Source organism: Psychrobacter sp. P11F6 (assembly GCF_001435295.1).
In the GTDB taxonomy this organism is placed as follows: Bacteria; Pseudomonadota; Gammaproteobacteria; order Pseudomonadales; family Moraxellaceae; genus Psychrobacter.
The window spans coordinates 1,153,432-1,384,117 of the sequence record NZ_CM003594.1 but is presented as its reverse complement, the minus strand read 5'-3'; the positions used below and the strand labels follow the sequence as shown (position 1 = coordinate 1,384,117).

At 42.9% G+C, this 230,686-nt stretch carries 176 protein-coding genes and 3 tRNA genes (2 of these 179 running past the window's edge); 87 read left to right on the top strand and 92 right to left on the bottom strand.

Annotation, left to right across the window (positions count from 1 at the left end; genetic code table 11):
* Both zapE and AK822_RS05720 read right to left on the bottom strand, forming a co-directional pair.
* Window positions 1-164 carry the 5' end (the start) of a cell division protein ZapE gene (gene zapE, locus AK822_RS05725; RefSeq protein WP_060490889.1) on the bottom strand. Its footprint begins 937 nt before the window's first position, so 164 of the gene's 1,101 nt are visible here — the first part of the coding sequence; it begins with the start codon at window positions 162-164; its stop codon lies off the left edge, out of view.
* A 128-nt stretch (window positions 165-292) separates the two neighbouring features.
* Window positions 293-952, bottom strand: a complete 660-nt coding sequence (locus AK822_RS05720) for an alpha/beta hydrolase (RefSeq protein ID WP_060490888.1) — start codon at window positions 950-952, stop codon at window positions 293-295.
* A gap of 314 nt (window positions 953-1,266) precedes the next feature.
* Between AK822_RS05720 and AK822_RS05715 the strand changes: the two genes are divergently transcribed.
* The 3 genes from AK822_RS05715 (at window position 1,267) to xseB (ending at window position 3,671) form a co-directional block, all read left to right on the top strand.
* On the top strand, window positions 1,267-1,635 hold the full coding sequence (locus AK822_RS05715) for a hypothetical protein (protein WP_045446124.1): 369 nt from the start codon (window positions 1,267-1,269) through the stop codon (window positions 1,633-1,635).
* Between the two features lie 213 nt (window positions 1,636-1,848).
* A complete protein-coding gene (gene xseA, locus AK822_RS05710; RefSeq protein ID WP_060490887.1) occupies window positions 1,849-3,363 on the top strand; it encodes an exodeoxyribonuclease VII large subunit in 1,515 nt (504 codons plus the stop codon).
* A 62-nt stretch (window positions 3,364-3,425) separates the two neighbouring features.
* Window positions 3,426-3,671, top strand: a complete 246-nt coding sequence (xseB, locus tag AK822_RS05705; RefSeq protein ID WP_060490886.1) for an exodeoxyribonuclease VII small subunit — start codon at window positions 3,426-3,428, stop codon at window positions 3,669-3,671.
* 7 nt (window positions 3,672-3,678) lie between these two features.
* On the opposite strand, the gene pncB is transcribed toward xseB, so the two are convergent.
* The 5 genes from pncB to AK822_RS05680 form a co-directional block, all read right to left on the bottom strand.
* A complete protein-coding gene (pncB, locus tag AK822_RS05700; RefSeq protein ID WP_060490885.1) occupies window positions 3,679-4,920 on the bottom strand; it encodes a nicotinate phosphoribosyltransferase in 1,242 nt (413 codons plus the stop codon).
* A 282-nt stretch (window positions 4,921-5,202) separates the two neighbouring features.
* Window positions 5,203-7,017, bottom strand: coding sequence for a bifunctional peptide-methionine (S)-S-oxide reductase MsrA/peptide-methionine (R)-S-oxide reductase MsrB (msrAB, locus tag AK822_RS05695; RefSeq protein WP_060490884.1), 1,815 nt, complete (start codon window positions 7,015-7,017; stop codon window positions 5,203-5,205).
* 289 nt (window positions 7,018-7,306) lie between these two features.
* Window positions 7,307-8,215 carry an ATP-binding cassette domain-containing protein gene (locus AK822_RS05690; RefSeq protein WP_060490883.1) on the bottom strand — a complete coding sequence of 303 codons (909 nt, stop codon included), beginning with the start codon at window positions 8,213-8,215 and terminating at the stop codon, window positions 7,307-7,309.
* Window positions 8,216-8,290: 75 nt separating this feature from the next.
* Window positions 8,291-10,222, bottom strand: coding sequence for a glycine betaine ABC transporter substrate-binding protein (locus tag AK822_RS05685; RefSeq protein ID WP_060490882.1), 1,932 nt, complete (start codon window positions 10,220-10,222; stop codon window positions 8,291-8,293).
* Window positions 10,223-10,565: 343 nt separating this feature from the next.
* Window positions 10,566-12,050 carry a coniferyl aldehyde dehydrogenase gene (locus tag AK822_RS05680; RefSeq protein WP_060490881.1) on the bottom strand — a complete coding sequence of 495 codons (1,485 nt, stop codon included), beginning with the start codon at window positions 12,048-12,050 and terminating at the stop codon, window positions 10,566-10,568.
* 602 nt (window positions 12,051-12,652) lie between these two features.
* On the opposite strand from AK822_RS05680, the gene lipB reads away from it, so the two are divergent.
* From lipB to AK822_RS05665, 3 genes are all read left to right on the top strand, one after another.
* Window positions 12,653-13,435: a lipoyl(octanoyl) transferase LipB gene (lipB, locus tag AK822_RS05675; protein ID WP_060490880.1), complete on the top strand. Its 783-nt coding sequence runs from the start codon at window positions 12,653-12,655 to the stop codon at window positions 13,433-13,435.
* Between the two features lie 208 nt (window positions 13,436-13,643).
* Complete coding sequence (locus AK822_RS05670) at window positions 13,644-14,174, top strand: inorganic diphosphatase (RefSeq protein WP_010198287.1); 531 nt, start codon at window positions 13,644-13,646, stop codon at window positions 14,172-14,174.
* Window positions 14,175-14,335: 161 nt separating this feature from the next.
* The gene (locus tag AK822_RS05665) at window positions 14,336-14,803 is read left to right on the top strand and encodes a hypothetical protein (RefSeq protein WP_060490879.1); all 468 of its coding nucleotides are present in this window, start codon (window positions 14,336-14,338) and stop codon (window positions 14,801-14,803) included.
* 131 nt (window positions 14,804-14,934) lie between these two features.
* Here AK822_RS05665 and AK822_RS05660 read toward each other — a convergent pair whose 3' ends face one another.
* The 3 genes from AK822_RS05660 to AK822_RS05650 form a co-directional block, all read right to left on the bottom strand.
* Window positions 14,935-16,518: an ABC-F family ATP-binding cassette domain-containing protein gene (locus AK822_RS05660; protein WP_060490878.1), complete on the bottom strand. Its 1,584-nt coding sequence runs from the start codon at window positions 16,516-16,518 to the stop codon at window positions 14,935-14,937.
* A 432-nt stretch (window positions 16,519-16,950) separates the two neighbouring features.
* On the bottom strand, window positions 16,951-17,343 hold the full coding sequence (cueR, locus tag AK822_RS05655) for a Cu(I)-responsive transcriptional regulator (RefSeq protein ID WP_060490877.1): 393 nt from the start codon (window positions 17,341-17,343) through the stop codon (window positions 16,951-16,953).
* 65 nt (window positions 17,344-17,408) lie between these two features.
* Entirely contained in the window at window positions 17,409-19,877 is a 2,469-nt protein-coding gene (locus tag AK822_RS05650; protein WP_060490876.1) for a heavy metal translocating P-type ATPase, read from the bottom strand.
* 151 nt (window positions 19,878-20,028) lie between these two features.
* Between AK822_RS05650 and AK822_RS05645 the strand changes: the two genes are divergently transcribed.
* Window positions 20,029-20,223: a heavy-metal-associated domain-containing protein gene (locus AK822_RS05645; protein WP_060490875.1), complete on the top strand. Its 195-nt coding sequence runs from the start codon at window positions 20,029-20,031 to the stop codon at window positions 20,221-20,223.
* Between the two features lie 141 nt (window positions 20,224-20,364).
* On the opposite strand, the gene cadR is transcribed toward AK822_RS05645, so the two are convergent.
* Window positions 20,365-20,775, bottom strand: coding sequence for a Cd(II)/Pb(II)-responsive transcriptional regulator (cadR, locus tag AK822_RS05640; protein ID WP_060490874.1), 411 nt, complete (start codon window positions 20,773-20,775; stop codon window positions 20,365-20,367).
* Between the two features lie 152 nt (window positions 20,776-20,927).
* On the opposite strand from cadR, the gene AK822_RS05635 reads away from it, so the two are divergent.
* Window positions 20,928-23,081 (top strand): heavy metal translocating P-type ATPase, encoded by a 2,154-nt coding sequence (locus AK822_RS05635; protein ID WP_060490873.1) that lies wholly within the window; start codon window positions 20,928-20,930, stop codon window positions 23,079-23,081.
* A gap of 115 nt (window positions 23,082-23,196) precedes the next feature.
* Here the strand turns inward: AK822_RS05635 and AK822_RS05630 are convergent, their stop codons facing one another.
* Entirely contained in the window at window positions 23,197-24,177 is a 981-nt protein-coding gene (locus AK822_RS05630) for a GlxA family transcriptional regulator (RefSeq protein ID WP_060490872.1), read from the bottom strand.
* A gap of 108 nt (window positions 24,178-24,285) precedes the next feature.
* Here AK822_RS05630 and AK822_RS05625 point away from each other — a divergent pair, with 108 nt between their 5' ends.
* The 4 genes from AK822_RS05625 (at window position 24,286) to AK822_RS05610 (ending at window position 27,545) form a co-directional block, all read left to right on the top strand.
* Window positions 24,286-24,831: a cysteine hydrolase family protein gene (locus AK822_RS05625; RefSeq protein ID WP_060490871.1), complete on the top strand. Its 546-nt coding sequence runs from the start codon at window positions 24,286-24,288 to the stop codon at window positions 24,829-24,831.
* Window positions 24,832-24,924: 93 nt separating this feature from the next.
* Window positions 24,925-25,839: an MBL fold metallo-hydrolase gene (locus tag AK822_RS05620; protein WP_060490870.1), complete on the top strand. Its 915-nt coding sequence runs from the start codon at window positions 24,925-24,927 to the stop codon at window positions 25,837-25,839.
* A gap of 93 nt (window positions 25,840-25,932) precedes the next feature.
* Window positions 25,933-27,000, top strand: coding sequence for an LLM class flavin-dependent oxidoreductase (locus AK822_RS05615; RefSeq protein ID WP_060490869.1), 1,068 nt, complete (start codon window positions 25,933-25,935; stop codon window positions 26,998-27,000).
* 266 nt (window positions 27,001-27,266) lie between these two features.
* Window positions 27,267-27,545, top strand: a complete 279-nt coding sequence (locus AK822_RS05610) for a peptidylprolyl isomerase (RefSeq protein WP_060490868.1) — start codon at window positions 27,267-27,269, stop codon at window positions 27,543-27,545.
* Between the two features lie 370 nt (window positions 27,546-27,915).
* Here AK822_RS05610 and AK822_RS05605 read toward each other — a convergent pair whose 3' ends face one another.
* Complete coding sequence (locus AK822_RS05605; protein ID WP_045452162.1) at window positions 27,916-28,803, bottom strand: SDR family NAD(P)-dependent oxidoreductase; 888 nt, start codon at window positions 28,801-28,803, stop codon at window positions 27,916-27,918.
* A gap of 189 nt (window positions 28,804-28,992) precedes the next feature.
* On the opposite strand from AK822_RS05605, the gene AK822_RS05600 reads away from it, so the two are divergent.
* A complete protein-coding gene (locus AK822_RS05600; protein ID WP_060490867.1) occupies window positions 28,993-29,382 on the top strand; it encodes a DUF1622 domain-containing protein in 390 nt (129 codons plus the stop codon).
* Window positions 29,383-29,432: 50 nt separating this feature from the next.
* Here the strand turns inward: AK822_RS05600 and dusB are convergent, their stop codons facing one another.
* The 3 genes from dusB to AK822_RS05585 form a co-directional block, all read right to left on the bottom strand.
* Window positions 29,433-30,464 carry a tRNA dihydrouridine synthase DusB gene (gene dusB, locus AK822_RS05595; protein ID WP_087945570.1) on the bottom strand — a complete coding sequence of 344 codons (1,032 nt, stop codon included), beginning with the start codon at window positions 30,462-30,464 and terminating at the stop codon, window positions 29,433-29,435.
* Between the two features lie 132 nt (window positions 30,465-30,596).
* Entirely contained in the window at window positions 30,597-32,642 is a 2,046-nt protein-coding gene (locus AK822_RS05590; protein WP_045452155.1) for a BCCT family transporter, read from the bottom strand.
* A gap of 318 nt (window positions 32,643-32,960) precedes the next feature.
* Window positions 32,961-33,401: an HIT family protein gene (locus AK822_RS05585; RefSeq protein WP_060490866.1), complete on the bottom strand. Its 441-nt coding sequence runs from the start codon at window positions 33,399-33,401 to the stop codon at window positions 32,961-32,963.
* 225 nt (window positions 33,402-33,626) lie between these two features.
* Here AK822_RS05585 and AK822_RS05580 point away from each other — a divergent pair, with 225 nt between their 5' ends.
* From AK822_RS05580 to AK822_RS05570, 3 genes are all read left to right on the top strand, one after another.
* On the top strand, window positions 33,627-34,421 hold the full coding sequence (locus tag AK822_RS05580; RefSeq protein ID WP_060490865.1) for a hypothetical protein: 795 nt from the start codon (window positions 33,627-33,629) through the stop codon (window positions 34,419-34,421).
* A gap of 205 nt (window positions 34,422-34,626) precedes the next feature.
* Window positions 34,627-36,513, top strand: a complete 1,887-nt coding sequence (ilvD, locus tag AK822_RS05575) for a dihydroxy-acid dehydratase (RefSeq protein WP_060490864.1) — start codon at window positions 34,627-34,629, stop codon at window positions 36,511-36,513.
* Between the two features lie 209 nt (window positions 36,514-36,722).
* Window positions 36,723-37,970: a cation:proton antiporter gene (locus AK822_RS05570; protein ID WP_055124216.1), complete on the top strand. Its 1,248-nt coding sequence runs from the start codon at window positions 36,723-36,725 to the stop codon at window positions 37,968-37,970.
* Window positions 37,971-37,988: 18 nt separating this feature from the next.
* On the opposite strand, the gene AK822_RS05565 is transcribed toward AK822_RS05570, so the two are convergent.
* The 4 genes from AK822_RS05565 to AK822_RS05550 form a co-directional block, all read right to left on the bottom strand.
* The gene (locus AK822_RS05565) at window positions 37,989-39,404 is read right to left on the bottom strand and encodes a serine hydrolase domain-containing protein (RefSeq protein ID WP_060490863.1); all 1,416 of its coding nucleotides are present in this window, start codon (window positions 39,402-39,404) and stop codon (window positions 37,989-37,991) included.
* Window positions 39,405-39,664: 260 nt separating this feature from the next.
* The gene (locus AK822_RS05560; protein ID WP_060490862.1) at window positions 39,665-40,207 is read right to left on the bottom strand and encodes a protein tyrosine phosphatase family protein; all 543 of its coding nucleotides are present in this window, start codon (window positions 40,205-40,207) and stop codon (window positions 39,665-39,667) included.
* 176 nt (window positions 40,208-40,383) lie between these two features.
* A complete protein-coding gene (locus AK822_RS05555) occupies window positions 40,384-41,301 on the bottom strand; it encodes a MaoC family dehydratase (RefSeq protein WP_060490861.1) in 918 nt (305 codons plus the stop codon).
* Between the two features lie 359 nt (window positions 41,302-41,660).
* Window positions 41,661-43,061 carry a 3-oxoacyl-ACP reductase gene (locus AK822_RS05550; protein ID WP_060490860.1) on the bottom strand — a complete coding sequence of 467 codons (1,401 nt, stop codon included), beginning with the start codon at window positions 43,059-43,061 and terminating at the stop codon, window positions 41,661-41,663.
* 577 nt (window positions 43,062-43,638) lie between these two features.
* Here AK822_RS05550 and AK822_RS05545 point away from each other — a divergent pair.
* The gene (locus AK822_RS05545) at window positions 43,639-45,198 is read left to right on the top strand and encodes an acetyl-CoA C-acetyltransferase (protein ID WP_060490859.1); all 1,560 of its coding nucleotides are present in this window, start codon (window positions 43,639-43,641) and stop codon (window positions 45,196-45,198) included.
* Window positions 45,199-45,446: 248 nt separating this feature from the next.
* Complete coding sequence (gene ppk2 / locus AK822_RS05540; protein WP_228139068.1) at window positions 45,447-46,460, top strand: polyphosphate kinase 2; 1,014 nt, start codon at window positions 45,447-45,449, stop codon at window positions 46,458-46,460.
* A gap of 300 nt (window positions 46,461-46,760) precedes the next feature.
* On the opposite strand, the gene AK822_RS05535 is transcribed toward ppk2, so the two are convergent.
* The 10 genes from AK822_RS05535 to rsmG all read right to left on the bottom strand — a co-directional run bounded on the left by AK822_RS05535 (window position 46,761) and on the right by rsmG (window position 56,698).
* Window positions 46,761-47,108, bottom strand: a complete 348-nt coding sequence (locus AK822_RS05535) for a PilZ domain-containing protein (protein WP_060490858.1) — start codon at window positions 47,106-47,108, stop codon at window positions 46,761-46,763.
* Between the two features lie 55 nt (window positions 47,109-47,163).
* Window positions 47,164-48,300: a DNA polymerase III subunit delta' gene (locus tag AK822_RS05530; protein WP_060490857.1), complete on the bottom strand. Its 1,137-nt coding sequence runs from the start codon at window positions 48,298-48,300 to the stop codon at window positions 47,164-47,166.
* 89 nt (window positions 48,301-48,389) lie between these two features.
* Window positions 48,390-49,199, bottom strand: a complete 810-nt coding sequence (kdsB, locus tag AK822_RS05525; protein ID WP_060490856.1) for a 3-deoxy-manno-octulosonate cytidylyltransferase — start codon at window positions 49,197-49,199, stop codon at window positions 48,390-48,392.
* Window positions 49,200-49,236: 37 nt separating this feature from the next.
* Window positions 49,237-50,370 (bottom strand): tetraacyldisaccharide 4'-kinase, encoded by a 1,134-nt coding sequence (gene lpxK, locus AK822_RS05520; protein ID WP_060490855.1) that lies wholly within the window; start codon window positions 50,368-50,370, stop codon window positions 49,237-49,239.
* A gap of 86 nt (window positions 50,371-50,456) precedes the next feature.
* Window positions 50,457-52,244 carry a lipid A export permease/ATP-binding protein MsbA gene (msbA, locus tag AK822_RS05515; RefSeq protein WP_060490854.1) on the bottom strand — a complete coding sequence of 596 codons (1,788 nt, stop codon included), beginning with the start codon at window positions 52,242-52,244 and terminating at the stop codon, window positions 50,457-50,459.
* A gap of 94 nt (window positions 52,245-52,338) precedes the next feature.
* On the bottom strand, window positions 52,339-52,770 hold the full coding sequence (locus tag AK822_RS05510) for an ExbD/TolR family protein (RefSeq protein ID WP_025651795.1): 432 nt from the start codon (window positions 52,768-52,770) through the stop codon (window positions 52,339-52,341).
* A gap of 86 nt (window positions 52,771-52,856) precedes the next feature.
* Window positions 52,857-53,591 carry a MotA/TolQ/ExbB proton channel family protein gene (locus AK822_RS05505; protein WP_060490853.1) on the bottom strand — a complete coding sequence of 245 codons (735 nt, stop codon included), beginning with the start codon at window positions 53,589-53,591 and terminating at the stop codon, window positions 52,857-52,859.
* 85 nt (window positions 53,592-53,676) lie between these two features.
* Window positions 53,677-54,822 carry a ParB/RepB/Spo0J family partition protein gene (locus AK822_RS05500; RefSeq protein ID WP_060490852.1) on the bottom strand — a complete coding sequence of 382 codons (1,146 nt, stop codon included), beginning with the start codon at window positions 54,820-54,822 and terminating at the stop codon, window positions 53,677-53,679.
* Window positions 54,823-54,976: 154 nt separating this feature from the next.
* Window positions 54,977-55,756, bottom strand: coding sequence for a ParA family protein (locus AK822_RS05495; RefSeq protein ID WP_060490851.1), 780 nt, complete (start codon window positions 55,754-55,756; stop codon window positions 54,977-54,979).
* A gap of 225 nt (window positions 55,757-55,981) precedes the next feature.
* A complete protein-coding gene (gene rsmG / locus AK822_RS05490; protein ID WP_060490850.1) occupies window positions 55,982-56,698 on the bottom strand; it encodes a 16S rRNA (guanine(527)-N(7))-methyltransferase RsmG in 717 nt (238 codons plus the stop codon).
* Between the two features lie 392 nt (window positions 56,699-57,090).
* Between rsmG and AK822_RS05485 the strand changes: the two genes are divergently transcribed.
* From AK822_RS05485 to AK822_RS05475, 3 genes are all read left to right on the top strand, one after another.
* Entirely contained in the window at window positions 57,091-59,925 is a 2,835-nt protein-coding gene (locus AK822_RS05485) for an ATP-binding protein (RefSeq protein WP_060490849.1), read from the top strand.
* A gap of 175 nt (window positions 59,926-60,100) precedes the next feature.
* Window positions 60,101-61,219 carry a helix-turn-helix transcriptional regulator gene (locus AK822_RS05480; protein WP_060490848.1) on the top strand — a complete coding sequence of 373 codons (1,119 nt, stop codon included), beginning with the start codon at window positions 60,101-60,103 and terminating at the stop codon, window positions 61,217-61,219.
* Window positions 61,220-61,307: 88 nt separating this feature from the next.
* A complete protein-coding gene (locus AK822_RS05475) occupies window positions 61,308-61,955 on the top strand; it encodes a TerD family protein (RefSeq protein ID WP_060490847.1) in 648 nt (215 codons plus the stop codon).
* A gap of 113 nt (window positions 61,956-62,068) precedes the next feature.
* On the opposite strand, the gene AK822_RS05470 is transcribed toward AK822_RS05475, so the two are convergent.
* Window positions 62,069-63,052, bottom strand: a complete 984-nt coding sequence (locus AK822_RS05470) for an ion transporter (protein WP_055124234.1) — start codon at window positions 63,050-63,052, stop codon at window positions 62,069-62,071.
* 842 nt (window positions 63,053-63,894) lie between these two features.
* Between AK822_RS05470 and AK822_RS05465 the strand changes: the two genes are divergently transcribed.
* Window positions 63,895-64,536: an OmpW/AlkL family protein gene (locus AK822_RS05465; RefSeq protein WP_055124235.1), complete on the top strand. Its 642-nt coding sequence runs from the start codon at window positions 63,895-63,897 to the stop codon at window positions 64,534-64,536.
* A 210-nt stretch (window positions 64,537-64,746) separates the two neighbouring features.
* Here AK822_RS05465 and AK822_RS05460 read toward each other — a convergent pair whose 3' ends face one another.
* Entirely contained in the window at window positions 64,747-66,483 is a 1,737-nt protein-coding gene (locus tag AK822_RS05460; RefSeq protein ID WP_060490846.1) for a 2-oxo acid dehydrogenase subunit E2, read from the bottom strand.
* A gap of 25 nt (window positions 66,484-66,508) precedes the next feature.
* On the bottom strand, window positions 66,509-69,322 hold the full coding sequence (aceE, locus tag AK822_RS05455) for a pyruvate dehydrogenase (acetyl-transferring), homodimeric type (RefSeq protein WP_060490845.1): 2,814 nt from the start codon (window positions 69,320-69,322) through the stop codon (window positions 66,509-66,511).
* Window positions 69,323-69,952: 630 nt separating this feature from the next.
* Here aceE and AK822_RS05450 point away from each other — a divergent pair.
* The 5 genes from AK822_RS05450 to AK822_RS05430 all read left to right on the top strand — a co-directional run bounded on the left by AK822_RS05450 (window position 69,953) and on the right by AK822_RS05430 (window position 81,238).
* Window positions 69,953-72,022, top strand: a complete 2,070-nt coding sequence (locus tag AK822_RS05450; RefSeq protein ID WP_060490844.1) for a hypothetical protein — start codon at window positions 69,953-69,955, stop codon at window positions 72,020-72,022.
* Window positions 72,023-72,295: 273 nt separating this feature from the next.
* Entirely contained in the window at window positions 72,296-72,760 is a 465-nt protein-coding gene (locus AK822_RS05445) for a hypothetical protein (RefSeq protein ID WP_060490843.1), read from the top strand.
* 51 nt (window positions 72,761-72,811) lie between these two features.
* Window positions 72,812-74,845, top strand: a complete 2,034-nt coding sequence (locus AK822_RS05440; protein WP_060490842.1) for a DUF11 domain-containing protein — start codon at window positions 72,812-72,814, stop codon at window positions 74,843-74,845.
* Window positions 74,846-74,955: 110 nt separating this feature from the next.
* Window positions 74,956-80,289, top strand: a complete 5,334-nt coding sequence (locus tag AK822_RS05435; RefSeq protein ID WP_060490841.1) for an SdrD B-like domain-containing protein — start codon at window positions 74,956-74,958, stop codon at window positions 80,287-80,289.
* Window positions 80,290-80,455: 166 nt separating this feature from the next.
* Window positions 80,456-81,238: a hypothetical protein gene (locus AK822_RS05430; RefSeq protein ID WP_060490840.1), complete on the top strand. Its 783-nt coding sequence runs from the start codon at window positions 80,456-80,458 to the stop codon at window positions 81,236-81,238.
* Window positions 81,239-81,379: 141 nt separating this feature from the next.
* Here AK822_RS05430 and AK822_RS05425 read toward each other — a convergent pair whose 3' ends face one another.
* The 4 genes from AK822_RS05425 to glpK all read right to left on the bottom strand — a co-directional run bounded on the left by AK822_RS05425 (window position 81,380) and on the right by glpK (window position 85,956).
* On the bottom strand, window positions 81,380-82,072 hold the full coding sequence (locus AK822_RS05425; RefSeq protein WP_055124242.1) for a TetR/AcrR family transcriptional regulator: 693 nt from the start codon (window positions 82,070-82,072) through the stop codon (window positions 81,380-81,382).
* A gap of 238 nt (window positions 82,073-82,310) precedes the next feature.
* Entirely contained in the window at window positions 82,311-83,339 is a 1,029-nt protein-coding gene (locus AK822_RS05420) for an endonuclease/exonuclease/phosphatase family protein (protein ID WP_060490839.1), read from the bottom strand.
* Between the two features lie 248 nt (window positions 83,340-83,587).
* The gene (locus AK822_RS05415; protein ID WP_045446919.1) at window positions 83,588-84,100 is read right to left on the bottom strand and encodes a hypothetical protein; all 513 of its coding nucleotides are present in this window, start codon (window positions 84,098-84,100) and stop codon (window positions 83,588-83,590) included.
* A 266-nt stretch (window positions 84,101-84,366) separates the two neighbouring features.
* Window positions 84,367-85,956: a glycerol kinase GlpK gene (gene glpK, locus AK822_RS05410; protein ID WP_060490838.1), complete on the bottom strand. Its 1,590-nt coding sequence runs from the start codon at window positions 85,954-85,956 to the stop codon at window positions 84,367-84,369.
* A gap of 621 nt (window positions 85,957-86,577) precedes the next feature.
* Here glpK and AK822_RS05405 point away from each other — a divergent pair.
* The 5 genes from AK822_RS05405 to AK822_RS05385 all read left to right on the top strand — a co-directional run bounded on the left by AK822_RS05405 (window position 86,578) and on the right by AK822_RS05385 (window position 93,140).
* Window positions 86,578-88,287: a TolC family protein gene (locus tag AK822_RS05405; RefSeq protein WP_060490837.1), complete on the top strand. Its 1,710-nt coding sequence runs from the start codon at window positions 86,578-86,580 to the stop codon at window positions 88,285-88,287.
* Between the two features lie 210 nt (window positions 88,288-88,497).
* Complete coding sequence (locus tag AK822_RS05400) at window positions 88,498-89,364, top strand: YihY/virulence factor BrkB family protein (protein ID WP_060490836.1); 867 nt, start codon at window positions 88,498-88,500, stop codon at window positions 89,362-89,364.
* 48 nt (window positions 89,365-89,412) lie between these two features.
* The gene (locus tag AK822_RS05395) at window positions 89,413-90,597 is read left to right on the top strand and encodes an HlyD family secretion protein (RefSeq protein WP_087945569.1); all 1,185 of its coding nucleotides are present in this window, start codon (window positions 89,413-89,415) and stop codon (window positions 90,595-90,597) included.
* A gap of 3 nt (window positions 90,598-90,600) precedes the next feature.
* A complete protein-coding gene (locus AK822_RS05390; RefSeq protein WP_060490835.1) occupies window positions 90,601-91,938 on the top strand; it encodes an ABC transporter permease in 1,338 nt (445 codons plus the stop codon).
* Window positions 91,938-93,140 carry an ABC transporter permease gene (locus tag AK822_RS05385; RefSeq protein WP_087945568.1) on the top strand — a complete coding sequence of 401 codons (1,203 nt, stop codon included), beginning with the start codon at window positions 91,938-91,940 and terminating at the stop codon, window positions 93,138-93,140. Before AK822_RS05390 ends, AK822_RS05385 begins: the two co-directional genes overlap by 1 nt.
* A 129-nt stretch (window positions 93,141-93,269) precedes the next feature.
* Here the strand turns inward: AK822_RS05385 and sthA are convergent, their stop codons facing one another.
* From sthA to AK822_RS05370, 3 genes are all read right to left on the bottom strand, one after another.
* Entirely contained in the window at window positions 93,270-94,919 is a 1,650-nt protein-coding gene (gene sthA, locus AK822_RS05380; RefSeq protein WP_045452107.1) for a Si-specific NAD(P)(+) transhydrogenase, read from the bottom strand.
* Between the two features lie 81 nt (window positions 94,920-95,000).
* Window positions 95,001-95,405 (bottom strand): DUF4377 domain-containing protein, encoded by a 405-nt coding sequence (locus tag AK822_RS05375; protein ID WP_060490834.1) that lies wholly within the window; start codon window positions 95,403-95,405, stop codon window positions 95,001-95,003.
* Window positions 95,406-95,541: 136 nt separating this feature from the next.
* Entirely contained in the window at window positions 95,542-96,438 is an 897-nt protein-coding gene (locus AK822_RS05370) for a posphoenolpyruvate synthetase regulatory kinase/phosphorylase PpsR (protein WP_045446910.1), read from the bottom strand.
* A gap of 594 nt (window positions 96,439-97,032) precedes the next feature.
* Between AK822_RS05370 and ppsA the strand changes: the two genes are divergently transcribed.
* The 6 genes from ppsA (at window position 97,033) to AK822_RS05340 (ending at window position 102,530) form a co-directional block, all read left to right on the top strand.
* Window positions 97,033-99,417: a phosphoenolpyruvate synthase gene (gene ppsA / locus AK822_RS05365; RefSeq protein ID WP_045452104.1), complete on the top strand. Its 2,385-nt coding sequence runs from the start codon at window positions 97,033-97,035 to the stop codon at window positions 99,415-99,417.
* Window positions 99,418-99,546: 129 nt separating this feature from the next.
* A complete protein-coding gene (locus AK822_RS05360) occupies window positions 99,547-100,542 on the top strand; it encodes an RDD family protein (RefSeq protein ID WP_060490833.1) in 996 nt (331 codons plus the stop codon).
* Between the two features lie 281 nt (window positions 100,543-100,823).
* Entirely contained in the window at window positions 100,824-101,228 is a 405-nt protein-coding gene (gene rpsF / locus AK822_RS05355; RefSeq protein WP_045446907.1) for a 30S ribosomal protein S6, read from the top strand.
* A gap of 16 nt (window positions 101,229-101,244) precedes the next feature.
* Window positions 101,245-101,475, top strand: a complete 231-nt coding sequence (gene rpsR, locus AK822_RS05350) for a 30S ribosomal protein S18 (RefSeq protein WP_010198808.1) — start codon at window positions 101,245-101,247, stop codon at window positions 101,473-101,475.
* 26 nt (window positions 101,476-101,501) lie between these two features.
* The gene (gene rplI, locus AK822_RS05345) at window positions 101,502-102,011 is read left to right on the top strand and encodes a 50S ribosomal protein L9 (protein ID WP_045446903.1); all 510 of its coding nucleotides are present in this window, start codon (window positions 101,502-101,504) and stop codon (window positions 102,009-102,011) included.
* 270 nt (window positions 102,012-102,281) lie between these two features.
* Window positions 102,282-102,530 carry a hypothetical protein gene (locus AK822_RS05340; RefSeq protein WP_045446900.1) on the top strand — a complete coding sequence of 83 codons (249 nt, stop codon included), beginning with the start codon at window positions 102,282-102,284 and terminating at the stop codon, window positions 102,528-102,530.
* A 77-nt stretch (window positions 102,531-102,607) separates the two neighbouring features.
* Here AK822_RS05340 and AK822_RS05335 read toward each other — a convergent pair whose 3' ends face one another.
* The 3 genes from AK822_RS05335 to cobT form a co-directional block, all read right to left on the bottom strand.
* Window positions 102,608-103,159 (bottom strand): histidine phosphatase family protein, encoded by a 552-nt coding sequence (locus AK822_RS05335; RefSeq protein ID WP_060490832.1) that lies wholly within the window; start codon window positions 103,157-103,159, stop codon window positions 102,608-102,610.
* Window positions 103,160-103,190: 31 nt separating this feature from the next.
* Window positions 103,191-103,958 (bottom strand): adenosylcobinamide-GDP ribazoletransferase, encoded by a 768-nt coding sequence (cobS, locus tag AK822_RS05330; protein WP_228139067.1) that lies wholly within the window; start codon window positions 103,956-103,958, stop codon window positions 103,191-103,193.
* Window positions 103,959-104,050: 92 nt separating this feature from the next.
* Window positions 104,051-105,103: a nicotinate-nucleotide--dimethylbenzimidazole phosphoribosyltransferase gene (gene cobT, locus AK822_RS05325; protein WP_060490830.1), complete on the bottom strand. Its 1,053-nt coding sequence runs from the start codon at window positions 105,101-105,103 to the stop codon at window positions 104,051-104,053.
* A gap of 226 nt (window positions 105,104-105,329) precedes the next feature.
* On the opposite strand from cobT, the gene AK822_RS05320 reads away from it, so the two are divergent.
* Both AK822_RS05320 and AK822_RS05315 read left to right on the top strand, forming a co-directional pair.
* On the top strand, window positions 105,330-106,688 hold the full coding sequence (locus AK822_RS05320) for a GntP family permease (RefSeq protein WP_060490829.1): 1,359 nt from the start codon (window positions 105,330-105,332) through the stop codon (window positions 106,686-106,688).
* A 20-nt stretch (window positions 106,689-106,708) separates the two neighbouring features.
* Complete coding sequence (locus AK822_RS05315) at window positions 106,709-107,845, top strand: glycerate kinase (protein WP_060490828.1); 1,137 nt, start codon at window positions 106,709-106,711, stop codon at window positions 107,843-107,845.
* A 39-nt stretch (window positions 107,846-107,884) separates the two neighbouring features.
* On the opposite strand, the gene AK822_RS05310 is transcribed toward AK822_RS05315, so the two are convergent.
* Both AK822_RS05310 and AK822_RS05305 read right to left on the bottom strand, forming a co-directional pair.
* Window positions 107,885-108,781 (bottom strand): tetratricopeptide repeat protein, encoded by an 897-nt coding sequence (locus AK822_RS05310; RefSeq protein ID WP_167541669.1) that lies wholly within the window; start codon window positions 108,779-108,781, stop codon window positions 107,885-107,887.
* Between the two features lie 188 nt (window positions 108,782-108,969).
* Entirely contained in the window at window positions 108,970-109,839 is an 870-nt protein-coding gene (locus AK822_RS05305) for a LysR family transcriptional regulator (protein ID WP_060490826.1), read from the bottom strand.
* Between the two features lie 107 nt (window positions 109,840-109,946).
* Between AK822_RS05305 and AK822_RS05300 the strand changes: the two genes are divergently transcribed.
* Together AK822_RS05300 and AK822_RS05295 are read left to right on the top strand one after the other, a co-directional pair.
* Window positions 109,947-110,447 carry a lactoylglutathione lyase family protein gene (locus AK822_RS05300; protein WP_045446885.1) on the top strand — a complete coding sequence of 167 codons (501 nt, stop codon included), beginning with the start codon at window positions 109,947-109,949 and terminating at the stop codon, window positions 110,445-110,447.
* Window positions 110,448-110,649: 202 nt separating this feature from the next.
* Window positions 110,650-111,462, top strand: a complete 813-nt coding sequence (locus AK822_RS05295; protein WP_060490825.1) for an enoyl-CoA hydratase — start codon at window positions 110,650-110,652, stop codon at window positions 111,460-111,462.
* A gap of 473 nt (window positions 111,463-111,935) precedes the next feature.
* On the opposite strand, the gene AK822_RS05285 is transcribed toward AK822_RS05295, so the two are convergent.
* The 3 genes from AK822_RS05285 to AK822_RS05275 all read right to left on the bottom strand — a co-directional run bounded on the left by AK822_RS05285 (window position 111,936) and on the right by AK822_RS05275 (window position 114,568).
* Complete coding sequence (locus tag AK822_RS05285) at window positions 111,936-112,676, bottom strand: IS5 family transposase (RefSeq protein ID WP_060490824.1); 741 nt, start codon at window positions 112,674-112,676, stop codon at window positions 111,936-111,938.
* Window positions 112,677-112,922: 246 nt separating this feature from the next.
* On the bottom strand, window positions 112,923-113,261 hold the full coding sequence (locus AK822_RS05280) for a RidA family protein (protein WP_045446934.1): 339 nt from the start codon (window positions 113,259-113,261) through the stop codon (window positions 112,923-112,925).
* A 59-nt stretch (window positions 113,262-113,320) separates the two neighbouring features.
* Window positions 113,321-114,568: an NAD(P)/FAD-dependent oxidoreductase gene (locus tag AK822_RS05275; protein ID WP_060490823.1), complete on the bottom strand. Its 1,248-nt coding sequence runs from the start codon at window positions 114,566-114,568 to the stop codon at window positions 113,321-113,323.
* Window positions 114,569-114,959: 391 nt separating this feature from the next.
* Between AK822_RS05275 and AK822_RS05270 the strand changes: the two genes are divergently transcribed.
* The 4 genes from AK822_RS05270 to AK822_RS05255 all read left to right on the top strand — a co-directional run bounded on the left by AK822_RS05270 (window position 114,960) and on the right by AK822_RS05255 (window position 123,469).
* The gene (locus tag AK822_RS05270) at window positions 114,960-119,603 is read left to right on the top strand and encodes an AAA domain-containing protein (RefSeq protein WP_060490822.1); all 4,644 of its coding nucleotides are present in this window, start codon (window positions 114,960-114,962) and stop codon (window positions 119,601-119,603) included.
* Window positions 119,604-119,908: 305 nt separating this feature from the next.
* Window positions 119,909-120,886: a formylglycine-generating enzyme family protein gene (locus tag AK822_RS05265; protein ID WP_060490821.1), complete on the top strand. Its 978-nt coding sequence runs from the start codon at window positions 119,909-119,911 to the stop codon at window positions 120,884-120,886.
* 300 nt (window positions 120,887-121,186) lie between these two features.
* Entirely contained in the window at window positions 121,187-122,185 is a 999-nt protein-coding gene (locus AK822_RS05260) for a formylglycine-generating enzyme family protein (protein WP_060490820.1), read from the top strand.
* Window positions 122,186-122,485: 300 nt separating this feature from the next.
* Window positions 122,486-123,469, top strand: coding sequence for a formylglycine-generating enzyme family protein (locus AK822_RS05255; RefSeq protein WP_087945567.1), 984 nt, complete (start codon window positions 122,486-122,488; stop codon window positions 123,467-123,469).
* Between the two features lie 134 nt (window positions 123,470-123,603).
* Here the strand turns inward: AK822_RS05255 and AK822_RS05250 are convergent, their stop codons facing one another.
* Entirely contained in the window at window positions 123,604-125,796 is a 2,193-nt protein-coding gene (locus AK822_RS05250) for an ATP-dependent helicase (RefSeq protein ID WP_060490819.1), read from the bottom strand.
* Window positions 125,797-126,158: 362 nt separating this feature from the next.
* On the opposite strand from AK822_RS05250, the gene ychF reads away from it, so the two are divergent.
* The 4 genes from ychF to AK822_RS05230 all read left to right on the top strand — a co-directional run bounded on the left by ychF (window position 126,159) and on the right by AK822_RS05230 (window position 130,223).
* Window positions 126,159-127,250 (top strand): redox-regulated ATPase YchF, encoded by a 1,092-nt coding sequence (gene ychF, locus AK822_RS05245; RefSeq protein WP_055124264.1) that lies wholly within the window; start codon window positions 126,159-126,161, stop codon window positions 127,248-127,250.
* Between the two features lie 128 nt (window positions 127,251-127,378).
* A complete protein-coding gene (locus AK822_RS05240) occupies window positions 127,379-127,936 on the top strand; it encodes a hypothetical protein (RefSeq protein ID WP_157292361.1) in 558 nt (185 codons plus the stop codon).
* 80 nt (window positions 127,937-128,016) lie between these two features.
* Window positions 128,017-129,438, top strand: coding sequence for a deoxyguanosinetriphosphate triphosphohydrolase (locus tag AK822_RS05235; protein ID WP_060490817.1), 1,422 nt, complete (start codon window positions 128,017-128,019; stop codon window positions 129,436-129,438).
* A 104-nt stretch (window positions 129,439-129,542) separates the two neighbouring features.
* Window positions 129,543-130,223 (top strand): TetR family transcriptional regulator, encoded by a 681-nt coding sequence (locus tag AK822_RS05230; RefSeq protein ID WP_045446867.1) that lies wholly within the window; start codon window positions 129,543-129,545, stop codon window positions 130,221-130,223.
* A 57-nt stretch (window positions 130,224-130,280) separates the two neighbouring features.
* Here AK822_RS05230 and gspK read toward each other — a convergent pair whose 3' ends face one another.
* The 6 genes from gspK to AK822_RS05200 form a co-directional block, all read right to left on the bottom strand.
* Entirely contained in the window at window positions 130,281-131,348 is a 1,068-nt protein-coding gene (gene gspK / locus AK822_RS05225; protein ID WP_060490816.1) for a type II secretion system minor pseudopilin GspK, read from the bottom strand.
* A gap of 39 nt (window positions 131,349-131,387) precedes the next feature.
* Window positions 131,388-132,242 carry a type II secretion system minor pseudopilin GspJ gene (gene gspJ, locus AK822_RS05220; protein ID WP_060490815.1) on the bottom strand — a complete coding sequence of 285 codons (855 nt, stop codon included), beginning with the start codon at window positions 132,240-132,242 and terminating at the stop codon, window positions 131,388-131,390.
* Entirely contained in the window at window positions 132,239-132,733 is a 495-nt protein-coding gene (gspI, locus tag AK822_RS05215) for a type II secretion system minor pseudopilin GspI (RefSeq protein ID WP_060490814.1), read from the bottom strand. Before gspI ends, gspJ begins: the two co-directional genes overlap by 4 nt.
* Before the next feature lie 3 nt (window positions 132,734-132,736).
* Window positions 132,737-133,564: a prepilin-type N-terminal cleavage/methylation domain-containing protein gene (locus tag AK822_RS05210; protein WP_228139065.1), complete on the bottom strand. Its 828-nt coding sequence runs from the start codon at window positions 133,562-133,564 to the stop codon at window positions 132,737-132,739.
* Between the two features lie 175 nt (window positions 133,565-133,739).
* Complete coding sequence (locus tag AK822_RS05205; protein ID WP_045446854.1) at window positions 133,740-134,423, bottom strand: TetR/AcrR family transcriptional regulator; 684 nt, start codon at window positions 134,421-134,423, stop codon at window positions 133,740-133,742.
* A gap of 233 nt (window positions 134,424-134,656) precedes the next feature.
* On the bottom strand, window positions 134,657-135,445 hold the full coding sequence (locus AK822_RS05200) for a TatD family hydrolase (protein WP_060490813.1): 789 nt from the start codon (window positions 135,443-135,445) through the stop codon (window positions 134,657-134,659).
* A gap of 260 nt (window positions 135,446-135,705) precedes the next feature.
* Between AK822_RS05200 and AK822_RS05195 the strand changes: the two genes are divergently transcribed.
* A complete protein-coding gene (locus tag AK822_RS05195) occupies window positions 135,706-136,371 on the top strand; it encodes an acyltransferase (protein WP_060490812.1) in 666 nt (221 codons plus the stop codon).
* Between the two features lie 53 nt (window positions 136,372-136,424).
* Here AK822_RS05195 and AK822_RS05190 read toward each other — a convergent pair whose 3' ends face one another.
* Together AK822_RS05190 and tsaA are read right to left on the bottom strand one after the other, a co-directional pair.
* Window positions 136,425-138,212, bottom strand: a complete 1,788-nt coding sequence (locus tag AK822_RS05190) for a type IV pilus assembly ATPase TfpB (protein WP_060490811.1) — start codon at window positions 138,210-138,212, stop codon at window positions 136,425-136,427.
* Window positions 138,213-138,297: 85 nt separating this feature from the next.
* Window positions 138,298-139,182, bottom strand: a complete 885-nt coding sequence (gene tsaA, locus AK822_RS05185) for a tRNA (N6-threonylcarbamoyladenosine(37)-N6)-methyltransferase TrmO (protein WP_060490810.1) — start codon at window positions 139,180-139,182, stop codon at window positions 138,298-138,300.
* 509 nt (window positions 139,183-139,691) lie between these two features.
* Here tsaA and AK822_RS05180 point away from each other — a divergent pair.
* Complete coding sequence (locus AK822_RS05180; protein WP_045452050.1) at window positions 139,692-140,465, top strand: ferredoxin--NADP reductase; 774 nt, start codon at window positions 139,692-139,694, stop codon at window positions 140,463-140,465.
* Window positions 140,466-140,608: 143 nt separating this feature from the next.
* A tRNA-Leu gene (locus AK822_RS05175) sits at window positions 140,609-140,694 on the top strand.
* 65 nt (window positions 140,695-140,759) lie between these two features.
* Here AK822_RS05175 and AK822_RS05170 read toward each other — a convergent pair.
* The gene (locus AK822_RS05170; RefSeq protein WP_045446843.1) at window positions 140,760-141,005 is read right to left on the bottom strand and encodes a hypothetical protein; all 246 of its coding nucleotides are present in this window, start codon (window positions 141,003-141,005) and stop codon (window positions 140,760-140,762) included.
* A 508-nt stretch (window positions 141,006-141,513) separates the two neighbouring features.
* On the opposite strand from AK822_RS05170, the gene dinB reads away from it, so the two are divergent.
* From dinB to infA, 7 genes are all read left to right on the top strand, one after another.
* On the top strand, window positions 141,514-142,599 hold the full coding sequence (dinB, locus tag AK822_RS05165) for a DNA polymerase IV (RefSeq protein WP_060490809.1): 1,086 nt from the start codon (window positions 141,514-141,516) through the stop codon (window positions 142,597-142,599).
* Window positions 142,600-142,765: 166 nt separating this feature from the next.
* Entirely contained in the window at window positions 142,766-143,986 is a 1,221-nt protein-coding gene (gene queA / locus AK822_RS05160) for a tRNA preQ1(34) S-adenosylmethionine ribosyltransferase-isomerase QueA (RefSeq protein ID WP_060490808.1), read from the top strand.
* A 111-nt stretch (window positions 143,987-144,097) separates the two neighbouring features.
* Window positions 144,098-145,852 (top strand): type IV pilus assembly protein FimV, encoded by a 1,755-nt coding sequence (locus tag AK822_RS05155; protein WP_060490807.1) that lies wholly within the window; start codon window positions 144,098-144,100, stop codon window positions 145,850-145,852.
* 51 nt (window positions 145,853-145,903) lie between these two features.
* Window positions 145,904-147,547 (top strand): FimV/HubP family polar landmark protein, encoded by a 1,644-nt coding sequence (locus AK822_RS05150; protein ID WP_060490806.1) that lies wholly within the window; start codon window positions 145,904-145,906, stop codon window positions 147,545-147,547.
* 177 nt (window positions 147,548-147,724) lie between these two features.
* On the top strand, window positions 147,725-148,810 hold the full coding sequence (locus AK822_RS05145; RefSeq protein ID WP_060492180.1) for an asparaginase: 1,086 nt from the start codon (window positions 147,725-147,727) through the stop codon (window positions 148,808-148,810).
* Between the two features lie 74 nt (window positions 148,811-148,884).
* Window positions 148,885-149,724 (top strand): tRNA pseudouridine(38-40) synthase TruA, encoded by an 840-nt coding sequence (truA, locus tag AK822_RS05140; RefSeq protein ID WP_060492179.1) that lies wholly within the window; start codon window positions 148,885-148,887, stop codon window positions 149,722-149,724.
* 121 nt (window positions 149,725-149,845) lie between these two features.
* Window positions 149,846-150,067: a translation initiation factor IF-1 gene (gene infA, locus AK822_RS05135; RefSeq protein ID WP_045446828.1), complete on the top strand. Its 222-nt coding sequence runs from the start codon at window positions 149,846-149,848 to the stop codon at window positions 150,065-150,067.
* A 304-nt stretch (window positions 150,068-150,371) separates the two neighbouring features.
* Here infA and AK822_RS05130 read toward each other — a convergent pair whose 3' ends face one another.
* The 6 genes from AK822_RS05130 to leuC all read right to left on the bottom strand — a co-directional run bounded on the left by AK822_RS05130 (window position 150,372) and on the right by leuC (window position 156,917).
* The gene (locus AK822_RS05130; protein WP_060490805.1) at window positions 150,372-151,568 is read right to left on the bottom strand and encodes a L,D-transpeptidase family protein; all 1,197 of its coding nucleotides are present in this window, start codon (window positions 151,566-151,568) and stop codon (window positions 150,372-150,374) included.
* A 446-nt stretch (window positions 151,569-152,014) separates the two neighbouring features.
* Window positions 152,015-153,118: a 3-isopropylmalate dehydrogenase gene (gene leuB, locus AK822_RS05125; RefSeq protein ID WP_060490804.1), complete on the bottom strand. Its 1,104-nt coding sequence runs from the start codon at window positions 153,116-153,118 to the stop codon at window positions 152,015-152,017.
* A 301-nt stretch (window positions 153,119-153,419) separates the two neighbouring features.
* Window positions 153,420-154,169 (bottom strand): hypothetical protein, encoded by a 750-nt coding sequence (locus AK822_RS05120; RefSeq protein WP_060490803.1) that lies wholly within the window; start codon window positions 154,167-154,169, stop codon window positions 153,420-153,422.
* Between the two features lie 141 nt (window positions 154,170-154,310).
* The gene (leuD, locus tag AK822_RS05115; RefSeq protein ID WP_060490802.1) at window positions 154,311-154,961 is read right to left on the bottom strand and encodes a 3-isopropylmalate dehydratase small subunit; all 651 of its coding nucleotides are present in this window, start codon (window positions 154,959-154,961) and stop codon (window positions 154,311-154,313) included.
* 47 nt (window positions 154,962-155,008) lie between these two features.
* On the bottom strand, window positions 155,009-155,473 hold the full coding sequence (locus AK822_RS05110; RefSeq protein ID WP_060490801.1) for a hypothetical protein: 465 nt from the start codon (window positions 155,471-155,473) through the stop codon (window positions 155,009-155,011).
* A gap of 25 nt (window positions 155,474-155,498) precedes the next feature.
* On the bottom strand, window positions 155,499-156,917 hold the full coding sequence (leuC, locus tag AK822_RS05105; protein ID WP_060490800.1) for a 3-isopropylmalate dehydratase large subunit: 1,419 nt from the start codon (window positions 156,915-156,917) through the stop codon (window positions 155,499-155,501).
* A 487-nt stretch (window positions 156,918-157,404) separates the two neighbouring features.
* Here leuC and AK822_RS05100 point away from each other — a divergent pair, with 487 nt between their 5' ends.
* On the top strand, window positions 157,405-158,277 hold the full coding sequence (locus AK822_RS05100; RefSeq protein ID WP_045446822.1) for a LysR family transcriptional regulator: 873 nt from the start codon (window positions 157,405-157,407) through the stop codon (window positions 158,275-158,277).
* Between the two features lie 477 nt (window positions 158,278-158,754).
* Entirely contained in the window at window positions 158,755-160,254 is a 1,500-nt protein-coding gene (gene putP, locus AK822_RS05095; protein WP_045446819.1) for a sodium/proline symporter PutP, read from the top strand.
* 695 nt (window positions 160,255-160,949) lie between these two features.
* On the opposite strand, the gene AK822_RS05090 is transcribed toward putP, so the two are convergent.
* The 3 genes from AK822_RS05090 to AK822_RS05080 all read right to left on the bottom strand — a co-directional run bounded on the left by AK822_RS05090 (window position 160,950) and on the right by AK822_RS05080 (window position 164,725).
* Window positions 160,950-162,446, bottom strand: coding sequence for a hypothetical protein (locus tag AK822_RS05090; RefSeq protein WP_060490799.1), 1,497 nt, complete (start codon window positions 162,444-162,446; stop codon window positions 160,950-160,952).
* Between the two features lie 405 nt (window positions 162,447-162,851).
* A complete protein-coding gene (locus AK822_RS05085; RefSeq protein ID WP_060490798.1) occupies window positions 162,852-164,246 on the bottom strand; it encodes an outer membrane protein transport protein in 1,395 nt (464 codons plus the stop codon).
* A gap of 206 nt (window positions 164,247-164,452) precedes the next feature.
* A complete protein-coding gene (locus AK822_RS05080) occupies window positions 164,453-164,725 on the bottom strand; it encodes a SlyX family protein (RefSeq protein ID WP_060490797.1) in 273 nt (90 codons plus the stop codon).
* Between the two features lie 241 nt (window positions 164,726-164,966).
* Here AK822_RS05080 and AK822_RS05075 point away from each other — a divergent pair, with 241 nt between their 5' ends.
* From AK822_RS05075 to AK822_RS05050, 6 genes are all read left to right on the top strand, one after another.
* Window positions 164,967-166,910: an ATP-binding cassette domain-containing protein gene (locus tag AK822_RS05075; RefSeq protein WP_060490796.1), complete on the top strand. Its 1,944-nt coding sequence runs from the start codon at window positions 164,967-164,969 to the stop codon at window positions 166,908-166,910.
* Between the two features lie 454 nt (window positions 166,911-167,364).
* A complete protein-coding gene (gene petA, locus AK822_RS05070; protein WP_045446807.1) occupies window positions 167,365-167,949 on the top strand; it encodes a ubiquinol-cytochrome c reductase iron-sulfur subunit in 585 nt (194 codons plus the stop codon).
* A 7-nt stretch (window positions 167,950-167,956) separates the two neighbouring features.
* Window positions 167,957-169,177 (top strand): cytochrome b, encoded by a 1,221-nt coding sequence (locus tag AK822_RS05065; RefSeq protein WP_372815435.1) that lies wholly within the window; start codon window positions 167,957-167,959, stop codon window positions 169,175-169,177.
* The gene (locus AK822_RS05060; RefSeq protein ID WP_045446804.1) at window positions 169,177-169,893 is read left to right on the top strand and encodes a cytochrome c1; all 717 of its coding nucleotides are present in this window, start codon (window positions 169,177-169,179) and stop codon (window positions 169,891-169,893) included. The genes AK822_RS05065 and AK822_RS05060 overlap by 1 nt, the downstream gene beginning before the upstream one ends.
* A 195-nt stretch (window positions 169,894-170,088) precedes the next feature.
* The gene (locus tag AK822_RS05055) at window positions 170,089-170,703 is read left to right on the top strand and encodes a glutathione S-transferase N-terminal domain-containing protein (RefSeq protein WP_060490795.1); all 615 of its coding nucleotides are present in this window, start codon (window positions 170,089-170,091) and stop codon (window positions 170,701-170,703) included.
* Window positions 170,704-170,957: 254 nt separating this feature from the next.
* Window positions 170,958-171,395, top strand: coding sequence for a ClpXP protease specificity-enhancing factor (locus AK822_RS05050; RefSeq protein ID WP_060490794.1), 438 nt, complete (start codon window positions 170,958-170,960; stop codon window positions 171,393-171,395).
* A 109-nt stretch (window positions 171,396-171,504) separates the two neighbouring features.
* Here the strand turns inward: AK822_RS05050 and dcd are convergent, their stop codons facing one another.
* The 7 genes from dcd to AK822_RS05015 all read right to left on the bottom strand — a co-directional run bounded on the left by dcd (window position 171,505) and on the right by AK822_RS05015 (window position 179,096).
* Window positions 171,505-172,080, bottom strand: coding sequence for a dCTP deaminase (gene dcd / locus AK822_RS05045; protein WP_011513914.1), 576 nt, complete (start codon window positions 172,078-172,080; stop codon window positions 171,505-171,507).
* A 136-nt stretch (window positions 172,081-172,216) separates the two neighbouring features.
* Window positions 172,217-173,359 carry a DUF2804 domain-containing protein gene (locus AK822_RS05040; protein WP_060490793.1) on the bottom strand — a complete coding sequence of 381 codons (1,143 nt, stop codon included), beginning with the start codon at window positions 173,357-173,359 and terminating at the stop codon, window positions 172,217-172,219.
* A gap of 436 nt (window positions 173,360-173,795) precedes the next feature.
* Entirely contained in the window at window positions 173,796-175,019 is a 1,224-nt protein-coding gene (apbC, locus tag AK822_RS05035; protein ID WP_060490792.1) for an iron-sulfur cluster carrier protein ApbC, read from the bottom strand.
* A 171-nt stretch (window positions 175,020-175,190) separates the two neighbouring features.
* Window positions 175,191-176,543: a magnesium transporter gene (mgtE, locus tag AK822_RS05030; RefSeq protein ID WP_060490791.1), complete on the bottom strand. Its 1,353-nt coding sequence runs from the start codon at window positions 176,541-176,543 to the stop codon at window positions 175,191-175,193.
* 171 nt (window positions 176,544-176,714) lie between these two features.
* Window positions 176,715-177,515: a 3-hydroxybutyrate dehydrogenase gene (locus AK822_RS05025; protein ID WP_060490790.1), complete on the bottom strand. Its 801-nt coding sequence runs from the start codon at window positions 177,513-177,515 to the stop codon at window positions 176,715-176,717.
* Window positions 177,516-177,576: 61 nt separating this feature from the next.
* Window positions 177,577-178,206 carry a CoA transferase subunit B gene (locus tag AK822_RS05020; RefSeq protein WP_060490789.1) on the bottom strand — a complete coding sequence of 210 codons (630 nt, stop codon included), beginning with the start codon at window positions 178,204-178,206 and terminating at the stop codon, window positions 177,577-177,579.
* A 176-nt stretch (window positions 178,207-178,382) separates the two neighbouring features.
* Entirely contained in the window at window positions 178,383-179,096 is a 714-nt protein-coding gene (locus tag AK822_RS05015; RefSeq protein WP_060490788.1) for a CoA transferase subunit A, read from the bottom strand.
* Window positions 179,097-179,443: 347 nt separating this feature from the next.
* Between AK822_RS05015 and AK822_RS05010 the strand changes: the two genes are divergently transcribed.
* The 6 genes from AK822_RS05010 (at window position 179,444) to AK822_RS04985 (ending at window position 188,079) form a co-directional block, all read left to right on the top strand.
* On the top strand, window positions 179,444-180,859 hold the full coding sequence (locus AK822_RS05010; RefSeq protein ID WP_060490787.1) for a GntP family permease: 1,416 nt from the start codon (window positions 179,444-179,446) through the stop codon (window positions 180,857-180,859).
* 398 nt (window positions 180,860-181,257) lie between these two features.
* Window positions 181,258-183,369 carry a methionine--tRNA ligase gene (gene metG, locus AK822_RS05005; RefSeq protein WP_167541668.1) on the top strand — a complete coding sequence of 704 codons (2,112 nt, stop codon included), beginning with the start codon at window positions 181,258-181,260 and terminating at the stop codon, window positions 183,367-183,369.
* Between the two features lie 313 nt (window positions 183,370-183,682).
* On the top strand, window positions 183,683-184,735 hold the full coding sequence (locus AK822_RS05000) for an ABC transporter substrate-binding protein (RefSeq protein ID WP_060490786.1): 1,053 nt from the start codon (window positions 183,683-183,685) through the stop codon (window positions 184,733-184,735).
* A gap of 147 nt (window positions 184,736-184,882) precedes the next feature.
* Complete coding sequence (locus tag AK822_RS04995; protein ID WP_060490785.1) at window positions 184,883-185,923, top strand: ABC transporter substrate-binding protein; 1,041 nt, start codon at window positions 184,883-184,885, stop codon at window positions 185,921-185,923.
* A 430-nt stretch (window positions 185,924-186,353) separates the two neighbouring features.
* Window positions 186,354-187,253 carry an ABC transporter permease gene (locus AK822_RS04990; RefSeq protein WP_045446789.1) on the top strand — a complete coding sequence of 300 codons (900 nt, stop codon included), beginning with the start codon at window positions 186,354-186,356 and terminating at the stop codon, window positions 187,251-187,253.
* 31 nt (window positions 187,254-187,284) lie between these two features.
* Window positions 187,285-188,079, top strand: coding sequence for an ABC transporter ATP-binding protein (locus tag AK822_RS04985; RefSeq protein ID WP_045446787.1), 795 nt, complete (start codon window positions 187,285-187,287; stop codon window positions 188,077-188,079).
* A 100-nt stretch (window positions 188,080-188,179) separates the two neighbouring features.
* Here the strand turns inward: AK822_RS04985 and AK822_RS04980 are convergent, their stop codons facing one another.
* On the bottom strand, window positions 188,180-188,857 hold the full coding sequence (locus tag AK822_RS04980) for a response regulator transcription factor (protein ID WP_167541667.1): 678 nt from the start codon (window positions 188,855-188,857) through the stop codon (window positions 188,180-188,182).
* A 36-nt stretch (window positions 188,858-188,893) separates the two neighbouring features.
* The gene (locus tag AK822_RS04975; protein WP_060490784.1) at window positions 188,894-190,999 is read right to left on the bottom strand and encodes a PhnD/SsuA/transferrin family substrate-binding protein; all 2,106 of its coding nucleotides are present in this window, start codon (window positions 190,997-190,999) and stop codon (window positions 188,894-188,896) included.
* Window positions 191,000-191,253: 254 nt separating this feature from the next.
* On the opposite strand from AK822_RS04975, the gene AK822_RS04970 reads away from it, so the two are divergent.
* From AK822_RS04970 to AK822_RS04945, 6 genes are all read left to right on the top strand, one after another.
* A complete protein-coding gene (locus tag AK822_RS04970; protein WP_060490783.1) occupies window positions 191,254-192,630 on the top strand; it encodes a cytochrome c in 1,377 nt (458 codons plus the stop codon).
* Window positions 192,630-193,598, top strand: a complete 969-nt coding sequence (locus tag AK822_RS04965) for a c-type cytochrome (RefSeq protein WP_205628061.1) — start codon at window positions 192,630-192,632, stop codon at window positions 193,596-193,598. The genes AK822_RS04970 and AK822_RS04965 overlap by 1 nt, the downstream gene beginning before the upstream one ends.
* 232 nt (window positions 193,599-193,830) lie before the next feature.
* A complete protein-coding gene (locus AK822_RS04960) occupies window positions 193,831-196,203 on the top strand; it encodes an FdhF/YdeP family oxidoreductase (protein ID WP_060490782.1) in 2,373 nt (790 codons plus the stop codon).
* An 85-nt stretch (window positions 196,204-196,288) separates the two neighbouring features.
* Window positions 196,289-197,386, top strand: coding sequence for a formate dehydrogenase accessory sulfurtransferase FdhD (locus tag AK822_RS04955; RefSeq protein ID WP_060490781.1), 1,098 nt, complete (start codon window positions 196,289-196,291; stop codon window positions 197,384-197,386).
* 397 nt (window positions 197,387-197,783) lie between these two features.
* A tRNA-Cys gene (locus AK822_RS04950) sits at window positions 197,784-197,857 on the top strand.
* Window positions 197,858-197,980: 123 nt separating this feature from the next.
* Window positions 197,981-198,067, top strand: a tRNA-Leu gene (locus tag AK822_RS04945).
* A 493-nt stretch (window positions 198,068-198,560) separates the two neighbouring features.
* Here the strand turns inward: AK822_RS04945 and AK822_RS04935 are convergent.
* The 16 genes from AK822_RS04935 to AK822_RS04860 all read right to left on the bottom strand — a co-directional run bounded on the left by AK822_RS04935 (window position 198,561) and on the right by AK822_RS04860 (window position 219,864).
* Window positions 198,561-199,343 (bottom strand): hypothetical protein, encoded by a 783-nt coding sequence (locus tag AK822_RS04935; RefSeq protein ID WP_060490779.1) that lies wholly within the window; start codon window positions 199,341-199,343, stop codon window positions 198,561-198,563.
* Window positions 199,344-199,377: 34 nt separating this feature from the next.
* Window positions 199,378-200,454: a hypothetical protein gene (locus AK822_RS04930; RefSeq protein ID WP_060490778.1), complete on the bottom strand. Its 1,077-nt coding sequence runs from the start codon at window positions 200,452-200,454 to the stop codon at window positions 199,378-199,380.
* A 51-nt stretch (window positions 200,455-200,505) separates the two neighbouring features.
* Window positions 200,506-201,708 carry a DUF6708 domain-containing protein gene (locus AK822_RS04925; protein ID WP_060490777.1) on the bottom strand — a complete coding sequence of 401 codons (1,203 nt, stop codon included), beginning with the start codon at window positions 201,706-201,708 and terminating at the stop codon, window positions 200,506-200,508.
* Entirely contained in the window at window positions 201,709-204,345 is a 2,637-nt protein-coding gene (locus AK822_RS04920; protein ID WP_060490776.1) for a T6SS effector BTH_I2691 family protein, read from the bottom strand.
* A gap of 18 nt (window positions 204,346-204,363) precedes the next feature.
* Window positions 204,364-205,284, bottom strand: coding sequence for a hypothetical protein (locus AK822_RS04915; RefSeq protein WP_060490775.1), 921 nt, complete (start codon window positions 205,282-205,284; stop codon window positions 204,364-204,366).
* 55 nt (window positions 205,285-205,339) lie between these two features.
* On the bottom strand, window positions 205,340-208,051 hold the full coding sequence (locus AK822_RS04910) for a type VI secretion system Vgr family protein (protein WP_060490774.1): 2,712 nt from the start codon (window positions 208,049-208,051) through the stop codon (window positions 205,340-205,342).
* Window positions 208,052-208,157: 106 nt separating this feature from the next.
* A complete protein-coding gene (gene tssA, locus AK822_RS04905; protein ID WP_060490773.1) occupies window positions 208,158-209,306 on the bottom strand; it encodes a type VI secretion system protein TssA in 1,149 nt (382 codons plus the stop codon).
* On the bottom strand, window positions 209,306-212,251 hold the full coding sequence (tssH, locus tag AK822_RS04900) for a type VI secretion system ATPase TssH (protein WP_060490772.1): 2,946 nt from the start codon (window positions 212,249-212,251) through the stop codon (window positions 209,306-209,308). The genes tssA and tssH overlap by 1 nt, the downstream gene beginning before the upstream one ends.
* 287 nt (window positions 212,252-212,538) lie before the next feature.
* Window positions 212,539-213,579, bottom strand: coding sequence for a type VI secretion system baseplate subunit TssG (tssG, locus tag AK822_RS04895; RefSeq protein ID WP_087945565.1), 1,041 nt, complete (start codon window positions 213,577-213,579; stop codon window positions 212,539-212,541).
* Window positions 213,543-215,366, bottom strand: coding sequence for a type VI secretion system baseplate subunit TssF (tssF, locus tag AK822_RS04890; protein WP_060490770.1), 1,824 nt, complete (start codon window positions 215,364-215,366; stop codon window positions 213,543-213,545). Before tssF ends, tssG begins: the two co-directional genes overlap by 37 nt.
* Window positions 215,367-215,440: 74 nt before the next feature.
* Entirely contained in the window at window positions 215,441-215,932 is a 492-nt protein-coding gene (gene tssE, locus AK822_RS04885) for a type VI secretion system baseplate subunit TssE (protein WP_045451932.1), read from the bottom strand.
* Window positions 215,933-216,032: 100 nt separating this feature from the next.
* Window positions 216,033-216,536 carry an Hcp family type VI secretion system effector gene (locus AK822_RS04880; RefSeq protein ID WP_025651832.1) on the bottom strand — a complete coding sequence of 168 codons (504 nt, stop codon included), beginning with the start codon at window positions 216,534-216,536 and terminating at the stop codon, window positions 216,033-216,035.
* A gap of 51 nt (window positions 216,537-216,587) precedes the next feature.
* Complete coding sequence (gene tssC / locus AK822_RS04875; RefSeq protein ID WP_045451930.1) at window positions 216,588-218,078, bottom strand: type VI secretion system contractile sheath large subunit; 1,491 nt, start codon at window positions 218,076-218,078, stop codon at window positions 216,588-216,590.
* 3 nt (window positions 218,079-218,081) lie between these two features.
* Window positions 218,082-218,594, bottom strand: a complete 513-nt coding sequence (gene tssB, locus AK822_RS04870) for a type VI secretion system contractile sheath small subunit (RefSeq protein ID WP_060490769.1) — start codon at window positions 218,592-218,594, stop codon at window positions 218,082-218,084.
* Between the two features lie 21 nt (window positions 218,595-218,615).
* Window positions 218,616-219,398 (bottom strand): tetratricopeptide repeat protein, encoded by a 783-nt coding sequence (locus tag AK822_RS04865; protein WP_060490768.1) that lies wholly within the window; start codon window positions 219,396-219,398, stop codon window positions 218,616-218,618.
* A gap of 19 nt (window positions 219,399-219,417) precedes the next feature.
* The gene (locus tag AK822_RS04860; protein ID WP_060490767.1) at window positions 219,418-219,864 is read right to left on the bottom strand and encodes a hypothetical protein; all 447 of its coding nucleotides are present in this window, start codon (window positions 219,862-219,864) and stop codon (window positions 219,418-219,420) included.
* A 215-nt stretch (window positions 219,865-220,079) separates the two neighbouring features.
* Between AK822_RS04860 and AK822_RS04855 the strand changes: the two genes are divergently transcribed.
* The 7 genes from AK822_RS04855 to AK822_RS04825 form a co-directional block, all read left to right on the top strand.
* Window positions 220,080-222,968: a contractile injection system protein, VgrG/Pvc8 family gene (locus tag AK822_RS04855; protein WP_060490766.1), complete on the top strand. Its 2,889-nt coding sequence runs from the start codon at window positions 220,080-220,082 to the stop codon at window positions 222,966-222,968.
* A complete protein-coding gene (locus tag AK822_RS04850) occupies window positions 222,968-224,293 on the top strand; it encodes a T6SS phospholipase effector Tle1-like catalytic domain-containing protein (protein ID WP_060490765.1) in 1,326 nt (441 codons plus the stop codon). The genes AK822_RS04855 and AK822_RS04850 overlap by 1 nt, the downstream gene beginning before the upstream one ends.
* A 136-nt stretch (window positions 224,294-224,429) precedes the next feature.
* Window positions 224,430-225,719, top strand: a complete 1,290-nt coding sequence (locus AK822_RS04845; RefSeq protein ID WP_060490764.1) for a DUF2931 family protein — start codon at window positions 224,430-224,432, stop codon at window positions 225,717-225,719.
* A 432-nt stretch (window positions 225,720-226,151) separates the two neighbouring features.
* Window positions 226,152-228,365 (top strand): DUF2345 domain-containing protein, encoded by a 2,214-nt coding sequence (locus tag AK822_RS04840; RefSeq protein WP_060490763.1) that lies wholly within the window; start codon window positions 226,152-226,154, stop codon window positions 228,363-228,365.
* Window positions 228,366-228,376: 11 nt separating this feature from the next.
* Window positions 228,377-229,360, top strand: a complete 984-nt coding sequence (locus AK822_RS04835; RefSeq protein ID WP_060490762.1) for a hypothetical protein — start codon at window positions 228,377-228,379, stop codon at window positions 229,358-229,360.
* Between the two features lie 208 nt (window positions 229,361-229,568).
* Complete coding sequence (locus AK822_RS04830; RefSeq protein ID WP_060490761.1) at window positions 229,569-230,081, top strand: peptidoglycan recognition protein family protein; 513 nt, start codon at window positions 229,569-229,571, stop codon at window positions 230,079-230,081.
* A gap of 202 nt (window positions 230,082-230,283) precedes the next feature.
* Window positions 230,284-230,686 carry the 5' portion of a GerMN domain-containing protein gene (locus tag AK822_RS04825; RefSeq protein ID WP_157292358.1) on the top strand. The gene runs 296 nt beyond the window's last position, so 403 of the gene's 699 nt are visible here — the first part of the coding sequence; it begins with the start codon at window positions 230,284-230,286; its stop codon lies off the right edge, out of view.

Sequence of the window (230,686 nt, the reverse complement as noted above, 5' to 3'; positions counted from 1 at the left end):
TTGGGCTTTAAAAAGCTAAAAAAGCCTTTCTTCTGTGGCGCACTATTGATGAGCTGATGATGTATCTCATCAAGATAGCTCATGGCCTTAAATTGCTGCTCATCTCGAGTAAACTCATCTGTACTGACGGCTTGCTCGTAACGTTGCAATGGAGATAAACTCATAATACGACTCATCATTAGACAAAATAAATAGTAGGGTAATGGTTGATTCTGCATGAACTCGTCAAAGTGAAGCGATCAGAGCTCATGACTTAATAGCAGGCTTATATCCTAATATTACTAGGTAACAACTAAGAGTCGCTACCAAAGGTATGCTTTTCTAATAAGCCTTTCAACTCTGACAGACGTCCATGAAAAAAGTGCCCTGCGCCATCTACAACGCTGACAGCAATCCCCAATCGCTCCGCAAATGCTTGCATATTATTAGGGTCAATCACTTCATCAGCATTGCCATAAATCTCAAACGTTTTATCGGCTGGCAAGCTTATATCACTGCTGTCATTTTTTTCAACGGATGGAGCAATAAGAGCGATTTTAGTAATCTCAAAATCGCCTAGCCCCCAAATATGAGGGGCTTCAAGCACCTGCTCAGCCACCCGTGCTGTCACATAACCGCCAAAAGAGAAACCACCCAACCATAACTTGCGCGCATTGGTTTGCTCTGCAATCCATTGTAGCACGGTCATTGCATCTACGACTTCACCATCCGCATAATCGTGCTCGCCAGTCGACTGCCCGACACCGCGAAAGTTAAAGCGTACCACGTGCATACCATTATCACGAGCAAAGCGATACATCGTTGTCACCACTTTATTATTCATCGTGCCGTCGAATAACGGATTGGGATGACACAGTAACGCCACTGTATCGGTATTTGGATTGTTAGGATTGTCTTGTTGCCAAAGCGCGTCAACTTCGAGCACGCCAGCAGGAGCAGGAATTAATGGCATAAAATTACTTATTGATTAAAAATGAATAGGTCAATTATCCTAGATATGGTTTATATTTCAAGTGATTTGCTGTGTCATAGTACCGCTTATTTTCATTTTCGCTCATCATAAGTAAACGTCGCCTATGAATATATGATGAATATGTGTGGTCTCTGCAATACCGCACACAATAACCGACTAGACACCCCAGAGCCGAATAGGGTAGATTCATCATAGTTGTTGAGCCACCTATGGACGGATACGTGCATGGCGTATCCTCAACTTTGCTGTGATATTCAACTTTATGTATGACTGACAGACATTAGGAATCGTTTATGAATACTATTAATAAAACCGCTGCACTGACTGCTACTTTGGCGGCAGCACTCGCCCTAAGTGCTTGCCAAACTACGCCTTCATCACCAGTTATCCAGCGTGCCAACTCTATTTATGAGACGACTGGCATCGCCGATAGCAAAGTAAAAGCACAGCAAAATGCGATAGACAGCGCACAAAAGACTTGCAGAGGTAAGCAAGTTATTATCGTCGATGACAAAGTCACTTATAACGGTATTTTAGATGAAAATACAGGTCGGATGATTGGGCAAGCCAGTGCCGTCCTCGGTACGATCCTTGGTACGGGCTCGCCGAACTTATCACGTGACGACGATTACGAGTATAAAATCAACTTTCGCTGCCAATAAAATAATTATTATTTTATAAAGCACTTATTTGGTGGCTCGTTATTTAATAAAGTATTTAGCCAACCGATCAGCGATAAGAATATATTAGTCGCTGACTGGTTGGCTTCTCTTTTTGTGTGCTCGCTTTTGGGGTAAACTACCCTTTCTGATTTTTTATGACTCTTACTCTATAAACAGCCCGTTTTTAAGCTCCCTCACTTTTGGTCTATTATTATGCGCAAACCCAACCTGTCAAATATGAAACCAGCTAAGGTATTAGCGCCTGCTAAAGATTTAGCGACCTTGGAAGCCGAGTTAGCTGAGCAAGAAAACAATATTGAAGTCAATTTAGAAGATACCGTTCTGCGGTTGAGTGACTATTTATCAGCCGTTGATATGGTTATCAAACAGACCTTTAACCACCGTGTATGGGTGAAAGCAGAGATTCGCAATCTATCTAGCAAAGGCGGGCATTATTACTTTGAGCTGGCAGAAAAAGATGACGACGGTAAGGTCATTGCTAGCTGCCGCGGCAATCTTTGGCGCTTTAAAGCCGCGCGGGTATTAGCAAAATTTGAGCGCGCAACTGGCATGCCCCTTGACCGTGATTTGACGGTATTGCTCAAAGTATCCGCAGGCTTCCATGCGCAATATGGTTTCTCTCTCACTATTGAAGATATTGACCCTAGCTACACGTTAGGCGACTTAGCACGGCAATATGCAGAGATGGTCGATCGCTTGACGGGAGAAGGCTTATTAAACCTGAATCAACAGCTGCCTGTTCCGTTTGATATTGAGCATGTGCTGGTCATTGCCCCTGAAAAAGCCGCTGGATTAGGTGATTTTCAAGCCGACGCTGATCGCTTAGCGCGCACAGGTGCCTGTCATTTCCATTATCATAACGCGACCTTTCAGGGTAATCATGCGCCAAGCGAAATCCGCCAAGCAATCGTTAACGCCAAGCAGCAGTTTTTTGATACTTATGAGCACCTGCCAGACTTATTAGTCATTATTCGTGGCGGCGGTGCGGTCGGTGATTTAGCCTATCTAAATGATTATGAATTGGCAGCATTGGTTGCCGAGCAGCCCATCCCTGTCTGGGTTGGCATTGGTCACGAGCGTGATAAAGTTATCTTAGATGAAGTGGCGCATACTAGCTTTGATACCCCATCAAAGGTGATTGCCGCTATCATGACGCATTTAGCCCAGCTCGTCACTCACACACTGCAATACCAAGCGCAAATCAAACAAGCTGCTCAGCGTCAATTAAACACCGCTGAACAACAAACGACACGCCAGTTGAGCCAAATACAATCGCAGACGATTGGTCAATTAACCGCTCTGCAAAAAGACAGCGATTATGCGTGGCGTAGTATTCAGCAAAGCGCTCAGCGACAGGTCAAGCAAGCCGCCAGACTCACCAGCGAGCTACGCACACAGACTCAAGCAGCGGCCTATCAGCAGTTAACAGTGGCTGCTAGCGCCAGTCAAAATAACAAAAAAACGATTATGCATTCGGCACAGCAGCAGTTAATACAAGCACAGCGTGATAGCGAACATCTGCGTGATATTGTGCTCCTGCATCGCCCTTCTCGGGTGCTCAAGCAAGGCTATACCATGCTTACTGATGCAAAAGATAAGCAAATACTAACCAGCGGTACGCAGCTCCATCCAAAACAAACGGTGCACATCCTCTTAAAGGACGGTAAAGCAAAAGCACAGATTATTGACGTAAATATTAATAAATAAGAAGTACAACCTACCGTTGATTCAACTTAATCAAAGACTTTGTTTTAAAATTAGGAAACCTTATGACAACCCCTACTCGCCGACGCAAAAAAGCCGCCCCAAGAACCTTTAAGGCGGCTTATGATATTCTAAAAACCAATGCCGCTGAATTACAGCAACAAGATGAGCCAGATATTGATAATCTGATGACCACAGTGGAAGAGTCAATTGCTGCTTATCGCGTTTGCGAAACCCGTATCAATGCGGTACAGCAAGCACTAGATGCCGCTTTTGCTGAAGAAGATAAATCAGAGAATAGCGACAGTTAAGTCAACTCTATTCAGGCTCGTCGACTTCAAATACTTGGCGCAAATAGGCAAGATACGTGTCGTTATTAATCATAGTCTTGCCTGGACTGTCTGACAGTTTAGCGACTGGCTGCCCATTGCATTCAACCAATTTTAAGACGATATTTATCGGGGTGATACCCATATCATTGGTGAGGTTGGTACCAATACCAAAGCTGGTCTTTATTTGACCTTTAAAATACTGATGTAAATCCCAAGCTTTATCCAAATCTAAGCCATCACTAAAGGTTAAAATCTTGGTTCTTGGGTCTATTTTAAGGTTTTTATAATGAGCAATCGCCTTATCACCCCAGATATACGGGTCGCCGCTATCGTGACGTAAACCATCGAAAAGCTTAGCGAAATACAAGTCAAAATCGCGTAAAAACGCATCCATGCCAACGACATCGGTCAGCGCAATACCCAAATCGCCGCGATACTCATGTACCCATGCTTCAAGCGCCGCTTTTTGTGAATCACGTAAACGCACATCCAAAGCCTGAAATGCCTGCATAAACTCATGTGCCATCGTACCTATCGGTGTCATTCCGAGTTTTTTTGCTAAATACACGTTGGAAGTACCGCTCACTATTTTTGGTTCCGCTTTATGCAAAGTCTCAACCACATGGGCTTGCCAAGCTTTGCTAAAACGTCTACGAGTACCAAAATCAGCGATGATTAATGGCGGCGTATTAGCATCACATTTTTCCTGCTCTGTCGCATATTGATGCAATAATGTGACTTTTTCATCTAATCTGTGCTGACCTTCTTCAATCACACTGGCAGTCGATAGCGCATCAAAATACAGCTCATTAACGATGGCGAGTACAAACACTTCAAAGAACATCGCTTGAATCATCGGCCCTTCGATATCGATAAATAAGCGACCTTTATCATCCGTACTGACGGTAATAAAACGACGTTTCAACTTAAACAATTCTAGATAGTCAACGAAGTCTGAGCGCATAAAGCGCAAACCACGTAAGTACTCTAGTTCATCCTCCAAAAATCGTAATTCACATAAATTGTCTAATTGCTGCTCTAGATCATCTTTAATATCAGCCAATGGATACAGCGTGTCTTTATTATTACGGCAGCGAAAGCGATAAACACCATGTGTCTGTGGAAACTGATGCAGCATGGCTTGCAGCATCGTAAATTTATATAAATCATTATCGAGTAAAGAGGTAATAATAGGTTCAAAAGGTTTAGAGGTATGAGTAACGGTCATGTTACAGCCTTAAATACAAAAATGAAAAGCCGCCAAACAAATCCAGCGACGAAATAGGTATACATAACTATAAAAGTAGTAATAATAGAAAACGCTCAGCTTTTGAGTATAACGAAGTTTGGTTGGTTTTTCATAACTCAACGGCTATAACAGCAAAAATACAACGATAATAAAACGAACCATCATGCTGTGATAGTAATTATGCTCAAGGCATCAATCACAAAAAAGACGCTAAGAATTATCTTAACGTCTTTTTATAAAGTCGATTATCAGTATTAATAGTCAAGATTTTGCAGGCTTAACCAACTTCACTAATGGCGCATAGCCTGACTGCGGCATCACATCGACTGGAATAAACTGTAGCGCCCCGCCATTGATACAATAGCGCAGCCCGCCACGATCTTTTGGCCCATCAGGGAATACATGACCCAGATGTGAGTCTGCTACTCGCGAGCGAACTTCAGTGCGTACCATATTAAAAGCGGTGTCTTCATGCTGAGTAATGACTTGCATATCAATCGGCTTGGTAAAGCTTGGCCAACCACAGCCAGACTGGTACTTATCGGTTGATAAAAATAAAGGCTCACCGCTCACCACATCGACATAGATACCCGGCGCAAATAAATTATCATATTCATGGCTAAAGGCGCGCTCAGTACCGGCATCTTGCGTGATATTGTATTGTGCTTTGGTCAAGGTGTTTTTGAGCGCGCCTTTATCAAATCCTGCATAACGCTTAGGATCTAAGGTCTCAGCAACGGTACTTACAGGTGCAAGCTTGGTACGCGCAGTGCCTTCTGGCTTATCATCGGCAAGGCTTAAATCAACATGACAATAGCCATTTGGGTTTTTTGCCAGATAATCTTGATGATACATTTCAGCTAAGTAGAAATTGTCTAGCGGCTCATTTTCTACCACAACTTTTTGCTTATACTGGCTTTGCACGCGCTGGAGTGCGGCATCAATCACTGATTTATCTTCTTTATCGGTGTAATAAACGCCTGAGCGGTACTGTACACCGCGATCATTGCCTTGTTTGTTGAGGCTGGTTGGATCAATTACGCGAAAGTAGTATTTTAAGATAGTATCAAGGTCTGTTTTATCCGCATCGTAAGTGACTTTGACGGCTTCGGCATGACCTGAGCCACGAATCACTTGCTCGTAGCTTGGATTGGCGGTATCGCCGTTGGCATAGCCTGATACAGCATCGATCACACCCTCGACGCGCTCCATGTAAGCTTCTACGCCCCAAAAGCAGCCGCCCGCCAAGTAGATTGAGCGCGTATTAATCGCTTTGCCTTTATCATTATAATAAACGCCCTCTTTTTGTTTGATGGTTTCAATCTTGCTGTTGTTGTCTAAGGTTTGCGCGTTTGCTGGTTTAGCACTCCCTGCTTTAAGCTCAGCAAAATCATTATTGGCATTTTCAGCGAGAGCATAGGCTTGCTCTGCCGATATATTGCCTTTCACCAAATGCACCAAGTTGCCGCTTTTATCGAGTATCGCCCAGCTTGGATAAACTTGCACGCCAAGCTTATTAATCAGCTCGCCTGAAGCGTCAGACAATACTGGTAGCTTTGGATAGTCTGCTTGGACGCCTGCATACCAAGTGCTAAAGTCGCCATCGACTTTTTCGTTTAGATGACCGGGACTGACAACAGTCACGACATTTAAATCAGCGAACGTGGGATCGGTACGCCATTCTTCGGTTTCTGCCAACGTGCCCAAGCATAATGGGCACCAGCTTGCCCAAAATTTAATCAAGGTTGGTTTATTAGGATCAATGACTGCTGTGCCCGTGTCACCTAAGCCTTTTGTCAATTGCGGCAGTACTTGCATTTGCCCAAGCATATCGGAGGGCAACATATCACGTGAGCTAGTCACTCCACTGTTTTGCTTGGCTGATTTGGTCGTGCTACTTGCATTGCTCTCCGCACTACTCATTTGTCCACAAGCGACCAATATGCCAGCACTCAGTACTGTCGTGACACCAACGGCACTGACATTCTTTAGCCAACGTGATGAATCATGTGGTGAGTCTGTCGCTAACTTATTAGTATGACTACGATCATTATGGCGAATTTTCTTATGCGGCATGCGAGGTCCTTTTTACGAAGTCTTACGATCATAAACTGAGTTTTTATGCTCGCTCATGGTCTTCTTACGTGGTCAATGAAAGTGGATAAATCGAAATTTTAGCAAAGCTAATATATTATTAGAGTATCTTAATAGTATACATCGATGATGGAGTTTACTTTAATAGTAACTAATGGGTTGCTACACTTTTTTAACAACAGTGTAAGAATCATGATATAGACACAAATCTATCATTTTGCAGGTGTAATTTATAAAACAGCATTTAAAAAAACGTCGTGTTATTTTTAAATTAAATTTTAGCACCCATAAATTGAGCCACATAATCATCAGCTGGGTTGTGGCGCAATTCACTGGGTGTATCCGTTTGTACCAAACGCCCACCATTTAAAATACTAATCCGCTGACCGACCTTAATCGCTTCATCGATATCATGAGTGATAAAGACGATGGTTTTGTTTAGCCGTGCTTGTAGCTCAAGTAGTTGGTCTTGTAATTGGGCACGAATGAGCGGATCAAGGGCAGAGAAAGCCTCGTCCATCAGCAATATCGGATTATCGGTTGCTAAGGCACGCGCCAGCCCGACACGCTGCTGCATCCCTCCTGACAGCTCATCAGGGTAACTTTTCTCCAAATTTGCTAGCCCAACTTCATTAAGCCAATGCCGAGCAACCTCGTGGCGTTCTTTGATACTCATTTTTCGCACTCGCAAGCCATAAGCGACGTTTTGCAGCACCGTCATATGTGGCACCAAACCAAAATGCTGAAAAACCATACTGAGTGTCTGCTGGCGATAATGCTGTAGCGCTTTATCATTTAGCTCTAAAATATTAATAGCAGGCGATGACTTTCCATTTTCTAATAAATCAGCAGAGGATTTGGCATTAGTGGAGGGCTTAGTAATAGTAGACGGCTTAGCATTAATAGAAGTATCAACCCATATTTTACCGCTGGTTGGGTCAATCAAACGATTAATATGGCGTATCAAGGTTGATTTTCCTGAACCTGACAAGCCCATAATACAATGCAGCTCACCTGCTTTAACGCTCAAATTGATGTCATAAAGCCCGACCGAATAGCCTGTTTGTTCCTTCACTTGAATACTATCCATACCTTCTGCTAGTAATGCCAATGCAGACTTTGCTTGCGAGCTATTGGCATTATAAATCTTGCTGATATTTTCCAATTGAATATGATTCATGATGGCTCTCATTTTTATTTTTCTAGTTATCATTATGATTAGGGCGCGTTGAACATTCGACCATGGCACTGATAATTAACCAATGGGATGCCTGCTAGCATCAATGGTTTTTTGCCGCGCACGCTTACCTTGACCGAACGCTTGCGTAATGCGGTCAATGATAATGGCAACGATGACAATCGCCGTGCCTGCTTGTAAGCCCTGACCGATATTAAGCGTTTGAATCGATTGCAACACATCTTCGCCAAGCCCCGGTGCGCCAATCATAGAAGCGAGCACCACCATAGAGAGCGACATCATCACCGCTTGATTCACGCCCGCCATAATACTAGGTAATGCTTGCGGCAATTTAATCCAAATGAGCAGCTGCAAGTGTGTGCTACCGAACGAGCGCCCTGCTTCGACCATCTCGTGATTGACTTGGGTAATCCCCAATGTCGTCAGCCGAATCAGTGGCGGCAAGGCATAAATAATAGTGGCAAATAGCGCAGGCACTTTGCCAATCCCAAACAACATCAATACGGGTATCAAATAGACAAAACTTGGCATGGTCTGCATCACATCCAGTATCGGCGTCACAACCTTGCGAAGAATTTTACTGCCCGACATAGCAATGCCAATAGGAATACCAATCACGACGGTCACCAACACTGATACGATGAGCAGTGCCAAGGTATCAATCAATGCGCCCCATAGTCCAAATGCACCAATGAGAAACAGTCCTGCGCCGCATGCCAGTGCAAACCAGATTTTACGGACGCCAAACCATGCCAATACGGTCACAAGCGCAATGATAAGCCAAGGCGGCATAGTGGTTAATAGACGCTCAATCGGTAGCAATAGATAGGTTAACGCCATGGTACTGACGGCACGAAACACATCGCCATAATTTTGGACAACGCTTGCCAATGTGTTATTAAGCGGGGTTTCAAGCGACCAAGAAGGAAAGCTCGATAATGAGGTCGATCGATTAGTGCTAGAGGCGGTTGCACCTGCAGTGATAGCCTCGCCCGTTAAGCTGATGCCTAGCTTAGCCGCAAGGTTACTGGCTGCTTCATCAGACAACCATGCTTGCCAGACGCTCGGATATTTACGCAAAAATGCTAGTGCTTGCTCATCGCCACTACGTTTATTTTCACTCATCTCCAAGATAGCGCCATTGAGCTCATCGGAGCTAAACTGAACTTTTTTAAAAACATCAGCAAGCTCTGGATTGGATTCAATAAAAGGGGTAGATACTGCGATACCTAAAGGTGAGACAGGGAATCCAGACACACAATCGGCGGTGCCATCCGCTCGTAATAAGTCTTGCCAACAGGCATCTTTATGAGCAGGGAACTCTAATGGCGCAAAGTCATATTTTGCCATCAAGCCCGTAGGCTGCCAGTAATAAAACAGTAGTGGTTTATGTTGCTCAAAAGCAGAGGCAATCTCGGCGTCGAGCGCCGCCCCAGTGCCGGGGTGGGCATTATTAAAGATACTGTCCAAACCTGTATTCTTCAGCAAGCGAGTATTGAAAATCTCACACGTCCAACCAGACGGACAATTCATAAAGCGTGACTTGCTAGGGTCTTCGGGATCTTTAAACAGCTCAGCATATTTAGGCAAGTCTTGATAGCTGCGTAGACCTGGGTTTTCTTCTAATACATATTTGGGTACATACCAACCTTGAGTTGCGCCGCCTTTGAGCGTATCACCGATGACCGCCACTTTATTCTGCTCGATGGCTTGTTCCATAATTGGCGAGCGTCCAACCCACTGCTCGCCAATCACTTGAATGTCGTTTTGTGACAATGCCGTTTCGAGTGCAGGACCAGCACCCGGCACCTCTTCAATTGTACAATCATAGCCATCTTCAGCGATGTACTTAAGCACCCCAGAGATAAATTGACCGCTCTCCCATGTCAGAGCGCCAAATTTGATTGGTGATTCGCAGGCTGCTGATGCCGATACTGGCAGTAACAACACGCTCATGCATAGTAAACTTAACGCAATCCATTGGCGCATAAGATGTCCTATTTATAATTTTTATTATGGAAATGAACGCCCAAGGCAATAATATTATTGCTTTACATCAAGCGTATACTGCTGATGGCTCATTCAGTCGTTGAAGACTAGGCAACGCCTTCATCTAAAACTACTATCGTTTAGGCTTACTACAAAGTGTAGCGATTTATAGACAAGATGACAAATGCTCATTAATTTTTTATCGCTTACTTTTATACAAAAAAATAGCACCTATTGAGATAGATGCTGTTTTTTAAAGTTGCTTATATGATTGCTCACAATGATTAGGTATTTTTGTTTACTTGAACGAAAGTTATGTCAACTTTGCTCGCTTTAGCATTTGTTATTTTAAAAACATTGCCATGGCTTTTTTAAACAACCCGCCATAAGGTGGCAACAACAAATTCAACCCATTTAACTTGGATTGTACAAATACTGGTTTCATATGGCTAAGACGCTCGAATCCCGCTTTACCATGGTAAGCACCGGTTCCTGAATCGCCAACCCCGCCAAACGGTAAGTCATGCTGGGCAACATGTATCAGCACTTCATTAATACATAGGCCACCAGAGACCGTATTGTTACGTACTTTCTCTAGGGCGTTGTAGTTATCACCAAAAACGTATAACGCCAGTGGGCGTGGTCGCTCGTTGACAAAATGAATGGCATCATCAAGCGTATCGTAATGCATCAATGGCAAAATCGGCGCAAAAATCTCGTCCTGCATCACATCACTATCAGGGGCAGGCTCACTCACGATGACAGGCGGCATTAGACGCGTTTCGATATTAGACTCAGCATCAGTGAGCTTATGAATCCCGTCGCTCGATAATGCATCTAGATAGCCTTTGACACGCTTAAATTGCTCGCCATTGATAATACGTGAGTAATCTGTATTGCTCTCAATATTTGGATAGTGCTTTTCCATCCACTCTTTTGCTAAACGGATAAACTCTTCATGATATTGGCGTTGAATCAGCACATAATCAGGGGCAATACAGGTCTGACCCGCATTTAGTGTTTTGCCCATCATCACACGATTGACGGCGTTTTCTAAGTTTGCGCCCTCTAACACGACGACCGGTGATTTACCGCCCAGCTCGAGCGTGACGGGTGTTAAGTTAGGAGCCGCCGCCGCCATGACTTTTTTGCCCACAGCTGTAGAGCCCGTATAAAGCAGATGATCAAAAGGCAGCTCACTAAAAGCAACCGCAATGTCTACCTCACCCAGTACTACACAAATCATGTCTGGTGAAAAATAACGAGCAATCGCACTGGCAAATGCTTGGGCGAACTGCGGTGCCGCTTCACTCATCTTGATCATAACTCTGTTGCCAGCAGTGAGCGCATCAATCATCGGTCCTACTGCTAAAAATAACGGATAGTTCCAAGGCACCATGATACCAACCACGCCCAATGGCTGAGGCTGAATTTCATTATGAGCTGGCATATACAGCGCTGAAATAGAAGCCCGCTGAACTTTCATCCATTTTTTACCGTGCTTTTTGGCATGACTGATACCAGTAAAGCTAGGAAACAACTCGGCAAACTGGGTCTCTGATTCGCTACGATAACCAAAGTCGGCACTGATCGCTTTGGCGAAACTGGCTTGGTTATCGCTAAGCATAATTTCCAGACTGTCTAGTTGGGTTTCACGAGTGGCCCAGTCATTGATTGGCTGCGTGCGACTGAGTGTTTGTAAGCGTGAAAATTGCGCTCGCATCTCATCAACCGTATTAGCAATACTAGGCGATTTTGGCACTGGTTGCTGCAACATATCCGTGTCGATTGAGGTCTGCTCATTCATGTTTTGATTATTATCTGTCATTTATCTTCCTTGTCATCTGCGTTGGAGTCAATATACTCTATTGGGTTAGAGACTCTGTATTTCTAGGGCTTGTCCTCATTTTAAAAATGGTGATAAACATGAGATAAATTGCCGTCAAACAAGAAAAGTAGCGCAAATAATATCGAGATATTAATAAGCTATTTGACGATGTTTGGCAAAATTTAGCTATTTTTAGCCCATTTAGAAAGTAATCGATTGAATTGAGGACACGCCCTAATCAGCGGGTTACATTGATGGCAACCCCGGAACATAAGTAATGCGATTCCATTCATTGCACTTTAATGTAGCGCATCAACGAATCAATGAACAGCACATTAAGTTGACTACTGCGTCTGTATGAAATAAGTGTCTATAAACACGCATCACAATGCTAGAAATTTCATATTAAGCACTGAGAACTTTTGCTTATTATGGCTACTCCGTTAGGGCGTTTATCAGTGTTTTGATTGTTGAGTTTTACAGCGTGACCAGAGATAATCTTGGGTACCAATCGCAAAAACTGCTACACTCACTATCGATATCACGACTGAATATCAGTGATACACCTCTTCGAACCAGACCACAATAAGACTGCGACTCTCATGCAAAACACTACGCAACAGCTTAATGACACACTGATCAGCAAATCTCTAACAACAGCCGATTACGTTCCCACTCTCGATGCGATGCTAGCACGTACACTTGCGCGTATTGACTTAAAAAAACAGCAAGGACTGCGCACACCTGACGAATTATGGATTGTCGATCACAATGATGTCTATACTTTAGGGCAAGCAGGTAAAGAAGAGCACATCTTGCAACGTACCAATACGCCTATTATAAAAACGGATCGCGGCGGTCAAGTGACATGGCATGGTCACGGGCAGCTGGTTATTTATTGGTTGTTCGATTTGAATAGCTTGGGCTGGAGTGTGCGCAACTTGGTCTCGCATGCCGAGCAAGCAATCGAAGACGTCATCAATGACTGTTTGCAAAATCCTGCTTCATCAGACACAACAGCCATCAGCGCCCATGCGCGCCGTGACGCACCCGGTGTTTATCTATATGCTGATACATCTGTAGCGGATGATAAAATTATGCTTGGAAAAATGGCATCGTTAGGCTTCAAAATTAAACATGGATTTAGCTATCACGGTATTGCGCTTAATTTAAATTGTGACTTGTCCGCATTTAATGCGATTAATCCGTGCGGCTATGCGGGGATGCAAATGTTACGGTTATCCGACTTTGTGGCTATGCAAAAAGAGTCAGATGAACAAACTGGTGAAGCCTTAAGCTATGAGCAAGTGACCCAAAAACTTATTGATAACATTGCTAAGCGTCATGCCGGACTCATTGAGCTACGCGCACTCGCACCCAAGTGAGTTCTTTGAGTCCGTTTTTGCATAATCTTTTTTTGCATAATATCGTGCACGCTTAGACTTAAGCATTGTGAGAAAATTTGAGTCAAACTTGTTATAATCGCAGGCGGCACATATTGGGCACAGTGATAATATCGCAGTGCCGCGACGTTATTCTTTTATCATCACTTATTATTCAAGCACTTAAAACAAAAGCAAATTGGAGTACTTTATGGCAGATTTTAACAAAATTTTGGACGCAGGCGATGTAGACGGCGGCATTATCAACGTAGTAGTAGAAATCCCAGCTGGTAGCAGCCATAAAATTGAGTGGAATCGCGAACTGGCGGTATTTGAGCTTGATCGTATTGATCCACAGATTTTTGCCAAGCCTTGTAACTATGGTTTTATCCCGCAAACACTTGACGAAGATGGTGATGAGCTTGATGTGTTATTACTGACTGAGCAGCCGCTACCAACTGGTATTTTCTTAAAAGCCAAAGTCATTGGTGTGATGAAGTTCGTTGATGATGGCGAAGTCGATGACAAGATCGTCGTCGTACCTGCTGACGACCGTGATACAGGCAATGCTTATAACAGCCTAGCGGATCTACCAAAGCAGCTAATCAACCAGTTAGAGTTCCATTTCAGCCACTATAAAGATCTGAAAAAACCAGGCACTACGGTCGTTGAATCTTGGGGCGATGTTGCAGAAGCAAAAGAAGTCATCAAAGAGTCTATCCAACGCTGGAAAGACCTATAGGCTATCAAAAATTGGCAGAAATACTAATAAAGGATAGCTATCAAAATACCGCAGTCATTATCGTGATTGCGGTATTTTTTTGATTGAATATTACTGCTGTAAAATGGTTATAATAATCAACACTATCGATACCTATTTTTCATATCGCCATAAGGACAGTCATGTTTAACCCCGACCCTAGCTCAAAACCAGTCAACCCAAAGCTGCCAAGAGACGTCATCATGATGATCGAAAAAAACAATTTAGTGATGGCGATCAAGGCTTTGGCGGCAGATGAAGGCATTAGTATGGATGACGCCAAGAATAGGATTGATGCCTATGAGACACAATTAAAGGTAAAGCAGCAGCAAAAACTCAACACTATCGCCAGCAAGCAAGGCATTCCTAACCATGCTATTAGCTTTGATAGAGAGCAAGGTGCTGAGGATGAAACTGGACAGCTGATCAAAAATCGCGTCAAAACGACTAAGCAAAGTCGAGGATTCAAGAGCCTGCAAAATGGTGTGGACAGCCAGCTTAATGATTTAGGCTATAAAAAACCGCTGATGCCCTATTGGCTGAAACGGCTATTGGTTATTGCCATCATTATGGCTGGATTATTTTGGATATTATGGCGGGTATTTGGTTAAATAGGACAGGAGGTTGTCGTGTTAAATTTTTTATAGTCTGTTATAAGTGGTTCCATTATAGCAGTCTATTTTAAGTAGTCTACTAATACGCATGAGGGCTGAAATAGCTGGTTCCCTTGGGGTATGCCATTCTAAACTGTATTCTCTAATTTTATGTAATCCATATTACCAATAGCTTCTATAAATTTTTCGTCATGAGAAACTAAAATGAGCGCGCCTGTGTAATCATGTAATGCTTGCTGAAGCAAATTTTTTGATTCTATGTCCAAGTGATTGTCTGGCTCATCTAATAGTAATAATGCAGGCGCAGTAGCACCACAAAATAAGCACGCCAAAGCGACTTTGAGTTGCTCACCACCGCTTAGGGTATGAACTGGTTTTATTGCAGCGTCACCTTTGATTCTAAGCTGTGCTAATCGAGTCCGATATAAGTCTTCTGTCCAGCCAGGTGATTGCTGATGAAAATTATCTAGTGCTGATAACTCCTTATCAAGAAAAGAAAAATTCTGATCCATAAAACGATAGGACTCAGTCACTGCTACTTCACCTTGCTTTGCCTCAAGCTGACCTGATATTACTTTTAATAGTGTAGATTTTCCGCTGCCGTTTTTACCAGTGATAGCAATACGTTCACCTTTATTCATAATTAGGCTAATAGGCGCTGTCGCACCAAACGGTAGAACGATGTTAGATAAATGCAAAAGAGGATTGCTAGCAGCTTCAGGGGGTGCGGTGACAATTGCTAGCGGCTCTATGATCTCTAGCTGAGCCTTAGCACTGGCTGCTTGATCAGCTGCATTTTGTGTTCGATCATCATGAAGCTTAGCTTTGCGTGATTGTGTAGCTTCAGAACGTCCTAATTCACGGTCTAAAAAAATTTTACTTTGATTGCTATCTTTGCGCTGATTTTTACCGCGACTTTGACGCTGTTCAGTTTTCTCTTGAGCAATTTGCTGATCACGTTTGGCTTGTTGCAACTCTTTTTTTGTTTGAGCTGCCTCTCTTTGAGCGCCTAGAAGCAATTGCTCCTGACTTTGTAGCCAATCATGCCAACCACCATGACTAACAGATAGTCCTGTGGGAGTTAGCTCATAAACAATCTGTACATGCTCTAGCAAGATGGTATCGTGCGTTATTAATAAAACGCCACCGCTAAAATTTTTTAACCACTGCGCAAGCCACGTACGCCCATCACGATCTAAATGATTGCTTGGCTCATCAAGTATTAAAAAATCACAACCTTGTTTTTTAAGTGCCAATAGCTTTAGACGTGTTTGTTCGCCACCGCTTAGCGTCTTAAACGGACGATCAAGTATATCTAGTGTTAGCTCCCCTTCTGCTAAAAGCGCTTCTGTTTCAACCTCCCAATTCCATTTATCATCCATAAAGCTAAAGTCTTCTAGTGTGCCTTTACCATCTAGGACTCGGTTGCTGATTTGCTGTATCTGACTTGTACCTAAAATATCACCTGCTGTTCCTGTTAATACTGTCTCACCTTGAGCCACATAACCTATATTGCAAAAGCGATGTACGCTTCCTTCACTAGGTTTTAATTTATCCGCTAATATTGCTGCTAAATAGGATTTTCCTACTCCATTTCTGCCAATAAGTGCTTGTAATTCATCAGTCAAGAATAGATCAATTCCTGAAAACAATGGCAAAGGCGAATCAGGGAAGTTTAAGCTTAACTGTTTTGCTTCGATTAAATTTTGCATTTTTACTCTATTTTTTAGAATTATAAGGTTTGTGACTGATAATATACCTATTATAATCAACGCCTAACATGCTTTTTGATAATTAACTACTGTCCAATCGCACCACATTAGTGTTAAAGCCTAACAGCTGAGCGCAATAAGCTATTGATGGGATACAATGATCTGACAAGAAAATAAGCTTCGCTTAACAGACGTTATGATAAATTAAAAGTAACTTGAAATACCCTCGAAAATCCCAATGCATGTACACACCGAAGTACACTTTAATTATCTAAATATCTCAAACCATTGTCATCTTTAAACTACAGCCGAGTGTTCAAGTCCTCACTAGGGAACCATAGCCTTAATTTTTTCTGAAAGTATTCTTTTAGACACATGTTTTTTCAGACTGAGATATGCATAAAAAACAGGTAAGATTATATCTAATTTATTTTATTTACTCTTTTCAAGATCTTTTAATATGGCACAATCTGCGTTTGCATCACCTGAGCAATGATCAGCTGAAATCTGTAGTGAGCTCACCATATCTTGCAATTGAGCTATTTTTTGATTTAAGGTTTCTATGTGTTTCAGTGTCAATTGTTTAACATCAGCACTCTGCCGATCTGTATTTTTCCGCAAATCAAGCAACTCTTTCATCTGTTTGGACGAAAAACCTAAATCACGAGCCTGTCTCAAAAAGCATAAGTCTTTTATATCTTGTGTAGAATAGATTCGATACCCTGAATTTGAGCGTTTTGCGGCATCAAGCAACCCGATCTGTTCATAATAGCGGATCATTTTGGGAGAGATTCCCGATTGCTCTGACGCTTGACCGATATTCATAACTTTGCTCCTGATATAAAAAGGGTTAAAGCCAAACGGCTACTTTAACCCTATCTTAATATAATCTATGCTTTAATCGTTGGCACCTGAAAATACTTTAAGCGTAAGGCATTACCTAGCACAAAAACAGAGGATAGCGCCATTGCGCCTGCTGCAAAAATAGGTGACAACAAAATTCCAAATGCTGGATATAAAACCCCTGCGGCAACTGGAATTAAAGCAATGTTATAGAAAAATGCCCAAAATAGATTTTGTCGAATATTTTTGATGGTGGCCTTACTTAAAGCAATCGCATTAGGAACCCCTTGTAAACTACCTGACATTAACACTACATCTGCGGCTTCAATTGCCACATCCGTCCCTGTCCCAATCGCCAGACCGACATCAGCTTGAGCAAGAGCGGGCGCATCATTAATACCATCACCAACAAAAGCCACTCGTCCATATTGTTGTTGCAGTTGATGTATCGCATCTACTTTTCCATCAGGCAACACTTCTGCGATCACTTGATCAATATGTAATTTTGCTGCAATCGCTTGCGCAGTATGCCGATTGTCGCCTGTAATCATGGCTACTTTTAAGCCCAGTTGATGTAAACCTGCAATAGCGGCATAAGTGGTGTCTTTAATAGGATCTGCAACGGCAATAATGGCTGCTAGCTTCTGGTCAATCGCGACATATATGGGGGTTTTAGCTTCTTGTCCTAAGTGCGCGGCTTCGTCTTTAAAGGAAGTAACATCAAGTCCTAATTGCTGCATATAACGATCAGCACCAATATGAACGGCTTGACCTGCCACTTCTGCTTTGATTCCAAATCCCGTCACAGAGTCAAAAGTAGTAATTGGTAATAAGCTAATATTTTGTTGCTCTGCGGCCTGAACAATGGCTAGGGCAATGGGATGTTCAGATTTTGCTTCAACCGATGCCACAATACGCAAGACTTGCTCACGTTCGAACCCTGGTTGGACATAAAAATCTGTTAAGGTTGGTTTGCCTTCAGTCAATGTTCCAGTTTTATCGACCGCAATGACTTGAACGTCTTGTAAAGCTTGTAATGCTTCACCTTTGCGGAATAAGACGCCCATTTCTGCACCGCGACCTGTCCCCACCATAATCGAGGTAGGGGTTGCCAAGCCCATTGCACAGGGACAAGCAATGATTAGGACGGCAACGGCATTGACGAGAGCAAACGTCAAAGCAGGTTCAGGACCAAAAATAAACCAGACTATAAAAGTTAGCATTGCCAAGAGCATGACTATGGGGACAAACCACATAGTGACTTTATCAACCAATGCCTGAATCGGTAATTTAGACCCTTGAGCCTGTTCAACCATGCGAATGATTTGCGCCAATACCGACGATTCTCCAATGGCAGTTGCCCGAAAATTTAAGTTTCCATTCTGATTGACCGTGCCTCCTACCACTTGATCACCGACTTGTTTTTTGACAGGAACGGGTTCACCTGTAATCATGGATTCATCAATATAACTTTGACCTTCAACGACTTCACCATCGACTGGAACACGCTCACCGGGACGAATCTCAACAATCGTTTCTGTGGTCACCTCTGCAATCGGCACTTCAATCACTTGCCCATTGTGGTGAACACGTGCTGTTTTTGCTTGCATACCCACTAGGTGTTGAATGGCTTGAGAGGTACGCCCTTTGGCTTTTGCCTCAAAATAACGCCCTAATAAAATTAAGCTCACAATCACAGCCGCCGCTTCGTAATACACATTCACAGTGCCCTCAGGTAGAACTTGTGGAATAAATGTTGCGACTAGCGAAAAACTATAAGCTGCCAGTGTGCCAACCGCCACCAATGAATTCATATCTGGGGCCAAGCGCCATAATGCTGGAATACCTTTTTGATAAAAACGTCGCCCTGGAAAGATAAGTACCAGCGTGGTCAAAACAAATTGAATCAGCCAGCTTTGTTGCGTGCCGATATTGTCCATAACCCACATATGAAAAGCTGGAATCATATGTGACCCCATTTCTAGAATAAAAACAGGCACGGCTAGAATTAAAGAGATCGCTAAATCTCGTTTCAGCTGCTGCTGTTCCGTGGCTTTTTTATCCTGTTGAACACGCGCATTCTGCTTAGCCGTGTACCCCGCTTTTTTAACGGCTTGAATCAAATCACTGCTCTGTACTTGAGCGTTGCCTTGTACCCATGCGCGTTCAGTAGCAAGGTTGACGTTTGCTTGTTGTACGCCCTCGACTTTTTTTAAGGCTTTTTCTACCCGTCCAACACAGGAAGCACAAGTCATACCTTCTATCGACAACTCAATCGGCTGAGAGGCCAAGACCTTATAACCGGCTCGTTCTACGGCTTTGGTTACTGCAATTAGATCTAAAGGTTGAGACGAGGAAATCATGGCGTTTTCAGTCGCTAGATTCACCTCAGCATTTTCAACACCTTCAACTTTTTTTAATACTTTTTCCACTCGTCCCACACAGGAAGCACAGGTCATACCCTCAATTGGCAATGTTTCATTGTAAAGATAAGACTTACTATTTTCTGAGTTCATAACACCCTCTATCATGTTCAATCTGTTATCAACAGCATAGAGGTTGACATGATGGTAAGGTCAAGCCTGTTTTTTTAAAATGTGTTTGACCTTACCATCATGACAAGGCTTAAGCTTAGTGATGAAATAAAAACTTATTTGGAGAAAGGCTATGAAACTATGGATTGTAAATATGAAATGTGGCGGCTGTGCTCGTGGTGTGACAGCAACCATTCACGATATCGACTCAAACGCCAAGATTGACATTGATTTAGTAGCCAAAGTGGTCAGTATCGAAACCATCGCAAGTGTTGAGCAGATGACGGCTGCTTTAGCAAAGGCTGGCTTCCCTGCACAAGTGCAATGAGTCAGTCTGATAGACGCGCAGTCTATACGATTAACAGAAAGGATTATGGGCTGAATCATTTTGAATTTATTGACCACGCGCGTTTGGTGATATGTCTACTTTTACGTATGAAAAGTGGATAATGTTACCAAAATGAATACTTTATTTATGACAGGAGTTATCGGCAAGCGCATGCAATATTCCGCAGGATTCAGCTAGCGCTTCACTTGCGCATTTTTGCCGCAACGCTAGTAGATGTTGCTTTAATTGTACCAGCTCTTCCATACGTGTTTCTACCGCATCGATATGCTCATCCAATAGCACATTGACCTCACCGCAGTTTTCCTCAGGTTTATCTCTATACTGAAGCAGGGTTCGTACTTCATCCAAAGTCATATCGAGCGTACGGCAGTGCAGGATAAATTGTAGACGCTCAAAATGCGCCTCATTGTACAAACGATAATTGCCTTGGCTACGCGCAGGCTCCGGTAATAACCTCTCTTTCTCATAATAGCGAATGGTTTCGACCGTCGCCCCTGTGCGCGTGGCAAGCTCACCAATTTTGATTAGCATGTGTATCTCCTTAAATAGTATTTTCTATTATCTAAAACAATAAAGTAACTATAAGGTTTGCTGATAAAAAATCAAACCCCTTTGTCGTTAAAAGCCTTGACCCTGAAGCTACTATAGGGTCCATAATGTCTTTAATAAGAGGATAAATAACTATGCAATATCATATTGAAGGTATGGACTGTGCCAGTTGTGTTGGCAAAATTGAGCGGGCACTAACACGTATGCCTGGTGTCTCTGAGGTTCAGCTAAACTTTTCGACTCAAAAGCTAGAGTTAACTCTAGAACCTGATACAAGTACTGACGTTAAAGATATCGAAAAGACTATTAAGCGCCTAGGGTTTGGCGTATCAGCGTTAACGAGTCAACAAAATGAGATGGGTATTGATGGTGGTCAAGCAGCGGTAAACGATCAGCGCTGGTGGCAAACCATAAAAGGCAAACAGGTTATTGGTACTGGGCTTTTGATGAGTGCCGCATATATGTTGTCTTTAATTTTCCCTGAATATGGCGCATGGGCTTTTATTGCCGCTGTGGCTATCGGTGTCCTACCATTCGCCCGTAAAGCTTTTGCATTGGCGTTAGTAGGTTCGCCTTTTTCAATTGAAATGCTCATGTCTGTTGCGGCTATCGGCGCCCTTATCATTGGAGAGGCAGAAGAAGCTGCTGCCGTGGTGTTCCTATTTTCGGTTGGTGAGCTATTAGAAAGCGTCGCAGCTGATCGTGCGCGCGCTGGCATCAGAGCGTTATCATCACTAGTGCCAAAGACTGCTATTCTATTGGACGCGCAAGGACAACAATGTCAGGTGGCAGCGACTGCATTACAGATTAACGATAAGGTGCTTGTGCGTCCCGGTGATAGAGTTTCTGCTGACGGAGTGATTGTTCAAGGTGTTTCTAGCCTCGATGAGTCACCTGTAACTGGAGAATCTGTTCCTGTTGCCAAAACCATAGGCGCTGAGGTCTTTGCTGGATCTATCAACGTTGATGGGGTACTACAAATACGCGTAGAAAAAACAGCGGCAGATAATACGATTGCGCGTATTATCGAACTTGTAGAGCAAGCGCAAGCGTCTAAAGCACCGACTGCACGATTTATTGAGACATTCAGCCGCTACTATACGCCTATCGTGATGGCGATTGCGGCTTTAGTGATTATTATCCCACCTCTACTGATGGGAGCAGAATGGGGAATATGGCTATATCGTGGTTTGGCGCTATTATTGATAGCTTGTCCTTGTGCCCTTGTGCTGTCAACACCTGCCGCTATTGCCTCAGGTTTGGCGGTCGGCACGCGCCATGGACTGCTTATCAAAGGCGGTAATGTCATGGAGTTGGTGGGTCAGGTCAGTACCGTCGCTTTTGATAAAACGGGTACTTTGACTGAAGGAAAACCACGCGTAACCGATGTTATTGGTTTTAAAACAGCGCATACCGCTGCTGAGGGTCACGATAAACTACTGTCACTGTTTGCGAGTGTCGACTCCGTCTCTAGTCATCCACTTGCTAGGGCTATTGTGGATCATGCCAAAGCCGCTAAGGTAGTAATACCTGATGCCTCTAATGCCTTTGCTACGGCAGGCAAAGCCGTTCATGCCACTGTCGCTGGACGCTCTTTGGCCATCGGCTCACCAGTCTACGTCGCTGAGAAAGTGATGTTGCCAGCTGAGCAGCAGATTCAAATTGAGATGCTACAAAATGATGGTAAAACGGTTTCTATTTTGTTTGATGAGCATACGAGGGATGCGCTCGGATTGGTCGCTTTACGTGATGAGTTACGAGAAGATGCACAGCAAGCTATTGCCCAGCTTAATAAGATGAATGTGCGTTCTGTCATGCTCACAGGTGACAATAGCCGTACGGCAAAAGCGCTGGCCAGTCAGTTAGATATAGAGTGGCAGGCCGAGCTGTTACCTGAGGACAAGCTGCGTCTACTCAGCGAGATGCAAAGCAGTAGTAAAATAGCGATGATTGGTGATGGTATCAATGATGCACCCGCTTTGGCAGCGGCAGATATTGGCATTGCGATGGGAAGTGGCACGGATGTGGCTATCGAAACGGCTGATATTGCCCTATTAAAAAGCCGCGTGATGGACGTTGCTAACCTTATTGCCTTATCCCGCGCCACCATGAGAAATATCCATCAAAATGTCATATTTGCACTTGGGTTAAAAGGCATATTTCTGATAACCACTGTGCTCGGCGTGACAGGACTTTGGATTGCTGTGCTAGCAGATACTGGTGCTACGGTACTGGTCACGCTGAATGCATTGCGTTTACTGCGTTTTAAAGGAGTGTCTTCCCGTTAATGACAGTTAAAAAATAAAACGGTTATGGCTACATCAGTGGCCGTTTTATTACATCTAACTCTTATCTATAAGCAGTCAATGTGCCTACCTTTAAAAAAATCATTACCTAAACCTATCACGCCTTATTCGTATTAAATCTGCGCCGATACTCACTTGGCGTCAAACCAACAAGGCGCTTAAATATTTTACGAAATGCACTGGCATCACTATAACCAACTTTCCACGCTATTTGCTCAACAGGAGACGACGAGAACTGTAGAAAGTCTTTTGCTTCTCCGATGCGTAATCGCTGACAATATTCTGTGGATGTCATCCCCGTTGCCTTATGAAAGCGCCGCAGAAAAGTACGCTCTTCTAACTGCGCGCAATTGGCTAAGGTAGATAAATCAATATCTTGTGCATTGGTTCTTTGTAACCAATGCTGCACTTTTAATATGGCTGTGTCTCCATGGGTGAGGTTGGGTGAGAAAGCACTGTAATAACATTGTTCACGCCTTGAAGGGTCGATTAACAACATACGAGCGGTCTCATTCATCACCTGAGAACCAAGAAAGCGATCCACCATCCTAAGCCCCAAATCTGTCCAAGCCATTGCGCCCCCAGCGGTCACAATATCACCATCCTCAATAATAATACGATCCACATCAAGATCCACATCAGGGAAACGCTGCTTAAAATCCTCTACATAGCCCCAATGTGTGGTTGCCTTGCGTTTGGAGAGTAGTCCTGTTTCGCCCAATAAAAAAGCACCGGCGCAGACAGACGACAGTATCACCCCTGTCGAATGCTGCTCTTTTAGCCATTCTAGCCAAGGTTCTGCCGCTTGCTTTGCAATCGGTGCTTCTAACGTGGGTGGAATGATGACGGCTATTAATTTTCCTATGCTATCAGGATTGCTCGAAAAAGTGCGCTTAGGCTGCTGCTCAGCACCCTTAATTTCCCAGTGGCTGACTTGTAAAGGCAGATCAATTGTATCTTGACGTTTGGCGGCGAGTTTACTGGCCACCACTAATAAATCAGTCAGTCCAAGGACAGCCGCCATTTGTGCTTTCTCATAGATGACCAGCCCAATTTCAATAGCATGTTTATGACTCATATGTCGTTATTAACCTCTTATGTGTCGATGTAGCCACTCGTTAGTGTAGCATAGTACTTGTAAAATATACGCCTATACAGTCACTTCCATAAACAAAAAGGAATTATCATGAACACACAAGCATTGATCGTTGTCGACATTCAAAATGAGTATTTTCCACAAGGTAACTTATCACTTGTAGGTATTAACGAAGCCGCTGATAATGCCGCTTTGGTGATTGCGTCTGCCAGAGAAAAAGGTCATACCGTCATTCATATCCGTCATGAAATGCCTGCTGACGCACCACTCTTTACGCCGGGCAGCGATGGTGTAGAGATTAATGAAAAGGTAAAACCAATAGAGAATGAAGCCGTCATCACTAAGCATTACCCCAATTCGTTCCGTGAAACCAATCTGAAAGAGCTATTGGATAAAGAAGGTATCAAAGAAGTGACTGTGATTGGCGCCATGAGCCACATGTGTGTCGATGCCACCGTTCGTGCGGCAGTAGATTTTGGTTATACAACCACTACGGTTCATGATGCCTGTGCCACGCTTGATCTTGAGTTTAATGGCACAAAAGTACCTGCTGCTCAGGCTCATGCCACTATCATGGCAGCGATTGAGTTTCTATATGGCGAAGTGATTGATACTCAAACGTGGATTGCGCGTTAATCCAGAGTTGTTAATCAAATCATGATTTAGTCATGAAATAGACTTTTAAACCCTATTCCGATTAAGAAGGATTTCCTCAATAAGGTAACTATTATGAATATCGTAAAATCACTGACTGGCACCACACTGTTAAGTGGCGTGATGCTATTAACCGCATGTACCACGTTTGCCAGTCCAGCAGCAGATTCTAACGTGGTAAAAAAGGCGGCTACCAATACCGTTGAATTTCAGCAAATTCGTAATGCCACGATTAAGCTTGATTATGACGGCACCACATTTTTAGTGGATCCGATGTTAGCGGCTAAAAACGCTTATCCAGGGTTTGCAGACACATTGAATAGCCAAATCCGCTATCCAGTGGTAGATTTGCCGATGTCTGTTGACGAAGTGCTTAAGGCGGATGCCATTATTTTGACCCACTTACATGACGATCATTGGGATGAAGCTGCACGTAACCTAGTCCCTCGTGATATGCTAATTTTTACCCAAGATGAAACGGATGCGGCAATCGTACGTAAAGATGGTTTTACCAATGTTAGAGTATTAACAGATCGAGGTGTTGTGTTTAAAGGCACTAAGATCAATAAAACCATTGGGCAGCATGGTACTGATGAGATGTACAAGGTTCCAGCGCTTGCTCAAGCGCTTGGTAAAACGATGGGGATTGTGTTCCAAAAACCAAACTACAAGACCGTCTATGTCGCAGGGGATACCATTTGGAATAAGGAAGTAGAGAATGCGCTTACTCGCTACAAGCCTGATGCGGTCATCCTTAATACAGGTTATGCCAAGCTAACTACCTTTGTTGATGACTCTATCATTATGGGTAAAGACGATGTATACCGCGCGTATAAATTCTCTCCTAATGCTAAGATCGTGAACGTACATATGGATACGGTCAATCATGGAGCACTGTCAAAAGCAGAGCTGCGCCGCTTTATCGAGGAAAAACATCTGGATAAACAGCGGGCGCTTGTTCCTGATGATGGTGAGTACTATAAGTTCTAGTTTTGTATAAGTAGGTTTTTAGAGGCATCTTGGTGTGGCAATACCCAAAGCGTGTTGCCACCTATCATAAACAGGCCATAAATGAGACAGCTTATGAATATGCGAAATCATTCAGGTAGTGCACCTTTTGTTCTTTCGGTGCTCGACAATGCCTTCACCGGTGTTGGTTATACGGCAGAGAACACCATTCAAGAGATGATTGCGCTTGCGAAACTGGCAGATAAAAGAGGGTTTCAGCGATTTTGGATGTCAGAGCATCACGCTATGCCTGGTGCTTCGGTGCCTTCGCCGCAGATGATGGTGGCTCGACTTACTGGGGAAACCGAGCGTATTAGACTTGGTGCAGGTGGCATCATGCTACCGAATCATGCGCCTTTGGTCGTCGCTGAACAATTTGGTATGCTCGATGCGATGGCACCAGGACGAATCGATCTGGGTTTGGGAAGAGCGCCGGGTACTGATGGTGCAACAGCTTCAGCTTTGCGTCGGCATCATGCGGCGAACGATGAATTTCCTCAGCAAGTCGCAGAGTTGTTGGGCTTTTTAGAAAACAGTTTTCCAAAAGACCATCCTTATAGTGCGGTTCATGCGGTGCCAGGCCCATGGCAAGCCGAGCAAAACCGAGTACCCCCATCAAAGACCGCCACTGATGTTTGGATCCTGGGGTCATCGACTTATTCAGCCCACATGGCAGCACAGCTTGGCAGACCATATGCGTTCGCTCTACAGTTTGGTAGTGCTGATATTTTAAATGCGATGCGCATTTACCGAGAAAACTTCCGTCCTTCAAAAATTCTAGCCAAGCCATATAGTTTGGTCAGTATTGGTGCGATTGCAGATGAAGATCCTGTAGAGGCACGTCGCCAATCAACATCGTCTGCCATGGCAATGTTAAGAATGTTCCAGCGCAAACCTTTTGCTTTGCTGCCTCCTGATGAAGTGGCGGCTTTTCAAGGCAATATGCAAGAGCGCCAGATTATTGAGCAGTATACCGATCAAACCCTGCATGGTACTGCTGATGAGGTCGCAAAAGGTTTAGAGGATCTTCAGGAGCAGACAGGGGTGGATGAGGTCATGATGGTGGTTCAGGGCTATTCGCGCCGCGCCCAATCGCGCACTGTTGAGCTAATCGCAGATCACTATCGTATGCCAAGTCACTAGATCCTGTTGGGAATAACGATATTAAAAAGTTAGCAAAGCGCTTAATGCCTAACCATTAGGCTTGATTGGGCTCGTAAGCCACCCAACCAAATGCATTGCACCGATGTAATAACAGCAACATTCAAAAGACACCAATTCTCATCCAAATAGTAGCCCCTGTGTAGATAATGACTTTTGAGAAAATAGCGCATACAAGTGAAGTTAGCAACCAAGATAAGCCGTGATATAATGCCCCGATAATCGATATTTTATGAAAGGTTTACATTATGGCTCGTACAGCTAGCGCATTACACATTTTAGTAAAACACAAAGAGCAGGCTGAAGACATTATTGCCAAGCTTCAAAAAGGCGCTAAGTTCGATGTGCTGGCGAAACGACATTCAACCTGCCCATCAGGTAAAAAAGGCGGTAGCTTAGGTGAGTTTCAACAAGGTGACATGGTACCAGCATTTGATAAAATCTGCTTTAGCGGCAAACTCTTCACCCCACATTTGGTAAAAACCAAATTTGGCTGGCATGTGGTTAAAGTACTTTACAGGACATAAGTGTTAAAGGCGGAGATTTAATGATAAGCCAACTGAAATATGCCTTAAACATTATCCTGACTCATACAGGACCTAACATCATGGCAATCACGATTTGAGCTGCCATGATTGACTCATTTATGACCCAAAACGACTTATGACCTAATGTTCGTACCACATCTAAATTTGAGTTGAAAACACTTTAGTTCCCATAAGAGTGATGATGGTAGACAGTTATAAATAGGTGTTGATCATAATAAAGCGTTAAGAACAAAAGGCTGCTACTGCCCTCTCTCCTCTTTTGTATCAACATTAATAATTTTTAAGGCGTTAAAAAAGGACACCGCAGCGTCCTTTTTTATTCTAAATCAAGGCTCATATACAGCCTATTCTAATGATGCTCACCAGGAAGTATTCTGGCAAAGGCACGCTGAGCAAGGTTTGGCTTCTTATCGGTAGTCAATCCAGCGCGAGTACTTGGGAAAATACGGTAACCCATCGACTGAATACCAACGTTGATCGCTGGGGCTAATGAATACGTCGCCGAGGCAAATTTACCCATGTTACTGGCAATACTGTTTGGTTTATGGACAATCGCTTTGGCAACCATCATCGCCGCCTCATCCGGCATAAGCGCTGGCATGTAGCGGTATAACTTAGTTGGCTCAATCATCGGCGTACGCACCAATGGCATAAAGATATTGGTGATCGTCACATTATCGCCCTTCACTTCAGCAGCTAGGCAGCGGCTAAAAGCATCCAATGCCGATTTTGAGGCGACATAAGCGGCAAAACGCGGACTGTTTGCCAGTACACCAATAGAGGAAATATTCACAATTTGACCAGTCTGACGTTCAATCATCGTCGGCAAAAACCCAAGAACTATTTTAACCGCGCCAAAGTAATTGATATCCATTGTACGCTCAAAATCATGGAAACGATCAATAGACTCGTGAACCGAGCGCCGAATTGAACGACCAGCGTTATTGACCAAGACATCAACATGTCCGAAATCTGCCAAAATTTGCGTGCTAACTTTTTCGATATCATCCATATTGGTTAAATCACAAGGGTAATAACTGGCATTGCCACCAAGCTCCTCGATACTTTCTTTAACGGCTTTTAGTTTGTCTTCGGTACGTGCTAATAAGATAACATGCGCACCGCATTCACTAAGTAAATATGCTGTACGCTCACCAATACCGCTTGATGCCCCTGTGATAATGATATGCTTATCTTTGACCGCTTTGTTGATTGCTTTTTTTGAGGGATTGGCCATAAAAAATCCTTTTTGTTGGTTCTATGCCTATGAATGTTCGATTACAGCATAGCAAAAAAGTATGGCTGAAAGTGAACAAAACAGCCGTCTTAGCTATATAATTTGACGATTATAAGGATTGATAAACGTATAATCGCAGTATTGCGCAGACTTACGCTTTTCACCGAGCATCGATAAGGAGTATCTATTTTGATTGCAACTCTAGCTCATTACATTGATTTAATTGCTAAGATAGTCGAGGTCATTGGCGTACTTATTATGTTTTTTGGACTGTTTTTTGCTTTTTATCGAGGGATTCGCCTAACCAGTAGTTTTAATCACGAGACCTATATCGAAATCAGACAAACTGTGGGTAAATCTATTTTGTTAGGATTAGAAGTCCTCATCGCCGCTGATATTATGGCGACTGTCGTCACAGAACCGACGTTTCGCAGCGTTTTAGTACTAGGTTTTATCGTACTCATTCGGACTTTTTTGAGCTTGTCACTACAAGTAGAGTTAGAAGGCAAATTTCCTTGGCAAAAAGAAAATACAGTGCTCAAAAAAGAACCACATACCGCTAAAGCGGATGATTTTTAAAGATTTTTTATCATTTAACAAACGCTTAGCATGAGCCGTTTGCTCACTTACTATTCGTGCGCCTGCAAAAAATCTTCGACCACGCGAAACTGTCCAGCGGTACTTTCTTCGCCATACATTGCTTGGCGAAAAGCATTAGAATTAGGAATGCCTGTGGTATACCAAGCAATGTGCTTGCGAGCGATACGGCAGCCAGAGTACTCACCATAAAAGTCATATAGCTCTTGCAAATGCGCCAATACGATCTCTTTTATCTCACTGACGCTCGGTGCATCAAGACTCTCACCAGTGCGTAAGAAGTGCTCGATATCACGGAATATCCACGGTTGTCCTTGGGCAGCACGCCCAATCATCACAGCATCACAACCTGTCAACTCATAGACACGCTGGGCTTTTTGCGCGCTATCGATATCGCCATTGGCAATGACGGGAATATTGATGCTTTCTTTGACTTCGCGTATCAGCTCATAACGCGCCTCGCCAGTATACATATCCTCGCGCGTGCGCCCATGAATGGCAATCGCTGCAATACCTGCTTGCTCAGCGCGCTTCGCCACACGCAAGATATTCTCACGACCATTCTCATAGCCCAATCGCGTTTTTAAGGTCACGGGGGCATTTACGCTATTTACCGCCGCATCGAGTAAACGGGCAACCAAATCTTCGTCTTGCAACAGTGCCGAACCTGCCAGCCTACGGCAGACTTTTTTGGCAGGGCAGCCCATATTGATATCAATAATTTGCGCGCCATTATCAATCTGATAACGTGCCGCTTCTGCCAATTTATCAGGCTCAGCCCCTGCAATTTGCGCTGAAATAGGCGCAATTTCATTGTCAAAATTGGCACGATACAAGGATTTTTTGCGCGCGTAAAGCGCCGTATCAGCGATAATCATTTCACTCACCGCATGACCGGCACCAAATGATTTACACAATCGCCGAAAAGGATTGTCTGTCACGCCCGCCATAGGAGCAACCATGAGGCGGTTTTCAATCGTCAGGCCGCCAATGACCAATGGCTGCAATAATGGATGGTCAGATACGGGCAAAGACGACGGTAAATCAGGGGAATCAGTAGACATAAAAAACGGCTTGCCATTAATTAAAATAAGATAATAAAAACAAGCCGTTATTCTAAGGAATCGTACGCATATTGCAAGCTATTAACGTGAATAACTTGCATTACGAAACACTACGCTTTCAACAGTGCACCCTTACTTATCAAACACACTGCCCTGCTCTAGTGTGATGTCCTCATCATGCTCCTGCATACGCCACGGCAAACTATCTGGCGACACATTTAAGAAGTGTAGGTATTTTTCGAACTGATCAATAATATCGTTAATCACCGACTCTGATTGATAGCCATATAAATCATAGGTTTGACCACCACGGCGCAAATACACCTCAGCACGATGATGGTGCTCTTGTGGTAATTCATTGGCCATATCTTCCGTATAATAGTCAGGAATTTCATGCTCTGACAAACGAACTTCATACCAGAACTCTACATTGTCACCGCGTCTTAATTCCAATACAGCACGGTTATTGACCTCATCATAATTTACATCAGGCAACCAGCCTGTTTCGGCAAACTTCTCTGCCACCTCATGCATCGATGATAAAACCGTACCTTTGATATAACCCAGCACTTTATCTCGCGTTGGTTGATTGGTGATATAGTCAATACGATCACGCCATGCGTCAAGCTTAAGTAGATGCGGCGGCAAATGATTGTCATTGGCTAGGCTTTGATTGCGATGTCCTTCAATACGTAGTGCGCGCCACATACCAAATGTCGAAATCAATATAATGATCGCAAACGGTAAAGCACTAACGATAGCCGCTGTTTGTAGTGCACTTAGACCGCCTGCGATAAGTAGAACCGCTGCGACCGCCCCTTCAGTTACCACCCAAAACGAGCGCTGCCACCAAGGCGTATCACTACGTCCACCCGCAGCGAGCGAGTCAATCACTAATGACCCTGAATCCGATGACGTCACAAAAAAAGTAATAATTAACAGTACTGTCAATGATGAGACAATCTGCGTGAATGGTAAATTCTCTAGCAATTTAAATAACGCAATTGCTTGGTTGTTTTGCACTTCGCTAATCAGCGCATCGTAACCATCGACCATAATCATATGTAGTGCCGTATCGCCAAACACCGAAAACCAAAAGAAGGTAAACAGCGTTGGCACTAACATGACGCCCAATACAAACTCACGAATGGTGCGACCGCGACTGATCTTGGCAATGAACAGACCCACAAAAGGCGCCCAAGCAATCGTCCATGCAAAAATAAATAGTGTCCAACTACCGATCCAATCACTCGATTGATACGCTTGTAAGCTAAAAGTACGCTCAACGATATTGCCCAGATAGCTGCCCGTGTTTTCCATAAAAGCATTGAGAATAAAGATCGATGGACCAACGATAAAGACAAATAACATCAGTGCCGTTGCCAATACCATGTTTAAGATAGACAAGCGCTTGACGCCTTTGTCCATACCTGCCAACACGGATACTAAGGCAGCTGCAGTCACTAGTGCAATGATAATAACCTGCACCGTCGTATTAACTGGCACCATCTCTGGTAGCAAATAATTTAGACCCGCGTTAATTTGCGCCACCGATAGACCCAAACTGGTGGCGATACCAAACATCGTGCCCACGATCGCAAACACATCAACGGTATGTCCGATAGGGCCATAGATTTTGTCACCGATTAATGGATATAGCGTTGAGCGTACCGACAGTGGCAAGCCATGACGAAAAGAGAAATACGCCAGCGACAAACCTACTACGCCATAAATCGCCCAAATATGAAAACCCCAATGAAAATAGGCAATTTGCATGGCTTCTTTAGCAGCTTCAATCGTCTGCGGCGTGGAAAGTGGCGGACTGGCAAAATGCAATACGGGCTCTGCTACGCCATAAAACAGCAAGGCTATGCCGTAGCCTGCGGAGAATAGCATGGCGAACCATTCCAGAAACTTATACTCAGCCTCCGCATGGTCAGGGCCCAATTTAATACTGCCATAAGGCGAAAATGCCAAGGCGATGATAAACATCAAAAATATGGCGACTGCCAACATATAAAACCAGCCGAAAGTGTCGGTGGTAAATGCCAAAACTTTGCTGAACAGCTCGCCAGCAGCGTCAGGGTTGATGGCTGTGCCAATCACCAATAGCAGCATAATCGCTGCTGCCGGTACAAAAACTGGCAACAAAATAGTGGAGCGAGGTAATTTACTCATAGAAAGTGATATCCCCAAAAAGTAGCAATGAAAAATAATCTTCGATATCAAGATTAATAATCAGAAGGAGCAGTGCCTTTTTTATAAAAAGTTACTCACAAAGGCGAAAATGCATCAGTTATTATTAAATAAATACAATTTTTATCACACTATGTTCAAAAACCCCAGACAAGCGCCCAACTTGTAACATGACTTTAACGATTGTTACATGACTATTACCAAGTAATAAAAAAGGCCGCTTGTTAGCGACCTTTTTATTTTTTTCTGGAACAATTTATGTTTTGCTTGTTAATTCGACAATATCTCGTTTTTTTATTACTAAATAGTAATGGCAGCAGCAAGTTGCTTTGCCGTTTCAGCCAGTTCTGTGTGATCAGCTTGGATCACTGCATGTCGACCGAGCTCATGAATACTCGATGGAATGAGATGCACGTGATAATGAAAAACGGTTTGACCCGCCTCGCTACCATTTAATTGCATCTGAATAATGCCTTCACGCGCAAATACTTGACGCTGTGCTTGCATGACTTTTTTAGCGGTCATTAACACCGCTGCGGCATACTCTGGTTCAAGATCCGCCAAATCAACGGCTTTTTGCTTAGGAATCACCAGCACATGCCCCTCTGCTTGTGGCATGATATCCATAAAGGCAAGGGTTTTATCATCTTCGTAGACTTTGTGATAGGGGATGTCACCGTTTAGCATTTTGGCAAAGATATTGTTATCGTCATACGCGGCTTGCTCATTGGCTTGGGTCATTATTCTTTCCTTTACTTGTTTGATTATTGGTTGCTCGACAGCTTTTAGAAGGGATGGAATAGCCTGTAATATAGTGGACGAAATGTCGTTTAAGCACAAGTTGCTATAGCACTCGTTATTAAAAATTAGCAATACGTAAGCTAATCGCGGTAGCTCACTAATTTGGTTGGCGAGTCAGGCGCTTTAAATGTTATATTAACCCTCTACTTTAACAACGCTACGTTTATGGATTCGTCTATTTTGCCGACTCAATCAAATATGAGTAACATTTATACAGAACCTGCTCAAGCAGCGCAAACGTCTGTCACAGCTGGCTCTGTATTCAATAATGAAAAACAACCAAGCAGCGCTGAGACTGAAAATGAGACTCAAGCCCCCACTCAAAGCATTGAACCTAACGCGCTCATTCTGGCCGAAGCACTAAGCGACAAGACGATTGGTTGGAAAATACACAATTGCAAAATAACTAAAAAGACGGTCACACAGGATTTACCACTACCGTTCTTATATCATTACGACAGTTTAAATGATGCGATTAAGCAAGCGAATCCGCTCACACCCGCCCTCCTGTCACAGTTCAATACGCCCATGAGCGCTCATGAAGCAGCCAAGCTGATTGGTATTAACGAAGCACTAATAAGCAGCCCTTGGCATGTCAAAATCATCGGGTCATTGGTGGTTTTTAGCGAAGCGTTGCAGTTAGCCGTACGCTTGCATTGGACCAATACAGGCAAAGACACCCAACAGCTTTATACCCAGAATGAAGCAGATGCTATTACAGCCGCTTTTAAAGATTGGCAGTTTTTTGGTCGTATCGATGTACTCTACAAAAATAATAAGCAAACCTTAATCAGTATAGATGAACAAGCTGAAGGCAATGAGCAACTACTTCGTATTGAAGCAAACGCTGATTATCAATGCTTGCCAGCGACTCATGCGTTAGTGGTTATCGCTAAATTGGAAGCGGACAAAATAGAGCTACCTTGGTTCGAGGCGGCGATAGTAGAGCGCGTCGAATAACACCTTATCTTCCAAATACTTACGATGTTATGACTACTATTGCCTTGGCATTATCAATGAGTAGTTTTCAGTGACTCATATCTAATGGTATGGTAACGACCTAGTATTATTCACTAGTCCTCGCATTTTATAAAAAGCACACTATCAATATTAAAATTGAGGGTGCACATTTTCACAAACCTCGCCTATTTGTAAGGAATATCACATGGATTATCGCTCAAAAACCTCTACTGGCGGCCGTAATATGGCAGGCGCGCGCGCATTATGGCGTGCGACTGGCATGACTGATGGCGACTTTGGCAAACCAATCATTGCGATTGCCAACTCGTTTACCCAGTTCGTACCCGGCCATGTGCATCTAAAAGACTTGGGGCAACTGGTCGCACGTGAAATTGAACAAGCAGGCGGCGTGGCTAAAGAGTTCAATACCATTGCGGTCGATGATGGTATTGCCATGGGTCATAGCGGTATGTTGTACTCACTGCCAAGTCGCGATTTGATTGCCGACTCTGTAGAATACATGGTCAATGCCCATTGCGCAGATGCCTTAGTTTGTATCTCCAACTGCGATAAAATAACGCCGGGTATGTTGATGGCAGCCATGCGCCTCAATATTCCAGTAGTGTTTATTTCAGGTGGCCCAATGGAAGCGGGCAAAATCTTAGCCAGCACAGTTGGTAAGAGCCATAATACCGATGGTAGTGACAGTAGTGCGATTCGTAAGCTTGACCTTGTCGATGCGATGATGGATGCCGCTGATGACAGCATTAGTGATGCAGATGTCGCCGCTATCGAAGCCTCAGCCTGCCCAACTTGTGGTTCGTGCTCTGGTATGTTTACTGCTAACTCAATGAACTGCTTAACCGAAGCGTTGGGCTTGGCATTACCGGGTAATGGCTCGCTATTGGCAACTCATTCATTACGCCGTGAGCTGTTTTTAGAAGCAGGACGCACCATTGTCTCGCTTGCCAAACGTCGCTATGAGCAAGATGATGATTCAGTATTGCCACGCTCAATCGCTAGCAAAGCGGCTTTTGAAAACGCGATGACCTTAGATATCGCGATGGGTGGCTCAACCAATACTATTTTGCATCTGTTAGCGGCTGCTAACGAAGCAGAAGTCGATTTCAAAATGTCAGATATCGATCGTCTAAGTCGCGGTGTACCTTGCCTTGCAAAAGTCGCCCCTGCCTCGCAGAAATACCATATGGAAGATGTGCATCGTGCTGGCGGTGTCTTTGCGTTATTGGCCGAGCTTGATCGTGCAGGCTTACTCAAAACTGACGTGCCGACCATCCATAGTCCAACGATGAAAGCCGCGATTGATAAATGGGACATCATGAATCCTGATAATCAAGAGGCACGCGCACGCTTCCTTGCAGCACCGGGTGGCGTACGTACTACTGAGGCGTTTTCGCAATCAAAAGAATGGTCAAACCTCGACGTCAACCGTGAGTCAGGTTGCATCCGTAGTGCCCAACATGCCTATTCTACAGATGGTGGATTAGCCGTATTGTATGGCAATATCGCTGAGCGTGGCTGCGTAGTCAAAACCGCAGGCGTTGATGACAGCATCCTAGTATTTACTGGTCGCGCGCGCCTATTTGAGTCACAAGACGATGCTGTCGCTGCGGTATTAGCTGACAATATCGTCGCAGGTGATGTGGTTATCATCCGCTACGAAGGCCCTAAAGGCGGTCCTGGTATGCAAGAGATGCTATATCCGACCACTTACCTCAAGTCAAAAGGCTTGGGTAAAGAATGCGCCCTACTCACCGATGGTCGCTTCTCTGGTGGAACATCAGGCCTATCAATCGGTCATGCCAGCCCAGAAGCAGCTGAAGGCGGCGCCATTGGTCTAGTAGAAGAAGGCGATACCATCCATATCGACATTCCTAATCGTACGATCAACATGCAAGTCAGTGATGCCGATTTGGCCACTCGCCGCGAGGCGATGGAAGCTCGTGGCCGCGATGCGTGGAAGCCTGTAAGCCGTGACCGTCATGTGACCCCTGCGCTACGTGCCTATGCTGCTATGACTACCAGTGCCGATACTGGTGCGGTACGTGACGTGAGTCAAGTTGAGCGTTAAGCCTTCAATTATTAATCGTTAAAGTATATTGGTAAAAATCTATTAAGCCTGCGCTATGCAGGCTTTTTTTTCACCAAAAAACAACGCATATGTCGTTTTGATAACGATTTTTTGCGGTAATCATTATTTTTTAGCGTCATTATAATGGACTAGTAAATATGACCTCACTTTAACTTTTTAAGATAAACATAACAGCGTGCACCTACCTTATGATTGAAAACTACAATTTATTTTTATTGGTCTGCGGTATCGCTTTTTTACTGGGGGCGTTATTCCCCATTATATTTAAGCGCACGCCTATCTCTTTGCCTATGTTGCAGGTCAGCTTTGGGCTGCTGATGGGGTACTGGTGGACGACCTTATCATTTTTAGACCCTATGAATAACGGCTTAATTATCGAAAAATTAACCGAAATTGTGGTGCTCGTATCCTTGGTTGGTGCTGGTATCAAAATTGATACGAAGCTGTCTTGGCAATTGTGGCGACCGACCGTGCGTCTGTTGCTTATTACCATGCCGATTGGCATCTTTGCGATGGCGGTGCTAGGCTACTATGCATTTGGTCTCAGTCTGGGAGCCGCTATATTGCTGGGCGCAGTATTGGCTCCAACCGATCCTGTATTGGCTTCTAGTATTCAAGTAGGGCCACCCAATACAGGTCGCGAAGACACACCTCGCTTTACATTAACGTCAGAAGCAGGATTGAATGACGGACTGGCTTTCCCATTTGTTTATTTGGCCATAAAAATAGCGGAAGCCTTTAGCCAAGGCAATTCCTTTACCCTCGAGATGCTCTGGTCATGGTTCACTCATGATGTCTTATGGAAAATTGGTGCTGGGCTGGTGGTGGGGATTGTCGTTGGTAAAATTATGGCCAAGCTGGTATTTTCAAAATACAGCCAAAACACCACTATTTCTCAAGGCTATGTGGTCATTGCACTAACGTTAGTGGCTTATGGACTTGCCGAATTTGTACATAGTTATGGCTTTATCGCCGTGTTTATCGCGGCATTTGCCTTTCGCCGCTCAGAGCATGAGCATAGCTATCACCACAAGCTCCATGATTTTGCAGAACAATCAGAAGGCTTACTCATGTCTCTAGTGCTGGTCACTTTCGGCATGTTTCTTGGTCAAGGATTACAGTCGGGCGTTGAGCTGACATGGCGTGTTTACATCGTCAGCTTCACTTTCCTCTTGTTGATACGTCCCATTGGCGGGTTTATTGCTTTATCAGGACTAAACATGGCACACACTGAAAAGTATGCCATCTCTGCTTTGGGCATCCGTGGTATTGGTACGCTATATTATTTATCTTATGCGCTCAACCAAGGTTTTTTCGGTGATGAAGATGCGCTTAAACTGTGGGTCGTCTGTTCAATTGTCATTTTGGCGTCAATCTTTATTCATGGTCTTAGCGCCACAAAATTGCTTAAAATGACGCCGAATAAATCACATTAACCTTATCGATAGAGCTATCTAGCGCTTTGAAAGCTCTGAATCGACTAAGTTAAGTACCGCTTCCGTTAGTGCAAACTGACGGACATCATTCAGCATCGTGGTGTCAAAATTATGGATAAAGGCAAGTGATAATTGGCGCTCTGGGTCACACCAAGCAACCGAACCGTTATAGCCCATATGCCCAAACCCTTGCTTGTTTGCATCAACTTTTTCACTGTCTGTATGCTGACAAAGACTAAATAACCGATGATAACCCAAGCGCCAATCCATGTTTGCTGGCATGACAGCATCTATCCCTGTGACTTGCGGTTTGGATAGTTGCTCAAAAGTGGCGCTATTAATAAACGTGTGTCCTTGCCATGTTCCGCCGTTGGCTAACATGGCATAGATGGTGGCCAATGCCTGAGCTGAAGCGACACCATTTGCTGCTGGAATAATGGCCTGTAGTGTCTCACGACTGTGATAATCGATTGCTTGTTTGCCAGCAGGTATGAGTGCCGCCTTATAGTTTTTTAGATTAAGCTGACTGGTATTGAAGTACAAACTATTAATATGAGCCATGTCTAGTATCGGTAAAGTGTTCTGCTCATCATCTGAACTTAGGTCTGCCGCTTGTATATCAACTAAGGCTAGCTGCTGCCAGCAAGCATAACTAGGCAAATTGGCATAAGTACGTAAAGTACTTTGTGAGTCGGCTTTTAGCGTTGGTTTATGACGTTTATTACGCAGTTGTGAGCCAGCCTCATTTGATACTTCGAAGTCTTTGGCCAGTCTTGCTACTTGGTTGACTTTATTTTCTGGTACACCAAAATAGCAACTATCGGCAATACCTAAAGGCTCAGTGAGATAATGGCGCAATGCCTCAGCTAAAGACATTTCCGTAACAGCTTCTATCAGACCGCCCAACACCCAACCATAGACCAGAGCACTATAAGCGCTGTCATATAGCTCGCCATGGTCTGGTGCTGTGATTGGCATGGCAGCAACTTTATTGAGCATTTGATCCCAATCAAGTAAAGTTTCGCTATCCGCATCGATACTCTGAATTGAGAATAAGTTGGCTTGATGCGACATCACGCTACGTAGCGTAATATTCCCTTTATTCTGTGCAGAAAATGCAGGCCAATAATGGGCAATAGGTTGGTCATAATCAAGCATCTGCTGCGAAACCAATATATGTACGAGCGTCGCCAATACACCTTTACCCGTCGAAAAGTTAATCGCCAAAGTATCAGGCTGCCACGGCATCTCTGGACGTGCCATCCCCACACTCGCCTGTGCAATGCATTCTCCTGCCTGATAAACAACCACGGCACCACCAGCTGGTGCATCATCAAGCTGTAAGTCGGTGAGTATTTGCTGCAAGCGTTGTTGCAACGTTATATTTATCTGATGATCAAAAATCTGCGTGGTTTTATTATTATTGTCAATCATGGCTACCCTGCTCCATTTCTATAAAACAGCTAAACGGTAAAAAACTATTTAGCCCCTAATATTAAGTGTTCATATGATAAAAATACATTATTTGCTAAGGCGTAACTGTTCAATATCTCAATATTAGCAATTTATCTTTTCGTTTGCTTAGGGCGTGTCCTCATTTTAAAAATAACAACGCGCCTTAATAAAAAAGGCAACCTAGTGGTCGCCTCTCTGTCATGCAATGCTGCTTAATAATACGTTGTCATCTTTATGTCTTAGCGCGGTACCAACAGACGATTATGAACTTCTTGCTCAAGCTTCGTCAAGCCATGACTGCGCCCACGTTCCATAGCGGTGTCCATTTTACGTCCACGTAACCATCCTGCGCGTAGCGCCATTGCGGCACCCACTCTATTGCCTGAGCCACAATGCACTGCCGTTTTTTTGCCATGATGTTGACGCAATATATTATCAAATGCCAATATATTAAGCTGCTTTAAGTCTGCAGCACCATTAATAGGCAGATGCTCATAGTGCATGCCAGCTCGCTCGACCGCTGCGGCTTCATCAAAGCTCAATTCATCATCTGGCTGTAAGTTAATCACTAACTCAACCCCAGCTTTCGCTAAGGCAACCACTTTTTCGTCATTGAGTGCACCGCATACAATGGTAGTGTCATCAGGACGAAAATAAGGCTCAAGAACAGTACTAAGATCAACACCATTGTCTAAAACGTTATTGCCAGCATTCGATACTGTGTCAATAGCTACTGAATGATTCAGTTGATCTGGGTTTGGTACGGCGGTATGTGAAGTCATAATTATAAATTTGTTCGTTATATTTACTATGATCAATTCCAGTTAAAATAAGTACAAAGCAACCGCGTGTCGATGTATAAGCAATACTTCAAGCGAGGTTAACGCTATCACTTTTCTATCAAGAAACGACCATATTGAGATATTTTTTAGTTAAATGACAGTCGTTCTACTGGCTTTTACTCATTGCCACTCTGTAATTTAACCGTACCTGCCAAATGCGGCTTGTCATTTTTAGAGCTAAATAAGCCAAACTCACAGGTATCGTCTGTGTCTTCAAGTGCAGCCACCGGATCAGCGATAAGCTCTACTTCGGCAGGCAAAAAGATAGGCAGTTTAAATGACACCTCAACCGTACAAGCATCCGGCAACTCGTCCATCATAGCAAGGCATTTGGCCTTTGACCACATGCCGTGAGCAATCGCTTTAGGAAAGCCAAACGCACGCGCAGATAATGGATGGAGATGAATGAGGTTAAAGTCACCTGAAACAAAAGCATAACGACGACCGATATCTTCTGGCACTTCAAAGATACTATGCACGCCTTCTGGGTTGACTGATGGCTTGACCGTTATTGGACGTGGAGTGCTTTTTTTGTCTTTGCTGCTGATTGGTTTTTTGCTACGTGATAGATACGTCGAAGTACCTTCCCAAATCACCTTATCTTCTGACTTGACCGTCGTCACAAAATCAAACTGCTGACCCTGAGCATGGTCACGCAAATTATCAAAGGTGACTGACATAGCAACCGTTTCACGCTCACCGATAGGACGATACTGAGTCACACTATTATCGACGTGCACTAGACCCAACATAGCAAATGGAAATGGCTCTTTGACCATCATATTCATTTGCAGCGTTTGAGACAGCACTGAAAAGTAAGTAATAGGTACTTTGCCATTATCTGCAAAACCACAAATTTTACGATAATCGTTTAAGTTACTTTGGTCAATGTGCAAATCGTCCACATAGTAAGTCGCTTGCGGCAATTGGTCTTTACTGATTTTGCCATTATTACCAATAGGCAATAAACTTTTAACGATATTGGCATAGGTCGTATGCGCTTTCGGCAACGCATCATAATGTTTGTCTGACATAATAAATCCTAAGTGGGGCTTGAGCAAATTTTCTTGGTGTATCTAAAGATGCTATGACATTATTGGTTACAGCCTATCATTGAGCAATGCCACCAGTATTATGCCTAAGTTAGGCACAATTCAAGGCGTGGTTTTAGAGAATGTAAGCAACTCTCACAGCAAAAAACAATTTGGCTACTGGTTGTCTGTGTTTTTATCATAAAAAAGCCACCCTTGGGCAGCTTTATTACGATTTATGAGCAATTTTTTCGTAAGCATATGTGAGGAAAATTGAAAATACTGATTAATATCAGCTATTTATCATAATCTAAATCATCATCTACACTTACTTATAATTGACACTTACTTATAAAGTGATATTAAGCACCCAATAAGCTTTGACCACAAACGCGAACGATGTTGCCATTTAAGCCACCAGAAGCAGGTGATGCAAACCATGCGATGGTCTCAGCCACGTCTACTGGCAAGCCGCCTTGGCTCATAGAGTTCATACGGCGACCCGCTTCACGAATAGCAAATGGAATGGCTTCGGTCATTTGCGTTTCAATAAACCCTGGAGCAACGGCGTTGATCGTCATGCCTTTGGCGTTGTCTTCTAACTGCTTGGCAGTGGCATTCACCAATCCAATCACCCCTGCTTTAGAGGTGGCATAGTTGGTTTGACCCAAGTTGCCAGCGATACCTGAAATCGATGACACACAAACGATACGTGCATTGTCTTTTAATACGTCGTTGTCTAGTAAATAGCGGTTCAGCCTAGCAATACTACCTAGGTTAATATCGATAACCATGTCCCACTTTTTCTCGTCCATGTTTGCCAATGTCTTATCACGAGTGACGCCAGCATTATGGATGATTGAATCTAATCCGCCACGCTTTTGTGCAGCTTCGGCGATTTGCTTACCAGCGTCATCACTGGTGATGTCGACGGTCAATACTGAGCCACTAATTTCGCTAGCGACTTTTTGTAGGTCTGCTTGCTGCTGCGGTACATCAAGGCAGATAACGTGAGCGCCTTCGCGAGCCAATACACGAGCAATTGCTTCACCAATACCGCGGCTTGCGCCAGTTACCAGCATGGTTTTACCGCCAAGAGGCTGTGTCCAATCGACATCAACATTACTGCCTTTACTAACGCGTACGACTTGTCCTGAGACATAAGCTGAACGAGCTGAGGTGAAAAAGCGTAAAGTCGAATCTAGATTTTGCTCTGCGCCGTCTTCCACATAAATAAGCTGTGCAGTAATACCGCGTTTGAACTCTTTACCGACAGACTTTACAAAGCCTTCAAGCGCACGCTGAGCCAAAGCTGTATCAATGTCAGTGATATTCTCTGGTGTGCGGCCAATGATAATGACGCGACCAGACTTCTCTACACGACGAGCCACAGTATGGAAGAACTCATACACTTCTTTTAATTGATCGGCATTGCTAATATTGCTGGCATCAAACAACAAAACTTTAAATTTATCATCGCCGCCCGTATTGGCTTTTGCTTCGACGCCTGCATCAGCAAGGGCATCTTTGATATCATCACTGCTGTTTACATAAACATCAGCATGTACGTCTGACAAAATTCGAGCAATAGACTCACTGACGCTTTTATCATCGCCATTAGCACGACCAACCAATACGCTACCACGTACTAAAGGCTCACCGCTTTCGAAGCGATCAAGGGTAACAGGTAACGGTAGACCCAAATTTTTGGCCACTTTTTTGCCAATAGAAGACTGAACAAAATCACCATAACGGTCTGACATAATATAATCCCTATAACGAACGGTTAGAATAATAGTAATAAATGTAATGTGCCTATTATATAGACTCAATAACCTCATAATTATTGATATTTAGTAAATGAGTCTAAAGCTGGCCTAACTATACACTGCCATCTTAAACAAGTCCAAAAACCGATAATGTCTACAACAATCTGTAAACAACTCAGTATACAAGACGGTCACTTTTTCTGGATTTAAAAATCACCACATTGTGCTAAAATCAGACCTATAAGTTATAGCAAATGCAATTATCGATAACAATATATTATCAAATCTATCGTTATGCAATGCCAATAATCGATACTAGCCAGTCTACGAAAGTCATATTGATGTCTTTTAAAGCTGATACCGACCTTAGATAAGCGTCACATAGTTTGCCAAAGATATACAGTAAAGTCGTAAAAACGTCTTATCATAAACAGTTATGCTGCGTAATAAGTGATAATATTTGCTTCTTGTTTATTCTCGATTATTGAATTTTTTAATGTAATCATTTTTATTATTAGTTTTACTATTGTTAACCTCTTTTCTTCTGCCCATATTTTTTAAGGATAATATTATGAGTAATAAAAACAATCACCCTGATAGCCCTGTTGTTGAAAGTACAGTGGTAAAAGCCAGTGCGTCAAAATCTACTGATAATAAATCAGACAGCGCCAAAACAGAAACGGCTGTTAAAAAAGCTAAAAGCACGACAGCTACAGACACGTCTAATGAAGAGTCTTCTAGTAATAAAGAGTCTTCTAGCACCACAGAAGCGAATGATAAATCACCAGCTTCTACTACGAAAAAGCCAGCATCTGCTGCCAAAAAAACCAGCAAAACCAAAGCCGTTGCTGGTCAAAATCGTGTGGCTATCTTAGGTGGCAACCGTATTCCATTTGCACGCTCGAACGGTTCATACGCTGACGTTAGCAACACCGACATGTTGACAGCTGCATTAGATGGCTTGATTGAACGCTATAATCTACAAGACGAAGTGTTGGGTGAAGTGGTATCTGGTGCCGTCATGAAACTAAGCCGTGACATCAACCTAACTCGCGAAGCCACGCTTAACACAGCGCTCAATCCACATACGCCAACTTATGATATCTCACAAGCTTGCGGTACTGGCTTGCAAGCGACTTTTGCTTCTGCCAATAAAATCGCACTGGGTCTTATCGACTCAGCCATCACTGGCGGCGTAGACACGACCTCTGATGCACCGATCGCGATTGGTGATGGTCTACGTAAAGTACTGATCAAACTGGGCGCGGCTAAAGACAACAAACAACGCCTAAAAGCGTTAATGGGGCTAAATCCAAAAGACTTAATCGATTCGCCACAAAACGGTGAACCACGCACTGGTCTATCAATGGGCGACCATCAAGCCATCACCACACTTGAGTGGAATATCAGCCGCGAAGCACAAGATGAGCTTGCTTTTAACAGTCATCAAAACCTAGCGCGCGCTTATGATGAAGGGTTCTTTGATGACCTTATTACTCCATACAAAGGTCTGACGCGCGATAACAACTTGCGCCCTGATACCACTTTGGAAAAACTGGCTAAATTAAAGCCTGTGTTTGGTAAAAAGAACGCCAACCCAACGATGACAGCAGCCAACTCTACCCCATTAACGGATGGTGCCTCTTGTGTCCTATTGGGAACCGATGAGTGGGCAAAAGAGCGTGGTCTTAAGCCATTGGCTTATATCGTTCATCAAGAAACGGCCGCCGTTGATTTCATTGGTAAATCTGGCACCACAGAAGGCCTATTAATGGCACCTGCTTATGCCGTACCGCGTATGCTTGAGCGTGCAGGTCTAACACTACAAGATTTCGATTTTTATGAAATCCATGAAGCCTTTGCATCACAAGTGTTATCAACACTAGCTGCTTGGGAAGATGAAAAATTCTGTGAAGAGCGTCTAGGACTAGATGCACCTCTAGGCTCTATCGATCGTAGCAAGCTAAACGTTAATGGCTCGTCGTTAGCTGCGGGTCATCCATTTGCCGCAACGGGCGGTCGTATCCTAGCCACTGCAGCGAAGCTATTGGATCAAAAAGGCTCAGGTCGTGCACTAATCTCTATCTGTGCAGCTGGTGGTCAGGGCGTGACTTGTATCTTAGAGAAATAACTCTTTGACTGCTATTATTTGATTGCTATTACCAGTCAATAGTTAGCACGAATACTTTAAAGCACTCTTTAATCGATGGATTAGAGGGTGCTTTTTTATGCCCATTCACTACTCAAAACTGGATATTAGTCATGGTCTTGCTAACAACACAATAATGAAACGTAGCCAACGCATAGCTCTATCGGTAGTTATGCTAAAGTAAGAGGATAACCAATAAAAATCATAACAACACTGATTAGGAGTTTTTTATGGGTAAGATACCTTCGTCCATCAATCCCAAATCCCTTACGCCACAAGAGCGTCAGGAACTTAGCTCACCTGAGCAACACAGTTTTATCGAGCGTATGGACAAAGAGGTTTTTAATGATCAGTTGCGTCGTAAGATGCACGAAGACCTCATCGATACTTATGATGAAGAGCTAGAAAATGAGATAGATGATTATGTGCGTGACTTTCGTTTTGATGGGCGCGAAATGAGTGAGCAAGAAAGACTTGATCGTCGTATGTACTTTCAAGAGTTGGTAAGGCTACAGCGCGAGCTTATTAAGTTGCAAGACTGGGTCGTTGATCGCGGTGAGCGTATCGTTGTCATATTTGAGGGTCGTGACTCGGCGGGTAAAGGTGGCGCTATCAAGCGTATCACGCAGCGTTTAAACCCTCGTGTGTGTCGAGTGGCTGCCCTACCTGCACCGACAGAACGTGAGCAATCACAATGGTATTTTCAGCGTTATGTCGCCCATTTGCCTGCTGCTGGTGAAATTGTTCTGTTTGACCGCAGTTGGTATAACCGTGTGGGGGTTGAGCGTGTGATGGGTTTTTGTACCGATGCACAGTATGAAGAATTTTTTCAGTCGGTGCCTGAGTTTGAACGTATGCTAGTCCGCTCAGGTATTCGCTTGGTGAAGTACTGGTTTTCGATCACTGATGATGAGCAGCATTCACGCTTTATGAGCCGTATTCATGACCCGCTCAAGCAATGGAAGCTCTCAGCCATGGACTTACAGTCACGCCGCCGTTGGGAAGACTATACCAAGGCAAAAGAGACCATGTTTGAGCGAACGCATATCCCTGAAGCACCTTGGTGGGTGGTTGAAGGTAACAATAAAAAACGCGCAAGGCTAAACTGTATTGCTCATCTACTCGAACAAATTCCTTATAAAGAAGTGCCACGTGATGAAGTAGAATTACCCGATCGTAAACGTGATGACGAATACTACCGTGAGCCTATTCCAGATGATATGTATGTGCCACCGCGCTATTAAAAGATATGGTGACTTTACTTAGGGTGTGTCCTCAGTTCAATCGATTGTCCTCTAAATTATTTAATAATGGCTACATTTTGCCAAGCATCGTCAAATAGCTTATTGATATCTCGATATTATTGGCATTACCTTCATTGTTTGACGGCAATTTTTATCACCATTTTTAACATGAAGACACGCCCTAGTCTTATGCTCATAAAAAAAGCCACCTTATCGATATATAAGGTGGCTTTTTTTATACTGTTTATTTAATAATAGTCGTCTAACACTCATCAAAACCATTACAAGTACAATAAATAATTACATGGTATAGGTGGACTGCAAACCATCTATTTTACCCGCCAATAATCGCTCAACTTCGTTTTTAATTCTTTGACCTGCAATATCAGTTCCAATCTGTACCGCAAAACCTGCCGGTCGACCACCTTGCGTTTTGGCATTAATCCAAACCACTTTGCCATTCATAGGCAAACGCTCGCTAGAATTGGGTAAAGTGATAGCGATAAATACCTCGTTACCTAGCTGCTGAACGTCATTGGATGGCACAAATAATGCGCCATTACTGACAAAGGACAAGTAGCTGGCATATAACATTTCGATATTTTCAATGTGGCAGGTTAATATCCCGCCGCGTCCTGGCATGGCCATAGTCAGCTTCCTTCATTAAGTTTGGTATTTTTATTTGCTATTGAGGCAGATTTTCTTATAAACAAGCCAATTCTTGCATTAGCTTATCATAGGCAAATTTTTCTTGCACATTTTGTTGCAGAGCGATTTTTGTCTGCTGTAAGCTATTAGAAAAAAGTGCTAGGCCATTATTATCAGGTGGATACTTTTCTAAGGCAGCGGATAGATTGACGTCTTTTTGAAGCTCATTAAGCCCTAAGCAAATACGGCGCATATCAAGTAGCATCAGCTCAGACAGCTGAATAAATTCCGTGATACTCAGTTGGTTTTGCCAATAGTCACTGGCTGCCACACTACTACGTTTACCACTACGCAATGCCTGCCACGTCGTCAACCATAGCGCACGTTTGCTATACCATGGCGCTTGTGCCATGGCTATCGCTGCCAAAGGTGCGCCATTTGCCAATTGGATAAGCTGCTCAATCGCAGCCGTTCCGACCGCTTCACGATTGACCGTAGAGCCAAGTGCCTGTGTCACATAGTCAACGGCGATCACAGGCTGAATGGTCTGTAATGGCAACTGCTGCACCCGACTTTTAATGGTGGGCAGTAATTGTGCTGGAGTATCACTGATCAAAAATAAATGGACTTGAGCTTGTGGTTCTTCTAAGGTTTTGAGTAGCGCGTTGGCCGCGGCAATCGTCATTTGCTCTGCATGATCTAACACACAGATACGCATTCCTTGACCACCTTGGTAGATAAAAGGCTGCAAGTTACGGATATCATCCACTTTAATCTTAAGAGCACTGTTATTGGCTGTTTTGGATGATTTTTTATCCTTTGCAGCGTTACTTAATTTCTCTTTATTATCAGTATTGTCTGCACTGATTGGCATACTGATCAGTGGCAATACCTGTAAACTTGGATGCGTGCCAGATCTTAGCCATTGGCAACTTTCACAGGCGCCGCAAGCCCCTGTGGGATGGCTATCACGCTCACGGCATAACAACCAAGCGACCAAGCGCCATACAAAAGCCCGTTTGCCCATACCCTGCATACCAGCAGCTAATAGTGCATGTGGCAAAGATTGCTGTGATGTCAAAACTCGCTTGGTCAATTGCGACCATAGATTTTGCTGCCATGGCAATAACGCGGCAAAATATATGTAGTCTGTAGTATCCATTGTGCCTGTATTTTGCGTCTTATCACTCATAGCTAACGTCCTATAACTTCGCTTGATTATTCAGGATATAGCGTATTCATGACGCCTTAGATGAAATATTTTTTTGCTTAGGCTATTTATCAAATGGGGCTCTGAAATTCAGTCAAACTCATGGCATTTAAGCGGTCTAAATCTTCTTGGGTATCGACCCCTGCAGGTAGATGACAAGCGGCAACTGCAATAGCAATCTGCGCGCCATTTTCTAAAACGCGTAACTGCTCTAGGCTTTCAAGTGTCTCAAGTGGCGTTTGCGGCCAATGCACAAACTGCTGTAATAAACGGACGCGATAAGCATATAACCCTAAATGACGATAAGCATTTTTTGGTGGGTTTCTATCACCATCATTGGACAATACGACATCACGATCACAAGGAATGGGCGCTCGGCTAAAATAAAGCGCACGTTGCAAGTCATTAGCGTGTTGACTGACAACCTTGACCACTGATGAACGCATAAAGGTCTCATAGTCGTCGATAGGCTCACACAAAGTCGCCATCACGCTATCACTGTCTGCGACCAAAAGCGCCTTTACCTGCTCCAATAACAACGGTGGCACTAACGGTTCATCGCCTTGCATGTTGACCACGATATCATGGTCAGCCCATCCTTTGATAGCGGCAACTTCTGCCAAACGATCAGTGCCTGAAGCATGCTCGCTACTGGTCATTACCACATCAAACCCTGCATCCGTGCATACCTTGGCAATATCGTCATCATCCGTGGCAATACACATATCATCAGCGAAGTGCGCTGTTTGCGCCTTTTCAGCAACCCAAAGAATCATCGGCTTACCATGTATCTCTAGTAATGGCTTGCCGGGCAGCCTTGTGCTTTTAAAACGAGCAGGGATAACAATGTGAGTTTTGGCGGGCATAATCACTGACGACATGGGGTTTCCTATAGCAATTTTTATACGGTTTAAAGCATCATCTATTATTTGCTTTGGTACTGTTATTGTTATTGTTTTCGATATCAATACCTAGCTTTTTTAGCTGCTGCTGCAGATTATCATAACAGCTGTCAGAGAGTTTGGCGGTTACTGGCAGTACCCATAGTCTGTTTATCAGCGTTTGATATTCATTATTTAACGCTTTATCAGTAGTGGCTTTCGATAGCAACGCTCTTATTTTTACCGCATCTTTACTGGTTACTACGATTGGATATTCGGTATACTGCAATAATTCCACCAACTCAAAATCATAATGATCAGGATAAGCATGTCCAACGACATCGAAACCTAGCGAACTTAAAGTATCAAAGAACCGCTGCGGATAACCAATACCGCTCACCGCATGCACTCTACAACCCTTTTTAGGTGCATCAATTTGAGAATAAGATAAAGTAGGTTGCCATAAGAGTTGCAGAGCATCCGCCTCTAAGTGCATTGTCAGACGATGGGCTCGGTACAGATTGCTATTATCTTTGTTATTGTCCACTGAATCTGTTGTTAGTGGTTCATGGTAGATGACAGTTGCACCCTGCAACCGCGACATGGGTTCACGTAAAAAACCTGTTGGCAGGAGTTGCTGATTACCAAAGCCCCGTGCTGAATCGACCACAATCCATTCAATGTCACGTTGCAGTGCATAATGCTGCAAGCCATCGTCGGCAATAATGAATTGCAAGTCAGGATGAGCAGCTAACAAGGTCATAATCGCTTGCTTACGATCAGGACATACTGCCATGGGTGCATTTGTCATATTGACAATCAAACAAGGCTCATCCCCTACCACGTTGGGCAAACTGGCGGCATCGACCAAAGCGGGCATTTGACTGATATCGCCACCGTAACCACGGCTGATGACCCCTACCTTTATTCCGCGTTCTTGTAGATAATCAACCAAGGCAATAATCAATGGTGTTTTGCCACTACCGCCCACGCTAATATTGCCGATCACCATAACGGGAACAGGCGCACGATAACTTGCTAACAGCCCAGCTTTATAAGCTTGACGACGCAGCGTGGTGATAAGTCCGTACAACCAACTAATAGGTAGCAATAGCCATAGCCAAGCGGCTTGACGTTGCCAGGCACGCGTCACTGTCGTTTCAATACTCATGATAATTTGACCACTTACCTATTCAGCTAAACTTTAACTTAGCACGATTTGAACGTCAAAGCTGCTCGAAGAATAATCCAATAACTTTATTCAAAGTCGCGTTCATACATTTGCGCATAATGACCTTGCAATTGCATAAGCTCATCGTGCGTGCCTAATTCGACGATTTGACCGCTGTCTAACACAGCGATACGATCGGCTGATTCAATGGTGGTCAGTCGATGTGCAATGACTAATGTGGTACGATCTTTCATCACATTATCAAGCGCTTGCTGAATGTAATACTCTGATTCATTGTCTAACGCACTGGTTGCTTCATCTAAAATTAAAATCGGCGCATCTTTTAATAGCGCACGAGCAATCGATAAGCGCTGACGCTGCCCGCCAGACAGCTGCAAACCTTCAGCACCGATTTCACTTTGATAACCGTTTGGCATTTTCATAATAAAATCATGAGCAAAGGCATCTTTTGCGGCGCGCTCAACCTCAGCCTGGGTTTTATTGGCTAAGCCACCATAAGCAATATTGTTAAATACCGTGGTATTGAACAGAACTACTTGTTGATTGACCATCGCAATCTGCGCCCGTAAGCTCTCAAGCTTAATGTCTTCAATCGGTATACTATCCAAGGTAATTTGCCCAGAAGAGGTCGATAAGGTGCGCGTCAGTAAATTTACTAAAGATGACTTACCAGCACCACTTCGCCCTACCAATGCAATCGTCTCACCCGCTCTTACATCTAACGTAAAGTCACGCAAAGCGACCGTTGAGTCAGGATAAATCAGACTGACATTATCCAGCTTGATTTCGCCCGTCAGAGCAGGGCTAAGCACACCAGTGTCTTTTTCTTCTGGCTCATCTAACAAGGCAAAAATCGACTCGCCTGCCGCGATACCTTTTTGCAGTTTTTGATTAATATCAGTCAATGAGCGTACCGGCTTGCTGAGCAAACCTGCAGCGGCGATATATGAGATAAACTCACCCGCTGAGATATTGTCTATCACCGATGGGCGTAGTGCGAGCCACACCACAACTGACATGGCGACAGCCATTAGCAGCTGTACTGCTGGCGTATTGATACTGTTGGTCACCACGACCTTCATGCCTTGGCGTAAGTTCTTTTTCGATGTTTTATCGAAGCGTGCGGCTTCGTATGCTTGACCGCCATAGTTTTTGACAACCTGATAGCCACCAATCACTTCATTGGTAATATGGCTGACATCACCCATCGTCTCTTGAATACCCTTAGACAACTTTAGATAACGCTTTGAGGCGATGCGAATAAGCCACAATATTGGCGGTAGCACAACGAATAAAATCAACGTCAAACGCCAATTGCTATAAAGCAAGAAACCTATCAAAGCGACGACTGTCAGACCATCACGCAATAGCGTCTTCATAGAGTCTGTACTAGCTGCGGTGACTTGCTCAACATCAAATATCAGCTTGGATGAAATGGTACCAGCAGGATTGGCTAAGTAAAAAGAGCTTGGCAGACGAAGCAATTTATTAAAGACTTCCACTCGCAGCTCATATACCAAATTACGTGAGACCAGAGCAGAATAATAATTACCCAAAAAGCTACCAACACCGCGGACAAAAAACAGACCAATGATCAATAATGGAAATAAATCCTGTTTGCTTTGATCGTTCTGATTAATGGCATCGGTGATGTATTGAAGTAATTTGGCAATCCAAATCTCTGTCGCCGCATTAATCGCAAAGCCCAACACAGTAAGCATTAATGCCCACCAGTATGGTTTTAAATAACTCAACAAACGCAGCAAGGTCTTATGCTTAGGTATGTTTGACGGCTCTGCTGATAGTTTTTTAGCAGCAATTTTTGCAGAGTCAGGTTGATATGCTTGGCTCATAAAAGCCTCAATTTGGGGGTCATAACATGAATGGACTGCGTTAAAATCGCAGTTTTATAAGAGCATCTATCAATGGCACTAAAGTAGCTATAGGCTACTGCGGTAACGGCTGACCAAGTGGCACGACCGTACTGATATTAAGGTTCAAAAATCCCAGTTTACCCGCAATGTCCATCACTCGCACAACCGATTGATGGGTGGCATTGGCATCCGCAGCAATAACAAATAGCATGTCACGATTACTGCCTGCTTCTTGTTGTAGCATGCTGGTCAACTCTGCCTCATTGCTACTGGCAAGCGTAATACCGTTCACCAGATAACTGCCATCTTCTTGTACTGCCACTTCGATACTATTTTTCTCTTCTGTCAGCGCGACACCTTCAGCTTCAGGAAGAATAATATTTAAACGGCTAAAATGATTAAACGACGTTGCCAGCAGCAAAAACACTATCAAAAACAACAAGCAATCAATCATCGGGGTTAAGTTAATTTCGAGCGGCTCAACAGTCGGTTTTCTAAAGCGCATATCACTCTCTTTAATTTACTGAATACTCATGTGCTTGATGGATTATTAAGGCGTGCTGAACAGTCACAAATACTAAGAAATAAATACTAAGAAGTGACGGCAACACCATTATTCGAGCTTAATCCATCCACTGCATACTCAGTATCTACAACGTCAGCCGATGGCGCACGATGTGCAGGCACATTCAAGCCAGCAGTAGACGTATTTTCCAGCAAATGATAATCATACAACTCTTGAATCATTAGCCCCGCTTGCGTCTCAAACTGGGCATTAATATCGATAATACGGCGCTGAAAATAACGATAGGCAACCAGTGCTGGAATAGCCACGATCATACCAGCAGCAGTCGTAATCAACGCTTGTGACACACCAGCAGCAAGCATCGTTGGGTCTTGCATCGCCCCATCGGTAATCGCCAAAAATGACGAAATAATGCCTAACACCGTGCCTAACAAACCGAGTAGTGGCGCAATCGCTCCTATGGTCCCAAGCATATTGATGTTTTTTTCTAACTGATGCACTTGTACGCTAGCGCGGTTTTGCATATGCATCGTCATCGAGTCTAAGCCATATTGACGATACAGCAGCCCTGTCGCTAAAATATCTCCCAAAGGTGTTTTTTCTTTGACATTCATCAACTGTGTACGACCAATATCCCCATTCTCACGTAAGCGCGTGATTAGCTGTTCGCGCAATCTACTCGGAGCAACTTTATTAAACTGTAAAGTATGACTACGCTCGATGATGATAACCAATGCCAATATTGAGCACACCACGATAGGTGTCATCAACCAACCACCCGCTTTTACCAACTCCCACATAGTGACTCTCTTTTATATTTTTATAAAAATAGCGGCTATCAAAATATCTTAAATTTACAGCATCATGACAAACTCGTTAGCGATATCAAGCCTGTGCTTCTATGTGCTTAATCAAAGCTGCTAACTGATCTTGGTTATGGAAAAATATCTCAACACTACCTTGACCATCTTTTTTGTGTTTGAGTTTGACTTCAGCCCCTAACATATCTGTCAGTCTTTGCGTCAAGCGCTCAACCTCACGAGATTGCGTTTGCTCAGCACGATTGGCTTTCGGTGCAGGCTGCAAGATCGATTTAACCAACTTTTCAGCATCGCGTACCGTCATACCGCCGTCGATAATTTTTTGCGCGATAATCGGCTGCTGCTCAGAAGATAATGCCAAGAGCGTGCGCGCATGACCCATATCTAGGGCACTATTTGCCAAATGATCTTTGACTGTATCATGCAGCTGATTGAGACGCAGCAGGTTCGATACGGTGGTGCGCGCCTTGCCAACGACTTCGGCAATCATCGCATGACTCATACCAAATTCAGTATGAAAGCGTTGTAATGCAGCGGCTTGCTCAATCACGGACAAGTCCTCACGCTGGATATTTTCAATCAAGGCCAGTGCGATGGCAAGCTCATCAGATAAAGCACGTTCAATCGCTGGAATGACAGATTTTCCTGCCATTTTTGCCGCACGCCAGCGGCGCTCGCCAGCAATGATCTCATGGGTAACGAATGCTTCACTCTTGTCTTCATTGGCCAATAACGGACGGATAACGATCGGTTGCATAACGCCATGCTGCTCAATCGAAGAAGCCAGCTCTGCAAGCGCCGTTTCACTCATATCACGGCGCGGCTGATACTTACCCGCTTGCAAACGCGTGACATCTATTTGCACCAAGCTGATCTGGTCTTCAGAGGCACTAGTATCTGTTCCATTAACACGATTCTTATTAGCCGTACCTTTGTTTATCGTGCGCGGCGACCGTGTGGTTCGACTGCTGGTAGTGGTGTCAGAGGCGATAGCTTTGGTCGTTGGTTTTTCACTGGTCTCATTACTATCAGATTGAGCAGTCTTGCTAATATTTAATCTATCAGCGTTTAGCGTTTCAGCTGGCAAAGTACTCTCACGCGCCGCCATATCGTCTTGCAAGGCAGAGGCGGTGATTTGCTTTTCTTTTTTGATTGACCCCAATAAGGCATCTAAGCCTCGATTGGCAGCCAACCCTCTTTTCTTCGCCATGATTACCTATCCTCTAACGCTAAAATAAAAGCCAAATAATTATTAATACAGCTTACTCATAAATACGATATTCAATGGTCAATATCTGTTTGGTCGCTTGTGCTTACAGTCTATCGTTGGTGCTAAAAAACATGCATACATGCATACATGTATATTAGTCACTTTGTTTCATGACTTCAGCCGCCAATTTTTGATAAGCGCGCGCACCTTTTGACCATCTCTCGTAAGCGATAACTGGCAAACCATGCGCTGGTGCTTCTGCCAAGCGAATATTTCTTGGAATATGGGTTTTATACATAATATCGCCAAAGTGTGCTTCTAGCTCGGCAGACACATCCCGAGCCAGTGTATTGCGTGCATCAAATAATGTTCTCACCACACCGCGGATATATAGCTTTGGATTCAATTCCGTCAAGCGCTCTATCGTCTGCGACAAATCAGCCAAGCCTTCTAATGCATAATATTCGCACTGCATGGGAATAATAACGCTGTCTGTAGCAACTAACGCATTAATCGTCAGCAAATTCAAGCTGGGTGCACAGTCTATAACCACATAATCGTAAGCAGGTTTTTTAGCAGCTATCTGATCATTGACCAATGCCACCATTGCTGTCTTAAACAGCTCATGGCTATCGGTCTTATTCATCAAGGTAATATCCATGCCAGCCAAATCACGATTGGCACCGATCACATCAAACCCCGCCGGACTGGTAACAATAGCATCAGATAACGACACCCCGTCCAATAGCACGTCCGCTATTGTCAGTGCCAATTCATTCTTATCGACACCCGTACCACTGGTCGCATTACCCTGTGGGTCTAAGTCAATCAGCAGTACATGCTTGCGCTTCGCAGCCAAGCTGGCGGTCAAATTTACTGCCGTCGTGGTTTTGCCCACGCCGCCTTTTTGATTCGCAATTGCTATGATTTCCATACACTCACTCAATTTAATTAGGGTCTATTACTGTTATTTTACTTTTGGCTTACACAATCAATTTTTCGCTAAACTTTGCATAGCATCATACTCATAAGTGTAAACAGTACGAGTATCTCTATACAATTAGCACTATCTGTATCACCATATTTTGAATATCTTGCCATTCAGATATCAACAAAACCATGTGTCACCGACACGTATCACTTAAAAGGTGTTCATAGCTTAGACATTTTTATAGGACAATTCAATTAAATGACGACTATCATGTAAACGAGGCACTTTAAGCTTAATCGTCTTAATATGCCAGTCATTGTCTAGTGCTTGTAGTTCTTCATCGCTTGGCGCTTTGCCTTTCATCGCGCATAGGTAACCGTTATCTGCTAAGCGCGGCTGAGCCACTTCGACAAAATCGATCAAACTGGCAAAGGCTCTAGAAGTCACAACGTCATAGCTGGCTTCATGCGCCTCGATACGAGAAGCAATTGGCTGCATATTATTCAAGCCAAGCTCGCTGCTGATTTGCTTAATAAAACGAATTTTTTTCTGATTACTATCAAGTGCGGTGCATTGACGCTCTGGCTGACAAATCGCAATAATAACCGCTGGCATCCCTGCTCCTGTGCCAATATCTAACAGTGACCCTGACGGTAAATGCGTTATAATAGCCAAACAATCAATTATATGTTTGATCAATGCCTCTTCTGGATCAGTGATGGCGGTCAGATTATACGCTTTATTCCACAACAAAAGCTGGTCTAAGTACAATAATAATGTGCGCTGCTGCGTCTCACTCAAGGATAACTTGAGCTCATTGACTGCTTGTGCCAAGGTATTCGCCAGCGCTGGCAACTGTGCGCCAAGCTTTACAAAGCCAGTCGGATCAATACGGATATTGCCCGTGTGAGCAGAAGATGAAGATGTTTTAGTAAAGTCTGACATACAACGAGTTATCCAGTTTTGACATGTGAACCGTCTATTTTATCATGCAGTCTGCCCATTGAATAGTTGCAGATTGCGCCAATGTGAGACATCTTATACTATCTGAGCCTATATTGAGGCGTTATTGTTCTTTAATCACGTTAAATGGATGATGAATGATTGCTTATATAGGTGTTTTTAACAGAGCCTGCTAATGATACAAAACTGCTTTTAATGATTTATTTAAAACACCGTTTTATCTTGTAAAATGTTTTTATGAACGATGCAAATTAACTAGAAAAAACCAAGTATTAGCGCTCATTAGTAAACTTAATAACACTTAATAGCACTTAATGGCACTTAATAGCACTTAATAACCACGCCACTTTCCACAAACGATATAATTTATACCTATGACCAAACAGCCACACATCCCTACCTCTCAATTATCAAGAGACGCTAATAAAAAAGACGCTAATAATATGGCAACACCCATCATTGAATTAAAAAGCACCAAATCAGCAACACCGAATGCACCGCATCCATGCTTTATTGATATCAAGCAGCGCTGCCTTGTCACGGCTGAGCAACTAAAACGCTATAGCGACCCTGATGAATTGCCCTCGGATACTCGCACGGCACCAGATCTAGACGTTGGCTTTGGTCAGCAGCGTGCACTAAAAGCCTTACAAACAGCTTTAGATATCAAAGCCAGTGGCTATCATGTGTTTGCTGCTGGTGAAAATGGCTTGGGCAAACGCACCGTCATCAGCCGCTTGCTAACGCGCATTGCCGCCGACGCACCCACACCTGACGACTGGGTATATGTGCATAATTTCACCGATCCACGCACTCCACTAGCCTTGCGACTACCTGCGGGGCAAGCCTCCTTATTGCAGCAGCAAGTCAATCAATTATGGCAACAAGCCAAAAAACGATTGAGCCAACGCTTTCGTAGTGACCAATATCAAAGCAAAATCGAAGCCATCAAAAATGACACGCATCAAAAAGAAAGTCAGGCTTATGATGTGCTCAATGCAGAAGGCAAACAATATGATTTGGCGTTGACGTTTCGCTCCTTTGATAATAAAGCGGTGTTTGTACATCCCAGTCAACTCGCGACAGAAACTAGTGGTGGTGATCATAAATTATCTGCTAGCCATGAAAGTAAATCCGTGAGCGATAATAGTAGCAAAGCGAGCATTTCTAACACCGAGTATAACGATCCTACGAATGCAGAGCAGAATGAAAACAATACTGAATACGGCAATAGTGAATACGAAGCTGAGTTAAATAACTTTGTTCAAAAAAACCATATGCAAAAACGCTTAAGTCAGTTGACCATCGCGTTAGAGCAGTTAGAGGACGAAGCCAATGATGCGATAGAAGCCCTGCATCGCAATATTGCACGTCGTGCACTGCAACCTTTATTTGCCCCTGTTTATGAGCAATTTGCCAGTCACCCGCTGGTCATTGATTATCTCAAGACCGTATTTGCCGACATGGTTACGCATGTCGAGCGCATCGTCAATGGCGATGACGAAGAGTTTGTGACAGCAGTTTTAGCCACAACCCCAAGTCGCTATGCGGTCAACGTCATTGTCAGTCACACGCCGGACGACGGTGCACCCGTCATCTTTGAGGACTTGCCAACGCATTTGAACTTGTTGGGTCATGTCGAGCAAATCACCCAATTGGGCACGGTCACCACTGATGTCAGTATGATTCGAGCGGGTGCTCTACACCGTGCCAATGGTGGTTATTTACTATTAGAAGCGAGTCACTTACTTGAGCATCCGTATGCTTGGCAGGGTCTTAAGCGGGCGCTACAATCACGCAAAATCAAACTCTCAAGCCTTGAACAAATGCTGACCTTAACAGGCAGCTTATCGTTAGCACCTGCCCCCATTGACCTTGATGTTAAAGTGATTTTGCTTGGTGAAGCAGACTTATATTATGAGCTGTTAGAGCTTGAACCTGAGTTTGATGCGGTATTTAAAGTACGTGCGGATTTTCACGATGATGTGCCTCGCAGCAGTGAGCACGAATTGGCGTTAGTCGCGAAAATGGCTGATATCATTGACTATGCCAATCTCTATCCGTTTGATCGTAGCGCGCAAGCTGCCCTACTTGAGCATTTAAGCTTACAAGCAGAAGACCAAGACCGCTTAAGCTTGCACAGTGATTTATTAATCAAGCTGTTGCATGAGTCTAACCGCCACGCGCATTTAAGCGGAAAAAACATTGTTAACGCCTATCATGTCACACAAGCCATCGATGATATGGACGAGCGTTCAGGATACCTGCGTGACCTCTATTGGGATGAGCTAAAAAACGGTCAGCAGCTTATTCAAACTCAAGGCAGCGCTGTTGGACAAGTCAATGCGCTGACAGTGGTCAGCTATGCCGATAGCGAGTTTGGCATGCCCGCCCGCCTGACTGCCGTCATTCAACCAAATATCGGTACGGGTGAGATTCTCGATATCGAGCGTGATGTAGATTTGGGCGGTAGTTTACACGCCAAAGGCATGCTGATTATGACCAGCTATTTGCGCGCCTTATTTAGCCAACATCATGCGCTCAACTTTAGCGCCTCGCTCGCTTTTGAACAAAGCTACGCCCATATCGATGGTGATAGTGCCACCGTCAGCGAAGGCTGTGCGCTGCTATCTGCCTTAGCAAACGTCCCGATTGACCAGTCATTTGCCATTACTGGCTCTATGAACCAATTGGGCGAAGTGCAAGCGGTTGGTGGCATCAATTCTAAAATCGCCGGATTCTTTGATGCATGCCGCGAGCAAGAATTGACTGGGCAGCAAGGCGTGGTCATTCCAATGGCCAATGTCAAACAGCTCATGCTGCGTGACGACATCATTGCTGCCGTTAAGGCGAACGAATTTCATATTTATGGTGTCTATACACTGAGCGAAGCATTGACGCTGATGACTGGTTTACCTATCGATACCATGAACAAGAAAGGTCGCTATCGTAAAGACACGTTGTTTGGTAAAGTCTTAAGTCGTCTGATGTTATGGGATGAAAATCAAGATAACAATGACGATGGTATTGATGATAAAAAATCCAAAAAGAAAGATAAAAAGAAGCAGAAAGCAAAACGTCAAAAAAAACGGGACAAGAGAAAAAAAGAAAAATGTAAAGACAAGGCGGAGCACAACGAAGTCGTTATAAATGATGATCAAGGCATCAATCAAGGTATTGATAATATATGCCACCAAAACACGCATTGACGCCATATAAGCTGATTTATAGTGAAATTTAGCCGTGCCAAAACCAATCAATAAGTCAGTGTGCTAATTGAAGACATGCCCTAGACGCTACGATGCTTTTCTGCGATGATGAATGGTTAATACTCCGCTAAGCTATACAAAAGCCAACTCGTAATTTCATAAAGGTTATCGCTTAATGACTGTACATTCTACTGACGCCGACCACTCTCATGCTCAAACGAACTCTGTTGAGCAAGCTAATACTGTAGCGGCAGCGGACAGTCATGTCTCAGGAGATAACAACGATAATCGCCATGGCGCGGCGACGACAGCGCGCCAGTGGCAAGTATTATCGCAACTACAGCGCAACCGCTGGGTGGGCACAACCCATATCTACGAGCAACTGATGATGGCAGGCTTTGACATCAGCCTGCGCACTGTCCAGCGCGACTTAAATGCGCTGGCAAAACGCTTTCCCATAGAAAAAAACAACGCCAACCCGCAAGGCTGGCGCTGGCGTGATGACGCGCCACTCCAAAGCTTACCGCACATGAATCTATCGCAAGCAGTCGCCTTTAATATGGTTGAAGCCAATCTAACTCAGCTACTACCACCTGTTATTTTAGATGAATTATTCCCGTGGTTTGACTTGGCAAGGCGGCAGCTAAAAAACAGTAAAGTCACCCATTCATGGATCGACAGAGTGCGTATCGAGCCTGCCACTCAGCCACTAATCGCGCCGCATATTGACTTGGATAGCAAAGACAATATTTACCATGCGCTATTTTATCAATTACAAATCAAAGCCAGCTATACCCGCAGCAATAAATCACAGGCCAGTGAATATCTTTTGAATCCCATCGCTATTATCCAGCGCGGTGTGATTATTTATCTGCTGGCAACTCGTACTGATGATCCAAACTTTACCATTCGTACCTTTGCCCTACATCGATTTACTAGCGTTGATATTCTTGAAAGCGCCGCACAAACACCTGAGAGTTTCCAACTCGATACTTATTTGGATGCGGGTGGTATGGGCTTTAGCCACCCCTTATTCGGTGAGCTGCCTAATCATGGCAAAAACACCGCTATTGAGCTACAATTCACCAAACAAGCGGGCAAAAGCCTGACTGAAAGCAAGCTCAGTGACGATCAAACTGTTACGTTGGATGATGACACGCTGACCATTCAAGCCACTGTCAACCTAACTTCACAACTGGTTTGGTGGTTACGTGGTTTTGGCAATGGTTTATTGAATGCCAAACCAGCATTGTTACATCAAGCCGTATTGGATAAGTTTTTTGATCATAAATAATAACTGCGGGTAATGACGCTCAAATTTAACCGTATTCAGACGATTACCACTATTTAAAAATAAAGAACGAAAATAGATAAGGAATGTTATGCCGACCACTGCCTCATTGCCATTACTGTCAGACAGTTTAAGAGGACTGGGCTTAGACGCGGGAACCTTATTTTTTGCGCTAAACTATGAATTTACCAAGATTGAGCCAAAAGGCATGTTTAAGCGCTTTAAAAAAAACCAGAGCGCTATTGATATTGATTTGGCTTGCGTACTATATGACGACAATTGCACCATCAGTGATATCGTTTGGTTCAAAAAATTGCGCGATAAAGCGGAATCAGTGAAACATCAAGGCGACAGTCTCAATGGCAAAGATCGCGGCGAACAAGCGATGTATTTGGCACCTCTTGACCAAGAGCAAATCAGGCTTTACTTAGATAAAATCCCAGCACATGTCACCCACATTGCTATGATAGCCAACTCTTACCACGGTCATCCGTTTTCAAGAGTCAAAAAAGGCGAGATTCATCTAAGCGATGATGAGGGCAATCGATGCTTTGAAGTCAATCTAAAGCAACTGCCACGTGATTGTACGACGCTGTGGGTGGCACATTTACGCCGAGAAGTGGATGATTGGCATCTCACACTGCAAAACTTACCCCTTCCTGCCGAAGATTTAGCAACGGCGGCGCAGCAAGTCGCCCATGAATTGGCCCGGGCGCTACCCATTCCACAAGCTATCTAAATACCATAAAATATCCGTTTATTGCTAATAAAAAGGGTGCAACGTTCTGATAACATTGCACCCTTTTGTTAAACACCCATTTTTTGAAACCTAAAATAATTACTATAAAAGACTTACAGTGGCTCACCGCAATGTGGGCAAAAGTTCTTTTGTCGTTCTTCCACTTCTCTTTCGCGGCGCTCAAGCTCTTGTTCGCGTAATACCTGCAATACGATATTTTGCGCCTGCTCTTTATCCAGTCCCAGCTCACGGCGAATTTTATCGATCATCATCTGATTTTTCACCAAATCAAAATCGCTATCAATCAGCTGCGCTCGAAAGTCTTGTTCAAGCTCTTCACGGCGCTGAGCAAGCTCATTTGCCAAACCAGTCGCTAAAATACCTGCAGGTAATGCCGCCAGACCCACACCTAATATGGTAATAACCGCACCCAATATTTTACCCGCATTGGTAATCGGCGTAACATCGCCATAGCCCACCGTCGTTAGCGTCACCACCGCCCACCACATCGCTTTAGGTATCGACTCAAACTCTTCTGGCTGGGCGTGGTTTTCAACCAAGTAAATGCCACTAGATGCCGTCACAATCATAATTATTAAAATAAAAATAACCGCTTGGAATGAGCCTTTTTCTTTGCTGATGACCACCAATAAGATGCGTAACGAAGCAAAATAGCGGGTCAGTTTGAGAATTCGGAATAAACGTAATATACGTAAGAAGCGTAAATCAATCGTAACAAAGAAATTCAGGAAAGCTGGCGCAATAGCGACTAAATCAATCAACGCAGAAGGACTTTTCAACCACTCCCAGCGCTGACGCCAAGTGGTGCCATCTGGTTTTTCCTCGGCCACACTCCACAAACGCAGCAAATACTCAATAGAAAACACCACGATAGAGAAATTTTCAAACCAAGTAAAATACTCTTGATAAGGGTAATACCAACTGTCAACCGACTCAGCAATAACCGCTGCTACATTGGTCATGATTAAAAATATTAAAAAGTAGTCAACGCAACGGCTAAACAGCGTATCGTGCTCATCATTTTGCAGAATATCGTAAACGAAAAGACGCAAGCGCCGTATAGATTGGAATAGCATGCCGTCCCTATGCGGTGAAACACCGGTCTTATATTAGTATAATAAAGCAGTCATCACAGAATATGACATTAATGCTCGGTCACTATCAGTATTTCATACCCATCACTACTTAGCGATATAGTGCTCTTAAAGCATTACTAGTGACAGGACTGTCTTATTTATTATGAAGCATGATCGGTGATTATACTAAATTTAAATAGTACATGTAGGCAAACAAAATTAGCACCAGCACAATGGCGATGATAGCGAAGCGTAAGAATCGTTCGTCAGCGCGTAATTGCTGACTGATATCTTGAGCAGGCAGCAAAAATAAGTTGCATTCAGGACAGCAAGAGTCCATCCGATCCAATATCGTCACAGAACGTGCATTTGTGCAGCGTAGAGGAGAATTACTACAATAGCCAAGCATAATATATTACCCCTCTTTTCCCACTCTCATTATTCATTCGAAAAGTAATGAGACTATCATTACCGACTCTAAGCTTTTGACATTTTAATATTCTAAAAATATCAGCGAGAGTTTAGCACCATTGACTATCGACCAAATTCTAATGCCATACCTCTGTATAACATCAGCATGAAGGGATCTAAGTCTTGCTTCAAAAATGCTAACTGTCCTAAGTAATTTTTAATTACCTCGACAAATATACCTTTAACGGTAAATTTATGCCATAAAAGCCATTAATATGCGTTTAAAACCTTACAGTAAATATGGTTTTGTATTATAATGGCGTTGTAATGTTACAGGTTAGTCAATAATCATAACATTGTGTATCGGTACCTAATGTCATCCCTCGTTAGATAGCCACCGATAATCTTCTATCACGTTAAGGAATCAAATGATGAAACTACAATCCCTAGTTTTAGCCACTGCTGCTGCACTTACTATGACCACAGCATTTGCTGTACCAGCTGGTACTTGGTCTGTCGCTGCTGGTGCTCACATGGTTGACCCAAAGAGCGATAACGGTACACTGGCAGATGGCACTATTGGTGTCGACGTAGACAGTGATGTTCAACCAACCATTAGCGGCGAATATTTCGTTGCCAATAACATTGGTATTGAATTACTAGCGGCTACACCATTCCATCATGACATTACCTTAACTGCTGGCGATGCTACTATCGATGCTAAAACTCAGCATTTGCCACCGACTCTATCGGTACAATATCACTTCGATGGCTACAACATGCCTATGAATGTGAAGCCATTTGTTGGTGTTGGTGTGAACTATACGACTTTCTTTAAAGAAAAAATCTATAGCGATGCTTTCGAAAAATTAGAACTTGATGATAGCGTCGGCGTTGCTGGTCACATCGGTCTTGACATACCTTTTGCCCCAACTGAATACTTCCGTATTGATGCTCGCTATATGGACATCAAAACAGACGCCAGCGTAAAAGCTAATGGTGAGACCATTGACCTTGGTGAAGTTGACATCAGCCCTTGGGTATATGGCGTTGCTTTTGTTAAGACTTTCTAATATAACATAAAGTAATGTGAATAAAAAAAGCTGGCTTAATCGCCGGCTTTTTTGTATCTAAAGTTTAAGCAACAACTATTATAGATAAAAACGATTGTGCTACAGTCATTAACCGCTAAAAATCTGGTGACTATTAATATCAAATTTTAATCATAAAAAAAGACTATACTAAGACAGTCTTTTTTCAGATCCTTTTAGTACAAACGATTCTTACAGCAAAATACGGCGCGGATCAGCCAGCAATGTTGCGATATAGCGGGTAAATACGGCAGCATCTGCGCCATTAATCACACGGTGATCGTAAGACAATGATAATGGCAACATGAGACGCGGCTCAAAGCTTTGCTTCTTAGCATCCCAACGTGGCTGCATGCTTGCCTCAGACACACCTAAAATACCCACTTGAGGCCAATTTACTAATGGCGTAAAGGCAGTACCACCCAAGTTACCTTGGCTTGATATGGTAAAGCTTGCGCCTTGCAAATCTTTAGTAGTGAGTTTTTTGTCACGCGCTTTTACCGCAAGCTCACCAATTTCAATGGCGATTTGCTTCAAGCCTTTATCCTGTACATTCTTGATAACAGGTACGATGAGACCATCATCCGTTGCCACCGCGATGCCCATATTGACACTTTTACGCAAGATAACTTGCGTATTGTCATCATTTAAATGACTGTTAAAACGTGGATGCTGCGTTAAGGCATAGGCCGTCGCTTTGACCACGAACGCTAAAATCGTGAAGCCGATACCTTCAGCTTTCATGCTACCTTTTAGCTCGCCACGCAGTTTTTCTGTCTCAGTGATATCAGACAAATCAAACTGGGTCACTTGTGGCAACAAGGTATTGTAGTTGAGCTGCGGTATCGAGACTTTTTGTAGACGGCTAAGGTCTTGGGTTGTTGTTTCACCCCAAATCTCAACGTTACTCATGTCAGGTAAGCTTGGCAGGCTAGCGCTGGCTACATTGCCACTGGCAGGTGCCGTTTTTTGAGTGCTTAAGCTTTCTTTAACATGCGCAAACAAGTCTTCTTTTAGAATGCGATCATTTAGCGCCGAACCATTCACTTGGGTGATATCGACACCTAACTGACGCGCCAGCTTACGTACGGCTGGACCTGCATATACGTCAACCAACTTTTCATTGACCTGTGCTTCAGTCAACTTGTCAGCTTGCTTACTAGCGACCGCATTAGGCGTTGTAGATTTTTCTGACTGTTTTGGCTCACCCGTTGTTTTAGCAGCAGCTTTTTCTTCTGATTTGGCTGGTGCTGAAGGCTTTGGCTCAGCGCTATCTGATGTAGACTCACTTGTATCAGCAGCATCTGCACCACTACTCATGATAACGATAAAGTCTTGACCATTAGCAACCATATCACCAGTCTGAACTAAGATTTTTTCAATCTTACCAGCGACTGGTGCGGGTACTTCTACCGATGCTTTGTCAGATTCAATCAATAGGATTGATTGATCTGCAGTCACGATGTCACCAACACTGACCATGATTTCAGAAACTTGCGCTTCATCAACACCTAAATCTGGCAATGCATGAGTGGTCGATTTACCAGCGTTAGACGCAGGCTTGTCATTAGCGTCAGACGAGGCTGATTCAGTTGCCGCAGGCTCAGGTTTTGTTTCTGGTTTAGCAGCCGTTTCATCTGCCTTTTGCTTCTCGTCAGCAGCGCTATTTTCTTTAGTGTCTACATTGCTTTCTGCATTGTCTGCTTCACTTTCAAGCTCAATCAGTACCATACCTTCACTGACCTGATCACCAACAGCAACGCTGATTTTGGTGACTGTGCCAGCAGCGGAACTTGGTACTTCAACTGAGGCTTTGTCAGATTCTAATAGAATGATGTTGTCATCTTTTGCGATGACATCACCCACTTCTACCATAATTTCGCTGACTTCGGCGCTATCAACACCCAAATCGGGGGCTTTAATATCCATGATTTATCTCCTAGTCTTATGATTATTATTCTTTGACATCACCGTTATTAAGTAAAGTCGCATCCGCTTGATCTTCAGCCCGACCCTCATTGCTGATTTCATCATCATCTTCAGCGACAAATTCAGGGACAGGATTTGGATTGACATTACCAGGTGCTGGTGCATCGGGAGAATGATCATAATAAGGCTGTTGTTGCCATGCAGGTGGCTGATCCACATCGATGCCTAAACTTGAGATGGCATCTTTCACCAAACGCATCTCGACTTCACCCTCATCTGCTAGGCGTTTGAGCGTCGCAACCACGATATGTGCGGCATCAACGTTGAAGAAACTACGCAGATTTTCACGAGTATCAGAACGACCATAGCCATCTGTTCCTAAAGTCGTATAAGGACGATTATCTGGCAACCAAGCACGGATTTGCTCCGAATAATTGCGCATATAATCTGTCGCGGCGACTACGATACCTTCATGCGGCGCTAACTGCTCAGTGACCCAAGGCACTCTCTCTTCATCCATTGGATGCAAGCGGTTGTAATCATCACAAACCATGCCGTCACGAGTCAACTCGTTAAAGCTGGTCACACTCCAAACGTTGGAGGTGATATTGAACTCATCTTTTAGAATCTGCGCCGCTTTTTGTACTTCACGTAAAATAACGCCAGAGCCTAATAGCTGCACTTGGGTTGAGCCATTATCTTCGAGCAAATACATACCGCGCTTGATGCCTTCTTCCGCGCCTTCTGGCATCTCAGGTTGCTCGTAGTTTTCATTCATTAGCGTTAAGTAATAATAAACGCGTTCGCCTTCACCATACATACGGCGTAGACCATCATGCATCACAACCGCTAGCTCATAACCGAAGCAAGGATCATAAGTCACACAGTTAGGCACAACGTTAAATAAGATTTGTGAATGACCATCTTGATGCTGCAAGCCTTCGCCGTTTAAGGTGGTACGACCAGCTGTTGCACCCAGTAAGAAACCTTGTGCTTGACAATCGCCTGCCGCCCAAGCCAAATCACCCACACGCTGGAAACCAAACATCGAGTAATAAATATACATCGGAATCATCGGCAACGCGTTCACAGAATAACTGGTTGCAAGCGCAATCCACGTACTCATTGCGCCTGCTTCGTTGATACCTTCTTCTAACATGTGACCGTCGATGGCTTCTTTATAGCCCATTAAAGCTTCACTGTCTTCTGGGGTATATTTTTGACCAACCGCAGAGTAGATACCCAACTGACGGAACATACCTTCTAGACCAAAAGTACGCGCTTCATCAGGTACAATCGGCACGACACGATCTTGGATGTCTTTGTTTTTGAGCATGGCTGACAATAAGCGCACAAACACCATCGTCGTTGATTGCTCTTTACCATTGCTGCCTTTTAATACGCGATCAAACATCGACAGTTCAGGAATATTCAATGGGATATGACCACTGCGGCGATTTGGCAAATGACCACCTAGCGCTTCGCGGCGACCTTTAAGGTACTTCATCTCCGCTGAACCTTCTTCAGGGCGATAGAATGGTAGCGTCTCTAGCTGCTCGTCAGTAAATGGTAAATCAAAGCGATCACGGAAATACATCAACGCTTCTTGATCGAGTTTCTTAATCTGATGTGATTTATTGACCGCTTGTGTTTGAGCCGATAAGCCATAGCCTTTAACGGTTTTGACTAAAATAACGGTTGGCTGACCTTTAGTTTTCATCGCTTCACTGAATGCGGCATAAACTTTCATTGGATCATGACCACCACGATTCAAGCGCGAGATATCCTCATCAGATAGCGCATCAGCCATCTCTTCTAACTCAGGATATTTACCAAAGAACTCTTTGCGAGTGAACTCAGCTGTACGGGCTTCGTATAGCTGATACTCACCATCGACCACTTCTTCCATACGATGTTTGAGCACGCCAGTTTTATCATTGGCAAGTAAGCTGTCCCACTTACCACCCCAGATAACTTTAATCACCCGCCAGCCAGCGCCGCGGAATATAGACTCTAGCTCTTGGATAATTTTACCGTTACCACGGACTGGACCATCAAGACGCTGTAAATTACAGTTGACGACCCAAATTAGGTTATCTAGCTTTTCACGACCAGCGAGAGAAATAGCCCCTAAACTTTCTGGCTCATCCGTTTCACCATCACCCAAGAATGTCCAAATCTTACGACCTTCTTTCTCTAGCAGACCGCGGTTTTCCATATAGCGATGTACATGGGCATGGTAAATCGACATGATCGGACCAAGTCCCATCGATACGGTTGGGAACTGCCAATAATCTGGCATGAGATATGGATGCGGATAGCTTGATAAGCCTTTGCCGCCGACTTCACGACGGAAATTATCAAGCTGATCTTCGGTCAATCGACCTTCTAAATAAGAACGTGCATAAATACCGGGTGCTGAGTGACCTTGATAATAAATCATGTCACCACCGAAATGATCGCTGGCAGCACGGAAAAAATGGTTAAAACCTGTCTCATATAGCGTGGCACTAGAAGCGAATGTTGCTAAGTGACCACCCAAATCGTCGTCATTTTTGTTCGCGCGCATGACCATGGCCAATGCGTTATAGCGAATCAAAGCACGAATTTTGCGCTCAATGGTTAGGTCGCCAGGGTACATCGGTTCATCTTCAACGGCGATGGTATTGATATAAGCGGTATCAAGACGATTGAACGGCAAATCTTCTTGAACTGCCATATTGTATAAAGCTTTTAGCAGAAACTGAGCACGATCTTTGTCTGCATGTTTGATAACAGATTCAAACGCTTCCAGCCACTCTTGGGTTTCGGTGCTATCAGCATCCTTATAATAATTCATCACTATTGTCCTTTTTTATCAGTCAGTCCTGCCCGAAGACAGGATATTATTAAATCAAAGTGTTACTTCAATATTGTCGTGCGGGAATAGTTTTCTCAATGACTTCCTTGTTAATTTTAAGAAGTGAGATTTATAGTAGGGTGCCGTTATGCAGCAGTATTTGACCGACTCATAATCTGGAGCAGCCTCACATAGCCAAAATAAAAACAGCGCTACTATCCATCGCATATGAACTGAGTATTTAAAAGTGGTTAGATAGTAAAATGCTAACCCAACTTTTATAGTCAATTATCAAATGATAATAACTCTTTATTATAGGCTCTTATGCTGCAGTTGTTTATAGCTGTAAAGAAATGGTGATATGACAAGTATTTTTGAAATAAATAATCATTAGTTTTTTTAGAAATGTTTCAAAGAAATATAAGGATTGTTTGCTAACGAGCCAACATCTATAACTAGATACTGTAGCTGGTCATGAAATATCTGCCATTCGTCCACTTCGTAGGACTTTTACGAAATTATTGCTTAATATGTTAAGTTACGTAATATATACATTAGTTTAGTTAGTGAAATAATTGAGAACTAGTTAAACGCTTATAGAAAGTTTTAGCTTCTTATAGGGATAACCATATGCATAAAATGCCATACGTTCTAAATTCAATAATTTCACAACTATTCAGTGAACATATATATCGGATACTGGCATTGATAGCCGCGATTATTATGCTTTTAATAAATAGTTCAGCCTTAGCTGCAGTTGAGTGTCCTGTTGGTTATATCTCTGATAATTTTGATAGCAAGGATTATACTAGTTTGGCTCCAGTTGTCTCACCACCTAATCCTAAAATCGATCAAGATATAGTTGGTGTAAAGAGTGAGAGCTATTTAATTGTCTCTAACTCTTTGATCCTTGATGGATCTTTAACCACAACTGCTGGATCGTCCAATACTTATCAATCTGTGGTATCCGGAGGGACACAGGTTTTTGAATTTTTCCAAGATTTTTCCACTGTATTAAGTACACGGACTGTCTCATATACTTTTAAAAATAATTTCACTAAACAGCCTCAGCCACTTAGTAACGTCAGCTTAAGTATATTTGATATAGATACAAATATTGCAGGATACGATGGCGCAAACAGGCGTTATTTTGAGTTTTTTGATCAAGCTACTATAACAGGCTTTACAAGTACAGATATACCAGTCACCCCAGTCTTGAAGTTTAGAGGTACAGGGATATCTGAATCTACTCCTTATCGTCAAATGAATACTACAAGTAATGTGGCATGCAGCGGTTTAGATAACGATTGCAAAGTTTCAGTAGCTTTCGATCGACCCTCCGATCCGCCTATAGTTAGGGTGGAAGTGACCTATGGCAATAATCCTAACCTGAAATATTATGATAGACGTGTCGATCGTTTAGACGATCCTGGTGATCAGCTTATTTATATTAAGTTTGACGGTTACTGCTACCAACCACAGCCACGATTGACTTATAAAAAAGAACTTTCAGGGCCTCGTAAAGCAAATACGGATCAGTTCACTGTCCAAATAAAAGATAATGCAGACAGCTCAGTCGTCACTAATGGCATCACTTCGACTACAACAAGGGGTTCAGGTAATACTGTCACTACTGGTACGGGTACTACAGGGACTTTTAAAGTTAACCCTACTAAAACCTACACATTAACAGAAGCGATAGCCGGAACGACTAACTTAGCAGACTATGCTGCTTCATATGTATGTAAAAATTCAGATAATAATGAAGTCGTAACCATTTTAGACCCAAAGAACATAAAAATGACTTACGGAGATAACTGGATTTGCACAATCACGAACGGCAGGCCTAATTATGTATTCTCAGGCATCGTGTTTAACGACAATGGTAAAATCACAAACCCCACTAAAGATGATGTATCCGATAAATATCTAAATAACCCTCTTTACTTCAATGGTAAATACGATTCACCAACTGAATCTGGTATTCCTTTTACTACAGGTCATACCATCACCCTAAATAAATGTACAGGTGATACGAGTACAAGTACGTTTACATCTCAAACTATGAACATCAATCCTGATGGAACCTATAGTTTCACTCTGACACCTGCACAGCTTGGAAGCAATACGAGGCTCTGTGCTACTCAGAATGAACCTAATAATTACACATACTCTGTGGACACTACGAGCAATGTGCGACAAATAAACATTACAAATAATACATTTAATTATCCTGATAACAACTTCGGTGATGTTATTCAAGATAATGCAGCTCTAGTACTGTTCAAGAGTCAATATGTCCATGATTGCAGCTTGACTGACCTGACGACCATTAGTGTTAATTATACGGGTAGCGCCAGTACTGTTTATAGTACAAACCCAATATCTAACATCATACCAGGCCAGTGTATCGCTTATAGGATTGAAGCGGTTAACCGTGGTAATGTGCCTTTGACAGATATCATTATTAGAGACACCTTACAGAAAAAAGGAGAAAATGGTGCTCTTGTAACGTCTACTTTAGCCACGCCTACACCTATTGGAGAAAACAGCGGTGTACCTTCTTTTTCTAATAGTTCAGTATCGATTGGCAATAATGGTCAAGTGCTAACTAATGGCTTCCCGCTAGGAATTACTAGCTCCGATCGCCGTCGAGCTATTCGCTTCAACACCAAATACGGCACTACTGTGAATCCTTAGTAACTATTCCCCCTTGCTATATTATCAACCCTAAAGAATATTTTTTACTGACAAAAGCCCTATCTCTATAGATAGGGCTTTTACCGTTTGTGTACTCCAAAATACCATTTGTCGTTTTTGTGGTGAATATTTGTATTGTTTGCGTGACAATCACATTAAGGAACAATTCTAACTTTATCAGCATCTCTTATTCATAGTTGATTGCAGTTTTTACATTGCATGGGACGAAGTCAAGATTGACTTGATAATAATGGTTTAAGCAAGGAATACGATATGAAAGGTTTTAATTTTTTACGCAGTGCCATATTAGCAAGCTTAGCGTCGGTAATAGCACTAAGTGCTGCTCACGCCAATGATGCCTTAAAAATGGATTTAACAGCCAATCAAGTCACCAAAAACGCCGAAGGTAAGATCTCTTATCTACCAGTTCGTAATGCTCCAGCGGGTACGGTCATTCAGTACAAGGCAACATACAGCAATATTATTAACAAAGATATCCAAGATCTGGCTGTCGTATTGCCTATCCCTGCCAATATGGCTTTCACTGGTGAAGCTAATCCTACCAGTGCTCAAGCCAGTATCGATGGCAAGAACTATGCCGATATGCCACTGATGCGTAAAGTCGATGGCAAAATGGTCAAAATTCCGTTTTCTGAATATCGTACCCTGCGCTGGAATATCAAGTTATTACCAGCACAGAAGTCTGCCGCCGTGGCACTTAATACAATCGTCAACTAGACCTCTCCTTCAACTCAAAAAATCTTGCTCTTCTAATTTTAGGATATCTATATGAAATCAAATAATTTTAATTATAGCCTGTTAGCCGTTGGTGTTGCTGCGGTAATGGGTATCTCTACCGGGGCGAATGCTGCCGTTAGTGGCACATCGACGAAATCTCCTACTATTGTTAACGTAGCTGAAGCTACCTATTCTGTTAACAACGTTGAACAGCCTAAAGTCAAATCTAATGCTGTTACTGTTAATATCTCAGAGCAGATTTCATTCTCACTTTTGGCGCAAAATTCTGGTAATGCGGATGATATAAATTCTGGTGGCAACGTAACTCCTGAAAAGGTGGTAGCGTTTGTACATAGATTAGAAAATACTGGTAACCGTACTGATGAATACACGGTCAATTTAAGCAATATCACTAATGGATCTGGTGATCAGGCTGATTACGACCTTGGTGCTTCTACAGTTTCATACCAGTTATTTGAAGCTGGTGGGACTGCGGCTACTGGTTCAGGGACATCTGGCACTGATATTCCTGTTAACTCAATACTTACTGGCACCAATAATGTCTTTACACTGACAGCTGGTCAGTATGTTGTATTCACTATCAATGCTAAGACGAAAGGCAATAAAGGCGGAGATACTCAAAAACTCACTTTGACCGCTACGAGTACGGCTCTATCAACGAATACACCAGCAGGCGTTAGTAAGACATTAACCAATACAGATACATCAAGTACAGTTTTGCCTGTTTTTGGTATCGTAAAGTCGATAACTGACACGCTTAACCTTAATGACTTAGATGATACCGCTACCTATAGTATCAAAGTCACTAACGATGGCCGTGCAACTTATGCTGCTGCTGCAACTGGTATCACCGTGCGTGATACATTACCTGCTGGTCTAATATTAGTAGCAAGTTCTGTAAAATCAACGGATGCTACTAGTGGTGCTTCTGTTGTAGAAACCACAACTGGTACTAATCAAGGCTTTGTGTATTCAGGTATTGATCTAGCTGTTGGGGCTAGTGTAACGATCACCTTTGATGTCCAACAAGACCCTAATGTAGCGCCTGTCAATGGTGTGATCAATCACGCGCGCGTTGAAGACACTTTAGATAGTGGTGTGACTATTATTGATAGTACCAATAAAGACGATGCTGTTGAAAATACGAAGACTTATTACCCTGCCGATGATGATACAGAGTATACCAATACTCCTGAGCCCGGTACTAAAGGTGGCGATTCAGCTGCGGCTCTAGAAGTCAATAAACGTAGTTTAACGATCTCTAATGGTGTCGATAATAAAGGCACTTCTAAAGAGATTGCTGTAGACGGTACTACTACCTTCACTAATACCCTTACTAATACAGGTGATGCACCTGAGGGCGGCACCAATCGTCCTATTACCATTAAAATTACTGATCCTGATGCTAAGACACCACTTGGCATCATAACTGACACAGCTGCCACTAATCGTCCTAGCTATAAATTAGCTGATGGCACAACAGGATATTTAGAACCTACTAGCACTGCTGGCGAATATCGTCTTCCAAGTTCAGTGATTATTGCATCAAAGGGCACTGTTGATATTATTTATACAGTCAAGTCTGATGGCACAGGTGCGCTAAATAAGACTGAAAATAATATCGTCACTATCACACCTGCTGGTAATGATCCTTCAGCGCCAGCCATTGCTACTAATACCACAACCATCAAAGGCTTAACGCTAGCTAAGTTACAAGTACTTGATGCTAATTGTGATGGTACTGCTGAGGGTACATTTGTAAATACTGCTATCGATGCTGAACCAAACCAATGCGTTATCTATAAGATTGATGCTACCAACACATCCACTACCGCACTAGGCTTTGATATTACAGGTTTGACCATTTTAGATCCTAAATCTAAATTCGCAGCCGCGGCAGACTATGTAGCAGGATCTGCTACCACACCTGGAGTGCAAGCCACTAATATCACCACAGCAGCAAATGATGATGGTACTAATATCAATACAACAATCACTACTTTGTCACCTCAAAGTACTGCAACCCTTCAATTTAGAGTCAAGATAAAGGACGCTCCTAAATAATCTCAACCTTAATAAAAACAACTATTTATCGTTCCACTGATTCTACAAGTACATCAAGTGCTTGTAGAACTACCCTTACCCTCACTGATATTTTATTGGATAAGCGACATATGACTCTATCTACCATGACACCGTCTAATCGTACTGCATTGTGTTCAGCGAAGATCTCTGCGCTGTCATTGGCAATGTTGCTTATGCAATCAAATATCGCGATTGCAGCTGATGCAGCAAACCCTAATCTGCAAATCATTAACAATATTGCAAATGCTAGCTATAACGTCAATAACCAGACTGACGTCACAATATCTAGCACCTCAAACCAAGTACAAGTCAAAGCCTCAGACCTTCCTGAATACGGTATTGAACTTACTCAACAGCCCTTACTTACCGTTATGCCTAACGCCTTGGTTAACTGGGTAAATGTCCTAAGCAATACCAGCTATAGCAACCAGACTGTTGAGTTAACATTGGCTGTATCTCCAACGCTCTCAAACTTAAAAGTCTATCAAGATCTAAATAAAAACGGCGTCGTTGATAATGGTGATACTGAAGTTATTTTCGATAATTTAAGCGCACAAATCAAACTTGGACACAGTGAAAGTATCCAGTTTATCGTGCAAGCTTTATCAGATGCTAACGGCAAAAGTGGCGATACTGCAGATATTAAAATTGGCGCTGTCGTTCTAGAAGACCCATCCGTATCGAGTGTCAACGCGATTGATAGACTAATCATCGTTGAGCCTGAAATCAAATTTACAACGCCTAAGTTTGACGAAAACAAAACCACCTCACAAATCGAGGAAAACGTCTATATCGATGCCAGCTATGGGCAGTGTAACGTTCAGCTAGATAAGCCAGATCAAGTATGGGTCACGATTACCTCTTTGTTGACGGGTGACAAATACGCATTGAAAGCGATTGAGACGGGCAATAGTACTGGTAAATATCAGCTATCAGCACCAACACAAAACAATGCCAACGCTGTCAATGACAAATTTATTCAGACTCTAGCAAATGATACGTTGACTGCAAGTCTAGACGCCTGTATCGCGCCTTCTGTCGGCACTGGCGCTGAGCAGCTACCAAGCGAAGGTGACTTCACCGTACGTATCGATGACTTAGATACACAAATCAATATCGTCGATGATAGCCCAAGCTTAGTCGTCACCAAAGAAAGCGACGTTAAAAGCGCTGAATTTGGTGATTATGTTAGCTACACTATTAATATCACCAATAGTGGCAACTCTACCGCTTACGATGTGCAACTAAAAGACGCCCTACCACGTGGTTTTGCTTATGTAGATGGTAGTGTACGTGTCAACCAAACTACTGATATCAGTATCGACCAAGCGCAAACCACTGAGTTTACAGCTGATGGTAAATATCAGGTGCTAAATTTAGGTAATATGGCAAATGGCGAAAGTAAAAAAATCACGTATCGTGTCTTAATCGGTGCTTCATCATTAGGCGGTGATGGCATCAACCGCGCGACTGCCGTTGCTAGCAATGAACAAGGTAAAAGCTTAGTTTCAAGAGAAGCACAGTGGAAGATTGAAGTAGAGCGCGGCGTCATGAATACTGATGGCATCATCATCGGTAAGGTCTACCACGATATCAACCGTGACGGCATTCAACAAAAAGAAGATGGCGAACTTGGCGTTGCAGGCGTGCGTATCTACATGGAAAACGGTAACTTTGTCGTGACTGATCCTGAAGGTAAGTATAACTTCTATGGTGTCAGTGCCAAAACTCACGTCTTAAAAGTTGACCGCACCACCATCCCTCACTCAACCGAGATGGTCACCCAAAGTAATCGCAATGCTGGTGATGCTGGCAGCCGTTTCGTTGACTTAAAATATGGCGAATTACATCGTGCCGATTTCGGTATCGTGGTCGGTATGGGCGATAGCACTGAGCGTTTGAATACGGAGCTTGTCGCTCGTAGCAAATCAGTGAGCGCTAAGAATGATAGCCTTGAGCAAGCAGTAAAAACCGAGCTAACCCTAGACCCTGACTACAATCGTGACTACGATGATAATGTAGACGCCAGTGGCTGCAACATCAATGGCGACTTAGATCTGGGCAGCAACTGTGACTCTGCTATCGTCAATGAGATGATCAATCCAGCCGCCAATCGTGTTGATATGACCGTAACTACGATAGCACCGCCAGTAGAAAAAGAGCTAGAAGAATATCTCAAAGAAGTGGCTAACAATGACGTGGCTTTTATCAATTTAAACGAAGGTCAACAGCTCAGCACTTATAAACAAATGGTACAAGTGCAAGCGCCACTGGGTTCAATATTTACACTATATACCAATGGAAAAGCAGTATCAGAACAACAAATCGGCAAAACAGCTGAGCAAGAAAAACAGAATGTGACTGCCTTTGATTACTATGCCGTCGACTTAAAACGCGGCAACAATATCTTGCGCGGTGTCGCTACTGACGTGAATGGCAAAATCATCTCTGAGCAAACCATTAAAGTATCAACGCCAGACAATTTACAAGCCATTGACTATCGCACTCAAGCGCAGCTAGTACCAGCAGATGGTGTTAGCGATTATCAAATCGTTATTAGCCTAAAAGACCGTGATGGCCGTCCTTATATCGCCTCAACACCTATCACTATCGATACCAATATCGGCCGTATCAATCTTAATGACAGCAGTAAAGATCAAGCTGGTACGCAAGTTATTGTCTCAGGTGGTGAGCTACTCATACCCGTGACTGCACCGAGTGTACCGGGTAAAGGTGAGTTGGTCATCGACACTGGTAGCAGTAAACAGATTATCCCGTTACAATTTACCGCGCAATTACGTCCTCTCATTGCCGTCGGCATCGTCGAAGGCGCGATCTCACTTAAAGACTTTGATGGCAGCAGCATTACTGACGCCCAAGGCGCTTTTGAGCAAGAGCTCAATGATTTCGCTGGTAACGATGACTATACCGCTTCTGGTCGCGCCGCGATGTTCCTTAAAGGCAAAGTACGTGGCGATTATTTGCTCACTTTGGCTTATGACAGCGACAAAAAAGGCGAGCGTCTGTTCCGTGATATCGAGCCTGGCGAATACTATCCTGTCTATGGTGATTCATCAGCCAAAGGCTTTGATGCACAATCTACCAGCAAACTCTATGTGCGCTTGGACAAGGGTCGCTCATTTGCTATGTATGGCGACTTAAAAACTCAAATTGATAACGATGAAGGTATTAAATTAGGTCAATATAACCGTACGTTGACTGGCCTAAAAGCCCAGTATGAAGATAGCAATACTCGCATTACCGCCTTTATCGCGGAGACCAGTTCCAGCCAACGCGTCAATGAGACTCGTGGTCTTGGTATCTCAGGCCCTTATCCATTGGCTGAAAACTTTGATGCCGTATTAGAAAACTCAGAAACTGTCGAAGTGATCACTCGTGACGCCAACAATCCAGGCTTGATCATTAGCCGTGAGACCCTTACCCGCTTTGCCGATTATGAAATTGACCCTATCAGCCGCAGCTTATTTTTAAAAGCCCCTATCGCTAGCCAAGACATCGACGGCAACCCTATTTATCTACGAGTCACTGTAGAAGTAGATGAAGGCGGTGAAAAATACTTGGTCGGTGGCATTGCTGCCAAGCAGCAGTTGACTGATAAAGTCGCCATCGGTGGTAGCTATGTCAACAGTGATGACCCTCTTAACAAAGAAGAGCTGGCTAGCGTCAACAGCGTTATCAAGTTTAACGATAAGCTAAAACTGGTCGCTGAATACGCGATGAATAAAGCTGAGAATCCAAATTTTCAGCCAAGCAATCAAATCAATGCGACAGAATTAGACGGTCAGGACGCAGAAGGTAATGCCTTGCGTATCGAGCTTGACTTTGATAACAAGAAAAACACTCGTGCCAAAGCTTATTATAACGATACTGACGAAGGTTTCGTGACTGGTGCCTCGCCGCAGACTGCTGGGCGCGCTGAATCGGGCGTCGAAGTCACTCATTTAATCAATGATAAAAAGACCGCGCTAAAACTAGAAGGCGTGCGCACTAAAGATCATATCACTGATGCTAGCCGCCAAGGTGTCTTAGCCAGTATTGAACAGCGTTTGAGCACCAACATCGTTGGCGAGATTGGCTTACGTTATTATAAGCAAGATGCGACGGCAGCTTCACGCAATATCCAAGCGGTAACAGACGTCGTAGATGTGACTGACAACACTATCTTTAATGACGATATTATCAATCAATCAGCGCTAAATAATGTCAGTGATTCTGAAAAAGATATTGAAGGTACTACCGCCCGCGCTCGTATCACGGCACGGTTACCCAAGCTCAATGACTCTTTAGTATTTGCAGAATATGAGCAAGATATTGATAACAGTAATCGTAATGCCACCTCCATCGGAGGCGAGACGCCGCTAGGTGGTTTAGGTCGCCTATACGCCCGTCATGACTTGATCAACAGTCTATCTGGTAGCTATGGTCTTGATGATACTGAAGAACGTCAGCGTACCGTATTTGGTTTTGATGCCGCTTATATGAAAGATGGCAAAGTCTATAGCGAATATCGCATGCGTGATGCTATCAGTGCTCGCGAAGCTGAAGCTGCTATCGGTCTAAAAAACAAGTGGTATGTTCAAGAAGGTCTGACTTTAAACACCTTATTTGAGCGTGTTGAATCATTAGAGGGCGATACCGAGAACACCGCAACGGCAGCTGGCATTGGTGTAGAGTATCTTGCGAAAGAAGATTATAAAGCCTCGGCGCGTTTTGAGAAGCGTTGGGGTGAGACTAGTGACACATTGCTAGGTAGCGCTGGTATTGCTTATCGCTATACCGATGATGTGACTCTGTTGGCCAAGGACATCTACTCACGCGTCGATTATGACGATGGCAATCGCACGATTAATCGTTTCCAGCTAGGAGCTGCCTATCGTGATTATGATAGCAATCAGTTAGACATGTTAGCCAAGCTTGAGTATCGCTTAGATGATAACAGTACTGGCGATGACGCCTATCAAAAAGATGCCGTTATCTGGTCATTGAGTGGTAACTATCATCCAACGCGTCCGTTGACGTTATCAGGCCGTTACGCGGGTAAATATACTCAGTTTGATGCTGATAATATCAGTAGCGACAATACAGCCCATGCGCTTTATGCTCGTGGTCTATATGACATCAGTGAGCGCTGGGATGTGGGCTTGCAAGCAGGCACTTATTGGAACAAACAAGCAGATGATATGTCTTATATGCTGGGTGCGGAAGTGGGCTATAGCCCGATGACCAATCTTTGGTTGTCACTAGGTTATAACTTCATGGGCTTTGAGGATGAAGACATCGCTTATGACGATAGCACTATGGAAGGCGCTTACTTTAGATTACGTTTCAAGTTTGACGAAGACCTATTCAAACGTGATGATCCACGTAAGAACCAGCGTTTGACGACTCACTCTACATTGTAATTTATCCCCATTGTCGTGTTATCATCTGACGACAATGCGGGCGTTATCGCGCTGTTCATCATATTATATGACAGATATATTTTAATAAGCGATGAGATCAGCGCCGAAAACCGCAAGTACCAATACCAATATTGATACTGATCCGCTTAATATAAGGTTTTGCATCATGCCTAATCCTGCCGACAAAGCAGCCCATTATAAACAGCCTATAAAGGCTTTATTATCAACCGTTTTTTTCCTGACAATGACCTCGATTGCATCGGCGAGTCATCATACTCCTGAAGTGGCAGTAACCCATGACGCTACTCACTGTGCCAATGATGTCCAAACTCAGTCTCACCACCCAAAATACCAAAGTACGCGCCAACGTGCTATGAATTGTATGTTGAAAGAGTTACAAGCGTATCAACAAAAAAACATGAGCGCACGTCAACAATACTTTGCCTATAAAGCTCAGGCTTGGCTTAACTACGCCATCCATCAAGACAGCATGAATAGTCGTTCACCTGCTGGACAGCAAGCAGCACAGGCAGCACAGGCAGCAGAGACGATTTTGACCACCTTGAAAAATGGCAAGGAACAAGATCTCAACCTTATTCAAGACATACCATCAAACTCTGCTCTCATGCGCCCCGATCTATGGGCAACCTTAAGCGCGCTAAAAGATAGCGGTGGTATCGAGTCAGCACCACGAGAGATAGCTTTCAGCGAGGTCGCTTTAATTTGGGCTGCTACGAACCAGTGCGAGCGCGGCTGGCGGGAATCAGGCATCCATTTTCGCATGGCAGATCGTTGGCTTGAACAAGCCCGCGAAGCTTACGTCAATACCCATGATTCACAGACCAACGTCGCTTTGGAAGAGCTGATCGTCAGCTATTATAAGCAATATGAGACATTAGATGCGAGTACTGATAGTTGCCGTGGGCAAGTATTAACGCCTATCCGTTAAGTCCATTACTACCACTGCTCATCAAGGCAGTCAATACAAAAAAGCCGACATCATATATCGGCTTTTTTGTATTGACTTAGCAGACATTAGAGCATGTTAATCACACTCTAATGTCTAAGCATCATCTAAATAGCGAAAAAACTAGCGATTCTTACGCGGTAGCTTTTCTGGTAGATAGCAACGCAAATAAGCGATAAACGCAGTGTTTGCTTCTTGGATATATTCATTGGTAATGCTTTGATGACGGCGATAAGACAATGTGAATATCGCATTAATAATGCTATAAGCAATCAATAGCGTGTCTTGAATATCATGGAAACTCGGCATCTCATAGCGCTCTGATAAACGCTTATAAACCAAATCGACAATTTGATGATCGATATCTTCACCAAAACTATCACCTTCAAAATCAGGCGTGTTCGTGTCATAAATGAGCTTGGCTTTGGTTTCGTCGTTATGGAATATCGTCACACAATTATCAATAAGCGCCGTCAAATAGCCCTGCCATCTGTCATAATTACCAATATCGACTGTTTCTACTATTTCTAATATTTCGATAGCATTCAAAAAACGCAATGCTAAAAATATTGCTTCTATGTTAGGAAAAAAGTGATAAGCAGAAGCTCTTGGAATGCCTGCTTCTTCACATACAGCTGCCAAAGTAATGTCATTGATAGGTTGTGTTTCACTTAACTTCTTGGCACCAGCCAAAAGTTTTTGACGGCGCGCACGGCCTTGTTGGCTGGTAAACTTAAACTTATTCGGGACCAGTTTTTTTGCCAGTTCCGAATCTACCAACACATCTTCAATCTTTTCGTCTTTATTTTCGCTCATCATAAGTCTCTTAATGTTACACCCTATTTTATAAATATAATCTTCAATAGATAGTATTCGCCCTAAATTGAAGAATTACATCCTATTAGCTAATAATGTAGCACTGATATTAGCGCTACTATGTCTAATGGAGAGGCATCATAAACGCTTGTACACTATCAAGCAAGGGAGATAAATGGGTTAAAAATTAATGTATAGGTCAATCATTTAATAGCGTTAACCACGTAATGTAAAAAATTTAATCATTGAGTTTAATTTTCGCTCTTATAATACCATGATCGATGACTCTATCTGCATAGTCCCACTTTAAATGGTCATTGAAATAGTCTACTCTTTCAACCTGACCCAGTGAAAACTTGCTATCAGGAAGAAACTCTTCTGAAACAAATAACTGATCAATCACTTCTGGCATACCTTGATATATATGGGTATATGCCACATCTTTCATCCAACCATAGCGTGCTTGGATACGGGCAGCATCGAATAATGCAACATCGCGCATACCTTTGTCATAATTAACTTCACCAGTCTCAGCCATCAATTGGGTGGTGACGCTACCAGTGACATCGTTCATATCGCCTAACAAAATCAATGGCTCACGAGTATGACGTAAGCGCTCTATAATAGACATGCGAATAGAGGCTGCTTCTGCGGCGCGCATACATAAGCTACGGAGCTTGGCACGGACTCGAATATTTGGATCGTCCATGTCTTCTAACAAATTGCCACTTTCATCACGCAAGAAAAATGCCCGTTTGCTTTTTAGATGCGCCGTAATAATCGTTATCGGTTGACCAAAGGCATCAACCCGCACTAGCAATGGTGGACGATTAAAGCGCTGGTAAGGACCAATATCAGGGATATCAATCACCGCCTTTGGTGCAATATCTTCAAGCAAGCGGCTTTCTAATTGCTCAAAACGGCTAATAATACCAACAGCAGGAGTGTTTTGTGCCCCTTTGCCATGGGTATAAGGGCTTGAACGGTCGTTACTTGCCAGCGGAACAACAACATGCTCGGGCTTAAATCCCAACGACACCGCCAACGCTTCAAGCGCATTACTATCCCAGACTTCTTGCACCGCAATAATATCAGCATGTGCTTTTGCTAATAAATCAGTGATGCCGCTTAGCTTGTGCTCATATTCATCGTTACTGTAAGCTGGCGCATTGTCATAATAAATTCGGTTAGGGTTGGCAAAATTGAGCAAGTTGGCAGTGGCGATATAGAATTGTCTGGCGCTTTTAGCTTCCGCATTATTGTTCATAGATTACCTATCATTTTTATTCTAGAATATTGCTTCCAAAGATGATTGGCTGTTTAATATATTCATACTTAGTAATATACAGCAAAAAAGCCTCCAAAGAAATCTTTGAAGACTTTAAAATAGCATAAATTGAAAGTATTTAGTCTATCAGCAGACCCAAGTCTACAATCAGACTAAGCCCAGTGATAAGGTAGTAAGCTTATATACTGTCTACTTACTTAAATCAAATGTGCTGTTAGTTTCGCTTATTAAGATACACGATTCCATGCGTCATACGATGCTTTGCGTGCCTCTTCCCACTCCATGCGTGATTCACCTTTTACTTCATGCCATGAGCGCTCTAATTCAGCTTCATGGTCTTCAAAACGTGCATCCGCAGGATAACGAGCACGGTTGGCGTACCCTACTGCATAAGCTGGATGTAGATCACGGTCGAAGTCATAACCTTCTTTGTAATAATCAACATTTGCATATTCTGCACGCCAGTAAGCTTCTTCACGTGTTGGATCAATCGCTTCTGCTGCTGCATGTCCTGCACCGCCACCAACGATAGCACCAATCGCACCACCAATAAGTGTGCCAAGTGGTCCTGCCATTGTACCGATTGCTGCACCCGCTGCTGCGCCGCCAAGACCACCAATAGCTGTGCCTACTGGATGCGAACCTGGCTCACCTGTGATGATATCAGCATTCAGATCCTGCTTAGCTTCTTTTGACATATGCTTTACTTCACTGCGATCAATACCGTCATAGTTACTCATAATTTTATCCTTAAATTAATTTGTTATATTTTAGATTTATTAAGTGCTAAAAATTAGCAGTCTTACTCGAATCATGTGTTACTTGAGTCGCCTAAAGTATAGAAATTTATGGATAACAACAGATAGATAGGTTGTGTAAATTGTGTCCAGATTGCGATTGTCTTGCGTTACAGCCTGTATCTTTATAATGATTTTGTAGGACAGTGAAGCGTTTTAAGTAATTTTTCATTGAATTGTTACAATATTTTAATGTGTCTGTTCAATACTTATAAGGATGTCAATGCTCTATCGATGGCTCGTTGCCACTTATTAAGATGCTGTTGACGGATATCACTGGACATCTGGGGTTCAAAAATCCGATCGACTTGCCATGATGCTTGCATCGTCCCTTCATCATATAGCCCCGTTTTTAAACCTGCGAGTAATGCTGCACCTTTGGCAGTGATTTCTGTATCTCTCGGACGCAGGACAGGCACATCGAGTAAATCAGCTTGAAACTGCATCAATAAGTCATTGTTAGCCGCGCCGCCATCTACTCTTAGCTCAGTTAATGGATGAGGGCTGTCTTTTTGCATGGCAATGAGCACATCATAAGTTTGATAGGCAACCGCCTCTAACGCAGCACGAGCAATATGGGCTTTCGTCGTGCCGCGGCTCATACCAGTAATACTCGCGCTGATATCGGAGCGCCAATAGGGTGCTCCTAGCCCTGTGAATGCAGGCAGTAACACCACCTCTTCACTACTATCAACTTGGCGGGCTAAATCTTCGACTTCACTGCTTTGTTGAATCATACCCAGATTGTCCCGTAACCATTGGACAATAGCACCTGCCATAAACACACTACCCTCCAAGGCATAAGTGACTTCCTTTCTGGGTGGCTGCAACATGCGTTTGCCTGACTGTACAATTTGATCGAAAGATAAATTGTCTGGACGAGTCGGTGTGGATTTTCGTTGCCAAGCGATTGTCGTTAGTAGTTTATGCTCGCTCAGTTTGGGTTTTTGACCAATATTCATCAGCATAAAACACCCAGTGCCATAAGTGTTTTTAGCCATGCCCGCATCGAGGCAGCCTTGTCCAAAAAGTGCCGCTTGCTGATCGCCCAATACCGCTTGAATAGGAATTTGTTTGGCAAATAGTCCTTTTTTGGTTTTACCAAAGTCACCATCAGATGCTAGGACTTTAGGCAAAATATTCATGGGTATCGCAAAACGGGCGCACAGCTCTTCTGACCACCCAAGCTTGTGGATGTCATATAATAAAGTACGGGAAGCGTTGGTCACATCAATGACATGCTCGCCACCGGTTAGCTTATATATGAGCCAACTGTCTATAGTACCAACCGCTATTTCTCCTCTACTGGCTCGTACGCTCAATTTCGGATTGTGCTCTAGTAGCCAAGCGATTTTGCTGGCACTGAAATATGGATCTAAACGTAGGCCTGTAATACGTTGCACTTCGCTTGCCACATCATGGCTGCCATTCATCATGCTGCTGGCACTCTCAGCTGCGAGTGTTTTACAGTAGTTCGCCGTACGGCGATCTTGCCAAATGATGGCAGGGGCTAAAGGTTTACCCGTTTGCTTATCCCACATGACAATAGACTCACGCTGATTGGTGATCGCGATACTGGTGACGTCGGTAGCAAGTAGCCCTGCTTGATTAATCACATCATGGGCACAGCTAATCTGCGTTTGCCAAATTTGTTGCGCGTCTTGTTCGACAAATCCCGCTTTTGGGGTTTGTAAAGTGGTAGGCTGCTGTGCCATTTTTATCGGACGCGCACGATCATCGTACAATATCGCTCGACTCGATGTCGTCCCTTGATCCAAAGCCAAAATATATCCTGCCATTACTCACATCCTATTTTGTCGCATTCATTTTTTACAATTATATTTTATAGCCGAGTCTTTATTGATAGCACGTACTTTTTGCGAGTAACGCTTATCACAATAGCCAGTTTTATTTACATTAGCACTGCGCCAATGAGCAATTGCTGACAGTTAAAATAAATGCCGTTCATTTTAATCTTGCTCAATGCTATAAGGTGCTGAAATATAGCACACACCACTGTTATGTATAGTTTATAAGCTGCTTTGTAGTACAACAATCATCACTAACCATCATTATCGCTGAAAGCTTTTAAAAGTGATCTAAAATCGATTTAAGTGCTAATGACTTGATAAACCTTTTATTATTAATTAACAAATGATGTTATTATTTGTCTTAACACCCGACCTCTAACATAAAATCATGGCTCATTCAACACACAGTAAGCAAATACTGAGCATTGACCCGTCACTATTGTGCCACTACAGTGTAGCGCTTGTTATCCATAACAAAATATTGGCTTCTGTTAATGGTTGACCATATTGAACTGTTTTGACAGGGTTTGACCACAACAGTTGATATTTTTGATACTTTTTGCCTGACTCTAAAATACTTTGCATTCTAATTAATGGCTTATGTGACTTATGAAATTTGCTTTATCGACTCTGTCTACTGCGGTGATGACGATTACGTTCATGGGTTTAGTGGCGCCTGCTTTTGCAAGCGCTACTGATCATAATATCGAGTCACCGAATGAGGTCACAGCCGTTGCAGTGACGCAAATTGTCGACGCTGACACTCAATACAGTACTCAAAGCACCATTCAAGACAGCGCTCAAAACAACGCTCATAAAAATGAGATCCAAAATAAAAGGTCAATGATAGATACAGATATGGGTCAAGCCGAACAAAAAACTGGCTTAACAACGCTAATCGATCCCATTACCCATAAAAGTATTGATAATAGTTATCCATTAGCAGTATCTAGCCTGTTAAGCCTTGAGCAAGCTCAAAATATTTTATTGCAAGTGTCACCAAAATTGGCCGCCAATCAAGCGGCGATTGCTGCTAGTGAATATCAAACGGATGCGCTCAAAACCTTGGACAATCCATTGGTGTTTGCCCAATTATCAGCCAATGCTTACAACTTAGACGCGGATCTTGACTTATCATCATTGAAAAACGGTATTGTTAATGACGTTAACAATGGTGTCGATAATGTGATTCCGCCTATTCCACCGCTACCAGATTTGCCAAATTTTGGTGAATTGGTCGGTGAGCGTATCCCAGATTCTTATGAGTTAAAGCGCTCAGGCTCAACGGCTGGTGCAGGTCTGGGCGTGGTTTGGCCCATCTATACTGCTGGACGTACCAACGCTTTGACAGGTGCTTCCAATGCCCGTACCCAAGAAGCCGTCGCAGACAGTCTATTGGATAAAAACGAGCTTTATAACACCCTGATTGAGCGTTATTTTAAGGCACAGCTGGCCATCATTGCCGCTTATTTACGTGAAGATGCTTATGATACCTTGCAGCAGACTGACCATATGGCGCAGCGGCTTTTTGAAGAAGGTTTTATCTCACGTGTTGATCGCTTAGAAGCACAATCTGCGCTTGCCGATGCAAAAAGTGAGTCCGTCAATGCCAATAACGATGCTCGTCTTGCGATGATGGCTTTACAGCGGCTATTACGTACCGACTATCGCATCAAACCCACGACACCGTTATTCGTCTCTAGCCGTCCTTTACCCGATGTAAACTATTTTCAGAATTTATCACTCACCAATCACCCAGGTCTACAAAAAGTAGCCGCCAAACGCGCACAAGCTGAGCAGCTACATGCGCTATCAGATACCGGTCACAAGCCTACCGTTATGCTCTATGGCTACGGACAAATTGAAAAAGACCCCAGTTGGGTAGCCGGTATATCAGCCAGCTGGAAGCTGTGGGGTGGTCTTGATAAAAATGCGTCACTCGCATCGAGTAATGCCAAAATACGCCAAGCGGATCTGTCTGAAATCGAAGTCAGTGACAATTTATTATTACTGGTCGAAAAAAACTGGCACGATGTTAATAATGCCCAATCTCGTTATCAGGCATTACAAAGTAACGTAGATCTGGCCGCAGAAGTATTGCGTTTGCGCCAGTTGGGGCTACAAGAAGGTGTAAATACACCGATTGAGGTAGTCCAAGCACAAACGCAGTCGCTTAAAGCACGTACTGAACAAGCGCAAGCGGCGAACAGCTATGTACAATCGCTGGCCGCACTCATGCAAAGCTGTGGTACGCCTCTTGCCTTTAATGCCTATCTTAATGCTGCTGATATTCGATTACCGACTTTGTATACTGAGTAATGATTTAATTTGAAAATGATAGATAGTGTGGATAAGCGTTTATATAGTTGATTCAATTTGAAAGTATGACAAGGCAGCTGAGCGAAGAGGTATATTTGATACTTCAAGCGAGGTTAACGCCGCAATACTATTACAGTAGCCTGACCATACTAATTATCATGAAGCTGTCAATAACCATACTATTGCTAACTCTATTGCGAATACTGTTTTATGAAAAACCCGACTTCTAAATTAATAAATAACTGGCTGCAGCCTTCATTAAAGACGTGGCGTATTGCGAACAACTCTAATGTTTGGGCACATTGCGCGAGCGTGGGATTTTTTGGTTTCTTATCAATTTTTCCAGTAATGGCGGTGTTTGTACTGCTTTATGGTCTCGCGTTTTCACCAGCTGAGATGCAAGAGCAAATCTCGATTTTGCGTCCCTTTATACCCGATACGGTGTATGAAGTCCTCAATTCACGCCTAAGCGCATTGGTCTCTAATACCACATCCGCGCTCACGTTTAGTCTTGTCTTATCGACCTTACTCGCCCTATATGCTGGCTCTAAAGGTGTTAAATCTTTAATTATTCTGATCAATCTCGCCTTTCATATCACTCAAGAGCGCAGCTTCATACAAGGTAATATTTTAGCAGTCAGCTTAACCTTTGGCGCGGTAGTAATCTTGATTATAGCGGTCTCTTCTATTGCTATTATTCCTGTAGGGGCAGCCTATTTCCCCTTCCCGCAAATAGCTAAAACGATTGCGCTTTGGAGCAGGTGGCCTATATTGGCTGGTATAATATTTTTAAGCTTTTTAAGTCTCTATCGCCTAGCCCCAAACCGTGACGCCGTTGCGCTAAAAAAACTGGTACCAGGAGCAACTCTGGCGACCATTCTTTGGATTGTATTGTCTGTGCTATTTTCGATTTATGTGCAAAACTTTAATAACTATAGCGCTGAGTTTGGCGCGCTTTCAGCTGCCGTGGTCATTATGCTTTGGCTTTATTATTCAGCATTTATCGTCGCTTTTGGTGCGATTTTTAATTCTGAAGCCTTAGAAAGCGCCAAACCTTATGCTGCACGAATGTACTAATAACATACCCTTTATCCTCAATTTTGCTGCTTTAGGAATCTCACTGTCATGACTGAATCTACCAACGAATCAGACGACTCGCGCAAGTTAAACGACTCAGAGCAATCTACTGACTCAGTCAATAACCATAACGATCAAGCAACTGATGCTGAAAATGAGCAAGCAGTGCCTACTTATAAGCGCCATGCAGAAAAAGCGGATAAATCTGCCATGATAAAAAAGGCACTTCTGGCGCTATTGGTTCTGATTGTATTAGGTGTTATTGCCTATGGTCTATATAAAAGCAATCAGCATAGCGAGCCTGAAGTCGTGACTTTGCAAGGGCAGATGCAGATGCAGCAAACCTCCATCGCGGCAAAAGTGCCGGGACGTATTGCCAAAATTCTGGTCACAGAAGGTGATGCAGTGACAGTCGGGCAACAGCTGATTGAAATGGACTCGCCTGAGATTAACGCAAAGATCAATCAAGCGCTGGCTGGCAAGCAAATGGCACAAAGTCAGTTAGATAAAGCAGAAAATGGCGCACGTCCACAAGAGATTGCTCAAGCAAAAGCGGCGTGGCAAGCCAACAAAGCTGCTTCTGATTTGGCGGAGAACACTTACCAGCGTGTCAACCGCCTGTATGAAGAAGGCCTTATGGCACGGCAAAAACGCGATGAGGCATATGCGCAATATCTGGCCACTCAAGATCAAACTGAAGCGGCGCGCTTGCAATACGACTTGGCAAAAGAAGGCGCACGCAGTGAAGATAAATCAGCGGCGACAGCACAAGTAGCACAAGTCGATGCCCAACTAGAAGAAGCACTGGTGGCAAAAGAAGAAGCCAACTTAAAAAGCCCTATTGCAGGCATTGTGGACAATGTCATTGTCAGCGCGGGTGAAGTCATCGGACAAGGCGTGCCTATCTTGACGTTGGTCAATACCGATGAGCAGTGGGTCGTACTTAATGTCACCGAATCCTACTTAAACCAGTTTGCGATTGGTCAGAAATTTACTGGTACGATTCCTGCGCTGTCATCAGCAAATAAGCCTTATACCAAACAGTTTACCGTTTATGCTACGTCAACATTGTCTGACTTTGCCACTTGGCGGCCGACCAATAATGATGACGGCTTTGATGTACGTACCTTTGAAGTAAAAGCACGTCCGACGACTCCTGATGCACGTATTCGCTCAGGTATGAGCGTTATTGTACGCGTCAATCCAGCACTTACTAATGCAAGCCAAGAGTAAGCCATGCACCCGATGAAGTTAAGTAAGACTTTTTTACGTAGTGCTGCCTATGAGCGACGGTTTTTGACCAAAAATCCGTGGGACTTTAGTATGGTGGTCTGGATACCACTGGCAACCGTTTTACTGATTTGGTGGATATTTTCACAAACACAGATTACGGATTTGCCCATTGGGGTGATAGACCAAGACAATAGCCCGATTGCCAATACCGCGGTACGCTATTTGGAAGCCAGCCCTACTCTAACGGTTAAACAGCTTTATTACTCAGAGGCTGAGGCAAAAGCGGCTATTTTGCAGCGTGATATTTACGCTATTGTCATTATCCCTGAAGATTTTTCTCGGCATATTTTATCTGCTGAGCCTGCTCCATTAATTTTACAAGTAAATGCTCAGTACGGTACACATTCGGGCATTATCCAGACTAGCGTTCAAGCGGTCGCTGGGACGTTATCGGCAGGCGTTGAGATACAGCGTTTAGTCAAACAAGGCATGGCACCGTCGCAAGCTGCGATTGCTTACTCGCCGATTGGTATACAGCGTATCAGCCTGTTTAACGCGGCCACCGATTATCAGCAGTTTTTGGCTTCAACCGTCATACCCGCGCTGCTGCATATTTTAGCGATGGTGATCGGTGCAACGACGATTGGTCGTGAGCTGCGGGATAAACGACTCGGCCACTGGTATCGCTTTATCAGTACAGGTCATCCTGATTTGACGCAAACCACACAAAACGAGTCAACATCAGGGCAAATATTAAATGCCGTAGAAAACAACCAAGACTTGAGTGAAAACGATCAAATCTCTGTCTCTAGCCATGCGAATGAAGATATGATGGAGAGTGCAAACGTTTTAGTATTATTGTTTGGCCTGTTAGGCAAATACTTTTGGCCGACATTGGCCTTTAGCATTTGGGCGATGTTGGCTCTATGGCTTGCCACACCGCAAGAATCCGTTGCCATGAGCTCAGTGCTTGCAACTTATGCTGGTTTGATATTATTAATAATGCTATCGTTTTGGTTGGGTGCTATCTTTACCTTAGGCTCATTTTCATTACGCATGGGCTTGTCTGCTACTGGTTTTATTTCAGCACCTTCTTATGCCTTTGCTGGTGTGACCTTCCCTTATATTGCTATCAGTGACAGTGCTCGGCATTGGTCAGATGCACTGCCACTCACTCACTATCTAAAACTGCACATTGCACAATTACAGATGCAAGCGCCTGTTGCTGTGTCATTGCCGATCGTCTATGGTCTGGCTATTGCCACGACGATTGCGATGACCCTGACTACTTTATTAACCAAACGCGCGCTGGCGCATCCTGAACGTTGGGGAGCGCGCTAATGTCATTACCACCAAAAGACCATTTATCTTCGACAACGTTAGATTCAACCAAGCAGTCTTCAACACCTAGTTTCTTAGGTAGTTTTTTACAAACTATTAAGGACATCTTTTCTGATAAAGGTGTGCTATTACTCTTACTGATTGCCCCCATTATTTATGGCTTCTTTTATCCTTGGCCGTATTCGACAGAAGTGGTCAACCATGTACCTGTTGGTATCATTGATAATGACAATAGTAATCTATCACGAACCATCGTTCGCTATGCGAGTGCCAGTCCACAGTTAGACACACAGCTTTTTCTCAACGAGCAGCAGGCTAAAGAGGCCATGTGGTCAGATGAAATCGCTGGGTACATGGTCATTCCAAGTGGGCTTGAGCAGCAAGTACTATCGGGAAAAGCGGCGAGCGTCAGCGTATTGGGTAATGGCGGCTACTTTCTGTTAAATAAAAACGTACAGATGGGGTTTTTAAAAGCAGTCAGTACGGTATCAGCAGGGATTGAAGTCAAAAAAAACGTGTCACAAGGTGCTTATTCAGCAACAGCGGCTGCTAATACTCAAGCGGTACCATTAGTAATTATCCCTTTATACAATCAAACAGAAGGTTATGGCGCTTATGTGGTGCCAGCGGTCTCTATTCTAATTTTGCAACAAACCTTATTAATCGCCACAGCGATGCTGATTGGTACGTGGTATGAGCAGCGGCGACATGCGACAAGTATCCGTGGTTGGCTTGGGCGAATTGCTGCGCTCAGTATGTTTAGCTTCATTATTGGCTGCTTTTATTATGGTTGGACATTTGAGCTACACCACTATCCGCGTGGGCAAAACATGCTTGGCAGTTTACTGTTCCTTTTGTTATTTTGTCCAACCGTGGCGACACTTGGTTGTGTGCTTGGACTCTGGTTTCGCCAGCGCGAACGTAGTATGCAAATCCTAATTTTTAGCTCACTACCGATGTTTTTTGTCAGTGGTTATCCGTGGCCAGCAGATCAGCTGCCCACAGTTTTACAGATCATACGTTGGTTCGTACCCACGACACCGGGTATCAACACCTCCGTCCAGCTTAATCAAATGGGGGCTAGTATTTCCCAAGTTTCTACTGGATTTTATTCACTAGCCGCCTTATGGGTGTTTTACTTTGCGCTACTTATGTGGGTGCGCTGGCATGACGCGAATAAAGTACTTAAAACAGTGTCCTAAAGCAAAAGACGATTGCATGTCATTAGCGACTGCCATCAATAAAAGCCAAATCAATAATCCTGAATTAAAAAAAGCGCCTGCTAATATAGCAGGCGCTTTTCTATTTATAACGTTTTAATATTCTATCACTTAAAAAACACGATTAAGACCATTTAGTGCCGCCACACGATACGCTTCTGCCATCGTTGGATAGTTAAAAGTAGTATTCACAAAGTACTCAAGTGTATTATTACTCTTACACTTCATCACGGCTTGTCCAATATGAATAATCTCTGATGCATGGTTACCGTAGCAATGGATTCCTAAAATCTCCAACGTATCACGATGAAACAAAATCTTTAGTACGCCTGAGCGTTCACCAATGATTTGTGCACGTGCCAAATGCTTGAAGAATGCTTGACCCACTTCGTATGGGACTTTTTCGTCGGTTAGCTCTTGCTCAGTTTTACCGATACAAGAAATTTCAGGAATCGTATAGATACCAGTTGGCACGCTTGACACTGGTTCCGCATCACTATCACCGACCATAAAGGCCGCCGCACAGCGTCCTTGGTCATAAGCGGCAGAAGCCAAAGATGGCCAACCAATCACATCGCCTGCCGCATAGATATTTTCGATTTCGGTGCAATAGGTATCATCAACTTTTAATTGACCACGGCTGTTTGCTTTTAGACCAATCGCTTCTAAGTTTAAACCTTCCGTATTACCTGAGCGACCATTTGACCAAAGAATGGCATCAGATTTGATGCGCTTACCACTCTTTAGATGCAAGACGACATAATCGTCATGCGTTTCAAGATGATCAATCTCTTCATTACTACGAATCAATACGCCAAATTGTCTAAAGTCATGCGCGATAGCATCGCTAATCTCGCTATCGAGATAACTGAGCAATTGATTTTGGTTATTAATCAAATCAACCTTATAACCAAGACCCGTAAAGATAGAGGCATATTCACAACCGATCACGCCCGCACCATAGATGATAATTTTTTTGACCACATAATCCATTTGCAAAATTTTATCAGAATCAAAAACGCGCGGATGGTTAAAGTCTAAAATTTCAGGGCGATAAGGACGACTACCAACCGTTACGATGGCTTTATTAAAGGTAATGGTTTCAAAGACATTGTCATCGGTTTCAACACGCAAAGTATGAGCATCAATAAAACTTGCCCAACCTTGAATCACTTCAATGCGATTGCGTTCATAGAATCGGGTGTGCGTACTAACCTGATTGCGAATGACTTTTCGCGCATTGGCAAGCACTCTATTTAGAGGAACTTGCTTGTACTCCATCGCCTTGGTAAACATAGGATCACGGCGAAAGTTAATGAGGTTGAATACCGATTGGCGCAGTGCTTTACTTGGAATTGTACCCACATGGGTAGAGTTACCACCTACCTGATCACGTGGATCAATGACCACCACTTTTTTGCCAGATTTAGTCAGTTTCATAGCCGCCGCTTCGCCAGCAGGACCTGCTCCTAAAACGACCGCATCATACTCATACTCGTGGTTATCGCCTTTTAAGCGACGTGAATCTTTTGTATAACCAGACTTGATATCGATTCGCGTATCATCGAGCGGATTAATAAGATCAGGATGGTGCATGACATCATCAGTGACCTGCTCATGGGTTTGTTCAATATTTTGTTTTTTATTTTTGCCTTCAGTATGTTCAGGATTCGGCACGCGACCGCTTTCTTTATTCGATACTTCGGTATGAATGTCTTTACCAATATCATTGGTCGCGTCGCTTGGTTTTTTAGTTCCCATCGTGTCCTCTTTACATTTACTTATTTATTTGATTTTTAGACTGTGTATGAATCAATAATTGCTTGAGTCAAAATCACACGACTAAGGCGTGCCCACTATACGTTGTGACACAATATTTTGTAGTGTCCAATGCCCAGTCGCGCTTTTCTGTCCCTCGTCAATCTGCGGACGCGCACTTATCACATATTCTGTGCCAAGGCTTGGTTTAAAGTCATCAATCCAATCATAAGGTACCTGAAACACACTGCCATCTTTGCTTGATTTGGCCAGTAAACACTGCATCGGTAATGCTGAGGCGCAGGCCACACGATTGGGCATAATTGTTAGCGTTTGCGCTTCACCCAATACAATGGTTGGGATATAACGTGGCTCAGGCACTGGCTCACGTGAAAAAGGTGACGTTTGGCAAGCACTCAGTAAACTGACCGCACTCAGCAAGCTGGCCAATAATAAAGGGGTCTTGCTAGACTTATAAGATGAACTCATAATATTCTCTATGTGATAATGAGATGGTATTAAATGATTATTAATAGTGATGCTTTAAATAATGGTTCTTTTTTGAGCAATCGTTATTGCTAAATAATTAATTGATTCAAGCAATTCATTGATAGCTCATATTTTATTAGCCGATACGGCGTTTGAGACCCGTCATCTGCAAGATGCGCGTAGCGATTTCTTCAACGGACATCTCAGAGACATCAAGGCTTGGAATACCATGCGTGATATAAATCCCTTGTATTGCCCGCTGCTCTTGCTGACATTGCTGATAGCTCGAATAACGACTACCCGCACGGCGCTCTTGACGGATTTTCACCAAGCGATCAGTATCGATCAATAGACCGAACAGCTTGTCTTTGTGCTCGCGCAATGCTTTTGGTAATTGATTATCGTACAAGTCATCTTCGGTCAAAGGATAATTTGCTGCTCGAATACCGAACTGTAAGGCTAAGTATAAAGAAGTCGGTGTTTTGCCTGAACGTGATACGCCCACCAAAATAATATCGGCCGCATCATAATGACGCGTACGCGCACCATCATCATTGTCTAAAGCGAAATGCACCGCGTCGATACGTTCTTTATAAGTCTCAGAATCCACATCGTCGTGTGCATGACCCGAATGTCCGTCAGGCTCCACACCCGTTTCTTCAGCGACGCGACCTATCAAACCCTCATACATATCCAAGTTACAGCTTTGGGCAGAATTAATCTTTTCACGAATATCAGGGTTAACAATCGTATCAAAGACTAATGGCAATAAGCCATCTCGTTGATACGCCATGTTGATTTGCTCAACAGCGTCCTCTGCACGCTCTAAGCTATCGACATATGGCAACACTCGTGTTTCAAAAGGTACTGAAGCAAACTGACTCAAGATAGCGCGGCCAAGTGTCTCCGCGGTAATTGCTGTGCCATCTGAGATAAAAAACGCGGTTCGAACGGCTTGAGAGCTGTCTAAGTTTAGTGCGTTGCGATTTTGAATAGTGGGATTCAGTTGTTCAGCTGGATTACTTGAGTACATAACGTTGGCACCTCGATTGAAAACACAATGGTAATCTTCATTTGGCTTTTATTTTTGATCGGCTTTAGACTTGATTTTCAGACGTAATTTTCGTTTTGTATAAGCGCTAATATTGCACATTTATATCAGGATAAACCGCTACTATTGATGCTCTACATTATACGCATAATAGCGGCCTAATAGAAATCAATGTTACAGGCGTACACTTAGAAAGCCACAGTGTCCTTAATCTTATCATGCCGATTAATAACCATTATTGTGCTGACTGGTTACTCATACTAGCGCAGCATTACCTGCTATATATAACGGCAGATATTATAAGAATATCCTAAAGTTCTTCTGTTATTTATTTTAAACCCTCTATTTATCAACCGATTTATAAACATATCTTGATAATTAGAGTGATCTTTACTCGCATTTTTACGTCATCTCAAAAATAGAAAAATGAATAACCTTCTACTAATTATGTAGCAAAGCCCACAATTTGTATCTTTTTGACAAAAATATTGGTTCAACCCCTCGAAATTCTCCAAATATAGCGGTATAATTCACCGTTATAATCTTTACTAAATAACCTTATTTTCTGGAGTTATCATGGCAGCGCAATCTACAGCACTTGTAATCAATCTTGATCAGCTAGGAAAAGACGACATTGAAATGGTCGGCGGCAAGAACGCCTCATTAGGTGAAATGATCAGCCATTTGTCTGATTTGGGTGTTAGTGTACCAGGCGGCTTTGCCACCACGTCAAATGCATTTAACCGCTTTTTGAATGAAACTGGCCTGCTTGACAAAATCAACAGCGAACTAAAAACGCTAGATGTTGATGATGTCAAAAAACTTGCAGAAACGGGTAAAAAGATTCGTACTTGGATTATTGAGCAAGAGCTGCCAAGTGATCTTGAGCAAGAAGTACGTCAATCGTTTGAAACGATGAGCGGCGGCGAAGACATCGCGGTTGCTGTCCGTTCTTCTGCGACTGCCGAAGATTTGCCAGATGCCTCATTTGCGGGTCAGCAAGAGACATTTCTAAACATTCGCGGCATTGATAACGTCCTAATTGCAATTAAAGAAGTATTTGCATCTCTTTATAACGATCGTGCCATCTCTTATCGTGTCCATAAAGGTTTTGAGCATGAAGGCGTTGCCTTATCTGCTGCTGTACAGCGTATGGTTCGCTCAGAAACTGGCGCGGCGGGTGTGATGTTCACGCTAGATACCGAAAGCGGTTTTGATCAAGTGGTATTCATCACGTCAAGCTATGGTCTAGGTGAAATGGTTGTACAGGGCGCGGTTAACCCAGATGAATTCTATATTTCTAAGCAATTGCTAGCCAATGGCAAACCATCGGTCATCCGCCGTAACCTAGGCAGCAAGCATAAGAAAATGATTTACGGTGATGAAGGTAGCACCACTAAATCAGTAAAAACTGTCGATGTTGAAAAACAAGATCGTATGCAGTTCTCATTATCGACTGAAGAGCTAACCTCTCTTGCTAAACAAGCCGTAACAATCGAAAAGCATTACGGTCAAGCAATGGACATCGAATGGGCAAAAGACGGCGATACCAATGAAATCTTTATCGTTCAGGCGCGTCCTGAAACGGTTAAGAGCCGCCAAGACAGCAATGTCATGGAGCGTTATATCATTGACACCACCAACGCAAAAGTATTGTGTGAAGGTCGTTCAATCGGTCAACGTATCGGTTCAGGTAAAGTGCGTATCGTTAGCAACCTAAACGAGATGGACAAAGTACAAGAAGGCGACGTACTGGTATCAGACATGACTGATCCGGATTGGGAACCAGTCATGAAGCGCGCTTCTGCTATCATCACTAACCGTGGTGGTCGTACCTGTCACGCGGCTATCATCGCGCGTGAGCTAGGTGTTCCAGCCATCGTTGGTTGTGGTAATGCGACTGAGCTATTGGTTGATGGTCAAGACGTCACTGCTTCTTGTGCCGAAGGTGATACTGGCTTCATTTATGAAAGCCAAATTGATTTTGAAGTACAGACCAACTCTGTAGAGTCTATGCCAGAGCTTGCATTCAAAGTAATGATGAACGTTGGTAATCCAGATCGTGCCTTCTCATTCACGCAAATGCCAAACGAAGGTATTGGTCTTGCCCGTCTTGAGTTCATCATCAACCGTATGATTGGCGTGCATCCAAAAGCACTACTGAACATGAACAGCTTGCCACGCGAAATTGCACAAGCCATCCAAGAACGTATCGCTGGTTATGCCTCACCGGTTGACTTCTACGTGGATAAGTTGGTCGAAGGTATCTCAACGCTAGCCGTTGCCTTTATGGATCAGCCAGTTATTGTTCGTATGTCAGATTTTAAATCGAACGAATATGCTAACTTGCTTGGTGGTAAATTATACGAGCCATCAGAAGAAAACCCAATGCTTGGTTTCCGCGGTGCCAGTCGTTATGTGTCTGATAATTTCCGTGACTGCTTTGAGCTTGAGTGTAAAGCATTAAAACGCGTACGTGATGAGATGGGCTTGACCAATGTCGAGATTATGATTCCATTCGTTCGTACCGTTGGTGAAGCCAAAGAAGTCATCGAATTACTTGAGAAAAACGGTCTAAAACGTGGCGAAAACGGTTTACGCGTTATCATGATGTGTGAGTTACCAACCAACGCCCTATTGGCAGATGAATTCCTAGAGCACTTCGATGGTTTCTCAATCGGCTCTAACGACTTGACTCAGTTGACACTTGGTCTTGACCGTGACTCAGGTATCGTCTCACATCTATTTGATGAGCGTGATCCTGCGGTTAAGAAACTATTGACCATGGCGATTGATGCGTGCCGTAAAGCAAACAAATATGTCGGCATCTGTGGTCAGGGTCCATCAGACCATCCAGATCTTGCGTTCTGGCTGATGGAACAAGGTATCAGCTCAGTGTCGTTGAACCCTGATTCTGTACTAGATACTTGGTTCTTCTTAGCTGGTGAAGAAGCGAAGTAAGCCCTAACGTTCAGTCACAGCAGTAATTCACACAGTCATTAAAGAAACAATGATTAGGGTCTATTTGAAAAATATTAAATAGACCCTAATATTATGTATCATATATAGTGACTTAAGATATGACTAACTATGCAGGCAATTATGCAGATTTTCCTTGCTCGAAATAACGTACAAGCTGGTCCTTACAATTTGGAGCAGCTGAATATCATGTTGGCATCTGGTGAAGTACTGCTGGATGATTTGATGTGGCATGAAGGCTTAGACCAATGGCAGCGTGTCGGTAACTTGACCAATAATCAAACGGTTTATCGACCTACCAACCTTGGCAAGCCTCAAGTTAATGACTCTATTATCAATAATGTAACTGTTTTTCCTGAAGACAACGCTAGCAATAGCTCGGATAGCAAATCAGTTTCATTAGATAGATTGTATGGCAAGCCTGAACGTCCGAAAGACACGGATAAAAGTGTGAAAGCTGACATGACTACCAATCGTCAGCAAACACCGCACAATAATGTGTCACTAAACAAGTCTAATAGCAATAAGGCTGCGTCTAGTAAAGACAAAGTCGTCGGCAATGTGGTACTTGCACCGATTATGTCGCGAGTATTAGCAACAGCCATCAATGGACTACTCTATCTACTGGCTATTTTTCCGCTAGTGATGGCATTGACCAAAATGGATGTGGATTATACCAAATTCCAAAATATCCAAGATATGGATGCGGCTTATCAGTATTCAATGACACTGATGGAGAGTCTTCCTAGTAGCACATTGATGATGTCGCAAGTCATGGTATTTGGCTTGTTTGCGCTGCAATTGGTATTTATCACACTGCGTGGTCAGTCACTCGGTAAGCTGATTACGGGTATTCGCGTGGTGGATCAAACCACCCATCGGTTGCCCTCTTTTACCAAGCTTATTGGTGTGCGTACTTTGTTATTGTTTATTATTTATAACTTATTGTTTTCGTTTACCAGCTTCTTAGGGTTCGTGATTATTGCTATTCATTATTACATGGCATCAAAAAGCCCTGAAAATATCGGCTGGCATGACAAATTGGCCAAAACTTTGGTGGTAAAAGCAGATAGCAGTCAGTTAGTGAAAGAACCAAAAATAAAATAGCTTGTTTATTAACAATCCATCTTATTGTTTTGATAAAAAAGCAGCGTGATATCGCTGCTTTTTTATTAACCAAGCATTTTTAATTATTGTTATAATTTATTAACGGTGGCTCAGTGATTAACCTTTGTGTTAGTTGCTAAGTACTGTTATAATACGGCGCTTTATAAACTAAGCTTATTTCTTATTATTTATTCATAATAATAGCTAGAAATCGGGCTTACCTTATAAATCTCCTTGCTATTAACATAGGGTTAATAGCTACTAATCCGTAAGGAGTCATAATGCGACATTACGAACTGGTGTTACTTGTACACCCAGACCAAAGCGACCAAGTGGTCGGCATGGTTGAGCGCTATATCAAGTTAGTTCAAGACAACAACGGTGTTATCCATCGTTTAGAAGATTGGGGCCGCCGTCAATTGGCATATCCAATCAACAAGATTCACAAAGCTCACTACGTTCTTTTCAACATTGAAACTGACGGTGAAACTTTAGCTGAACTTGAAGAATTATTCCGTTATAACGACGCGATCATTCGTAGTCTAGTTATGCGCCGTGACGACGCTGTCACTGAAGAGTCGCAGTTAGCCAAGAATGCCGATGAAAAACGCGCACGCAAAGCAACTACTCGTCGTCCAGACAGTCGTGAAAACGATAATGACGACAACGACAACAGTGAAGACTAATTAAAGGAGAATACTCATGGCACGTTTCTATCGCCGTCGCAAATTCTGCCGTTTCACTGCTGAAGGCATCACTCACATCGATTATAAAGATGTTGAATTGCTAAAACAGTACATCAGTGATAATGGTAAAATCGTACCAAGCCGCATTACCGGTACATCTACTAAATATCAGCGTCAACTAGCTACTGCTATCAAGCAAGCTCGTTATTTATCGCTACTTCCATACACTGATAACCATCAGGGTTAACCGTTAATTTTAACTAGGAATGACTCATGCAAATTATTTTGTTACAGCGTATCGTCAACCTTGGTAAACTCGGTGAAACTGTCGATGTGAAACCAGGTTACGGACGTAACTTTCTTATCCCTTTGGGTAAAGCACTACCTGCTACTGCAGCTAACATTGAAAAGTTCGAAGCACGTCGTGCCGAGCTTGAAGCTGAAGAAGCGAAAGAAGTAGCTGTTGCTCAAGAACGTGCTGATGCGCTAACTGACGTTAATGTCATCATGCGTGCTAAATCAGGCGACGAAGGCAAGCTATTCGGCTCTATCGGTACACGCGATATCGCTGAAGCATTGACTAACTCAGGTCTAGAAGTAGACCGTGCTGAAATCAAGCTTCCTGAAGGCACTTTACGTCAAGTTGGCGAATACAATGTTGATATTCAGCTACATCATGACGTTACCGCTACTATTCTAGTTACCATTCTTTCTGAAGATGGCGACAACGAAGAGTCAGCAACAGAAGTTGAAGACGAGAACGAAGATTATTCAGAAGAGTAATTTTTTGAATATCTAGATCTAGTCTAAAAAAGCCAGTAACGTCATGTTGCTGGCTTTTTTGCGTTTTGCTATCGCGTTTAATTTAAGATTTTATCAGGTATCTTGAACAGTGATATATTCTAGCAACTATTTGTAATAAATAGCTTGGAAAGCCTATACTTAACAATAAGATACTACCTATAAAGTCATCTTTATTATTGTCACCTGAGTTGATATGCTCGTTGTATTTAATTGATAGATTTTATTTAGATAATGATAGGCTGCAATGACATGATAAATACTGACGACAAATTACGCTGCACCCAAGGCAATCACTTTTATAGCGAAGGTGAAATTTATAAGGTAGGTAGAATCGTTAATAATAAATACTTTCAAATCCTAACCGATAATGATGCAGACCATTGGTACGCAACACTGGATGTTAGAGGCATTTATGTGAGCTTTGATTCTAACCTAGGGTTAGCAGAAAACGAGAGAGCCTATTTTGAAAAAATCGATGAGCTACAAGCTGAAAGCTAGCAACCTCCTAAATTATTCAAAAGCACTCAAAAGCATTCAAAATTTAAGAACGGTCAACATAATGGCCGTTTTTTTAATTAAATATCAATACGATTACAGGATAGATATGCTACAGAGCGCGGCCACTCAGCGGCTGTTTTCGGCACTTCTTGGTCAGCAGCTATTATCTTGGCCGCATTTATCCAGCCTGCATGACCGATGACTAATACTGGGCTATCTTTTTGTTCAGCTGAAACTTTAACCAACCAACCTCCGACACGCTCAAATAGCTGCTGTAAGCTCTCTCCATGACTGGGGGCAAAATGGGCAAAATTATGACACCACTCATCAATCTCTTGCTTGGTGATTTGCGCCCACCGACATCCATCCCATTCGCCAAAATTAATCTCAGCCAATTCAGGTGCGACTCGACACTCAAAACCACGTTGCGCTAATATTTGCCCGACTTTTAGTGAACGTTGTAAGGGGCTGACCCAAATTGTTTTTGGCAATTGATGCAAACGCACAAAGCGCTCGATTTTATTGGCAAGACGTTTCAACTTACGTTTATCGACGCCGACATCAGTTTGTCCAATACAAATTCCTTCAGTATTCATCGGTTTGGGATGACGCCAAATATAGAGAATCATGAATGAGTATTGTCCTTGTTGACGATTTGATTTAAATAAAGGGTATAGAAGCAGCCAGTCCGATATAAATAGCAATTTCACTAAGCTGCTGCGTCGCGCCGAGCCCATCGCCCGTGTAACCATCCAAGCGCCTGCGTAATAAACGTCGCATGTAATCAGTGGCTATCAGCGCCAATATCATGGCTAACAACCATTGAGCAAGCCCAATCTGCTGCATCGTATTGGGGAATATAAGTGCGACTAAAATAATAGCCAATATTAGCCAGCCACTGCTATATAGCCCTTGTATTGGCGTCAACTGCTGCGCCATCGGTTTGGCTTTTGCGTGTTCTATCTCTCCACCATAAGGCAGTAAAGACAGCAGGCTAATGCAAAGTAAACGCGACGCGGTATGTCCTATGATAAGCGCGATGACAGCTATCGGTATGGGCATCGAGGCAAGTAAGCTAATTTTGAGTAATAGCGCCGACACCAAACCTAATACACCATAAGTACCTAGGCGCGAGTCTTTCATAATAGTCAGTGTGCGCTCGCGAGTCAGACCACCGCCGAGACCGTCACAGCTATCCGCAAGACCATCTTCATGAAAAGCGCCAGTGAGTTTAATTCCAAAAGCTGTGCTCAACACTGCAGCAACTAGGGGCGTAAATAACAGACTGCCCAGCCAAAACATGCCAGCACAGAGTAAGCCCACCAGTAAACCGACTGCGGGGAAATGGCGACTGCTCTGATGCAACCATTGCGGATCATAATGCTTAAATGGTGGTACTGATAATCTCGTTAAAAATTGAACGGCCACCAGTAACAATATCCATTCATGCTTTATAAATTGAGTAAGATTTCGTCTAGGCGAGGATGGCTGATTTGATGGTTTGTTTAATGATTGTGACATCAGTTGTTTTGCTCACTGATACCGGCGTCACTAAAGCTTGCCATCTCATTGATAATGGCGCAAGCGGATTGCAACAATGGATACGCGAGCGCAGCCCCGCTACCCTCGCCTAAGCGCATGCCCATATTAAGTAAAGGCTCAGCATTTAGTGATTTCAATAAATGCGCGTGCCCCGGCTCAACAGAATGATGAGCAAAGACCGCGTATTGAGCAACACCGGGCGCTAGGCGTTCAGCCACCAATAATGCGCTACTGGCAATAAAACCATCAATCAGGAGAATACGCCGTTCACTAGCAGCCTGAATCAGCGCACCCGCCATCATGGCAATCTCAAGCCCGCCCAATGCAGCGAGTACATCAAACGGTGCTTGTGCCTGTTGATGACGCTCTAATACTTGCGTCAAAATATCCGTCTTATGCTCTAATCCCGCATCATCAAGCCCTGTGCCGCGACCAATACAATCAGCAATGGGAAAATTGCCCAATCTCGCCAGCAAGAGACTCGCCGCCGAAGTATTACCAATACCCATCTCCCCAACAATCAACAAATTACCCGCTAGATTCTTGACGACTTTCATGCCGTTTTCTAGCGCTGCTAAACACTCTATTTCTGTCATTGCAGGCTCTGTTAGCGCGTCTCGGCTACCATGGCGAACCTTGTAATCCAGCAATTTTGGATGAGGAGCAAAGTCGGCATCCACCCCAGCGTCAACAACCTTTAACTCAATATTATGCTGGCGTGCCAGTACGTTGATGGCGGCACCGCCTTGCAAAAAGTTATGAACCATTTGCGCAGTGACAGCACTAGGAAACGCTGATATACCATGCTTAGTTAAACCATGGTCTGCCGCAAACACTCGTATTTGCGCTTGCTCAATATGCGGTGTGATCGTTCCTTGAATCATGCCCAACTGCACAGCGATTGCCTCTATTCGCCCAAGCGCGCCCAGCGGCTTGGTTTTTAGGTCTATAATCTGCTGTAGCTGCAGACGTAATTCATCATTTTCTATATTGGCTATAGTAGGCGCAGTAAATATGGTCAAGGTAGGCATCCTGATAATGGTACGTGTGAAGCAAAAAGCACATACTAGCAGAGTATCTAAGCTTTACCATGAATAAAATCAAATATGAGCCGAATAGATTCCCTAGCAGCTTGTATTTACTATAGAATATGCCCCTTTAAAAATCCATATACCTATTGATGCTGCTATTAATGAAATAATAGCTCAGTAGCAGCATCCACAATTATCGCTATCAACCCTACATGTAGAGACAGTAATGATCGTATTTTGGCTTGTGCTGACCATTCTTTTTATTATTTTTGCCACAGCAAAGTTAAAGTGGCATCCTTTTTTAGTATTGATATTATCAGCCTTTTTAGTAGCGCTATTTTACCAAGTACCGCTTAATACCGTTGCTAAAACCATCTCTGATGGCTTTGGCGGTATTTTAGGTTACATCGGTCTGGTTATTGTCTTTGGTACTATCATTGGGCTAATCCTTGAAAAAACAGGTGCTGCCATTGTAATGGCAGAAACGGTCATCAAAGTTTTGGGACCACGCTTCCCTACTTTGACCATGTCCATCGTTGGTGCTGTGGTTTCAGTACCAGTATTCTGTGACTCTGGCTATATTATTTTAAACTCATTAAAAGAAACATTGGCCGAGCGTTTACACGTATCCAGTGTAGCGATGAGCATAGCCTTAGCGACAGGCTTATACGCAACTCATACCTTTGTACCGCCAACCCCAGGTCCAATTGCCGCAGCAGGTAACTTAGGACTAGAGTCCAATTTAGGTTTGGTCATCATGGTCGGTGTGGTGGTGACAGCGGTTGCTGTATTGGCTGGCTGGTGGTGGTCCAATCGCTTCTTGAATGTCGCTCCCGACAATATCGATGCAATGGACGCGCCAGCAGCGACTTTGCCTGAGAACATGAAGACACGCGACGACTATAGCAGCATGCCATCCGCAACAATGGCGTTTTTGCCTATTATTGTCCCTATCCTATTAATTTGCTTATCGTCTGTTGCGAACTTCCCAAGTGCGCCATTTGGCAGTGGCACGTTGACAGATATTTTAGTATTTATCGGCAATCCACTCACGGCATTACTGATTGGTTTATTCTTGTCTTTCTTGCTAATTAATACTGAGCAAAAAACACAGCAAATTAGCGACAGTATCTCTCAAGGTTTGGTCGTAGCCGCGCCTATCTTATTGATTACTGGCGCAGGTGGTGCATTTGGTGCCATGCTAAAGGTCACACCGATTGGCGACTATTTGGGCACAACGCTATCTGCGTTAGGGCTTGGTATTTTTATGCCATTCATTGTCTCTGCTGCGTTAAAAACGGCACAAGGCTCGACCACAGTCGCCTTGGTCACCACCTCTGCGATGGTCGCGCCGTTATTGGATCAAATTGGTCTCGACAGTGAGCTTGGTCGCGTATTCTGTGTGATGGCCATTGGTGCAGGTGCCATGACTATCTCGCACGCCAATGACAGCTTTTTTTGGATTGTCAGTCAGTTTAGTCGTATGAGTGTGGCGCAGGCTTACAAAGCCCATTCTATGGCAACGGGTATTCAAGGCGTGACCAGCATCGTCTTTATCTGGCTATTAACCTTGGTATTTATTTAAAGAGATTCAAAGAGACATTCATGAAAATTTTAATTGCTCCCGACTCATTTAAAGAAAGCTTAGACGCACTGGATGTTTGCCGCGCCATTCAATCTGGCTTCAGTCAAGTGTTTCCAGAGGCTGATTATAAGCTATTGCCGATGGCTGATGGCGGCGAAGGCACATCTGCGGTACTGTCTTATGTATTGGGTGGACGCTGGAAAGAAGTGATGGTCAATGATCCACTGATGAGACCGATAACGGCAAAGTATTTGTTATTGCCCGACGCTACGGCTGTCATCGAAGTTGCTCAAGCGTGCGGATTGCATCTACTGACAAGCGATGAACGCAATCCTGTCATTGCTAGCAGTTACGGTGTCGGCGAGCTGATTGCTGATGCGTTAGAAGAAGGGGCTAAACGCATCGTGATTGGTCTAGGTGGTAGCGCAACCAATGATGCAGGTCTTGGCATGCTAATGGCATTAGGCATCACATTTCACGATATCAATGACACTCTACTCACTCATGGTGGTGGTGCACTTGCCAGCCTACATAGGCTTGATAATATAAATATTCATGCAAAGGTATTAGACACAGTATTTGAAGTCGCTTGTGATGTGACCAATCCATTATGTGGTCTTTTGGGTGCGAGCGCAGTGTTTGGTCCACAAAAAGGCGCTTGTGCAGAGCAAGTAAAAGCCTTAGACAAAGCACTCAGTCACTTTGCCACCATGTGCGGTCATCACGGTTATGAGGACTGCCAACATGTCGAAGGCGCTGGAGCAGCTGGTGGTCTTGGCTACGCGATGATGACATTCTTTCAAGCTCAGCTAAAATCAGGCTTTGACACAGTTGCTGAGGTGGCTCACCTGTCACAGCATATTGCAGAGGCTGATCTCGTTATCACTGGTGAAGGCAAGCTAGATGCGCAAACAGCCATGGGTAAAGTGGCAGGTGGTATCAGTCAAATCGCCAAGGCTAGCCATACACCTGTTATCGCTATCTGCGGCAGTGTTGACGGACTCAAACCTGCGCAAACTAGCCAGTTCGAGGTCATCATGCCCAGTATTCAAAAAGTAGATACCATTGAAAACGTACTGAGTCAGGCTTATGACAATATTGAAACGACTGCTGTCAATATCGCTGCTGCTATGCACTTAGGTATTAAGATGAGATAGATGTTTTTATCATTTCAAAGCAGAACAGAGCCAAACCATTCAATCTGTTTTTTGGCTCCATTCTGTATACATATCACAATATTTCTGGATGCCAGTGTCACAGATACGCTTTAACCCTGCTAACCCACCTACTCTATCGCCATAGACACCATCACTTAGAATATAAATTTTTGCTAACTCATTTTGCACGTCTTGATATCCTAGCTGACTATAGCTTTCAAACCAATGCGCTGCTTTGCTATAGTCTAATTTTACACCCTCGCCTTTGTAATACATAAAACCAAGGTTAAACTGAGCTTCTGCCATGCCTTGCTTAGCTGCTTTTTCGAACCATTCAGCCGCTTTTACGTTATTTTTAGAAACCCCTTGACCCTGCTGATACAGAACACCTAAATTAAATTGAGCACCAGCAACGCCTTGTTCAGCAGATTTTTTGTACCATTTAAACGCTGCTATATTATCTTTGGGGACACCTTTAGCATCGGCATAAGCAATTCCTAAATTAAACTGTGCTAACTTGTTATTTTGCGCCGCTGCCTGTTGCCAATGTTCAAGGGCGCTGATATCGTTTTGAACGACACCTTCACCTTTAGAGTAAAGATTACCAAGATTATATTGGGCTCTGCTATAGCCTTGTTTAGCAGAATGGCTATAGTAGGTAAAGGCTTTTTCATGGCTTTGTGGTACGGCTATACCTTGATCGTACATAACGCCGATATTATATTGCGCTTCAGCTAATCCTTGACTGGCAGCTTTATTCAACCACTCAAAAGCTTTGACATTATCTTGCTCGACATCTGAACCTGCTGCATACATAACTCCCAAATTATACTGAGCAATAGCATTTCCTTGCCGTGCAAGCGACTCAATAGTAGCCAAATCACTTATCAACACTGAATCTTCGGCAATAGCAGGTATTGATAGTCCAGCTATCATATAAATCATTACGATATTAAAGTATGTCTTTTTTAATAGCTGTATATTCATTATGAGTCCATAGATGTAGCATAAATCGAAAATATATCTAAATAAATTATGGCGTGTTTCACGTTCATATATAGATACTGTTGCTAGCCAAACTGTATGACAAACAAAATGTAAGGCTAATTATTCATGTATCAATGCTATAACCATTTTTTTACTTCATCAATGACCGTGTGCATTCTATTAGAGAGTGCATGCTGTCGTCTTACCGCAAGATATAGCGTCTCGCTAACGGCAACAGGCAGATGATGGCTTTTAATAAGCTCAGGCTTTTGATAAGCAGCCACTGCATGCGCAGGTAGCACGGTAAAGCCTATACCCCTACTCACTGGCTCTAAGATTAATCCTATCTGATTCGAAAAGCCTTTTTTCTCAAAATCATTGATGTGCTGGAATTCAGGATAATTAGCGCTTAGCAGCATACCTGCATGATGGGCACCATCTGGATGATCAATAAAGCCAAGCTCGGTGAGATGCTCCCAGCTCGGCTCTACCGTAGTTGAAGGTGTCACTAATATTAGCGCTTCTTGAGCCATAGACTTACAACTGACTGTCTCATCATCTGAGACATCCGTCATAAAGCCAATGTCAATCTCATGGCTTGCCAGTGCCTTCTCTATATCAGAATTTGGAGCAAAGCGATAATCAATCACTAGCTTTGGATGCTGCTGTTGTAAGGTCAAAAGCTGCGAATATAGCTTGAGTCCCACACTACCAGGCGACATCAAACGTACCAACCCTTCATAATGAGGATCTTCACCGATGCGCTGCTCCAGATTTGATAAGCGCTGCAATATCTCCCCTGCTTCTTTATAGAGCTGTTCACCTGCATTGGTCAGTGAAAACTGCTTTCCTTGACGAATCAGTAAGTCTGTATCCAATTGATCTTCTAGCTTACGTATGTGCTGACTCACGCCAGATTGGGTCATGTGTAAGCGTTCAGCCGTACGAGTAAAGTGCCCGAACTCGGCAAGCGCACAAAAAGTGCGCAACCATGTGATATTTATCATTACGATACATAATTATTTATATAATATTTGATAATTTTACATAATAATCGTATGTTTGTATACTGGCCTCACGTTAAATAAGAGTACAACTAACAGGAGCAAAAGCTATGAACAACGTTTATCCAAGGAGTTTTTCGCACATCGGCCTTTCAGTTCCCGACCTAGAAGCCGCCGTAAAATTTTATACTGAAGTGATGGGTTGGTACACCATCATGGAGCCTACTGAGATTGTTGAAGATAATAGCCCGATTGGTGAGATGTGTACTGAAGTATTCGGTTCAGGTTGGGGCAGTTTCCGTATTGCTCACCTATCTACTGGTGACCGTATCGGTGTTGAGATTTTTGAATTTAAAAATCAAGAAAACCCTGAAAACAACTTTGAGTATTGGAAAACAGGTATCTTTCACTTCTGCGTTCAAGATCCAAATGTTGAAGAGCTGGCTGAGCGCATAGTTGCAGCAGGCGGTAAAAAACGTATGGCAAAACCACGCTACTACTACCCTGGTGAAAAGCCATATCGCATGATTTATATGGAAGACCCGTTCGGCAACATCGTCGAGATTTATAGCCACAGCTACGAGCTTATCTATAGCGAAGGCGCGTACTAAGCTTAAGATAAATACAGCTTAATACAGCCTTGACTTGTATCTAACTGATAAACCAATAGCGACCTCAGAATATGAGATCGCTATTTTTATTTGTCTGCTTTCTACATGAGCAACCTATTATATAAGAGGTAAGCCATGCTACTATTTAGGTAGCTATACATAGCATCTACCAAACGAAACAACCCATTATCAAGGATGATAAATGACAAACTCTGACGTTGCCTTAGACATGGATGACTTTCCCGTTATTAGAAAAGACGATAGAAAAAGTGGCGTGGTCACTCTCACCTTAAACCGACCAAAGCAATTCAATGCCTTATCCGTTGAGCTACTCTCTGCGCTACAAGCGGAACTGGACAGTATCGCTCAAGATGACAATATCCGTGTAGTCGTCATTGCAGCAAATGGTAAAGCGTTTTGTGCCGGTCACAATCTAAAAGAGATGCGCGCACATTCAGATGAAGCCTTTCAGCGCGCCCTATTCCAACAATGCAGTCACATGATGCTCACTATTAATCGTATGCCGCAAGTCGTGATTGCAAAAGTGCAAGGCATCGCGACAGCAGCAGGGTGCCAACTGGTTGCCGCCTGTGATTTAGCCGTTGCCGCTGATGAAGCCAAATTTGCCACTTCAGGGATAAACGTTGGGCTTTTTTGCTCTACGCCTGCCGTTGCAGTCAGTCGCAACCTACCTCGTAAGCAAGCGTTTGAGATGCTCATTACTGGTGAGTTTATCGATGCACATACTGTTTTACAATATGGATTAATCAATCGAGTAGCCCCAGCAGATCAATTAGAGCAAGTCTTGCAATCGTTGATAACGGCGATTACTACCAAATCTCCAGTAGCGGTAAGAACTGGCAAAGATATGTTTTATAAGCAATTGAATATGAGCGTCGAAGATGCTTATGACTATGCCAGTGAAGTGATGACTTGTAATATGATGGCAGACGATGTGAGTGAAGGTATTGACGCCTTTATTGAAAAGCGTCAAGCCGTATGGAAAGGATGTTAACTGTTTGACGAAAATACTCTGACTAAAGAAAGATGGCGTTGCTATTATTATGAAGCCATCAAAGCGCCCACAATCATAAATGCAACGGCTATGAGTGATCTCAAAAATGGTGAACTGCACTCTGCCCAGCGAGTGATAATAAAGTATAAATTGGCAAATGGAAGAAATAGATATAACAGCCCCCAGAGTACCGACTCTTGGAAGGCTATAATAATTAACTTAATGCTATAAATAATGCACATGATGCTTGCGATGACAAGTAAAATAACACCTATGAATTCCACGTGAATTTCCTCAAAAACTTTAATAAAAGGCAAACTTATAATTAGCTAAAAAAGAGAGTCATAATATTGCTGCTATTAGTGCTAAAGCACTCTACAAGTTCTCAATATATATTAACTGTCTCAGAATTGTTGCTGGCTTATAATAACAGGTAACGTGAGAAACACATAATATTAGGGCGTGTTGAACATTCAAAGTTTCAACCAAAGATAAGCACAAGCGAGAGCCACCGTATTCTCATAACTTTGCTTGAGCTTATCAAATCTAGTTGCAACCGCCCTGTAGTTTTTTAACTTAGCAAAAGCATTTTCTACTAAGTGTCGAGCCTTGTACAAGTGCCAGTCCATATGGTTATTGGTGGACTTAGTATTCTGTTTTCGAGGAATATTATTGAAGCAACCTGCTCGTTCAATATGCGCTCGCAGTGGATCAGAATCATAGCCCTTATCGGCACATAGTATGTCTGTACTACTTAAATTAATCTCATCAATTAAGTCTGGAGCCACCTTTACATCGTGAGTCGTGCCATCTGATAGGATAAAAGTAATAGGGTTGCCATGAGCATCAACTGCTAAATGAATCTTGGTTGCGCGTCCTGCCACACTTTTACTAATGGCTTGTTCCACCTCATTGCTACCATTACTGTGCTGATGTGCTTTAATGTGTGTGCCATCGATAAACACCCATTCACAGTCTGAGTCTTTAGTTAATAAAGCGAACAGTGCAATCAGTTTATTGCTACGAAACCAGCGCTGATAAGCCTTGTAGACGGTATTAGGCTTACCAAAGTAAGGTGGCAGATCACGCCAAGGACAGCCAACACGCATCCGATATAATACGCCTTCAAAGGTTTGTCTAAGATTCCCTTTGTCATAGAGTAATATAGGTCTTAGTCTTGTCCAGTGTTGATCTTTGAGCATTGTACGAGGCATAGCAAACGATGTCTTTTTTGTGTGAGAACTTAAAGACTAACCGTTTGCTATTTTTTTGCTACTATTTTATTCCCAATGTTCAACACGCCCTATAAAACATAAGTTGAATAAATATAACTTAATCTACTTTGATAGCTTATAAAAATATACTCACAACCAATCTATGAGAAAACAGGAAAACAAAAAAAGGCCATGATATCGCTATCATGGCCTTTTTTATTTAATACAACTACTAAGATCAGACTATTACTCAGCGGCGATGGCAATCATCTCAACCAACAGCTCAGGACGTGCCAATGCAGACTCGCCACAAGCACGAGCTGGCGGCTGAATGCCTTCAAACCACTGGTCATAGACTTCATTCATAGCAGCAAAGTCAGCCATGTCTTTTATCCAAACCGTTACTGATAGTAGTTTTGATTTATCGCTACCCACTTCTTCTAACAACGTTTGGATTTTTTCCAAACAAGTCAATGTTTGCGCTTTGATTTCGTCTTCTGCATTACCTACCTGACCACATAAATAAATAGTCTGATTATGGATTACAGTTTTGCTCATACGTTGATTGCTATGCAGCTTCTTTATCATGTTATATACCTTCAATTTATTAATTTAAGTCTGTGCTAAATCTGTCAAATGCGCTGTTAATTAGAAAAACGCTGGGCACTGAATGGCGCAACATCTACTAATAATGGCTTGTCATGAATCATCTCTTCAACGAGACGTCCTGTCATAGGCCCTAAAGTAAAGCCTTGATGACTGTGACCAAAGGCAAACCATAGTTTTTCATGCTTGTCTGCAGGACCAATAACTGGCTTCATATCAGGCATACAAGGACGTGATCCTGCCCATGCTTCACTCTCAACCGCATCTTCTAATGGTAAGATTTTTCTTGCCAGCTTCAGAACCGTTTTTAATTGACCAAAGTTCTTTGGTGCATCCATCGTAGTCATCTCAGCACCAGTCGTGATACGGATGCCTTGCTGCATTGGACCCATCACAAAGCCTTTGTCCATATCGAACATGCTGTGATTGATGGTATTTTTTTCTGTTACTTTGAAATGCTGATGATAACCACGCATTGGGAACAATGGCAGATTGTAACCCAGTGGTCTGATCAAGTCATTCGACCATGGACCCGCTGCAATGACCAACTTATCACTATAATAAGTGTCATTATCAGTGATGATTTTCCAACCTTCACCATCTTGTACGATTTCTTTTACATCGCTCTCTTTAATTGTACCGCCCATCTCTTGGAAATTTTTCGCATAGGCTTTTACGAGGGAGCTTGGGTTTGACACTTGCCAAGAGTTTTTCCAATGAATCGCACCAACGAAACCTTCAAAATTAGCGCTAGGCTCCATGGCTTTTAGCGCTTCAAGGTTTAGTACATTATGCTCCACGCCTTGATTGCGCGCATCAATGGCTGATGCTTGTGCTTCTTTGAAGGTGTCTTCAGAACGATGCAATTGCAACCAGCCATCACGAGTAATTAGCTCGTCAGCACCAGAGGCTGAAATCATCGTTTGATGTTCACTGGTACAATGCGCGATCAACGTCTGCCATTCTGATTCTATTTTTTTGACCGAAGCGGGCGTAGAGTATTTCCAGTACTGTAGCAGCGCTTGGTGATAACGCAAAATTGCTGGGATACGATAGCGAATATCAGTGCCTTGGTTCGGCAATACTCGGATCATCTCAGTCAGTTGACGAGGAAAAGGATGGGTATGAATGGCTTCGCGCTGAATCAATCCTGCATTGCCATACGAGGTCTCTGACCCTGGCAACTTCTTGTCTAACATCAGCACTTTTGAATTATTTTTTTGTAAATGCCACGCGACTGACGTGCCAACCATACCTGCACCGATAACGATCACTTCATAGCGCATAACCTATCCTTTTCTTATGGTGTTAATACAAAGTATCAAATATGAGGGTCTAACGGAATAAGGTGGTAATAGTAACGCATTGAGCTGAATATTAAACCCCAATCTCATAAATATTTTTGCTATTAAATACTTTTGGTTATGGGGTTTTTGAAAAGGTATTTTTGATAGGAATAATGAGAGTTTGGTTGATAAAATAGTAATGATTAGCCATCATTTTTAAAAATACTAGATGCGACTTAGTGCTATCAATTTCTGTGCTATAGTTTGGTCTTTTTTTAATTTAGAAATGATCAGCCGCCTAAGCATTTTAATTATAAAATTTGATAAACAGTATTTATGATGTGCCAGTGAGGTCAGGGCTAATATTTTGATGATTTAGAAGGTTTAACAAATGAGTATTTACGCACAAAGACTGGCCTCTCAAATTGAGTTCATCAAGCAGTGTGCTTTGATGAAAAAAGCGCCTACTCAAGATTTTGCTAAACACAGTGATTTCACTTGTACTGAGGAGCAATTATTAGGCTTACCGGGTATCAACCTTAACATCGCCGACGATACCTCAGAGGACGTTTGGCTTCGTTTAGAGCGATTGCGTGAAAACTCAGCACCTAAACCTAGTAGCTCACTGTTAGCACATTGGTTAGTATTTCCAGCCAAATTTAACGAACCACCGTCACTAAAAGAAAAGACATCTGTGCAATCATTCATAGATGATGGTCTGTTGTCCTCGGGCGCTACAGACGTATTCACTCCGTTTGAAGTTGAAAATAATTATACAAATGAATCATTAGAGGTAGAGGAGCCATTACAAGCAGAGATTTATTTAAGAGATTTTCCTGCAAGAGATGCTGTACGAGATGAATTCAATACATACCTCAAAGACGTTTGGAAACCTTGGCTAGCAGAAGAGAAACTCGTTCGCCAAAGCATTGCTTTGTATTCCAGTCTATTCATGCTTAACCAACAGCTTCAGGGCAATCTCGCTGATGCACAGTTAGAGTTGGTGTGGGGTGTGGGTATTGCCATACAAAAAAGCACGGACGATGAGCAAAGTAGTAAACAGATAAAGTATCCACTATTGACGCAATCTGTTGAAATCACATTAGATCAAAAGACAATGGCATTACTCATCAAGCCTACCTTATCTGCTCCCACGCTTGAAACGGAGCCTTTTTCTATAGAAGAAAATCAGGGTTTGGCTAAGTTATTAAAGAACAGCAAAGATTTTTATGATTCAGAAGATGTGTCCTTAAGTCCTTTTTTGCCAAGTAGCTATGAGCCTATCTTAAAGTCAGCCGTTACTTTGCTTGATTCCTCTGGCGTTTATCAACCAGATCATACTAGTGCAGATGATCGAAAAATCCCTAAAGCGCAAAACAACCTGATTGTTACTGACACATGGGTCATTATGGCGCGTCCTAGAAGTAACAATATCTTTTTGCAAGACTTAAATAACTTATCCATTCAGCTAGAATCCGTCACTGACATTGATTTACCGAGCGCCCTTAAGGCAATGCTGACAGAGCCTGCTACAGAAAACAAAGAATATATACTGCCTGCTTATCGTGGTTTGTCTATGGTGAGTGGCAGTGATAGCTATATCGGCACGCCAGCCGAGCTATATTTCCCCAAAGCGTTCAACGATGAACAAGTACAAATCATACAGCAGCTAGATGTTCACGATGGGGTGGTCGTTCAAGGCCCGCCCGGCACAGGTAAGACCCACACCATTGCCAATGTCATTTGTCATTACTTAGCGCTGGGTAAGCGAGTATTAGTCACGTCGATGAAAGACCCCGCGCTAAAGGTACTACAAGGACAACTGCCTGAATCTATTCGCCCGCTCGCCGTTAGCCTACTGACCAGTGAAAACGAAGGGTTAAAGCAGTTTGAACATACCATCAAAAAAATATCGAGCGAAGTATCTAGTATCAATCGCGAGGCCTACAAAAAAGACATTGTCATGTTTGACAATCAAATTGACACCATTCATGCACAGCTCGCAAGCACTGATCATAAAATCACGGCTTGGGCACGGTTAAACCTTGATGACATCACTATCGACAATGAAACGATCAAGCCCATAGATGCTGCGACTGAGGTTGCTCAAAACAGACAGCTTACCGAAAGCTTTCCCGATAAGTTGGGTATCGAAGAGACCTTTAAACCTCGATTTACTCATGCTGATATCACAGCGCTAAAAGATGCAAGAGTAAATCTCCGCAATGATTTGGGTTATCTTAATAAAAAAATTCCTGACATTGCAGACATGCCGCCTACCAACGCTATCAAGCAACTTCATAAGGATTTGAGCTATCTCAATGAGTCGCAAGCAGCTGAACAGCAAGGAGCGCTACCAAGCTTAATCAATGATAGTGCTAGTACGATAAATATTGCTCAGGAAATCACTGCTAGTACATCTCGTTTGACTGACCTGCTACAAAAAATTGTCGCGGCTGGGCAGGGCTGGACGACGGATATTCAGCAGCATCTAGCTAACGAGACTAAGCAAGACATCATCGCTCATCTCACTATACTGAACGATGAAATCAAAGTGCTTTTTGATGAGAGAACCATTTATTTAACCAAACCTATTACAATGGCTGATGCTTTTGATAAAAATCCAGAGCTCGTTGACGCGGTGAAAAATTTATCTGAAGGCAAAAAGCCATTTGGTCTCGCTGGGATTTTTGGCAAATCTGCTGAAAAGAAAAGCCTTGAGTCTATTACGATAGTCTCGTCAGCACCATCAAGTACGGCAGACTGGCAGTATATATCTAGCTTTATAGCGTTTAGAAAAAAATCTCAAGCACTTATCCTTCGATGGAACGCCCTATCAAATGAGCTTTCCTTACCAATATTTGAGGTATTACCTAATAATCTGTCTGCGTTACATTCAGCCGTTCATCTATACGATGAAATCATTGATAGTAACAACTTACAACACAGTATCAAACAGGCCTTAAGCACTATATTCACAGATTGGAGTGTTATTTCTGCAGCATCTTATGACACAGGTATTTTGGCTGAGATTGAAATTGTTCTTACACAACATTTAAAAAGACATAGTCTGGCTGAAAGTCTCACGTTAAAAGAGACCTTACTTAATAAACTCGCTGACTGTAAAGGCAATATTAGTGAAAAAATGACGGCTTTTGTCACTCAAAATATTGGTGATCCGAGTTTATCTGACGATGAATTACAAACAGACTATCAAGAGCTGCTGAATGAGCTGCAACGCGTGAATAACCTTGCAATAGACTTACAGACAGTCACTGCTGTTACTCAGCTTATAGAAGACAGTGGTGCGCCACTTTGGGCAAAGAAATTGCGTTATGAACCTTGTCATAACCCTCAAGACACATATATGTCGGATAACTTGCAACCTGACGACTTACTGCCTGATAACTGGCAGCAGATTTGGCGAATTGCTAGATTGACCAGCTTTATAGACAGCATCGATGGTCGCAAAGAGTTGGTTCAACTGGCCAAAACTCGTGGCAATTTAGAAGTAAACTTAACTAGACTCTATCAAGAAGCAATTACCAAAAGAGCATGGCTAAAAGTTGCAGAAAATGCGACACCAAACGTGAGAGCCTCTTTAGAAAAATACCGCTCTGCTATTATGCGTATCGGTAAAGGAACCGGTAAAGGAGCGCACTATTATCGCAGTGAAGCGCGCGAAGCCTCTGCAGGAGCAAGTGCTGCTATCCCGTGTTGGATTATGCCGCATTATCGCATTTCTGAATCCTTGCCAGCAGAATTTGGCAGTTTTGACTTGGTTATCATCGATGAGGCCTCTCAATCTGACTTAACGGCATTGCCAGCCATTATGAGAGCCAAAAAAGTGCTAATCGTTGGTGACGATAAGCAAGTGTCGCCAGAAGGCGTCGGTCTCGATATCGAAAAAATTCGTAACCTGATGGCACAGTATTTGAGCAATCAAGTCCCTGTTTATCGCTCACAAATGTCACCTGATCGTTCAATCTACGATTTATTCAAAGTCGTTTTTGCAGATAGCAGTGTGATGCTAAAAGAACATTTTCGCAGTGTTGCACCTATTATTGAGTTCTCAAAACGTGAGTTTTACAATCATGAGCTGATACCTTTGCGTAAAGCAAAACCCTCAGAGCGCTTAGACCCACCATTGATTGATGTTTATGTCACCGATGGCTATCGTCTTAAAGGCTCTGATATTAATCCTTCAGAAGTCAGATTTATCGTCGATGAAATCAAGTTCATCGTTTCTGATCCAGCTTACAAAGGTAAAACCATCGGTGTTGTCTCGTTGCTAGGCAATAAGCAAGCACATAATATTATGGAGATACTCAACAAAGAACTAGATGAAGCGGTAATGACTGCTTTTGACATCGCTTGCGGTGATGCCAGAACCTTTCAAGGTAAAGAGCGCGATATCATGTTTTTGTCATTGGTAGTGGTACCCGGAGCGGCCCATGCACAAACGAGAGACACTTTCGCCCAGCGGATGAATGTCGCTGCTTCAAGAGCGCGCGATAGAATGTATTTAGTACGTAGTATTGAACTGGATGAACTAAGCCAAGCCGATTACTACCGAGCAGAGCTTATTAAACACTTTCAAGCACCATTCATGCAAGATGAGGAAGAAGTCTCTGATTCGCGTCAAAAATGTGAGTCTCCCTTTGAAACGGAAGTCTTTGATCTTCTGGTGGAGAGAGGCTATCGAGTGGTTCCACAGGTTAAAGCAGGTGCCTACCGAATCGATATGGTAGTCGAAGGTGAAAACGACAACAGCCTAGCCATTGAATGTGATGGTGATAGATATCATGGCTCTGATAAGTGGGACAGCGATATGCAACGTCAGCGTATTTTGGAGCGTGCTGGCTGGAAATTTTGGCGCTGCTTTGCCTCTACTTTTGTCACTCGTAAAAAAGAAGTCATCCAAGATTTATTAGCAGAATTGGAACGCTTAGAGATTTATCCAATCACTACCGACACGGCACATAGCAGCTCGTATGTTGAATCTAGAATCGTCACTACGGTTGAAGAATTATAAACCGTAAAAGATAGTCGTATCCAGCGAGTTGGTAGACACTTAAATATCAGGAACATAAACGATATCAAAGTCAGGCTCAAACATTGAAAAACGAGTATGAATCATCTACAGATACTGAACAGTGCTCTACAACCGTTGCTTGATAAATACTGGATGACGATAAGGCACCAGATATCATACTTTGGAATTGTGTTTTATCAACTTAATAAATATCGATATTAATTCGCTTTTTATGTTCAGACAATCCCATAAAATTATTAGTATAATTTCCTTAAATTCTCAACAAAATATCACTGTAGCCTGTTATGACGCTTAAGCCTTTATTCGTATCTTTGTTTATCTTGCCGCTATTTACTATGACTGCCTATGCCAAAGAGCCTTCGGTTGATAGCGACGGCATCCCGAAAACTCGAGACAATTTAACCGATGCTGAACAGCAGCAACTAGCTAACTTTGTAGCCCAGCAAAAAGAGAATATGCGCTTTATTGAAGGCGGTAGCTATGAGATGGGTGACTTTGGTTCTAAAGTGACTATCAATGATGGTGGTCCTATCAGGAGTGAAAGTGACAATAAGCCACTTCATAAAGTAACGCTCGATAGCTTTAGCATGAATGCTTATAAAGCGACTTATAGTGACTTCGATATCTATAGTATGGCAACGGGACAAGAAAAAGTAGGAATGCAAGAAAATAATACTAGAGTACGTGGAGTTGATGTTGCAGCTGGTATCAACTGGCAAACGGCCCAAAATTACTGCCAATGGCTCGGTCAGCAGTTGGACGTACCAATGAGCTTGCCAACGGAAGCACAATGGGAATATGCCGCACGTAATCGTGGCAAATATGTGCTATTCCCAACCGATAACGGATGGATAAACGGTGGACGTAATATAGCTACATACGATGAGTTGAATGAATTATCAAGTAAATATGATACTACTCTTAAGGTACCTATTGTAGGTCTGTACCCGCCCAGTCCATTAGGTTTTTATGATCTGACCAACCAGAATAACGAATGGATGACCGACTGGTATAGCGAGGATTATTATGCCAATAGCCCTGAGCATAATCCCCAAGGCCCTAAGACAGGCACTGAAAAAGTGGTGCGCTCTGTCAATGTTGAATGGGGAGATGCACAGAATGTAAGGGCCAATGGGAGTATTACATTAATGCGCATCAAGCGTTTACCTAATCCACCATTGATAGATGATAACCCAAGAATAAACCCTAACCGACAAACTTCAGCTCGCTGTGTCGCTAATAGGCAGCAAGCGCTCAATTAATTATTTGTGCAATATGTTAGCGTCGAAACATATCTTAAGCATGATAGATGCCATCAACTGGTTTGTCTCTTGGATTTAAAATACTAACATCAAAGTGCTGCGGGTTTTTGGCTGCATAAAATTCATAGTCATTGACATTACCACGATTGATAAATATATCGTACTACGCGCCGGTGTTTTTGAACCTCTTTATTAACCCGAAATATATCGACAGTAGTTTAATATTTACACTCAGACAATCCCATCAAATTGTTAGTATAATCCTTCTAAATTCACAACAAAACATCACTGTAGCTTATTATGACGCTTAAGCCTTTATTCGTATCTTTGTTTATCTTACCGCTATTTGCCATAACTGCTTGTGCCAAAGAACCTGCGACTTCGGTGGATAGCGATGGTGTGCCGCAAACCAAAGCTGATCTCACTACAGAAGAGCAGCAACAGTTAGCAGACTTTGTAGCGCAGCAAAAAACGAATATGCGTTTTATCGAAGGCGGTAGCTATGAGATGGGCGACTTCGGCTCTAAAGTGACTATCAATGGTGGCGGTCCTATTAGGAGCGAAAGAGACAATAAACCACTGCACAAGGTTACGCTCGATAGTTTTAGCATGAATGCTTATAAAGCGACTTATAGTGACTTCGATATCTATAGTATGGCAACGGGACAAGAAAAAGTAGGAATGCAAAAATACAACATTAAGGTACGCCTTGATAATGCCGCTGCTGGCATCAATTGGCAGACGGCCCAAAATTACTGCCAATGGCTCGGGCAGCAGTTGGACGTACCCATGAATCTATCGACTGAAGCACAGTGGGAATATGCCGCACGCAATCGTGGTAAGTATGTACTGTTCCCAACTGATAACGGTCACATAAACGGTGGGCGTAATATATGGACGTTTGATGAAAAGTCAAATCTTTCAGATAAGTATCGAACCAGCCTAGCTATAACTACTGTCGGTTTATACCCGCCGAATCCATTAGGACTGTATGACATGACCAATCAAAATCTTGAATGGATGACTGACTGGTATAGCGAGGATTATTATGCCAATAGTCCTGAACACAATCCGCAAGGCCCTAAGACAGGAACGGAGAAAGTGGTACGCTCTGTCAATGCTGATTGGGGTTCGGCACAAAACATTCTAGCCAATGGGTCAATTACTATCATGCGAATAAAACGTTTGCCAACTACGCCTACTGATGAGTCTGAAAAGAAAGAGCACGAAGGTAAGAGCAATTATGATTATAGTACCTCAGCTCGCTGCGTGGCTAATAGTACACAAGCGATAAACTAATCACTTGTGCAACACTTTTTTATTGCGGTATACCTTAAGCTTGGTAAATACCATCAGCTGGTTTGTCTCTAGAGTTTAAGATACTGACATCGAAGCGTTGCGGATTTTTGGCTGTATAAAATTCATAGTCATTGACATTACCACGATTGATAAATATATCGTACTACGCGCCGGTGTTTTTGAACCTCTTTATTAACCCGAAATATATCGACAGTAGTTTAATATTTACACTCAGACAACCCCATTAAATTATTAGTATAATCCTTCTTAATTCTCAACAAAATATCACTGTAGCTTATTATGACGCTTAAGCCTCTATTCGTATCTTTATTTATTATGCCGCTATTTACTATGACTGCCTGCGCTAAAGAGGCTGTAGCAACGGCAGATAGTAATGGTGTTCCGCAAACCCGTAGCAATTTAACCGATGCTGAACAACAACAGTTAGACGACTTTTTAGCGAAGCAAAAAGCCAATATGCGCTTTATTGAAGGTGGCAGCTTTGAGATGGGTGATTTTGGTCCTAAGCTCGACTGGACCGATGGCTTGCCCTTAACTGGACAATCTGATAATAAACCGCTGCATAAAGTGACGCTTGATAGCTTTAGTATGAATGCCTACAAGGCAACCTATAGCGACTTTGATATCTATAGTATGGCAACAGGGCAAGATGAAGAGGGAATGCAACCTATAACAATAGAGATACGCCAACCGAATGCAGCAGCTGGTATTAATTGGCAAACGGCACAGCACTACTGTCAATGGTTAGGTCAACAGCTAGATGTACCCATGAGCCTGCCAACCGAAGCACAGTGGGAATATGCTGCGCGTAATCGCGGACAATATATATTATTTCCAACCGATACGGGAGAGATAGATCCTGGACGTAATATGTGGACGTATGAAGAGCAAAGTAAGTTTAGCAATAAATATAATACTTCTTTAGCGGTTCCTATGTTGGGATTCTATCCTCCTAATCTTCTAGGACTCTATGATTTAGTCAATCAAAACTACGAATGGATGATCGATTGGTACGATCCAGAATATTATACTAATAGTCCAGAGCATAACCCGCAAGGATCAGAGACAGGCACTGAGAAAGTATTACGAGGTGTGACTGCTACTGAAGGCTCAGCAGGTAATGTACATGCGGGAGGTGCAGTTACCATTAAGCGATTTCAGAAACAACCAAACCCGCCTCTAATATCTGATGATACTAATGTGAATCAAAATGCTTTCACTTCTGCACGTTGTGTGGCTAATTTTAGTAAGTCTATGTCATAAAGAAACATTACGCTCTGATTGGTTAGACATCATAAGTATCATCACCATTTCTTTTGATTGGTGATGTATCTTTAAAACTGTCAAAGACTGAACGACTATAAACAAATTTAAGAGCTTGAATATGAAAAAACTACTTACCACCATACTGGATCATCACTCTCATCTATAGTCTTTTTAATTGTCTCGACCGTTACCTCATCAGCAGATAGCTCTGCGATGAAGCGTGAGACTTTATCGAAGTATCCTGAGTAACTTGAAAAATAATCGGGAGCGGTTAAAAATAATTGGCTCTTGGCCCGACTACAAGCAACATAAAATAACTTACGCTCCTCTTCTAGCGCCTCAAAGTCATCCAAAGAGCGATAGTGCGGCGTGATACCATCGACCAATGAGTTAACAAACACCACTGGCCACTCCAGCCCCTTCGCACTGTGAATGGTCGAAATCGTCACTTTATCTGTGTCATTATCTTCTGGTTTCTCCATGGCTGCGACCGAATCGTTAGGCGGATCGAGTGCCAAATTTTCTAAGAAGTTATCAAGGCTACTGTGTTCTATTGCCAAATTTTTGAGCACACGAAAGTCCTCCTTGCGCTCTCGCCAATTTTCCTCAATCGTTTTTAGGACAGGAATATAGAACTCTAAAATCAGCTCAATGACCGTCTCGACGGATTCAGCTTGATTTGCTTTAGTGAGCGTATTGTATAAAGGTTCAAGCTGTATACTTTTTTTAGCAAACTTCGCCGTAAGTAATGGCTCAAAGGAGTTGTTATCGGCATTAATCGCTTGGGTCAAACGCGTCGCGGTGACTATTCCCACGCCTTGGAATAAGGTTAAAATACGATGCCATGCAATCGTATCATTCGGGTTATAGAGGACTTTAACAAAGGCCAAAACGTCTTTGATATGTCGCCTTTCAATGAACTTGATACCGCCCACCACAATGAATGGAATATGACGCTCCATAAACTCTAGCTGGACATAGTTAGATTGAAAGGATGTGCGACACAGTACCGCAAAATCATCATAATCATGATCTGACTTTAGCTCGATGATTTTATCGGCGATATACTTGGCTTCTTTTGTCTCATTACTTAGGCGGCTAAACACTGGCTTATGCCCACTTATCGATGCACCAGAGTACAATTGTTTTTGATAACCTAGCGTGATTTGCACGGACAAAGCATTGATATAATCTAAAACAGCAGGCGTACTGCGATAGTTTTGCTCGAGCTTAATCAGCTTGGCATCGGGATAGGTCTCACCGAATAACAGAATGTTTTCGTAATTGGCACCGCGAAAAGCATAAATACTCTGGTTGTCATCACCAACGACCATCAGCGATACCGACTCAGGTTTACTAATCAAATCTATCAGCTGCTTTTGCGGAATATTGGTGTCTTGATATTCATCAACCATAATGTAGCGATATTGGTTTTGTAGCATTTGGCGAAAGGTATCATTCGTCTTCAAATGACGCACGACCTGACTGATAATATCATCAAAGTCGTAGAGGTGATTGGCACGCTTATACTCATGAAAATCGACCGCCAATTGTTCGATAATCGGAATATGTACGGCGATATCAGGATAACTGCTTTCGATTAAATCGCGGATATGAATGCGTCTATTCCGAGAGCTAGAGATGATATTTTGCAGTGTCTTCTTACGCGGAAAGGCTTGGCTTTTGGTTTGCGCAGGATACTTCTTTTCTTTATGAATTAAGTCGATGGCATCTTCGCTATCGCCCGTGTCTAAAATCGTAAATCGCGGATTAATGCCCAATAAACCTGAATATTGACGCAGCAGCATATTGCAGAATGAGTGAAAAGTACCACTGGTGATATCGTTGAGCCGTTTATCAGTTGGCAGCTTATCCTTTACCAAGTCTTCATCAGACTGTTTATCAAATAAGGTATTCGCAAGTAAGGTTTTGGCGCGACCTTTTATTTCATTCGCTGCTTTACGCGTAAAAGTCAGTAGCAAGATACTTTTGGGCGTGACCCCGTTCTCTAATAAATAACTGGTACGGTACGTGAGCGTTTTAGTCTTGCCAGAGCCTGCACCAGCAATGACTAGCACCTTGCCTTCGATAGTTGTGGCTGCTAATAACTGGTCAGGATTTAGTTCACGGGCATAGTCTACTTTTAATCCTAATTCACTATTCAGCCTTTCATTTAACAGCTCAATATTTGCAGCATTATTAGCATCGATTAAATTTGCCTCTAGCTTTTTAATCGCCTTTTCCAGACGCGCCAGCTTAGGCTTAATCTCAATGAAGTTCTGCGGATAATTGTAGTGGTGCGTGTCAAAGATCGTGGTAGTCATTATAAGGTTTTGCCTTTCATTTTATTTTAGCGGCCTTTATCGAGACGGCGCATTTATACATAGTGTTTTGCAGATTTGACTGAGAGCGCTTGGTGTTCATAATGAAGATTACTCGTACAGTGTAACGAGTCGTAGGCGCTTACCTGTCATACGCCTACAAGCCAAACTATCCTTTTATAGCACAGCTTACCATAATCGAGAAAACAGCAAAATTACCAGTCATCACCGAACGCAAAATCTCAGTATACAACACAACAACCTCACCCCTATTCAGGTAAATTTGCTACAATGTGCCCAATTTTGATTTATCATTTAACCAATCTTTATACCAACTGATTTTATTACTATATTGAGAGACTGTTATGGGTTTTAATTGCGGCATCGTCGGCCTACCAAACGTGGGTAAATCTACCTTGTTTAATGCGTTGACCAAAGCGGGTATCGCCGCTGAAAACTTTCCATTTTGTACCAAAGATCCCAACACAGGTATCGTACCAGTACCTGACCCACGCCTAAAGAAACTGGCTGATATCGTTAAGCCTGAGCGCGTATTACCAACGACAATGGAGTTTGTGGATATCGCAGGTCTAGTCGCTGGTGCTTCAAAAGGCGAAGGCATGGGCAACCAGTTCCTAGCCAATATCCGTGAGACTGATGCGATTGCGCACGTCGTACGCTGTTTTGATGATGACAACGTCGTCCACGTTGATGGTCGCGTCAGCCCGATTGATGATATCGAAACCATTAATACTGAATTGGCATTGGCAGATTTAGAGGCCGTTGAGCGTGCCATTCACAACCAAACCAAGAAGGCTAAAGGTGGCGACAAAGACGCGCAAGCATTGCTTGATATCTTTAAAAAAGTTGAGCCTTTATTAGCAGAAGGTAAAGCGGCACGCGCAGCGAACCTAGATGCTGATGAGAAAAAGCTTATCAGAAGTTATGGTTTAATCACCCTAAAACCAACCATGTATATCGCTAACGTCAGTGAAGATGGCTTTGAAAACAACCCTTACCTTGATGCGGTACGCAACTATGCGACTGGCGAAGATTCTATCGTTATCGCGCTATGCAACCAAATCGAATCTGAAATCGCTCAGCTTGATGAAGACGACAAAAAAGACTTCTTAGCTGAGATGGATATGGAAGAAGCCGGACTTGATCAAGTCATTCGCGGTGGTTATGATTTGCTAGATATGCAGACTTACTTTACTGCTGGTGTTAAAGAAGTGCGTGCTTGGACGGTTGCAGTTGGCGCAACCGCACCGCAAGCAGCTGGCGTGATTCACACTGACTTTGAGCGTGGCTTCATTCGTGCCGAAGTCATTGCTTATGATGACTTTATCGAGTATGGCGGTGAAAAAGGCGCCGCTGCCGCTGGTAAGTCACGTCTAGAAGGCAAGACTTATATCGTACAAGACGGTGATGTCATGCATTTCCGTTTTAACGTGTAACCTTAATACGGTAAGCACAAACCGTAATTTATGAGCCGATGTTGGATATTTTCCAGCATCGGCTTTATTTTGTCTGTTTGTTGTTATATTATAACATATCTTTATTTTACTATTTGAGGACTTATACTATGACTGACTATTTCTCTTTTTCTAGATTTGCCAGTGTTGCGCTTGTAGGAAGTATCATGACAGGCTCTCTATTGGGCTGTCAGCCTAATGCAGAAAGTGATACGGTAGTATCCGAAGAAGTAACACCCGTAGACGATCACGCTGAACATGCTCATGAAGAGCACGATGCTATGGAACAAGGTCATGAAGGACACAATCATGAAAGTCATAGCCACGAGGAAAGCGCGCATGCAGGACACGATCATGCAGAACATGCCAGCAACAGCACACCATTCTCTTGTGAGCCTACTGCTACTATAGGCGTGTCTTACCATGATGATGCTCCATTGCAGACAGTGTACCTACTCATCGATGGTATCGAATACGATTTGACCGCTACCTCTGATAGCGACGCCAGTACTGAAAAAACCATCTATACCAGTGATATCGGCCTAGATGATACCCATGGCATCATATGGCAAGTAAATGGTGACAAAGCAACATTGCTCAATAAAACATTGGACAGCAATGTGGCTATCGAAAAGGAAGAAGTGCTTTTTAACTGCCAGAAATCTTAATGTCGTTCTCTGACTATATATCTGTACCAAGGGCGCTATTTTGCTATGCTAGAGGCTCCCTTGGTTTCGGATGTTTCAATATGCTAAGTACACCAACCTCTTTGCCGTCCCCTACCACACAATGGTCTCATCTCCTCAACTCACAACGTCTTGGTGCTGCCAAAAAGTTTAACGCCAATACAAGTACTCGCTCTCAGTTTCACAAAGACTACGACAGACTGGTATTTTCGCACTCCTTTCGGCAGTTGAATCAAAAAACCCAAGTCCATCCATTAACCAATCAGCTCGGTATCCATACGCGTCTGACTCATTCGCTTGAGGTCTCCTCTATTGGACGCTCTTTAGCAATGATGGCAGCAGAAAAGCTCCATGATAAATTGGCCAGCGGTCTACCAGCAGGCGTATCGCCAGCCGATGTCGGTGTCATTGTACAAGCAGCGTGCCTCGCTCACGATATTGGCAACCCGCCTTTTGGTCATGCGGGAGAGTATGCCATTCGAGATTGGTTTAGGCAACCTGACCCTCAAGCGATATTACAAAATTTAAGTAGCAACGAGCGCTTGGACTTGCTGGCCTACGAAGGTAATGCACAAGGGTTTCGACTGTTGGCGCGTAATGAGCACCATCCTGATAAAGGTGGTATGCGTCTCACTTGTGCAACGCTAGGCGCTTTTATGAAGTATCCGTGGCTTGCCTCTCACAGCAACGATGTCAATGATAAACACCACCATCAAAATGTACAAAAATTTGGCTGCTTTTATAGTGAGTCAGCACAATTAGAAGAGTTGGCAGCCTGTTTGCATTTACCACGTTCAACACAGCACGACGGTTTTGCGCGTCATCCGCTGGCTTATTTACTAGAAGCAGCAGACGATATTTGCTATGCCTTGATCGATTTAGAAGATGGTATCAATCTCAATATGCTGACCTATAGTGAGGTTGCCGCCATATTTTATGAGCTGATTGGTGAGCGCCCTAGCAGTATCAATCTGCCCGTACACATGTCTGTGAGGCAGAGCTTAGCCTCATTGCGAGCCCGTGCCATGATGCGTTTGGTAAACACGGTGACCGATGCTTTCGTCGCCAACAGTGATGCATTGCTGGCTGGTACACTGCAAGGCAGTTTATTTGACCACTGTGATATCAGTGTGCAAAGTGGCATCAACCAAGCCAAACAGTTGGCACGTGAGAAAATATTCAATCACCCAAGCAAAGTCCGAATGGAGCTAATGGCCAATCAATGCTTGCATCGTTTATTAGATGCTTTTATGCCATTGGCTTGGACAGGTAGTAGAGCAACATCTGATCCTCAATCCATGTCCTTTGAGCAGCAGCGCCTACTAATGTTGTTACAGCCACATCTCGATGAGCATCGGCGGGTATTATCAGATAATGTCTATCACAATATCTTAAATATATTGGACTTTATCACTGGGATGAATGATCATGAGGCGTATCGATTGGCACAAGAGTTACAAGGCCATTGGGGTACGATGGTTTAAAAGACCCGTGCCGGTCTAGTAAATTAATACAAGTTGCGTATTTCAGTCGTATTTTTACGCTGAAATGAGTATGATAAACCCTTATTGGACAATTTTGAAATATTATGAGCAGTCGCGAACAAAAGAAACTTCAAACTCGGCACGCCTTTTTTAATGCCGTGCTTGATTTATGTATGACAGGGCAGTCTTTTAGCTCAATCAGCCTCCGGCAAGTAACGCGTGAGGTTGGCGTGGTGCCGACCGCATTTTATCGGCATTTTGATGACATGGAATCGCTTGGTCGAGCATTGGTGGTAGAAGAGCTAGGCGGTACGCTGGCGATCCTAAGCGATAGCTTACAGATTGGGCGCAAGCGTAGCTTTGATCGCCAAATTGCTAAGAGCATTCAGCTGTTCTTGTATATGGTCAGTGATCAGCCTTATTACTGGCAATTTTTAGTCAGTGAGCGCTACGGTGGCTCAGAAGCTGTACGCAAAGCCATTAATGAACTTGTCAAAAAACATGCTCAAAGCTTGGCTGATGATTTAGCGCTACAGCCTGCTTTTACTCATATCAATGCCTATGACCGTCGCCTACTGGCTGAAGCTGGGGTAAATATGTTCTTTTCTTGGATTATCGATTGGTTGGAGCTGACTTATACTGAAGACCATGATGATGAAATCGATCTGAATGAGATTGAAGAAAATAAACAGCTGATGCTCCATAATTGCACTCGCCAAGCACAGATGCTGTTTTATGGGGCTTATAACTGGAAATCTACGGAAGAGACGCACTTAGGAGATTAGGTGACGTCAAATATTCTACCTCGGCATTGAGCAAGACTCTTTTTAGGTGGCTCAACGTTAGAAACTGGGTCTAAATGCCCATAAACGCTGTGTCACCACTTTAATTTCTTTGGCTTGTTTATTATTGCCATTCTCATTATTGCCATTATTATTGTTAGACGTGCTGTTATTCGCATTATTCCCTACTGCCGCGCTAGCGTCAGTCGCAATTTTACTAATCAATACGGTTGCAAACCTTTGTCTTTGTTGACCAAGGCTTGCACTATCCGTTGCGGTAATAAGCGCCATAAAGGCTTGGCTATCGACTGCAAGCATTGGTTTTAACGCCTTTCGCTGATCATCATTTAAAACGCTCAACATCGGCAATTTCCATACATCATCGATAGAGGCTAACGCCTGCTTTGCCCGCATATCGACCAATCCCTGCATCTGTTGGCTGGTTGCGCCATCTATCAGTGCAGCCAGCAAAACTGGACTGGCAGTATTGACATTAATAGGCACATAATAAGGAACCGCCGTAATATAAGGACGTAGTGCCGCTAGTACTTCAGCATTTACCCCTGGAATCTCTTGCAATTGATCGACACTGACCAATGCTTGATTGGGCAAAGTCTTACTCGCTGAGCCACTTGATTGCTGAGCATAAACCACACTCTCATCACCACCGTCTTGGTAAACGTTGCTATCCGTATCTTGATAATCAAGAACAGCAATAGCAATATCAGGTTCCAGATTTAATTGTATCAACAATCTTTGAAATATGGCTAAGGCGGCGCTATCAACCGCGCCATTCTGATATAAGTTATTAATATTAAAACGACTGGCTTCATCGCGCACTTCAATACTGATGCTATGATTGGCTAAAAGATAAGGCGGTAATGGCTGCGCCCAAATGTCTTGCTCGCTATCTGTGTCATTCAGCTTATCGTCAGCACGAATCATCGTGATGGCCAATTGCTGACCAGCATTGATATCTTGTGACAGCTGATTTTGATCAAACAATAAGCCGCTACGCCTAATAGCAATCTTTTGACTGGCAAGCATCGCCCCCGCCACCACGGTAATACTGACCACCAATAGTAAGATAGTGAGCAGCGCTACTCCGCGCTGAGAGTTTGCTGTCATTGACTTAAGCCGCCTTTATTATTGACCCAGTGGTACATTTTAAATATTACTTCCTGCATTGTTATTTACATTGTTATTCGGGTCGTCATTATTAGTCTTATCACTACTATCGTTATTGCTACCATTGCCATTATTAGCAGCATTGTTATTGCTTTTGTTGGTATTGTTAATTGGTATTGGTTGGGGAGCAGGCGCCCACTGCCAAGTGATGGGCATATCCTGATAAGTAAAATTGACAGCAATGCCTTTGGGCAATAAAACCACTGCTGGCTTGGCGCTTACGGCATTGGCCGTCTGCCCAGAGGTTGTATTTGTACTGCTATTGCCGTTATTACTGCTGTCTTTATTGGGAAATTTGGTGCTTAGTTCAGGTAAATATGCTTGCCAACGCCCTGCGGTGACGCCTTCGAGTAATACACTGTCTAGGCTGATGCTATCGCGCCCACCATCGATGCTAGTATATTGACGGCGGATTAAACGCTCATCGGCAAAAATGTATTCGATATGTTGGACACTCATGCTACTTTGATACCGTGGATCAGGGTCGGCAAAACGAACAAAGCTGACATGCTCACCATCCAAGCTCATAAAAGGCTCAGGCACTGTTTCATTGGCTTGGGCGCTATTGTTTGTGCTATCACTGGCATTTGTACTGTTATTTGTCACACTGTTATTTTGAGTACTTGGTATTTGATAAGGGATAATTTGCCCCATGTCTTGCTGTAGTTGCAAATAAGCATATTGCAAAACAGCTAAGTTATCAGCATGAAATTGTGCACGTTCGCGAGCACGGTTGACGCTATCAAACACCTGCCAGCCAGCCACTGCCAACATCGCAAATATTGCCATGGCAACCATCAATTCAAGTAGCGTAAATCCACGCTGCGACTTCACGGATTGCCTCCAGACTGCCCTGCAATATCAGCGCCCAAACTGCTTAAGTCCAAACTACCAATGTCTTGCTCCGCATTGCTCAATATTACGTTGATATCAGTCACGGCGGTGCGCGTCTGTCCATCTATAATGGGTGCGACAGCGATATTCACCTCTTTTAAAGCAGGCGTAATGGCATCACTGACCGTCATCACTACTTGCCAATCACGCCCTTGAGCATTGATTGTTTGTGTGCGATTGGCCGTCAGCCAAGTCTCTTGAATACGCAAATCAGCGGCCGCATTCTGTGCGACAAAATGTGCCAATGTACGTGTGCGTAAGACATCCACTGAGCTGAGATAGGCACTACTGGCACGGCTAGCAGCCACAGCAACAACCGCTAAAATCGCTAACGCCACCATTACCTCAATCAGAGTAAAGCCGCTTTCATGCTTTGATAGCATTGGCTTTTTGTTTATATCAGCAGATAGAATGCCATCCTTATCTATCATCAGCTACAGCCCTTGTCCGATCGTCATACTACCATCAGGCATAATGGTAATGACTTCGCCCACCAGACGCGAATTGTGCAGCACCTCAATGGTGACAGGCGTTGCTTGCCCTGTACCAAACCATAATATCTGTGGGACTGCTTGATCGGCAAACCAAGGCTGCAATGTTTGCCCCTGTTCAGGCATTGATAGATTGCCAGCCTCCAAGCTTTGCACCCTCAAACTAACCCCAGCAGGTAACTCCGGCAAACTGACTTCTGGCTCAATCTCCCAGCTAGGCACTAGCTGTTGCTTTCCCATCGTCCCCGACATACTTGTCAGATCAGCAGACAATTCCATCGAATTTTTAGGCGTGCTGTCCATGCTATTTGACGGGGTATCATTGGTTTGATAGGCAATATAAGGATTTGATAAAGTAACAATCACAGGAGCTACTTGACCTTGTTTATCTGCTTGCAGGCTCAAACCCATCGGCTGCATACGCTCAGCAGACAACAACCGTACATAGCTCAGTGAATCCGTTAAATGCTCATAAAAAGCACGGTTTTTACGCGATTCACTACTACCCACCGACAAGCTCATCATGCCAGCAAAGATAGACAGAATAACGACCACCACTACAATTTCGACAAGGGTAAAGCCTTGCTGTGCCTGAGCAAGGCTTGAGGATTTATGAGGGGAAACGTGAGTGTTTTGTACTGGGAGGGATTTATGCTGATAAACCAGAGGTAAGCGATATCTATCCGTGTTTTTATATTGCAAATATTGATGACTTAAGTGTGAATAGCAAGTGACCGCTGAGCTGGACGGAATCTTGGCAGTGACCGGCATATTGCACCTATAAACCTATGAGCAGGTTGTGGTATGAAGAATAAAACTATGATTGGGCGCTAAAGCTGGTAAGCATGTATCCATTTTTAGCATGGATGCACCGTGCTGCGATAACGAATATAGCAACACGAATTTAAAAAAATTGGGTTAAAAGACCATAAGTTAAACAAAGATATTAATAACTGGTATTACGGTGCTCTTCTGACTCAGTATCGATTTGCTCGACCAACTCCTGCATATCTTCATCCATCACCTCATCGTCGGCCGCAGGATAATGGCTCGGCAACTCAAGCATTTGCTGAACGAAAGCATAACGTAGGGTATCACGGCGACCCAAATACCGCTGGTAAAAGCTTGAATTTAATAGTCCAGCACCGCCCTGACCCATCGCCCAAATCGAGGACAAATAGTCGCGCGTGCTCAAACTACTGTGCTGCTCTTGTAAATACGCGCTGATAATGTCAATCAAGCGTTTCATACGCTGACGGCGAATATCATATAGCTCACCAAACAAGCGATTGAGACCCGTCACTGATGCCGCCAAACGCTCTTCGATTTGATTGAGCAACATAGCTTTTTGTGGGTTAAATAACTGCTGAAAGATCATACGAGCAACGCCTGCTGATGGACAATCATCAATACGATTAATCTCAAACAGTTGTTCTTCATAGCGGATAATAATACGCAAATATAGTTCATCTTTACTGGAGAAATGCTTATACAGTGTACCTTTAGCCAGATCCAGCTGGTCTGCCAAACTGTCTAAAGTAATATCACCATCGCCCGACTCAAGTAGCAATTGCTCTGCCATCGCTAAGATATTCTCTTCTCGTGCCTTGAACTGATGCTGACGACTCATAATCTCTCCTAAAACCTGACAAGATTAAGCATATGACCATCATGTGGATGAATGCATCGGCGACAAGCGTATAACATCATACAAAGTCTGCTCGAAAACCACCAAAGGAGATATGCTTGTGTTTGCTAAATAGTCATTGATAATCATAGGCTTACGCTCCACATTATAAATACAAATAACGTAAAGCAATAAGACTGTATCATAAATGACTGAGTGGTCATAGCATAACCATTTTAGTGATACTGTGCCAGTAAATTCTCAAAGTTTTTTGCAGTTAATGCCCCAACATCATTGCTACTACAGCCATACATCTCTGCCAGACAACTGGCGACATACGGTACGTAGGCAGGCTCATTCGGTCTACCACGCTTGGGCACCGGTGCTAAATAAGGGCTATCGGTTTCGATAAGCAGTCTATCTCTAGGCATGTTTTTTGCTGCATCTTTAATCATTTGAGCACTCTTAAAGCTAACAATGCCCGAAAATGAGATATAAAACCCTAAGTCAAGTGCACGTTTGGCCGTCTCCCAATCTTCGGTAAAACAATGAATAATACCGTGTTCAGCGCCTTCTGATTTTAAGATATCAATCGTATCTTCTTTGGCATCACGCATATGAATGACGAGTGGCTTTTTCAGGCTTTGACTGGCATGAATATGGCGAGCAAGACTGGCTTGCTGCTCTTTTTTGTTTTCCGTTGACCAGTAATAATCTAATCCTGTCTCCCCAATCGCCCATACATGGTCGGCATCAGCCGTTTCGATCAAACGCTCAACCGTCGCTGATTGCAAGACACTGATATCTTCACAAGGATGAATACCGACGCTCATGCCAAGATTTAGCGCCTCATCACCATAAGTGCTGACAATATGAGCAATCTCATCATATTCGGCAAAATCACACATAATCGCCATTGCCCGAGTGACATTGGCAGCTTTCATCGCGTCAATCGCGCCAGACAATTTACCATCATACTTGGTTAAATCTAAGCGATTAAGATGGCAATGGCTATCAGTAAACATAAGTAGTCTCGTTAATAAACATGAATGAATAAAAAATATTAGGTTTAAAACCTTAGAGTATTGATTGCTCCAAAGGCAACTGTTTTCAAGCAAAGTTTAGCGTTACACTATCAGAGTCATGGTTAACCGTGTCTGAAACGGTATCAAAACTGACTATATTCTTGACATGAGCCTTGATATAAAGACAGCTAATCAACCATAGAAGCCAGTCGCTAGCGAAAACATTACGCCTTCTACTCACTTTTCATAAGCCCATCATTATGAACCATAAAAAAACCATCAGCCTTTCTCCGATTATAAAAACATTATTACCCAAACAGCTCTATAAAAAGCGGTTTTTGTTACAAGACAAAGGGCTCAATAATCATATCAATATCGCCAAAGATGCACGCATCATTGGCAATTCGACCATTACCATTCGTAAGGGTCATGACAATCACATCACTATCGGTAAGGGCGGCAAATTTAATCAGTTAAAAATTGACATCAACGGCAATCACAATCAAGTCACGATTGGAGAGCACGTTAAATTCTCGGGGCGATTATTGGTTGTCGGTAATTATCTACATATTTATATCGGCAATCATACCACCGCTATTGACTGCTATATTTTGGCGCGCGATAAAAGTGTGACCATTGGTCAATCATGCATGATATCACGTGGTATCGAAATTCGAGCGACTGACGTTCACAAGGTCTATGATATAGACACTAACGCGCGAGTGAATAAGGCACATACAGACGTCAGTTTAGGAGACCATATTTGGATTGCCGCCAATGTAACCATTTCTAAAAACGTCTCTATCGCCAGTGGTTGTATTATTGCAGCAGGGGCATTTGTCAATAAACCAGTTGAGACGCCCAACTGCATGATTGCTGGTACACCAGCCAAAATTATTCGCCAAAATGTACGCTGGGAGCGTTAAAGAGTTAAGTTACAAGGCAACGTTTTACTAAAGCAAGCGTTAGCCGTTTGATGTCAATGCAATGGCACCACTCGCATTACTTCTTCTATGGTCGTCACCCCTTCACTAATACGCTTTGCGCCCGATAAGCGCAATGGCTGCACACCTTCGCGGTACGCTTGCTGCTTAAGCACATCTAAATTGGCATCGGCGGCGACCAGTTTTTTTAGCTCATTTGACAACGGCATGATCTCGTACAGACCAACGCGACCTTGATAGCCCGTATGGCGACAATGCTCGCAGCCTTGCGCCGTATAAATTTGCGCTGGAGCGGGCGCACGCCAAGGCTGAACCAGCTCCTGCCACTGAACAGCAATTTCACTGTCTGGGATTACGTCTAAGGCTTTTTTGCAATGCGAACATAACGTGCGTAGCAAACGCTGCGCCATGACGCCTAATATCGTCGCTGAGGTCAAAAACGGCTGAATGCCCAAATCATGCAAGCGAGTAAGTGAGCTTGGTGCATCATTGGTATGCAACGTCGATAGTACCAAATGTCCAGTAAGTGATGCTTGTACTGCCATATTGGCGGTTTCGGCATCGCGAATCTCACCAACCATAATGATATCTGGGTCTTGGCGCATCAAAGAGCGAATACCATCTGCAAAATGCAAATCAACGCCTGGATTGACCTGCATTTGGTTAAAAGCAGGCTCAATCATCTCGATAGGATCTTCAATCGTACAGACATTAACTTGTTCTGTGGCGAGCTGCTTAAGCGTACTGTACAACGTCGTAGTCTTACCTGAGCCAGTCGGACCCGTAACCAAAATAATACCGTTGGGATGCGCTGTCAACTCATGCCAAGTATCGAGCTGCTTACCTGACAAACCAAGCTGAGCAAACGAGCGCACCAGCACTTCAGGATCAAATACCCGCATCACCAGCTTTTCGCCAAAGGCAGTCGGCATCGTCGATAGGCGCAGCTCAGTTTCTAGACCCTTTGGTGTACGGGTTTTCAACCTGCCATCTTGTGGTTTGCGTTTTTCTGCCACATTCAGTCGTCCTAATATTTTAATCCGCGCCGTCACCGCGACGATAATTGCCAATGGCATCTCATAGACGGTATGCAACACGCCATCAATACGAAAACGAACTTTACCCGTCTCACGGCGAGGCTCTAAATGGATATCACTGGCTCGCTGCTCAAAAGCATATTGCAACAGCCAATCGACAACTCTGACAATATGTTGATCGTTGGCATCAGGGTTGGTATTGTCGCCAAGTTGCAATAATGCCTCGACATTGGTGACATCAGCCGCCGCGCGCTTGTGGACACTATTTGCTCCTGCAATCGCTTGGGTGACTTGGTAAAATTCTTGACGATAGCGATTGATTTGCTCAGGATTGATATAAACCGTACGATAACTTTTAGACTTGATTAATTTTTCGATACTTGTCTGCCACTCAGTACAGAACGGCTGGTCTGTACCGATGACGACTTCATCATTCGTCACTTCAATGGGCAAAATATGCTGTGAGCGGGCATATTCAAAGGACATCAACTGAGTGACGGCTGGGACATCGACTTTTAACGGGTCAATACGGACAAGTGCCATGCCTGCTTTGGCAGCTAACCATTGATTCAACCATACCAAAGTCAATTTATGCTCAATATTTTTATCCAATGCATGACCGTTTGGCAGACCAAATTCACTGATGGTCAGGAGTGGATGCTGCGCTTTATCACGGCGGCTCGTCATCACTAAATTGTAGCCACGCTGGTCAATCACTTTATCTGCCAATAGTTCATCTAAGCACCAACGTAAATCAATCACGATTGAATATTTCTGAGCAGACATATTGTTCTTCTTTTATTATTGATACGTTATTTATTGAGGAGTGATTTATGGATCATTCATGCGGCAGTAATGGCGTCACTGGGCACTATAAGCTCACTTTGACAACAGCCGTTATCTGCAATTGCCCTGATTCTATCAACTGGAAGCTAACATCAACAGACTTATAACGCATGACAAACAGCGCATTGATCTCCGCGCGACGATAAGCTGGACGCGGGTCTTGCGCAATTAATGCTTTAATAGTCTCGATATCAGCAATAAGCAATTGCTCTTGCATTTGTTGAATAAGCGTCGCTACACTATTATTTTTTGCATGAATAGCTTTCTTATTATTTTTATTCTCAGTCCCATTGTCATTGTCATTGTCATTTTTATCGCATCGTCCAGCATCAACCAACGTCATAAATTGCTCGTAAGCAGACTCCGTGATAATTATCTCTAATAAATCTGGCGCAGTTGGCGCAAACCCGCTTTTTGCATTACTGAGCGCATCGCTATAAGCGACATAGGGCTTAATATCGATAATCGGCGTACCATCTATCATATCTGCACCGCTAATAATAAGTAACACGCGCCCATCACAAACCTCGATACTTTCAAGCTTAACGACAGATAGCCCAAGCGCTGAGGGTCGATACATACTGCGACTGGCAAACACCCCTATTTTTTGATTGCCACCGAGCCTTGGTGGGCGGACTTGCGCACGAAAGCCAGTGCCACCTTTGCCAATATGAGTGTCTTTATTGGTATAGTTATGATGAAACTGCCAACTGATCCAGATATGGCTGAACGCGTCTAAACCGGCAAATGCTGCTGGCGAGTCATAAGGCGCTATCATCTCAATGATACTGGTGAGCGCAACCAAATTCGGCTGGCGTGGCGCACCAAATTTCTGTGATAGCGGCGCACGATGGTAGCCAATCATTGGCGCATGGTGGTAACCCGCCAAAGAGATATTATCATCGGACATCATGTTTCTCCAAAAAACCGTTCAATAGTAAGCATCTGCTTTTATGAGAACGTTTAGCGCATATTATCCAGTGATACAAAATTACTCACTAACGATATTCCATTTTATCATGCCCCATCGTCGCTGCCAGACGGATTTTTATTTTAAATTTTGGTATTATGAGCCATAAATTCGATGAGAGCCTTTATTTTTCAACCCTTATAAGCCATCTAAAGCAACAGCTATTGCCATGGTTTTACATGAGACAGATTCAGTCGTATCTATCCTTAGACCTTATCAGTCCCTCTCCTGATTTTAAATGCTTAATAAGGTGTTAGAATATCGCCCCATAACATTGGTTAAAACATCGGCTATGCTACTTACTTTGCATGACAGAGGTTTTAAACGATTAGCTGTTCCAATAATGATTGAAAATTTACTACCCTTTTATACACTTTTTCATTGAAAATTTTAATTTAACACTCATTTAAACTTAATAAAACCGATAGCAACTTATTAACGAGGACTTTATGTCAAAACTTCGCACCGAAACGGTCACAGAGGTTCATCACTGGAATGACGCTCTATTTAGCATCAAGACAACTCGCGACGATGGCCTGCGCTTTCGTAATGGCGAATTTGCGATGATCGGAATCGTTGTCGATGGCAGACCGCTATTGCGTGCTTATTCGATTGCTAGCCCGAACTACGAAGATCACTTAGAATTCTTTTCTATCAAAGTTCAAGATGGCCCATTAACCTCGCGCTTGCAGCATATTAAAGTTGGTGACGAGCTGTTGGTCAGCAAAAAACCAACGGGCACTTTGGTACTAGATGATTTACTGCCTGGCAAAAACCTTTATATGCTCTCTACAGGCACTGGACTGGCACCATTTTTATCGTTGGCACGTGATCCTGAAGTCTATGAACGCTTTGAAAAAATCATCTTGGTACATGGTGTGCGCCATGTCGATGATTTGGCGTATCGTGATATGTTTGAAAATGAGTTACCTAACGACGAGATCTTTGGTGAATGGTACCGTGAAAAATTCATCTACTACCCAACAGTGACTCGTGAGGATTTCAAAAATCAAGGTCGCGTGACTGACTTAATGACCTCAGGAAAGCTCTTTGAAGATATTGGCTTACCACCGATGAATAAAGAAGACGACCGTGTCATGATCTGCGGTAGCATGCCATTTAATGCTGAAGTTTCAGCGATTTTGGATGATTTTGGTTTGACCGTTTCACCACGCATGGGTGTCCAAGCAGATTATGCCGTTGAACGTGCTTTTGTAGGCTAAACCAATTTTTTTGATTTAATTGAAAATTATATCAAATAATTCTTGACGGATAAAAATAGGCTGCTATAATACGCAGCCTATACAGAGCTAACCCTGTAGCCCAATTCGATAATCTCTATCTAATAGACCTTATCTTCTAACATGCCAGTGTGATGGAATTGGTAGACATGACGGATTCAAAATCCGTTGCCTAATAAGCGTGTCGGTTCGAGTCCGACCACTGGTACCAATATTAGTAACAAATCAGCCTCCTCATTAGGAGGTTTTTTTGTGCCGGTAATATTATTGCTATACTTACTTCTCTATTTCAGATTGCAGCACCGCAATTATCTTAATGGGCACGGCAAACTCCCACGGCATGCCAGCATTACAATAAAAATGTCCGTCACGAAATGATACGATATAAGCCGTAAAATCATTACCACAATGATCCATCATTGCTTGCTCATCACTATCATCACAAACCGCACACCATACTTTTTTATCGCCGCGTGCTAGCATCGCCCTTGTTAAATCGCTCCCTTTTAGTTCATTATTCATCATCAGCTCCTTAGTCATTCTAAACTCTCTAACATCAAGCTCTTAAAGAGTTAATTTTACCAAAACTCCATTTTCGATCTTGGCATGAGCGATAAGTAATGTCTTTTTTACATGGTCATAGAGGCGCACAAGGCATTACTTATTGTTTTATAATCATCCATTAGCGCGGATACTATATTGTAAAACACCAGAATCAAAACTGTAACATCTAAATGTGAGATTTATGACAAACGGTGAGCTTGATACGACAGGTGGTGCAAGAGTACAAATGAGTTTGATTTACAGTAGACCTAGATCATTCAACAGCAAAAATATGTTTGCTAAATACGATCTTTTTGAATTAGTACTACTGTTTATTATTAACTAACTCTATGATATATAAGATTTATGACATATAAAATTATTCATATATCATTGCTAGCGTTCTACTAACCTAGCAAAGGATTCTATCGATAAATTTAAATTTTGATACTCAATCAAAGCGCTTGAATCAGGTAAAATAGTGAGTATGACAACTTCTATAAATGCTAGCCCCCGTAAAATCATTCATATAGACATGGATGCTTTTTATGCCAGTGTGGAGCAGCGTGACTTTCCTGAACTGCGCGGTAAGCCATTGGTGGTTGGTGGCGATCCAAGTGGTCGCGGTGTGGTCGCAGCAGCCAGCTATGAGGTGCGTAAATTCGGTGTACGCTCTGCCATGTCTTGTTATGAGGCGCGTAAACGTTGCCCAGAAGTCATTTTTGTAAGGCCACGTTTTGAGGTTTATCGCGCAGTTAGTAGCGATATTCGTCAGATTATGTACCGCTTAACGCCACATGTTGAACCATTGTCTCTAGATGAGGCCTATCTCGATGTTACAGGGCTACAAGTCCATAAAGGCTCAGCGACCTTGATGGCGAACTGGCTAAGGGCACAAATACTAGAGCATACTGGATTAACGGCCTCAGCAGGTGTGTCGTTTAACAAGATGCTGGCTAAAATTGCCTCTGATATCAATAAACCCAATGGTACGGCTATCATCACGCCAGCGGACGCTGATGCCTTTATCAGTACGCTACCTATCGAGCGCTTTCATGGTATTGGCAAAGCCACTGCCAAGCGCTTACATGCGATGGGTGTAAGTACTGGCGCGGATCTCAAGCGAATGCAAGCGGCTGTATTGGTGCAGGAGTTCGGCAAGCGTGGGCAGTTTTATCACGATATTGCCCATGGGTGTGATGAGCGTGCTGTCAAATCTGAGCGCGCGCATAAATCTGTGGGTTCTGAGACCACATTCAAAGACAATCTAAGTAATAACCATAAATTACGTATACAAATTTATGAACAAAATGCCGATGCCTTTCATCAACTACAACAAAAACAGCTGGTCGCCTATACCATTACTCTAAAAGTTAAATACGCAGACTTTACTCAAATCACCCGCTCACACACGCTATCGACTGCCTTTAACAGTGCTGATTCTGCGCATTATTGGTTAGACAAACTGTTTTTAGACATTCCTCGTGAGCTACCTATCCGCTTAGTCGGTGTTACTTTCTCTTCATTAACACCTACCGCCCAATTGTTGCCGCAGTTAAATTTATTTGACTAACATACTGACGCTCATTACTTTTGTTAATTATTCATTCTAACAATTAATGCTTAGGCTATTTAATGTACAAGCCGTTTTGTGCGCATGAGTCGTTACTAAACTGTCCTTTCATGACATCGTTTCTGCTACAATTACGCCAAAATTTACATTCATTTAAAGATTGACTATGACCGATTTTCACACTATAGACTCTACTACTGCCGCCTCAGTTGATGCCGAAAAAAACAACAATGATTTGAATTATTTGAGCGTTGATGACTATGATTATGAGCTGCCAGATAGCCTGATTGCACGCTATCCTCTCTCACAGCGTTCTGCCTCAAAACTTTTTTATTTGCCCGCCAATAATCAAAAAGACCCTACGCTTGTAGAAGATCGCTTATTCACTGAGTTACCTGAGTTATTAAATGAGGGTGATTTGATTATATTTAATGATACAAAGGTGATGAAAGCGCGTCTTTTTGGACAAAAGGATACTGGCGGTAAGCTTGAAGTATTGATTGAACGCTTGGTTGATATCTCAGATTTAGAGACAGCGACTTTATATGTAGAGGCTGAAAAATCTGTAGAAGCTGCAAATGACAAACCCGTGAATCAAGAACATATTGCACTTTGCCATGTTAAAGCCAGCAAAGCGCTCAAACTTGGACAACACTTGCAGCTTGCTGACGGTCATATGAAGGCGGTGATGATTGGTCGTCAAGACAACTTATTTATTTTAGCGTTTGATGCGCCGATCTTGCCGCATTTAGAGCTTTATGGTGAGCTACCTATTCCCCCCTACTTTGAACGCCATGCGGATGAGACAGACAATACTCGTTATCAAACGGTTTTTCATGATCCAACCAAGCTTGCGAGTGTGGCTGCACCGACTGCAAGCTTACACTTTGATGAATCGGTACTGAGCAAACTTGCGGCAAAAGGTATTCGTACGGCTTTTGTGACTCTACACGTTGGCGCTGGTACATTTGCGCCAGTAAAAACGGACAACTTGCTCAATCACACCATGCATAGTGAGTATGCACATTTACCACAAGCAACAGCCGAACTCATCAACCAAACCCATGCGAATGGTAAACAAGTCATCGCTATTGGCACCACGGTCACACGCGTACTCGAAACAGCTTATCAAAAAACAGCCGTTAATGGGCAGCCTCTCTCCAGCTGGTCAGGTGATACCGATATATTCATTTACCCAGGGTTTAAGTTTGGTGTGATAGATCGACTATTAACCAATTTCCATTTACCCAAATCAACGTTATTAATGCTGGTCTCGGCATTTTCGGGTAAAGATGCCATTGAGCATGGTTATCAACATGCGATTAAAGAACACTATCGCTTCTTTAGTTATGGCGATGCAATGCTGCTCGACAGAAAGCGAGATTAAACAATACTCAAACATTTTTTGTATTGTCCACAACAGTTGTGAAATAAACTGGTAAACTAAATGGTATTTTGTTATAACAGCACAGATAACTTATATCTTAAAGGTCTCCACATGTCTTGTCATTTATCTCATCGGTTGACTACGGTACATCGCGCGGTCTCGATGGCACTACTTTGTTCTGTAGGCTATGCGGCTCTCGTATCGAGTGCACAAGCTGCAACGATTGGTAAGACTGTTGTCACCTCTGCCCAGCATGAGCCGCTAGCTGCGAGCATTGTGGTCAGTGATATTCGAGCCGCTGACTTTTCAGCAAGTTTGGCAAACTCTACTATTTATCAGCAAATGGGCTTGGCCCAAACTGATTCGATGACCGTACGTTTTAAACCTACCTCAGCGACCAGCGGTCAAGTATTTATTACTACCTCAAAACCTGTATCTACACCTTTTGCTGATGTGGTTTTGAACATAAATGATAAGGGTCAACGCAACGTCATTCCCAAGACATTGTTGATGCCGCTCAATAGCCGTTTGCCCATTGACACGCCTAAAAACATCGTTACTGGCGCAAAGAAACCCAATCTACCCAGTGTGTCCTCTAATACGGCTAAACCGTTGACCGTTAGAGAAGGTGCACCGCCGCCATTAACATTATCGCCCATACTAGCGACTACTCACTCGTCAACGAGCGAGTTGGTGATGTCTAAATTGCCAGCACCTAATATCCAAGCACCTACAACGACTCCTACCTCGCAAGGCAACAATCTTGCTTATGCGCCTAGCCGGCTAGATAACGGTCGTTTAAACAACGTTAACAACACTCTTAACGCTAACGACAATGATCGTAATCCAACCAGTCGATTAGACAATGGTCGCTTGAGTGCAAATGGCAATGTTACCACAATGGGTAACAGCAATATTGACCTCAATTCTGCTAAGAATGTAGCGAATGATACAGCCCTAGTCAATAACAAGACCATGCCAATAGATAATAGTCTATCAGCTACAGCTGTCACTGATAAACAGCTCGATATTTTGAATATTCAAGTCACTCGCCAGATACAGCCGAGTAGCAAATCAGAAGCTGGCATGATGACTGCTTCTCCTATTATGCCAACGCCGAGTGACAACCAAGCGAGTACACCAAAAGCCAGTCTTGACACTAGCAATACAGCTGTCGCCACTGTCCCATCTCGTGTCACCAACAACGCCTCTATCAGTACGGCAGCCAACACTACTACTGCGTCCCAATATCAAGTACAGCGCAACGACAGTCTTTGGGTTATTGCACAGCAAATTGCGCAAGAAAATGACTTAGACATTCAAACAGTAATGAAGCAGATTCAGACACAAAACCCTGATGCCTTTATTAATAAAGACGCGGGTCAACTCAAAGCGGATGCCAAGCTTAGCTTGCCCAGTTACGATGCTGTACCATCACAACAAAAACTAGAAGCAGCTATTAAAGCGCAAAGACAATATAGCCGCAGAGCAAACACACCTGTGGTAAAAAAGGCTGCCAAAGCACCCTCTAAAAAACCGTCTGAAACAAATCAAGTCGCTAAACAGCGTAAAAAACCCATGATTACTAAAACACAAACGCTGCCAAAAGCACAATTTTCAGTGCTCGCACCTGGTCGTAATGGCAACGCAGATGGCACCCAAGCAACATCAGCAGCGGCAACAGGTAATGGTCTCAGCACAGATATATTAGCCACGCTCAAGGCCTCAAGACAAAGTACGGCAGCTCAAGCTCAGCAGCTGTCAAAAACCAGCAGTGCACTTGATAGCTATACGAGAAAAATTCAATTACAAAACCAAAAACTGGCTGAGCTCCAAGCTCGTCTCAAAAAACTACGCAATCAATAATTGCCTAACTGATCAACGCAGTGTGCTGTGATCATAGGCGTGGGAGTAACTATGGACAATATGCTATATATCATCGCCGGATTGGTACTTATTCTAATAGTAGCCGGTTTACTATTGTACAAAAAGAAAGCGCAAAAGCCCTCAGCGCAGCCGGGAATGAGTACCACTACGCCAGCTCCGATGCCAAAAACGGATCACAAAACTCCTGCCCAAAGCCACAAAGATGATGACAATAAGTTTGATCATATTACGATTGCCCAGCGCTTCATGGATCAACAGCGTTATGACAAAGCCATTGAAACCCTCAGTCGCGGCCTAAGCGAAAAACCGAATGATGGCCAATTGTCTGTTAAATTACTCAGCATATACGCGACTATTAATCAGCCAGAGAACTTTAACAAAGTTTATGATGCCATCAAGACGCAAAGCGACCCAAAAAGTCTTGCGCTAGCTGATGAGTTAAAAGCTTTATTTTCGGAAGAGCAGAATCAAGTCGCAGCAAAAGAGGCACCCGTAGAAGATAATAGCCATTTTGAAAGCATAGATTTTGACTTACCGATTAATCAAATCGATAGTAAGAACGCGCTATCTGATCAGCCAGCAACCTCTGAAGATAACCGTAGTACGATGATAGACGACAGTATGTCTAACTCGTCAGTGACAAACACATCTTATGAGGCCAGTCTTACTAGCGACAATATAGAAGATAACTTTGATCTTACGCTGAGTGATTTAGAGAGTAATATTAGCGCATCTGAGGCGACTGATACGACGCCAGTCACGTCATCATTAGAGATGACAGATGATGAAAGCCTGAACACTGCCAATATCGACATAACTGATAATGATGTCGCGGTGTACGCAAAAGATAATGATCTCAATGATCTTAGTGATTTTGACTTTAGCTTTGATTCATCTGAAGAAACTGATGCGCAGGCAACGGATTCTGTCATTCCAGAACGCCCTGATAGTATTAACGATGAAATGACGCTAGAAGATGACGCGTTCATTTTAGACTTTGATGATCTAGCAACTGATGTCGATAAAGGTGTTGACGAAACTGCTGAAGCATTGTCTATCAACACTGTCCAGAATGACGAAGAAAATGATTTCACTTTGTCTTTAGACAGTCTCGATGCGCCAAACAACATAGAAACATTAACAGAAAGCGAATCACCTGTACTTGAAGAAAATAGTGATACTGATAACTTCATTATTGAAGAAGATCGTTTCGAAACTGAGAGCTTTGAAACTGGAAGCTTCGAAACTGAGAGCTTTGAAAATATTAATCTCGAAGCACAATCGCTTGATAATAATGATTCAGAATATGCTCTTGCTGAAGAATCTAGTGTTACACCGACAGCCCCGTTGCTATTTGATGATAACTCTTTATTAGACAATGAATTTGATACTCACTCTTCAACAGCACTCAGCCCAGTTGCTCCAATTGAGGACGAGTCTGCCCTTACAGCCGAAGATGCCGCTGAAACAGCAGAAGACTTCTCCTCGCGCTTTGCGGCCGACTTTGACTTTGTCAAATCATTAGATAGCACTCAAGTTACGCTAGATTTGGCAGGCCAATATTTACAATTGGGTGAATACGACAGTGCCAAACGCTTATTGAATGAGGTATTAATTCAGGGCACTAATGAGCAACAGAACCAAGCAAAAGTCTTACTAGATCGTACTGCGTAAAAGCCCCATCGTTCTTTTGTCAGCAAGTATTCTATAACACTAAGAATACTTGCTGATTTTTTTTTCATTTAACCTTTATACTATTTATTATTACTGAGCGCTATTAGCATTCAACCTTAAACTCTCTTTTTTATCACATACTTCTTTATTACGGCTCATACTATGCCATTTTCTGCTATGACAAATACATTATCCAATCCTGTCCAACTCATTTATGCTGGCGGTACTTTTGGTAGCTATGGACGACCCTTAGCACCGTTATCAGCAGAAGTATTCTTACCGACTTTACAAAAGCTATTGACTGACCAAGATAACGCTAACCACTTGCCTCAAATCTCATGGCTGGATAATGCCTTAATTAAAGACAGTAGCCAACTTACCCCTAACGACTTTGTACATTTTTATCAGCTTTTGCTAGCAGCCTATGCACAAGGCGACAGGCGTTTTGTGCTCATCACTGGTACAGATACTTTGAGTTATTTGGGTGCGTTTTTAGCAGAAGCATTTGCTGGCAGTGATATTTGTATAGTCGTCACTGGTAGTATGCGCCCATTGTTAGACAGCGAGGTGATACATTCCTATGATATCGATGACCATAGCGACGCATGGGATAACCTCAGCGATTCACTAAAAATGGCTGCTGCTGGTGAGTCAGGTGTGAAGATTGCTTTTGGCGGTGAGTCTTGGCCTGCGCAAACGGTACAAAAAATTCATAGCCATGATTTGATGGCATTTACGGGTCACTCCAGAGCTGCCTATCCTGCCAATAGTTATATCAAAAACTTACCGGATACCCGCCGCCAGCATTGGCTCGATGATCAGCAAGCAATGATTGACCATATCGAATCTCGATCTGAGCAAGCACGCATTCATGCTTTATATTGCTTGCCAAACGACACTGAGGTAATGACTAGCCAGCTACAGGCATTATTATCACAGCCGCCATGTGGCATTATCCTATTAGGATTTGGCGCAGGTAATGTTCCTTATTCACAAGCACTAGCAGAGGCACTAGAGCTTGCTTATAAAAACGGCCACATGGTGATATGCGCTAGCCAATCTCCATTTGGCGGTGTCAGTGACAGCTATGCGGCTGGTAGTTGGCAATATGAGTATCATGTGATTGCTGGCGGACGCTTAACGATTCCCGCTATCTATGCACGATTATTATGGCTATTGCTGCGTTATGACAATCCCACTCGGCGCAGACAACGTTGGTTGAACAATGTCAATCAGGCGGGCACCACTATCAAAAAACGTTAGACTATCGTTAAATATGTTTATATTTATAGGCGCCAATACGAAAATATCCAATACCAACCATGTCCGAGATTAACATGTCCGAGATTAACAGCATCAATGCTAAAACGCCCCCAACCTATACATTAGCCATTGCAATTGAGTTTTTGGGGACGCGCTATCATGGCTGGCAGCGGCAACGAGAAGTATTAGGCGTACAAGAAGCATTAGAAACCGCTATCAGTAAAGTTGCCAATGAGGCGGTAGAGGTCGTCGCGGCTGGTCGTACCGATGCAAGCGTCCATGCCAGCAATATGATTGCCCACTTTACGACACGTGCCTATCGTCCTACTCATAACTGGCTGCGCGGGGTAAACAGTCTATTACCTGATGATATCGCCCTGCGGTGGATTCAACCTATGCCTGACGACTTTCATGCGCGTTTTGGTGCCATTGCCCGTCGCTATCGCTACATCACACTGAATCAAGCGCAGCGCCCTGCTATTTTGAATCACCAAGTCACTCATATCTATGAACCGCTCGATTTAGCAGCGATGCAACTGGCGGCGGCTGAGATCGTCGGTACCCACGATTTTAGTAGCTACCGCGCCGCTGCTTGCCAGTCTAATCAACCAGTACGCTCAGTCAGTCACGCAAGACTCTTTGCCCATGGTCAGTTTATCGTTTTTGACATTCAAGCAGATGGATTTTTGCATCATATGGTTCGTAACTTAATGGGCACCTTGTATGCCATCGGTCGACACGAGTTGCAACCAGAAGCCTTTTTAGATATTTTATCCAAAAAAGATCGTACTATCGCACCACCTACTGCCTCTGGTGATGGTCTATATTTTATCAACGCTTACTATCCTGAGCATTTTCAACAACGACTACCAAATGCTCCTTTAACCCCCATTTGGCTAAATTTACCTGACTGAATAAATAGAAGTTGGCATACATAACGGTTACAGGCTGTCAAGTAAAAACCTAGTGCTGTATTGCTTTAATCCGCTAACTTACGTATAATATGGGCTTATTTTTAATTGATTGATACCAACTATGGCAAAAGACGATATTATTGAATTTGAAGGCGAAGTCATTGACACCCTTCCAAATACCCTGTTTAGAGTTCGTTTAGAAAACGGACACGAAATCATTGCTCACATCTCAGGTAAGATGCGTAAGCATTATATCCGTATCTTGACAGGTGATAAAGTTAAGGTCGAAATGACACCTTATGACCTATCAAAAGGTCGTATTACTTATCGTGGCAAAAACTAATTTCTTATAAACTAAAATGGTTATAAAAGCATTTATATAAATACAGCTGGTTGCTAAATGGCTTCTTTTCGCTGATAGCTGATATAGACGCTTGGGTGGTTTAACTGATAATAATAATGAAAATGCTAACCTGCTCATTATTGCCTATCAATATTTTAGTTATTCAGTCTTAGTTATTTGTTTTTATCATAAAAAATACCGCTAAATTTCAGCGGTATTTTTTTGTCTAAATTTTATGAGTTGACTTACTTTCAAATTTTTAAATCATGGTTAAGAAGTAGCATGGTTAAGAAATAGTGAGGCACTATTTAAACTCAACAGTCGCACCGTTTTGAATCACCCCTAGCAAAGCAAGTGCATCCCAATTTGTCAGGCGTATACAACCCGCTGAGGCTTGACGGCTGATACGATCAGGATCTGGTGAGCCATGAATACCATAAGAAGGCTTACTAAGCCCAATCCATACCGAGCCCACTGGATTATTAGGGCCAGGTGGAAGAATAGACTTGCTACCGTCCTCAGCAGTATAAGTATAATTAGGCTCATGCACCTTCACCTCTACCGTATGTGTCCCTGTTGGTGACGGTGTTGCCGTACTACCTACTGTGGTCGGATAGCTGGCAACTAAGTTGTCTTTATCATCATAGGCATATAGCGTTTCAGTGGCTTTATCAGCAACGACTCGACTGACAGGCTTGGTATTTGGATTGCCAGGATTATAAACTGTGATGGTTTCACCCGCCGTAAAGCTAGCCTTAGGGTTTAACGCTTTGAGATAGCTTTCACTAATATGGAATTTTTCTGCTAGCCCTTCTGTGATGCTCTCGTAATACAATCCCTCAAGTTTGGATTTGGCTTCAGCACCAGCTGGTATTTCTGTCATTTTAATATTAACATCCGCATCAGTTATCTGATAACTGACTAGCACTGGCTGCACCGCGAGTTTTTCATTCTTTGTCAGTGCTTGCCATGTTTCGTTGTTTAGCGTGTCAGTGACTGCCAAACCATTTGCTTGTTGAAACGCTTGCATGGCCTTGCGAGTATTCTTGCCCCAATAACCATCAACAGGACCCACACCATTGTGATGCCAATTTAATAAGGCTTGCAATTTAGTACCGATGACGCGGTCGATACTCATACCCTCTTTCCAAGTGGCATCATTCACCTTTTGCGCAGCAACTGATAAATTGTCTGTCGTGTACTTGATGGTAGGTAAAAATTTGTTCGAAGCATTTGCTGTTTTGCTATCACGTGCTAGCTTTTGGCTAACGCCATTGGTCACAGGGCTGACCTCTTCAGCAGCATTCGCCTTATGAGCATTATTTTTGCTAATACTGGCTTCATCGTTATTGGTCGGTGTTTGGTTGTCAGAGTTATTGGTCGTTGCTTGATTGTTAGTATTTACACTATCCAGTGGTGCTGCAACGCTCTGCCCCATGAAAACTGCCGTAGAAAAACCAATCATCGCTACTGCTGTGCTAATTTTTTTTAATTGATACACCTCATGCTCCTAATTTTTTATAAAAATAATAAGTTTTATTTTGTTATGTTGTCATCAAGGCTTGTTATTTTGAGTTGTAACGCCTTCATAACCAACTTTACTCAAACACTTTTACTCAAACACTTTTTCATCAGCTCTCTTCTAACGTGAAAGTCTGTGGTTCTAGTGGTTTGTAAGCTGTTAATAGTGCCATATTACCTTGTGAGCATATAACAGCTTTATGTTAATAAAGCCCTTGTCCTGCGGTGTCTGTGTTAAAACAAGTACTTTTTTACAACTATCTGATTTAGTATGTTACCGCTAGAAAGTGATTAAAATAAACATAAAAAAACCCATAATTTGCTGAGCAAACTATGGGTTTAGAACGACGATAAACGATAAAGATAAGAATTTTTCCCTATCAAAATAAAACAGGGGAAAATTTAATCTATATCACTATAGTGGTACTAGAGTAATTTAGCCAATACTGCTTGACCCATCTCTTGGCACCCTACTTGCTTCAATCCAGCTTCACTACTGTCTAAGATATCAAGCGTACGCAAACCGTCATCAAGGACATCACTCACTGCTTGCTCAATCGCTTGTGCCGCTGCTTCTTGCTTAAAGGTATAACGCAGCATCATCGCAACCGATAAAATAGTCGCCAATGGGTTGGCTTTGTCCTGCCCAGCAATGTCAGGCGCTGAACCATGACAGGGCTCATACATGCCTTTGCCTGCTTCATCAAGACTGGCTGATGGCAGCATACCGATAGATCCAGTGAGCATAGCAGCTTCATCAGACAAGATATCACCGAACATATTGCCCGTCACCATGACATCAAACTGCTTAGGGTCTTTGATAAGTTGCATACAAGCATTGTCAGCATACATGTGCGATAACGCCACTTCGCTATAATCTGCTTGCTGCATTTGGGTCATCGTTTGCTTCCACAGCTCGGTGACTTCTAATACGTTTGCTTTGTCCACTGAGCAAACTTTCGCTGCTGTGCCTGCTGCTTGCGCACGTGTTTTTGCCAATTCAAAAGCAACTTTGCCGATACGCTGAATCTCGCTTGTGCTATAGACCATGGTGTTGTAGCCTTGCTGTTCACCATTCTCTAGCGTGCGGATTCCACGTGGCTCACCAAAATAGATACCACCAGTCAACTCACGAACGATAAGCAAATCCAAGCCTGAAATAATCTCAGGTTTGATACTAGACGCATTGACCAACTGCGGGTAAAGCTTTGCCACACGTAGATTAGCAAACAAACCAAGCTCACCACGTATTTTAAGTAAACCACGTTCAGGGCGCTTGCTGCGTTCAATACCATCCCATTTAGGGCCACCGACCGCTCCTAACAATACCGCATCTGCTGCACGGGCACGGTCTAGCGTTTCATCTGGCAAAGGCTCGCCCGTTGCGTCAATGCCCACACCGCCAATCAATCCAGATTCAAGTGTCAAATCTAACGCAAATTTCTTATTGACCGCATTCAGTACGTCAATGGCTTGAGTCATGATTTCGGGACCGATACCATCGCCCGCTAATGTTAAAATCGTTGCCATACTAATCCTTGTGGGTAGGTAGTTTTTTATTTATGTTAGGGCATGTCCTCATTTTAAAAATGGTGATAAAAATTGCCGTCAAACAAGGAAAGTAGCGCAAATAATATCGAGATATTGATAAGCTATTTAACGATGTTTGGCAAAATTTAGCCATTTTCAACTCATTTAGAGGATAATCGATTGAATTGAGGACAAGCCCTAATACTACAAATTTACGATATTTTCCTAAAAACGATTTTTAGTGCCTTCAATAGCACAAAAAACCGTGATCAATTTACTATTTTTGAAAATCAAATAGGCTTTAAGCTTTGGCTTTTACTTTCGATGATGCAGGCAATGCTTTCACGATACGAGTTTCTACAAACTCTCCTTGATGCTCAGCAGACAGCTCTTTACAAAATCGGCGCTGTACAGTGTTGCCTTGATACAGGTCAACACATAGCGGCTGTGGTGAAGCGGTGTCTAATAAACTGCCAGAATTATCGTTAGATTTTTTCTGATAAGCGCGTAATTGATAAGTATCAGCGTCAATAAAATCGTGAATTAAAGTAAAACGCTCAACATAGCCCAGATTGTTTTCTGGATAGAAATTCACCTGTACTTCGCGTTTTGCAGGTTTTACCCGCGCATAATAATTGGTTAAACCCGGCATGCCTGAGGCAGACAAAGGTACAATTTTAATCTCATTTTTATGAGCGAGTGGTGTCATATCTATGTTTGCGTGCATTGATGTTTGTGCATGCTTATTGCTGGTATGACTTTTGCCCTTTGCACTCATATCTTTCATCGCGACCAGCATGGCAGGATTGATAGGCTCATGCGTATCAGCCCCTATCACTCGTGTCTTATCTATCCGTGCAATTTCACAATGATAAGTTCCTATACAGGCAATATTGACTTCACCCGCAATCGGTTGAATCTTACCTGCCCATGCTTTGGCGTTTTCTGCCTCATCTATTTTCTGATACCCAGTCAATAGCTGACAGCCTGACAACAATAAGCTTGCGGCAACAACCGTACTTGTCCATAAAGCATAACGTTTTTTATTCATAATGGCGGCTACTATTTATGAGAGAAATAATAAAATATCGTAAAAAAACTACCCTTCATTTTAGCCAGTTCACCGCCATAACTCAACGTTACATTATTACTGTTCAGCAGTTTTATAAGTAATGGCTTGCAGATTCATGATTTATGCTCGTACATCGTTAAATATCCATGGTGTTTTTTGCATCATCTTATGCTCATAATCTTTAATGGCATCGCTTTGCTGCAAGGTTAAACCAATATCATCAAGCCCGTTTAACAAGCAATGTTTGCGAAAAGCATCTACGTCAAATGTATATTCTTCACCTGTTGAGGTGACGACGACTTGGCGTTCAAGATCTGCAGTTAGCTCATAGCCTTCATTAGCAAGCGTGTCTTTCATTAATGTATCTACAATTGCCTCATCCAAGACAATTGGTAGCATGCCGTTTTTAAAGCAATTGTTATAAAAAATATCGGCAAAGCTTGGTGCAATCACCGTACGAAAACCATATTCAGACAACGCCCAAGGCGCATGCTCACGACTAGAACCACAACCAAAGTTGCGGCGTGCCAGCAAAATAGTCGCGCCTTGATAACGCGGCTTATTTAGCACAAATTCTGGATTGATAACGCGTGTGCTATTGTCTTGACCCGGATATCCTTCGTCGAGATAACGCCAATCATCAAACAAATTGACGCCAAATCCTGTGCGTTTAATAGACTTTAAAAACTGTTTTGCAATAATTTGATCGGTATCGACGTTTGCGCGATCTAATGGGCAAACGATACCCGTTTGAGTGTTATAAGCTTGCATGAGTTTTCCTTAAAATATCGATTACTAACGTAAATTTTTTTGACGGTCTAATGAATCTTAAAAGAGCGTGCCATTTGTTTAACAATACTTGTCATTTTAGTTTTTTCACTTTCAGGATAGTTCAGATGTAATACTGCTTCCTGACCATCCTTAACTTTAATAACATGATAAAAAACTTGACCGTCTTTTCTATAGCCGCTTGCTGTATAGGTTTTATCTTTTAACAGCTCGTAAGTAACGGTCATGCCTGTTTTATATCGATGCTGCTTCTCTTTTAGATAATCGCTATCGGTATAAAAGAAAACAGTTGGTGTATTACTCCCAAAGACCAAAATAGTGGCATTAGAGTTGGGTAACTTAAAATGACGACCATCACCATTATCTGCCTCAGGCAACCATGCCAATTGATTTGGCACATCGACACAATAGGCAAATCTTCCATTACAGTAATCACGAGCCATCGCTAGCTGAGAGCTACCCAATAAGCAAAATAAAACAAACAGCATTTTCATTTTTATGCTCTATAGAAATGAAAAGTTAAAACGTACGCACATCGACAAAGTGACCCGCCAATGCGGCGGCAGCTGCCATTGCTGGGCTGACCAAATGGGTACGACCACCATTGCCCTGACGGCCTTCAAAGTTACGGTTGGACGTTGAAGCGCAATGCTCTTGTGGCTCAAGCTTATCCGCATTCATGGCAAGACACATCGAACAACCCGGCTCACGCCACTCAAATCCAGCCTCAGTAAACAAGGCATCTAAGCCTTCTGCTTCAGCCTGCAACTTCACTTGCCCAGAACCTGCCACAACGATGGCTTCTTTGATATTGTCAGCGACTTTACGACCTTTAATGACTGCGGCGGCATCACGCAAATCTTCAATACGCGAATTGGTACATGAACCAATAAAAATGCGATCAAGCCGGATATCGGTAATCTTTTGCCCAGCGTCTAAACCCATATAGGTATAAGCACGTAACCAGCCTTCTTCTTGTGCCTCATCTACCGCTTGATCAGGTGTTGGTACAGATTGAGTGATATCGACAACCATTTCAGGAGAGGTTCCCCAAGAGACTTGTGGCGCTATTTGGCTACCATCCAACTCAACAACAGTATCAAATACTGCGTCATCATCTGAATATAAGGTACGCCAGTAAGCTTCCGCTTGCGCCCATTGCTCAGAGGTTGGCGCATAAGGACGACCTTTGACATATTCAATGGTCGTGTCATCGACTGCAACCATACCCACGCGAGCACCCGCTTCGATCGCCATGTTACAAACGGTCATACGACCTTCCATACTCATCTCTTCAAATACTTGCCCAGCAAATTCGATAGCATGGCCTGTCCCGCCAGCCGTGCCAATTTTAGCGATAATAGCTAATACCACGTCTTTTGAGGTCACGCCAGCACCAAGCTTACCAGTGACACGAATTTGCATATTTTTTGATTTCTTTTGAATCAAACATTGCGTTGCCAATACATGCTCAACCTCTGATGTGCCGATACCGTGCGCTAAGCAGCCCAGCGCGCCATGAGTAGCAGTATGCGAATCACCACAAACAACCGTCATACCCGGTAACACCAAACCTTGCTCAGGGCCAACGACGTGTAAAATGCCTTGACGAGCATCATTAATCGTAAACTCAGCGATATCAAATTTGGTGCAATTTTCATCCAATGTCACTACCTGCAAGCGTGATACCTTGTCTTTGATACCAGGCACGCCTTCTAAACGCTCTTTAGTGACTGTGGGTACGTTATGGTCAGGACTGGCGATATTAGCCGACAGGCGCCACGGTGCTCTATTGGCTAACTCCAAACCTTCAAATGCTTGCGGACTGGTCACTTCATGCAACAGATGGCGGTCGATATAAATCAGGCTCGAACCATCGTCACGCTTGGTGACTTCGTGAGCATTCCAAAGTTTGTCATATAACGTTTGACCGGCCATGTTGCTATCCTTTATTGGTTGCTAATTACTGGTTTTTTTACTTGCTTATAGTCATTCCACTATAAAAGTATTACTGCGTTAACCTCGCTTGAAGTATTAAATATACATCTACACTCAGTTGCCTTTTACTACTTTTAAATTGAATCGACTATAGCCTATGGTAAAAATTTTCTTTGAATTTTATACGTCGCGATACTTTATTATCAGCGGCATCGTCAGCAGCGCTTGTATCAAAATCAATATTTTTATATTGGCGATTGTACATTGATGACCATTATCAGCGCTTAAAACGTACGATGAGCTGCAAATAGTCAATTTAATAGAATAAATATGTCACAATACGTCTTGATGTCTTGTGATTATAGCAGGCTAATCCTATAATAATAATTGATGATTTTTGCCCAGACGCAAACTTTTATTTCTAATACATTGTGATTGGGTCAGCCAACTTTTATTTATAGCTCGCAAAGTAGCTAAGGACATCCGTTTGAACACCACAAACTTGACGACATTCGTTACCGTTATGCACACTGGCAGCATCTCAGGTGCCGCAGAAAAACTGTTTATCACACAGCCTGCCGTCAGTAAACGCATCAAAAATTTGGAAGATGAATTCAACATTACTTTGTTTGATACGGTGGGACGCGGCATTGTACCAACCCAAGCAGCCAATGAAATGCTGCCGCACGCCAAGCGTTGGCTAGAAGATTATGAGAATTTTAAGATTAATCTGCAACACTCCCAGCATATCGTATCTGGCAAATTAGTGATCGGTACCAGTCATCATATTGGCTTGCACCATTTAGCGCCTGTACTTAAGCATTTTATCCAAGCTTATCCTGCCGTACAACTAGAAGTACATTTCGTTGATTCAGAAAAAGCGCACAAAGCCGTACTCGATGGCGATTTATCATTAGCATTTTTAACACTGCCGCCCGTCTATGATAAGCGTTTGACCTATCATACGCTATGGTCAGACCCTCTTTACTTTATGACAGGTACGCTATCGCCTTTAGCGACCAAATCTAATGTGACACTAGAGCAATTGGCACGCTATCCTGCTATTTTACCGTCTGCCAACACCTTTACCAGTCAAATTACCTTGGCTGAATTCGCCAAGCACAATCTGAAACCCTATGCCACGATGAGCACCAATCCTCTTGAGTCTATTCGCATGCTGGTTTCTGTTGGTCTGGGATGGTCTGTATTACCGCAAACCATGATTAGTCAGGATTTAGAACGTATCGATATGGCAGACAATATAGAGTTACAACGCTATTTGGGTGTGGTTATCAATCCGAAATTGACGCAATCTAGCAGCGTTACAGCTTTGTTAGACTTGTTAGCGCCTATTGAATAAGACTCCCGCTAAACGATGATTAGAGCGTGCTATGGAATCTAAAAAGCACGCTATTCGCATTTATGACCCTCATGCGTTATAATACGCTTGACGTTGTTTTTATAACAAAAATTTACTATAAGAACACTGATAGTCATATATTGAACACTTCGAGTAATATATGATGGTTAATAGTAGGTTTAATGGTTTTAAATGATTGGTTATATAGGTGGCCGATACTGATAACTGAGTCGCAAATACGAGCAATCGATATGATGTAATATGACATTCTTATTGACCTCTAAACACTGCGAATTCGTATTAGCCCTAGAACAGCATCAATCATATAAAACTAACAGCAGATATTGAATAAAAGCCATTATGTCCTACTTAATGGCTTTTTTCGTCTTTAGATATTGTTTGGGACATCGTCTTATAACACTTAATCTTTATAGTTAAAATAATTACCGCCAACCATGTTGGTTAAGGACAATTTATATGAACGGAGTTTCTAGTGGCGTGCTGGTATCACTTGGCGCCTATTTTTTAGTGATGATTGGTATTGGCATTTACGCTTACTTTAAGCAAGCCAATGATACTGAAGGCTATATGTTAGGAGGACGCAGTTTAGGTCCAGCAGTCACTGCACTATCGGCAGGTGCATCAGATATGTCAGGTTGGTTACTACTTGGCTTGCCCGGCTATATGTATGCTGACGGTGTCGTGAGTATATGGATCGCACTTGGTTTGACACTTGGTGCATTTTTAAACTACCTTATCGTGGCACCGCGTCTTCGCGTTTATACCGAAGTGGCTGACAATGCCATCACTCTACCCGATTATTTCGCCAACCGCTTCGAAGATAAGTCGCACATGCTGCGTGTTATCTCAGCCGTGGTTATCATTTTATTCTTCACGGTTTATACTGCTGCAAGCCTAGTAGGCGGTGGTAAACTCTTCGAAAGCTCACTGAATCTTTCTTATAGCACTGGTCTATGGGTCACCGCTGGCGTTGTCGTTGCTTATACGTTATTCGGTGGTTTCTTAGCTGTTTCGATGACTGACTTTGTACAGGGTATCATCATGCTATTTGCGATGGTCATTGTTCCTGTCGTCGCTTTCACTGATCTGGGCGGTATTTCAGCCACTACTCAAGCGGTTAGAAATATCGATCCAAGCTTGCTTAACATTACTAATGGGATGAGTATCCTTGGCATTGTGTCATTGATGGCATGGGGTTTAGGTTATTTTGGTCAGCCACACATTATTGTACGTTTTATGGCCATTCGCTCAGTCAAAGATGTCCCTACTGCCCGTAACATCGGTATGAGCTGGATGATTGTCAGCCTTATCGGGGCACTGATGACAGGTTTTGCTGGTCGTGCGTATGTGCAAAAGACAGCGATGACTTTAGATGATCCTGAGACCATCTTTTTAGTATTTACGCAGTTTTTATTCCATCCATTGGTTTCAGGCTTCTTATTAGCTGCAATTTTAGCTGCGATTATGAGTACCATCTCATCACAGCTATTGGTGGTATCAAGCTCGTTAACTAAAGATGTCTATAAGTTGTTTTTTGATCAAGATGCACCTGAGGCGCGTCAAGTATTGGTCGGCCGCATTTCCGTAATCATTGTCGCCGTTGTTGCCATTTTACTGGCGTCTAATCCAGAAAGCTCAGTATTGAATTTGGTTTCTAACGCTTGGGCAGGGTTTGGTGCCGCATTTGGACCGTTGGTTATTTTCAGCCTAATCTGGCGCGGTATGAACCGTAATGGTGCAGTTGCTGGTATGGTCGTTGGTGCATTGACGGTTATCCTATGGATTTACGGTCCTTTCCAGATGAATGGCATGGCACTCAATAGCTGGTTATATGCTATCGTTCCGGGCTTTATCTTAAGTACAATCGCCATTTTTGCGGTAAGTATCATGACAGGCGGTCCAAAAGCCTCTGTTACTGCGAAATTTAAAGAAATGGAACTTAATTTAAATAAATAAGCTTATCGATATAATTATCACTATAAAAAAACCTCGCCATTATTGGCGAGGTTTTTGTATTGATGACTATTAAATATAATACCTAGGACATTGGTACATAAGTAAGCTATGGTTATTTCTATTAGAGATCTCATACTTAGCTAATAGCGCTATAACATTTCATAATTCAGGTGTTAACTTTTCACTCAATCATCACGCTTGTAGCCACTTATGCTATGTCATTAATCATCTAACTTGTTAGTGTAAGATATACTACTGAATAAATTTATAATGCACCTCAAATATCAAAGATAAATGGATAAGCAGAACTACCTCAGCGAGGCTAAAAAGTTAGAGATATGGCAGTTATGATATCTATTAGCGCTGAGAGGTCAATGAGTCTTGGATTTAAGTGTGTTTCAAGAAGCGTATATTTCAGCTGAAATATACTTATGATCGTAATAACTCAATGATTTTGTGGCTTATGTTTGAGGCAAATATCGTTTAATTGCGGGCAAGAAACAAATCACTGCCGTCTTAGACATCGTCTAAAAAAAGCTGTCAAATAAATTTATTATTTTGCTAAAAACCTTTATGCACACTTTAAAGTCGTTGATTTAATGTTCTTTTATATCAATTTCTATTTCGAACACCGATAAAAAAGCGACCCATCACGGATCGCTTTTTTTATGTATTAATACGGCAAAATATGCGTATTATTTAGTGTCTTGGTAAGACAATTTTACACCGAATATGTATCCATCATTGTCTTGAAAGTCACCAACAATTTTGTCACTTGGCAACACACCTTGGGCATCGCCAAACCATAGGTATTTGCCACCTGCTGATACCGCCCAGTTTTCTGTCACGTTATACTTTGCACCCAAACCAGCACTGTAATAGCCTTCGATAGGACCTAACGAAGTGACAGGGTTACCAGCACCACTATCCCAACCAACGGTACCACTAATTGCAAGTGCTGGCGCAACACGCTTGGCTAGACCAAGCTCTACTTGCCATTGATCCTCTTCGTACTCAACCAAGTTCAAACCATCAGGTCCATAAGATCTTTTACTAACCTCATTATATAGTGGCGGCGTAATCTTAAAGTCACCCCAAGGTACCCAGCGCACTTTTGCAGTTGCTAACGTCGTTGGGTTAATACCGGTTTGAAAATCAAAGTTTACGGATTTAGGAGTAGTAATTTCCATATTACTAGTGCGATTGGCTGCAGCTGGATCACCAGCTATAACGCCAGCTAAAGGATAGGTTTCAGCCACTTTCATGTTGTGATCAATTTCAGAGCGATAGGTCAGTGCTGCTTTTAAGGCAATTTCAGGTTTGCTATAAGCAATACCGGCTATATAACCATAATCCATATCAGGGCTGTTACGTGAGGTATAGCCAGTAGCAGGACCATAAGCCAAACCTCGTAATTTCACTTCAGACTCAATACGCTGAGCGACTGGACCACCGTATACTTGAAACTCTTTATTGGCACCAAATTTTGCGCCAAGAATGGCTGTCAGACTATTACTACGTACTTCAACGTTAGTGCCTTCTCCTGCATTAGCTGCTTCTGCTTGTGCTATCGCATTTGCTGTACCGAGACCAGTGGCCTGATTCACAAAACCTTGCGCTGCTGCTGCTTGAGCTTGAGCTTGTTGTGCAAGACCTTGTGCGACTTGAGGGTCTGTAGCTGTTGCAGCTAATTGTCCAAGTCGTTGCGCTTCCGCACCTGCTGCTTGAGCCTGCTGTGTCAAACCTTGAATTGCAGGGCCAAGAGTGTTGGCGTCAAACTGGCCACCCGTTAACTGAGTTATTGAGGCATTAATATCGCCTTTCGACACAAAATTGTTATCACCAGTATATTTCGCTGCTGCGCCAAAGGGCTCATCATATAAGACACCAACACTAAAGGTTTCATTGATATCTGTTTTTACGCCATAACGAAAGAAGTCATAATACTCAGCGATATCGCCAGTCTTATCACCTCTAACATAGGTGTTATTCGTAGGAACGTTATTGGCGCTATCATAACCACTAACATCAGCATCGATATAGGTGTAAACAGCTTCAGCATAGGTGCCATCTTGGAGGAAGGCTGTGACATCCTGACCTGAACGGTCAAGACCAGCAGCACTGGTTACGCTAGCTACAGAAAAAGCGGCAATCGCTACTGCAAGGGTTTTTAAATGAAAAGTATTGCGCATTGTGTATCTCCAAACGTCCTTGTTGTTTTACTACTTAAATAATCAATATTTAGCATTGCTGCGCATAACTTTATGATTATAAAAGTCGTGTCCTGAGATGAATACTAATGCCTTTTTGACACTAAAACAACAATTAAAGTGCTTTATTTCCCGAATATGACTGGACAGTACAAATAAGATACACGTACAAGACTAATATCTAGTTTTTCATTCTGATATTTTTTAAATTACTATCAGTATTTTTTAGAGATAGCAGTCAGATCCCTATCTGTTGTAACTTAATAATCCTAAAATACTCTAATCTTTTATTAAACTTAAACACGCTGGCATAAAAAAGCGACCCAATCAGGATCGCTTTTTATTATCTAGACTATGGATTTATAACTTAGCAAATGACACATCACATTAGTTTGCTTGGTAAGAAAGCTTCACGCCAAGTGCAAAACCATCGTTGTCTTCAAAGTTACTAACCACGGCTTTAGTCGGAATTTGGCCTTTAGCATCACCGAACCATAGATATTTACCGCCAGCTGATACTGCCCAGTTTTCAGTCACATTGTACTTGGCACCCAAACCAGCACTGTAGTAGCCTTCGATAGGACCTAGCGAGGTTACAGGGTTACCAGCACCACTATCCCAACCGACAGTGCCTGTTACTGCTAATGCTGGCGTCATGCGCTTAGCGAGACCTAGCTCAACTTGCCATTGATCTTCATCGTAACTAACTAATGCCAAGCCTTCATCATCTTTTGTCGATACTTTACTGACATCATTGTATAGTGACGGTACGATAGCAAAATCACTCCAAGGCACCCAACGGACTTTCGCAGTAGCTAGCATGGTAGGATTGATACCCGTCTGGAAATCAAAGTTGACTGATTCTGGCGTGTTGATTTCAATATCAGAATGTCTGGTAGTCGGCAACGCTAGACCAGCGGTAGCACCTGCAGCCGTAGCAATTGGAAAAGTCTCAAAAGCTTTTGCATTATGCTTGATTTCAGAGCGATACGTCAAAGCAGCCTTAAGTGCAATTTCAGGCTTGCTATAAGCCATACCAGCGATCCAGCCATAGTCTTGGTCATTACTGATGTGAGTGGTATAACCCTTGGCTGAACTGTATGCATCACCGCGCAATTTTACATCTGCCTTTACGCGCTGAGCCACTGGACCACCATAAGCTTGAAACTCTTTATTAGCACCAAATTTAGCACCAAGAATACCAGTAATACTCTCAGTACGTACTTCTACTTGTGTCGCTTCGCCCGCTACTGCTGCTAGACCTTTAGCGGCTTCAAGACCAATTAGCTTACCCTGCGCCTCTTTTAATTGATCAGCTGTCAAACCACCTGGATTACCTGGCGCCAGCGCTCCTTGCAATTGCGGTATCAATACGTTATCGACATAAGCTTCGGTAACATTAGGAATTTTTGTAAAATCTTGAATGATAGCGTCACGATCACTGTCAGTGACGAAATCGTTTTGACCGTTATAATCAGCAGCGGCACCAAAGGGCTCATCATATAAAATACCGATGCTAAACGTGTCGTTAATATCTGCTTTTACACCATAACGGAAAAAATCATAAGACTCTGCGATATCATTGAGCTTATTGCCTGACAAGTCTTTACCACTCACATCGGCATCGATATAAGTATAAACAGATTCGGCGTAGGTGCCATCTTGTAAGAATGCAGTGATATCTTGACCTGAACGATCAAGACCAGCAGCACTAGCAACGCTAGCAATAGAAAGAGCAGCGACAGCTACTGTGAGAGTTTTCAAATGAAAATTTGCGCGCATTATGTATCTCCAAACGTCCGCATTGTTTTACTACTTTACTTAATTTTAATAAGCAAGCAGCATCCGAGGTGGAGGATAGTAATGATTTTCGAACATTAAAACAACTGCAAAAACACATTATTTCCTGATTATGACTGAACAGTATCTGTATCTCACAATGCGGATATAATAGTTATAAATTTTCAACCATTTAGTTTTTGTAGATATTAATAATGAGGGGGTCTTTCTGCCATTACATCAAAAGGCGCAATGCCGCCTTCAGGATCCTGACTATCCACTTGTTTATAAATCAGCTGCAACTGTCGTTGTAATGTCTGAATATCTTTATCTTGCCGCGCAATCACCTCATCGAGTCGCTCTACTGTCATCTCTAGATGCGCCATACTCATCTGTAAATCAATGACTTGTTGCGTTTGTAAGTCCGTGTGCACAGCTAAAGCCTCGTTCTGAGCCTTATCTTGAGGATTAAATTGATTCATATTTTTCTCTGAATTATCATAAACATAAGACTGGTAGGATTCATTAATAAAATGGCTCGATGACCGATACAAAGTAGCAATTAGACGACGATGCTCTTTATAAAATAGCAGCCGTTAATAAAAGCCATAAATAGTGCGGATAAAATCATTTACGCTCACTACAGTCACGTGATGGCATGTTATACTGCTCGCAATTTTGCAGCAACCCCTACCTCACTATTATATAAGCTTAAGATATTCTATGGCTCTGATACATTTAAAAGATATCCACCTTGCTTTTGGCGTCGCTCCTGTTCTTGATGGCATTGATTTTGCTATTGAGGCAGGTGAACGTGTCTGTTTAATTGGCCGTAATGGCGAAGGCAAATCCACCTTATTTAAGCTAATTAACGGCACCTTACAACCTGATAGCGGCGAAGTCATTATCAATAGCAGCGTGCGCGTGGCGATGCTAGAACAAGACGTTCCCGAGACAAGCGGACGTATCCTAGACATCGTTATGGGTGGTAGCAGCCGTACGGCTGAGCTGCTTATCAACTACAATGCCCAAACAGATTTATGTGCCAATGGCGACATGGATGCTTGTGAGCGTATGGCCGATTTACAGCATGATATCGATGCGGTACACGGTTGGGATTTAGAACGGGAAGCCACCCGCCTGATCAAAACCATGGGGCTGGATCCAGATGATGATTTATCTTCATTATCAGGTGGTCGTAAGCGCCGTGTACTACTAGCACGCTCATTGGTCACCAAACCTGATGTACTGCTGCTCGATGAACCAACCAACCATTTAGACGTTGATAGTATTGAATGGCTAGAGCGCTTTTTATTGGATTGGCAAGGTCTAACATTGTTGTTTGTCACCCATGATAGAGCATTCGTCAATAAACTATCGACGCGCATCATTGAGCTAGATCGTGGTCAATTGACCAGCTATGACGTCACTCAAGGCGAAGGTGGCTATGCCCGCTATCAAGAACTAAAAGAACTACAGTTATTGGCTGAAGAAAAAAACAACGCCAACTTTGATAAAAAACTGGCGCAAGAAGAAGTTTGGATTCGTCAAGGTATCAAAGCCCGCCGTACCCGTAACGAAGGCCGTGTCCGTGAGCTAAAAGCCCTGCGTGAAGAGCGTAGCGATCGCCGTGAGCAAGTCGGCAATGTCAACATCACCATGGGTCAAGGCGAGAAAAGCGGTAAGCTGGTCTGTAAAGTCAAAAACTTACATCTTGAGTATGATGGCAATGTATTGGTTGATAACTTTACGACCACTATTATGCGCGGCGATAAAATCGGTATTGTCGGACCCAACGGTGCGGGCAAAACCACACTGATTAAAGCCCTACTGGATATGTCTGATGACGAAGTCACAAAGACTGGTAGTGTTGAATTAGGCACTAACTTAAAAATCGCTTTCTTCGACCAGTTGCGCGATCAGTTAGACCTTGAAGCCAGTGTGGCGCAAAACGTCTCTGAAGGCTCAGACTTCGTAGAAGTGGGCGGTCGCAAGACGCACATCATGAGCTATCTACAAGATTTCTTATTTGCCCCAGAGCGCGCGCGTACCCCTGTCAAAGCACTATCAGGTGGTGAGCGTAACCGCGTACTACTTGCCAAGCAGCTATTAAAGCCTGCCAACATTCTGGTACTCGATGAGCCAACCAACGACTTGGATATGGCGACACTTGAGCTACTAGAAGAGTCAGTCGCCAGCTTTGGCGGTACGATTTTGCTAATCAGCCATGACCGCTCATTTATGGACAATGTCGTTACTTCTACTTGGGTATTTGACCAAGATGAAGACGGCAAAGGTATCGTCAAAGAGTATGTCGGTGGTTATCAAGAGTATTTGGTACAAAAAAACCGTGAGCAAGCCGCACACGCGGCTAGAGCACCAGCCAATAATGCAAATACTGCCAGTAAAGTTACCAATAAGACAACCGCAGCAAAACCTAACAAAGCTGCCAAAAAGCTCAACTTCAATGAACAGCGTGAACTGGACAATTTACCAAAAGAAATCGCTGCATTAGAAGCTGAACAAGCCCAATTGCAAGAGAAATTAGCAGATGGCTCATGGTTCACCACTGACGTTAATGCAGCGACTGCTGCCAGTGAGCGCCTACTGACGATTGAAGATGAGATGATGAGTAAGCTTGAGCGTTGGAGTGAGCTTGAGAGCTAACGTTAGCGAATAAAGCCATGTTTTATAAAACATAAAAAGTAATAAAATAATCACCGTTTTGTTCTTATAAAGCGGTGATTATTGGTTTACGACTACTTACATAGTAGTTAGGTACTGAAAGTTAGTGAACATTACCTTAATTTCGAGTATCATTCGCTATTGCAAAATATCCTTATTAATTATAAGGTCATCACGCTTATAATCCTTGCCAAAAAATCTATGTGAGACATTGATAATGCAGCTATTTTGCATCAATTCTCCTATTCAACCTTAGAGTATGTTCTATCAAGGTTGCTTTATTTTTAACGCAATAATTTATTTTATCACCGAAATAGCTTAGAATAGCAACAATTAGCAAAATTAGGCACAGCCAAAGTGGCTTGATATTGTACATTTTCTAAGCCACAAACCCAGTGTGGGATAATCCCATTTCATTCACCTGGAGGAAGTATTAATGAGCCAAGCCGAAGGCGTTAACGTACAACGCCGTAGAGTTCTTATTGCCTCGACTGCCGCGATTGGTGCAGCTGGGGTAGCTGCTGTGGCAACACCTTTTGTCCGTTCTTGGTACCCAAGCGCTAAAGCTGAGGCTGCAGGGGCTGCAGTGACCCAAGATATTGGTTCTATCGAAGCAGGACAGATGATCGTTGTCAAATATCGCGGTAAACCCATTTTTGTGGTCAAACGCACAGAAGACATGCTAGCGACTTTAGCGTCAGTAAAACCTTTACTGTCTGACCCTGAATCTGATGCATCATTACAACCTGAATACTGTAAAAATCCAGAACGCTCTATCTCGCCAGAAGTATTGGTAGTAGAAGGCGTCTGTACACATTTAGGTTGTGCACCAAACTACCGTCCTGATGTTGGCGCGGCTGACTTGGGTGGTAATGATTGGTATGGCGGATTTTTCTGCCCATGCCACGGGTCTAAATATGACTTGGCGGGTCGCGTTTATAGTGGCGTTCCTGCACCGCTTAACTTACCTGTCCCAGATTACAACATGGATGGTACCATCTTGACGATTGGGGAGGCTTAATATGAGCATGGGTAAAAAGTTAATGCATTGGGTGGACGCACGCTTTCCAGCGACCGAAACCTATGAATACCATATGTCAAAGTACTATGCACCAAAAAACTTTAACTTTTGGTACTTTTTTGGCGTGTTATCAATGGTGGTATTGGTTAACCAATTGGTAACAGGTATTTGGCTAACCATGATGTACAACCCAAGTGCCGAAGGGGCATTTGCGTCTGTTGAATACATCATGCGCGATGTCAAAGGTGGTTGGCTCATCCGTTATATGCACTCAACTGGCGCATCTGCGTTCTTTGTGGTCGTCTATCTGCATATGTTCAGAGCACTGCTATATGGTTCATACCAGAAACCACGTGAGCTTATTTGGCTCATCGGTATGGGTATTTACTTAGCATTGATGGCAGAAGGTTTCTTCGGTTACCTACTTCCTTGGGGCAACATGTCATTTTGGGGTGCACAGGTTATCTTGAACCTTCCTGCTGCTCTACCTGTGATTGGTGATGGGCTTGCAGAATGGGTACGTGGTGACTATATTATCTCAGGTATCACCCTAAACCGCTTCTTTGCTCTACATGTGGTTGCTATCCCGCTCGTACTTGTGGGCTTAGTATTCATGCATATTGTAGCGCTACACCATGTGGGTTCGAACAACCCTGATGGTATTGATATCAAGAAGCTAAAAGATAAAAATGGTGTGCCGTTAGATGGTATTGAATTCCATCCGTACTACACAGTGCATGATATGATTGGTATCGTGGTCTTCTTTATCTTGTTCTTTGCAGTGGTATTCTTCTTCCCAGAAGGCGGTGGATTCTTCCTTGAGCCACCAAACTTTGAGACAGCGAATTCATTGAAAACACCAGCACACATTGCACCAGTATGGTATTACACGCCATTCTATGCCATTTTACGTGCGGTTCCTGACAAGTTGGGTGGTGTGATTGCGATGGGTGGTGCGATTGCCGTACTATTCTTGATACCATGGCTAGACAGATCGCCTGTACGCTCTATACGTTATAAAGGCATTTTATCTAAAATTGCTTTAACCGTGTTTGCGATTAGTTTCTTAGTTTTAGGTTACTTAGGCGCGACGCCAACGACACCAACAGCAACATTGATGGCTCGTATCTTCACTGTCTTGTATTTCTTGTTTTTCTTACTGATGCCAATTTATACCTCTATTGAGAAGTGTAAACAGCCACCAGAACGCGTTACCGGAGGTCACTAATGAACACGCTAATTAAATCCCTAGCGGGTCTAGGCTTAGGCGCGGCATTAACCTTGACGGCTGGTACTGCACTGGCAGCTGGTGGCGGTGGATGTGGCACATTCACCAATGCTGAGGGTGTTGAAGAACACTTAGCTTGTAGTACTGCTCCTATTGATTTTACCAATAAGGGCTCGCTACAAAACGGTGCGAAAATCTTTATGAACTACTGTGCTGGTTGTCACTCTGCACAGTATGTTCGTCACTCGCGCATTGCTAAAGATTTAGAGATACCACCTGAGTTGGTCGAAAAGTATTTGATGGTCACCACCGATCAAATCGGTGATCATATCAATGCTGAAATTGATCCTGAAGTACAAGCATCATGGTTTGGCGCAGCACCACCAGACTTATCACTTGAGACCAGACTACGTGGCGATGACTGGGTATATACTTACCTGTTATCGTTTTATGAAGACCCAAGCCGTCCTTGGGGTGCCAATAACTTAGTACTTGCCAATGCGGCGATGCCTCATGTATTGCATAATATGCAAGAAGAGCTAAGTGCTGAAGAGTTTGAATCTGAAGTGGGTGATTTGGTTAACTTTATGGCGTGGATGGCAGAGCCTAACCGTCATGACCGTCAAGTGATTGGCTTCTTTGTGATTTTATTCTTATTAGTATTACTCATTCCAGTTTACTTATTGAACAAAGAATTCTGGAAAGATGTAAAATAATTAAGTATTAAAAAATATATTTTTATCGAAAAAAAGGCACTGCTCTGGTAGTGCCTTTTTTTGTCTCTTAAAAGACCCTAAAACACTGAACCATTATTTAAAACAAGGCTCACCCGCAATGTTTACGTACCTTGCCTTGATAATCAGGGCAACTTTGTTTACGATGATAGGCTTTACTATTAACATTAGGCTTTCATGATTGATGCGAACGACATTCCAAGTAGTCAGCTGATTTTATACGCTGATGACGGCTACGACAGTCATGTAGTGCGCCTATTACTTGAGGAAAAAAAGCTTGCCTATTATCTATCACGCTTGCACTCTGAACGGCCTGAAGATTTAACTGAGCTGAATCCCTATCACACCTTGCCTGTTCTGCAACAACGTGAAATCGCACTGTATGAGATCAACGTTATCTTTGAGTATCTTGAAGAGCGTTATCACACCAATAAGCTACTGCCGGATACCCCGCAAGAGCGTGCCCAATTTCGCCAGCTGGCTTGGCGTATTCAGCATGATTGGCTGGTACTCGGTAAGCGTCTACTCATGCACCCTAATAGCTTTAATAAAGCACAAGCTGCTATTGCGAAAAAACAGTTAAGCGATTCTTTGATTACGTTGTCACCACTGTTTGCTCATAAATCTTATTTTATGGCAGACGAGTTTGGCTGGTGTGATGTATTGTTAGCACCTTTGTTATGGCGACTTGAAGAAATGGGAATTGAGCTGCCACGCGCTATTAGTCGCCCCTTATTTGACTATCAACAGCGTGTCTTTGAGCGTATTAGCTTTCAAAAAAGTGTGCGTTAATTAGGGTGTATCCTCAATCTGAGCATTAAACCTTAAATGGGCCAAAAATGACTAAATCTTTGTCAAACTGTGTCAAATAGCTTGCTTATATTTAGTTATTATCAGTACTATTTTCCTTGTTTGGCTGCAATTTTTATTACCATTTGCAAGAGCAGGACACACCCTAGACAATGCTTAACCGCTGTCTTAAAATAGAAAACAACAAAATATCTTTAGATTATTATCTTCAAATTATCAGTATAGGAAACCATTAGATGAGCGAAACCACCTCTATTACCCCAACACGTCCTTATATGGTGCGCGCGCTTTATCAGTGGATAGAAGACAATCAACTAACGCCTTACCTGATGGTTGATGCCACTGCCAAAAACGTACAGATTCCAAGGGAACACGTGCAAGATGGTCGTATCGTATTGAATATCGCCAGCCGTGCGACTGGTAATATGAGTATGGAAAATGATTATATTCATTTTAGTGCGCGTTTTGGCGGCGTGTCACAAGAGATTTGGGTACCAATGACGTCGGTGTTAGGTATTTATGCGAAAGAAAACTCGCAAGGGATGTTTTTTGACCCCAATGAATATGACAACTATCAACCTGAAGATGATGCGATAGTAAGCTCACAGAAGAGCCCTACTGCGGCACCTAAAGCCAAACGTGATAATAAAGCAGGTTTAAAAGTGTTGAAATAGTCAATTTTTCGGTATAAAAAAGGCTGGTCGTATTATATATACGGTCAGCCTTTTTGTGATTAATCTAAAAGATTTATCATTGTGCACTTTTAGTTAGCATATAAGATTACTAGGTTCTTGGCAATGTCACGCCGCGTTGACCTTGATATTTACCGCCGCGATCTTTATAGCTGGTTTCACATACGTCATCAGCATCACTTTGGAAAAACAGCATTTGTGCCACTCCTTCGCCTGCATAAATACGCGCTGGTAGATTGGTGGTGTTACTAAATTCCAAAGTGACATGCCCTTCCCACTCAGGCTCCAGCGGCGTCACGTTGACGATAATTCCGCAACGGGCATACGTTGATTTACCAAGACAGATCGTCAATACATCACGTGGAATACGGAAATATTCCATGGTGCGTGCTAGCGCAAACGAGTTTGGCGGAATAATACACTCGTCACCGATGACATCAATAAAGCTTTTTTCATCAAAGTTTTTTGGATCTACAATCACTGAATGAACATTGGTAAAAACTTTAAATTCAGGCGCACAGCGTACATCATAACCATAGCTTGACGTACCGTAGCTAACCAGACGCTCGCCTGCATCATTAAAACGTACTTGACCCGCTTCAAACGGCTCAATCATGCCGTGTTCTTCAGCCATTTTACGAATCCAGCGGTCAGACTTGATAGACATTGTTGTTCCTTAGCAGCTATAAAATAAAATTTACGATATGAAGTGTATTTTGATAGCGACGATTATACGGAATTGAGCGCTCAATTTATAGGCTTGCCTGCGTTTAATATAAATCTACAATCAATACGACAACCGCCTACCATTTTGCGAAATGATCTTCTGCTAAGCCCATTATCTTATCGATTTTAATCACGTCATCTTTTAGACGAATCTCACCACTATAAAAGCCAAGCCATTGCTCAAATATACTGGCAAGCACACCAAAGTTATCCGTCTTTTTATAAACGGTTATCGGCGTGAAAGTTAAGTCAATATCAACATTGCTCCAGCCTAGGTTTTGATGATAGATGCGCCAAGGCTGTCGCGTATTATCTATGGTTTTAGCATTATCATCTTGCTCATTAGCTGGCAAATTTAAACCATCACGGACAAACATCACAGGCGGTAAATAATAAATCTGCCCATCCAGCCAGCACGCATTTTCGCTAACCCCTGTTTCATTGACGCCCATTGCTAGATTTAGGGCAAAATGACGACCGTCTGGCAAATAGCTATTAATACAGGTCCAAAACCAATTGGTCTTGTGACGCATATAACCAAGCGTCCAATCGAGATTGGCGATAGTCGTTTTGGAAAAGTTAATTTGTTTGGCTTGAGCATCAGTGTTAAATTTTGAATGGGCTTTAATCAGTAAATGACCAGATATAACCGACAACGGTTCTTTTTGAGTAAAGGTCCAGCCGCGCCTGCCTGTTGGTGTGCAGACTGCTAATGGCGCTGATTGCCGCTGTAGCGTCGCATCAAGCGTAATGTGTTTACTATCCAATGCTACTTCGATTTGTGAAGGCGTAAAATCCAATGTTAATGTGAGATTACTATGGGTAAATGCCATTTGCCCTTGATAGCAATCGCCTTCTAACTGTGTTTGATGCATCAACGGCTGCAATGCTTCACAAACCTCTAACTGCTCAATCTCATCGTTATAAACATAAACGAAAGCACTGGTTGCCAGTTTAATCGTCGCTAATGCCAGACAAACCCGATAAGGCGGCTGGATAATTTGAATAAAACAGAATTGATTGGCTTTTAACTCTTTGCGCCAGTTTGGCAGCGCCTTTTGTGAGATAAGATGGCTGTGATAGTCCAAATAATTGATATTTTTAACGTGAGCAAAAACACCAAAAATAGGCTGACCATTTTTAATCAGCTCATCGAGCACAACTGGCTTAATGCTGGTAGATAATTGTTGCTGATCTTGCTCATTGCAATTTTGATTCATGATTAAGGCATCCTAGCCAAATTTTTCTAAAGGTACTATTCATTTACAGCTACTGTTTATTTACAGCTACTATCTGTCCTTGATAGCTGACTGTGGTATGTATCACTCTTCTCTTTGCCTGTCCTGAAGCCACAAAAAACGCTTCCGTTATCACCTTAACTTCAATGCTGGTCAATCCATCTGCCAACCTTTCCATCACATTTGCTAATGGCGTTTGCTACTCCCATCTTTAGAGTAGCAAACGGCGATCGCTTGATTGTTTGAGAGCTCAATCACATATAACGGCAGGCGGAATAATCTTAGGAGATTGTACTGTTTGGGAATATTATCTAAATGTCATTGATAAATCGATAAGCTCACAATATTCCCTTTTTAAAGATAAAAGCACTTTAAATACTATCCACTTAGGCTATTTCATTCTTATTAAAAACCACTATTAAAAAATACGTTTATCATCGACAGGCTTGGCGAATTTATTAATATTGGCTTCGATATTTTTAGCAATGCTAAGATAGTACGGCGCAAACTCATCATCGGCTAATACGCTTGGCTCACCTTTATCCACTTGTGCACGGATGCCACTGGCAAGGGGGAGCTGCCCTAACAGCGGGACTTGATACTGTTCAGCGATTTTTTCGCCGCCACCTGTGCCAAAGATAGCTTCGGTATGATTACAGTTGCTACAGGTATGCAGTGCCATGTTTTCGACCACGCCGAGTACTGGGATATTGGTTTTGTTAAACATCTCAATGCCTTTTTGTGCATCAAGTAAGGCAATATGCTGCGGCGTCGTGACAATCACGGCACCCGTTACGGGAATACGCTGAGCTAGCGTGAGCTGAATATCGCCCGTACCCGGTGGCATATCAATCACTAAGTAATCCAGCTGCGGCCAGTTGGTTTGATTATACAGCTGCATCAGCGCACCAGTGGCTTTTGGTCCGCGCCACGCGACAGGCGTATTGTCACCATCGAGCAAGCTACCAATCGATAGCATTGCCATGCCGTGCGCATTGATAGGAACAAACTGCTCGTTTTCCAGCTCAGGTTTGACATTATCGACGCCCAGCATCGTTGGCATACTAGGACCATAAATATCGGCATCAAGTATGCCAACACGGTTGCCTAGCTTTTGTAATGCCAAAGCAATGTTGACCGTAGTAGTGGATTTACCAACGCCACCTTTACCCGATGCCACGACGATAATATGACGAATACGTGGATGCGCGGCGAGTGACGCTTGTGTCGGCGCGGCTTTGGTAATTGGTGGTTCAACAGTAGTATTGCTATCAGCATTTGCCGCTGGTTTATGTTGATTGTCCATGGCATTAGTGGTTTTTGGCATTGCTTTTGGCAGACTTGACCCCGAGCCTTTCGTCGGTGCGGGCAGACGAACATTCATATGAATAGTCTTGATACCGTGCGGATGTAACAGTTGCCCAAGTTCTTGTTGGATAATTTCAGGATTACTATTTACGGGTAGACGCAAGTCTAAGGTGAGCTGGTCACCATCACGTTCGAGCCCCGTTACCATGGTGGCAATACTGACAGTACCTACCTCATAACCAAGCAGCACCTTGTCCACGGCACTATCGCGCTCTGCTCGCTGCTCTGGTGTTTCTGATTTTTTGGTGGAGGTTTTCTTCATAAAGTTAAACATAGCGACTATTACTGCCTATACAAGTGAGTGGGCATGGCAAAAACTCAGTGAATACTGTCGTGAACAATACCGCTCGTGAGCGTGTTAGCCAGACCTTTTATAGTGACAGTGTAGCTGAATTACCACTATAAAAAAACCACAACGCTAGTGGGACTAGGCTTTATAGCAGCGTTAACCGATAGACAAAAACTGTGAAGCAATAAACAAATAAATAAGTACACCCGAGGCATCACAGACAGAGGTAATCAAAGGCGCACTGGCAGTGGCAGGATCAAAACCCAATTTATTAAGCACAAAAGGTAAGCTCATACCAATCACACAACCAATCATCACCACCGACATCATACTCAGTGCCAGCACTAACGACACCACTGCATCACCACGTACATAACCGATGATTGAGATAGCCACCGCCATCGTCGCCCCAAGCATCAACGCAACCACCGCCTCTCGACCCAATAATGAAAACCAGTCACGCATGACCACATCGCCAGTCGCCAAAGCTCGCACCATCAAGGTCGCTGACTGCGAGCCAGCGTTACCACCACTGTCGACCAATAAAGGCAAAAAGAACACCAATACCAAATTGGCAGCAATCACATCTTCAAAATTGGAAATACTCAACCCTGAGAGTAAGTTACCAAACACTAAAAACACCAACCAGAATACGCGCTTACGGTATAACACTCGAACGCTGACGTCTTTTAATTTGCCAACCATGGTCGAGACACCGCCCGACTTATGGAAATCGTCGGTTGCCTCATCACTCGCCACATCCATCGCATCATCGTGGGTAACAATACCGACCAAAGCACCACTATCATCAGTAATAGGCAGCGCAATTAAGTCATAGCGAGCCACGACTTTCGCAACGTCTTCTTGATCATCATTGACATTACAAGACACTACTGTACTCATCATAATGTCATTAATCAGCTGTTCAGGAGCCGCTAAAATAAGTACTCGTAAAGAGACAACGCCTAATAATTTACGCTCGTCATCAATCACATAAGCATGATAAATAGTCTCGGCATCAGGTGCTTCTAGGCGCAGTGCTGCCAATGCCTCAGAGACAGTCATATGAGCAGCTAAAGTCGCATAATCAGATGTCATCAACGCACCAGCAGTGCGCTCCTCATAGGCAGATAACTTACGAATATCTTCACGTTGTGCCTGTGCCAAGGCGGGTAACAAAGCATCCCGCTGCTCCTGATTTAGGTGCTTATATAAGTCGGTACGCTCATCTGCGGGCATCTCGCCTACTATCTTTGCTAATACAGCCCGAGGAAATACATAGGCAAGCGCAACCTGAATATCCGTTTCTAAATAGGAGAACACGGTAGAACGATTGGGCAGATGCTCGAGTAGCTGCCACGCAAGATTTGGCTCCATGAGTGCTAGAACATCGGCAATATCAATCGGGCGCAAATTTTGAAGTTGATTGATTGATTGCTTAAACTGCTGTTGCTCGATAGCACGGCTTAATTTTGCTGCAAGCGTTTTTGCAAAATCCTTATCATTCATTATACTTACTCCGTGCGACCCGAAACGGTATTCAAGCGCTCATAAAAAAGAGCCAATCTAATTGGCTCAAATTAATATAAAACTAGATGCTAATGGATTGGTCTTTTATTAGCAAGCCCATGATTCTTAAACCAATCAAACAGCCCGCAAACCCATTAATTCACTACGCTGTTAATTCATAAACCAACCGTGACTGGCAACGATAGACTGACCTGTAAATACATTGCTCGGGAATGCTGCCAAAAATAGCGCTAACTGAGCAATATCATCGACGGTCGTGAATTCTCTATCTACCGTATTCACCAGCATAATATCATTGACTACAGATTCTTCACTGATGCCTTTTTCAACCGCTTGTTGCGGAATTTGCTTTTCGACCAATGGCGTTTTGACAAACCCTGGACAAATTACATGCGCGCGTACATTATGCTCAGCGCCTTCTTTTGCCAATACACGGCACAGCCCAAGTAACCCATGTTTCGCTGTGACGTAAGGCGCCTTAAACATGGATGCTTCATGCGAATGGACTGACCCCATATAGATGACCGTACCGCCTTTGTTATCTTTATACATGTGCTGTATCGCCGCTTTGGTGGTCAAAAATGCCCCATCTAAATGGATAGCAAGCATCTTTTTCCAATCATCAAACGCCATTTTATGGATTGGATCGATAATCTGAATACCAGCATTGGAGACAAGAATATCAATACCACCAAAGGTATCAACTAATTGCTGCACGCCAGCGTTTACCGCCTCCTCTGAAGTCACATCCATGGCAATAGCAAGTGCGCGTCCGCCTGCCGCTTCAATAGCATCAACGGTTTTCTGAGCGGCTTCAAGATTAATATCAGCAATACCAACCGCTGCGCCTGCTTTTGCATAAGTTTCAGCGATATCACGTCCGATACCGCTGGCAGCGCCAGTGACCAATGCCACTTTGCTGGTCAAATCTTGTTGTAATGTGGTCGCCATATTTTATAATCCATTATCAAATAGGTTTTTTAGAGGTCTGTGCCAAATATATCTAACAAGCTTATTGAGCAATGCTCACTGGCGTTTTTTCTTGTAGCTCATCAAAGCTAACACCTTCTGCCAGCTCAACTAGCTTTAGACCGTTGTCAGTGACGTCTAGTACAGCAAGTTCGGTAATAATTCGATCAACCACCCCTTTGCCTGTCAATGGTAGCTCGCAATTGGCAAGAATTTTTGGCTCACCGTGTTTATTGACCTGTTCCATCAAGACAATCACGCGCTGCACGCCAGCGACTAAATCCATCGCACCGCCCATGCCTTTAACCATTTTCTTAGGAATCATCCAGTTGGCCAAATCGCCCTGCTCTGACACTTCCATTGCACCCAATATCGCAAGATTGACATGGCCACCGCGAATCATCGCAAACGACTCTGAGCTACTAAAATAACTGGCACCCGCTTCGGCAGTGACGGTTTGTTTACCCGCATTAATCAAATCTGCATCGACATTTTCTGCCGTTGGAAACTCGCCGATACCTAATAGACCATTTTCAGACTGTAGCCAAACGTCCACATCTTTAGGAATATAGTTAGCGACTAGGGTTGGTAGTCCAATGCCTAAGTTGACATAATAGCCGTCTTGTAGCTCTTGTGCGGCACGCTGTGCCATCTGCTCTCTTGTCCATGCCATGATAACTTCCTTATTTTTATAACGACCCCAAAAAATATGATGAGCGGTGTGAAACTCGCTTAGTCTACTAAATGTAGCACTTTCACTCGTTTTCCTTGCTACTCAAATTTTTAGGAATAGTATTACTATACTCTATTATTAATTTAACACTTTAAAAAAATCTATAAAGCCTTTAACTAAGCGCCTTCAACGGCCTTAGTCGTGGTTTTTTCAATACGCTTTTCAGGATTACTATTCAAGACGATACGCTGCACAAAGATACCCGGCAGATGCACATAATCAGGATCAAAGGTGCCCGTCTCTACGATTTCTTCGACTTCGACAATAGTAATTTTGCCTGCCATGGCGCAATCTGGATTGAAGTTACGCGCCGTCTTGTTAAAAATTAAATTGCCCGCTTTGTCCGCTTTTTGTGCTTTGATTAATGACACATCAGCGCGTAATGAGTGCTCAAGTATATAAGTACGACCGTCAAAATCACGGGTTTCTTTGCCTTCAGCGACTAATGTACCAACGCCAGTTGCGGTATAGAAAGCAGGAATACCAGCACCGCCCGAACGTAGTTTTTCCGCTAAAGTACCTTGCGGCGTTAATTCAACTTCTAACTCGCCTGCCAAGTATTGACGCTCAAATTCTTTATTTTCACCGACATAGGATGAAATCATTTTTTTAATCTGGCGAGTTTGTAATAGCAACCCTAAGCCAAAATCATCGACGCCTGCGTTATTACTGATGCAAGTTAACCCTTTAACACCACTATCACGTAACGCTTCGATGAGCGCTTCAGGAATACCGCACAGACCAAAACCACCGATAGCGAGCGTTTGTCCATCGCTGACAATACCTTTTAGCGCTTCTTCGGCACTGCTATATACTTTTGATTGACTCATGCTTATCTCCTTGCAAGTCTATTTTTTGTTATTAACTTCTATCATCAATGATTATGAGTGACTGACATCACTCAATATTTCCATATTTATATTAATACAATTTCTATCGATATATCATAATTAAAAATCTTGTGCTAACTTACCATATTATTCTCGTAGCGAGAAGAGAATAACCATAGGAATATACAAGCCAGCGCTGTAGCGGTATATATGATGGGTCAATATCTCATTAAGACAGGATTTATGTTTAATAAAATATCAAATATTGGCTATTTTAAGTAATTTTATTGACCAATATCACTATGCTCTGCATACTCGCTGATTGAACTTTGCCAAGGAGGGCGATCATGTTTAGTACCTTTGCTATTGTCATTACTTTATTATTATTGATGTTTTTTGCTTATCGCGGTTATTCCGTGCTCATATTAGCACCGATTATGGCGACATTAGCCGTACTATTATCAGGTGATTTTTTAAGCACGATTCCGGCCTATACCGATGTGTTTATGGGCGCATTGAGTGGATTTTTACTTAAGTTTTTTCCTATATTCTTGCTGGGTGCATTATTTGGGCGTTTGATGGCAGACTCTGGTGCGGCGACCGCGATTGCCAAAACCGTGGTCGAAAAGCTTGGTGCCAGCAAAGCCATCTTAGCCGTTATCTTAGTTTGTGCCATTTTAACCTATGGTGGCGTCTCTTTATTTGTCGTGGCATTTGCTATTTACCCAATCGCCAAAGACTTGTTTAAAGCCGCTGATATTCCTAAGCGCTTGATTCCAGCAGCGATTGCCTTAGGCTCATTCACCTTTACGATGACGGCATTGCCAGGTACGCCTGCCATTCAAAACGCCATTCCGATTCCTTATTATAATACCAACGTTTTTGCCGCGCCTATCTTGGGTATTATCGGCGGTACCATCATGTTTATTTGTGGTTGGTTATGGCTACAATCACGCGCCAGAAAAGCCAATGCAGCAGGCGAAGGCTATGGTCAGCATGACGAAGAGGATGTGGGCGGCGTTGGCGCAGCCAAAAAAGACACTGAGGTATTAAATACGCATCACACCTCATTTACTATTGCTATGATTCCACTGGTGTTGGTCATTGGCTTAAATGCCTTATTAACTTACGCTGTCTTTCCATCAGTGGATTTTAGCGGCTTACAAGCTCAGTTTCCTGATCTAAATATCGCAGGCTCACTGGGTTTATGGTCAATTATCATCTCGTTAGTCGTGGCTTGTGCGGTGTTAATTTTGTTACGTATCGGTCATTGGAATAATCTGCAAAAAACCATCAACCGTGGTACTTATGATTCGATGTTGCCAATTTTTAATACCGCCTCAGAAGTTGGTTACGGCGCGGTTATCGCCTCGTTAGCAGGCTTCCTCATCATTCGTGATAGTATCTTAAATCTAACGCCTGACAATCCTTTAATCTCAGAAGCGGTGGCGATGACCACGCTGGCTGGTATTACTGGCTCGTCGTCTGGCGGTTTAAGCATTGCCCTCTCTACGTTGGGTGAAGACTATTTAAGAATGGCGGTCGCAGCGGGTATTGACCCAGAGCTCATGCACCGTGTTGCCGTGATGGCAGCGGGTGGTTTGGATACGCTACCGCATAGTGGCGCGGTCATCACCTTACTTGCGATTTGTGGTTTGACCCATAAGCAGTCCTATCTAAACGTCGCCATGGTAACGATGGTGATTCCACTTATTGCTGTGGTCGCCGTTATCATTTTAGGGACGATGTTTGGCTCGTTCTAATGTCCTGGAATGAGGCATTTATTAAACCTTAAAGATAATTAAATGTAACGATTATTGCTTGATACCAAAGAGCCCACTAAGCGATTGCTTGGTGGGTTTTTTATGGACGATTTTTCATTATTACCTCTAAATACAACCGACTATTTATCTCTCATAATTGATTGACACTCTATATACCGTATAGAGTTAATCGCTTTATTAGCGACTATATTAATTACTCAGGTAATGTCACAAATTTGGCTGAATTACGGTATCATAGGCACACTTTTTTAAATTTTTATTTGCTTAATACGTTTTAGCATTGATAGTTTGATATTAATAGTATCGCGTCTAATAGCTCAAAACCGCTTAAGACGTTTGATAACCAACCCGTTTATATAAAAATATAGGTGATAAAAGTGCGTGAGATTCTAGTAACCAGTGCTCTTCCTTATGCCAATGGCGATCTTCATTTAGGCCATCTTTTAGAACATGTACAGACTGACGTTTGGGTGCGTGCGATGAAAGCACAAGGTCATCAAGTCACCTATGTCTGTGCCGATGATGCTCATGGTACTGGTATCATGTTAAAAGCTGAAGAAAATGGCGTAACTCCAGAAGAGCAAATTGCCGCAGTGAAAGCGTCGCATGAAGCGGACTTTGCCAAATTTTTGATTAACTTTGACAATTATCACTCCACGCACTCAGAAGAAAACAAGCATTTTTCTGAGCTGATTTATCGTCGCTTGAATGATGCTGGGCATATTAGTACCAAAGATGTCGAACAACTATTTGACCCTGAAAAACAGTTGTTTTTAGCCGATCGTTTTGTCAAGGGTACTTGCCCTGAATGCGCAGCGGCAGACCAATACGGCGATAACTGTGAAGTTTGCGGTACGACCTATGATGCAACGGATCTTAAAGACCCGCATTCAACGTTATCAGATGCCACGCCTATTCTAAAAACCTCCAAGCACTACTTCTTTAATTTGCCTGAATTTGAGCAATTCTTGAAAGATTGGACGCGTAGTGACAATCGCTTGCAAACATCGGTCGCCAATAAACTACAAGAATGGTTTGAAGCAGGTCTGGCAACGTGGGACATTTCCCGTGATGCGCCCTACTTTGGTTTTCAGATTCCAGATACCCCAAGCGATGAGCCAGACAAATATTTTTATGTATGGCTAGATGCACCGGTCGGTTACATGGCGAGCTTCAAAAACCTGTGCGATAAACGCGCAGGTACAAACGAGGCGCTTGATTTCGACCGTTATTGGATGCAAGAAAACGAGCATAAAACCGAGGTGTATCACTTCATCGGTAAAGACATCGTTTATTTCCATGCGCTATTTTGGCCTGCTATGCTTGCTGGTAGTGAGTTCCGTACACCAACGGGTGTTTTTGCTCATGGCTTCTTGATGGTCAATGGCGAAAAAATGAGTAAGTCACGCGGTACTTTTATTAAAGCCGAAACGTATGCTGATCACTTACATCCTGAATACTTGCGTTATTATTTTGCTAGTAAACTGTCTGATAAAGTCGAGGATATCAACCTTGATTTAGAAGATTTCATGCAAAAGGTCAACTCTGATCTAGTCGGTAAAGTGGTCAATATCGCCAGTCGCAGCGCTGGATTCTTGGTCAAAAAGTACGATGGCATGCTCACAGAAGTCTGCGCTGAGCCAAGTTTATTAGAAGATATTACCAAAACGGGGGATGAGATTGCTGCCGCTTACGAGAACCGTGAGTTTTCTCGCGCCATGCGTTTGATTATGCAATGTGCTGATAAAGCCAATGAATATATCGATGAGAAAAAACCATGGGCGCTTGCTAAGGTCGAAGGCGCAGAGCAAGAAGTTCAAGATGTTTGCTCGGTCGCGATTAATATCTTCCGTCAATTAATGGTTTATCTTGCACCAGTATTGCCTGAGCTAACCGCCAATGCCAAAGAGTTTTTGAACATTGACGACTTAAGCTTTGCCAGCCGTAATGAATGGCTACTGGGTCATAAAATCAATAAGTTCAAACCTTTGATGCAGCGTATCGAAGAAAAAGACGTTGCCGCGATGGTTGAGGCGTCAAAAGAGTCTTTGGCTCAAACGGCTGCTCCAGTGGCTAGCAAAGCCGTTGCTAAAAAAGATAATAAGCCCGCAAAAGAAGCTGGTGCTGATATAGATGCTGAGACAAATACTGAGCAAACTGACTATATCGGTATCGAAGACTTTGCCAAAGTTGAGATGAAAGTCGCTCACGTTTTAGCCTGCAACCATGTCGAAGGCGCAGATAAGCTTTTACAATTCACCTTGGACGTTGGCGAAGACAAACCTCGCAATGTGTTTAGCGGCATCCGTAAGTTTTATGAGCCTGAGCAATTGCTAGATAAAAAGGTGATTTGCGTGACCAATCTTGCCCCGCGTAAGATGAAGTTTGGTGTCTCAGAAGGTATGGTGCTATCAACTGGCAATCCAAAAACCCAGCTGACGGTGGTTACCTTGCCTGACAACTGCGTGATTGGCGATGTGCTTGCTTAATAGTTAGGCTTACTCAACAAACAAAAAAGATGTCCAGCTGGGCATCTTTTTTATTGTCCCAAAACTATCACTGGTCAATCGCCAAAATCAGTGCTTATATAGAGAATAATATCGATGAATATTGACTCAGCATGTTCTTTATAGAAGTAATGACAAACGCGTTTTAATTTCTTATTGCCATAAGTTACATTACTGTCATAATATGGACGTAATGATCAATGGATTGATTACTTTGATGTTAGCCCGTTATCTCAGCATGCACATAACATTGACTCGGGTAACCTGCACTCTCTAACCTATGAGCCCCAATAAAATGACCTTTGCTACTACTTTACGCTTCAGCCTATTCGGTGCTGCTATGAGCGCCGCGCTTGGATTAATTGGCTGCTCAAACACGACCGACACTGCTGCAACGACAGATACAAGTGCCGCCGCAGATTCTGACAAGCCTGCCAAGACATTAGCCATCACTCAAATCGTCGAACATCCATCATTAGATGCGATGCGCCGCGGCATTATTGATGAGTTGGCAGATAATGGCTATGTTGAAGGCCAAAATCTAACCATTAATTTTCAAAGTGCTCAAGGCAATACAGCGACAGCAGGTCAGATTGCTAAGCAGTTTGCAGGAGACAACCCAGATGCCATCGTGGCAATCTCGACGCCATCAGCTCAGTCTATCGTTGCGTCAACTAAGACGGTTCCGGTTATTTATACGGCTATCTCAGATCCTGTCGCAGCAAAGCTCATTAACGAGAACAATACGCCTATCCAATCTAATGTGACAGGACTTTCTAGTGAGCTACCTATCGAGCCGCAACTAGACAATATTCAAAAAATTGCGCCCAATGCAAAAACCATTGGCTATGTTTATAGTCCAGGTGAAGTCAATTCGGTGGTGGTACTCAATCAACTGAAAAAAGCTGCGCCTGCGCGTGGGCTTAAGATATTAGACGTCACCGCCAATCGCCCAACGGATGTGGCGATGGCAACTCGTAGCCTTGCTGGTCGTGTTGATGTGATTTATACCTCACTAGATAACAATGTGGTATCCGCCTTTGAAGCGATGGCAGGTGCTGCCAATGAGCTTGATATTCCTGTCATTGCCTCAGACGAGTTCAGTGTGCGACGTGGTGCGACTGCGGCGCTTGGTGTCAATGATTATGATTTCGGTCGTACCACAGGCAAAATGGTGTATCGTGTGTTAAATGGCGAAGCAGTTAGCAGCATTAAGCCTGAAGTGATGAATACTTTAACCTTATATGCAAGCCCGAAACATGCGGCTGAGCAAGGCGTCAGCCTGACTGATGAGCTGCTAAAAAATGCCATTAATGTCGACAAACAAGCGCAGAGTGCAGATAAATAATACGGATAAATAGTTCTGACAAGTAGCACTGACAAATAACATTTAGCCTTCTATATTGATGGCTCGCTTTACCCTTTACCCATCTATACCTTTTATCTATAAATTAAATAATGTACGGACACATTATTATTTTCAGGAGTGAGACCCATGTTGTATCAAAATCGTTTTGGTCATTTTAACTTTAGTAAAGCACTATTATTAGGTGGCGTTTGTACTGCCATCTTGACTGGCTGTAATCAATCAGCACAAGATACCAGCACCACTGATACAGCTGCGACTGGCAATGCAGCCACAGCGATGAAGACCGTTGCTATTACGGCTATCGTCGAACATCCAGCGCTTGATGACGTCCGTAAGGGCGTTATCGACGAGCTTAATGAAGCAGGCTTTAAGGATGGTGAAAACTTAACGGTTAATTTCCAAAGTGCACAAGGTAACACTGCCACTGCTGGACAGATTGCTAAGCAATTCGTCGCAGATAATTCAGACGTTATCGTTGCGATTGGTACCCCATCAGCGCAGTCAGTAGCTGCTGCTACTAGCAGTATCCCTTTAGTATTCTCAGCAGTTACTGACCCAGTTGCCGCCAAACTAGTGACAAAACTAGATGGCTCTGGCACCAATGTCACTGGCGGCTCTGATGCACTGCCTTATGAGCCACAAATTGAGCTGATGCGTCAAATCATTCCTAGCCTGAAAAATGTCGGCTATGTTTATAGCCCAGGCGAAGTCAATTCAACGATTATCTTGAAAAACTTAAAAGAAAAACTGACACCACTAGGTATCAATGTACTCGAAGCCCCTGCCCAGCGTAGTACTGATATTGCGATGGCAGCACGTAGCCTCGAAGGTAAGGTCGATATGATCTATACCTCAACCGATAATAACGTCGTATCGGCTTACGAATCACTATATCAAGTCGCTAAAGAGAGCAAAATTCCACTGATTGCGTCTGACACTAGCTCAGTTGAGCGTGGTGCCGTTGCTGCATTGGGCGTGAATTACTACGAGCTTGGTCGCGAAACAGGCAAAATCGTGGTACGTATTTTAAATGGTGAAAAAGCAGGCGCTATTCCTGTCTACACCCCGCAAATGTTGGATCTATATGTTAGTCCAAAGCATGCCAAAGAAGAAGGCATTACTTTGTCACAAGCGGTTATCGATAAAGCAAAAGAAGTGGTAGAATAACGCACTTTTATAGCTAGCTCATTACAGCTATCGTAAGGTAGATACCGAGTTTGATGGATTTGGTGTCAGCCGTCATCTACCTTTATGCGATGAGGCTAAATATTTAACATCAGAAACCCAGCTATGAATCAGTAGGCTGGGCTTCTTATTTAAACCACATTGATTAAATATAAAGTATTTGCGTCGTTTTTAAATTTGCCCTTTTTTTAATCAAAGCTTTGAACCTAGGTAGCTTATGATAGCTGTTGGTCGTGACATGTTTTGGTTTACCCTAACCGCAGATTGTTTAATCTGTTAAATTCACCGCTTAGTCGTTTAGCTAAAATTGACGTATAGATGAGACAGCGCTGATCTATCTCACGCACTCATTCTATGAATCGATATTAGAACGTTAGTTGCTAAACGCTTGGTTATGACTTACTGATCTCTTATGTCTTTAATTGCTTTTTTTGGTGCACTTGAAAGCGGTCTGATTTATGGCCTAGTAGCACTTGGTGTGCTGATCTCATTTCGCACCCTCGACTTCCCCGACTTGACCGCTGACGGTAGTTTTCCACTAGGTGGCGCTGTCGCTGGTATTTCTATCATCGCTGGTGTCAACCCATGGCTTGCCTGTGCTTTTGGTATGTTGGCAGGTTCTGTCGCTGGTATTGTTACGGCATGGCTACACGTCAAGCTTGGCATCCTGCAACTACTTGCCAGTATCTTGGTGATGGTCGCACTATATTCTATCAATTTACGGATTATGGGTGCACCGAACTTGCCATTATTGGGTGAAACCACGGTCTTTAGCACCTTGGTCACGGATGGCAACGGCTATTGGATGCGCTGTCTAATTATTGGTGTCGTGGTGATAGCTGCCATGTTATTTTTAAACTGGTTCTATAGCACCGAAACGGGTCTTTCGATGCGGGCGACTGGCTCAAACCTCCGCATGGCACAGGCGCAAGGCATCAATACCTCATGGATGACCATCATCGGTATGGCGATTTCTAACGGTTTGATTGCTCTAGCAGGTGCATTGTTTGTGCAGACCCAAGGTGGCGCAGATATCTCGATTGGTATTGGTACCATTGTCATCGGTTTAGCAGCGGTCATCATTGGTGAAACCATCATTCCTGCCAAGCGTATTTGGCTGATTACCTTTGCCGTGGTCGTCGGTGCGGTGCTATACAAGCTATTTATTCAGGTGGCGCTATCGAGCGATACGCTCCGTAGTATTGGTTTTGGTCCGCAAGATTTAAACTTGATTACAGCGCTACTCGTCGTATTTGCCTTGGTCTTGCCAAAAGCTAAAAATAAATTTTTAAGTCGTAAAGTTCGGGCTTAATGTCAATGTGCAACCATAAGGAATAATTATTATGATGCAAGCTACAGATTTGCGGTTGACCTTTAATCCTGGAACGCCCATTGAAAACCCTGCCCTACGCGGTATCAATCTCAACATCGCTGATGGTGAATTTGTCACCGTAATCGGTACCAATGGCGCGGGTAAATCAACCTTTTTAAATGCGGTCAGTGGTACCACGCGCGTCGATAGCGGCTCAATCTTATTAAATGGTATCGATGTCACCAAAAAGACCGCGCACCAACGCGCCCATTGGGTGGCACGTGTGTTTCAAGACCCGATGGCGGGGACTTGTGAAGCATTGACCATTGAAGAAAACATGGCGCTGGCTTATAAGCGCGGCGGCAAACGTGGTTTGAGCTTTGCACTTAACCAAAATAACCGTGATTTATTTCGCGAAAAATTATCAGTATTAAAATTGGGGCTAGAAAATCGTTTGACTGACCGTATGGGTCTGTTATCCGGTGGTCAACGTCAAGCTGTTAGCCTATTGATGGCTTCACTGCAACCTTCCAAAATTTTATTGCTTGATGAGCACACTGCTGCCCTCGACCCTAAGACTGCTGCTTTCGTTTTAGAATTGACCGATAAGATTGTGACGGACAATCAGCTTACAACGATGATGGTCACGCATTCAATGCAGCAGGCATTGGCGCATGGCACCAGAACGGTGATGTTACATCAAGGACAAGTGGTATTAGATGTGGCTGGCGATAAACGTCAAGGCATGACTGTACATGACTTACTTGATATGTTTGAGCAAACGCGCGGCGAAAAAGTCGAAGATGATAGCTTGATATTGAGTTAAATAACTTAGCAAAACTCTTCAACTCTTGAAAAAATAGAACGTCTGTTTAATATCAGGCGTTTTTTTATGACTGCTTTAATTGATACGACTGTCTTAATTTTTAAGCATCAAGCAATACTAACTTTTGAATCAACTCACTGACATGTTGTGACTGCATTTTTTTCATCACTTGTGAACGATGCACCTCTACCGTACGGACAGAAACGTCTAAATGATCGGCGATATTTTTATTCAAATTACCTTCTAACAATTCATTGGCAACCTGCTTTTCTTTATCGGTCAGCTGCGCATAGAGCTTTTTAATATCATAAAGCGTGGCGCGTTTTAGAGTGAGGTCTTGCGCACATGCAAGCGCTTCTTGTAGCCGGCGGCTATTAATCGGCTTTTCCAGATAGTCAGCCGCACCTTGCTTCAGCATATTGACAGCATCAGCAATCTCGCCATTTCCAGTTAGCGCTATCAATGCCATAGGGCTATCCTGTTGACTAAGGTGCACTTGTAGCGCTTGACCACTCATCTCTGGCATCATCAAATCACTCACAATCACTGCTGGACGATAGATATTGACTTGTTGCAAAAAAGTCAACGCACTTGCCCACACTTGGGTCGGTAGCCCTAAGCTACTAATCAAAAAATCACAGGACATGCGCACACCTTCTTCATCATCAATGATATGAATGATAAGCGATTCTGGCGTAATGCCTGATAAATCGTCAGACAGATGACTGCTTTCATCTTGCCAGCACGTAGGCTCATTTGAGAGTTGATTAGACGTCATATGTGACCTTATGGCTAAATACATTGTTGATATTCATTAGAGTTTTTCGTCATTATTCGCTAAAGATAATGGCAGATAAAAAGATATTTGTGCGCCCACCGTGTTTGACAGCTGATAGTTAGCATTGATTTGTAGTAGCTGGATTTTACCATTTAAGCTACGCTTAAAGCGGCGCTGCTCACTGCTCATTACTTGGTAAACTTGCTCAATTTCACATTCGGCATCAATATTTTTTAGCTGCATCATACCACCCAGCGACTTGCATAAGCGCTGACATATCATCAGTCCTAAGCCTAGACCGTCTGCTTTCGTTGATTGAGTAGCATACTGACTGGGTAGGTTCTCTGGTAAATACTCCCCCTGCAACTGGGCTTGATCAAAGCCGCCAGCATCATCGCTTAGATGCAATACCAACCATTGCTTGCCATCGTGTTCTTTTGCCTGACAGCGGAGCATGATATTGGTCGCCCCTTGCTGCGCAGCATTGGTCATGCTATTTATCAGTAACTGATCTAATAGTAAATTTGGCAAGGTTAAATGCTGATAATTACTTGCCAGCCAAAAATTGACACCTACTGCTTGCTCACCCAATAATAAGATGCACTGTTGATAGGTGGCTGCAATATCGACACGAGTTTCATTCGCTTGCGACCGTCCAGCCCAGCGGCGGATATTAGTCACCACAGCAGCGACACGTTCTGTTTCATTGACAATCTGCTGTAGAGCATTCTCTGTTGCCGCATTATCAAGTGGCGCTATGTCGATAGCATTTTTAGACAAACTTGCGTGTTGACTGCGTATCAATAACCCTTGCGCATAATTTTGAATGGTTGCCAGCGGCTGATTGATTTCATGAGCGATAGCACCGCTCATCTCACCGATAACCGCAAAGCGCTCTGATTGGTGTAACTGCTGATCATAATCACGGATTAGTCTATTTTGCCGCACTATCTTTTTTTGTCGCCGCCATGCTAGCCAGCTCATCCAAGCATAATTTACTGTCGATATCAGGATAACCAAAATAATCACAGCCATCCATAATCGATGCGCCTTTATCCAGTCGATCATATGCGCACTCAGCTGCTTTTGGGCGGGATGGCGATTCATCTCATAAAGGATGCGCTCAGCATCACTACTCGATTCTGCTGGCAGCCAACGCTGCTCTGCTTGACTCTTGCCAAATAGATTTTGATTGATCTGGCGCACCAAAGCATCTGGCGCTTGCTCGGTCGCTGCCAGTGTCCAATTTGGGTATATTTTCGTCGAAGAGTGGCAGCTGGATACAGTGGCAACTGGATGAATGAGACGGTATTGCTTGTCATTGATTTGACCGCGCCTTGCCATCTCCTCCATCAAACAAAGCGGTGTAATGGCAGCGTCTACCTTGCCGCTAGCCAAGGCATGCAAAGTGCGCTCTATCGGATAACCGACAAACTGTGTTTGATAGTGATTTGGCGTGATACCATTTTGCTGTAATAAATGTGCGCCCAATAAATAACCGCCAAATGCGTCAGTGTCGACGGCAGCAATATGCCGTTGCTCCAAATCCTGCAAACGATAAATATCACTGTCGGTAGCGACCCATAAAGCACTGGCGACCTCTTCCATCGCACTCGGCTGTTTTAATGGCGTATATTCATTTAGTTTATTAAATTCATTGGCGAGGGTGACTGTCGTCGATAGCTGATTTTGCGATTGTTGCCCATTAACACCCTCAGCATCAAATCCTTGATTACTAAAAATTTTATCACGAGAACTTCTATCACGAGCGTTTTGCGCATTATTATTTAATTGAGCCGTCTCTGTTTGTAAGGTAGCCAGCCAGCGCCACCTGATGGTATTCATTTTTATAAACTGTACTTGCGGGCCAAGCACTAGCGCAAACTGCTGTGCCTCTATTTGCTGTTGCCAATTCTCCAGCGCCAAAGGTACCAATATCACGGTGTCATCTGATAGCTGATCATTAAGCTCGTCAAGCCACGGCTGCCAGCGATTTTGGGCGGCTGTTTCGCCTTGCGGTGCCAGCACACCCAAATAGTAGGTCTGGGCGGTGGCCTTAGATAGCGGCAACCAAGCAACCGATGCCACAACGGTAATAAAACAGGTCTTTAAGATAGTCCAAATTTTAGACTTTTTATGCATACACCTAGCCTTATATTTGACCTACCAAACGTACATTATAAGTAAAAACCTTAATTATAATGTGGTTTTCCACAATATCACAATATTACCCGCCGCCCTATACTAGATGACAGTTGTGTAACTTTTAATTCGCTGAGCTTAAATCACAAATATTCGATTTCAATTTTGATTTCAATAAGAATGGTTAATACACCTCATGAAATATGGGTGATGAATTATAAGCTTAGTAAAAATATCTTATGGAGGGCGGGCTTATGAAAAAATGGCCACTGATTATAATAATAGCAGCCATCATCGGGCTGGTGGTTGCCTTTATTATTGGGCAATTACTGCCAAATATGCGCACCAGCAGTAGCGATATCGAGGTAAATATCACTGATCCTGCTCTCATCAAGCAGGGCGAATATATCGCGCGCACTGCTGACTGTGTCGCGTGTCATACCACGCTCGATGGCGAGACTTATGCGGGCGGTCTGCCTATGCTAACGCCACTTGGAGCAATTTATTCGACCAATATCACACCCGATCAAGAAACTGGCATCGGCAACTATAGTTTCGACGACTTTAAAAACGCTGTTAAGCATGGGGTACGCAGTGACAATAAAGCCTTATACCCTGCTATGCCGTACCCCTCTTACCAACTCATGCCAGACGAAGACTTAGCCGCGATGTACGCTTTCTTTATGTCCGATGTCAAAGCCGTCAAGCAAGCCAATCTAAAAAGCGAGCTACCTCCGATAGCAAACTGGCGCTGGCCTTTGGCATACTGGCAGGTCTTATTTGATCGCAAGCGTAACTTTGTCCCTGAGACAGACGACGCACTATTGACTCGTGGTCAATACTTAATCGAAGGTCCTGGGCACTGCGGCTCTTGTCACACTGGGCGCGGTATTGGCTTTCAAGAAATCGCTCTAAGTAATGCAGATTCTAACAAGTATTTGAGCGGTGCCATCATCGATGGTTGGCGCGCCAAAAGTATCCGCGGTGAGCATCGCGGACTTGGCACTTGGACGGTTGCAGAATTAAATGACTTCTTCAAAACTGGGCGTACTGATACCACGGCTGCCTTTGGTGCCATGGCCGAAGTGGTTGAGCATAGTACCCAGTATATGACCGACTACGACATCAACGCCATGTCATCCTATCTTAAAACATTAACGCCAGCACCAAACAAAGAAGCCACACTGCCAGCGAAAAAAGACCTCACCACACAAAAATTACTAGATGGTGACTATGATTCGCGTGGTTCGATTTTGTACGCCGAATATTGCCAAATTTGTCACCGTGTCGATGGTAAAGGAGTCGCGCGTATTTTCCCAGCGCTTGATGGCAATAGTGCGGTTTATTCTAACAATGCCGATTCGGTCTTACAGATTACCTTAAGCGGTGGTCGTATGCCTGAAACCCCACATGACCGTATGGCGTTTACTATGCCTGAATTCAGCAATCTTAGCGATGCAGATGTGGCAGAAGTGGTCAATTATGTCCGCAATAGCTGGACCAACCAAGCGCCTGAAATCGATGTCGATGACGTGGTAAAAATGCGGGCTTTCCTCGCTAAAAAACCAAAAACCAGTACGGATATTGCCCCCGACTTAAGTATTGATGCGCAAACAAAAGGAGCAGAATAATGAAAAAATCTCCACTCAACTTGCCTACTATTGCTAGCGTTATCTCTCAAAAAATCAATATGAGCAACCTAACCACCGCTATCCTTACTGCTTCAGCGTTTAGTGTCGCTGCTATCAGTAGTGGTTGCTCGCAGCCCGAGCCTATCGAGCAGAATGCGCCTGAGTACGGCTTAGTCACTGCTGATGATGCCAACGAAGATATCGGCACTTATGTGCTGCCGCAAGATACGGCTATCTTGGATGAACCAAATGCTGATGAGATATTTTATGGTAAACGCTTATTAAACGAAACCAAGCGCTTACTCCCAGAGCACGTTGGCGCGCAAATGAACTGTAACAGTTGCCATATCTCACAAGGTAAAATTCCACTTGGCGACCCGTACATCAATAGTTATAACTTCTATCCGCGCGTGATGCCACGATCTGGTAAGGAAATTGATTTAACCAAACGTATTAATGGCTGCTTCCAGCGCTCAATGAATGGCAAACCGTTAAAACCTGAGTCACCTGAAATGCTGGCAATGTTGGCTTATATGAAGTGGCTATCGCAAAATACCCCAAAAGAGCAAAAAGTCGATATCCAAAATGCAGGTAAAGTGGATGAATCACTAATCCCAGATCCTGTCCGCGGCGAACAAATTTATAAAGCTCAATGTGCAACTTGTCATGGTGATAATGGCGAAGGCCTCAAAGACAGTCGCGGCGATATCGTCTTCCCACCACTATGGGGCGATGAGTCCTTTAATATAGGTGCTGGTATGGCGCGTACTTATAAGGCGGCGGCCTTTGTAAAATACAACATGCCGATGGGTATTCAGACCAAAGGCTTATGGGGTCACGGAAATGTGCTGAGCGATCAAGATGCCGTCGATGTAGCGCACTTCTTTACTCATCAGCCGCGACCTGACTTTGCTGGTAAGGTCAATGATTGGCCAAATGGTAAAAAACCTAAAGACGCGCGTTACTGATATCTTAAGAAGACAGTATTTATAAAGACTTCACTTAAGCGGACTTCACTTAGCAGACATCATTCTATACTCGCTTGTGAGTGAGCATACACACGATAAACCTTTAAGAAAATACATTTTTCTTAAAGGTTTTTTTGTTATCTATAGTTAATGCTTCTACAAAATTCTCGCTCGTCACTATATAGTTGCTGTATATCAAAGTCCGCTACCGCCATTTACTATGAGGTCTGTCATGCGCAAAATTCCTGTCTACTCCCACCCTGCTGCCGGTTGGCCTGCGCTGATTTCCTCTACTCGTAAGCTGATGGATTATCAGACTTTTTTACGGGGTAGCATAAGTGTGCTAAAAAGCAATCAGCCTCATGGAGGATTTGACTGCCCAGGCTGCGCTTGGCCAGATCATAAGTCACATAAAGCCATTGATGTCTGTGAAAACGGCATCAAAGTCATCGCCAGCGAGACCATGACTAAAAAAGCCGATGCGCAGTTTTTTGCGCGACATAGCGTCACCGAATTACAAGGCTGGTCGGGCTATGAGCTTGAGCATAGTGGTCGTTTGTCAGAGCCTGTATATTATGATGCTGCGCAAGACCGCTACTTACCAATCTCTTGGGAAGCCGCTTATACATGTATCGCTGAGCAGTTGGGACAGCTTGATTCGCCAGATGAGGCGCTATTTTATACCTCTGGCCGTGTTACTAACGAGCCCGCCTTTATGTATCAACTGTTTGTGCGCTGTTTTGGCACCAATAATTTGCCAGATTGCTCCAATATGTGTCACGAACCAACGTCGGTAATGCTCGGTAGACAGTTAGGTATTGGCAAAGCGACCGTGAAATTGGAAGACTTTGAGCAAGCCAAACTGATATTGATGTTTGGACAAAATCCTGCGACCAATCACCCACGAATGCTGGAGATGCTCGCCCATGCTCACGAGCAAGGCTGTCGAATCCTCTCAATCAACCCTATGCGCGAACAAGGCTTACGTAAATTTAGAAATCCGCAAAAGCCCACGCATATGGCAGCTGGTCAAAGTGATGAGATGGTCGATGAGGTCATTCAAATTCAGATCGGCGGCGATGCAGCACTATTAACCGGTATCGCTAAGTGGCTGACTAAAAACAATAAAATCAATCACAGCTTTATCGATGAGCATACCTCAGGATATGAGGCACTCGACGCGTGGCTGCGCCAACAATCATGGCCGGATGTGGAACGCGGGTCTGGTATCAGTAAAGAGGAAATCATTAATATAGCAAAACTGGTAGTGGCGAGTCCTGCGACCATTTGCACCTGGGGTATGGGCATCACTCAGCACGTCCAAGGCGATGACAATGTAGCGATGATTACCAACCTATTATTATTGATGGGGATGATTGGTATTGATGGCGCAGGCGCGTCTCCCGTTCGTGGTCACTCTAACGTACAGGGCGACCGTACTATGGGCATCCATGAGCGCCCTGCACAAAAGCTACTAGACAGCCTTGAGCGTGTGTTTGAACGTCCGATGCCACAAGAAAATGGCTTTGATGTGGTCTCTGGTGCGAAAGCATTGATTGCCGGTAAGCTAAAAGTCTTTATGAGTATGGGCGGTAATTATGCCGTGGCAGCACCTGATAACAGTGCAATTCAGCAAGCTTTGACCACCAGTCAGCTCAATATTTTTGTCGGTACTAAACTTAATGAAACTATGCTGTATCCGGGCGCGAACAATCTTATTTTACCTTGCTTAGGTCGTACCGAACGTATTATTACTGCCAAAGGTGAGCAATTTGCCACTATCGAAGATTCCATGTGTCAGATTGTACCCACTCGAGGCAATCTGAAACCTGTCAGCGGTACGTTGAAGTCTGAAGCACAAATTGTGGCAGATATCGCCACTTATGTGCTTGGTGCTGATTCGTCCATTCCTTGGCAAGCAATGAGTGAAGACTTTGACATCGTTCGTGATTATATCGCCCAAGCGATTGACGGTTTTGAAGACTTTAATCAGCGTATTCGCGAAACCGAGCGTGGCTTTCATTTGTACCATTCTGCGCGTCATCGTGTGTGGAATACTGACAGTGGCAAAGCGCAATTTGAAGTACCACAATACCCTATCACCTACGTCGCAACACAAATGACAGAGACCACCTTAGCCTTTCACCATGACAAAAAACCTAATGATAAGACTAATAATGCGCGAAACAATGAACAAAAAATTTGGCAATTGACCAGTGTCCGTAGCCATGATCAATTTAATACCATGATTTTCGGATTTGAAGATCGCTATCGCCAAACCAATCGCCGTGATGTGTTGTTTATGCACCCAGATGAAATGACTCGTTTGGGTTGGCAAGCAGGTGATAGAGTAATAGTATCCCGCCATGCCAGCTCAAATGGTTCAAATAGCATAGAAGGTACCGTTCAGCCACGCACGCTAGGGCCGTTAGTATTGACTGATATGGATATCGCCGCTAACGCTGTCGCAACTTATTATCCTGAATGTAATGATTTATTTGATTTAGACACGCATGCACCAGACTCTCACATACCAGCGTATAAATCGACGACCGTTGTTTTGCAACGCGTTGAAGCAAATGCTGGTACGACCGATCACGCATAGTCAGCAACGGGCGGATCATTGAATGATGCATATATTTAAAGGAGATGATAACTTTGGCAATGACCATACGATATAACGAGGTATTATGATTGCCCAAAGTGATACTGAAACTGACGAAAAATATAGCGATAATTTTTCGGTAAACACCCTAACAGATAAGACGTCAGAAACTATAGAGTCATCTGCAACGCCGCTTGCACGTAATCATTGGGCGCAAAAGCATCATTATCCGACAGATAAGTATAACCCTAACAGCATTATTGAGACCCGTGTTGCTAAGACTAATATTGCACAGACCCATATGCAGCAAATCAGTATCGACTGCCAATCAGCCAGCTTAGCAGTGGAAGCTGCGGTTGCTATCGTTATCAATGGTATTCACTATGCGGTATTGATGGCAAGCCCTCATCAGCTAGAGTATTTAGCCGTCGGATTTTTGTTTAGCGAAGGCTTAATTCAGCATAGTCATGAGCTGCTTGATTGGGAAGTTACCCAACTGAATGATATTGCAGATTATCAAAATCTCACGCAAGATTCATTTATAAAGGAACGATTTATAAGAGATGCTACGGATGAAAGTTTTGAATCTGCAGCATTTGAACAAAGCTTATCGTCACTGCAAGATTATGACATTTATGTGGTGGAGCTAGTACTAAACCAGCGTTGTCATCAGCGTATCCAAGAGCAAAGACGCCAGCTAGCAGGGCGTACAGGTTGTGGTATGTGCGGCATCACAGGGCTAACACAAGCACTGCCTGACTTGAGTATCTATCGTCAACACAGACAAAAGGCAGATACACCAAGTCTTGATTGTCTATTAGCAATACGCCAGCAAGTCGATGCCATGCAGCATACGCACCAACTGACCGGTGCCGTACACGCCGCTGCGACGATGTATAATCAGCGGCTATACCTATTCGAAGATGTAGGGCGCCATAATGCGCTTGATAAGCTGATCGGTTGGCAACTGCGTAATAAAGTAGAGATTAGCTGCGTACTTATGACCTCACGCCTATCGATTGAGCTGGTACAAAAATCCATTCGTGGGCGTATCCCTTGGCTAGTCGGTATGTCTGCACCTACCAGTACCGCAGTGCGTGTCGCTGAGCGTTATGGCTTAGGATTAGCGGGTTTTTTGCGTGATAACAGAGTCACTTACTATTCGAATTATTCAGACCTATAAAATTTTATGCTCGACTCTCTCATGAAGCCCACTTATTCATAAACTCTCATTTGCAGCGCTTTAATGACAGACATATAACCCTGATTTTTCGATCATAAATTGTCTTCTTTTTCGCTCACACAAGGCCTTTTTAAAACACTATCTATTCCCTATCTTGTTTTATCAAACACACAACGAAATAATTAAGATATTATTTCGTTGTGTGTTTGATAATTATGATGTTTTTTGACGAACCATCTCTGATTTTTAAGCTTGACAATGGCTTAATTTGACCTCTTCATACTTTGAATAGCCATTAATTTATGGTCAAATAAGGAGAATTGAGTAGATAATTCGCATTTAGCGAAAAAATAACTTGTAATTTAAATTATATTTGCTAATATAGGCGTCCTTGATTGGCTGGGTGGCAGAGTGGTCATGCAGCGGACTGCAACTCCGTTAACGCCGGTTCGATTCCGACCTCAGCCTCCAATTATTTAGGTTAAAATTTTATTCATATTATATTAATTTTAGCTTGCTTTATTAATATAAATGCTTATAATAGCGACCACTATCTAACAAGTAGAAAGCTTACTTTTAGATTATACAAGTTTTGCCCGGGTGGTGAAATTGGTAGACACAAGGGATTTAAAATCCCTCGCTAGTAATAGCGTGCCGGTTCAAGTCCGGCTCCGGGTACCATTATATTAAAAGGCTTCCAAGCAATTGGAAGCCTTTTTCTTATTGTGCACTTTCTCTTATTAAACTAAATTTTTTCCACTATTTAGACAATTTACTAGTAATGAACTGCTAGCTTTACTGTTAAACGTCCTTCTCACGTTTAGGGTAATAAGCTATATCAATTGTATATAATCAATAGTTAGCCACATCCTATTATCCCATTCTGAAAAGGCAAACCTTGTGTCGTAATAAAAAATAGATAGAACGACCCTAACATGATAAAAAAAGCAGCCACTTTCATAGTACTTAACGGCCTATTGGTGACACTAGCCAGCGCAAGCATTAATTTGGAATCCGTTAGCATAAATAAACGCAGTGCCTGCATAAAGATAGCCTTTAATAATTGCTCATAGATTAAAGGACCGCGAGTTTGTTCAACAAACAGCAGAATCGATATATCGACGATGACTATAGTAAAAAAGGCATGTTTAACAGAGCTATTTAAATACGCATTTCAATTGTGCCATTTATAAGCTTTAGGTCGCCTTGCTCTTTTCCTCTTTGTATAACTCGTGGTAGGTTGAATAGTCATCGGATTGGTTTCGTTAAAATACCAAATGGTTTGCCATTCAAGTCGCTTCATCTTTGGCATGATGTCACCTGCTTTAAAGTGTCTAACTGCCCATTGATCGTAGGGGTTAAGTCGCATGTCATCAAATTTAATTGAATGAATCATTTCATTTGTTTTTTTATCAATAATATGCAAGTTGAGAGACTCAAGATTAGTACCTTCACTACCTCTGACAGAGGCAATAATATCTTTATAATTAAGAAGATGAAAAACAGGTTCTTGCTTGCGATTATGCTCATAGTAGGCGATTTGTTGCGTTTGTTTTAGTAATAGAATTTTATAATAGCGGGACTTTTTAGTTTTAAATTGTTTAAAAGTTAAAAAAGGGGCAAAGCCAAGCATTAACAGTAATAATAGCTGCATAACTATGCCTATAAAAAACAAAAAATCTATTCCCTTATTAAACATAATATCAAAGAAAATTACTAAAAAAATAAAGAAACTTTGCCCAAATAACCACGCCGCCCCATAAGACGCTAACAGAATTACTGATTGAATAGAGTTGATAGAAGGATGAAACAGAAAATAATCCGGGTTTACCTCATGAATAAGCGAATTTAATCTATTAATGCTATATTCTTTCTCTTTGAAATTAGCAATTTCACCTTGATAAGGATGTCCAACAATCTTACCGACAGGGAGTTTTTGTGGCACTGGTAGTATCATAATAGAACTCAACTTAGCTACATGCTAATTTTTGCTAGCTATTATAAGCCACCACCACCCATACAAACAAACTTATGTTAATTAATATCGCCACTATCCATCTGATATTCACTTGCCAATTTTTACCATCAAAAGCCTTTTGAGCTTCTGGCGTAATTGGCTGTATCGGGTAAGGGTTGTCCTTACCATCCCAAGTAAGTAGCTTGCTAATATCAGGATGTAATATGGCTTGTTTAGTACACTGGTAGTTATTACCTTGTAGTAAGTAACCAAGCGCATATATTGAGCTGATAATAAGCATAACAATACCGCCAGCGCCTGAATGCTGCGTGTTGAGAATGCCATATTTTCGAAAGACAATATCACTACAGGCAAAAAGTGATTTGCTGGTATCGACAGGATAAGCATCACAGAATTGAGGGTCTATGGGCAGGTCTTTGGCATCACTTTCCATATATGTTCGGATAAATGCCCAATGTACACGAGGATCGACAGAGACATCATGTGGTTTTATATGATGCGTAATGCCCCCTGTATTAGGGTCTGCAACATATAAATTTAATGGTGTGTAAGCTGTATTGTTTTTGATGGTATGTATTTCAGGAATCAGGTTTTTGTAATCTACTATCTTTAACTCAAAGGGTTTAAAAAACTGTAACGATGGACGAAAGTAATACGCTACCTTTTGCTCTTTTTTTAAGAAGTAGTACTGGGTGCGAAACGGTTTCTTCCTAATAAAATGATGGAAGAGTATTAATAATGGAGCACACGATACTATAAACAAAGCCATTAGAAAAAATATTCTAAAATAAAAAATCCATCCTAAATCACTTCCTCCTTGAAACATATTTCGATAAAATATATCTCCAATGAACGTAGCTACAAAAAAGTTTGAAGAAAAATAAACCCACCCAATAGCAAAATAAAACATCCAAAAATATGCTGGTAAGAACGTCAAATAGTCAGGATTGATGTTTTGAATTTCTTTGTTTAAATGCTCAATATCATCAATACTCTCTAGCAAAGAGGTATCTATGTTTTTACTGTAAGGACGCTCTAAAGGGTCATTGAGCTCACTGATATGGGTGGCAAAGTCATCGCGTAGTTGCATTTACCGCCTTCTTATTTTTCTAAGCAATCATATGCATAGTAAAAAATTTAATCACACTAAACTAAAGAAAGACAATAGCTTATATACTAGCCCTGAGTCATGACCCTTGATTGCCCCTATCATGTCAATGAAAAATGCAAAAATGAACAACATGACAATGCCAAATAAAACAAGAAAAATACTATATACTAGCTTTTTCCAAATAGGCTGATTGGCGTCTTCTATATTGCCTTCGGGCAGATATTTGTTTAGATCGTGCGGATCATTGGGATCTATCTGACATTCAGCTTCTATCTTTGGGCTAAACTTGGGGGTGATGCTGGTATTGATAGACAATAAACGGCCTAGGTATCGTAGCCATAATTGAATGATAACGGCGGAATGTGTCCAATGTAATTTTAATGCTTGTTTGGGATATTCCATATTCTCATCTGAATCTAATGCTGCCAATATAACTCTCTGAAAAGAGATTAATGGAGTTTCTCTTTTTTGATGCACAGAATGAACATAGCGAACAGCACTTTTAACTTCTTCAAGTTGTTTATCATCGCCCTCCATATATCGGCGGACAAACTCAAAATGCTGTTTTAGTTGTGTTCCTCCTAATATTTCTTTGGCAGTTAAATCACTCACAAACGGCAAGCTAAACATACCTGTTATTGCCATACCATCGTTAGTTAATGTAACACCGCGCACATCGCCCCCGTCTCTATAGGTGGTTGCCATGTAAAATTTTAGCTCATCCCAATTAAAAACTTGTACTTGGCGATTGGCTTGGCGAACATAAACCTTACGTGTCTTACGATTAAAACGAATAGGTAGATAAGTGTAGGTAAATAACTCTGTTGAGAGTAAAGCGAGTAAATAAATAAAGGCAACGATAAAGGCTAACGTTATACTACTAGCTAGCATCCCCAATAAAAAAGAACCTGTTAAAAACTCGTCATACAATATGACGATACCCAAGTAAATAACACCAGATATCAATCCTAAAAAAAACAAACTGCCAAACGTGACATCCCCGCGTATTCTATCTTGACGTCCTGTTAACTCCATATAGGTTGAGTTAAACTGTACGACGGTACGCTGAGGATAAAGTGGTACGTCATAATAATGCGTTTTATCTAACCATTTAAAATCACGAATCTCTTGGACCCTTCCGCCTAAACCCATGCTAAAGTTTTCATCTAGCTTTTTATTAACTTCTTTATAGGATAGTTTTGCAAAAGGGTTCCTGCCATTAATATCTATCACTTAATTATCCTCAAGATCAATATCATCACCAACTACAGCACGATCAAACTGTTCTAACGTGTGCTCAAGTGACCAGTCAGCATTCTCGATCCCCCAAACACTAAGATTGAGCCAATTTTCCATTCCTGACTTTTTCCAATAGCCAATGAATAGGTTAATACCGATAAAACCAATAAGTAAAACGACACCAACACCTGTTGCAGTTGCTCCTAAACTTAAAGTCAGAAGCAACGTTGAGCCAGCACCAGTGGCTGCTGAACCATAGTAAGCCCACATCATAGTCTCATTATCATTTTCTTTGGCATCACGACCCGACTTTATATCAAATCCTGCAAATATTGCCGCCCCGCCGATACCTAATAGCCTTGCACCATTTGATAATCGACTAGCTTGACGAGTAGCATCAGACAATTTTTTAGCATTTACAGATTGACCAGCACCTTTTGCTAATTCAAGCTCACTTGCCAATAGCTTGCTGGCATTACCGCGCATTTCTAAACTACCGCCTAACAACACCATCAATCCTGCGGCTGCCTTACTGCCTTCTACTAGTCTATCCTCTTGAGTTTTTGCTTGAAAAAATGCACTGACTAAAAAGACGCATGCCACAGTTTGTAGCATTGCACCGAAGTAGTGAGTTCTGACCGCTAGATCTATTCTTCGATTGGTAATATCTGCAAAACGTTTGTAATCCTTATAACTTTGGTCATATAGTCCAGAGGTCATATTAACTGACTGATCAATTACCTGTCTCAACGTGTTTTTGTCAGAATAGACTTTACTACTATTCTGATAGACATTCATTCCTGCTCTGAGTTGATTTTTATCTATATAGTAGATGAAGTTTTGACTAATGGTTTTATTGAGTCTGGCAGACTCCCCTGAAGTCTTGAGTGCTTGATCGACACTTTCACGTATTTTAGTAGGTAAACTTCCATCTCCTGCGATGTGCATAATACCGTTCATTAGCGCTTTTCTTGCATCAGCATAGCTTCCTTGTCCTTTGACTATAATCAGGGCTTTTTCATGATGATAACCAAATAGGTACTCTTTCTGGGAAAGCATGAGTCCAGATAAAGTTTGACCTGTTCGATAGTTCTTCATAAACGGTACGGCAAGCTGTTCCGCTAACCCAATAGTGATTCCTACTTGATCAGCAATAGCATCATATCTACCAAATATAGCAGCCGAACCTGTATATAACAGTCCCGACCATGAATTGGTTGCAATCTCACTTGTGGTAAATCCTGCCGTGATGGCTGGAAGCCCTTCAATGTGATTGAGGACTTGATCTTGATTAAATGCTAAAGCACGTGCTAAATAATTATCTTCATCGCTTGCTGCTTTTTTGGATAAGTATTCATCATATAAATCAGTCAACATAGGGACGGTAGCCGTTGATCCTAAAAATTGCTGAACGGTAAGGGTATAATAAATGCAACTTATCTCATCTTCCTTGTCGAAGCAGTGAGACATCGTCGTTTTTAGATTTTCGTCTTCGAACACTTCTTTATAAGCGGTAGCTAATGTCTTTAACAAGGTGTTAAGCTCATTTTGACGTTGTTTAGACCTTACTTCAAAGTTTGCAAGCCATCTGTCCATCTCGCTTTCACGAATGAGTTCGCTATAGTTTGACCATGCTGATTGTCGTTGACGCTCCAAGTACCTTGAAGCACCCTCTTGACGTCTTTGTTCTTCTACTTGTCGTTCTGCTTCGCTTGGACTATCGCCTTCCCATCTTGGCATAGGTTGCATCAGTTCAGTATGCTCATTAATTCTATCTATATGTTGCTGCGCATCGGTTTTCGCTTTCTCATCTATATTATCTTTCAAGGTATTAATAAGCGTCGCTACTGTATGACGATATACTTCATCTACAGTAGGCCGAGAAGCTAGTTGAGCTTGTATCATAAACTCATTCAAATCAATTAGCTTTCCGATATCATCACTAAAACTAACAGTAAGAACACGGTTTTCCTCTATATCAATCTTAGATAACTCATCTAAAAGACTTTTTTGTTCATTTACTCTATGTGGATCATATGGCTTTTTGGTAAAAGGATTAACAACATTGAAATATTCAATAGTAAAATACGGACCATATAGCTCTTCCCCATCAGGATCATACTGCCAAAAATCGTAACCTCCACTATTTTGAGAATCCATTTTCCCCAATGATTTCTCACTGTTGGAATGAGTGACAGACACTGGCACTTCAATCATGTTATTATTTTTAGCATTATTAATATTATTTTGATGCCTCTCAAAAACTGCTTTTGTCCATTTAACAGGACTATAGGCAAGCCATAGCGTTTCGATATCCTTATTTGGATTAGGAATACGAATAAAGCTATTTAATGCTGTACAGTTATCGCCTCTGTGGCAAGTAGAGTCAACAACAGGTAAATCAGGTATCTTTTTGGCGTTATTTACATTGATTTGCTTCAAATAACGATTTTGAGTGACGACATACCCATACCAGTTATTATTATTATCAATTATATAAATATAACCTTCGCGAAGTAACCTGCTATATACGCTAATATTACTATCATCTATACTAGCAAGTCCTCTACGCACAGGTAATAAAGTAATGCCTTCCGTCAAACACTGATCGCACCTACTACTATCTGCCATGACTTTATTCCTTGTTTTTTAATTATCTATTTCTACTAAACCAGATTGTTCATAGCACTCATACAGCCACCTGTTTATCATCGTCATACGGTCAACCGGATTGGTCAGGTGCGTGGCAGTGGTTAGTTGAGTATTTGCTTTATCCAACCAACTCAGTAATGTCTCATAGTGATTTAATATTAAATCGTTACCATCAATCACTTCTTTAGCAAAGAAGCGATTGAGCAGACTAATAGCATCTAGCTGGTTTTGAGTGATTGGACAGTAGCTTGACTGATATTGGATATAACTTTTAGAGTCAGCGATGTAATGATGAATATTATCTACACTGTACCAGTCACTACCTAATGCCAACCACAGACGCTTGGGATAGCCATAGCGATTGGCGATATAATAATGCTGTTGTAACGGTAACAGGTGAATCAGCACTTGCGCATCTAAGTAGCGAAAATGCTTTTTTTGACTGCCTTTCTGGATGATTTGGTTCAACTCTAGTAAACGAGCGATTTGCTTAACATCTGGTTTGGAGGCTTCTACACCAGTTGCATTAACTATTGGCTGCTGCCATTCAGGATCATCTGGTAGATATTCTTTTGCACTGACTCTTGTTTTGTATGCCCTTATATTAGGGGCAGTATAATCCAGTAATGTAAGTATGCCGTGATGACGAGATAACAGCTCACACTGCTGCAAATGCACCTCTAGGATATTACTGATGTCTGGGCTTAGCGTGACCATGACTGGACTATCGATCATATGATAGCTAAGCAATTCTTGTTGTAATGAATATATAGCGTCGGGGAAAGCAGAATTAATCTCGCCGATCAGCTCTGTCTGGCTATGATGAACAATCATGACATCAAAGGTACTAAGTGCTCGAAAATCGAGGCTTTGAGTCTGTAAGCTTACGCTCAGTGGTTTCTCTATTTGGTTCATCATGAGACTGTCATACTTTTATATTTGTATATAAAGTTTAAGTAAAAGATATCTTTACCTATAAATCAGTAGTAGCGGCATGATTACCCTCAGCTTGATCTGCTAACTTCTCACAAGCCTCAAACTGCATCTGCCTCATCACTAAGTTTTTAGCCTCCCCACCCCCACTACCCCAATCCACCTTACTCGCCTTATAGCCTACTTGACTTGGCGTAATAAATGTCACATTGCCACCTGATATTTCAATGCCACTGCCTGCGGCTTTCAGCGTTAGCGTATCCGGCGCGATAATCTCAATACTGTCTCGACTATGGATCCGCAGTACTTGCTCACTATCGAGTCGCATTTGCTCTTGATGGGCTTGTATGGTGACATCACCATGAGCGGCGGTATGGGTCTGGGCTTTGTTTGAGTAGTAATGTATATCCCCTGCCACCAGCTGATTCATCTGGGTTTGACTGTGATGATGGGTGTTGTCTGTGGCGTGGCTATGCGTGCTTTGGGTACTAGTATGCTGAGTATGCTGTCCGCTTAATAGTGCGAGATGACGCTGAGAGTCGATCAGCATATTGGCTTGTTGCCATTGCCCTGACTCGCTAAGCGTACTATCGTTAGTGTCTTTACTAAATTGACCAAACGGGGTTTGGTTGTCTTCTTTACTGTTACTCTTATTATTGCTACTGCCCTCTAGTCCCACTGGCTGATGAGTCTCGGCAAGCTGGGCGTAAGCTTGCTGGTGCTGGTCAGCGGTTTGTAGCTTACTATGACTGTCATGACTCATATGAGATTTTGATAAGGGGTCTGATGCTTGGCTACTGATATGAATACCCATACTACCTTGCACATTAGCGGCAGCTTGGGTTTCTATGCTGATGCCTTGCCCACGTGCTTGCCCACGAGTGTGGTCGCTATGCTGATACAGATGACCGAAGGTCAGGCTAGACTGGAAGCTGCTGCTATAGACGTTAATCTGCGGACTGTCAGGATGAGCGTCAAACATGAGCTGGTTGTAGCCGTTAATAAAGCTGTCTTTGGTCGCCTCGCCTGTTCGGCTGCTATCGATACTTTGAGTCTTAATGCCATCTATAGGATGAGCATGGCTTTGATTAATAAACCAAGCGGGACTGGTGGCGTCAAGGTTACCTGAGTCACTGACGATGCTATTATGCTGAGCGTCAGAATTACCTTGGCCGTTATGGGTGCTACCGTTGATGATGGGATGAGTGATGTCACCACCGATGAAGTCGATAAGGACATGTTGTCCATGACGCAAAGGATGGGTTTGTCCCATGTGGTCAGCGACGAGGTGACTAGCAATGGGTATCCAGTGCGCGCTGTCGTCACCTTCGCTTTGCCAGTGATATCTTATATGGGCACGATGATTACGATCATGAGTGATGGCGCTACTATCGGTATCAATAATACTGGCACTCATCAGACCTGTGAGACTCGGATGCGGTTGTCCAAGTTTGTCCAGCTGTTCCCCATAGGGAATATGGTGATGGTGCGGAAATGGCAGGTAGCAGGCATTGATATGATGGACGTTGTCGTCATTGTCGTCATCATTATTATGGTTGGTATTGGACTGTAAGGTAATGGGATCAAAGGGTGCTGCCCCCAACCAATCCGTAGGAATATGATTATTAATATGCTGATGAAGAGACACCAGACTGATCGGATCGGTCAAATAAGGGTTGCCATCGATATAGTGGCTACTTGGCAAACTCAGATGACGGATGTTACCAGTGAGGCTGCCTAGATTGGCACGCTGCTGTGCGTTTTGCTGGTAGCGAGTAGCAAGCTTATCGAGACTGTCATCATCAAAACGGCTATGACTGTGTAAAAAGCGCTGATGCGTGCTGTTTGATGAGTCGATCGGTTGCTCGCTACTGCTACTGCCGGTATAGGTACTCATCAAGCGACTGTCATAACGATGTAGATCGCTTTGCTGAGTATGCTGAGCAATACGCGGACGAATGGCAGTAATGCGGTCTTGTCTATCAGCAAGGTTGGCAGGGTTTTGACTGAGGATGCTTTGAATATCACTGACATCAGGACGCAATTCTTCTCCATCACTAGGTAGTAAGACTAGAGTGTGCTTGTCGATGTCATGACGGTAATAGCCTGTGATGCCATAGAGAGCAAGGTATTGGGTTAGATAAGCCAGATCGGTTTGGTTGTATTGGACGCTATGCTGTATATGATAGTTGCTGTCATCACTAAGACGCTCGTCAATCTCCACGTTCATATCGTACGGGCTGATGATTTGGGTAATTAGCTCACTGAGACTGAGATGATGATGACGGCGGTTATGGCTGTTTAGGCGTAACTGACTCAAAGCAGGTTCGCAGATAATGCGATAGGCGGCCATGCCACTGTTACTACCGAGAGCAACGGCTTCGGTGATGATACCGTGACGGGTTTGGCTTGGCAGTAGCTTGTCGCCCGTATGCCAATGTATCGAGAGACTTTGCCCTAGCCATTGCTTTATATCCAGTCCTGCTCGTGGATGCAGTAGAGTAATGCTAATACGATAGCCACAATAGAGGGCTAGTTGGCGCTCTTGATAAGACTGCGCTCGTTGGTCGTGATGATACGGGCTTGGATAAGCGTCAGGCGTTGGCATAAGAGCGGGCTTACTCCAAACGCTGTCGGGCAATGGCATCCCGAGTAAGCTCTCAACCAAGTCAGCCTGTTGAATGAGACTGGTGGCAATATCAGGATGGGCACTACTCAGTTGCACATGCCGCTTTGTTTGAGTCCATATCATGACAAGCCCTTCTCTATCAGTCCAAAGGTGGAAAATTTAATATTGCAAAATTACAAATTGCGTGCAGATTGCCCGTTAACCAAGTATTCATTTGTCGTTGATTCAATTAATAGCCATCGTCAGATGAATCACGTTTGGGTTTGATTCCAATCATGTCAGAGAGTATCGCTAACTGATCTTCGTTTTTGATGATATGAGTGAGCCATTGGTCGAGCGGCATATCCGCCCAATCAATCGCCCGACCGAGTAAAAACGTCACCGGGCTGTGCGGCTCATTGGTCGAAAAATAATCTTGAATTTGACCTAATAGTTTAAGCGCTTGCTGACGATTGCTTTGATGATCGCGGTTACTAGGATTAAAACTGGTTGAGCTAATATTTTTTGTGCTAGCAGCTTGTCCACTACTATCAGACATTGCACTTTCACCAATACTGTCCATAGTATCTGCTACGCTTTCTTGAGCAGAAACACTACTAGTATCAGAATATTCTGGTATCAACGGTCGCAAATGTTGGGTCAGGGCAACCAATAAATCCGTGACTGGTGCGAAGACTGGCGCATCCATGCCCATCAAATCATTTAACTGATCAGTCAGGGCCTGCCACTGCTCAGTAACTTTTTTAAGATTACTCATCAGTGATTGTTGCCAAGTCTCACTACTGGTCTTGATGGCGTGGTTATAGTCACTTAGCGTTAATTGATTGGACGTTTCGCTATCGGGATTTTGCTGACGCTGCTTATCATGATCACGCGCGGTTAGATAGTAATTGTAGTTATATTTTTCTGTCTTTGTATCAGAAAGTGATAGCTGCTTAATATCATCGGATAGCGCTTTGACGAACCATGACAACAGCCCTGCTCTGATGTCCATACTGTCTTCTTCACCATCTAGCGGCGGATACATAGTGAGCCAATACTCGTCATTGAGTGTCTGTAGCAGACTTAACCCCTGACTAATACCTGCTAAATGGTCGGTGTGACTCAACGCATCGACATACCAAAGTGCCAGCTTCATATCTTTACTAGTATGGCTGAGCAAATCGGCACATTGGTTTTTGACAAAATCCCAGTCAGCCACTTTTAGTTCAGTGACCCAATTGCCTTGTGCCAGTAATGGGTCATCTTCTTGACGAGCAGCAACGATGGCATCAATACGTGGATCGAATATTAAGTCTTCACCGACCCCATGACGACTGCCTTCAATCGGCGCAATAAGGGTGTCAATATTATTTACTAAAGAGTTATCGTTACTCATTATAATGACTCCTCTTTAATAGCCTTTTTAGTAGGTTTTTTGCTGGCGACTTTTTTCACTGTCGGCTTTTTAGCTGAAAGGGGTTTGCTTGGTGGTTCCTTAACTTGATCCTCAACTTGATATTCAGTTTCATCTTCGCTGTGTTGTGCCATTTGATTGAGCGCCACAACAGCATCAGTATCCAGACGATAAGCAAAATTATCGTCCGCATCGACGAATACGGTAATTTTCTTTAACACACTTTGACTGTCATCATGAGCCAGTAGCTGACCCGCCAGCTGCGGCAGCAAGGTATGACTGATAATCGCATCGGCGTTACGTGCACCAGAATCGACCTCATGACAACGCGATAAAATCAGCTCAATCACCTCATCATCAATGACACAAGGCACATCATAATTGTCATGAATACGACCTGTGATTTTGTCCAGCTTAAGGCGAATAATTTCTGCGAGCGCATCATCCGTCAACGGATAATAAGGAATGACCGTTAAGCGACCCAAAAACGCGGGCTTAAAGGCTTTATACAAATGCAGATTAATGACTTGTTTTAGGCTATTACTGTCTGGCAGGCTAAAGTCAGTAACGGCTGGATCTGTATTGATACATGCCTGCATAATCGCAGACGAACCAACATTACTGGTCAATAAAATAAGCATGTTTTTGAAATCAATTAAACGCCCTTCGCTGTCTTCCATCACCCCTTTATCAAAGACCTGATAAAACAAATCCAATACGTCTGGATGGGCTTTTTCTACTTCATCAAGTAAGAGTACGCTATAAGGACGACGGCGAATCGCTTCGGTTAATACACCACCTTCACCATAGCCAACATAACCTGGAGGCGAGCCTTTTAACGAGGCAACGCTATGGGCTTCTTGATACTCTGACAGGTTAATCGTAATAAGATTGCGCTCACCACCGTACAACACCTCTGATAGTGCTAGTGCCGTTTCTGTCTTACCCACACCACTTGGCCCAACGAGCATAAATACCCCTTGCGGGCGATTGGGATCGTCTAGACGCGCTTTTGCGGTATGAATCCGCTTCACGATAGCGGCCACCGAATGATCTTGGCCGATGACGCGGGCTTGCAAGGTATTAGCCAAACCCAAGATATGATCTTTTTCATTACCGGCCATATCGGTCAGTGGAATCCCTGTCCAATCTGAGATAATCTGCTTAATAACTTGTCGATCTAATACCGCATGAATCAGGCGCTGCGTCTCTTGTATTTTTTTTAACGACTGCTCGATACTTTGATACTCAGCTTGTTTGTCTAAGCGCTCTTTTGCACTAAGCGCATCAGAACCATCTGTCTTGTCATTCAACTGCTGATTTAAGGCATCAAGCTGGTCGTTAAGCTGACGCTGTTCATGCCAGCGACTGGTCATATCAGCAATGCTTTGCTGATTGGCTTGGCGCTGCTCATCAAGCACGGCTATTTTTTGGCTGACTTTTTCTTTTTCATCCACACCGCCGATACGCTCGAGCTGCTGACTGAGATTATTGATATGCTGCTCTAACTGCACCCCTTTGGCGTTTAATCTGTCAAGTTGATTGGGTATGGCGGTCTTGGATAAGCTCACCCGTGCCGCCGCCGTGTCTAATACACTGACCGCTTTATCAGGCAGCTGCCTATCGCTGATATAACGTGCGGATAGCTCAACCGCCGCTTGTAGCGCATCGTCATCGATTAATATGCCAAAATGATCCTGCATCTTGGCACTCAACCCACGAATCATCGCTACTGCTGTCTCGATATCAGGCTCATCGACTTTGACCACTTGAAAGCGGCGTGACAACGCTGCATCTTTTTCGAAGTATTTCTTATATTCTGACCACGTCGTCGCCGCAATGGTTCTAAGCTCACCACGAGCCAGCGCAGGCTTCAATAAATTAGCCGCATCGTTTTGACCCGCTTGCCCACCAGCACCAATCAAAGTATGCGCTTCATCAATGAATAATATAATAGGCTGTAGCGAGGCTTGTACTTCTTCAATGACTTGCTTGAGACGGTTCTCAAACTCCCCTTTGACGCTTGCCCCTGCTTGCAGCAAGCCCATGTCAAGACTACGTATCGTCACATCTTTGAGCTGATCAGGCACTTGACCGGCGACTATCTTTTGCGCCAATCCTTCTACCACTGCTGTTTTACCTACCCCTGCCTCACCCGTCAAAATAGGGTTATTTTGGCGGCGACGAATCAAAATATCGATCAACTGATGAATTTCAAACTCACGGCCAATGACAGGGTCTATTTGCTCTGAACTGGCTTTAGCAGTCAAGTCATAAGTATATTTATTCAACGCAGGGGTTGGCTTAGCTTCAGTTCTCTTAGTGTCTAAAGATTCTTGATTGTTAGTATCATTGTCTGCACTATTCGCACCATCATCAGCACCCTTATTGACGCCTTTACTATTGGTAATTTTATTACTGCTTGATCCACTGCCCTCAGTACTACCTAGACATTGACGCTCATAATCATCTTTTAGGGTAAAGCGGTCGATATACTGTAGTGGCTCAGGAAGAGTTTTGAGTAGCGACTGATAACGCTCATACGCCAATAGCACGAGCAATATATGACCAGAGCGGATTTCTAGCGGGCTATTTTTGTCATCGCTTTGATTATATTGGCTACTGGCTAGCTCCCACGCATCTTCTAGTAACGCCATCAAACCTTGACTAAATACTGGCGTTGAGCCTGTTGCCTGACCAAAGGTATTTAGCAAATCGGTGATGTCTGCTAGTAATAACTGCTGATTAATCTTATTTACTTTTAAAATTTGAGCTACATCATTGTGCGGCGTCGCAATCAGTTCGTGCAGCAGATGAACAGTGTCCACTTCACGATGCCCATGTTTGATACAAAGCCTAGCCGCCTGCTGCAAACACTGTCGGCAACTCGGACTCAAGCGGGTAATTACAGCTTTTAACTGGCTCATAAATCTTTTCCTTTAGCATTCTTATTAGACTTAATACCAAACCCAAAAAGTAAGATTAGCTGTGTCAAACTCGCTTAGCCTACAAGGCGTAGTACTTTCACTCGTTTTCCTTGCCACTCTAATTTCTGTGAATGGTATAAAATTATTTTTATTAAACGGCGATATAAAACTGATATACAAAATTAGAGCAGCTATTGAGCATTATTAGTAAACAAGCAATTTATAGTTGATTCACTTTAAAACTGCTTATATACAACTATTAACCGTGTTTTTTTAGTAATACCTTTCTACTGAATCGGCAACGCATAGCGGGTGTCATCATGATGCTGCGTCGCAGGCTGCGATATCAAAAACCCACCCTGACCCAAACTACCAAAATTACTTTCTGATAATGACAACGGGGTGATGTATTGCTTGTCCAACTCGAGTTGCATCTCGACCGCCAAGCAAACACCGCACCATTTACGGATAAAATCAATAATGACTTGATACATATCCCCTGCTGGTAACAGTCTTAAATAACGCTTCGCGTCCAACTGATGAAAGATAATTCTAATTTTGCTATCAAACTGTACGACGCGCGCACCGCAAAATGCGGACAACCCAAGGGCAGCATGCTGACCACCAAGTGCTGTCTGTTCACTAGCTGGTAGATCAAACCACTCCGGTACGAATTGCTCGACACTGACGGTGCTATCTAAAAAATGCGACAGTACATGTGATAACTGATCGGCTGTCAGGCGTCCTGGGGCGATCATGCCAGCATAAGCAATCAAGCTATCAATGGCGGTTAGCTTCTTCGGCTGACGCGCCAATGCCCGCAAGCTCAGTAGATAGTTGTCTTTTTTATTATTTATCTCATACTGTAATGGCAAGTTATAAAACCAACTCGCTTGCACGTACAAATCCGTCAATCGATGGTTAAATAAATCTAAAAATGCTGGTGCCGCTTTATCTTTTGCATGATTGACTCGCGAGGCTAGATGGTCGGTATACATCGCTGGCAAGGCTGACAACGGGCCAGTCAATCCGATAACTGCAGGGCAAACCTCTATCCGCCTAGCATTTAATGAACTGGTTTTTACTTGACCATCCTTTAATGAGCTGCCACTGTCTTCCATATTGTCCTGAACAATGAGCGCCATCGACTCAATTTCAGCTTGCGGATAGGCCAATGACAACGAGGCACGGTAACGTACCTCAATAGGTGCATACCCCATACTGACTTCATGCCAAACCAAACGTAGTGCTTGTAATAACTCATAAGATTGCGGCGCCGCCATTAGATCCGTTAAATAAGAGGACTGAGACCGCTGCGTGGCTGACATCTGTATATCTCCTCTTTAGTAATGGCATCACTAATGGACACTTCAACAAAGCTATTTAAGCTGGCGTGATAGCCAAACACATGCGCCAATAAATGGGCAAACTGGCGGATACTCACTCCAGCAAAATTCTTTTGGTTGATTTGAATATTGATCAGTGTACCGCGCACAAAACCAGGCTGTGGCAAGCGCTGAATACGTCGAGCTTCGATACTGGTTTCGACAGACACAATACCTTCAACCAACAGTTTGTTAGAGGCAGATTGCGTAATATCATACAGCGATAAATACTCTTTCATCAGCTCAGCATCTTGGGCGGCAAGCGATAAAAAGTTTAAGCTAATCAGCGATATCAAGCGCCAACGTTCCTCACCTGTATAGTCGAAGCGTGCCGTTCTGGTCGGCTGCTTTAGCAACGATAAGCTGCTAAAGCCAGTCATCCCTTCGCTAAACAAATCGCCACGGCTTTGACCGAATACTACTTGAGCCGGCAAATCTCTATTGGTACATAATAAAGACGCACTCATACTGACCGCGCCTGATAAATCCTCGCGGTTTTTTTCTACAAACATAATCTGATATTCAAAACCCTGCTTGAACTCAGCCATATCCTTATCACGTTTGATATGATAATAACGACCATCATCTTGCTGCTCATAGTGATTGAGCGCATAAAACGGATGATATTCACGTTGTATCAAACGATTGTCGTTTTGCTTCGACTCTATGACTTTATTAACCTCATAGATTTCATGTTGAAACAGCGCACGAGTATCAGGCACCAAATCGTAATAGATCGAACGATGGGTCACTTGAATAGGCTTAGCAGCCGCCTTGAATAAATTGACAACGGGCGTACAAAACAGCTTGATACTGCTGGCACTGAGCTGCTGCAAGTTCTTTAGGCGGATGGTATTTTTTTTATCAAATCTAAAGTAACAGCGAATCTCAAAGCCATTGCTATCGATCTTTAAATTTGGACAAACCTTACCAAGATTAAGGCGTAAGAAATTGAATTTTTCAGGGAAATAGAAGTATTCTTTTAATAAGGCAGAGGCAGCATTACTCACTCGATGGCTCGGAAGAATTTGCTGCTCAGGATCGAAGCCTATAATCTCAAACGGACTACCCGTAATCTTATTGACCTGCCTACCATGCAGATGCGTTTGCTTGACATCACACCCTAGCAAGTCCCATAGACTGGTACCCTGACTGGCGTCCTCGTCTATATACAAATCTAACGAGTGGTTTAATAAGGCTTGATAGTCAAAGCTTGAATTGAGCCCCTTAAACTTGATACTAATGCAGCCATTCAGTAGTCCATGCTGATTGTCATACACCTCTTGACGAGTTTCAAAGTCGACGCTATCTATCTGTAGCGGCAGCAAGGTCACATCTTGGGTTGACTGAAACTGGCAAGGCGTACCGTTTATTTTTTGGCTGGCGAACGCACTATTTTTAGGGACTAAGACTGCCTCGCTCATCGCATTGCCCTGTACGCCTAGATTGAACTGTGCAATAGAGACCGACGGAAAAGGTTTGAGATAATCGGGATAAACGACTTCTAATAACGACTCAGTAAAATCAGCGTATGAATCGTCCAATTTTTTATTGATACGTGCACTGATCAGCGAAAAAGCCTGTATCAACCGCTCTATATGCGGATCATCGACGGTATCGCGCCCCATCAACAACCGATTGGCTATTTTGGGATATTTTTTGGCAAACTCTTTTGACTGCTTATTAAACAGGCTAAGCTCATGCTCAAAGTAAGGAAGTAAACTGTCCATGACGCCTCAATATATTGATCGCTGCTACCTGTATAAATTGAGCGGTAGTAGTTATTTCATTAATTAGATAATGATTATTTTATTAAGTAACGCTGAGAGCTTGGCTCAAAGAACGCATCAAAACTGACCAGCTCTTGTGCTGGATAAACCTTTAATAACGCTTCAATAGAAAAACACAGTTGATTGACATCAACTGCGCCAATATCTAACGAGACGCGAACGTTTTTTAGCCGGGTATCTTGTTGCTCGACTGTTTGGGCTATTTGGCGACAGATATAATCACAGTCAGTAGGATTGGCACTGCTGAGTCCCACAAAATCTAATATGCCAAAATTCAATATCGATGAACGCACATGCTGATACTTTTGCAGTCTACTAGACACCACACAGCGCGTATTCAATAAAGCTTCAAGGTCTCGTGCGACCGAAGACTTTAGCTCATCGATATTAAGACGACGAACCACGAGCTCATGCGACAAATGACGGGGCTGATCATCAAATAACTGCTCGAACAAATTTGGGCGAAATCCAATTTCTTTGTTAGAGGCGTTAGTGGCGTAATTCATTGATATAATCATTCCTATTTAACAAACAAAAAAGAAAGGCCTAGATATAAACCTTTCTTTTTCGGTACGACACAATAGATGACACCTGATACAACCTAAATTAGGCGGTATAAGTAGCAGTGTTGTTGGCTAGTGACCATTTTTTAGTCACAGCGCCTTTAGCAGTACCATCGATATCTTGCTGGGTGTAAGTCCACTCAACAGCAGCATATTTGATACCGACTTTTTCGATTGGCACGCCTTCTGAACGCACCGTTGGCTCGACACTTGCGATCAGTGCATGCTTAAGTTTTACTTCAAGATATTTAACGCGTTTGTCACCGTTAGCACGATAAAAATCAATTTGGATCTCATCAAAAGTATAGCCAGCAGAACACGCTTCCCATAGTTTAGGGCTGGTCGAGTCCAAATCTTTCATAAACGTCATGTCAGCATGCTCACAACGCTCAGAAGTATGGCCACCAACGCTACTTGCTGTCGCTGATTTTGGCTGACGGATCAAGTGATCCCAAGTATTTACTTCAAGCCAACCTTTATGCTCGCTATCACGAGACTCGCCATCAATTTTATATTTACCGCGGAACTGAATATAAATATCTTTCATATCACATACCTTTTTTTAAAATTTAAATTTCACGTTAGTTTTAATAAACGATCAGCTGTTGCTAGATTGCGGCAGTTGAGTGACCAGACGCAGAGAAACAGACAGTTCGTCAAGTTGAAAGTGTGGTCTCAAAAAGACCACGGACTTGTAGACACCAGGCTTACCCGGCACTTCTACAACTTGTACAGAAGCTTCGCGCAGTGGGTACTGGGCTTTTGCTTCTTGTGAGGCGCCGTCATCTAGCAAGACATAACGAGAAATCCAGTCATTTAAAAACGACTCAACATTACCAGGTGCTAAGAAGCTGCCTACCTTATCGCGCATCATTGCTTTTAGGTAATGGGCAATACGTGACACCGCCATAATGTATTGGATCTGCGTCGATAGCGCAGCATTGGCATTGGCATCATCGTTTTGATAAGTTTTGGCTTTTTGTACTGACTGCGCCCCAAAAAAGGCAGCGTAATTGGTATTTTTGCAATGAACTAATGGGATAAACCCTAAGTCACTGAGCTCTTTCTCACGTCGATCCGTAATAGATATCTCAGTTGGACACTTAAGTGCCAAATCCCCTTCATCTGTCTTAAAGGTATGGACTGGTAGACCCTCAACCAAACCACCACCCTCTACACCGCGAATAGCAGCACACCAGCGATAGTCAGAAAAGGCCGCCGTCAAGCGTGAAGCGAACGCATAAGCTGCGTTCACCCATAGATAATCGTCATGATTATTACCAGAGACTTCTTCGGTAAAGTTAAATCCTTCGACTACTGTGCCATCTTTAGGATCGTAAGGCAGACGACCTAAAAAGCTAGGCACGGTTAACGCAACATATCGCGCATCTTCTGACTGTCTGAACGCGCGCCAGCGTATATATTCAGCGGTTTCAAATATCTTTGACAAATCTCGCGGGCGACCAATGTCGGTAAAGGAGTCGAGACCAAACATTTCAGCGGAAGCCGCCGACACAAAAGGTGCATGAGAAGCGGCCGCAACATGAGACAATTGCTCAAGCAGATACATGTCTGAGTTTTGGCGAGTAAATTCAAAGTCACCAACGATAGCGGCATAAGGTTCACCACCGAAGCTACCGAACTCTTCTTCGTATATTTTCTTAAACAGCGTGCTTTGATCAAAATCAATTGACGATTGAAAATCTTTAGTCAGTTCGCGCTTCGTAGTATTCATCATACGAATCTTTAGCATGGATTCCGACGGAGTCTGGCTACATAAATAATGCAAGCCACGCCAGCTGGACTCTAGCTTTTGAAACTCGGGCGCGTGCATGACGGTAGTCAGCTGCTTGGAGATCAATGCGTCAATTTGGGCAATACGCGCGTCAATCGATGCGGCCAAATTATCTGACAACGTTACGGTGCCTTGCATGACTTCATTGGCAAGCTCTGCAATTTGCGACTTGGCACGATTTTTTTCGTCATCAGACTTGGCAACGTTACTTTTATTGACGATTTCTTCGAGTAAGTCGTAACTGTCATTATTTAACGCATCAGGTGCTAGATTTTGCTGGGCTTGGGCACTCATCGTTTAATCCTCACCGTCGGTTTGATTTTGTTCCGCCATTTTTTTGACTTGCTCAGTGTTCTTAAGCACGTCATCTAATAGGTCTTCAAGTTTTTCGTTGGCCGATATTTTATTGCGTAAATCTGCCAAACGATCTCGTGCTTGTACCAATTGCTTTAGTGGCTCAATTTGATCAGCAACCGCTTCAGGACGAAAATCGTTGATACTATTGAATGCCAAATCAACCGCGAATTCGCCGCCTTTATCACTTAAGTCATTGCTTACTCGAAAGGTCGCACGCGGTGCTAGACCTGACATCACCTCATCAAAGGTATCTAAATCTACTTCGACAAGCTTTTTGTCTTTAAAGCGTGGTTGTTCAAGGGTGGAATCTCCTGAAAACTCTCCCAAAACGCCAACGACAAAAGGGATTTCCTTGGTTTCGATCGCATCGCCTACTTCAACGTCATAAGTCAGATGCACCCGAGGCGCACGTACTTTTGCGAGTTTCTTTTGTACACTGTCTTGCTTTGCCATAATAAGTTACCTCAGCAATGTCTAGTTTGAACGCAATATACTGAATGGATCAGTCGATTTGGCGTTACTTTTTTTGGTAGGTGAAGGTTTAGTAACAGGCTTAACTTTTGGTGGTCGTGGCGGTTTTTTTACGGCTGGTTTTTTCTTAATAGGCTTCGATGCTTTTTTTACAGACACATGGGGCTGAGGTTTTGATTTAGCGCCTGATCTACCGCTTCTAGGCTTGACGACTGGCGCTGGTGGTTTCGGCAAAGACTCGTCGTAATTGAAACCATAGATATCACCATATATTTTACTTAAAGCGTACTGATACTCCTTCAAAAACGCTGCGTCCACTTCATCAGTGAGATAATCTGACTGCAGTTGGCTTTGGGAGACGATAGCGCTGCTATTGAGTAGTATCTTTTTTAGCTTAGCAGTGCTTTGACCCAGATCAATGGCTTCACTGGCTGCGTAAACAGCATAAGCATGATAGCCATTGTTAGAATAAATCTGCGCCAAAATCTCCCATGCTAGCGAGTCATTAGGATTACGAGATACTCTTTGGTTCAAATCCGCGACCAGTTGATGCAGTTGCGGTGATTTTGCATCAGCATTTTTGAGTGCCGAAAATTGATTTATGATGCTAGAACCGGGGTCTTTCTCTTGTATGACAAGCTCACTATGAGCGGTAGTCATTGCTGAACCCATAATGAACAGACCTGCCAAAAACGCTTTGGATAGCCTAAAACTGACTCTAATATTGCTTCTGATACTGGTCATTGTAAATCGGTGCTCGCCATTATTGGTGTGAGATAAATACATGCGCCTGCTCAACATTATTTTAATTAGACGCGTTAACTAAAGTGGTGATATTGGTGAGCGTTTTATTCAGTGTTGCCTTATCACTACTATTCATCAAACTATTATCGTGATAAGCATCAATATTACTTTCCATTACTTTAACTGCTGAGAGCATGGCAAGCTGACGTGCATCAAGTCTTTCATTATCAACGCTTAGAGCTTCATTAGCTGCTCTCAATGCCCGTGCATAGCGTTTTTTTTCATAGTTATTTTTGGCAATAGTCATCCACGCTTCACTGCTAAGTTGATTGCCGTTTGACAAATAGGCAAGTGAAGGCTCACTCAACTGCTTCACTATTGGTTTGCTGACCGTGGTTTGTACATTTTTTTTAGCAGTGGTGCCACAACCCGCTGTCAATAAAGACGCGCTAAGTAAGACTGATAGCAGACCTGCGGTGGCAAGTTTAGTACGATAAATAGGATTCATAACAACAGTATCATCACTAAAAATATAAAAGGATAGATTTTTAAAAGAAATAAATATAACTAAAGTTCATTAATCATAAAAAATCAATGAGGTTGATTATACATATACTTGACAATATTTCAATAAACTCTATACTTTTCTTAATAAATAATTTAGTAAGCCACCCATTCAAGCCATTTTCTTGGTATAAAATAAGCAGTAACGGTACCCTTCTTATGCCTTCTAAGACCAATCGTCTACATAATATTACCGTTCATACTGATAATCCAACGATAAACACCTTTTACCCTGTTGCGTTTTGCGGTGCAAGCGGCATTAATCAATCTGACAATATTGACATACTAGTGTTTGGTTATAATTTTATCGAATCGAACGCTTGTTTATCATTAATCAATGCTCCGATATGCTTAACCACGTTTTCCGCTGATCGTACCGCTAGCTGTCGTACTGGGCTGATACGCGGCATCCGTTATCAGCAATCTGATGGCGCGATGCACTTTTATACTTTAGAAGTTGTTAGCCCCGATTGGCAGTTGGCACAGTCGATACATACCCGCAGTTTTATCAATCAATCGACGCTCGATATTGTTACCCTCATCCTTAGTGATTACGATTTAAATTGGCAAATATCTGAGTCTCTTTTGTCATCAGATGATGAATCATCCGCACGTTTATCGGCACCTTTATCCATGCGCACCCAGTCGGATGTCAGTGACTATGAATTTGTTACTGGACTGCTCGCTGATATTGGTATATCGACTTTATGGGTATCAGGGAATTCCGTTGATGAGCTTGGCACGTGGTGGTTGGTTGATGGTTTAGACACAGGCGAGCGATTACTACTTCACTACAGCTATGCCCAGTCCTCCGTACAGTCAGGTCAGGATAGTGTCCATACGCTACAAATGAGGTCGCAGCAACTTGGCAGTGATAGGGTAATAGTACGAGCAGATGGGTTAGCGGCTGATACGATTTATGAAGGTCAAGCAGTAGATGAGTCGCCGCTTGCGATAGATGACACGACGGTATTAATTGGTGCGCCGTCTCGCGTGCACAGCGATGATGCCGCCGCTCATCTTGCACAGCAATGGATATCTGCCAATCACTGTCAGCGCGAAACCTATCAAGCGACTGGAGCCATGCGTGGTCTAAGTGTCGGTAGCCCAGTGAGTGTCGGTAGCCCAGTGAGTATCAATAACCTACCCTCTATTGGAAGCTTATCGACGCATTGTATCGCGGTTACCTTAATCGGTATTGAGCCTGACAACGATAGCGTTTCATACCATCATCAAGTATTTATCAAACAGTGGTTACAGCGCACTGCTCATTATATGCAGCACAATACTACAAACGCCATTCATCTGACTGTACCCGATCATGGCTTTGATATCGCCCGCGATATTGGGGTTTGGGTATCAGCGACGTTACTTGACGCTGCTATTCCTTATTGCCCTTACCCTAGCAAACAGTCTTTTGTTAGCAGCACCTATCAAGGGCTGACCCAAGCGCGTACTGGTGACACAGGTTTATCAGCCTCCCCCAGCTATGACTCCAGTGTCAGCACTGATAATCTACAACAAACCATCACCACGCCTGTTTGGTCAGGTATCAGTCCTCACGATGACGGCACTACCCCGCCCCTGCGCGCATTGCAACTGTCATCCGGTAGCACGCATGGTTGGCAGTTTGCGCCAAGGCTTGGGCAGTCGGTTCTGCTTAACCATTGGTACGGTGATATAGACAGTCCTGTGATTAGCAGATCGCTTTATGACGGTATCGGTATGGGCGATGTCGATGACAAAGACATCACCACTCGCGATGCAGGCTTATCGAATAGACACAATTTGCAAGGCGGATCTTCTCCTAGATGGCATGGTGGTGGTTTGGGTCATTCGCAAATTAATGAAGATGATGGACACAGCGGCTGGATATCAGGTATTGCTCAATATGGGCTGACTTCTGAGTCTGAAGTAACCATGAGCTTTGATGATACGCCGAACCAGATAGGACTGCAGTGGTCAGTGAATACTGGGGCACGTGCCAATGCTGAGACACCAACCATCACTTCTAGCGCCACCTTTGCCCCTGATGAGCATATCGTCGCATTGGGCACGTTACGCCATCGCTTTAGCAATCATCAATCAAATGATAGTGGTCAAGGCATCAATGTCGCCACCGATCATGGACTACAGATCACTGGTGATACGGGGGTGCTACTCTCTACCTTTGATATCAGACACACGCAAACCGAGCATGAGTCGGCGTGGGTCAATGATGCAGGACAGCAGCAGCTTAAGTTAGGCGCTGAGCTGAGCGAGACCTTCAAGGAGGCAAAGCAGGCACACTTGCAATCCACGGCAGCACTTAGCGATGCCAACCAAACGATAGAAGCCTTTAAGACCAGTGCACAAATCATCGATGCGACATTAAATACGGAAGTACTTGGCGCAGCCGATGTCATGTTAGTCAGCAAAGACAGTATCTTAGCGGCAGCCAGCAATACGCTATGGACGGCGAAAACAATAGTCAGGCAATCAGGTGCTACCCAGTCGGATGTGGTGGCGGGCAATTATACGCTGACGGCAAATACGATTGACTCGCTCTCTGGGATTGGTGGTCAAGCCGATCTGTCAGGACTGCATATCAGTGCCAATAGAGAGCCACTGGCAATACAGGCACAGGGCGGTGAGTTGCAATTGCACTCTCAGCAAGGTATGACGATTGGTAGTGAGTCAGGACAGGTAAATGTGTCGAGTCCTAAGCGGATCAAGCTGCAAACGTCAGCAGGTGCGTCGATTACGATTGATGATAGCGGGATTAAACTGGTGTGCCCGGGGACGATTAAGATTAAAGCGGTGAAGAAAGAGATGGTTGCGGGAGCATGGTGTCATTACACTCCTCCTGAAGAGCTTTATAATGAGATGTATGTGGTTAAAGATACTTTAGGTAATATCATCGCCGGGTTCGCTTATAGAATTGAAACCTCTGACGGTAAAACCTATCGTGGCGTAACGAATGAAAAAGGTGAAACAATACGGATTGGTACAGGGAATAAGTCGGTTGAATTTGAATTAACCGCCGATACTAATGAAGAGGATAAATAATGACGAGCGCTAAAAGCAATAAAAGAAAAGGATCCTTTGTACCAGTAGTACAAGATGGTAAGACAGTGAATTTATTCTTTGATGGGACTAAAAATAATTTATATAACACCGATACCTATAAAGGTTTTTCTGCAAAACAGAAAAAAGAGCATAACGAGGACGAGACCAGCTATTCCAATGCTTACTCTAATGTGACTCATTTATTTTTAAACAGAAGTAAAAACGGCTCTCAATTTTGGATCTATATGGAAGGAATTGGTACTGTTCAAGGTGATGAAGATGATGAACTGTTAGGTTTTGCTTTTGGTGATGGTGATACGGGTGTAGTTGAACGTGCTAAAGAAGCATTTGGTAAAATAGAAGGAAAGGTAGGAAGAAAACCCACTATACTCTATATCAATGTTTTTGGCTTTAGCCGTGGAGCTGCAACCGCTCGTCACTTTATTCATTTAGCCAAATCAAACCCTAAGCTTTTCAAAAAGTGGAACTTATCAGCAAGCCAAATTCGCTTTAAATTTGTCGGTTTGTTTGACACCGTTTCGTCCTATCAATATGTCAGTTTACGATCTGGCTTAATAAGCGGATTAATACCTGTCGGACAGGCTGTTAACCATAATTTTGATAATGATGTATCAGAGCTGAAGTTAGACTTTCGAAATTTGGATGCCAATGATAAAAAAATCACTAAAGTCTTTCATATTATAGCTGCCGACGAGTATCGCGAGAACTTTTCAGTCACCAATATTAGATCGGCGATTAATGGTGGCTTTGGCTACGAAGTAATAATGAATGGGGCACATGCCGATGTTGGTGGTGCCTACCCTGATAGTACTAAAGGTAAAAAATATGATATTGAAGAAGGAGATGAGACTCTAAAAACTTGGCTAATAACTAAAGAGTTTTATAAAGCCGATCAAATAAAACTGATCAAGCGAACTATTGGGAGTAATTATTATAAAGCCGAGCGTACCAATGCCGTTTATTACGACATACATAAAGTATCTTTAAACATGACAGCTCGCATGGCAGCAACCTATGGCAGTATGAGCTTTATGCCAGAATTAATCACTTATTATAGTAGTTTGAGACCCGGTATTAGGCAATCGATGGGTAAATTGCCAGATAAAGTAATAAAAGGTGTTAAATGGGGAGGCCGTCTAAATCTAAGTCTAGTCGAGGGTAAGACAACTAAGGGATTTAGAAACAGCTATATACACTGGTCAGCAAAATACGTTAAAGGCTCCGCAACAGCTGATTTAGGTTTTGGTCTAAGACGCTTAAAAAATGGTGAAGGCGTACCTTTTAGAAAAACGATAAATGGTTGATACCAGTATCTATCAAATTAACAATTGAGTTCAAACAATGATGTCATCCAAATGGTCTACAACGATAAAGCTTATAACGATCGCTATCTTTGTGCTGTCATCACTGGCATTTGTGTGGCTATACAAGGAAAAACAAATGAGAGACGATAGAGTGGTCGAATGGGGGGCTCATGTCTCAGAAGCAGACTATACCCTATACAAACAAGACAATCTTACCAATAGCGTGAGTTTGCAGAAGTCAGATAAAATACGCAGTTATAGTACCAGCTTTTATCTAGCTGACGGCACTTGGTTACGCTCACTACACGGTAGTGGGGATTTTTGGGGCTATGGCAGCGCACCGCTAGGGGGCAATGAGTTCGAGCAGCCATTGCCAGATAAGGTACAAGTTACCTACTTGGATAAGGTAGCCAACCAATATTATCAAGGTGAGCACCTGCTACCCACTGCTAAAATATATGCACTGATGACTAGCACCAATAGAAAGCAGATCGACAGTAATCCAGGATCTGATAGTGCTGATAAAAACTATTATGCCATAGAACTTGGATTTGCTCCCAAGGGCTGGGTAATTGTTTTTGTCACTGGTTGGTCTGGCCGTAAAGAAATTACCTCATTTCAAGCCACGCCTATCGAGCCTGACTCAGCAACCATTGAAGGCGAGAAGATATCTAGCGGTGACGACTACCTTCTTATCGATTACGAATACTACCTAAAAAATAAAGACATTAGCAAAAATGATAACCTTGCTGCTTTCAAGAATAAAAGCCCAAAAGGTTATGAGCAATGGCAATCAGGGGAATGGACGATCTCATCAGAGTGGTACAAGCAGATGCAGACCAAGTATCCTTGGAATCTGTCTATAACCATTGATGGACAAGAGTGGAACGGGGAGTACTACGCTGAATTTGCCAACACCGAAAGGTTTGCGGTACTGGATGACCAATTTGATAAATATAGTAAAGCGCTCAAAGCAGTACCAACTAAGATTATAACTTGGGTAGACAATAAAGGCACTGGTGAGCGCATCGAAGTTGAAGTACATCTATTTCCTAGACCACAGTGGGCAGCTCAAGGTATTGGCAAAGCCTCCTATAGACCTTACTATCAAGATCCAAATTTAAACTATTTTTTCAAATATTTTGATAGTCTGTATCCTAAGCGTTCGCTCGCTACTAACGAGCAACCTGCTAATGCAAATGATTTTGCAACGCTCAAGCTAGATTTTGATAAAGATTTAGTGTTAGAAAGCGCTTATTTACAAAAAGGTAATCAGGAAATATCGATTGAAGGTGCGTATCAGTTCTCACGTACACCAATAGATCCTACACAAGGGCAGTATGTCGCCAAAACTGGTTATCCACAATTTATCACTGCCCCTAAAATAAAAAATTTAAGTGATCCTGCTTTTGTGAATATAAACTAATTGTTTAAGCTAAAAATATTATATCGCAACAATGAACTTGACCATATTTTCCACTGATCGCACTGCTAGCTACCGTATTTGCCTGATACGAAGCGTCAGTTACCATCATTTTGATGGCGCAATACTGGGGTTTGGGTATCAGCGACGTTACTTGACGCTGCTATTCCTTATTGCCCTTATCCCAGTTCTTTATCCTTTGCCAGTAGCACTTACACGGGTCTCACCCAAGCACGTACTGGTGACACCAGTTTATCAGCCTCGTCCAGCTATGACTCCAGTGTCAGCACTGACAATCTACAACAAACCATCACCACCCCCGTCTACTCAGGTATCAGCCCTCATGATGATGGCACCACCCCGCCCCTGCGCTCATTGCAGCTGTCATCGGGTAGCACTCATGGTTGGCAGTTTGCGCTAAGGCTGGGACAGTCGGTGCTGCTTAACCATTGGTATGGCGATATCGACAGTCCTGTGATTAGCAGATTGCTTTATGACGGTATCGGTATGGGCGATGTCGATGACAAAGACATCACCACTCGTGATGCAGGCTTATCTAATCGACATAACTTGCAAGGCGGATCTTCTCCTAGATGGCATGGTGGTGGTTTGGGTCATTCGCAAATTAATGAAGATGATGGACACAGCGGCTGGATATCAGGTATTGCTCAATATGGGCTGACTTCTGAGTCTGAAGTAACCATGAGCTTTGATGATACGCCGAACCAGATAGGACTGCAGTGGTCAGTGAATACTGGGGCACGTGCCAATGCTGAGACACCAACCATCACTTCTAGCGCCACCTTTGCCCCTGATGAGCATATCGTCGCATTGGGCACGTTACGCCATCGCTTTAGCAATCATCAATCAAATGATAGTGGTCAAGGCATCAATGTCGCCACCGATCATGGGCTACAGATCACTGGTGATACGGGGGTGCTACTCTCTACCTTTGATATCAGACACACGCAAACCGAGCATGAGTCGGCGTGGGTCAATGATGCAGGACAGCAGCAGCTTAAGTTAGGCGCTGAGCTGAGCGAGACCTTCAAGGAGGCAAAGCAGGCACACTTGCAATCCACGGCAGCACTTAGCGATGCCAACCAAACGATAGAAGCCTTTAAGACCAGTGCACAAATCATCGATGCGACATTAAATACGGAAGTACTTGGCGCAGCCGATGTCATGTTAGTCAGCAAAGACAGTATCTTAGCGGCAGCCAGCAATACGCTATGGACGGCGAAAACAATAGTCAGGCAATCAGGTGCTACCCAGTCGGATGTGGTGGCGGGCAATTATACGCTGACGGCAAATACGATTGACTCGCTCTCTGGGATTGGTGGTCAAGCCGATCTGTCAGGACTGCATATCAGTGCCAATAGAGAGCCACTGGCAATACAGGCACAGGGCGGTGAGTTGCAATTGCACTCTCAGCAAGGTATGACGATTGGTAGTGAGTCAGGACAGGTAAATGTGTCGAGTCCTAAGCGGATCAAGCTGCAAACGTCAGCAGGTGCGTCGATTACGATTGATGATAGCGGGATTAAGCTGGTGTGTCCGGGAACGATTACCGTGAAGGCGGTGAAGAAGGGTTTGGTTGCGGGTGGCAGGGTTACCGTTAAAGTCTTAGATTTTTTAAGTTCTGATACTTCAATGAGTTACTATTTAATAGATAGTGCGACTGAACGTGTTTTGAAAAACAGACGTTACCGAATGATTAATCCACATAATGGGCATATCACTCTGGGCAAATCAGATAATTCAGGTAAGGTAGAAGAACATCATCCAAATATATTACTTGAAATACTGCCTGAGTTAAGTCGGACTTATACTCAAGATATAGGTGGTAACTTACCAAATATTATAGCTACAGCGGCGCCTAGTCCAGAGAAAAATATTTTAACAGCCAAAGATTTAAACTCTTTAGAAACTATCCTTAAGAACCTAAAAGCAAAAAACTCAACGTTTAAAGCTGATTATAATAGGAGAATAAGTGGAGGTTATAATTTAGATTCAGTTCCTATTGTACCAAATGGGGCTAAATTAGTTAGTTTTAATAAATTACTTAAATTAAAGGCAGGAACTAGCGATAATATGTTTTATAAATCTTTCGATGGTTTTGCAGGTAATGAAACTAACTTTCACAAGACTATTGATATATTAGAAGGAGATCGCTACTTACCTCATTCATATTATTATGTTTACGCTCATGGTAGCAACCGCAGTATTTTATGGGTGAACACAAGAGATCTAGACCCAGTTCAAAGAGCTTTAAACATAACAAAATCAAAGAATCAGTACGTGACTATAAGTGGAAAAACTGAGTCTCAAAAACGTGATGCCATAAATAAATTCTATGAGTTTATTAGTTTAAATGGATATACAGATAGTCAGACTTTAGTTCTTTTATCTTGTAACGTTGGAAATGGTTTGACTAAAACTCTTGGTGAGTATATTGCTGCACATCCAAATATAGGTACAGTATATGCACCAACATCTTTAACTTGGTATAGCTCAGCTGACCCAAGTGTGAGCTCTTATGCTAGATGGATACATCCTGACACAGGTATGAAAACCCTACCAGAAAAAAAGCTGATGGGTCATTTCAGAATCTTTAATAGCGCTACAACAGTACGTAGTAGCAGGTAGGACTTATACTAATGAAAAAATTACTAATTCCATTAACAGCTGTACTTTTTTTATCCTCATGCGAGTCTTCTACAGCAACTAATCAAGGGACAAAAATGAATAGCTCTTATGATCAAGAAATTAAGTTACCAACTGATCGACGCTTAAGTTTTAATGAAGCAATGAATTTACGAGCTAGTGACCTAAATCTTAGGATTTATGACGAAGAAAGAATGGAACTACTGCACAAATATGCTAAAGACCCAAAGGAGATAAATGCTCAGTACGCATGGGCAACATATCAATTGTGGCATGTTGATAACCTTGATGTCGAAACGCAAGGTTATCAAAAAATATTTGAATTAGCGAAAATTGATCATCCTTACGCTTGTGCGGACGTTTATACTTGGAGCTATCAATTTGATAATGATTTTATCAAAAATACCATGAAAATAAATAAAAAAGATATTTTAGCTATTAAAGATAATTGTTTAGAGATTGCCTTAAAATATAACGCCAACTCTATAAAACACACCTTAATTGAAAAGTTTTTTTCTGACTATAGACGTGGAGATGAATATGATGATTACAACATTTTATCTTATAGGCTCATGCAAGATGTAGATAAGCAAGAATTAAATAGAGTCAAAGAATATCTACTCATGTATTTGTTCTCATGGGACAACCAGTTTATGAATAGTATTCCTAGTAACAATTTAGCTAATGGTAATCTAGTGAGTTTCTACCTCCAAATTTTGGCTTATGACCCTTATGATTTTAATGTAACTGAAGCCTGTGCTTGGTTAAAATATTACGATCAGGATTTTATACCTTACCTTAAAGAAAACAACCTTCCAAACTTAAAAATCATTCAAAAGAAACTTGTTCAATCTCTACCTATCTTAAGAGATAAAATTAAAGATACAGAAATTAATATTCAACAATGTCAGTCACGTTATATAGAAATTCGAGATACCAAACGTAACAATGATCCTTTTGAATTAGATTTTAACTAAAAATGTAGTGTGCTCAATAGGTGGCGAAGCATTTGTCAGTATAGAATAAATTGCACAATCAGTTGAACACTATATAATAGATGGCGAAAAGTATAGATCATTTGGAGCTTGCGAAAAATTTAATATTGTTGAAAAACTAGTTTCAAATAGTAGTGACTGCCCTTCAAACATATCAGGTTGTTTTTGCAATAAAACAGAAAAACTACCAATGCAAGCTGGTTTTCTAAGTCATTCTCGTATAATAAAACATCATACTCCTAAGCTTGAAAGAATGAATTACACTCAAAAAATTAAAAAAATAATTTTGCATCGAACCGTCAATAGTTCTGCTCAATCAACATTTAATTCTTTTAATAGAGGGTCAAAACCATATGGTACACACTTTGTTGTAGACAAGGATGGTAAAATTTACCAAACAGCAAACTTGAATAAACTTACTATACACGCTGGTAATGCAAACTCCTATTCAGTAGGAATTGAAGTTGTAGGTATGCCCCTTGATAAGAATGGAAAACCAACAGTTGGACCTGCAAATGGTAATAATGTGCATAGTTGGCAAAAGCTTACTGTAAAACAAACTCAAGGCGTTGCTTGCCTTACCAAGTACCTACTTATTCATTATGGATTGACTCAATCTGATATAGCAGTACATGAAGATGTCGCAGCTAAAACCGAAGGTGAAGGGAGTACAGTATACAATGCTATTAAAGAATATTTATAAGACTGTAGGTATATTATTAATCACTTCGTGTCTATCTGCCTGCCAAGAGGAAGCAGAGGTTTATCAAAATTTATGCGTCGACGCAGACACTACAGTTAAGAACGACGTACCTAAAGAAGGTATTTCATGGTCGTTGTCTATAGATGATTTTAAACATCTGATGTCATTAGTCAAGAAAGAGTCGCAGCGGAACATTTATGTTATGAATTCTATTACAACATGCGAAATGGAATTTGATGATATTGAAGTAGATAACAATGTTTGTAATATTACTTTAAATGCTGGAGCTTATGGTCATGCTGAATGTAGCGATGGCTCCAAATACAGTTTTGGGTGCTACCAAAAAGAATGTGATCAATACTTTCCATTTCCCTTTGTAGACCAAGAAAAAGTTGAAAATGAATCAGCTTTTATTAATCCACCTGAAACCCCTAATAAGGAAGCGTATACCGAAAGTTATAAAAACTATCTCAATAAAATAAATAAGAAACCAGTCAAAGATAAGCTAGCGGTAAAAGTATACTTTATAAACCCAAATATAGATGACTATGTCTATGTTATTCGACATGTAGATAAAGATTCACCACTAAAGAACACTATTCAAG

Coding starts and splice junctions, on each gene's coding strand:
- AK822_RS05720 (WP_060490888.1), bottom strand. CDS start 952: ATGCCATTAATTCCTGCTCCTGCTGGCGTGCTCGAAGTTGACGCGCTT.
- AK822_RS05715 (WP_045446124.1), top strand. CDS start 1,267: ATGAATACTATTAATAAAACCGCTGCACTGACTGCTACTTTGGCGGCA.
- xseA (WP_060490887.1), top strand. CDS start 1,849: ATGCGCAAACCCAACCTGTCAAATATGAAACCAGCTAAGGTATTAGCG.
- xseB (WP_060490886.1), top strand. CDS start 3,426: ATGACAACCCCTACTCGCCGACGCAAAAAAGCCGCCCCAAGAACCTTT.
- pncB (WP_060490885.1), bottom strand. CDS start 4,920: ATGACCGTTACTCATACCTCTAAACCTTTTGAACCTATTATTACCTCT.
- msrAB (WP_060490884.1), bottom strand. CDS start 7,017: ATGCCGCATAAGAAAATTCGCCATAATGATCGTAGTCATACTAATAAG.
- AK822_RS05690 (WP_060490883.1), bottom strand. CDS start 8,215: ATGAATCATATTCAATTGGAAAATATCAGCAAGATTTATAATGCCAAT.
- AK822_RS05685 (WP_060490882.1), bottom strand. CDS start 10,222: ATGCGCCAATGGATTGCGTTAAGTTTACTATGCATGAGCGTGTTGTTA.
- AK822_RS05680 (WP_060490881.1), bottom strand. CDS start 12,050: ATGACAGATAATAATCAAAACATGAATGAGCAGACCTCAATCGACACG.
- lipB (WP_060490880.1), top strand. CDS start 12,653: ATGCAAAACACTACGCAACAGCTTAATGACACACTGATCAGCAAATCT.
- AK822_RS05670 (WP_010198287.1), top strand. CDS start 13,644: ATGGCAGATTTTAACAAAATTTTGGACGCAGGCGATGTAGACGGCGGC.
- AK822_RS05665 (WP_060490879.1), top strand. CDS start 14,336: ATGTTTAACCCCGACCCTAGCTCAAAACCAGTCAACCCAAAGCTGCCA.
- AK822_RS05660 (WP_060490878.1), bottom strand. CDS start 16,518: ATGCAAAATTTAATCGAAGCAAAACAGTTAAGCTTAAACTTCCCTGAT.
- cueR (WP_060490877.1), bottom strand. CDS start 17,343: ATGAATATCGGTCAAGCGTCAGAGCAATCGGGAATCTCTCCCAAAATG.
- AK822_RS05650 (WP_060490876.1), bottom strand. CDS start 19,877: ATGAACTCAGAAAATAGTAAGTCTTATCTTTACAATGAAACATTGCCA.
- AK822_RS05645 (WP_060490875.1), top strand. CDS start 20,029: ATGAAACTATGGATTGTAAATATGAAATGTGGCGGCTGTGCTCGTGGT.
- cadR (WP_060490874.1), bottom strand. CDS start 20,775: ATGCTAATCAAAATTGGTGAGCTTGCCACGCGCACAGGGGCGACGGTC.
- AK822_RS05635 (WP_060490873.1), top strand. CDS start 20,928: ATGCAATATCATATTGAAGGTATGGACTGTGCCAGTTGTGTTGGCAAA.
- AK822_RS05630 (WP_060490872.1), bottom strand. CDS start 24,177: ATGAGTCATAAACATGCTATTGAAATTGGGCTGGTCATCTATGAGAAA.
- AK822_RS05625 (WP_060490871.1), top strand. CDS start 24,286: ATGAACACACAAGCATTGATCGTTGTCGACATTCAAAATGAGTATTTT.
- AK822_RS05620 (WP_060490870.1), top strand. CDS start 24,925: ATGAATATCGTAAAATCACTGACTGGCACCACACTGTTAAGTGGCGTG.
- AK822_RS05615 (WP_060490869.1), top strand. CDS start 25,933: ATGAATATGCGAAATCATTCAGGTAGTGCACCTTTTGTTCTTTCGGTG.
- AK822_RS05610 (WP_060490868.1), top strand. CDS start 27,267: ATGGCTCGTACAGCTAGCGCATTACACATTTTAGTAAAACACAAAGAG.
- AK822_RS05605 (WP_045452162.1), bottom strand. CDS start 28,803: ATGGCCAATCCCTCAAAAAAAGCAATCAACAAAGCGGTCAAAGATAAG.
- dusB (WP_087945570.1), bottom strand. CDS start 30,464: ATGTCTACTGATTCCCCTGATTTACCGTCGTCTTTGCCCGTATCTGAC.
- AK822_RS05590 (WP_045452155.1), bottom strand. CDS start 32,642: ATGAGTAAATTACCTCGCTCCACTATTTTGTTGCCAGTTTTTGTACCG.
- AK822_RS05585 (WP_060490866.1), bottom strand. CDS start 33,401: ATGACCCAAGCCAATGAGCAAGCCGCGTATGACGATAACAATATCTTT.
- AK822_RS05580 (WP_060490865.1), top strand. CDS start 33,627: ATGGATTCGTCTATTTTGCCGACTCAATCAAATATGAGTAACATTTAT.
- ilvD (WP_060490864.1), top strand. CDS start 34,627: ATGGATTATCGCTCAAAAACCTCTACTGGCGGCCGTAATATGGCAGGC.
- AK822_RS05570 (WP_055124216.1), top strand. CDS start 36,723: ATGATTGAAAACTACAATTTATTTTTATTGGTCTGCGGTATCGCTTTT.
- AK822_RS05565 (WP_060490863.1), bottom strand. CDS start 39,404: ATGATTGACAATAATAATAAAACCACGCAGATTTTTGATCATCAGATA.
- AK822_RS05560 (WP_060490862.1), bottom strand. CDS start 40,207: ATGACTTCACATACCGCCGTACCAAACCCAGATCAACTGAATCATTCA.
- AK822_RS05555 (WP_060490861.1), bottom strand. CDS start 41,301: ATGTCAGACAAACATTATGATGCGTTGCCGAAAGCGCATACGACCTAT.
- AK822_RS05550 (WP_060490860.1), bottom strand. CDS start 43,061: ATGTCAGACCGTTATGGTGATTTTGTTCAGTCTTCTATTGGCAAAAAA.
- AK822_RS05545 (WP_060490859.1), top strand. CDS start 43,639: ATGAGTAATAAAAACAATCACCCTGATAGCCCTGTTGTTGAAAGTACA.
- ppk2 (WP_228139068.1), top strand. CDS start 45,447: ATGGGTAAGATACCTTCGTCCATCAATCCCAAATCCCTTACGCCACAA.
- AK822_RS05535 (WP_060490858.1), bottom strand. CDS start 47,108: ATGGCCATGCCAGGACGCGGCGGGATATTAACCTGCCACATTGAAAAT.
- AK822_RS05530 (WP_060490857.1), bottom strand. CDS start 48,300: ATGAGTGATAAGACGCAAAATACAGGCACAATGGATACTACAGACTAC.
- kdsB (WP_060490856.1), bottom strand. CDS start 49,199: ATGTCGTCAGTGATTATGCCCGCCAAAACTCACATTGTTATCCCTGCT.
- lpxK (WP_060490855.1), bottom strand. CDS start 50,370: ATGAGTATTGAAACGACAGTGACGCGTGCCTGGCAACGTCAAGCCGCT.
- msbA (WP_060490854.1), bottom strand. CDS start 52,244: ATGAGCCAAGCATATCAACCTGACTCTGCAAAAATTGCTGCTAAAAAA.
- AK822_RS05510 (WP_025651795.1), bottom strand. CDS start 52,770: ATGCGCTTTAGAAAACCGACTGTTGAGCCGCTCGAAATTAACTTAACC.
- AK822_RS05505 (WP_060490853.1), bottom strand. CDS start 53,591: ATGTGGGAGTTGGTAAAAGCGGGTGGTTGGTTGATGACACCTATCGTG.
- AK822_RS05500 (WP_060490852.1), bottom strand. CDS start 54,822: ATGGCGAAGAAAAGAGGGTTGGCTGCCAATCGAGGCTTAGATGCCTTA.
- AK822_RS05495 (WP_060490851.1), bottom strand. CDS start 55,756: ATGGAAATCATAGCAATTGCGAATCAAAAAGGCGGCGTGGGCAAAACC.
- rsmG (WP_060490850.1), bottom strand. CDS start 56,698: ATGTCAGACTTTACTAAAACATCTTCATCTTCTGCTCACACGGGCAAT.
- AK822_RS05485 (WP_060490849.1), top strand. CDS start 57,091: ATGACCAAACAGCCACACATCCCTACCTCTCAATTATCAAGAGACGCT.
- AK822_RS05480 (WP_060490848.1), top strand. CDS start 60,101: ATGACTGTACATTCTACTGACGCCGACCACTCTCATGCTCAAACGAAC.
- AK822_RS05475 (WP_060490847.1), top strand. CDS start 61,308: ATGCCGACCACTGCCTCATTGCCATTACTGTCAGACAGTTTAAGAGGA.
- AK822_RS05470 (WP_055124234.1), bottom strand. CDS start 63,052: ATGCTATTCCAATCTATACGGCGCTTGCGTCTTTTCGTTTACGATATT.
- AK822_RS05465 (WP_055124235.1), top strand. CDS start 63,895: ATGAAACTACAATCCCTAGTTTTAGCCACTGCTGCTGCACTTACTATG.
- AK822_RS05460 (WP_060490846.1), bottom strand. CDS start 66,483: ATGGATATTAAAGCCCCCGATTTGGGTGTTGATAGCGCCGAAGTCAGC.
- aceE (WP_060490845.1), bottom strand. CDS start 69,322: ATGAATTATTATAAGGATGCTGATAGCACCGAAACCCAAGAGTGGCTG.
- AK822_RS05450 (WP_060490844.1), top strand. CDS start 69,953: ATGCATAAAATGCCATACGTTCTAAATTCAATAATTTCACAACTATTC.
- AK822_RS05445 (WP_060490843.1), top strand. CDS start 72,296: ATGAAAGGTTTTAATTTTTTACGCAGTGCCATATTAGCAAGCTTAGCG.
- AK822_RS05440 (WP_060490842.1), top strand. CDS start 72,812: ATGAAATCAAATAATTTTAATTATAGCCTGTTAGCCGTTGGTGTTGCT.
- AK822_RS05435 (WP_060490841.1), top strand. CDS start 74,956: ATGACTCTATCTACCATGACACCGTCTAATCGTACTGCATTGTGTTCA.
- AK822_RS05430 (WP_060490840.1), top strand. CDS start 80,456: ATGCCTAATCCTGCCGACAAAGCAGCCCATTATAAACAGCCTATAAAG.
- AK822_RS05425 (WP_055124242.1), bottom strand. CDS start 82,072: ATGAGCGAAAATAAAGACGAAAAGATTGAAGATGTGTTGGTAGATTCG.
- AK822_RS05420 (WP_060490839.1), bottom strand. CDS start 83,339: ATGAACAATAATGCGGAAGCTAAAAGCGCCAGACAATTCTATATCGCC.
- AK822_RS05415 (WP_045446919.1), bottom strand. CDS start 84,100: ATGAGTAACTATGACGGTATTGATCGCAGTGAAGTAAAGCATATGTCA.
- glpK (WP_060490838.1), bottom strand. CDS start 85,956: ATGGCAGGATATATTTTGGCTTTGGATCAAGGGACGACATCGAGTCGA.
- AK822_RS05405 (WP_060490837.1), top strand. CDS start 86,578: ATGAAATTTGCTTTATCGACTCTGTCTACTGCGGTGATGACGATTACG.
- AK822_RS05400 (WP_060490836.1), top strand. CDS start 88,498: ATGAAAAACCCGACTTCTAAATTAATAAATAACTGGCTGCAGCCTTCA.
- AK822_RS05395 (WP_087945569.1), top strand. CDS start 89,413: ATGACTGAATCTACCAACGAATCAGACGACTCGCGCAAGTTAAACGAC.
- AK822_RS05390 (WP_060490835.1), top strand. CDS start 90,601: ATGCACCCGATGAAGTTAAGTAAGACTTTTTTACGTAGTGCTGCCTAT.
- AK822_RS05385 (WP_087945568.1), top strand. CDS start 91,938: ATGTCATTACCACCAAAAGACCATTTATCTTCGACAACGTTAGATTCA.
- sthA (WP_045452107.1), bottom strand. CDS start 94,919: ATGGGAACTAAAAAACCAAGCGACGCGACCAATGATATTGGTAAAGAC.
- AK822_RS05375 (WP_060490834.1), bottom strand. CDS start 95,405: ATGAGTTCATCTTATAAGTCTAGCAAGACCCCTTTATTATTGGCCAGC.
- AK822_RS05370 (WP_045446910.1), bottom strand. CDS start 96,438: ATGTACTCAAGTAATCCAGCTGAACAACTGAATCCCACTATTCAAAAT.
- ppsA (WP_045452104.1), top strand. CDS start 97,033: ATGGCAGCGCAATCTACAGCACTTGTAATCAATCTTGATCAGCTAGGA.
- AK822_RS05360 (WP_060490833.1), top strand. CDS start 99,547: ATGCAGGCAATTATGCAGATTTTCCTTGCTCGAAATAACGTACAAGCT.
- rpsF (WP_045446907.1), top strand. CDS start 100,824: ATGCGACATTACGAACTGGTGTTACTTGTACACCCAGACCAAAGCGAC.
- rpsR (WP_010198808.1), top strand. CDS start 101,245: ATGGCACGTTTCTATCGCCGTCGCAAATTCTGCCGTTTCACTGCTGAA.
- rplI (WP_045446903.1), top strand. CDS start 101,502: ATGCAAATTATTTTGTTACAGCGTATCGTCAACCTTGGTAAACTCGGT.
- AK822_RS05340 (WP_045446900.1), top strand. CDS start 102,282: ATGATAAATACTGACGACAAATTACGCTGCACCCAAGGCAATCACTTT.
- AK822_RS05335 (WP_060490832.1), bottom strand. CDS start 103,159: ATGATTCTCTATATTTGGCGTCATCCCAAACCGATGAATACTGAAGGA.
- cobT (WP_060490830.1), bottom strand. CDS start 105,103: ATGCCTACCTTGACCATATTTACTGCGCCTACTATAGCCAATATAGAA.
- AK822_RS05320 (WP_060490829.1), top strand. CDS start 105,330: ATGATCGTATTTTGGCTTGTGCTGACCATTCTTTTTATTATTTTTGCC.
- AK822_RS05315 (WP_060490828.1), top strand. CDS start 106,709: ATGAAAATTTTAATTGCTCCCGACTCATTTAAAGAAAGCTTAGACGCA.
- AK822_RS05310 (WP_167541669.1), bottom strand. CDS start 108,781: ATGATAGCTGGACTATCAATACCTGCTATTGCCGAAGATTCAGTGTTG.
- AK822_RS05305 (WP_060490826.1), bottom strand. CDS start 109,839: ATGATAAATATCACATGGTTGCGCACTTTTTGTGCGCTTGCCGAGTTC.
- AK822_RS05300 (WP_045446885.1), top strand. CDS start 109,947: ATGAACAACGTTTATCCAAGGAGTTTTTCGCACATCGGCCTTTCAGTT.
- AK822_RS05295 (WP_060490825.1), top strand. CDS start 110,650: ATGACAAACTCTGACGTTGCCTTAGACATGGATGACTTTCCCGTTATT.
- AK822_RS05285 (WP_060490824.1), bottom strand. CDS start 112,676: ATGCCTCGTACAATGCTCAAAGATCAACACTGGACAAGACTAAGACCT.
- AK822_RS05275 (WP_060490823.1), bottom strand. CDS start 114,568: ATGCGCTATGAAGTGATCGTTATCGGTGCAGGTATGGTTGGCACGTCA.
- AK822_RS05270 (WP_060490822.1), top strand. CDS start 114,960: ATGAGTATTTACGCACAAAGACTGGCCTCTCAAATTGAGTTCATCAAG.
- AK822_RS05265 (WP_060490821.1), top strand. CDS start 119,909: ATGACGCTTAAGCCTTTATTCGTATCTTTGTTTATCTTGCCGCTATTT.
- AK822_RS05260 (WP_060490820.1), top strand. CDS start 121,187: ATGACGCTTAAGCCTTTATTCGTATCTTTGTTTATCTTACCGCTATTT.
- AK822_RS05255 (WP_087945567.1), top strand. CDS start 122,486: ATGACGCTTAAGCCTCTATTCGTATCTTTATTTATTATGCCGCTATTT.
- AK822_RS05250 (WP_060490819.1), bottom strand. CDS start 125,796: ATGACTACCACGATCTTTGACACGCACCACTACAATTATCCGCAGAAC.
- ychF (WP_055124264.1), top strand. CDS start 126,159: ATGGGTTTTAATTGCGGCATCGTCGGCCTACCAAACGTGGGTAAATCT.
- AK822_RS05240 (WP_157292361.1), top strand. CDS start 127,379: ATGACTGACTATTTCTCTTTTTCTAGATTTGCCAGTGTTGCGCTTGTA.
- AK822_RS05235 (WP_060490817.1), top strand. CDS start 128,017: ATGCTAAGTACACCAACCTCTTTGCCGTCCCCTACCACACAATGGTCT.
- AK822_RS05230 (WP_045446867.1), top strand. CDS start 129,543: ATGAGCAGTCGCGAACAAAAGAAACTTCAAACTCGGCACGCCTTTTTT.
- gspK (WP_060490816.1), bottom strand. CDS start 131,348: ATGACAGCAAACTCTCAGCGCGGAGTAGCGCTGCTCACTATCTTACTA.
- gspI (WP_060490814.1), bottom strand. CDS start 132,733: ATGATAGATAAGGATGGCATTCTATCTGCTGATATAAACAAAAAGCCA.
- AK822_RS05210 (WP_228139065.1), bottom strand. CDS start 133,564: ATGCCGGTCACTGCCAAGATTCCGTCCAGCTCAGCGGTCACTTGCTAT.
- AK822_RS05205 (WP_045446854.1), bottom strand. CDS start 134,423: ATGAGTCGTCAGCATCAGTTCAAGGCACGAGAAGAGAATATCTTAGCG.
- AK822_RS05200 (WP_060490813.1), bottom strand. CDS start 135,445: ATGTTTACTGATAGCCATTGCCATCTTAATCGCTTAGATTTAACCAAG.
- AK822_RS05195 (WP_060490812.1), top strand. CDS start 135,706: ATGAACCATAAAAAAACCATCAGCCTTTCTCCGATTATAAAAACATTA.
- AK822_RS05190 (WP_060490811.1), bottom strand. CDS start 138,212: ATGTCTGCTCAGAAATATTCAATCGTGATTGATTTACGTTGGTGCTTA.
- tsaA (WP_060490810.1), bottom strand. CDS start 139,182: ATGTCCGATGATAATATCTCTTTGGCGGGTTACCACCATGCGCCAATG.
- AK822_RS05180 (WP_045452050.1), top strand. CDS start 139,692: ATGTCAAAACTTCGCACCGAAACGGTCACAGAGGTTCATCACTGGAAT.
- AK822_RS05170 (WP_045446843.1), bottom strand. CDS start 141,005: ATGAATAATGAACTAAAAGGGAGCGATTTAACAAGGGCGATGCTAGCA.
- dinB (WP_060490809.1), top strand. CDS start 141,514: ATGACAACTTCTATAAATGCTAGCCCCCGTAAAATCATTCATATAGAC.
- queA (WP_060490808.1), top strand. CDS start 142,766: ATGACCGATTTTCACACTATAGACTCTACTACTGCCGCCTCAGTTGAT.
- AK822_RS05155 (WP_060490807.1), top strand. CDS start 144,098: ATGTCTTGTCATTTATCTCATCGGTTGACTACGGTACATCGCGCGGTC.
- AK822_RS05150 (WP_060490806.1), top strand. CDS start 145,904: ATGGACAATATGCTATATATCATCGCCGGATTGGTACTTATTCTAATA.
- AK822_RS05145 (WP_060492180.1), top strand. CDS start 147,725: ATGACAAATACATTATCCAATCCTGTCCAACTCATTTATGCTGGCGGT.
- truA (WP_060492179.1), top strand. CDS start 148,885: ATGTCCGAGATTAACAGCATCAATGCTAAAACGCCCCCAACCTATACA.
- infA (WP_045446828.1), top strand. CDS start 149,846: ATGGCAAAAGACGATATTATTGAATTTGAAGGCGAAGTCATTGACACC.
- leuB (WP_060490804.1), bottom strand. CDS start 153,118: ATGGCAACGATTTTAACATTAGCGGGCGATGGTATCGGTCCCGAAATC.
- AK822_RS05120 (WP_060490803.1), bottom strand. CDS start 154,169: ATGAATAAAAAACGTTATGCTTTATGGACAAGTACGGTTGTTGCCGCA.
- leuD (WP_060490802.1), bottom strand. CDS start 154,961: ATGCAAGCTTATAACACTCAAACGGGTATCGTTTGCCCATTAGATCGC.
- AK822_RS05110 (WP_060490801.1), bottom strand. CDS start 155,473: ATGAAAATGCTGTTTGTTTTATTTTGCTTATTGGGTAGCTCTCAGCTA.
- leuC (WP_060490800.1), bottom strand. CDS start 156,917: ATGGCCGGTCAAACGTTATATGACAAACTTTGGAATGCTCACGAAGTC.
- putP (WP_045446819.1), top strand. CDS start 158,755: ATGAACGGAGTTTCTAGTGGCGTGCTGGTATCACTTGGCGCCTATTTT.
- AK822_RS05090 (WP_060490799.1), bottom strand. CDS start 162,446: ATGCGCAATACTTTTCATTTAAAAACCCTTGCAGTAGCGATTGCCGCT.
- AK822_RS05085 (WP_060490798.1), bottom strand. CDS start 164,246: ATGCGCGCAAATTTTCATTTGAAAACTCTCACAGTAGCTGTCGCTGCT.
- AK822_RS05080 (WP_060490797.1), bottom strand. CDS start 164,725: ATGAATCAATTTAATCCTCAAGATAAGGCTCAGAACGAGGCTTTAGCT.
- AK822_RS05075 (WP_060490796.1), top strand. CDS start 164,967: ATGGCTCTGATACATTTAAAAGATATCCACCTTGCTTTTGGCGTCGCT.
- petA (WP_045446807.1), top strand. CDS start 167,365: ATGAGCCAAGCCGAAGGCGTTAACGTACAACGCCGTAGAGTTCTTATT.
- AK822_RS05065 (WP_372815435.1), top strand. CDS start 167,957: ATGGGTAAAAAGTTAATGCATTGGGTGGACGCACGCTTTCCAGCGACC.
- AK822_RS05060 (WP_045446804.1), top strand. CDS start 169,177: ATGAACACGCTAATTAAATCCCTAGCGGGTCTAGGCTTAGGCGCGGCA.
- AK822_RS05055 (WP_060490795.1), top strand. CDS start 170,089: ATGATTGATGCGAACGACATTCCAAGTAGTCAGCTGATTTTATACGCT.
- AK822_RS05050 (WP_060490794.1), top strand. CDS start 170,958: ATGAGCGAAACCACCTCTATTACCCCAACACGTCCTTATATGGTGCGC.
- dcd (WP_011513914.1), bottom strand. CDS start 172,080: ATGTCTATCAAGTCTGACCGCTGGATTCGTAAAATGGCTGAAGAACAC.
- AK822_RS05040 (WP_060490793.1), bottom strand. CDS start 173,359: ATGAATCAAAATTGCAATGAGCAAGATCAGCAACAATTATCTACCAGC.
- apbC (WP_060490792.1), bottom strand. CDS start 175,019: ATGTTTAACTTTATGAAGAAAACCTCCACCAAAAAATCAGAAACACCA.
- mgtE (WP_060490791.1), bottom strand. CDS start 176,543: ATGAATGATAAGGATTTTGCAAAAACGCTTGCAGCAAAATTAAGCCGT.
- AK822_RS05025 (WP_060490790.1), bottom strand. CDS start 177,515: ATGGCGACCACATTACAACAAGATTTGACCAGCAAAGTGGCATTGGTC.
- AK822_RS05020 (WP_060490789.1), bottom strand. CDS start 178,206: ATGGCATGGACAAGAGAGCAGATGGCACAGCGTGCCGCACAAGAGCTA.
- AK822_RS05015 (WP_060490788.1), bottom strand. CDS start 179,096: ATGAGTCAATCAAAAGTATATAGCAGTGCCGAAGAAGCGCTAAAAGGT.
- AK822_RS05010 (WP_060490787.1), top strand. CDS start 179,444: ATGTTTAGTACCTTTGCTATTGTCATTACTTTATTATTATTGATGTTT.
- AK822_RS05000 (WP_060490786.1), top strand. CDS start 183,683: ATGACCTTTGCTACTACTTTACGCTTCAGCCTATTCGGTGCTGCTATG.
- AK822_RS04995 (WP_060490785.1), top strand. CDS start 184,883: ATGTTGTATCAAAATCGTTTTGGTCATTTTAACTTTAGTAAAGCACTA.
- AK822_RS04990 (WP_045446789.1), top strand. CDS start 186,354: ATGTCTTTAATTGCTTTTTTTGGTGCACTTGAAAGCGGTCTGATTTAT.
- AK822_RS04985 (WP_045446787.1), top strand. CDS start 187,285: ATGATGCAAGCTACAGATTTGCGGTTGACCTTTAATCCTGGAACGCCC.
- AK822_RS04980 (WP_167541667.1), bottom strand. CDS start 188,857: ATGACGTCTAATCAACTCTCAAATGAGCCTACGTGCTGGCAAGATGAA.
- AK822_RS04975 (WP_060490784.1), bottom strand. CDS start 190,999: ATGCATAAAAAGTCTAAAATTTGGACTATCTTAAAGACCTGTTTTATT.
- AK822_RS04970 (WP_060490783.1), top strand. CDS start 191,254: ATGAAAAAATGGCCACTGATTATAATAATAGCAGCCATCATCGGGCTG.
- AK822_RS04965 (WP_205628061.1), top strand. CDS start 192,630: ATGAAAAAATCTCCACTCAACTTGCCTACTATTGCTAGCGTTATCTCT.
- AK822_RS04960 (WP_060490782.1), top strand. CDS start 193,831: ATGCGCAAAATTCCTGTCTACTCCCACCCTGCTGCCGGTTGGCCTGCG.
- AK822_RS04955 (WP_060490781.1), top strand. CDS start 196,289: ATGATTGCCCAAAGTGATACTGAAACTGACGAAAAATATAGCGATAAT.
- AK822_RS04935 (WP_060490779.1), bottom strand. CDS start 199,343: ATGATACTACCAGTGCCACAAAAACTCCCTGTCGGTAAGATTGTTGGA.
- AK822_RS04930 (WP_060490778.1), bottom strand. CDS start 200,454: ATGCAACTACGCGATGACTTTGCCACCCATATCAGTGAGCTCAATGAC.
- AK822_RS04920 (WP_060490776.1), bottom strand. CDS start 204,345: ATGGCAGATAGTAGTAGGTGCGATCAGTGTTTGACGGAAGGCATTACT.
- AK822_RS04915 (WP_060490775.1), bottom strand. CDS start 205,284: ATGATGAACCAAATAGAGAAACCACTGAGCGTAAGCTTACAGACTCAA.
- AK822_RS04910 (WP_060490774.1), bottom strand. CDS start 208,051: ATGATATGGACTCAAACAAAGCGGCATGTGCAACTGAGTAGTGCCCAT.
- tssA (WP_060490773.1), bottom strand. CDS start 209,306: ATGAGTAACGATAACTCTTTAGTAAATAATATTGACACCCTTATTGCG.
- tssH (WP_060490772.1), bottom strand. CDS start 212,251: ATGAGCCAGTTAAAAGCTGTAATTACCCGCTTGAGTCCGAGTTGCCGA.
- tssG (WP_087945565.1), bottom strand. CDS start 213,579: ATGTCAGCCACGCAGCGGTCTCAGTCCTCTTATTTAACGGATCTAATG.
- tssF (WP_060490770.1), bottom strand. CDS start 215,366: ATGGACAGTTTACTTCCTTACTTTGAGCATGAGCTTAGCCTGTTTAAT.
- tssE (WP_045451932.1), bottom strand. CDS start 215,932: ATGAATTACGCCACTAACGCCTCTAACAAAGAAATTGGATTTCGCCCA.
- AK822_RS04880 (WP_025651832.1), bottom strand. CDS start 216,536: ATGAAAGATATTTATATTCAGTTCCGCGGTAAATATAAAATTGATGGC.
- tssC (WP_045451930.1), bottom strand. CDS start 218,078: ATGAGTGCCCAAGCCCAGCAAAATCTAGCACCTGATGCGTTAAATAAT.
- tssB (WP_060490769.1), bottom strand. CDS start 218,594: ATGGCAAAGCAAGACAGTGTACAAAAGAAACTCGCAAAAGTACGTGCG.
- AK822_RS04865 (WP_060490768.1), bottom strand. CDS start 219,398: ATGTATTTATCTCACACCAATAATGGCGAGCACCGATTTACAATGACC.
- AK822_RS04860 (WP_060490767.1), bottom strand. CDS start 219,864: ATGAATCCTATTTATCGTACTAAACTTGCCACCGCAGGTCTGCTATCA.
- AK822_RS04855 (WP_060490766.1), top strand. CDS start 220,080: ATGCCTTCTAAGACCAATCGTCTACATAATATTACCGTTCATACTGAT.
- AK822_RS04850 (WP_060490765.1), top strand. CDS start 222,968: ATGACGAGCGCTAAAAGCAATAAAAGAAAAGGATCCTTTGTACCAGTA.
- AK822_RS04845 (WP_060490764.1), top strand. CDS start 224,430: ATGAGAGACGATAGAGTGGTCGAATGGGGGGCTCATGTCTCAGAAGCA.
- AK822_RS04835 (WP_060490762.1), top strand. CDS start 228,377: ATGAAAAAATTACTAATTCCATTAACAGCTGTACTTTTTTTATCCTCA.
- AK822_RS04830 (WP_060490761.1), top strand. CDS start 229,569: ATGCAAGCTGGTTTTCTAAGTCATTCTCGTATAATAAAACATCATACT.